This window comes from Bradyrhizobium sp. Pha-3, from assembly GCF_042258325.1.
GTDB lineage: Bacteria > Pseudomonadota > Alphaproteobacteria > Rhizobiales > Xanthobacteraceae > Bradyrhizobium > Bradyrhizobium elkanii.
Window position 1 is genome coordinate 5,488,170 of the sequence record NZ_CP170151.1, and the last position, 227,291, is coordinate 5,715,460.

Genomic DNA, 227,291 nt, shown 5'->3' on the forward strand with positions numbered 1-227,291 from the left:
CCGGATATCCGCCATCAAAGCGGGCCGGCTGCGAGTGCCGCGTATCTACTGCGAGACCGGCCAAACGTCAAGGTCGGCGGGGTCGCGCCCGGCGCCCGCCCGGTTCGGGCAGATCGGGTATTGGTCTCTCCAAATCAAGGGCTTAGCAGGCGCCTTGCGACCCCCTGGCTTCCTGGCGAGATCAGGATCGTTCGTCTCGCCTCGTCTAGGCCAAGGTCTAGGCCAAGCCGGGTCTCGGCGGCAGCAGCATCGATACAAGCAGTCCGCTCGGCTCCCGCAGCCTCAACGCGATGCTGCCGCCATGACGCTTGGCAATATCCTGCGCGATCGACAGCCCCAGCCCGAAGCCCCCCTCCTGCCGCGCGCTGTCGGCCTTGAAGAAGGGCTCGAACACCTTGTCGTGCAGCGCCGGCGGGATGCCCGGACCGTCGTCGGCCACCTCGATCTCGATGTGGCCGGCCTCCCTGAGGCGAAGCGTCACCGCGACCCTACTGCCGTGCTTGACCGCATTCTCCACGATATTGGTGACGGCGCGCGACAGCGCGCGGGGCCGACAGGAATAAGGCAGACGCACCGGCCCAGCATAGGATACCGCGTGGCCCATGTCGGCGAAGTCCGAACAGATGGTCTGCAGGAAGCTCGGCAGGTCGATGAACGACGCCGCCTCCGAGCGGGCATCCTCGCGCAGATACTCCAGGGTCTCATTGATCATACGCGTCATCTTGGCGATATCGCCCAGCATCGCCCGGCGCAGGGTGTCGTCGCCGACGCGCTCGGTACGCAGCCTGAGCCGCGTCAGCGGCGTCCGCAGGTCATGACTGATGGCGGCGAGCATGCGGGTGCGGTCGTCGAGCAGCGCTGCGATACGCGTGCGCATGTCGTTCAGCGCGTCGGCGACCTGGGCGATTTCGAGCGGACCGCGCCGCCGCAACACCTCGGGAGCCCGCGGCGAGCGGCCGAACGAGGTCGCGGCACGCGCGACGTCGGCCAGCGGTGCGATCACCCAACGCACCGCATAGACCGACAGCAGCAGCATGGAGATCAGCACGATGATCCCGCCTCCGGCCACCGGGCGGAGCAAAAAGGACCAGAAGCCGCCCTTGACCGCGACGTCGGCCATCAACGCGTGGCCGTCGTCGAGCTTCACGACCACCTGTGACGACGAGCCTGCCGGATGGCGCAGTTCTTCCAGCAACTCAATGCCAGACTCGGCCGCCAGCTGCCGAAACGCTCTTATGGAAAACGGCCGCGTCTCGCCGACGGTCCGAGGCACGAGTTCGCTCAACGCGACGCGCCTGACGTCGAGACCGCCGCGCCTGGCTGCCGCCAGCAGTTCATCGGCGTCGGCTGGCGTCTTCGTGGAACGCAGAAGCTGCGTGAGCTCCGCGACCCGCCCGGCCAGAAACTTCTGCGTGTCGTTGACTGAGGGAGAATCAAACAGAAAGATCACGGTCGCCGCTGCGAGCGTGATGCCGATCAATTCCGAGAGCGCGACGAGGCTCATGAGTTGCGCGGCGACGCTGCGCGGCATCAGCCGCTGCGCCCATCGCATCAGATCTGCTCGACCGCAGGCGTGAACACGTAGCCGCCGAGCCGCACCGTCTTGATCATCGAGCGGTCCCTCGGATCCGGCTCGATCTTCTGCCTGATGCGGCTGATATGCACATCGACGCTGCGCTCGACCGATGCGATCAGGCCGCCGAAGGCCTGCTCGATCAGCTGCTCGCGCGACAGCACCTGCCCCGGATTGCGGCAGAACGCCAGCAGCAGATCGAACTCGGCACCGGTCAGCGTGATCCGGACGCCGGCGGGGTCATGCAGCTCGCGGGTGGTGGGGTTGATGCGCCATCCGGCGAAGGTCAAGGGGCGCGGCCGGGAGCGCGACGAGGCGCCGCTCTCGACCCTGCGCAGCAGTGCCCGAATACGGGCGACCAGTTCGCGCGAATTGAACGGCTTGGTGACGTAGTCGTCGGCACCGAGCTCGAGGCCGAGGATTCGGTCGATGTCCTCACCGCGCGCGGTGACCATGATGATCGGAATCGAAGACGACATGCGCAGGCGCCGGCAGATGCTCAGCCCATCCTCGCCCGGCAGCATCACGTCGAGTACGACGAGATCAAAACTCTCGCGCTTGAGCAGCGCATCCATCTCCACGGCCGAGCCGACCAGCACCGGTCTGAAGCCGTTGTCCTCAAGCACCTCGGCCAGCATGCGCGCGATATCGGCATCGTCCTCGACGCAGAGGATGCGTGCGTTGGTGACGGGGAAAGCCACGAGGTCATATTCCAGGATTTGCATCACGGCATTTTAGAGGCCTCGGCCCCAAATGCGCAGCGCGCAAATATAGCGTTTTGTTAAGCCTGCACGGCCAAATGTGGCTCAAATAGGTCGCGCGGTTTCGCGAGCTACATCTGACTTAATATCTCTTAATCCCGACCCGGGCGGCCCTGCTCTATCGTGACGTTCGATCGTTCGTGGGGTGAGCGGTCGTTCGAGGGGTCCATGAGAGTCGAATTTCTGCCGGACGCTGCGGCTGATGCGCGGAGCACGGGCCGGGCGTGGCGCAACGGTCAGCCCAATCGCTCATCCCTGCTTGCCGGCGCTGCGGTTGCGATGGTGTTGTTGTCGGGCTGTGCCAGCGCACCGATGACGCGGGGCGGATCACTGGCATCCTACGACAATCTCACGCCGTCCGACGGCGTGCTTGCGAAATCGCTGGTTCGCGTCAACAAGGACGAGGTCCTCGCTGCGAAGACAGTGCGGATCGTACCGACGACCTTCGCGCAGGCGGCGTCGCCGACGCTGTCCCAGGAGCAAAGACACCTGGTGGCCAACGCGATCGATCGTTCGCTGTGCGTCGGCCTGAGCGAGCGGCTTCAGGTCGTCGGTCCCGATCAGCCTGCGGATCTGTCCGTGCACGCGCTTGTCACCCAGGCGGCCCCCACCGACGAGGCCGCAGCAGGCACTTCCAAGGTGGTCAGCTTCCTGCCGAGCGCGCTCGGCGCGGGCGTGCCGGTGCCGGTGCCGCGGTTGCCGGTCGGGCTCGGCAGCCTGACCGTCGAAGCCGAGGTGCGCGATCAGGCCAGCCGCCAGCAGGCGGCGATGATCTGGGCCCGCGGGGCGAATTCGTTCACCAACTCGCCGATGGTCTCGAGCGCCGGTGACGCCTACGATCTCGCCCCTTCCTTCAGCGACGATTTCAGCAAGCTCGTCGTCACCGGCGCGACGCCATTCGGAAAGGCGCCGGAGCTGCCATCGTTCGACAAGATTGGCGCAACGCTCGGCGGCAAGCCGAAATACGCGGCCTGCGAGGCGTTCGGCCGCAGTCCCGGCCTGGTCGGAATGGCCGCCGGCAAGCTCGGCTTGCCGCCGGAATGGTCGGACAAGGCGCCGGCGACAGCTGGCCAATAGACAGCCTAGCCGGCGAAGCTCTTCTGCACCGCCTGGTCGAGCGTGGCGCCGCCGACATAGCGCTGGCGCAGCTCGCGCTTGAGCAGCTTGCCGCTCGGATTCTTCGGCAAGGCATCCACGAAGATGACCTGCTTCGGCACCTTGAAATGGGCCATCGACGCCGCGCAATGCTTGATGACGGCGTCGGCATCGAGGCTCTCACCGACCTTGACCACGACGATCGCGGTCACCGCCTCGATCCAGCGCGGATCGGGCAGCCCGACCACCGCGACCTCCGACACCGCCGGCAGCCGGTAGATCATCTCCTCGACCTCGCGGCTCGCGACATTCTCGCCGCCGCTCTTGATCATGTCCTTCACGCGATCGACGACGCTGATGTAACCGTCGGCATCGACGGTCGCGAGGTCGCCGGAATGAAACCAGCCGCCGGCGAACGCCGCCGCGGTCTTGACCGGATCATTGTAGTAGCCGGACAACAGATGCGGCGAGCGGTGCACGATCTCGCCGACCTCCCCGACCTTGACGTCGGTCATGTCCGGCCTGACCACCCGCGTCTCGACATTGATCGCGGGCTTGCCGGCCGAGCCGGCCTTCGGCAGCTGGTCCTCCGGCGAAAGCACGGTCGCGAGCGGCGCGATCTCGGTCTGGCCGTAGAAATTCCAGAACTTCACCTCGGGCAGCCGGCGCTGCAACTCGAGCAGCACCTCGACCGGCATGATCGAGGCGCCGTAATAGCCCTTGCGCAGGGTCGACAGGTCGGTGCGGTCGAACGCGCCCGAGCGCAGCATCGCGATCCAGATCGTCGGTGGCGCGAAGAACGAATTGATCTTGTGGGCCGCGATCAGCGCCAGGACATTGTCGGGCACCGGCTTGCCGGTGATGAGGCTGGTGGCGCCGAGATAGATCGCGGGCCCCAGGAAGACGTCGAGCTGCGCGCAGTGATAGAGCGGCAGCGCGTGCAGCACCGTGTCGTCGGTCGCCATGCCGCCGTCGATGATGCAGCTGACATACTGCCACATGACGGCTTCATGGGTGAGGATTGCGCCCTTAGGCAGCGACTCCGTGCCGCTGGTGTAGATGATCTGCGCGGGATCGCGGCTGTCGACCGAGACCTCCGGCGCCGACGCGTCGCTGTGCAACAGGCTGTCGAATGTCGTGATGCCGTCGGGCGCGGTGGCCGGATCCTCGCCGGGCAGCCAGATCAAGGTCTCGACCGCCGAGCCCTTGGCGGCCGCAGCGTGCGCCGTCTCCACGAAATCGGGGCCGACCGCGAGCAGCTTGGCGCCGGAATTGGCGAGGATGAAATTGATCTCGTCCGGATTGAGCATGAAGTTGATCGGCACCAGGATGGCGCCGATCCGCGCCACCGCAAAGCGCAGCGCGGCGAAGCCGTGCGAGTTGCGCGACAGCACCGCGACGCGATCGCCCTTCGCAACGCCAAGCGCGAGCAAGCCGCGGCCGAGCCGGTTACAGATCGCGTCCATCTCCGCAAAGCTCCAGCTCACCTTGCCGCAGATCAGCGCGGTCTTGCCGGGGTAGCGCTTCGCCGACCGGCGCAACAGATCGCCGATGCTGTGCTCGCGGGCGCGCTGGATGGTTGCTGCGATGTCTCCGCTCATTAAGTCCCTCCCGAATGTGCTTGTTGTCGTTGTTTTCGTCTTGTCTTGGCCGCGCCGTCCCTATTGCCGCGCGGCGTAAGCGTGTTCCATGTAGGTGTGCTCGACCGAGCGATCGAGCGAGGCTATCTTCTCAAAGCCGCGCCGCCAGTCCTGCAAATGCCGCCGCGTCCACAGCACGCCGGCCTCCTTGTCGCGCCGCTTGATCGCGTCGAGCAGATGATGGTGCGCCTCGACCAGCCGCGCGCCGCCCTCCGGCACGCCGCCCACGATCATTTCGGTGGTCGGAAAGAACAGTTGCGCGGCGGGCTCGCGCGCCAGCTGCAGCACGCGGTTCTGCGAGGCCTTGGCCATTAGCACATGGAATTCCGCATCGAGCTCGGCAAGCGCAGCGGGATTGCCGACGACAGCCGCGCTGCGCTCGAGATTACCGGCAAGCTCGGCGATGTTCTCCTCGGTGGCGCGCTCTACCGCGCCCTCGACGCTTGCGACCTCCAGCGTCATCGAGGTCTCGAACAGTTCGCGGAACGTCACCTCGTGCAGGATCAGCGCACGGGACAGTCGCGTCGCGAGCTTGTTGTAGCGCGGCAGGCAGGCCTGTAACCGGCGGCTGGAATCGCGGCGAATCAGCCCGCCCTCCTCGAGCACGCGAATGCCTTCGCGTACCGTCGAGCGGTTGACGCCGAACTGCGCCACCAGCTGCTGCTCGGTGCCGATCGGCTCGCCCGGCTTGATCCGGCCGTTGATGATCTCGCGTTCGATCGCGTCGGCGACCTTCTGATAGGCCGGCGCGACATCGATACGCCGGAACAGCGGCGTGGTGGGCATCTTCAGCTCCCCCGGATCTCGATTGTCGTTTGTCGGACAAAGGATAGGCGAAGGCCCTTGAGGCGTCAAATGAGCAGTATCTGGCCTGATTGTCGCACCCAGGGAGCTGGAATTGACACCGGAACCGAGCAAATTTAGCTTTGTCGGACAAACTGATAAGAACACCTCGGGGAGGCACACCATCATGAAATCCATCGTCACGAGTCTGTCCGCCGCCGGCCTGATCGCGGCTGTGCTGGCAGGGCCGGCGCTCGCGCAGCAGGCGTCGCTCAAGATCGGCGTGCTCACGGATTTCCAGTCGGTCTATTCGGACATCGGCGGCGCCGGCAATGTCGAGGCCACCAAGATGGCGATCGAGGAGTTCGGCGGGTCGATGTTCGGCAAGCCGATCGAGCTCGTCACCGCCGACGCCCTCAACAAGGCCGACGTCGCCGCCACCATCACCCGCAAATGGTACGAGGCCGAGAATGTCGACATGATCATCGACATGCCGACCTCGGCGACCGCGCTCGCCGGCATGGAGATGTCGAAGCAGTTCGAGAAGATCATGATCGTGACGGATGCGGCGAGCTCCGACATCACCGGCAAGTCCTGCTCGCCCTACACGCTGCACTGGACCTACGACACCTACGCCAACGCCCACACCGTCGGCAGCGCGATCGTGAAGAACGGCGGCGATACCTGGTTCTTCATCACCGCCGACTATCTGTTCGGCCATTCGATCGAGCGCGACACCGGCGACGTGGTCCGCGCCGCCGGCGGCAAGGTGCTCGGCAGCGCGCGACATCCGCTCAACACGCCGGACTTCTCGTCCTTCCTGCTGCAGGCCCAGGCCTCGAAGGCCAAGATCATCGGCATGGCCAATGGCGGCGCCGACACCATCAACACCATCAAGCAGGCCTCCGAATTCGGCATCGTCGCGGGCGGGCAGAACCTCGCCGGCATCGTGATGTTCATCTCTGACATCCACAGCCTCGGGCTGAAGCTCGCGCAGGGCCTGATCATCACCGAGGCCTACTACTGGGATCTCAACGACCGCACCCGCGCCTTCGGCAAGCGCTTCTTCGAGCGCATGAAGCGGATGCCGACGATGAACCAGGCCGCGACCTACAGCGCCACCCTGCACTACCTCAACGCGGTAAAGGCCGCCGGCACCAAGGAGACCAAGCAGGTTTTGGCCAAGATGCGCGCGACCCCGGTCCGCGACGCCTTCACCGACGACGGCGTGGTCCGCGAGGACGGCCGCATGGTGCACTCGATGTTCCTGTTCGAGGTCAAGAAGCCCGAGGAATCGAAGGCGCCGTGGGATTACTACAAGGTGCTCGCCGAAGTCCCCGGCGACCAGGCGTTCCGGCCGCTCAAGGACGGCGGCTGCCCGCTCATCAAGTAGCCAAACATGATCATGGCCGGGGTCCGGGACCTCGGCCAACATCTTCAAATGATTGGGTAAAAGCTGGCAGGAGTGGCAGGGCTCGAACCTGCGACCCCCGGTTTTGGAGACCGGTGCTCTACCAATTGAGCTACACTCCTGCAGGGAACCAGCGTCGCCGCCGGTTCGCGCCGTTTCAAGCACAGGGCATGGCCGGTTTGCAAGGGCGAAGCGGTGAAGCTTCTGTTCATTGCAAAACTTCTGCGCCAGACTTCGGCGATCACCCCACGTCGGCACCTCGCCGCAAGAATCAAGAACCAGGGAGAGACCATGAACGCTCAAACCGCCACCAAGCACGCCGCCAGCTCGACCACCCCGTCCCTCCCCCTCGCCAAGCCCGAATCGATCGGGCTGTCGAGCGCGCGGCTGCAGGCGATGTCCGACACCTTCCGCCGCGAGGTCGACAAGGGAACCGTGCCCGGCGTGACGGTGCTGGTGGCGCGGCGCGGCCAGATCGGCTGGTTCGACGCGATCGGCCGGCAAAGCCCGACTGCCTCGGCGCCAATGACCCATGACACGATCTTCCGCATCTTCTCGATGACCAAGCCGATCGTCTCGGTCGGCATCATGCAGCTGCTGGAGGACGGCCACTTCCTGCTCAACGACCCCGTTGCGAAATTCATCCCCGAATTCGCCGAGACCAAGGTCGGCGTCGAGAACAACGGCAAGCTCGAGTTGGTCGCGGCGAAGCGGCAGATGACGATCCAGGACCTGCTCCGCCACACCTCCGGTCTGACCTACGACCACACCGGCAACGGCCCGGTGCAGCAGCTCTACCAGCAGTCGCGGCTGCGCAGCCGCAAGATTACCAATGCCGAGCACGCCACCATGCTCGCCGGCATGCCGCTGGTCTGCCAGCCCGGCGCCGAATGGAACTACAGCCGCTCCACCGACATCCTCGGCCGCATCATCGAGGTCGTCAGCGGCAAGACGCTCGGCGCGTACCTCACTGAGCGCATCCTCTCGCCGCTGCAGATGACCGAGACCGCCTTCCACACCGGGGAAGCCAATGCCGGCCGCCTCGCCGAGGCGTTTGCCAACGATCCCTGGACCAACGAGAAGGTGCAGCTGTTCAACATGCTGGAGAAGCCGGCGATGGAATCCGGCGGCGGCGGACTGGTCTCGACCACGATGGACTATGCCCGCTTCGCGCAGATGCTGCTGGGTGGCGGCTCGCTCGACGGCACCAGGATCATCGGCCGCAAGACGCTCGAATTCATGGCCTCCGATCACCTCGGCGCCGGCGTCACGATCCAGGGCACGCTGGTGTCGCCCGGCCACAGTTTCGGCCTCGGCTTCGCCGTGCGCATGCAGCAGGGCATCGCGCCGTTCTCCGGCTCGGTCGGCCAGTATTTCTGGAGCGGCATGGCCGGCACGTTCTTCTGGATCGATCCGAGCGAAGACCTGATCGCGGTCTTCATGATGCAGGGCCCGGGCCAGCGCGAATATACCCGCTCGCTGGTGCGCAATGGGGTGTACGCCGCGGTGGAGTGATTGGGACACTCCTCGCTCCGCATCCAAGGCTGTCATCGCCCGGCTTGTCCGGGCGATCCAGTACGCCGCGGCCTCTCGGCTCAAGCACTGCCGTCTCTGGAATACTGGATCACCCGCTTTCGCGGGTGATGACGAGTTAAGTGTGTGGCGCGCTTTGCGCGCCAGTAACGCGCGTCAGCTGATCGTCGCGCCGCCGTCGATCACGATGGTCTGGCCGGTCATGAAGTCGCCGGCGCGCGAGCCCATCATCACGGCGGCGCCCGCGATCTCGTCCGGCACGCCGATCCGCAGCAGCGGCGAGCGCGCGGTCGAGGCCTTCAGATTGTCCGGATTGTCCCACAGCGCCTTCGCGAAGTCGGTCTTGATCAGGCCCGGCGCGATGCAGTTCACACGGATATTGTGCTTGCCGTATTCGCAGGCGAGGTTGCGCGCGAGCTGCATGTCGGCAGCCTTGGAGATCGCGTAGGCGCCGAGGATGGTCGAGCCCTTCAGGCCGCCGATCGAGGACACGATGATGATCGAGCCGTCCTTGCGCTCGATCATCTGCGGCACCACCATCGAGATCAGCCAGTTGTTGGCGACGATGTTGTTGTCGAGGATCTTGCGGAACTGATCGTCGGAGATGCCGGCGAGCGGACCGTAATAAGGATTGGACGCCGCGTTGCAGACCAGCACGTCGATCTTGCCGAAGGCGCGGTTGCTCTCGTCGACGAGGTTCTGCAGGTTTTCCTTCGACGAGATGTTGGCCGCGATCGCAACCGCGGTGCTCTTGCCGTAGCTGTCGTTGATCTCCTTCGCCACCTGCTCGCAGACGTCGGCCTTGCGCGAGGAGATCACGACCTTGGCGCCGTGCTCGGCCATGCGCTCGGCGATCGCGCGTCCGATGCCGCGCGTCGAGCCGGTGATGACGGCGACTTTTCCCTTCATGTCGAACAAGGTCATGTTTCTCTCCCTGATGTTGCGGTGTTCGAATTCTGCGTTGAGCTTAAGCAGCGTCGTGGCGTTGCGATAGCAGCAATCACGCAAGCTTGCTCGCGGGCCTGACTTCAGGCCCGGACGGCTGATGCATCGCGGCGTGGCGCGGATCGGCAATCCACGGCTGCTGGTTCACCATCGGCAGCCGCCAGGTCGGCAGGCCGGCGCTTGCGATATGATCGAGCCGCGTCACCGAGACATTATCGATATCGAACGACAGCCCCCTGTCCGGCTGGCCGCCGAGCGCCAGCCCGACCGCGGCCTTGATCACGCCGCCATGGCCGACGGCGATGATATTCCTGCCCGCTTCCGCGGCGGTGATCCGCACAATGGTGCGGCAGACGCGGGTATAGAGATCCATGTAGCTCTCGCCGCCGGGCGCAGGCTCGTTGACGTCGGCGAACCAGGCCGTGCCCGGCGGACGGCTGGCGAGAAACGCGGCGCGGTTCATGCCCTGCCATTGGCCGAGATGCTGCTCGGCGAAGTCGCGTTCCTGCGTCATGTTTTCCGGCTTTGGAAACCCGGCAGCCCAGATCGCGTCGGCGGTCTTGTGCGTGCGTTTCAAATTGCTCGAATACCAGACCGCATCGCGCGGCAGCATCTTGGCGACCGCCTCGAACACTTCGGTGTCGCCGGTGTCGCAGTCGATATCCTCTTGTCCGTAGATGTTGCCGCCGTCGCTGCGCACCGGCGCGTGGCGAACCCACCACCACCGCGTCACCGTCACGTCAGGCTTGTCTGGATTGGACATCGGATGAGCCCTTCAATAGTGTCCCGTCTCGCTGTACGTCACGCCGCACATCGCCTCAAGTGCTTCGGACGTTTGAAATTTTGTTTGAATTCCGTCGCGCGGCAGACGCGTCGGGGATCATGTGAACAGGGAGAAAATCATGGGCCGCCTCGAAGGCAAATCCGTCATCATCACCGGCGCTGGCAGCGGCATCGGCCGCGCCGCCTCGCTGCTGTTCACCAGGGAAGGCGCCAAGCTGATCGCGGTCGATCGCACCGAGGGCGTGAACGAGACCGCCAAGCTGGTGTGCGACGCCGGCGGCACCGTTGAAGCCGTCACCGCCGATGCCGGCTCGGAGAGCGACGTGAAGGCCTTCATCGAGAAGGCGGTTTCGAAGTACGGCAAGCTCGATGCGATCTGGGCCAATGCCGGCGTCAGCGGCGGTCTCGTCCCGCTCGCCGACCAGACCGTCGAACATTGGCAGGAAGTGCTGCGCGTCAATCTGATCGGCCCGTTCCTCGCGATCAAGCATTCGATCCCGCATATGACGAAGCAAGGTTCCGGTTCGATCGTCTGCACCGCGTCCGTCGCGGGCCTGAAGTCGGGTGCCAGCGGACATCCCTATGGTGCCAGCAAGGCCGGCGTCATTAGCCTGGTGCAGACCACTGCCTACTCGCTCTCCGGCACCGGCGTGCGCATCAATGCGGTGTGTCCGGGCCTGATCGAAACCGGCATGACCAAGCCGGTGTTCGATCGCGCCAAGGAGCGCGGCACCCAGGACAAGATCGGCCAGCTCAATCCGCTCAAGCGCGCCGGCCAGCCGCACGAACTCGCCGCGATGGGATTGTTCCTGGCGAGCGATGAAGCGTCCTACGTCAACGGCCAGGCCATCCCGGTCGACGGCGGCCTCACCGCGTCGATGCCGTATACGGGCAAGCCGATCTAGCGAGGGCGCTCTCCGTTCGCTGGGCCTGCCAGTCCGTGTGACGCGACAACGGCGCCACATATACAACTGTCGTCCCTGCGAAAGCAGGGACCCATACGCCGCGGCGCGTGTTGAGTACGGGACTCGTCGTCGCAGCATCGTTCAACAATCAGCATTTGTGGTTATGGGTCCCTGCCTTCGCAGGGACGACACCGAATATGTGGATGGGAGAGCGCAGCGAAACCCACCATGCTTCCGCGCCGATCAAAGTCGATCGGGTTCGCTGCGCTCTACCCAACCTTGCGCTGACTCATGGCCAGTGCCGCGCAATAACCGCCGGCAACGGTCCGAATATTGCTTGGCCTCGGCAGGCCAACCAGCTGTTATACTTCGCTGGCAGGATCGCCCGCACGCTCGTCATTCCTCGCACAATCCCTCGCAAACGAACAGGCAATGCAAAATCAACGTCCCGACCGCATCCGCAAGCTATTGGCCGACCTCGTCGGCTTCGACACCGTCAGCGACCGCAGCAATCTGCCTCTGATCGACTACATCGAGCGTTACCTCGCCTCGCTTGGCCTCACGGGGCAACGCATCGTCGATGAGATCGGACAGAAGTCCTCGTTGTGGGTCACGGTCGGCCCCGAGGACAAGGCCGGGCTGGTGCTGTCGGGGCATACCGACGTCGTGCCGGTTGTGGGACAGGATTGGAGCCACAACCCGTTCGAGCTCGTCGAGCGCAATGGCCGGCTCTACGGCCGCGGCACCACCGACATGAAAGGCTTTGTCGCCGTCTGCCTCGCGATGGTTCCCGAGATGCTCGCGGCCGATCTGAAGACGCCGATCAATCTTGCCATCTCCTATGACGAGGAGATCGGTTGCGTCGGCGTGCGGCCGATGCTGCGCGAGGTCGCGCGCAGGCCGATCAAGCCGCTCGGCTGTTTCGTCGGCGAGCCGACCCAGATGCAGGTGATCATCGGGCACAAGGGCAAGCACGGCGTGCGCGCCACGTTCCGCGGGCTCGCCCGCCACTCCTCGATCGCGCCCGACGGCGTCAACGCCATCGAATATGCCGCCGACCTCATCACCGAAATCCGCCGCCGCGCCGCGTTGCTGGCCGCGGATGCCGAACAAGGCAGCCTCTACGATGTCCCGCACTCGACCCTGCTCACCAGCATCGTGCATGGCGGCGTCGCGCTGAATATCGTGCCCGACAGTTGCGTGGTGGAATTCGAATGCCGCGGCATCGGCATCACCGAGTCGAGAGAAGTGACCGATGCGATCATCGCCTGGGCGAAGGCCGAGATCGAGCCGGCGATGCGCAAGCGGCACCCCGACTGCGGCATCGACTTCGAGGAAATCCTCGACTACCCCGCGCTCGACACCGCCGCCGACGCTGCGATCGTCACGCTCGCCAAGCAATTTGCCGGCCGCAACGACCACGCCAAGGTCGCCTTCGGCACCGAGGCCAGCCTGTTCGTCAGCATGGCGGATGTGCCCTCCGTCGTGGTTGGCCCCGGCTCGATCGCACAGGCGCATACGCCGGATGAGTTCGTCGAGATGTCGCAGCTCGAGGCCTGCGGCGCATTCGTCGCGCGGCTGATCGCACATTGCGCGAAGTGATTTGCAAATGACTGCGTAGGATGGGTAGAGCGAAGCGAAACCCATCACCTCGTATCCGCGGCGCCATGATGGGTATCGCTGCGCTCCACCCATCCTACGGATCACGGATGCCTCACAAACCGTCCGGCGGCAATCCCGGTCCGGTCGCGGCGGGGCGGAGCTTGTCGCGCTTGCGCTCGCGATAGAAGGCATAGAGGCCGGAGGCGACGATAATCGCAGCGCCTGCGAGCATTGGACCGTCGGGCTTGTGGCCGAAGGCGAGATAGCCTGTCAGCATCGCCCATGGCAGCGCGGTGTAGCGGAACGGCGCCACCGCCGAGATATCGCCTGTGCGCAGCGACACGATGATGCACTGGTAACCGATCAGGATCAGCACCGCGGCGAATGTGAGCAGGCCGAGCGCATTGCCGGACGGCGGCCGCCAGCCGCCGAGCGGGACAAGGACGACAGCACCCGCCGTCGTCACGGTCACGGTGGTGAGCAGCGTGATGAACACGGTCGGCAAGTGCTTCGGGATGCGGCGGGTGGCGAGATCGCGTACCGCGCAGAAGCCGACCGACGCCAGCGCCAGCAGCGCAGCCTGGCTAAAGCCTTCCGCACCGGGCCGAACGATGACCAGCACGCCGATGAAGCCGGCGGCGATCGCCAGCCATCGCCGCCAGCCGACCGGCTCGCCGAACACCAGCGCCGCGCCGAGCGTGATGACCAGCGGCAGCGCCTGGAAGATCGCCGAGGCGTTGGCGAGCGGGATCTGCGAGATCGCCGAGAGATAGGTCAGCGTGCCGCCGATCTCGCCAAGGACGCGCAACCCGACCGGCCAGATCAGCAACGCGCCAAAACTGCGCAACGCGTCGCGGTACCAGGCGAGCGCCGCCACCAGCACCATCGCGACCAGGCCGCGGTTGAGCAGGATCTCCCCGATGTTGAGCTCCACCGACACCGCCTTGGTGATGGTGTCGTTGACCGTGAAGCTGGCCATGGCCGCAGCCATGAACAGGCTGCCGCGAAGGTTAGAGGAAAGGGTCAAAATGAAGATGTCCGATCAGGACCAGGGCGGGCGTTGACCGGACTGACTTGCCAAAGCGGCAGCGCGAACTCAAGTCACAGATGGCTACAATGCGGAAACATGCCGCACCTGCAGCGGCGGCGCGAACTCCGAAAGATCGCTCCGGCCTTGTGCTCCCTCGCCCCGCTCTTGCGGGGTCGAGACGAGCGCAGCTCGCTCTTAGAGGGTTGGGGTGAGGGGCCATCTCGGCAACCCCGGTGACAGATGAACTCGCGGAGAGTCCCCCTCACCCGGATCGCATTTCGCTTCGCTGCATGCGTTCCGACCTCTCCCCGCAGGCGGGGCGAGGTGAACGCAAAGCGGCGCGAACCCTATGGGATCGCGCCGCGTTCCTGGATCAGGTTGCGCCGGCCTTCTGCGCGTATTCCCATGACGCCTGCGACAGCGGCACGGTGCGCTTGGCCGACTCGAGGGCCTTGGCATTCGACGCGGTGCCGTCGCGGACCCGCCCCGCGATCCCCTGCGTGATTCCCGCTAGGCGGAACAGATTGTAGGAGAAATACCAGTTCAGATCCGGCACCGGGATGCCGGTCACTTCGCAGTAAATCTGCGCCGCCTCATCCTGGCTCGGAATGTTCAATGCCTTGAGGTCGGCATTGACGAGGCCCGGCATGGTCCACTGCATCAGCAGATAGGTGAAGTCGGCCATGGGATCGCCGAGCGTCGACAATTCCCAGTCGAGCACCGCCTGCACCCGCGGCTCGGTGGCGTGGAAGATCATGTTGTCAAGGCGATAGTCGCCATGCACGATCGAGACGCGCTTCTGCTCCGGAACGGTTTTCGGCAGCCACTCGGCGAGCTTCTCGAATTCGGGAATGTGCTGCGTTTCGGAGGCGCGGTACTGCTTGGTCCAGCGATCGACCTGTCGCGCAAAATAATTGCCGGGCTTGCCGAAATCGCCGAGGCCGATCGCCTCGGGATTGAACAGATGAAGCTTGGCCAGCGTCTCGATCTTGCTGGCGAAGATCTTCCGGCGCGCGTCGGGCTCCTGGGTCGGCAGCGTCGGATCCCAGAACACCCGCCCCTCTTCCATCGACATGATGTAGAAGGCCGAGCCGATCACCGCGTCGTCGGTGCACAGCGCGTAGGCTTTCGCGACCGGGAAATTCTGCTTGCCGAGCGCCGCGATCACGCGGAACTCGCGATCGACCGCATGCGCCGACGGCAACAATTTACCGAACGGCTTGCGCCGCATCACGTAGTTGCGGCCGGGGGTCTCAAGCTTGTAGGTCGGGTTGGACTGGCCACCCTTGAACTGCAGGACCGTAAGAGGGCCCTGATAACCCTCGACGTGTTCCCTCATCCAGGCGTCGAGATTGGCCTCGTTGATACGATGGCGCTCCTCGACTTCCCTTGTGCCGGAAAATTCTTCGTCTTTCCTGACGCCGTCCGCCACGATGACGCTCCCTCAACTCGATTTTTCAAGGAGCACGTCGGGGCGCTCCCTCAATCAGGCTGGCACGCCAGCCTGATCTCTCTTTTTCATTCTGAGCACGTTGTGCGCGCGAACGCCATGCGTTCCGCATCATGCTCAGTGCGACGTGTTTGCATACTTCCGAAGTTCAAGTCTGGCAATGGCGCGATTGTGCACCTCGTCCGGACCGTCGGCGAGACGGAGCGTGCGGATGTGGGCATAGGCGCGGGCGAGGCCTGCGTCGTCGGAGACGCCGCCGCCGCCATAGGCCTGGATCGCCTGGTCGATGATCTTCAGCGCCATGTTGGGAGCCGCGACCTTGATCATCGCGATCTCGGCCTGCGCGGTCTTGTTGCCGACCTTGTCCATCATGTCGGCGGCCTTGAGGCACAGCAGACGGTTCATCTCGATGTCGGTGCGGGCGTCGCCGATGCGCTGCTCCCAGACCGAATGCTCGATGATCTTCTTGCCGAACGCGGTGCGCGAGGCGAGCCGCTTCACCATCTTCTCCAGCGCCTCCTCGGCCTGGCCGATGGTGCGCATGCAGTGATGGATGCGGCCCGGACCGAGACGGCCCTGCGCGATCTCGAAGCCGCGGCCTTCGCCGAGCAGGATGTTTTCCTTCGGCACGCGCACGTTCTCGAGCAGCACCTGGGCGTGGCCGTGCGGCGCATCGTCGAAGCCGAACACCGGCAGCATCTTCTCGACCTTGATGCCGGGAGTGTCGAGCGGCACCAGGATCTGCGACTGCTGCTGATGCTTGGCGGCGTTGAAGTCGGTCTTGCCCATCAGGATCGCGATCTTGCAGCGGGGATCGCCGACGCCCGACGACCACCATTTGCGGCCGTTGATGACGTAGTGATCGCCGTCCTTCTCGATGCGGGTCTCGATGTTGGTGGCGTCGGAGGAAGCGACCGCCGGCTCGGTCATCAGGAAGGCGGAGCGGATCTCGCCGTCCATCAGCGGGCGCAGCCATTTGCGCTTCTGCTCCTTGGTGCCGTAGCGGATGAACACTTCCATGTTGCCGGTATCGGGGGCGGAGCAGTTGAACACTTCGGACGCCCAGGAGATGCGACCCATCTCTTCCGACAGCAGCGCGTATTCGAGATTGGTCAATCCCGCGCCATGGAATTCATCGTCCTCATGCGAGGACGGCGGCATGAACATGTTCCAGAGGCCTTCGGCCTTCGCCTTCTTCTTCAGATCCTCGAGGATCGGGATCACCTTCCAGCGCGGCCCTTCGGCGTCCTGCTTGTCGTAGATCGGCACGGCGGGGCGAACATGCGTTTTCATGAAAGCCTGAACGCGCTCGAGCCATTCCTTCTGCTTGGGCGACATCGTGAAATCCATGGGACGCTCCTCGTTTCCTAGACTTGGGCCGCTGACCTGGGCGGATGACCTGGGCCGTAGCCATTTGTCGACATTGTTGTCCCCGCCTCCGCGGCTCGCAAGGGCGTTCGCGGAAGGGCGGCGGCGGTGTGCCAGAAGACCGCCCGCAATGCGCGGATTGACATTTCCGGCTCTTCAAACGATAGTTTCATACAAATGTTTGAAATGCAACTCCCTGTCGTCTTCGTCATTCCCCGGCGTACCGCGGAATAACGGAAAGGCTCCCAGCCATGGCCAGCGACCAGACCCGATCCGCCATTCTCGCCGCCGCCGAACGGCTCTATGCCGACCGCGGCTTCGGCGACGTCACGCTGCGCGACATCGTCGCGGAGGCGAACGTCAACCTCGCGGCGGTGAACTATCATTTCGGCTCCAAGGACGAATTGATCGCGGAGCTGTTCGTCACCCGCAGCATCCAGACCAACCGCGAGCGCCTCAACGAACTGCGCGCGGCGGAGGAAAAAGGCGGCGGCCGCGCCGCGATCGAGGACATCATGCGCGCCCTCGTCGGCCCCACCCTGCGCGGCTGCCTCGGGCCGGATCGCGAGGGCTCGACCGCGGCGCGCTTCATGATCCGCGCCTCGATCGAATCCGTGCCGCCGATCCGCCGCATCAAGAATCGCGAGGTCGATCACCTGCGCAAGTTCGCCGCCGCGATGCGCCGCGCGATGCCGGCCAGCAGCGACACCGAGCTCTATTGGGGCCTGCACTTCGCGCTCGCGATGGCGCATCACACCATCCGCGAGAAGGAACGCCTGCTGCGGCTGTCGGAAGGCAAATGCGACCTCGACGACGCCCGCGCCATCATCGATCGCGTGGTCACGGTCTCGGTGATGGCGCTGACGATGGGCGACGTGCCGAGCAGGCCGGCCGCGCGGCCGGTCGCGATGCACGGTCGGCTGACGCGCCAGGATCTATGAAGCGAGGGCGCTGCTGCGGCGCCTTGCGCTTACACCATCGCGATACAGTCGATCTCGACGTCGAACGGGCCGGTCCATTCCGGGATGCAAACGAAGATCCGCGCCGGCGGCTGGTGCGGGAAGTACCTTGCGTAGACCGCATTGAAGGTTGTGAAGTGCTTTGCCGAGGTGCAGAACACGTTGCACTTCATCACATTGTCGAGCGTAGCGCCGGCCGCCTCGAGGCATTGCTTGAGCTGCTCCATGACCAGCTCGCTTTGCCGCTCCATCGACGCGCCGGCGGCGAACTCGCCGGTCGCGGGATCGAACGGCGGCAGGCCGGAGACGAACACCATGTTGCCGGCCCGGGTCACCGGCGATGCCGGCGCTTTCCAGCGCTCCAGCCAGCTCGAGATCGGCTCGACGCGGACCACTTCCCGTTTCATGACTGGCACCTTCGATGAGGGATCGATGGCGCCAACCTAGCAGGTGGATGTCAATGATGCTTCGATACCGGTCGAAGTGTTGTCGCACGGGGCTTCACTGTCTAACCGTCATCGTGAGGAGGCCGCGCAGCGGCCGTCTCGAAGGATCGACGGCCACCAGCCGGGCCGTTCATCCTTCGAGACGCGGCCAAGTGGCCGCTCCTCAGGATGACGGAACGGTGGCCCGCGGCCTCGAAGTCAGCGCCTACAATATCCCCTGCGCCTTCAGCCCCTCGACCTTGGCATCGTCGTAGCCGATGGTCGCCAGCACGTCCTTGGTGTCGGCCCCTAACAGCGGCGGGGCGCGGTATTCGGTGATCGGCGTGCCCGAGAAGGTCAGCGCGTTCCGGATCAGCGACAGGTTCGGCTCGAACGGATGATCGACCTTGACCCGCATGCCGCGCGACTGCACGTGCGGATCGCTGAACACCTGCTCGAAATTGTTGATCGGGCCCGACGGCACGCCGGCCTCCTCGAGCTTCTCCAGCCAGTAGGCCACCGGATGCTTCAGGAACAGCCCGGCGAAGATCGCCATGATCTCCTTGCCGTGCACGACGCGATCGTTGTTCTTGACGAAGCGCTTGTCGTTCGCGAGCTCGGGCTCGCCGAGCACGGCGCAGGTGCGCTGGAACTGGCCGTCATTGCCGACCACCAGCATCAGCTCGCCGTCGGTGCAGCGAAACACGCCGGCCGGCATGCCGCCATTGCCCCAGGTGCCGCGGCGCGGCGGGGTCTTGCCATTGACGAGGTATATCTGCAGCCAGTGCGACAGCGACGCGATCACGGTGTCGAACAGGCAGACGTCGATATGCTGCCCTTCCCCGTTGTTGGCGTCGCGATGGTAGAGCGCCGAGAGGATGCCGATCGAGGTGTTCATGCCGGTCATGTAGTCGACGATCGAGGGGCCGACCTTCATCGGGCCCTCGCCGGGCTCGCCGTCGATATGGCCGGTGACGCTCATCAGCCCGCCCATCGCCTGCAGGATCGCGTCATAGCCGGCGCGCGGCGCGTAAGGTCCGGTCTGGCCGAAACCCGTCACCGAGCAATAGATGATGCCGGGGTTGAGCTGCTTGATGGTCTCGTAGTCGAGGCCGTAGCGCTTGAGGTCGCCGACCTTGTAGTTCTCCATCATCACGTCGGCCGTCTTGGCGAGCTCGCGGATGATCGCCTGCCCTTCCGGCTTGGCGATGTTGACGGTGACCGACTTCTTGTTGCGGTTGGCGCAGAGATAGAACGAGTTGTTGTTGTTCTGCTTGCCTTCGGGGTCGGCGAGATAGGGCGGGCCGAAGGCGCGGGCGTCGTCGCCGCCGCCGGGCCGCTCGATCTTGATCACCTCGGCGCCGAGATCCGCCAGCATCTGGGCCGACAGCGGGCCCGCGAGCACCCGCGTCAGGTCGAGAATCTTGATGCCCGAGAGTGGCAGAGCCGACATGAACGTTCCTCCAAAATCTTGCGATATCTTGATTGTGTCGCGCTGGGCCGCTGCCCGCGCGCGCTCAAGCCTGCCGATACACCATTTTGGTGTGACGAGCACTGCATTGTCGGCATGAAGCCATCCCCGGGCGGCCTATGTGCGGCGCACCGGCGGTATTTGGCCGGAACCCGCCGGCCCCTGCCCCGATTGCCGCCACGCGAAATTGTGAAGATGGCCGACACCGATTTGCCGCAGCGTCAGCGGTATTTTGCCGCGACGAGGAGGAAAACATGCGGACGATCACGACGGTCGGGTTGCTGCTGACGCTGCTTGCGGCCGCGATGCCGCCGGTGGACGCGCGCGGCGGCCACGGCCATGGCGGCGGGCACGCGATGCATGGCATGCACGTGGGCGGCGCCACTGGCGCCGGCGGTTTTGCCGACGACAAGCGCCACGGCAACGATACCTTTACCAAGGCAGCTTCGGATGAGGAGGACCGCCTGCTCAACAGCAAGCTGAAGAGCATCTGCCGCGGCTGCTAGGACGCGGACATCGAGCGGATAGCTCAGGACGCGATCGCCTGCCGCGGCTGCGCGGTGGCGCCGATCAGCTTGCCGATCTCGGGCTTGCAACCGCCGCAATTGGTGCCGGCCTTCAGGCAGCGGCCGATCGCATCGACGCTGTCGGCGCCCTTTTTGATCTCGGCGGTGATCTGGTGCCGTCCGACGCTGAAGCAGGAGCAGACAATCGGGCCGACATCCTCGCCCGCGCCGAACGGCCGTCCGGCCAGCAGCGACATCCGCGCATTGGCCGACAATTGCTGTTCGGCGAACAGCCCGGTCAACCAGGCCCGCGATGGCAGCGTGTGATCGGGCGCGATGAACACGCAGCCCTCAAGCCGGCCGTCGCGCACCGCCGCGTAGCGGAAGCGGCCCGCCGCCGGATCGCGATAGGCGATCCATTCGATCTCGACACCTTCGAGGCCGAGCTGCGCCCGCGCCCAGTCGCGCCAGCTCTCCGGGCGAGTGTCGAGCGCAAGTTCGAGCCGCGTGCAATCGCCGGCCTTGCCGTAAACCCAATAGCCGCTTGCCGGACGTCTGATCGCGTCGCGGCTCAGGATGAAGGCGTGCCATTTCGGCGCGTAAGGATCGGCCTTGACCGGCGTGTGCTTGGACTCCGGCTGACCGGACAGCGGATCCGTCGCCGGATTGACCAGTGCGTTGACGCGGCCCTCGCCGGCGAACTCCGCGTTCCAGTGCATCGGCACGAACACGCAGCCGCGGCGCTGGTCGGCGCTGACCACGACGCGCGCGATCATCTCGCCCCAGCTGCTGGTCAGCCGCACCAGCCCTTCGTTTTGCAGTCCGGCCTGCCGCGCGTCCTCGGGGTGGAACTCGGCATAGGGCTCGAAGACATGCGCCATCAATCGTCCGGTTTTTCCGGTCCGGGTCATGGTGTGCCACTGATCGCGCACGCGGCCGGTGTTGAGCACCAGCGGAAAGTCGCGGCTGGTCGCGTTGCGCGCCGCGCGCGGCGCCACCGGCACGAAGCGCGCCTTGCGGTCCGGCGTGAAGAATTGCTGGCTCTCGAACATCCGCGGCGTGCCGGCCGGATGGTCCGCCGTCACCGGCCACTGCACCGGCACCAGCGCGTCGTAGGCGTCATCATCCAGCGTCGCCAGCGCCGAGATGTCGAAATCGCGCTTGCCGTCATTCTCGAAGCCCGACAGTTCGGCGTGCTCGCGGAACACTTCGGCCACCGACGCATAATCGAAGCCGGAATATCCCATCCGGGCGGCGACGTCGCAGATGATGCGCCAGTCGGCGCGCGCCTCGCCCGGAGCTGCGAGAAACGGCCGCTGCCGCGAGATCCGGCGCTCGGAATTGGTGACGGTGCCGTCCTTCTCGCCCCACGCCAGCGCCGGCAGCAGCACGTCGGCATGGCGCGTGGTGTCGGTGTCGCGCATGCAATCCGTCACCACGACGAGCTCGCAGGCCTCGAGCGCGGCGCGGGCGCGATCAGCATCGGGCAGGCTCACCACCGGATTGGTCGAGATGATCCACACCGCCTTGATGCGGCCGTCGGCGATCGCGTCGAACATGTCGACCGCCTTCAGCCCGGCCTTCTCTGCGATGACGGGCGCGCGCCAGAACCGCTGCACCAGCGCGCGGTGCGCGGGATTCTCGATCTCCATATGCGCGGCGAGCTGGTTGGCGAGCCCGCCGACCTCGCGGCCACCCATCGCGTTGGGCTGCCCGGTCAGCGAGAACGGCCCCATGCCGGGCCGGCCGATGCGCCCGGTCAACAGATGGCAATTGATGATGGCGTTGACCTTGTCGACGCCGCTCGACGACTGGTTGATGCCTTGCGAATACAGCGTGACGACGCGCTCGGTCCGCGTGAACCAGTCGAAGAACAGCCCGACCGCGCCTTCGGTCAGGCCGCAGGTCGCCGCGGTCTGCGCCACGGTCTGGCCGCCGACCTGCTTGAGCGCGTCAACGACACCCGTCGTGCAATTGCCGACAAAGCCGCGGTCGACCGCGTTACTGCCGGCAAGAAAGGCGAACAGCCCGTTGAACAGCACGGAGTCGCTGCCCGAGCGCAGCGGCAGATGCAGATCGGCGCCCTCGCAGGTCGCGGTGCGGCGCGGATCGATCACCACGATCTTGCAGGCCGGGTTCTTCTCCTTCGCCGCCAGCATGCGCTGGTGCAGGATCGGATGGCACCAGGCGGCGTTGGAGCCGACCAGCACGAGAAGGTCCGCCTGCTCGAGATCCTCATAGCAGCCCGGCACGGTGTCGCTGCCGAAGGCGCGCTTGTGCCCGGCGACGCTGGAGGCCATGCACAGCCGCGAATTGGTGTCGATATTGGCGGTGCCGACGAAGCCCTTGGCGAGCTTGTTGATGACGTAATAGTCCTCGGTCAGCAGCTGGCCGGAGACATAGAACGCGACCGCGTCCGGGCCGTGCTCACGAATAATGCGATTAAAGCCATCGGCGACGCGATCGAGCGCGTCGTCCCACCCTGCCGGCGCGCCGTCCACCATCGGCTCGAGCAGACGCCCGTCGAGATCGATGGTCTCGGCAAGCGCCGAGCCCTTGCTGCAGAGCCGGCCGAAATTGGCCGGGTGCTGCTTGTCTCCGGCGACGGTGACGGCACCCGCCGCGTCCTTCGACGCGATGACGCCACAGCCGACACCGCAATAGGGACACGTGGTCTTGACGGACATTGCCTGACCGCTCAGCTCACCGCAGCCGCCTGCCGCACCGACAGCCAGACAACGCCGTTCTCGACCTTGGCCGGATGGGTATGGGTGCAGCCTTCGTCGGGCGCGACCGCCTGCCCGCTCGCCAGCTCGATGACGAAGTTATGCAGCGGACAAGTCACGCGCTTGTTGTGCACAATGCCCTGCGACAGCGGCCCGCCCCTGTGCGGGCAGCGGTCGTCGAGCGCGAACACCTCGTCGCTCTCGGTCCGGAACACCGCGATGTTGCCGCCCGGCGTGCGCACCACGCGCGAGCCGAGCCGCGGAATGTCGATCAATGCGCCGATTTCGATCCACTGGGTCATGCGAGCTCCAATTCGGCGAGAGGCGCGAACTCGTTGCGGTCGACGCCGCGGCTGGCACGCTCAGCCCACGGATCGGTCTGCGCGAACTGCTGCGAATAGGCAAAGCGGGCGAACAGCGCCTTGCGGTTCGCAACGTCATCGACCACCCGCTTCCTGATCTGCTCGAGACCGACGCGGTCGCACCATTTGTACATGCGCTCGAGATACCAGCCCTCCTCGCGGTAGAGCTGGGTCAGCGCCACGATCACCTCGAGGCATTCGTCCTCGGTCTCGACCTTGGTCAGGAACTCGGTGCCCTTGATGTGCAGTCCGGCGGCGCCGGCGAAATGGATCTCGTAACCGGAATCGACGCAGACCACGCCGACGTCCTTGCAGGTCGCCTCCGCGCAGTTGCGCGGGCAGCCGGAGACGCCGAGCTTGACCTTGGCCGGCGTCCACGAGCCCCACATGAACTTCTCGAGCTTGACGCCGAGGCCGGTGGAATCCTGGGTGCCGAAGCGGCACCACTCCGAGCCGACGCAGGTCTTCACCGTGCGCAGGCCCTTGGCGTAGGCGTGGCCCGACACCATGCCGGCGTCGTTGAGGTCGGCCCACACCGCCGGCAGATCCTCCTTCTTGACGCCGAGCAGGTCGATGCGCTGGCCGCCGGTGACCTTCACCGTCGGGATGTTGAACTTCTCGGCGACGTCGGCGATCGCGCGCAGCTCGCTCGGCGTCGTGACGCCGCCCCACATCCGCGGCACCACCGAATAGGTGCCGTCCTTCTGGATGTTGGCGTGGACGCGCTCGTTGATGAAGCGCGACTGCTGGTCGTCGCGGTATTCGCCGGGCCAGGTCGCAAGCAGATAGTAATTCAGCGCCGGACGGCAGGAGTGGCAGCCGTTCAGCGTCTTCCACTCCATGAAGCGCATGACCGCGGGAATGGTCTTGAGCTGCTGCTCGACGATCACGCGGCGAACGTCGTCGTGGCTGTGATCGGTGCATTTGCACAGCGGCTTGACCTTCGGCGCCGCCGAATAGTCGCCGCCGAGCGTGAACGCCAGCACCTGCTCGACGAGGCCGGTGCAGGACCCGCAGGACGACGACGCCTTGGTATGGGCGCGGACATCGTCGAGCGTGAACAGCTTCTTCTCGCTGATCGCCTTGACGATGGCACCCTTGCAGACGCCGTTGCAGCCGCAGATCTCGGTCTCGTCGCTCATCGCGGCAACCGAGCTCTGGCCGCTGACGCCGCCATCGCCGAGATTGGCGGCGCCGAACACCAGGCGCTCGCGCATATGCGAGACGTCGGTGCCGTCACGCAGGTGCTGGAAGTACCAGGGGCCGTCGATGGTGTCGCCATAAAGCACGGCGCCGACGATCTTCTTGTCCTTCAGGATGATGCGCTTGTAGACGCCGCGGTTGGCGTCCTGCAGCACGATCTCCTCCTTGTCCGGCCCCGGCGCGAAGTCGCCGGCGGAGAACAGGTCGATGCCGGTGACCTTCAGCTTGGTCGAGGTGACCGAGCCGTCATAGGTGGCAAAACCCTTCATGGCGAGGTGGTTGGCGCAGACCTTGGCCTGGTCGAACAGCGGCGCGACGAGACCGTAGGTCTGGCGGCGGTGCTGCACGCACTCGCCGACCGCGTAGATGCGGCCGTCATAGGTCTGCATGGTGTCGGAGACGACGATGCCGCGCTCGCAATAGAGCCCGGCCTTCTTGGCGAGCTCGAAATTCGGGCGGATGCCGACCGCCATCACCACGAGATCGGCCGGCAGCTCGGTGCCGTCGCCGAAGCGTACGCCGGTGACGCGGTCCTCGCCCAGGATCGCCTGGGTCTGTGCCGGCATCTTGAACACCATGCCGCGCTCTTCCAGCGACTTGCGCAGCAGTCCGCCGGCCACCGGATCGAGCTGGCGCTCCATCAAGGTGTCGAGCAGATGCACGACCGTGACGTTCATGCCGCGCTTCATCAGCCCGTTGGCGGCCTCGAGGCCCAACAGGCCGCCGCCGATCACGACCGCATTGCGGTAGTCGGTCGAGGCCTTGATCATGCGATCGACGTCATAGATGTCGCGGAAGCCGATCACGCCCGGCAGGTCCTTGCCCGGCAGCGGCAGCATGATCGGATTTGAGCCCGTCGCGATCAAGAGGCGGTCATAGGGCACGCGCTCGCCGGCTTCGGTGACAACCTCGCAGGTGCGACGGTCGATCATGGTGACCGTCTCGCCCTTGCGCAGCGTGATGTTGTTGTCCTCGTACCAGTCGACGGTGTTGAGCATGATGTCGTCGACGGTCTTCTCGCCGGCGAGCACCGGCGACAGCAGGATGCGGTTGTAATTGCCGTAGGGCTCGGAGCCGAACACCGTGATGTCGTAGAGATCGGGCGCGCGCTCCAGCAGCGCCTCGACCGTCCGGATGCCGGCCATCCCGTTGCCGATCACCACGAGCTTCTGCTTGGTCACTTTGTCGAGCATGGTCTGCCTTTCAATTCCGACGGCGCTGCGCAGCGACGCGGCGTGCGTCGTTGATGGGCACCGATAAAGGTTTGGAGTTGTAGGAAGCCCAGCCGCGGGCGCAGACCGTCTTCGATGACGACCGATGTTCCGTTATTGATTGGCATTCAAAACGCGTGCCAACTCGTGGCGGGCGAATCCGGCTGCAAAATCAACAGGTTTCGGGCCGACCAAAATCCGCTGGGTCGCCAGCCGCGCCGACAGCCGGCCGAAATTTTAGCCACGCCGATGATCTCTTGTGCATCACAGCATCGCCGGCCGTGATGGCGATCGCGAAGTCGCATTTGATGCGCGATCGCGCGGGCTTGGCGCATCGCACAAAAAAGCACCAGCGTGCGCGTTTGCGCGGCGGCGCTTGCCGCAAGCTACGCCACGTGCGGCCGCGGAACGCTGTTCGCGATTGCGCGGCAACGTCTTGCGACTGCACGGCAAAGCGACGCGACCTGATCGATGGCACGGTAATTGCTGACCACAGCTGTTGACGGAGTGCGTCTCAACGACGAGCGCACTCAGCATTCACCCACATTCCATTTGTCTGCGCTTGAGACGGCCGCGCTCTGTGCGGCTGCCTCCGCCGCATCAACGCGAGATGCTTGCGATGAAGCTAGCCGAGTTCAAGAAGGCAGGTCACTGGCCGACACTGCTTGCCGCGTTCCTGTACTTCGACATCAGTTTCATGGCGTGGGTCGCGCTTGGACCGCTGATCGTCTACATCGCGCGCGACATGAATCTGGCGGTGAACGAAAAGTTCACCCTCGTTGCTATTCCCGTGCTCGCCGGCGCGCTGCTGCGCGTGCCGATGGGCATTCTCGCCGACATCATCGGCGCCAAGCGCACCGGCATCATCGCCCAGCTCGTCGTGATCGCCGCGACCGCGGCGGTGTGGCATTTCGGGCTGACCAGCAAGCTCGCGATCGAACTGTTCGGGCTGGCGCTCGGCGTCGGCGGCGCCTCGTTCGCGGTCGCCCTGCCCCAGGCGAGCCGCTGGTATCCGCCGCAATATCAGGGCGTGGTGATGGGGATTGCCGGCGCCGGCAATATGGGCGTCGTGCTCGACACCCTGCTTGCGCCGACCATTGCCGAGCATTGGGGCTGGCAGGCCGTGTTCGGCTGCCTCCTGATTCCGATGCTGATGGTGCTCGCCTATTACGCGTTCGCAGCCAAGGACGCGCCGGGCGAACGCAAGAGGGTCTCGCTCAAGGCCTACGGCGCACTACTGAAGGATTCCGACAGCCGCTGGTTCATGTTCTTCTACTTCATCACCTTCGGCGGCTTCGTCGGCCTCGCCAATGCGCTGCCGCTCTATTTCACCGTGCAGTATCATGTCTCCGGCGTCGCGGCGGGCATGCTGGTCGCGCTGATCGTCGCGTTCGGCTCGGGATTCCGTCCCGTCGGCGGCATGATCGCCGACCGCATCGGCGGCATTCGCTCGCTGTCGATCCTGTTCGGCGTCGTGGTCGCCGCCTATCTCGTCATCGCCTTCATGCCGGAGGGCCCGACCGCGCCGACGCAGGCCGGCTGGGCGTTGACCGAACTGCCGCGCATTGCCTGGATCTCGGTGCTGCTGTTCTCGATCGGCGTGCTGGCGCTCGGCATGGGCAACGGCGCGGTGTTCCAGCTGATCCCGCTGCGCTTCCGTCACGAGATCGGCCTGATGACCGGGCTGGTCGGCTGCGCCGGCGGCATCGGCGGCTTCTTCCTTGCCCAGACGCTCGGCTTCGCCAAGGGCATGACCGGCGGATTCGGGGCGGGCTTCCTGTTCTTCGGCGGGCTGGCGTTGCTTGGCTTCATCGGACTTGCCATGGTCAAGGTCCGCTGGCGCACCACCTGGGGCGCGGTGTCGGGAGCGCGCGTCTGAGGACTCCGCTCCGCAACGTGACGGGGCTCGGACGTGGCGAACGGTTCGCAACGGGACTTGGGGGTGCGCGTCGGCTTCGCCAGCGAGACCGGCAAGCGCGCCGCCAATGAGGACTATGTCGCGGCCTGCCTCGGCCAGCCGGGCGCGGTTCACCGCGACGTCGTCGCCGCGGTCGCCGACGGCGTCGGCGGCCACAAGGGCGGACGCGAGGCCGCGGAGGTCGCGGTCCGCAGCTTCATCGACGCCTATTATTCGCTGCCCGAGACGCTCGGCGTCCGCCGCCGCGCCGCGCGGGCGCTGGAAGCGGCCAACAGCTGGATCTACGGCCAGGGCCGCGTCGACGCCGCGCGCAGCGGCATGGCCTGCGCGTTCTCCTCGATCATTCTGTCACGGCGGCAATGTCATGTGATCCATATCGGCGACACCCGTGCCTATCGCTTGAGCGACGGCCGGCTGGAACGCCTGACGCTGGACCACATCGCCGGCCGCGGCGACCTCGCCCACATGCTGAACCGGGCCATCGGTTTCGAGGAATTCGCCCGCTTCGACTACACGTCCCTCGGGCTCCGGCAGCACGACCGTCTCCTGATCTGCAGCGACGGGGTTCACGGCGCGCTCGGCGATTTGCGCCTCCAGCAATTGCTGGAGGAACGCACGCCACCCGACGAGTCCGCGCGCACCATCGTCGATGCCGCCCTCGCGGCCGGCAGCAGCGACAACACGACGGCGCTGGTGCTCGACGTCGTCGACCTGCCGCCGGCGGATCGCGACGATCTTACCCACGCGATCGCGACGCTGCCGATTCTCGACCTGCCGGTGACCGGCGACACGATCGACGATTTCAGCCTCGGCGACGTCTTGTCCGACGGACGCTACAGCCGCCTGTTCAAGGCGACCGACAAGCGCGCCGGCCGCGAGGTGGTGCTGAAGTTTCCACATCCGCGGGTCGCGAGCGAAGGCTCCTACCGCCTCGCCTTCGTGCGCGAGGCCTGGGTCGCCGCGCGTGTGCGCAGCCTCTGGATCGGCGAGATCATCGAGGTGCCGGCGGAGCGGCAGACCAGGCTCTATTCGGCGATGCCGCTCTACGAGGGCGAAACGCTGGAGCAGCGACTCAACCGCGCGCCGCGGCTGTCGCTCACCGAGGGTATCGCGATTGCAACCAAGCTGGTGCGCGCGGTCACCGCGCTGCACCGCGCCGGCATCATCCATCGCGACATCAAGCCCGACAACGTGATCCTATTGAAGGACGGCGGGTTGCGCCTTGTCGATCTCGGCGTCGCGCGGGTGCCGCTGCTCGAGGATTTTCCCGCCGAGGACATTCCGGGCACCGCGAGCTACATGGCGCCGGAGCTGTTCGGCGGCAAGGCCGGCGACGAGGCCTCCGACCTGTTCGCGCTCGGCGTCACAGTCTACCGCATGTTCACCGCGAACTATCCGTTCGGCGAGATCGAGCCGTTCTCGCGGCCGCGCTTCGGCAAGCCGGCGCCGCTGTCGCGCTACCGGCCGGACCTGCCGGCCTGGCTCGACGCGGTGATCGGCAAGGCGCTCAGCGTCGACCCGGCGCAACGCTTCGGCGATGCCATCGAGTTCGCGCACGAACTGGAAAACGGTGCGACCTGGGCCGGCCCCGCCGTCACCACACGCAAATCGCTGCACGACCGCGATCCAGTGACCTTCTGGAAGGTGCTGTGCGCGATCCTGGCCCTGATCGTCGTCGTGCTGCTGGCGCGGCATTAAGCATTGATGAGATCAAGTTGAAGACCGCCTGTACTCCCTCTCCCCGTTCTTACGGGGTCGAGACAAGCGAAGCTTGCTCTTAGAGGGTTGGGGTGAGGGGCTGTCTCCGCGCATTCGGTGATAGCTGTGTTTGCGGAGGCTCCCCCTCACCCGGAACGCATCTAACGATGCGTCATAGCCAAAGCTCTGGCTTCGGCGTTCTTGAGAACGGCCGCCGAAGGCGGCCTATGCCTCTCCCCGCACGCGGGGGCGAGGTGAAGCGGAATTCGCAGCCTAAGACCCGGCACGGCGGATCGTGATCCGGGTCTCGTCGGTCATGTCCTTGAGCTCCTTGTTCGGCTCGCGATAGAGATGACGCTCGATCTCGACTGTACGGCCGTCGATGGTCTTGGTGCATTTCTCGTCGACAAATACGCCGCCGACCTCCTGCTTGTCGGCGCCCGGCTGTGCCTTCGAACAGGTCCAACCGTCCTCGCCATAGCGCGACCTCGCCTGCAGGCCGAGCAGGAAGGCCTTCTTGCGCAGATAGAGCCGCGCCTTCGGATCGGTCTCGATCATCAGCGCCGCGATCTTGGCGTCCTTGTCGATCATGACGGTGAGGATCGCGGGATGGCCGCCGACCATGGTGCCTTCCCGCCCGCTCTCGCGATCATACTCGAAGCGGATACCGCGCAGCTGGTCCGGTCCGGCCTGGCACGCCTGCCACTGCGCCCAATCAGCCAATCTGTGGGTCTTCTCCCCAACGCAGGTCAGGTTGATGTAGCCCGCGTCCGGCACGCTGCTGATCGCCATTCCGACGCTGATGTCGCGCAGGTCTCCCGCGGTCGCCATCGCCGGCACCGCTGCCGTGACGGTGACAGCGAAGACCAAGCCACGGATTGCCGATCCTTGCTTGCTCATGGCTTTTCCTTCTCGCTCTGGTCGGACGGCGCGGCGGCGTGGCCGGCCTCCTTGTAGATGTTGCAGACCCGCGAGCCATCGCCGAAGAACACGATGCATTCATCGTAGGTCGGCTCGCCCTTGCCCTTGACGCGGGCGAGTACGTAATCGGCGACGGCCTCGATCTCGTTCGGCCGCAGGAACACATTCGCCTCGGGCGGCATGCGGTCCGCGACGTCCTGCCGGGTCATCTCGTAGCATTTCGTGGTGTCGTAGGAGCCGCGCACGAAGAACGGCATGCCGGTGCCCGGCCGGCCGCACGTCACGGTCTCGATGATCTGCTCGCGGGTCAGCTCAGTCTTGCGCAGCGACAGCGCGTCGCCGCCATAGCCGCCGCCGCCATTGCCATGCCATTTGTGGCAGCCGACGCAATTGCCGCGCTTGAACACCGCCTTGCCCGCATCGGTCGGGTCGCTCGCCGACTGCGCCTGCGCGGTACCGATAAATCCCATCACCAGCGCGCAGCCGAGCCACGCGCCAATCAGCGATATTTTTTTCATTTGTCTTGTTTCTTGTCTTTTTTCTTGTCTTTCTCGGCCAAATCGACGCGGGAGGCCTCGGTGAGAGGCCTCCCGCGCTTGCGACGTCAAAGGGCGAACACGTAGAGCATCGAGCCCGGCTGCATCCGCTTCAGCTCGGGCGTCGCATCGATGAACCACTTGTCCCAGGCACCGCCGAGGCCGACCAGGATCGCCACGTACTGCTTGCCGTCCACCGAGAACGTCATCGGGGGCGCGTTGACGCCGCCGCCGGTGTTGAACTGCCAGAGCTGCTGCAGCGATTTCGCGTCATAGGCGATCACCTCGCCGGACGGCTGTCCGGAGAACACGAGGTCGGGCGTTGCCAGAATGCCGCCGAGGTTCGGGAATTCGGTCTCTGCCTTCCCTGCCACCTTGCCGGTGGTGACGTCGATCGCGGTGACGCTGCCGGTGATCTTGACCGGCTGGCTCGGTCCGCCGCCCGTGAAGAACTCGCGCTTCTTCAACTTGTCCGGCGTCGTCTCCTCGACCGTGATCCGGTTGCAGCTCTCGATCACCGGGATGTACCAGAGCTTCAGGTTCGGATTATACGCGGTCGGCGGCCAGTTCTTGCCGCCCATGTTGCCGGGGCAGATGTCCGTCACCTTGTTGGTGCGGCTTGGCGTCACCGCCGCGTTGTAGCGCTGCACGCCCTGCTTCGGATCATACTCCACCGGCTTGCCGGATTCGGGATCGAGACCCTTGGTCCAGGTCACCTTCTTGACGAACGGCAGACCCCAGATGAACTTGCCGCTGTTGCGGTCGATCGCATAGGCAAAGCCGTTGCGGTCGGCCTCGAGCGCGAGCTTCTGCGTCGTGTTGTTCGGACCGGGGACGTCGACCAGCACGTTCTCCGCCACGCTGTCATAGTCGTAGGGATCGTTCGGCGTGTGCTGGTAGTGCCACTTGATCTTGCCGGTGTCGGCATCGAGACCAAGCGAGGAGTCGGTGTAGAGGTTGTCGCCGGGCCGATATTCGTTGTCCCAGTCCGGTCCGGGATTGCCGACGCCCCAGACGATGGTATTGGTCGAGGGGTCGAAGCTGCCGGTGACCCAGGTCGATCCGCCGCCGCTCGCCTTGGCGTCCTTGTCGTCCTTCCAGGTCTCGTGACCCGCCTCGTCCTTGCCCGGGATGGTGTGGGTGCGCCACACTTCCTTCTGGCTCTTCAGGTCGGTCGCGGCGATCCAGCCGCGAATGCCGTATTCGGCGCCGGCCACGCCCGTGATCGCCATGTCCTTGACGATCAGCGGTGCGCCGGTGATCACCTCGCCCTTGTCGGGATCGGCGACCTGGCGCTGCCAGGCGACCTGCCCGGTCTCCTTGTTGGTCGCGATCAGGCGGCCGTCGAGCGTGTGCGAGACGACGAGGTTGCCCCACAATGCGACGCCGCGGTTGTCGACGCCGCAGCAGGCGACCGCGCCGGCCCAGTCATGGTCGGTCTTCGGGTCCATCTTCCAGAGCAGCACGCCTTTGCCGCCATGCGCATCGATCTTGTAGACCGAACCCCAGCCGTCGGTGACGTACATGAATCCGTTCTCGACGATCGGCGTTCCCTCCAGGCCGCCATGCGACCAGATTCCGCCGCCCTCGACGCCGCCGAGATGCATGGTCCAAGCGACCTTCAGGTTCTTGACGTTGTCCTTGTTGATATCGGCCAGCGACGAGAAGCGCGTCGCCGAATAGTTCTTGTGGTGGTGCAGCCAGTTGCCTGCTTCCTTGTCAGCATTGAGCAGACGGTCCTGATTGACATCGTCGGCGAGCGCGAAAGAGCCCGCGAAGGTCGCTGCGGATGCTACTGCCGCGGCGAGCATATGCGACTTCACCCAATTCAGCCTTGTCATGAGTTCATTTCCTCCGGATCTAGCATTCTTCATTGATCGAACCGCCCGTCATGCACGGGCGGTCACGCGAGAAGCCTTGAGTCCCGGCGCGTGGCTGTGCGCCACCCGCCGCCTTCTTGAGTCACTTATGTGAGGTCACTTCTGGACCTGTACCTCCGTCTCGATGGTGCCTGCTTTCTGAAAAACGATCGCGCATTTGAAGGTCTCGCCCGGCGTGAGCGCCTGACGCATCTGCAGCAGCATGACGTGATAACCGTCACGCTTCAGCTCGAGCATTGCCTTTGCCGGCACTGGTATATTGGATATCGAGCGCATCGCTGGTGCGCCCTCGCCGCGATCCACAGTATGACGCTCGGAAAAATTCGCAACCGGGCAGCGGACACGAAGCAGCGCATCGGCGCTGTCGGCCTCGTTCTTGATCGTCATCGTCAACGGAAGGTCCCCGCCCGCTTTGTCGACCGCCGGCACGCGCGCGTCCACAATTTGCAGGGACTCGTTCGCGGCGGCGTTATGCACCACTCCGAACGTGCTGATCAGGCAGAATAATGGCAACGCGATCCATGATCGGCACGCAACGGCGCAATGCAACCCCCGCTCGAACGACATCAAGTTCTCTCCCAACATGATTTTTGCAGCATTGTTTCACGCTTCGTCGTGCGCTGCCAGCAATAGATCGCGAACGCTCCATCAATGCGATTTCGGCACGCATGGCGGCCATGCTAACTTCTTGCGCATGAGTGCTCTCGATAAACTTCCGCCGATAGAGCGCGACGCAGCACATGCCGCACTGCGTCAGGTGATCGGCACCGCGGCGATCGACGCCGTCACGTCCGTCTCGGGCGGCGCAACGTCGGCGCAATTGTTCCGGATCGATGCAGGCGGCGAGAATTATTTGCTCCGAATCGAAGGAATGCCGAGCCCGCTGCGCAATCCGTTTCAGTATGTGTCGCTCAGGATCGCCGCCGAGGCGGGCATCGCGCCGCGACTCCATTATGTCGACGAGGCCTCGCGCGTCGCGGTGATGGATTTCGTGCAGCGGCAGCCGCTCGGCCGCTATCCCGGCGGCCTGGCGGCGCTGGCGAAGGCGCTCGGCGAATTGCTGGCGCGCCTGCAGGCGACGCCGACCTTTCCCGCTTTCGTGCGCTACCCCGACATCGTGGCCCGGCTCTGGGCCCATGTCGGCCGCACCGGCCTGTTCGCGCCCGGCGTGCTCGAGCGCTGCAACGAGCATCTCGCGCGCATCCGCGCGGCCTATGCCTGGGACGAGGCCAACTCGGTGTCGAGCCACAACGACTCGCTCCCCGCCAACATCCTGCTCGACGGCAACAGGCTCTGGATGATCGACTGGGAATCCGCCTATCGCACCGATCCGCTGGTCGACCTTGCGATTGTCGGCGACAGCCTGGCGCGCACGCCGGAGCTGGAAAACATCCTGCATCGTGCCTGGCTCGGCCGCCCGCTCGACGAGGCGCTGCGCGCACGGCTCGCACATGTCCGCGCGCTCACCCGGCTCTACTACGCCGGCGTGCTGCTCAGCGCATCGGCGACGGCGCCGCGCGCCACACCCGACACGAGCCTCGCGGCACCGACGCTTGCCGAGCTCGCAGAGGCTACACGCGCCGGCCGGCTCAAGGCCGGCACGCCGGCGGCCAAGCACGTGCTGGGCAAGATGTTCGTCGCCGCGTTCCTGACCGAGGTCGCGACGCCCGGCTTCGATCTTTCGGTCTGACGTTCACCCCGGCGGATTGAACGTCGACGGAAACAACTGCGGCGCAGCATCACTGCGGCACCGGATGCAGCCTTGCGAGCTGGTCGAGCGACAATTCGGCCTCGCGATCGCTCAGGGGAAAACGCACAATGACGTCCTGACGCGCCAGCTGACCCCACAGCGCGTCCGACGACCATTTCTGCGGCTCCGGTCCGCGCGGACCGTCGACCCAGATGAAATACCATTCCGCCATCGACGCGACCAAAGCTCCTCGCCGGAACATTGGTCCTTCGCCGGCCAATCCGCAACGCCCGATTTCGGGCGCGGCGCGGCAGGTGGGCTATTCGTACGGCGTGCCGTCCTTGTGCAGGAAGCGGCCGTCGGAGCTCGGGCTCATCATGTCGATGTCCGAGCAGGTGATGACGTCGGCGCGCGAGCGCGAGCCGACCTCGAGATAGGTCGCCGTCATCTGCGACCTGTTGATCAGATGATGCCCGTTGCCGGAGTTTTTCGGAAACGCCGCGCAATCGCCAGCCCGCAGCACCGTCTCGCCGCCGTCTTCCACCAGCACCACTTCGCCCGCGAGCACATAGACGAACTCGTCCTCATCCGAATGCCAGTGGCGCTGGCTCGACCAGTTGCCGGGCGGCAGCCGCATCAGGTTGACGCCGAAGTCGGCGAGCCCGCCGGCATCGCCGAGACGCTGCCGCACCCGCTCGGCGCACGGCGCGGCGAACTCCGCCGGATAACCGGCCCCCTTGCGTTCCGGCACGTTTGCAAGGTCGATCTTGGGCATGGCGTCTCTCCGGCGGTTGGCGGGCGAACAAGCGATCGGGCCGGCGGTAATCCGTTTCATGGAAGGCGGCAGCAAGAGGTTCCGAGATCAGCCGCCAAATCGCTTCACCAGTTTTGAACTTCTGGCCGTGCTGATCTGCTGACCGGTCAAATCGCTTCCCACGCTCAATCCCTTCGTCATCAAGTTGCTGCGCAGGGCGGCCTGCTTCTCATCGGCGTAATCTACGTCGACGTGGTCGAGACTCATCAAATGCCCAAGTTCATGGGCCCACGCGCGTCCGTTGGCAAAATCATTGCCATACCATTGGACAAAGCTTGCCGGCTCGGGATCGCTATGAAGGTATGAGCTGCCACCGGCCGAGAGATTGACAATCGGGTTGACGAGATAAATGTGGACGGCGTTGTCGGGAGCATGCCGGAGACTGAGAACATCCAGCACGCGCTGGTCATTGTTCCGCGCGCTCTTCGCCATATCGAGCGGTTTATCTTCCACGTAATCATTGATCACGAACGCGATCTTGGCCTTCGCCCAGATCTTATTGACCACATCCAGCGCCTTCTTGGCGGCCTCGCCACTCCATTTTTGAGGCTCGGCGACACCCTTCTCGGCAAATGGCGTAATGTAGATTTTCAGCGGAATAGACATGTGCGTCTCCAACGCTAGAGATTTCCACGACACCTGCGGTGGGCGTCCACGCGTCGACGTCCGGATCCCGAGGACGCAGATTTCGATTCTTTCGGGACTCGCACGTCTCAGCTCGAGCGGATCGGCGTTGCTTCCAGATAGACGCAGTTCGCACTCCTATGGAAGAGGCCCGCGGCGCGGCAAACAGTCGAAACGAGCCGGCTGAACCTTGTCGACGCCACCGAGACTGACGACGCGGCCGCCACACCCTGACGATCCGCGCGAGCATCGCTTGAGCATGCGGGTCAATTCCGAGATCACTATCGAGAGATGGAACTTCGCTTGGCGAAGCCACCCGGATGGCGGCACTGCCAGCTATTGCGGCGCCAAAGATAAAAAGAAGCCATTTCAATACCTTACAGGTCAGCTGACATTTGTTCGGCCGTCCGCCACCGGCCCTACACGCTTCGGTGTATCCTTGAACATTCTCGCTTCCCCAAGCGACAACATCAGGAATGGATTGGACTCAGGATTGTTACTGTACGGAGGTATGCCGGCGCTCGTAACGCTTGACGCAGTGGAGTTTGCGCGCGGCCACCTTCGATAAAGCTGCCGTTGTTTCGAGCCGATTTTGGACGTTCGCCATGCGCTACACGCTCCTCCGAGTTCTTGTTGTTCTTGCTGCTTCAGTTCTCCTGGCGTCTCAGCCAGCCTGGGCAACGAAGCGGGTGGCTTTGGTGGTCGGAAACTCGAACTATCAAAATGCGCCATTGCTTCCAAATCCTGCCAATGATGCCACCGCTATCGGCGCGACCTTGAAGGGCGCCGGGTTCGATTTGGTGGAGTCCCGGCTGAACCTGACCTCGAGCGACATGCGGCGGGCACTGAGGGATTTCGCCGATCAAGCTCGCGATGCAGACATCGCCATCGTCTACTATGCAGGTCACGGAATCGAGATCGACGGGACGAATTACCTGATCCCGACGGATGCCAGGCTTGAACGCGACACTGATATCTATGACGAGGCCTTCTCGCTCGATCGTGTCCTGCTGGCCATCGAGCCCGCGAAACAGCTCCGCGTCGTGATCGTCGACGCCTGTCGCAACAATCCATTCGCCGACACGATGAAACGAACCGTCGCTTCGCGCGCGATCAGCCGCGGGCTCGCCCGGGTAGAACCCGCCGTATCCAATACGCTGATCGCATTTGCGGCCAAAGCCGGACTGACCGCGCTTGACGGCAACAGCACGAACAGTCCCTACGCGACGGCGCTGGTGAAATATATCGCGAAGCCTGGACTGGACCTGCGCAGGGCTTTCGGCTTCGTCCGCGATGATGTCTTGCAAGCCACGGGTAATCGACAGGAGCCCTACGTTTACGGATCGCTGGGCGGTGAGGACGTTGCGCTCGTACCAAAGGCAGAGGAACCGGCGCCGCCGCCGGCTAACGCCTCGTCGGAGATTCGTCGCGACTACGAATTGGCCCTGCAACTGGGTAACAAGGCCGCCATGAGCGCGTTCCTCGCCCAGCATCCCGACGGCTATTACGCAAATCTGGCCAAGCTTCAGCTCAATCAGATCGACGCGGAGGACGCGCGCGTCACCGCGACCAGGAAAGCGCAGGAAGCGGAGCAGCAGAAGGCTCGGCTTGCGTCCGAAGGTGCCCAGCGAGCGGAGCAGGAAAAGGCGGCCGCAGATTTCAAGGCTGCGGAGGATGCCCGCATCGCGGCAGAAAGAACAAAGCAGGCAGCGCAGGACCAAGCTGCTGAGGCTGAACGGAAGCGGACCGCATCCCAAACCTCAACGGTCGCCATGCTTTCCGCGAACGGACCCGCGCCCGACAGCGCCAGGCCGAATAATATTGCAACCGCTACCCCATCGCAGAACAGCGAGGGCGCGAAGGTTGCCGCCCTGAACACGGCGCCGCCGCAGGAGGATCTTGCCAAATCGGTGCAGAGCGAGTTGAGCCGGGTTGGCTGTTTCACGGGCTCCATCGACGGTGAGTGGAACGCGGCCTCGCGTCGCTCCCTGACCCTGTTCAACCGGCACGCCGGAACCAAATTTGACGTCAAGCTTGCAAGCCTCGATGCGCTCGATGCGATCAAGCTGAAGCCGGCCCGGGTTTGCCCGCTGATCTGCGAACACGGCTACAAAGCCGACGGCGACCAGTGCCGCAAGATCACCTGCGCCGAAGGCTCGTTCCTGAACGAGGACAACGAATGCGAGAAGCGGCGCGGGAAAAAGCCGGTGGCGAAGCGCAACACGGATGAGCGGCCGTCGCGCGCCGATCGTCCGGTCCGCGAGAGGCCCGAGCCGCAAGCCGACGTTCCCCGACGACAGGCGACGGCCAGACCCTCGGGTGGCAGCGGCCAGATCGTGTGTGATGCTTATCTATGCCGCCCGGTCCGCCGCGGGTGTCATCTCGATTACCGTGGCGGCGGAGGTCCCGGCGGCGGTACCGGCAATGTCGAGGTCTGCAACTAGGACGGCATGCACGGCGGCGCGCTCGAGATCGTGTACGGGCCGCCGTCTCCTCCCCGCAATCGGCAATGCCGGGGGCAAGGGAGCCAAACCGCAGGGCCCTGCACGCAAGACGCCGGACAGCAGCCTCGGCCACAAGAATATTCACCACATGATCGCGCCGGACGGTCTCCTCAACCGCCCGGGTGGCCGTAGCAACGCGATCGCTGACCTACTTGATGGAGTATGATTTGATGTCGAACGACCAATTGTTCGGCAACAGTCTTCCGCCGCCGCTGTCCGGTATCCGCAGCTGACTGGTCCAATCCGACAGATAGCTCAACGTGTCGGCCGGCCCCTGAAGCTTGCGCTGAACGTCCGGCAAATCGAGCAATTGCACACGTCGCTCGCTCAGGATCGCAACGATCACAGCGGACCCGGCCGGCGGCGCGACGACATACTCAAATCCACGCTCCTGTGCCGCCGGCGTCGGAACAATGAATTGGACACCAGGCTTCACAAGATTCATGTCGGGTCCGACCGACTGCGCCAATAGCTCGGCAGTCGGGAAGATCTGGGACATCCGCCCTTCCGCATCCACATCCACCAACATCAGATAGCCGGGCTTCCTGGCGGTTACGCCGAATGACACCTTGCCGCCAATGTTGACAGTTGGACCCGGCAGGATCTCAAGCGACACGCCGGCAGCATTTGCCGGGCCGCGCGGGGCCTGTACGCGCCAGAGCAACGGAGCATTCGTCGCACCTGCCGACGGAGAGGCCGATGGCGGCGGCGCCGCGAACGCGACGCCGCTTCCCGCCAGCAACAGCACGATCGCGAACCCTGATTGCTTCCGGGAAACCAGTTTCGCTGGCGACATGACCCGCTGTCACAGCTTTGTCAGGGAACGCTGAAAAAGCCGATTGACGCGATCCGCGCGTCCGCCGGCAGGTAGCGCTCCAGACTCTTGATCACCTGCCCCGAGGCACGGCGCCGGTTGAGCTGCATCAGGACCGTCTCCAGATCAACCATCCGCTGCTGCGAGGTCACCGCTACGATCTGCTCGGCGCCGAACGGCTCGCCCACCCGGAGAGGCAGCCGCAGATTTGCTGATCGAGCCATCGCGGCATCGGAACCCACCGGATACAGCATTTGGATGGTTCCATCGCCGGACACGTTGAATAGCAGCACCGCCCGCGAACCGACGTCGGACAATTCGACCTCGACGGTCTGGCCGCTGCGCTGCTGTCGATCATCCGGCCAAATACGCATCAGCTGCGGCGACTGCGTCGCCATGCGCTTAAGCTCCCGAATTGCCGCAGTTCGGTTGACCACTGTCGTCAAACCGCCAACGTCAACGCCATAGGCCACCACATCGCCCCAGGCGATCACGTCATGAGACACGGGGTCCCAGATCAGGTCGGGATTATCAGTCGGTTGAACTGCCTGCACGCTGGCGTCCTGCGGCTTGAGGCTGGTGAAATAGTTCATCTTGCCGTCAAGCGCTGCCAAACGGATCGGCGTGGTGAGGCGGAACGGCGGCAGCGCGGCACTGGGCGCGGCCGGGGCGGTCGCAGCGGCACTGGTTGGAGCAGTTTGCGACTTGGCCGTAACGGCCGGCGACGCAGGAGATTGTTTCTCGGCGGACGCGACGTTAGCAACCTGGCCGGAGGCAGCTCTCGCGGCCGTCCCCTGGATCAGCACCACGCCGCGCGTCAATTCGAAGGCGACCTCGGTTTCCGGCATCTGGGCCGGCGACGAGACCGTCACGATGTTCTGGCGCTGGTCGGACAGTTGATAGACCACCTGCCGAACATTGCTGAAAAGCTCCTTCAGGGTCACCTTGCCATCATGATTGATGTCCGCGTTGCCCTCCACGGCCCGCGCAACGGCATAACTCAGAGCGCCGCGCAGGCCATCGATCCCGGGAATCCGTACTTCCGGAGCTTTGGTGTGCCGATCGACCGCAGCGATGAACGCGGTGTGGTCGAGATCGAGTTCGGACTTCGGGTCGTCGCTGCTCGACACCGGCTTCAATTCATCGACCAGCAGCGTGTAACGTGGCACCTGTCGAAAACTCATCTCAGCCGCACGCGGATCGATATCGCGCACCATTCCGCCGCCATGGCAGGTATCCGCGACGAAGATCACCCTTGCGCCGCGCAATTCGAACTGCCGGATGAAATGGTTGAATTCGCTTCCCAGAATGCGCTCGACCGATCCGGCCGGGGTGGTCGCGAATTCGGGCAGCAGGAACACGTTCTCCATTCCGTCCGGTTCCGAGCCCTTGATCCGCTCCGGCTCCTGCGTGCCGTGACCCGCGATCGACAGGAAGACGAGATCGTTGCTCTTGGTCCGCTCCACCAGTAAGCTGATCTCACGCAGCACGCTCTCCCTGTCGGCCTGTGCATTGGTCAGCTCGACCACATCGCTGACGCCCATGGTCCTCAAGCTGGACATGATGTCATTGGCGTCGGCGACCGCGCCCTTCAATTTGCGCACATGCTGGTAGTCGTCGATCCCGATGACGAGCGCCCGGAGCGCCGCACCGTCGGGATTGCTTATCGACAGCTCACCGGCCGCATGCGCGCGCTGGAGTGGCAGGCCGATCAACGCAGCGAGCAGGATGGCGGCACACAGCCAACCGGTCCTTCGATCAAAGCCCCTGAGCGTTCGCATCGCGATCCACCTCGATATCAAGCAGGTCCGCCCTGGAACCACACCGGCAAGGCAGAGCGGCAGGAATGCCGTCCGGACCTCCAGAAACCAGCGCGCAGGCGGCGATCCATGTTCATCTGTAGCCTTGGCAAGACCTCAGGTTCAGCGCCGTTTATTCGCCGTCTTGCGGCCTGTCGGCGCCTCGGTCTCCTGATAGGCGTTCGCGGAAACGGTCGTCTGATCATCTGCGAATGCGCGAAAGCGGACCGGAACGTAACCGCGCGCGAGCAGGCTTGCGAGCGGATAGACGTTGCGGCAGACCCGACCGTTGCAGCCACCCGTCGAGGATTCCATGACCTCAGCCTTGCGATCGGGCGTGAACCGCAGGAACAACATCACGTGGGAACCCGGCTTGTTCAGGGCGTCGCCAGGCTTGAGGTCCCAGGGGTTGGTCACGGGTGCGGCGATCGCGGGGATGGCGGCGGTCGTGTAATGGACGGAAAGCCCCCACGTGGCACTGACGAATGCCGAACAGTCGACACCGGCCACATCCGGCCGTGGCTCGTTGCGGGTGCAGACATTGCCCGCCAGCGTCCCGCTGTCGATCCGCTGCCGGAAGTTCGCGAGCGAACCGTGGCATCCCCAGCAATAGGGCACGCCGCGCACTTCCTGGTTTACCTTGCCCTGCAGATACCACGGCCGGCGAATACGGCTGAAACCGGAGCATTGGCTGTCGGGATCGCTACCGTAGTTCGCCGGTGTCAGCTTCCACTGGATGCCCTCAAAGGCGAAGGCGGTCTCGATCGCCTGCTGGCGATTGGACGGCCGCACGGCGGCGGTCGCATTGAACTTGATATCCGGCCGCGCCGCCGCCGGCGCGGCCGCCGTGCGCGACGGCCTGACGTCAATGACGGATACCTTCCCCAGGGGGCGGAAGCCGACACCGACCACCTCGACACCATCCGGCTTGGTGCGCAGAAAATAGACGTCGCCATCGCCCGAAACGGTGACGAACCGCCGGGTCACGGGCGTGTTCTCCAGCGGCAGCTCGTAGATACCCTCCAGGCGTCCGTTCGCGGCATAGCGTGCGACGAAGGTGGAGGCATTCTTGCCCGACGGAGGAATGTCCTCGGCCAGCACGTAGAAGCGGTCGCTGTTGTCGATCTCGAGAAACTCCACGGTGCCGAGCTGGTTGCGGACGCGCAGGCCGAGCTGACCGATGGTCTCGTTGGAGACCATGGTCTGGATTTCGACCCGAACGCCGGCATTGCCCTTGTCGGGAATGATATCGGCGATCACCGATCCCTTGCTGCGCGAGGCGATATATTGCCGGTCGGGCTGTCGCGTCGTCCTCGCGATGGCCGCGCGCGTATTCTGATCGAGCAAGTCGGTCGGGCTGCTCAGCGCCTGCGAGCCCATCTGGGCGAAGGCCGAAATGGCGACCTGGTCGTCGGTTCCGCGGGATGAGACTTCCTCCAGCTGGATCTCGTCGCCGCCCAGCCCGCGTGTGGACTGTCCTGGTGCCGCCTTCAGCATCCGCACGCCGCCGTCCCAAACCATGATGTCGTCGTTATGGACGACGAGGTCGGTGGGCTGCACATCGCCAGGCATCTTCAGGATGTCGGGAGCAGTGTTCGGTTGTTTGGGGTCGAACTGCAGAATGCGGCCGTTGATTTGATCGAGCACAAACAGGTTTCCCTGTCCGTCAGCACTGAGCGCTTGCGGGCCCGCGAGTTCGACGTCCTGGCTGGCCGCGACGATCCCGACCATGGATGCAGCCGAACCGCCGGCAAAGCTTCGCACGACCGCATCGTCGGCCCTGGCCCCAGTGGCAGCCATGACCGCGCCGACGATAGAGAGCCAGATCCAGCTAGATCGACGAAGCATATCCGCCTCAATGTAACCGAACCGAATGCGGCGTCAGTCCGACTAATCCAAGACTGCCTAATCCAAGACTGCGCGAGTGCAGCGTCAATTAGTGGCGAGCAACCCCGATCCCGTTCAACTCTTTCACTGGACGGTGATAGTCCGAACTCCTTCAGCTTGCAGTGCAAAATCATGGCCAGAAACAGATTTGAGCAAGTCAGCGAAATCCAGCCAGACGCGATTACTCTGGTTTTGAAGCGCGACAATACCGGCGCCTCCGGGTCAATCGTGTTGCCGGCCGCCGCAAGCGGGGGACGCCTGAACAGCGACCAGGTCAGCGCCCAGATGCCGGCCCAGGATGCCTTTCGCGGCGCAATCCGTCTCGCCAATGACATGAAGCTCGCGATCGTGGTTTGCGACCCCGATGGCGTCTGGAAGCCGGAATGGGGCGACCTTTACCAGGCGATCGATTGACCCACACGGACAGACGCTGCGGCGCCGCATGGAGACCGGGATGGCAAATGGAGCGTTAAGCGGGCTGTCGTTGAGGTCGCGAGCCTTGATGATCGTCCTGTTGGCCGCAACCGGCTGGCCTGCGCGGGCGAACGATTCCGCGGCCGAATTGTCCATCGGCGGGCTGCAATTCGTCCGCACCAAGGACGTGGCCATGGCGAGCGAGGAGCTTCATATCGGGCTGGACCGGGTCAGCGTTCGCTACCAATTCGTCAACCAGACGAGCAAGCCGGTTGCGCTCACTGTCGCCTTTCCGCTGCCCGACATCGATTTGTCCGAAGCCGAGAACATTGCCCTTCCATCGAGCGATCCGGTCAACTTCGTCGCGTTCGAGACCAGGATCGACGGCAACGCGGTGCCGCTGGCCATCGATCAGCGCGCCATGATCGGCAACAAGGATGTCACCGCCCTCCTCCGTCAATTCAAGCTGCCTTTGCTGCCGCTCGGTGATCGGGAGATCCGGGTCACCGACCTGCCGGCGACAACCCGAACCAAGCTGATCGACGACGGCCTTCTGATGCCTGCGGGCATGAGCGACAACGGTCGCCAGCAATATACGCCCGGCTGGATAACCAAGACGTCGGCCGTTCGCGAGCAGGTGTTTCCCGCGGCGCGTACCGTCACGGTCGAACATCAATATCGCCCGAGCGTCGGCTCCAGCCCTGACACGGTCCTGCGCTCAGGTCTACGTCGCAGCGCGGCACTGGGACCGGAAGTCGAGCGGTACAGGAGAGACTATTGCGTTACGGATGCGTTCCTTGCCGAATTGGACAAGCGCACAGGTGACAGCCAGGCCAATACCGCAAAGCTGCAGGAGCGGCGCATTTCCTACGTGCTCAAGACGGGTGCGAACTGGGCGGGTCCAATCCGGTCCTTCACGTTGACGATCGATCCGGGCGGCGACGACCGCCTGGTCAGTTTTTGTCCTGGCCGGCTCAAGCCGTCATCTGCCGACAATGCACGTCAATTCACGGCGAGCGACTTCAAGCCGGATGCCGACCTGAAGATCTTGATGATCGGCAAATTCTGAACAGCGGCTCAATTGGTGAGCATCACATAGCGTCCAGCCGCGGTGATGGTGACGTTGCCGCGTTGAGCTTCGCTCGTCGCCTGCAGGAAGAATGTGTCGGCAGCCATCGGTCGCGGCTGGCGCAATGAATCCAGAACCCGCGGGGCTGCGACGGCCAACAGGAGTTGCGGACCGGTCGTGCGCTCCATCGGCAGGGCAAAGGAAAACGAGTCGACGCCCGGCTTCAGGAGGTAGGACAGGCTGCGCACCTCGCCGCGATCCGAGACCATGAGCAGTTCCACCACCCGGTTGGCAAAATTCTCGACGGTCCCGTTGAGGGTCTCGCCGGCCTTCAGCTCCGTCGCCGACAGGTTGATGCGCGGCGCACGCGCTTGATCGCTTCCGACCTGACTGAGGAATTTGACGGCCGGACATTGGGCCTGATTCACCTGCCTGACGCCGACCGAAGCCTCAAATCCCTGCTCCTTTCGAAACGCTTTGTCGAAGGTATCGAACGGGGCGGTCGAAGCGCCGAAGCCTTCAATGACGGCTGCGCTTGAGCTCACCGCAACAGGCAGGATGAAGAAGCAGTCGCCGCCCGCATATTGGGCGACATATTTGCGGATTCGCTCGGCTCGACCCGGCCCGTCGGGGGACGGAGACGGCGTCAGCGTCGGCTGAGACGGCAGCTTCACCGGCTCCTGGCGTGTCGGCGGTGGCGGAGCAGGCTCGCTCGACGGCGCGGATGTCCCGGCGAGTTTCGGAGGTGGCGGCAAAGCCGCCAAGCCCGATGTCCTCCAGACAAATTTATAGAAGGTGTACCCACCGCCGCCCAGCAGAAGCAGCAGTCCCGCGACGCAGGCGCCGAGCCAGATGCGGCGGGAGTTCCGCGTGGTTGATGGCGCCCGCTCCTGCGGCGCAGACATACCAGCCTGCGACTTCGCCAATGGATCGAAGCCGTAGAGCGGTGCTGCGGACGGCTGCGCCGAACCCGCCGGCGTCCAACTGGCTACCTCCGCCATGGTCGGGCGCAAGGCCGGGTCCGGCTGCAGCATCCTCTCGAGAAGCGGCCTGATGCGCATGTCGACTGCGCCGAGATCGGGCACACGCCGACGCTTCTCGACCAGTTGAAACTGGCTCCCGCCCATATCGAGCTTCTGTCCGGTCAGGGCATGGAACAGCACCAGACCAAAGCTGTAGACGTCGGATTTTGCGGTGACATCGTTGCCGTACAAGCCGACCTGTTCCGGCGACGCGTAATTGTCCTTGCCGGCGAAGCCGGAGCCGATGATGGTCTTGTCACCCATCTGCGTTGACCGGGCGATCCCAAAGTCGATGATCTTCGCCCGCCTTACATCATCGAGCGGCACGATGATGTTGTCGGGAGAGACATCGCGATGGACAATGCCGTGCTCGTGAGCCGCCTGAAGGCCCGATGCGACCCGCCGCATCAATTTGATCAGCGCTTCGAAGGTCAGCGGCCCGTCGTCGAGCATGTTCGACAGCGAGCGTCCGTTCACAAACTCCATCGCCAGATACGGGCGCTGCAGTGCGGGTTCGACCGTGAACAGGAAGTAGCGAACGATTGCTTCGTGCGGAAGATTGTGAAGCGCGGCTGCCTCCCGCCGGAACAGCGCAAGCGCCGCCTCGTTGTCGACCATGTCGGGCAGCAGCATCTTGACCGCGACGGGCGATCCGGTCTGGATTTCGCGGCATCGGTAGACCTCCCCCATGCCGCCAGCCCCGATCATCGCCTCGATCTCGTAAATGCCGTTGAGCCGGGTGCCGGCCGGCACACCGCGGTAGGATGACCGAAACGGATCGTTCGCGGTCATGGTCGCAGCTCCTGATCGAGCGGCGTCCTCGTGGGCTCCGAGGATCGTGGCGCGAGCAATCGCACGATCACGATCGTGACGTTGTCGAGCCCGCCGCGATCAAGCGCGAGCGCGAGCATGTCGTCGCAGGCTGTCTGGGCAAGGCGAGTGGCCACGTGCTGCTCGATCTCGTCGTCCCGCACGTGCCGGGTCAAGCCGTCACTGCAAATCACGAAGATGTCTTCCGGTTCGGCCGGACCGGTCACCACCTCGAGCTCGGGGTCGGCGACGACACCAACGGCCCGGGTGATGGCATTGCTCGGCCAGTCCTGGACCTCTTCGCGCGATAGCGCGCCATCAGCGATCAGTTCCTCCAACTCGCTATGATCGTGCGACACCTGTGTGATGCCGTGGCGGTTGATCAGGTACACCCGACTGTCACCCGCCCAGATGCAGGCATAGTGGCCGTCGCGTACGAGCAGGACTGCCGTTGTGGTTCCGACAATGGCACCCTGCCTTTCATGGCTGAGGGCCAGGATCTGCTGGTTGGCGCTGAACAGGCGCGCCTCGCATTGCGCCAACAGGTCCGCCGCGGAGTCCGGCGCGCCGATGGAATCAAGCGACTCCACCACGATGCGGCTAGCAAGATCGCCTGCCTCGTGACCGCCCATACCGTCGGCGACGGCCCACAGGCCGACGTCGGTTCTTACCAGGTATGAATCCTCGTTCCGCGCCCGCACCCGTCCGGCGTGAGTGACGCTACCGACATCGAACAAGGAGGGGACGTGTACCATCGCGCGTCATCCCGTCCCGAATACTTCGCGGCCAACGTCGCCGGTCAGCAACGTGGAATAGTGAAACGGATCCGGCAATCCGCGGCAACAGAGTGCGATCGGCGAGAACCCTTCGCCTCCGGCGGTCCACCAGAAACTGGCCGCGGCATAGACTTGAGGGCTCGCGCCGCAGAGCGTGCCGAACGACTCGGCAAACCCATCGGCCGTCGAAACCATTCCCAGCGTCGCGTCGCTCAGCGACACGACCGGCGGTCCATCAGCCTCCCGCGTCCGCAGACGTGGGAGCGCGAGACGATCCAGTGCATCGGAGATCTGCTCGAACGTCGCAGCCCGGTCCAGGGTCGAGAGCAGGAACGTCTCCACTTGCCCATACCACCCGTCCTGCGGATCGATGTGCGGCGGCGGCAGCGCGGCGTCGCCATCCGGCACCGCATGCAGCGTCAACGGATAGTATCGCCCCACACCGTCTAGCGAGGGCATGATCGCTCCTGCGATGGTGGTGCCGCAGATTGCTCCGCCAAGCCAGAATCGCCAAATCGGCGCGGTCAGGAATGCTTCCTGCCAGGCGGCGCCGAGTTGATGGCGGCTCGCGGAAATAGCAGCTTGCACCCACGGCTCCCAGACTTCCAGGAAGCTGCGCGGCGTCGCGATCGCGATGAAATCACGCTTCGCGCCGATCTTGCCGAATAAGCCGCATCGCATGGTCATATTCCGGTCGGGCAACGAAACTCGCGGAGCACTGACAGGTTTAGCGGATTGCGCAACGATCCGGTCGAAATCTGATAATTGAGCTCACGTCCGGCAACAATGAAAGTTGCGCTGGCGGATTCCGCCTTGGCGACCAGCGAGCCGGCCTCCAGCATTCGGAACAATGACCAGGGACCGATGCGCTCGAGTACAGATGGCGAGCCGGTCTCGTTGCTGACCGAAATTGCCGTCCGCGGCGATGGGCCGGGCCAGAGCACCGTAGTCGGTGAATTGCTCTGCGGCGGCGGCGGAGGAGCGGGTTGCGGCGCGCCAAACATGGAGGGAGCTGCGGCTGGTCCCGGTGTGGTTGGGCTCGTGATCGTCGTGCCGCCGATCTCGGTCTTGACTGTGATGCCCGGTCCGGCCGCAGCCGGCGGCCGGATCGCAAAGGACACCGCCGGCACACCGCCGCCAGTCTGGAAAAAGGCGTCGCGGATATAGGCGGCATTCTGGAACTGCTTTAGCGTATCAGGAGAGAACGACCGGCCGACGGGGCTCTCCTTCCGCCAGACCCATTCGGATCGCGACGTATCCGCATAAGGCGCCAGGAACTGACTGAAGAACTTGTCCATCACACCGTTCGGGCTGAACAGCTTGGCGAAGTCAGCGAGCGGGACTTCCTGACCACTGCCCCGCACGAACGGGTAGCGGTTGGTCACCGTCTGCTGACAGACCGGCGTGACCTGATCGCGCAACGACTGCAGGATCTGACCGGCCGTGGAGGCAGCGATGCTGCCTTCGAACTCCGCGGCCGCCGCCCGCAGCATATCGGAAAATGGCGGCGGCATACGCGAGGCATTGTTGCGCAGCGCTGCAACCTGGGTCTGAAGCCCCGCCGTTGCTTGCGCCGTCAGTTGCGGATTCTCGACCATCAGCGTCAGATTCTGCGCGATATCGTTCAGGTTTGCGATCGTCGAGTCGATCGGGCGGCGGGTGCTCTCCCCTTCAAGGACTGCATGGTAGGGTTTGAACTGCGACTCGATCGCCGCGCCAGGCGTGCCGTCCTGCGCATTGTTGAACAGCGCTGGCGTGGTCACCGCAGGCGGCGCGGCCGGCGTGCCGCCGCTCGCCGGCTTGGGGCGTTCCTTGGTCAGCATCGTCTCGTCGCGCACCGACTCCAGGATTTGCCGCATCGGCGAGGTCGGCGCCGAAAGCGCCCTCAGCACCTCGTATTTCGGTTTGTCCGCGAGCAGTTTCTTCAGGCGCAGACTGCCGAGCGCAGTCCGCCACGTCGTCACAAATTCATTGGAGTAGATGCTGAGCAGATCGCCGGCCAGATTGTCATACTGCTGGTCGATTGCCGATTGCTGGCCGGCGTCGCCCAACACCCAGCGCTCCCGCTTCATCCGTTCCGACAATCCGGGCAGTCGAGCGATGAACTTCTGATTGAAGCCGTTGTAGGTGAAGAACTCCGGCACCCGCACATTGTCCAAGGGCTGCCCGGTCGTGGTTTCGAAGACAACTGCCACGTCCGGACCGCCTCGGCGGCTGGCGATCCAGTCGCCGGCGGTCGATCCACGAGCCTCCGACTTCAGGAACTCGTAGGCGCGTTGCGACACGCTGAGGCGCGCCAATGAGTTCTGGGCCTGCTTGATCAGCCGTCCGTCAAGCTCGACCAGCGGCGGCTGCTCGGTTTCGAGGTCGAACATGGCGACGAGATTTTCATCGAGCAGACGCCGTCCCTCCGCGTTGGTCGCGCCAGGATAGAGGTTGTCCGCCCAGTCGCGCTGCATCCAGGAACGGATGAGCTCGCGGTCCGGGGATTGCAGGCCGCCGAGCATCAGGTAGACCTTCAGCGCCTCATAGACGAAGGCAGGCTCGTTGATGCGCGCATTGAGCTGCTCTTCCAAACGGTACAGCAAGCGAGGCCTGAACATGCGCTCAAGCGCGGTGTGATAGGCCGCCTTCGCGGGCGACAACAGGCGCGCGTGCTGACTGAGCCCGTAGCGCGCCGAAAGTGGTACCGGCTCATTCCGTGAGGCATAGCCGGCCGGAGCGTTCCGCAGCCGATAGAGCAGCGGCAGCACCTTGTCGAGATCATGATCGGCGATCAGCGTTTGCTTGATGAGCGGCGCACCGGCGACTGCATACTCGTTGTCCGCCTGCAAGCTCTGCTCGATCAGCTCGGAGTTGCGCTTGTAGCTGGTCAGCCACGCGCCGATCAGCCCGATCGCCACCAAACCTATCACGGACAGCGCCGCGGTCTTGAGGATCAGGGCGCGGCGCACCGCAGCACGGTCGGTCGAGACCCAGCCGGCCTCGCCGATGATGACCTTCGAAATCAAATCGGCGAGGAAATAGCTCTTGCCGGTTCCGGAGTACGATCCGGCACCGACCTCCTCGGCGCCGAACGTACGCGCCAACGATCCGATCAATTGATCGATCGGCGTACCCTGCTGGGTGCCCGAGGTGAAATAGAACCCACGCAGATTGGCGTTCACGTGATACCGCGTCGGCTCAAAAATCTGGTTGAGGAAATCGTGGATTTGCGGCTTGAGCCGCGCCATCTGCGCCGGGAAGCCGAACAACTGCACCCGGTGCTGCGGCGTCGGCTCGTCCTGCAGGCGATCAAGCGTTTCTTCGCTCAGGCGTTCCAGCAGGCGATCGAACTCGACCGGGACCTGCCCCACCAGATTCTGGGTCTTGTCGGCGGTCTGGAAAGTGGCCCCCCAGACCTGGCGCCGGCCGGCCTCGCCGAGATAGGCGAAATATTCGGTGAAACCGGCAACGAGATCGGCCTTGGTGAACAGCGCGTAGACCGGGAAGCTCACTTTCAGCCTTTGATGCAGCTCGAGGAGCCGCATTCTGATGGCATCGGCATGAAGCGCGAGCTCCTGCTTCGGCAGCGTCAGCACGTCTTCCAGACTGATTGCGACGAGAACGCCGTTGATCGGCTGGCGCGACCGATTTTTTTTCAGGATGTCCAGGAAGGACAGCCAGCTTTCCTTGTCGGCCTTGCTGTTTGAATCCTGGGTTGTGTAGCGACCGGCGGTATCGATCAGCACCGCCTCCTCGGTAAACCACCAATCGCAGTAGCGAGTCCCGCCGACCCCGGCGATCGCCGCCGGCGTTGCCCCGCGCGCGAGCGGAAACTTGAGCCCCGAATTGACCAGCGCGGTGGTCTTTCCCGCACCTGGCGGGCCGATGATGACGTACCAGGGTAGATCGTAGAGATAACCGGACTTGTTGCCGCTCGCAGTCTTGAGTGTTGCGAGCGCATCCTTCATGCGCTCCTTGAGCATCGGCTCGTCGCTGACAGCCTGGTCCGCACCGCTGACGCCGTCGGCGATCTCTTTGGCATTCTTGCGTCGCCTGAAGAAATGAAGACCGGTGACGCCTGCTGCCGCGGCGCCGAGCAGCAGGATCGCGATCTGGCGAACGATGTGATTTTCCAGCGGATGCCAGTCGCCGAAAGCGACGAAGGGACCGGCAAGGTAGATCACGGCCCCAAGCGAGCTGAGCCCGACTCCATAGAGAACGATGCGTAGTATGTCCTTGGCGAGCATATTTACCGGTACCTGTCGCTTATCGCGTGAGCTTCTGGCGTCCGCCTATTCGCTACGTTCGATGAAGATTTCGACCCGACGGTTTTTGGCTCGTCCCTCGGGCGTCGAATTGCTGGCAATCGGTGAATCCGATCCCTTGCCGTCGACATCGATGCGCGAACCATCGGCCAGGCCGGACTTCAGCGCGGCGGCAACCGCCTTGGCGCGCTCGACCGACAATTCGAAATTCGAGGGGAAACGCACGGTGCGGATCGGCGAGCTGTCGGTATGGCCAACCACCCGGATTCTGCCGGGCTCCTTGTCGAGCGTCGCCGCGACGCGGGCCGCGATCGGCTTGAAACCATCCAGGATGGTTGCCTGGCCCGAGGCAAACAATGCGAGATCGCACACCCTGATCACGATGAAGCTCGCCGTCTGATCCGCCGTCATGGCGCACGCCGTCTTCTCCTGTGCAAGCGCGTTGCGAATGCGCTGCAGCTGGGTGATGCGGTCCGGCGGTGGCGGCGGAGGCGGTGGTGGCGGCGGCGCAACGACGCGGCGCTTGAGCTCGATTGGATCGCCGGGATGCAATGCCAGCGCGACTTGCGCGGCATTCTCTGCACGGCCAGCCAGCAACGTTCGCAGAACGAAATAGGATCCCGTCAGCAGCGCGGCGACCACGGCCGCCACCAGCCAAACCGGGATACGCAAGTGCTTCCGCCGACCGGCCAAGGCCTGTCCGCGCCAGTGCGGCGACAAATCATTGGTCGGCTTGGGCCGAACCCGGCGCAGCGTTTCATAGAGGTTGCGCTGAATCACCTGGAGGTTCGCAAGTCCGCCCGGCGACGTCCGGTGGATTCCCTGGAATCCGAGCGCAAGGCAGGCGTGCTGAAGCTCGAGCACCGGATAGTTGACCAGCGGATCGGTCTTCAAATGGTCGAGAATCTCGAAGAAGCGTACGCCGCCCACGCGCTCGCCGAAGAACCGGCTGAGCATCGAGTATTGGGCCCAGACGTGTCGATCGTCGGTCGGTATGTGTTGCACAATATCGTCGGCGGTCGCGCACAGGATATACTTCGCCGTATTGGCCTGGTGCTCGGAAATGCCCGCCGAGCGGATATCCTTCTCGAAGAACTTGATGGCGTCGGCGACCTGCTCCATCAGGCTCGCGAATGACGCCCGCATCAGCGCGACGCGCAGCCGGCCAAGCAACTGCAGCAAAGGGCCGCCGGCGCGCATCACCGGATTGGCGTTTGGCGCAACCAGATCGTCGACACGCAAGGGCGGACCCGGCGGCAGGACCGGTTGCGTCGCCTGAGCCTGCGCCGGTGTCGAAATCCATTCCTCTGACGGCTGGCTGGTCGGCGGGGCGGCGTAGCTTGCGCTCTGCGGGACGGGAGAGAATGAAGGCGGTGGCGAAGGGCCACCCGGCGTAGCCACGGGCGATGGCGAGTACGCCGGACGGCTGGCAGGTCCCTCGCCCGCCGGAGGTTGAGGAGCCGGGGCCGGCGGCATCTTCCCGCCGGGGTTCGGACGAATGATGGTCCGTTCACCCCGACCGAAAGGATTAACCGGCTTGTCCCTGTCGGTCATGGCCGCTCTTCCAGGATGGCCCAAAGGTACAACTCAAGCTCCGGCCAGTCGCCGGAAAAATGCATCCCGATCGAGGCTGCTGTGCTGAACTCGGGCCACAGCGGCGACTTGCGATCGAGATAGAAATAGACGTGGTCAGTGATGGCTCGGATGTGCGGTGGCGGCGTCGGCAGATGCACCAGGGTCAAACCCGGCAGGTTTGCGTGCACGATCTCGGTCATTTTTGTGTTGGGCCCGACCTTGAACAGGTGCGGGAATTCATTCTGAATCTCCACGAGGGGCCGCCGCGCGGCGACCTCCAGCACCAGCGTCGCATTCCGGAACAGCGCGCGATCGCGGATCGGCGATACAAATGCGTTCTGGGCGCGTTCGATGATCTCCAGACGGATTGCCCGCCTGCCCAGTCGCGCGCTCAGGAAATCCTGGATGTCGCGCACCAGGGGCGTGAAGACGTATTCGAGGTTGTCGTGATCATATGCCGGGTAGTCCCGTGCGCGTCGTTCGGTCGTCGCGAAGGTCGCAAGCTCGCCGGCAAACCTCAGCAGTTCCTCGTACAGCCGCTCGGGATGTACGCTGCCGGACCGCTTGAAATGAGTCAGCACCGGAATGGTCCGGTTCAGCACCTGCAGCACCAGATAATCGACGCTCTGCAAACCGCCGCCGGACGAAGGATCGACTGCGTAACGCGCAAGCTCGTCGAGCTTGGTCTCAACCCAGCCAATGATTCGATTGAGCCAGCCATCGACAACCGGATGTGCGGCGCAGACCAGCATCGGCGGCACAAACTTGTCGTCGAACAGGATATTCTTGTCGCGCACTTCGAGGATGCGAGCGATGCCGAGACCCATGTATCCCGGCTTGCTCGTCTTGCGCAGCTCGAACGAGAGCCGCGGATAGACAATGTCGATCTCTTCTTCGATGCGCAGCGCCGAGGTTGAATCGATAAACGTTTCGGCAGTCCGAACGTAGCGACTTGCGCTGTCGGTGCGATCCTCATCCACCTCCCGCGTATTGGGTGCCGCGACCGGCATCATCAGCCAGACGATCTGACCTGCGGCCGAATCCGGCACTTCGATGGCTTCCGGGATCGGACTGTCGGCAGGAATATCGAACGGCGTTCCGTCCGGCATGACGCCGGTCGCACTGCGCACGGCGAATTTGCTCTGTTGAGTAAGATCGTTGTCGATCTCGAGCTGGGCAAAGCCCCAGGGGTACGGTGTCGTGTAGCGAACACGCTTTTCCAGCAGATGCTCGAGATAGCGATCGTTCTGCTGCAGATGATGCGGCCGCAGGAACAGACCTTCCGACCAGAAAACTTTGCTGTACCAGGACATTCCTACATCCACTCGGCAATGATCGGCGACTGCATCGTCACCGACAGTTCACTTTGACCCCGGCTTGTCTGCGCGGTCGTAATATTCGGAGAAATGCAGCATGAAGGTATCGATCGGCGCGCTTTCGTCGCGACCGAGATGCGCGTTCCAGCGCGTCAAAAATTCGTCCCAGAGCTTGCTCTTGTTCGAGCCAAACAAGGACCGTGCGCCGCGCTGAAGCTCGAGCTCGCGCGCCATCAGCGTCGGATCGATACTGGCGATCAGTCCCCGGACGGCATGCTGCATTGCAGCATAGGTCTTCAATTGATGGGATTTGAGGTCCTTGAAGCCTTGGGCGAAGGCATGCGGCGCATCGAGGTAACTGCGCGTCGGCGGCCCGAACAGGATACGCATCGCGTCTTCCGCGGTCGGCGAGAATTTCAGCGGATTGTTCTCGATGGCCTGGATGGTGGTTTGGCTGGTGCTGCGCGTCAGCTGCTTGGCCTGGGTCCGCGCCTGCAGCAGGGCCATCAGGTTTTCCACGGTCATGCGCAGGATGACGCCAAGCTGTTCTGCGAGTTCGGCTTCGGTCTTGTCGGCAAAGAAACCGTCCGGCAGTCCGGCAGCACGTGCGACCAGGCGCGCAAACTCGGGATTGCCGATCGACGCAGCCGTGGCCGGTGCCGGCTCGGCCAGTTGCTGCCGCGGCGCTCCCACATGCCCTGCCGGTGAGGGAGCCGGCGGTGGCGGGACAGCCGCTTCGTCGTCGGCCCATACCGACGGTCGGCGCGGCGTCGGCATCGCGTGCAGCACATCGACCGGCGGTTTTGGCGTGGCGACCGGACCGGCTGCCCAGCTCATGTCGTCGTGCAGCGGCGGCTCGCGCTGAGGCATCTGCGGCGAATGCCGGACAGGATCCACACCCGCCGGCGGAACGCTCGCCGCCCAGTCCAGGAATTCCGGATTGACGGGCCGCGCGGCCTCGCGCGGTTTTCGCAACTGCTGCGGGTCGATTGGCGGCGGCACGTCGCGACCGGGAGCCCACAGTTCCTGGTAATCGGCGTGCTGTTGAGCGAGCGAAGCTTGCTGCTGCGCGCCATGGCTCGGAGTGCCCTCGGCAGGCTCATCCAGGTCCAGCGAAACGCCAATGACATAGTGGCCGATGACGAGCCGATCGCCGTTGCGCAGCCGATGCGCTCCCCGTATGCGCTGGTCGGCACCATTGAGAAAGGTGCCGTTGGTCGAGACGTCGTGCAACCAGTAGCCGCCGTCGCGATAATGGATCTCGCAATGCTTCCCCGAAATCATCCGTGCCGGATCGGGCAATGTCCAGTCGAGATGGCGGTCCCGGCCAATGTCGACCGAACGCCTTCCGGTGACGGTAAATGACACAGGGCCGCCGTCTGGAAGGTTCGGCTCGTTCTCGATGTTAAAGCGAAGCACCATCACATCGTCTCGTCAGCGTGGAGGGCGCGGTTCGCCGCGTGCCAATTGAATACCATCCTCCAGGCAGGCCGTCATTATCCGGTCCCTGGACTCGCCGGTAAGCCGGCAGAGGCCGATCAAAAGGGCTGCGCGAACCGCTCGCGCCGTCTGATCCGGCTTGGCTTCGACCGGTGCAAATTCCGCGGGAACCACGCTTCCGCCGGACCAACCCGCCGCCAGCGCCAGCCAGGTCGCCGGCTGCTCGGGATCGTTGGCATTGCCGACCGCCAAAGCCTTGTTGCGCGATTGCTCGTCCGGCTGCCGGACCCAGGTCTCGGCAAAATTGAGCGACCTGCCTTCATTGCCGTCGAAATGGTCGAACATCTGCCGCAACGAGCGACAGCCCCAGGCGACGGCCACGCGCCTGGGGAGCAGATACGCGCAGAAGGATACAGCCTGGTGCCAGTTGCCCGCATCGGCCGCCTCCTGCAGGAAATCCAACGACAACTTGTCCGGAGCGGCTTTGCCGACGTCGTAGCGCGCCAGCGGATAGGCTTCAAACAGATCGTGGACTGTGCTGAACCGAACCTGATTCATGGCTGTCAGCCGACAATGGTTGGCGTGCCGTGGGCAACCAACGGGCCGCCGGCCGCGAGCGCCATGGCGGCCTGCGCGGTCATGGTGATGGTTGGCGCGTTGATGACGATGCCGGCCGGAGACAGGATGATCTGGCTTGGACCAACCTGCAGGGTGATATTGACGTTGGCCGTGAGGGTGATGCTCAGGCCCGCATCGACGGACTGATCCATCGCCAGCTTGATGTGCTGACCGCCCAATTGGATATCGAGCTTGTCGTTGCCGTTCTTGAGCGTGGTCTTGCGGGTATCGCCGCCGAACGCGGCCTCGCCAATGGTCCTGGTCTCGGTGTCGCGGACCGTGACGTCGTAGTCCTTCTCGGCGTGCACGGTGATCTTCTCGGACCCCTTCTTGTCCTCGAAGTTCCATTCGTTGTAGCCGCCTCCTCCCTTGGTCGAGTCGGACTTCAATCCCGCAATCGTCTTCTTGGACGGCAGGTCGTAGGGCAGCTTGTATTCATCATTGTAGACGGTCCCTATCACCAGGGGCCGGTCGGGATCCCCTTCCAGGAATTCCACGACCACCTCCTGCCCGACGCGCGGGATGATCTGACCGCCCCAGCGCTTGCCGGACCAGACTTGCGCCACGCGCAACCGGCACGAGCGCTTCTTCTTCCGATCCCAGAAAAAGCGAACATAGATTTCGCCCAGCGACTCGACGTCGATTTCCTCGCTCGAACTGTCGTCCTTGGTCACCACCTTGGCTGTCTGAATGCCGTTGATCCTCGGCTTCGGCGTCGTCATGGGAGATCGAAACGGCCGATCGCTGGGCAGAAATTCGTAGCTGCCGAAGTAGACGTGCTGTCCGGCGTCGCCGGGGCCGCCAGTGCGATAGGATTCGATGGAAAACGAATGAGCGGCCCGTACCACGAGATATTCGACGTTCTGCGAGTCTTTCGAGTGCTTCTCGAGCTTGGTTAGTCCGCCGGGAAACAGATTAACGGCGTCGCCGTTGCCCCGGCGGCGCCGATCCATCGCCTGCTCGGCCTGAAGCTGGATCTTCGCGTATCGCTCGCCGTCGGACTTCTCCTTGAACTTGCCCGGGTAGTCGTAGAACTCCATCTCGGACCGTGTGTAGTGCTCGGAGCCCTTGGCGTCGCTGATCATCTGCGCGTTGGGCTTCTGGTAATTGTAATCGTTGAGCTCGATCTTCCCGGTGCGAAACCGGCGCTCGGAGGCCCATTCATAAATATGCTGCTCGCCGCGACGGTCGGAGCCGGTGAGCGGGATGTAGGGGATCTTCGCGAGACCGTTGATGGGGCTATGCGAGGACTTGGAGTCAGCCAGCACCAGCGTATGCTTGCCGCCTTCATGCTTGAAGAAGTAGTAAATCCCGTGCTGCTCCATCAACCGGCACACGAAATCCAGATCGGTCTCGCGATATTGAACGCAGTATTCGAGCTTCGGACATGAGCCCTCTTCGGTAAGCTTGGACTCATAGTCCGTGAAGCCGCGCTCGTTGAAGACTTCCTTGATGATATCGGGCGCCTTCTTGTCCTGAAAAATCCGGCAATCGGTGGTCCGCGACAGCAGCCACAACCAGGGTCTCAGCACGATCCGGTAACTGAAATAGTCGTTCTTCACCCCCAGCCATTGGGCTTCCGTGAGAATGCCGCTGAACTCGCGTTCCTTCTCGTGCAATTTGATGGTGAGGGTGCACTGCTTGCCGATGGCCCGGTCAAAGTCGAGATCGGCCTCCTCGCTGAGACACTCGATGCGATATTCGAACAGTTCGCTCAGACCTTCGGCGGCCTCGAACCGGGCAAAAACCAGAACGTCCTTGCCAAGGGGGGTCTTGAGCTCGCAGAGGCGGGTATCCTGGGTAAGCTGGCCCATGTGGGCGTTAAACTCCCTCGTTGACCGCACGAGCTGCGCAACCGGCGCATCGGGCGGTCAAGCACGAACAACCGAAATCCGAGCCGGCCATCGGTGGGATGGCCGACAAGTCCGCCCGGCGTCGCCCTCACCTGACGCGGCAAAGCACCCGCCCGAGGAAACCGCTGCGGCACTCATGTAGTCGGTTCCAAGCGCTTGCGGGTTCACGGGAAACCGCCATCATGCCGGGAATGAACCGAGGCCGGCGTTGATCTGACCTAACAGTCAATCGGATCATGATCCCCCGCGTGATCCGCCAGATGTCACGGACCTGGTGGAGGGACCAGGGCCCCGCAGACGGATCCTCTTTGCATGCTCGACGTCGTAACCCTGACCCAGCCCATCGACCCGGACAATCCCTGCGGGCCTGACCTCGATGCGGCCGGCGACGTCCAGTACCTGAATTTCTTCGCAGCTGCGGAATCGCTGCTGCCGATGTCGTATTTCGAGGTCGTCAACGCGAACGGAGAGCGCGGACGCTTCGATCCGAAGGCCATCGATATTGCCGGCCAGTTCGCCGCTGCGCAGCCCCTCTTGGCCCGCACCCGCGATCTGCGCCTGACCATGCTGCTCGCCAAGTTTTCCATCCTGAACCGCGATCTCGATGGCTTCCTCAGCTGCCTGAGGGCAACCACCCTGCTGCTCCGCGAACAATGGGAAACGGTGCACCCAAGGGGCGAAGACGGCGACTATGCTTTTCGGGCCGTCACCATCGAGGCGATCGACGTGTTTCCGACGGTGATCAACCCGCTCCAATTCCTCCCCCTGATCGAAAATCGAAGGCACGGCAGCCTCAACTACCGTGCCTATCAGATTGCCAAGGGCGAAATTCCCGCCGCCGATGCCGATGTCGACATGCCGGATCTCGGAACCATCGAGCGCATCATCGGCGAGACCGATCTCGACACCCTCAAGGCGGTGAGCGCCCGCTGTTCGGCGGTCGCTGCCGAGATCGCCGGCATCAAATCGGTTTGGCACGAAAAGTTGAACTCGGGGCAACCCATCAGTCTCGACAGGCTGGCGGGTGTCGCGAATGGCATGGCCAGCTGGCTCGCGACTCTGGTCGCCGCACGCGATCCGGCTGCAACTGTCCCATCCCCGGACGCAACTACTCAAGACGGCCCGCAGCTTCCGATTGAAATCGCCGGCGCAGTGACCTCACCCGGACAGGCATCCGCGGCGCTGGCGGCGGCTGCCGACTACTTCGCTCGGAAGGAACCGTCGAGCCCGGCGCTGTTGCTGGTGCGGCAGGCGCAGGACATGGTTGGCAAATCGTTTATCGAAGTGATGCGGATGCTGATGCCGGCCCACGTGGAGACCGCGGCCATCAATATCGGTCGCGACAAGGTCTTCGACCTGCCGATCGAACGCATGGCGGAATTCGCCACCTCGCTCCCATCCGCGGCCGAAAACGAGGCTCAAGATGCTGTTTTTACGGCAGAAAACAGAGCGCAGGCGTTGGACTTGCTGAGCAAGGTCGCGTCTTTCTTCCGGGCCGCGGAGCCGTCCAGCCCGATCCCGTTCCTGGTCGATCGCGCACGCGAACTCGCACAGCGAGACTTCCTCAGCCTGCTGAACGAAGTGCTGCCCGAGGGCGCTCTGAAGGCGATCGATAAATCGAATTGAACCCGCCTTCCGTTCGAGGGGACTAACTGAACGGAAGGAAGCTCCGCCGACGAAAGACCGAGGCACTTCCCTGCCTGCGTCGCGCAAGTCGGCTTCCGCAGAGATTTTTTTGTGAAGAGGGCAACCCAATGGCAACCGACAGCGGTCAAAAATTCATTCGCCGAAACCGCGCACCGCGCGTGCACATCACTTACGAAGATCCCTACGACGCCGAGCGGCTGATCGAACTGCCGTTCGTCATGGGCGTCCTATCCGATCTTTCCGGCAACAACCCCGGCGTCGAGAAGGCGAAGGTCGAGGAGCGCAAGTTCCTCGAGTTCGACATGGACAATTTCGACAACCGCATGGCGGCGATCCAGCCCGGCATGACGGCGCGCGTTGCCAATCGCCTCAGCGACGGGTCTGACGAAAAGATCTCCGTCAACCTGCGCTTCAACAAGATCTCCGACTTCACGCCGGTGGCGGTCGCCCGCCAAGTGCCGGCGACGGCCAAGTTGCTCGAAGCGCGCGAACAGCTCGCCAACCTGCTGCGCTACATGGATGGCAAGGTGGGCGCCGAGGACCAGCTGAAGAAGCTCCTCGCCGATCCTCAACTGATGGCCGCACTGCGCGAGCGCGCGACCAGCCAGTCCACCGACGCCGACACCAACAGCTAAGGGAAGGAATGGGGACCATGGCAAAAGAAGCAATCCACAAAGAGACCACCACCAAGGTCGGGACCGTCGAGGCCGACGAGTTTGCCGCCCTGCTGAAGCAAAGCTTCAAGCCGCGCACCGAACGTGCGGCGACCGAAGTCGAGAACGCGGTGTCCACGCTCGTTCAGGAGGCGCTCAAGGACACGAGCGTCATCAAGTCGGACGTGCTCGACACCATCGAGGAGATGATCGCGCGGATCGATCAGAAGCTGACCGCGCAGATGAACGAGATCCTGCACGCGCCCGAATTCCAGGCGATCGAGAGTGCCTGGCGCGGCCTCCACTACCTCGTCTTCAACTCCGAGACCGACGCCAACCTCAAGATCCGGGTGATGAACGTCTCCAAGAACGAGCTGTATCGGAACCTGCGGCTTTATCCCGATGCGCGCTGGGACCAGAGCCCGCTCTTCAAGCAGATCTACGAGTACGAATTCGGCCAGCTCGGCGGCGAGCCGTTCGGCTGCCTGATCGGTGACTATTATTTCAGCCACCTCCCCACCGACGTGCAGTTGCTCCGCGATCTCAGCAAGATCGCCGGCGCCGCGCACGCCCCCTTCTTCAGCGGCGCCGAGCCTACGCTGATGGGAATGGACTCGTGGACCGAACTGTCCAACCCTCGCGACATCGGCAAGGTGTTCGACACGCCGGAATACGCCGCATGGAAGGGACTGCGCGATCAGGACGACTCGCGCTATCTCGGCCTGTGCATGCCGCGCGCGCTGGGCCGCCTCCCCTACGGCGCCAAATCGGAGCCGGTCGAAGAGTTCGCCTTCGAAGAGGAGACGGATGGGCACACCGGTGACAAATACGGCTGGATCAACGCCGCCTATGCGATGGCAGTCAACATCAACCGCGCCTTCAAGGAGTTCGGCTGGTGCACGCGCATCCGCGGCGTCCAGTCCGGCGGCGAAGTCATCAACCTGCCGACGCATACGTTCCCGACCGACGACGGTGGCGTCGACCTGAAATGCCCCACCGAGATCGCCATCAGCGATCGTCGCGAGCACGAGCTTGCAAAGGCGGGACTCATCCCGCTGATCCATCGCAAGAACACCGACAAGGCCGCCTTCATCGGCGCCCAGTCGCTCTATAAGCCGAAGAAGTATTTCGGCGACAAGGGCGTGGATGCAACCGCGTCCGACAACCTGTCGTCACGTCTGCCCTACATGTTCGCAGTATCCCGCTTTGCGCATTATCTGAAGTGCATGGTTCGCGACAAGATCGGATCCATGAAGGAAAAGGATGAGCTGACGGTCTGGCTGCAGACCTGGATCAACGAATACGTTGATGCCAATCCGGCCTTGTCGTCAGAAGCTCAGAAAGCGCGCAAACCGCTGGCCGCTGCGAAGGTTGAGGTCATAGCAAACGAGGAGAACCCGGGATATTACAACGCGCGCTTCTTTCTCCGTCCACACTTTCAACTGGAAGCGATGGACGTCGGTCTCAGTCTTGTTTCGCGCCTGCCAGGCCCGAGCTCCTGACGCCACGCTATCGCAACCGTCTATCATCAGAGCATTTTGAAAGGGCTACGCTATGGCTGTCGACATCTTTTTGAAACTCGATCCGATCAAGGGCGAGTCGCTCGACGACAAGCACAAGGAAGAGATCGACATTTTAAGCTGGTCGTTTGGCGAGAGCCAAAGCGGCACGTTCCACAGCGGGTCGGGCGGCGGCGCCGGCAAGGTCGCCGTTCAAGACCTCCACTTCACGCACTTCGTGGACAAGGCGACACCCGAGCTTTTCAAGGTCTGCGCCAATGGAAAGCACATCGACAGCGCCATTCTCACGGTCCGCAAGGCCGGTGAACATCCGCTCGAATATCTCAAGATCGAGATGAAGCACGTTCTGGTCTCCAGCGTATCGACGGGCGGATCGCACGGCGAGGATCGCCTCACCGAAAACGTCAGCCTGAACTTCCAGAAGGTCAAAATGACCTACAAGACCCAGACGGAAAAAGGCGGCGCCGGCGCGTCTCCGGTGTTCGGATGGGACGTTGCGGCCAACAAGGAATGGGCCTGATCGCAGGCTTCCTGCCCGGCGCCGGTTGCCCATAGCGGCAATCGGCGCCAGCTGTACGGGGACCGTCAATGACCGTTACGCCTAGGAAAGACCGGCTCTCTCCGCCATTGATGCTGGCCTTTCGTGCGGCTCATGACGCGCGCGATGCGCGCAAACCGCTCGAACTGCGCGATCAGTTCGGTGAGCGAGTGATAGCGGGACGGCGTAGCGCGGGTCGGTTCCCGATCTCGGAGACGCTGCTGAGGCGCGAGGTTTCGCAGGACGTCGAAACACTCCTCAATACCATTGCCCTCGAATCGACGCTTGACCTGACGGGTCGCGGCTGCGTCCGCACCTCGATTCTGAACTATGGCTTCCCCGATATCGCAAACCGTTCGATCGACGAAGTCACCGACGAGGAACTCAGCGATGCCCTGCGCATGTCGCTCACGACCTACGAGCCGAGACTCGATCGCAAGTCCATCCGGGTGCGGCGCGACACCTCCGTGGGCGCCGAGCAGCTCAAGCTGCGCTTCGTCGTGCATTCCGACCTGAAATGCGAACCGCTCAACGTACCCGTGGAATTCGTCGCAGACGTCGACCTCGACAGCGGCGATATACAGATCAACCGACTGTAACATGAACCGCGAGTTCCTCGACTTTTACAATCGTGAACTGTCGCTGCTGTACGAGCATGCGGAGGGTTTTGCCGAGGAGTATCCGGGTATCGCCGAGCGCCTCGGCGGCCTGGTCCGCGACCGCTCAGATCCGATGATCTCAGGCCTGCTGGAAGGCGCTGCATTTCTCGCCGCTCGCGTTCAGCTCAAGCTCAAGCACGAGTTTCCGGAATTCACGGCGAACCTGCTTGAGCAGTTGGTTCCGAACTATCTCGCGCCAACTCCGTCCGCCATGCTGGTCAAGGTTCAACCAACCTACGCCGATCCGGCATTGCGCGACGGCAAGAAGATTGCGCGGGGCGCCTATTTCGACGCGAGCTATCGCGAAAGGGAACGAAGCCTCGCCTGCCGGTTCCGGCTTTGCCGCGATATCGTACTTTGGCCGTTTGACGTCGCCGGCGCCGAATATTTTGCGACCGCGGGCGCCTTGCAGGCGCTCGGGATTCCAGTCGGCGGAGAAGTCATCGCCGGGCTCAGGCTCTCCTTGACGCACCGTACCGCAGCGCGGCTCGACGAGGAGCCGGCGGACGCGGAGACTCGCACCAAACCGGACACCTGGTTCGCCGGCTGCCGCACCAGCGAACTGCCCATCTACCTGACCGGCGCCGAGTCGGATGCCATCGCACTTTACGAACAACTGACCTCGAACTGCGTCGGGCTCTATTTTCGCTATCTCGACGATTTCGGCGATCCGGTCGTCATCCGGGCTCCGAACGAGTGTGTTCAGCAAGTCGGCTTCAGCGAGGACGAATCCCTGTTTCCGAACGACAACCGGGTCTTTCGCGGCTCGGAATTGTTGCGGGAATATTTCGTGTTTCCGCGCAAGTTCCTTGGCGTCAATCTGACGCAACTTCGCGCTGTGATGCCGCGGTTACGCAGCAAGTCCATCGATATCGTCTTCGCGTTCGATGAGCACAACTCGCGGCTCGCCGCCTCGGTCCGGGCGGATACTTTCAGCCTCTATACCGCCCCGGCGATCAACCTGTTCGAAAAGACCAGCGATCGCATCCCGATCAAGTCGAATACCTACGAATACCACGTGGTGCCCGACCGAAGTCGCTATCTCGAATACGAGCCGCACCAGGTGCTGGAGGTTTATGCGCACTTTCCGGCGGAAAAGGACAAGCGCCGCGTGCGTCCGTTGTACTCCGCCGCCGTCGACCGGACAGCCGGATCGGTCGAGGGACTTTATTATACGGTTCGTCGGCTGCCGCGGCGCCGCACCGTCGAAGAGAAGACCTATGGCGCAGCCTCGGACTACACCGGGACGGACATGTTTCTTTCGCTGCTCGAGCCCGGCGACCCGAGCGGCGGCGGATCTGCCGCCGAACTGAGCGTTCGGGCGCTGTGCTCGAACCGGCATCTCACGGAACATCTGCCAGTCGGCCAGGGCGGAGCCGACTTTCGCCTGCTGGACGACACCTCGCTCGAGTTGATGTGCATCGCCGGCCCCACTCGGCCACGCGAGCCGGTGGTGGCGCAGTTGCGCAGTCGCACCGAAATCGCCAATAGCGGCGTCGTCAGTTGGCGCCTGATCAACATGCTGAGTTTGAACTATCTCGGCCTCGTGGAGCGTAGCGGCGGCAAGAACGCCGGGGCGTTGCGCGAGATGCTGTCCTTGTTCGCCGACCAGTTCGACGATGCGACGGAACGAAAGATTCGTGGCGTGCGCAGCGTCGAGAGCAGGCCCGTGGTGCGGCGGGTGCGTGAGCGTACCGGCAGTGGCGCCGCGCGCGGCCTGGAGATCACGGTCACGCTTGACGAGAAGGCATTCGAGGGCAGCGGCGTCTTCCTGCTCGGGGCTGTGCTGGAACGCTTCTTCGCCGACTATTCGGGCTTCAACACTTTCACCCAGACCGTCATCTCGACGCCAGAGCGCGGCGAGATCATGCGTTGGCCGGCCCGCATGGGCACCCGGAGGCCGCTGTGACGCTGATCGACCAGATGAAGGCCGAGCCCTGGCGGTTCGATTTCTTTCAGACGCTCCGCCAGCTCGAGCGATGCAATCCGGATCGGCCGCGGATCGGCGACAGTGCAGCGCGTCGCGAGGAGTTTATCGACCTCGGTCAAACCCCCTATCTGGAATTTCCCGCCTCCAATCTGAGCTCGGTCGACGATCGTGATGGCAGGCTCAGAATTCTGGTCAAATTCCTCGGCCTGCTCGGACCGCAGGGCGCGCTGCCGCTGGCCACCACCGATGAGAGCGTCGGCTGGCAGCTGATGCGGGATGACGCCTTCCCTCGCTTTCTCGACCTGCTGAACGGGCGCTTCCTGCAATTGTTCTTTCGAGCCTGGGCAGACGCACGGCCGATCGCCCAGCACGATCGCCCATCCGACGACCGCTTCATTGCCTATGTCGGATCCTTCGCCGGCCTCGGCTCCGATATTTTTGCCAATCGCGATACCGTGCCCGACATGGCGAAGCTGAGCTTCGCCGGACTGGTTTCACCCAGAGCGAAATCCGCATCCCGACTGGCGCGGCTCCTGCAAGGGCTGTTCGAAGTCAGGGCCGAGATCGACGAGTTCGTTGGCACCTGGCTCCCGTTCGACCCAAGCCATTGCAGCCGGCTCGGCGGGACGCACGCCAAGCTCGGCCACGACGCGCTTCTGGGCTCCCGCGTGTTCAGTGTGGAAGACAAGATCAGGGTTCGCGTGTTCGTGAAGGATTTTGCTCAATACGAGCAGTTCCTGCCCACCGAAGCGCCGAACCTGTCCGAGCCCCTGGCTGACGCCGTCTACTTCTATATCGGCGACGAACTCGAGTGGGAGGTGGAACTCGCCATTCCGGCGGGAGCGGTCGTCCCGATGAAGCTGGGGCAGAGCGGACGCCTTGGATGGACCAGCTGGGTTTCGCCGAACTGGGCCTCGACCGAAGAGTACCGGCGCGACGCGCGTTTTCACCTTGCCGAGCGTCTGAGAGCCCGGCGCAGCGCTGCGACAGGTACGCCGGCGGTTTGAACCTAAGCATCGCTCGGATTGTCCTAACATCATGGGAATTCGAGCCGATTTCCGCGACGACCCCGGCATCGTCCAGGGATTGAGCAGGAGGCGCCATCGTGACCGACATCAGCCTTGAGGCCGTGACCGGCAAACTGAACCGGGCCGGCTACGACGCCTTCATACAGGCCCTGCGCCACGCCAAGAGCGCCAGCAATCGTAACGTGGAGCTTGCGCACTGGCTGTTTCACATCCTGCAACAGGAGCGGACCGATCTCAGCCTGTCGGTGGATCACTACAAGCTCGACCGCGCACGGCTGTTGTCGGACCTCGCAGGCGTCATCAACGGCTTCCGCAAGAACGAAACCGACATGCCGGGCGTTGCCAATTCGGTCATCGATATTCTAGACCGTGGCTGGCACTATGCCACGCTGTTCTTCGGCGAGACCCAGATCCGCACCGGCCATCTCCTGGTCGCCGGATTGAAATCGAACGACATCCGTCGTGCGCTCAACAACATCTCGCAGGAATTCGCCAAGATAAATGTCGACGCATTGGCCGCGGAGCACCGCGCCATCTGGGGGGGCTCCGAGGAGGAGACCATGCGTCCGATGGACGGCTCCGGATTGGCCGGTGCCGGCACCGATGGTGCGGACCAGGCAAATCCGAAAGGGACAACACCGCTCGACCGATTTTCCCAGGATCTCACGGCAAAGGCCCGGTCGGGTCAGATGGACCCGATCCTCGGTCGGGACGACGAAATCCGCCAACTGATCGACGTGCTGATGCGCCGGCGGCAAAACAATCCGATCCTCACCGGCGAAGCCGGCGTCGGCAAGACTGCCGTGGTCGAGGGATTTGCCCAGCGTATTGCCGCCGGCGAGGTACCGCCACCACTGCGCAACGTCAGGCTCTGCGCCCTCGATATCGGCCTGATGCAGGCCGGCGCCTCGATGAAAGGCGAATTCGAGCAGCGCCTGCGCTCGGTGATCGACGAGGTACAGAACTCGCCTACCCCGATTATCCTGTTCATCGACGAGGCTCACACGCTGATCGGGGCCGGTGGCACGGCCGGCACTGGCGACGCAGCCAATCTCCTCAAGCCTCCCCTCGCCCGCGGCACGCTGCGTACCATCGCCGCCACCACCTGGGCAGAATATCGCCAGTACATCGAAAAGGATCCCGCACTCACACGGCGCTTTCAGCCGATCCAGGTCGATGAGCCGGATGTCGAGACCTGCTGCATCATGCTGCGCGGCCTCCTCGGCCCGATGGAGAAGCACCACGGCGTTCGCATTTCGGACGCCGCGATCGTGACCGCGGTCAACCTGTCGCATCGCTACATTCCGTCTCGACAGCTGCCGGACAAGGCGGTCAGCCTGCTGGACACGGCTTCGGCGCGGGTCGCCATCAGTCAAAGCGCGACGCCGGCCCTGATCGAGGACGCTCGCGTCGCCATCGCGGCACGCGAGGCCGAGCGATCGGCACTGGTCAGCGACGGCGATCTCGGGGACGAGAACAGCGAGCGCATCACCGCGATCGACGGCGACATTGCGGCGCTGAAGGACAAGCTGACCGGCCTGGAGGCCGACTGGGCCAAGGAACAGGAACTCGTCAAGGACATCCGCAGCATTCGCGAAATCATCTCCGAGAACGCAGACGAAGATCGAGCCACGAAACGCGTCGAGTTGCGCGGCAAGTTCGAGACACTGGAGGGCATCAATCCGGAAAAGCGGATGATCTATGCCCATGTCGACCAGCAGTCGGTCGCCTCTGTCGTGTCCGACTGGACCGGCATTCCGACCGGCAGGATGATGCGTGACGAAATCGAGACCGTCCTGAAGCTGCCCGAGATTCTCAATCGCCGCGTGGTCGGCCAGTCCCACGGGCTGACGATGATTGCCAAGAGAATCGAGACCAGCCGCGCCAAGTTGGACAACCCGTCCAAGCCGATCGGCGTTTTCATGCTGGCCGGACCGTCCGGCGTGGGCAAGACAGAAACCGCCCTCGCGCTTGCCGAAACCCTTTATGGCGGCGAGCAGAACATGATCACGATCAACATGTCGGAGTTCCAGGAGGCGCACACGGTCTCGACCTTGAAGGGCGCACCTCCGGGTTACGTCGGCTATGGTGAAGGCGGCCGGCTCACCGAAGCGGTCCGGCGCAAGCCCTACAGCGTTATCCTGCTCGACGAGGTGGAGAAGGCCCATCCCGACGTCCATGAGATCTTCTTTCAGGTGTTCGACAAGGGAGTCATGGAAGACGGCAACGGTCGGCGAATCGATTTCAAGAACACACTGATCATTCTGACCACAAACGTCGGCACCGATCTCATCATGAGCCTGGCGCGCGATCCCAAGTATCGCAACGAGCCGGAAGAACTGGCCAGGCTGCTACGGCCGGAGTTGCTGAAGGTGTTCCCCGCCGCATTGCTTGGGCGCATTGTCTCGATCCCCTACTTTCCGCTTTCGGACGAGATGCTTGCCGGCATCGTCAGATTGCAGCTCGACCGGATCGGACAGCGCCTCCGCGATAATCACAAGGCTGCCTTCGGCTACGACGATGCAGTCGTCGAGCACATCGTATCCCGTTGCAACGATCCGGACTCCGGCGGGCGGATGATCGATAACATCATCACCAACACGCTGCTGCCCGAACTGTCGCGCGAATTCTTGAGCAAGTCACTCGCCAAGGAGGAGGTCAAGCAGACGCGCGTCTCGATCGTGAACGACAAGTTTGCATATTCGTGGAACTGACTGCGATGAATATTCAGACCGAGCACCGCCAGCCGACCACCGGTACCACGGCATACGACGAGGTGTATTATCCCGGGCATGTCTACGGACTCACTCACCCGAACCATCTGGCGACGATCGCTGCGGTCTACGGCATGCAGCCGGCTCCGGTCGAGCGCTGCCGGGTCCTGGAGCTCGGCTGCGGCGTTGGCGGCAATCTGTTGCCGATGGCTTTTCAATATCCAGACAGCGAGTTCATCGGTATCGACCTGAGCGGCGTGACGATCGAACGCGGACAGCGAAACATCGCCGCATTGGGCTTGAGCAACATCAGGCTTCTGCATTGCGACATCATGGACGTCGACGCTGCCTTCGGACAGTTCGACTACATCATCGCCCATGGCGTGTATTCATGGGTACCACCGGTCGTGCGCGAGAAGATGATGTCTATCTTCAAGCGGAATTTGGCACCACAGGGGCTCTGCTACGTCAGCTATAACGCACACCCGTTCTCGCATCTTCGCGACATGGTCCGCGACATGATGCGCTACCACACCCGGCGCTTCACCGGGATGAAGGAGAAAGTCGGACAAGCTCGCGCCATCGTGAAATTTCTCAGCGAAGGATCGAAGTCTAACTCGGTGCACGGTACAGTCATGCGCGATCAGTGCACCCGCGTGCTCAACGCTCCGGACGAACTGCTTTTTCACGACGACCTCGATCAGGGCGCGACGGCCTTCCTTTTGCACGAAGTCGTCGAGGATGCCGGCCGACATGGCCTGCAATATCTGAGCGACGCCGATTTCTCACGACGCTATCTTGCCGGCTACACCGAAGAGGTCCGCGCCACGCTGCAGCGCTTTCCCGAAGGCGAGTTCATGGCGCGCGATCAATACCAGGACTTCATCGACGGCAACGGGTTTCGGCGCACGTTGCTCTGCCACGAGGGTATCTCCCTTGACCGCCAGGTCGATCTCGACTTCATCACCGCCTTCTATCTGCTGAGCACCACCAGCCCACGTCGCCCCGACGCCTGCCTGACTGACGATTCCGAGATGGAGTTTGAAAATCAGGACGGCAGCCGGATCACGGTGACCAATCCGCTCCTGAAGGCCGCACATCTTTGTCTCGGCCGGGCCTGGCCGCGCGCACTCTCATTCACCGAACTGCTCGATGGCGCCCGGACGCTGCTGGAAGGCCGGCAAACCGGCGATGACCAGCGGATATTGACGGAAGCGCTCTATATCCTGGCTTGCAGCGGCGAGGTCTCCTTTCTGAAATCACGGCCGTTTCTCGTAAAGGAAATCACGGACTGTCCGCAGGCCAGCCTGCTCGCCCGCAGACAAGCGCAGAGCGGCCCGCTGGTCACCAATCTGCTTCACCAGACCGTGCAGTTGGAGGACGACAGGACGCGCCATTTCCTGCAGTTGCTCGACGGCTCCCGGACGATCGAGCAAATCACGGCCGAAATGACTGAAACCTTCGGACCAACCGTCCAGGTCAAGCGAATGGATGATGCCGGGCAGGCCGCCGAGCCGTTGCTGCTGTCAACCCGACAAAGCGTTGACCGGTCGCTGGCGACGGTCGGCAAACTGGGTTTGCTGGTGGCCTGAGGCTTTCGACGGCGTCGGCCTCGGTAAGGACGAGGCGGCAGGGAGCCAGGCCAGCAGCCAGTTTGTGGGAGCGGACGCCCCGCGTTCGATCAGCCGTCGTGGGTGTATTGTTGGCCGAGCAGCCACCCGGTGAGAATGCCACCAGGTCCGCTGGCATAGACCGCACTAAGGCCGACACCGGCGCGCAGCATCCGCCATTCATGCTCGCCGACCCAGGGAATGCCGGGATCACCCTTTTGGTATTGCGCCAGCAGCGTTCGGGCGACCTCCGCGGCATTGGCGTAGATCGGGCCGTTCGCCCAACGGGGGCGCGGCAGGCCTGTCATGCGGCAGTAGAGCGCCGTGCAGACATAGGCGGACGCCTCCTCCGCATTGCCGTCAAGGCCGGTCCGCAGCAGATCGTAAGCCTCATGCAAGGCCTCGTGGACGATATAGGCTTCGTCCATTCGCCCCGTCGCCGACACGACCTCCAGCGTATTCGCCGCGACGACCGTACCGTCCGCTCGGGTTCGCGCGACGTCGTTATATTGTGCTGCAACATTTGCCGCGAGGTCGGTCGGAACTCTGACGCTGACCTGCCCCAACCGGATCGCGCGAGCGACGTGATGGAATGTTTGCGGTGCAATCGTCACATGGCTGCCACGGATCGGAAACCGGAAGCGAATACGCGCGACCGCCGGGCCGTTGAGTACGTCTAGCACCCTGCTCCGAAGTGACATCGGACCGTCCTTGCTGTTGACACTGCTCCACGAATGGTGGTCGGCGTTTCCGGTTGGGAGGTTCAGTTGAACCCGGCCCCGCCCGGACCAGACAAATCGGAGACTGGCTTTGACCCGGAGGGCGGACCCGTGACGACCACCAATCCGACCACGACCGACACTTACCGCAAGATCGCGGCGCGGCTAACCATGCTCCGGCCGCAGATCGATCTGTCGAAATATTTCGCGGGGCCGAATCCCAATGTCCGCCTCTATGACGAGAAGGCCTATATCCGACGCCAATTGGAGAAGTATGGCGTCGCGGCCGCGACGAGCACGCTCGACGGCGTCACGTTCCTGCCCAAGGACTGGGAAGACCTGATCAAGACGCTGCGCATTGCCAAGACGTCGGACGGATTCGACGCGTTCGCCGAAGGCAAAAGCCCGGAGAAGCCGTCGCATTGGGCCCTCGACCTGTCGATGGCAGCCACAATCGGCAAGGGCTTTCGGGAGATCTGGCGCCCGAAGCTATCCGACCGGCCGCTGTCTACGCGAGACCTTCCAGGCCGGCATGGCTTCGGGCTGGGACGCGGCCGAGGGCAATGGAGCGACGACTATAGCGCGCAGTTCGGCAAGGACCCGCAGCCGCAGGACATCACGTCGCTGCATTTCGCGGTAGCGCCCGACCGGGTCAATGTTCACATCGACGAGACGGGCTTCGTGTTCGAGGGCGCAGACGGCGCCCTCACGGTCGGACCGAATTTCGGGCACCACGCCGTCAATGAACTGTTCTGGAAGAGCAATCCTCACCTGCCGCGCTGGGCGATCGATCACATCGACCTGATCCTGCCGAACAGCGCCAATGATTTTTCGCGATTTGGCGTTTCGGTCGACCTGTATCAACGCAAGGACCTGCGCGTGACCGTCACCGGCTCCTGCGGCATTTTCGGGGGATTCGAGTGCTCGGGAACGTTAAGCGTCAGTGGGACGCACGATCTGCTTGGCTCCAAGCCGAAAGGCGCGCGCTGACGATCGCATTTCTGGGATCCCGGTAACGGCAACCTCATGCCCTTCGATGGATCTCACTGTGGTGAGGCCGATCGGGAGCGGCCGGCCGTTCTGGCCCATTTGCCTTGCAAGCGGGGCGAAGCGCATCGCCGACACCGTCGATGCATCTCCACGTCGTGGGTTCGCGCCAGCGCCAGAGCAAGGTGGAGCTTGTATGGCGAGATCCGGAGCCGCTTGAACCGCCGCTTCGACAAACGCGACTGAGGGATAGGCTCGCTGACGCAAAATGCGTCCTGTGCCAGTTAAGCCAATGGTGTTGCAATGGCGCCTTTAAAGCCCCCGGTCTGGCTCGATACCAACATCCTCATAGACATACAAAACGGGCAACGAGCTGCGGCGAGCGCCGCCGAGAAAGCGCTCAGCCGACGTTTTGAGAATGAAATTCTCAACCTGGCCAAGGACGGTCACGAGGTTCTGATCTCGCCACGGGTCAAGTTTGAATTTCTAAAGGGAGCGCGCGCTCAGTCAGGCGAAAAATTGCTCACCGACTTGCGGATCGTCGAAGACAAAATGATGACCCAGGTGCCCCGCGCGCAAGTTTGGAAGTGGGGCAATGAGGGTTTGAATCACGGACTTTCCGCATTCGATTCCGATGTGGTTGCCCAGGTAAGGGCGGGCGGAGTGGCTCGCGGCATCAAAAATCCGGTGTTTCTGACCAGGGACAGCGGAGGAACGCTCATTGCGATGCGCAGGAGAGGCGTTCAGGCGCTCGACTTTCGGGCACCGGAGATAAGACTGAAGGTCCCGCGGAACACACCGACTCCGCCAGAGGTCCCGCCGCCGCCGGCCGGCTCCGTTGCGGGCGAAGGATTGTGGAGCGCGGCCAAGGCCGGCTTCAAGGCCGGGTTAAAGGAGGCTCTTAAGGCCGAGAATATCGCTGCGATGATCCCCGATCTGGTCCTCATGGTGGCTGACAAGGTCGCGGCTCGGGAGGCACTCAAGAACATTCAAGTCAAGTTCATCAAGGAGGGGTTCGCAAAGGGCGTTGCAGCGGGCGTCATGGGTTGGTCCGAGGAGGAGGTTGCATCAAATTTGATGAACCGCATCACCGCGTTCAGAGTTCAAGGCCTGGAAGATCCTGCCGGCATCCTGACGCGCGCAACCATTCTGCAAGTTGCCGAAGCGTACGAAAACTATGCGGTGGTGATTGGATTTCAGTTCAGCTCTGCCAAAGACCTGAAATGGAAGCGCGAGATGGTCGCCAAGGGCTCCAAGATACTGCATCAGTATGGATATTATTTCGGAACCGACCCGCAGGCGCTGTTTGAGTACGAATTCATCGACAAGCTCGCCTGGACGCTTCAGCCGACCACCAACGCGATAGTTGAACCCGCAATACGCCACTGAAAACGACCATATTGCTGGTGATTGGTTATGCCGCAATTGAAAGACAAAGTCGGTCGGTTTGCCGCGACGGGTCGCAGCTGCCAGAACTGGAAGCAAGACCAGGAGCTGGTCATCTCGCTGCTCAACAAGATCGCCATTTCCGACGGAGGTGCCGAGACCCCGCTCAAACCGCAAATGGTCGTGACGGGTCACGCCAGCGACAGCCTCTACAACTCGATTCTGTATTTCCAGCAAAAGAACTTCCCGGGCACGCCGGACGGCTATATCCGGCCCGGCGGACCAACATTCACTCGGCTCGTTGACCTCGCGACCAAGGCAGCCGCCAAGCCTCCTCCTCCCAAGGGTCAATGGGATGGGATCACGACGCCATCCGTCGATGCCGCACTTCGCAAGGGTCTGCTCGACGATTCCAGGCTGGATTACGCGGAAGTGGTCGATATCATCAGGGCGACCGTCGCGGACGGCATGGTCACCGCATTCGAGCTGGACGACCTGACCACCATTGCAAATACCTCCAGAACGCTTTCTCCGACTTCGAAAAAGCTCATCACGCTCTTCGTCGGCGACGAAAAGAAGAAGTGGCTCGGGGTTGGACCGTACGACCTCAACTCGGATCAAAAGAAGCTCGCCGCGGAGATGGTCTGCGATTTCCTCAAGAACACGAGGACCACGTTCTTTCCGAAGCTCGATCCGCACCGCGTCGGGATAGGCATTCTCAGGCGAATTGCGAAGCCGAGCCTCATAGATCAGGATCAAGCGAGCATGTGCGGCCCTTCCGCGCTGATGTTCAGCTACGCATCCGACAAGCCGGGACAACATGCGCGGTTCGCCATCGACCTGTATCAGAAGGGGCAGGCGAACCTCGGCCGCCTGCTGATCAAACCGGGAAAGGACGTGAAGAACTACACACCGCCCTACTCGCTGGACCACGTCGATTGGCTGACTTGCGCCTCCATTCGCGATTCCGAAAATTGGTTCCTCGATTTTGACGACACCGGCAGAATAAGCGATGCCGCGGGGATCACCTTGCCGAGCGAAATGGAGCAATGGTTCCGCAAGGCCGGATACCAGGACGTGCGCGAGGAGACCAATCTGAAATTCAGCAAAGGCCTCGACAGCGTCAACGAAGCCAACGCCCTGCTTGCCGGTGGATATCGCGTATGCCTGTTCATAAGCGCCAACATGATCGAATACGACGACCAGTCGGACGAAGGCTCCGTGTTGACGCGGCACTGGGTCGTCTTGCGTGACAGGATACAGGTGTCGAACGGAAACGTGACGACAACGATCTTCACATGGGGCAAGGGAGACTACGCGATCCCGCATCCAGGCAAGGGTGGCGCTCAGAAGCCTCTCTCAATTGGGGACTTCCTTATGAATTATTACGGGTACGTTGCTGCCAAGGCGTGAGTGGAGAACGAGCGCTCTCACCACCGCGTTGAGGAATTACTTGGCACTCACGATCATCGATCGTCGGAGATCTCGTCTACTCCACACAAAAAGATGCCGTGCCCGAAGGACACGGCAAGTTTCAGGGAGGATGAACCGGCCGACTTCCGGTGCATGCCTGAGACCCCGGCCCCATCGTCGGTCAGGGCGCAATCTGAAAATCAGCGGCCGCTCGCCGCGGTGGTCACCATTTCAATGCGGCCGTGCGCACGGGATGATCCCAGAGCGCTGTGGACTCGTTGTCGAGCAGGCTCACGGTGAGCGAGCAGCCCGCCATGTCCAGCGATGTGACGTAGCTGCCGACCAGCGAACGGGCGATGCGCAGGCCCCGCTCCTCGAGCATCCGGCGCGCCGCGTTGTACATCAGATAGAGCTCGATCGTCGGCGTGCCGCCGAAGCCGTTGACGAGCAGCAGCGCCTCGGTGCCGGCGCGCGCGCCAAGATCATCGGCGATCGCGGTGATCATCTCGGCGGCGATCGCGTCGGCCTGCGCGAGCTTGACACGACGGCGGCCCGGCTCGCCGTGAATGCCGACCCCCATCTCCATCTCGTCTTCACCAAGTGCAAAGGTCGGCGTGCCCGCAGCCGGGACGGTGCAGCTGGTCAGCGCAACGCCCATCGAGCGCGTCTGTGCGTTGATGCGCTCGCCGAGCGCCACGCAGGAGGTGAGATCGGCGCCTCTCTCAGCGGCGGCGCCGACGATCTTCTCGACAATCAACGTACCGGCGACGCCGCGCCGTCCGATGCTGTAGGTCGACTTCTCGACCGCGACATCGTCATCGGTCACGATGGTGGCGGTGCGGCCTTCGGCGATCTCGGCCGCCATCTCGAAATTCATACGGTCGCCGGCATAATTCTTGACGATGAACAGGACGCCGGCATCGCCCGCGACCGCCTGTGCGGCCTCGACGATCTGATCCGGCGTCGGCGAAGTGAACACCTGGCCGGGACAGGCGGCATCCAGCATGCCGTAGCCGACGAAGCCCGCATGCAGCGGCTCGTGCCCGCTGCCGCCGCCCGACACCAGCGCGACCTTCTTGCCGTTCAGCTCGCTGCGGCGAACGAATTTACGCTCGGCGCCCAGCACGACCAGATCGGCGTGCGCGGCCGCGAAACCGTCGAGGCTTTCGCCGAGCACGTTGTCGACCGCATTGATGAACTTCTTCATGGTGTCCTCCCGCCTCGTCCGTTCGACGTTCCTCGCCTATTTTTCCCGCATGATGCCAATCAGCCGCCGTGTGAACTCCTGGAGCAGCGTGTCGAGCTCGGCGTTGCGCTTGGCGCTGCCGAGGTCCGGCAGATGCAGCGTCAGCGTCCGCTCGTGCGAGCCTTCGCTCAACCGGCCGACGCGGCGCGGATGCGCGCGGGCATAGGCGCGAAGGAAGGCGCTCTTCGCCTGCGGCGGGAAGTGGCAGACATCGAAGATCGTGTTGAGATGCTGCACTGGAATCGGCACCGGATAGGCCGGGTTGCTGATCTGGCTGACGAAGCTGCGGTTCTTTCCCATGGCATGGGCCAGCCGCAGCCGCATGCCGGACGGGCGGCTCTCAAGCACTTCCTTGAAGATGCGCTTGTAGACCGCAACCGCGCCAGCCTCGGGCGCGTCATCGGCCGCCGTGTCAGCCAACGCTGCCTCCGCTGCTCAGCCGGTCGATGGTGTGCTTGATCTGCGCCAGCGCCGAGGGGTTCACGGACAATTCGCGCAGTCCGCAATTCAGCAATGCGGGCAGGCAGCGCGGATCACCGGCCATGTCGCCGCACAGGCTGACATTGATGCCGGCGCGGCGGCCGTGCTCCGCGGTCCGCGCGATCAGTTCGAGCACTGCGGGATGCAGAGGGTCCATCAATGGGGCGAGAGCTCCGTTGGAACGATCGCAGGCCAGGACATATTGCGCGAGATCGTTCGAGCCGATCGAGAAGAAGGCGGCCTTGAAGCTGGATACCGCGAGGGCCGCCGCCGGGACTTCGACCATGATTCCCAGCTCGGGAAGCATTGCGGCAATGCCGTCCGCCTGCAAGCGCTGCACGATTTCGGCGAACAGCTTCCGTCCCGCCTCGAGCTCATCCGCCGAGGTGACCATCGGGAACATGACCTTGAGATTGCCGCGCACCGCCGCGCGTGCCAGCGCACGGAGCTGAACGGCAAAAATCTCGGGCCGGGCGAGGCACAGGCGCAGACCGCGCACCCCGAGAAACGGATTGGCCTCGCCATCCAGCGTGAACCCAGGCACCGGCTTGTCGCCGCCCGCATCGAACGTGCGGATGGTGACGGGCCGCTGGCCGGCCCAGCGCAACACCGCGTCATAGGCCTGGAATTGGGTCTCCTCGTCCGGCACGCTCCGGCCGGCGAGCAGGAATTCAGTCCGCATCAGGCCGATGCCGTCGGCATATTGCGCGTCGGCATGCTCGAGATCCTCGACGCGCTGGATGTTGATGAAGAGCTTGATCCGCTCGCCGCGCCAGGAGGCTGTCGGCCGCCGCAGGATCGCGCGCGCGGATGCCCTGCTCTTGAGATGGCTGTCGCGCCGCTTCTCGAAAGTGCGGACCTGCTCGGCATTGGGATCGAGCTCCAGCGTCGCGCCTTCGCCGTCGAGCAGCGCCGTGGTGCCGATGTCCGGAATGGAACCGAGCTGCACCACCATCGGGATGCCGCGCGCGCGCGCCAGCATCGCGACATGGCTGGTCGGGCTGCCGCGCAACAGCGCCAGGCCACCGCCGCCGGACCAGTCAATCTCGAGGAAACGCGATGGCGGCAGATCGTCGGCGCAGACCACGCCCCCGCTCGGGACCTTCAGCGGCTGCCCTTGGTCGCCACGCAGAATGTGGACCACGCGGTCGCGTAAATCCGCAAGATCGGAGGAACGCGCTTTCAGATAGTCGTCCGGTGCGGAATTGTAGTCGACGATGTGCGCGTCGAGCGTCGAACGCCATGCGATATCGGCTGGACGTCCCTCGCCGATCGACGCGAAGATCGCCTCGATCAAATCCTCATCCTCCAGCAGCGCAACCTGGAATTCGAGAATCTGCGCAGCTTCGCCGCCGGCGCTGGCGGCAAGATCCGCGATCTGGCCACTCGCGACGTCGATCGCATTGCGCAACGCCAGCGCCTCCTCGACCAGTGTGCCGGCCACACGCTCGCCGGCGGCGCCCGCGTCGACACGGACGAACGGGCCATGGGCAAAGCCGATCGAGGCGGTCCTGCCGCGGTAGGCCAGCCCTGCAGCGCCGCCCTGCATGCTATGGTGCTCCATCCGGGAAATCGCTTGCGATCAGATCGACCAACGCCGCGACCGCGGCCTCGGCGTCGCTGCCGGAGGCCTTGATCTCGATCGTGCTGCCGTGTGCCGCGCGCATTGCCATGATCTTGGCCACGCTCTTGGCATTGATCCATTCAGGCGCGCCCGCGACCCGCACCGAGATCTGAGCCTGGAATTTCTTGGCGAGCTTGGTCAGCTTGACCGCGGGGCGCGCGTGCATGCCAACCGCGTGCACCAACCGCACACTACCGGTGAAGATCTGTTCGTCCGCTTTATCAAGCATGCGCATCATCCATCATCGCTTCCCTGCCGCCTCAGTCGGCAGAGAGTTCCTCGGCCACGGCCCTGACCTGGGCCAGCGAGCTGCCGCCCGCAGCTTCGGTCGCCGCCATGACGGCGCCCTCGACGATCGGCGCGTTGCAGACGACAACGAGATCGCGCCGCGCCGGCTCCAGCATCTCGACCGCCATTTCGCTGTTCGTCTCGGCGCCGCCGAGGTCGACAAGCACAGCAACGCCTTTCGACGACCAGGCGTCGTTGATGGCGTCGATGATCACCGGCACGCTGGTGCCGAGACCACCATCGGGATTGCCGCCGCAGAAAGCGACCTTGACCTCGCTGCCAACCATCTGCCGCACCATGTCCGCGGTTCCCTTGGCGATGTCCCGGGAATGCGAGACGATCACGATCCCTACGGTATCGGTCATTGCCGCGCCTCCAGGCCAGTGCATACAGCGTGCAGCAAAACGCAGCTCGATCGCGCCCCGGGATCGACATGACCGACGCTGCGCGCGCCGAGGAACGACGCCCGGCCCTTGGTGGCTTGCATCGGCACCGTGCGCTCGACCGCTTCAGCCGCGGTGGTGCGCACCCGCGCGATCAGATCGGGTTGGCCGGCGCCCGCTTTCAGTGTCTCCAGCACTGGGACGAGCACATCGAGCATCGTCTTCTCGCCGGCCTGCGAGCGGCCGCGCGCGCTCACCGCGGCAACTCCGCTGCCGAACACGTCGGCGAGATCATCAGGCAGATGCTTGTCTTGCGACAGCGCCTCGCCCGCGGCGAGAAAGAAGCTGCCATAAAGCGGGCCGGAGGCGCCGCCAACCGTCATGACCAGGGTCTTGCCGATCGTCTTGAATGCCTCGTTGAGCGGCTGCGCCGAGATGGCATCGAGCTTGCCGAGCACGGCTTCGAAGCCGCGTTTCATGTTGGTCCCGTGGTCGCCGTCGCCGATCGCCTGGTCCAGACTCGTGAGCTCCGGCGCGCTGGCGATGACCTGCTCGGCGGCCGCCTTGAGCAGCGACTTGAATGTCTCGGGTTGCACAGACATCTATCTGAACCTCTCGCTCCTCTATTGAACCATCGCGCCGATACGTTGCCCCGCACGGTCGAAACACAGCGGCCGCACCAGCTTCAATTCAACCTCCTGGCCGGCCCGCAGCGGCTGATGCGGATCCGCCAGCGTCACCAGTGTTTCGCCCTTATAGTCGAGGTGAATGTGATTCTGCTCGCCGAGGTGCTCGACGCGATGCACCCGGCCGACCATCTGCCCGCCGTTGCGCGCGGCGATCTGGAGGTGCTCGGTGCGGATGCCGACCGTCTCGGTTTCCGGCGGTATCGCCACATCGGACAGCAGCCGTGCGGGCAGGAAATTGATCTGGGGCGTCCCGAGCCGCGACGCGACATAGCTGCTGGATGGATTTTCGTAGATCTCCCTCGGCGTGCCGAGCTGAAGCAGCCGGCCGTCCTTGATCACGCCGATCCTCGATGCCATCGTCATGGCTTCAACCTGATCGTGGGTCACATACAAGATGGTCGCGCCGAGCTCGAGCTGGATCCGCTTCAGCTCGAGGCGAAGCTCGGCGCGAAGCTTTGCATCCAGCGACGATAGCGGCTCGTCCATCAGATAGATCGAGGGATCGCGCACCAGCGCGCGGCCGATCGCGACCCGCTGCATCTCACCTCCCGACAGGCGGGTGGCGCGATTATTCAGCTTGCTGGCGATATGCAGGAGCTCCGCGGTCTGCTCGACACGCTTGCGGATCAGCGGCTCCGGCACGCGCCGCGCCGGAGAGCGCAGCGGGAACGCGAGGTTGTCATAGACCGACAAATGCGGATACAGCGAATATTGCTGGAACACGAATGCGATGTCCCGTGCACCCGGCGGCTCATGCGTCACGTCGCGCCCCCCGATCATGACCGAACCGGCGTCGGGGCTCTCGAGTCCGGTAATCAGTCGCAGCGTCGTGGTCTTGCCGGCACCGCTCGGCCCGAGCAGGACGAGGAATTCGCCGTCGCTCACCGTCAGCGAAAGGTCGCGTACCGCCTCCACTGCGCCGAAGCGCTTGCTGATATTGCGCAAGCTGACGTCAACCATGGCGCACGCCCTCCTCGCCGGCAGTCCTGATTGCAAGGCCGCTGCCAGCATCGAACAGTGAGAGCCGAACGGAGTTGAATTCGAGGCCGACCGTCTCTCCGATCCGCACCGAGGCGCTCGACGGCAGCCGCGCCGCGAGCCGCCCATACGCCGTGTCGATGGTGACGATCTGCGTCGTGCCGAGATATTCCGCGCCGAACACCTCGCCACGAACGGATCCGGCGTCGGTGAATCGAATATGCTCCGGGCGAACCCCGAGCGTCAGCGCAGCGCTGGCCCGGTCCTCGCGGATCTCGGGCACCGCGAGCCTGGCGTCGTGGAAATTGATCGCCCGGTCACCAGATCGCAGGCCGCTCTCGAAGCGCAGGAAGTTCATCGGCGGCGAGCCGATGAAGTCCGCGACGAACATGCTGGCGGGCCGGTCGTAAACCTCCTGCGGTGTACCGATCTGTTCCACGCGCCCCTTGTTCATGATCGCGATCCGGTCGGCCATCGACATCGCCTCGAGCTGATCGTGGGTGACATAGACCGTGGTCGCCTTGATGCGATCGTGCAAATCGCGCAGCTCGCCGCACATCAGATGACGAAACTCGGCGTCGAGCGCGCCCAGCGGCTCGTCCATCAGGAAGGCCTTCGGGCGCCGCACCATGGCGCGCCCGAGCGCGACGCGCTGGCGATCGCCGCCGGAGAGCTTTGATGTCTTGCTCGACAGCAAATGCTCGATCCGCAGCATCCGCGCGGTCTCCTGCACCCGCTCACGAATCTCGTGCCGCGCCATGCCCTGGCACTTCAGCGGGAAGCCGATGTTCTGCCCGACATTCATGTGCGGATAAAGCGCGAACAGCTGGAACACGAACGCGATATCGCGGGCGGCGGCGCGGTGGAACGTGACGTCCTCCCCGTCGAGCAGGATCTTGCCCTCGGTCGGCAGCTCGAGGCCGGCAATCATGCGCAAGGTGGTGGTCTTGCCGCAGCCGGAGGGGCCGAGCAACGCGAAGAAGGTGCCGTCGTCGATGGTGAAGCTCGATCCTTCCACCGCGGTGAACTGATCGAACGACTTGCGAAGATCTTCGATGCGGATCTGAGCCATGGCCCTATTCCGGAAAGTGGCTGACGACGACGAAGCCGACCGTGCCGGCGAGAATCGTCACGAATGAATAGCTGTACAGATCGATCGAGAAAGGCTGCACCAGCATGAAGATGCCGCCTCCGATCAGGATCATCGCAACGGCCTCCCAGCGCCCGCGGCTGAACAAGCGATGCAATGTCCCCTTGGTCCCCTTGGCAACAACAGAACCGCTCATTTGCGCACCGCTCCGAAGGTGATGCCGCGCAGCAGATGCTTGCGGAGCAACACAGTGAACATGACGATCGGGACGACGAACAGCGTGGTCGCGGCGGCAACCGCCGGCCAGTCCTGTCCGCCCTCACCGATGATGAAAGGGATGAAGGGCGGCATGGTCTGCGCCTCGCCGCTGGTCAGCAGAACCGCGAAGGCGTATTCGTTCCAGGAGAAGATCAGGCAGAAGATCGCGGTCGCCGCAATTCCGGTGACGGCCTGCGGCAGCACCACCTTGCGCAGCGCCTGCAGTCGCGTGTAGCCGTCGACGAGGGCCGCCTCCTCGTACTCGCGCGGGATCTCGTCGATAAACCCCTTGAGCAGCCAGACCGCGAGCGAGACGTTCACGGCGGTATAGAGCAGGATCATTCCGAGCCTGGTGTCGGTCAGATTGAGCTGCCGGTACATCAGATAGATCGGGATCGCGACCGCGACCGGCGGCATCATCCGCGTCGAGAGAATGAAGAACAGGAGATCGTCGGCCAGCGGAATGCGGAAGCGCGAGAAGGCGTAGGCCGCGAGCGTACCGAGGAAGACGGCGAGGAAGGTCGAACCGAACCCGATGATCAGCGAGTTGACGAAGCGCGGGACGACTTTGGACGGTCCGGCAATGACCATGTCATGCTTGCGGACGAGCTTGTCATACCAGGTTTCCGGCGGCGGCAACTTGGCGATGAAATCAGGTGTCTGGCGGGTGCGCACCGTGAACAGGTTGACATAACCTTCGAGCGTCGGCTCGAAGATCACCTTGGGCGGATAGGCGATGGCATCGCTTTGCGACTTGAAGGCAGTGGCAACGATCCAGACTAGCGGCAGGATCGTGATCAACGCATAGAGGATGACGAGAGCACCAGCGAATGCCTTGGTGCGCGGCGAGGCCTCGACGATCGAGTGCGCGCTGGATCTGGCCAGGACGGACTTGGCTACGGCAGCGGTCATCGTTGCTTCACCTTGTTGAGCGCTTTGACGTAGATGTTGGCGGCACCGAACACGGTCACGAACAGGATGATGGCGAGCGCGGAGGAATAGCCGGTGCGCCACTTCTCGAATGCCGCGCGCTTGAGCGTGATCGATACGAGCTCGGTGGTCGACCCCGGCCCTCCCGAGGTCAGCAGGTTGACCATGTCGAACATCTTGAAGTTCTCGATCGCGCGAAACAGTACCGCCAGCATCAGGAACGGCACCGTCATCGGCAGCGTGATCGACCAGAACTGTCGCCAGGCCGAGGCACGATCGACTTCAGCCGCCTCGTAGATATAATCCGGGATCGAGCGCAGCCCGGCGAGGCAGATCAGCATCACGTACGGCGCCCACATCCAGGTGTCGACGAGCACGATGGTCCATGGCGCGAGCGCGACCTGCCCTGTCATGCTGAAAGAGCTCGGCGGCACACCGGTGAACAAACTGATCAGATAGTTGAACGGGCCGATCTGCGGCTGCAGCAGCAGCGTCCAGAAATTGCCGACAACCGCCGGCGACAGCATCATCGGCAGCAGGATGATCGTGGTCCAGAAACTGTGGCCGCGGAATTGACGGTTGATCAGAAGCGCCAGCCCAAAGCCAACCACGACCTGCAAGGCGACCGAGCAGATCACGAATTGCGCCGTGGTCTGGAGCCGGAACCAGACGTCCTCGTCGTTCAGTATGTCGCTGAAATTGTCGAGCCCGACAAACCGCAGCGGCAGATAGGACATGCTGAGGTTGAGGCTGGTGAAGGACAGCCGGATCATCCAGACCAGCGGGAAGATGTTGATCGCGAGCAGCAGCGCAATCGTCGGCGCGACGAACAGCCACGCGATGGTCCGGTCGGACAGACCATGGCCGCGGCGCGCGGCGCGGGATTTGGCGGGCTCGCTCACGCCCGGGATCGTAGCATGCTCGGGTTGCAGGATCGTCGTCATCTTGTCCATCGGCTGGGCTGGTTCGGCTTCCCCGAGGCTGACCTCGGGGAAGCCAGTTCAGTTAGGACGTGGAGTTCGGGCTATTGTGAGGAGGCGACTTCCTTGCCCTGTTCCTTGAACACCTTGGTCCAGTCCTTGACCAGGAGATCGAGCGCCTGCTGCGCCGTGCCCTTGTCGGCGACGACGTAGTCATGCACCCGCTTCTGCATATCAAGCAGCAGCTGGGCGTAGGACGGCTCGGCCCAGAAGTCCTTGACGATGCCCATCGACTCCAGGAATTGCGGCGCGAACGCCGCGCTCTTCGGGAAGTCCGGCGCGTCGACCACCGCCTTGAGCGCCGAGTAGCCGCCGATCTGCCACCATTTCTGCTGCACGGCGGGCTGCGCGAACCACTTGATATAGGCGAGCGCGTCGTCCTTGCGGTCGGAGGTCGCAACCACCGAGATGCCCTGTCCGCCGAGTTGGGTGAAGTGCCCCTTCGGGCCGGCCGGATTGACGAAGAAGCCGATCTTGTCGCCGCCGACATTCGGATCCTTGTAGAGGCCGGGGAAGAAGGCGAACCAGTTCATCTGCATCGCCACCTGGCCCGACTTGAAGGCATCGAGGCCTTCCTGCATGTAGGCGTTGGTCATGCCCGGCGCGGTGCAGCACTTGTAAAGCTCCTTGTAGAACTCGAGCCCCTTGGCCGCCTCGGCGGAATTGACGATGCCCTGCATCTGGTACGGCTTCTTCGGATTGTCGTAGCTGAAGCCGTAATTGTAGAGCACGTTGGTCACGCCCATCGTGATGCCTTCGGAGCCGCGCTCGGTGAAGATGTAGGCGCCATAGACCTTCTTGCCGTCGATCTCGCGGCCCTGGAAGAACTCCGCGATCTGCTTCAACTCGTCATAGGTCTTCGGCGGTGCCAGATCACGACCGTACTTGGCCTTGAAAGCCGACTGAATGTCGGGCCGCGAGAACCAGTCCTTGCGGTAGGTCCAGCCCACGGCGTCGGCCATCGCCGGCAGCGCCCAGTAGTTCGCCGAGTTCTTCGGCCACTGCGAATAGCCGACAACGGTCGCCGGGACGAAGTCGTCCATCGAGATCTTCTCCTTGGCGAAGAAGTCGTTGAGCTTGACGTACCACTTGTTCTCGGCGGCGCCGCCGATCCACTGGCTGTCGCCGATGATCAGGTCGCAGAGCTTGCCGTGGGAGTTGAGCTCGTTGAGGAAGCGATCCGCGTAGCTCGTCCAGGGGACGAACTCGTACTTCATCTCGATGCCGGATTGCTTGGTGAAATCCTTGCCGAGTTCGACCAGCGCGTTGGCCGGATCCCATGCCGCCCAGCACAGCGTGAGCTGCTTACCCTGGGCGGCAGCTTCGCCTCCGCCAAATATCCCCAGCAGCGCCGCCCCGAGAACCGTGGTGGCCGCCGAGCTTCTCAGCCAATTGAATGTTCGCATATCCGTTTCCTCTCTCGTTGAAGCATCCAACCCGCTCGGCGCGCTCTGCCGGAGCGACGCCAAGACCCTGAAACCGAGTTTGAGGAGCGACGAGTGAAGGACGAGACGGACCGTTGCCGGAGACGGCTCCGGCATTGGCTTGGGCTCCTCCTGCACATCGGCGCTCGATGCGCGATGTTTAGTTTTTTGTATTACTAAACGTAGTACTAAAATTTTTGAGCCGTCAAGCCGGTTCTCGTGACCCTGGCGAAAATATTCGCGACGCTCGCACGGGCAAGCGCCGACGTTTGCAATGCAGCAAAATATCCGTGATTTGCAGTGGATGTGGCAGACCACGATTGCCGATCTGGTCCGGCCGACGCAATTCGGCCCGTCCCGACAACAGGAAAGCCGGAAGGTTAGCCACAGCCGGTATGTTTAGTGCGTCACTTTACTGAACGTTCAACAAAACGATTGTGGGCGCAAAGCAACCCCGCCGGCAATGTCTTACAGCAACACGTGTGGATCGAGATACTTGATCAGAGTTCCGCCGGCACCATCTGCTCCGACTTCGAAAGCGCCCGTTGAGTACTGTCCGGAAGCAGCTCAAGAGATTTCGCCATCACTCAACTCTCCGGTACACGCTGCCGGGTTCGAAACGGGATTACATGCTGAATTGACCTGACGTTCGGAAACAACGCTTGTTCGCTGGGCCTGAGGCGATCCAGTTCATTCGAATGGCGTCTTGCAAGGGCGACCGCGGGAGTTGTTTGACGACCAAGCGCAACGCCAACTTGAACGAGAATGGCGCACGACGCGATGATGAATTTGCAGATGCAGCGCTGACCGGGGGGATCAAGACATCGCTGAAAGTTTGCGCGCGGGGTGCGGTTCATATCCGCAGCAGACATCAAACGCTTCGCGGCAGAGTTCGACCCGCAACCGATGCATCCGGATGAAGCTACGGCCGCCCAGACACTTTCAAAGGGCCTTGCAGCATCAGGGAGAATCATTGGAGCGGGTGAAGGGAATCGAACCCTCGTATTCAGCTTGGAAGGCTGCTGCTCTACCATTGAGCTACACCCGCATCTCGCGTTCACCTAACACGGCCGGGCGGCGGCCTCAACTGCCCCGGCGTGCGTTCTGATTCTCCGTAAAAGAAACCATTTCGCCGCAATCCGGTCGGTTTCCCGGCGCGGACGGGCCGGAGGCGGCCTTAACAGCGGCGGATTCGGCACCTATATTGGAAGTCCCATCAACAAAGAAAGGAGGTGATCAAGTGTCTTGTCTCAAGCGCTGTCACCTCGCTGGGATCGCCCGCTAGGACCTGAGCAATCAGCCTGGCATCGGGGCGCTCTCAGCCCTGGACCAGCGAGACATCAAAATCGGGGGCGCGGCGCTCATCCGCCGCGCCTTTTTGCTGTTTTGGCCTGCGCGATTCGCCGCCGCCATGCCGGCCGCCGGGATACCTTGTCGCAGCACAGAAACCGTCCGATCCGCTACAGATGAAATGTCGGCTCGGATCGCCGCGAGACGTCCTTGGGCCTGTCGCATCAGAAAAAGGAGCACATCAGATGCTTTATGCCATCCTGGCCTATCACGTCGAAGCCGAGGTCGAGTCGTGGAACGCCGAGGAGGACGCTGCCGTGATGACGGGTCTGCGCGAGGTCCATCAACGGCTGAAGGGCAAGCTCGGCCCGGCTGCGCGGCTCGGCGATACCCGCAACGCCAGCACGCTGCGTGGGCCCGGCCACGGCATGGTGATCGACGGGCCGTTCTCCGAGACCAAGGAGCAATTGCTCGGCTTCTACGTGATCGATTGCGCCGATGAAGCGGAGGCGATCGCCGCGGCGCGCGACCTGCGCAGCGTCAACCCGTCGGCGGTCTACGAGATCCGCGCGCTGAAGCTCTACATCCCCGGCGCGCCGTTTCCGGAGACCGCGGGCCCGCGCGACGCGTAGCGCATGATCCCCGCGCAAACGCCTTTGGCGTTTGTCGCGCGGCAAAGCCGCTTCGCACTTTTCCGGATCATGCCTTAGCGGCTGGAGCGTTTCGGCAGCTTCGGAAGCTTGCTCGGGTCGAACTTCGGCAGCGGCAGATCCGGCGGCGGCTCGGGCGCCACCTCCTGGCTCGGAATCAGCGTCACCTCGAAGGCAAGATCGGGCACGACGTCCGCCCTGCCCGTGCAGGTCGCGATCGCGCCGGTCCAGATGCCCTCGAGCCGCACCACCAGATCGTCGGTGCCGAACACGGTCGTGCCATCCCTGGAGTGCCGCTGCGTGGTGAGCACGGCGGAGAAGCGCTCGCCGTCGACCTCATAGGTGCCGCTGTAGAGCATGACCGCGTCGCTGCCCCACAGCCTGTCCATCGGCGACGTGCACGATGCCGGTGCCGTCCGCAAGCGACGTTCGAAACCACGCCGCGTAGGTGCCGTTCTTGAGCATGGAGCCGGTTTCCATCTGCTCCCGTTTCACAGCGCACGATCTGGGCATCGTTGCGTTAACAGGCGATGAAGGAACTCGCGCCAGCGCTCATTGGCCGTCGATCTGCCGCCCCATGATGGCGATCGCCTTCTGGTAGACGCCTGCCGCGTTCCACGCCTCGATCGCGGCGAAGTTGGGTTCCCCGGGCTGATAGCCGGCGCCGGCGCGCCAGCCATGGGCGCGCAGGAAGTTCGCCGTCGAGCTCAGCGCGTTGGCCGCGACGTCGAGATTGCCGGTGCCGTAGGCGAGGACGTTCTTCGGCATGAACTGGGTCTGGCCGATCTCGCCATGCATCGAGCCGCGCGTGCTCCCGGACAAAGTGCCGCGGTCGACGAGCTTCAGCGCCGCATAGAGCTGGTCGGTGAAGAACTCCGGACGGCGGCAGTCATAGGCAAGCGTTGCGATCGAGGACAGCATGTTCTGGTTGCCGCGCTGGCTGCCAAAGCCGCTCTCCATGCCCCAGATCGCGATCAACGGTCCCGGCGGCACGCCATAGCGCTGCTGGATCGAGGCGAACAGCGCCGCCTGCGACTGCTTCAGCGATCGGCCGCGCGCCACGATGGTCGCCGATCCGCGCTTGGCCATGAATTGCTCGAGCGACAGGCCGAAGCTGCGCTGGCCGCGATCCGCGGCAATCGTCGCACTGGCATAATGGGTCTGCATCAGCGCGGCGATCGCGGTGGCGCCGATGCCCTTGGCGCTCGCCTCGCCCGAGAACTGCTGCTTCCAGGCTTCGAACCCGCCGGGCCCGTTGCCGCACTGCGCCGCGTTCGCCTCAGCCCCCAGCGTTGCAACCATCACGACGATGGCGAGCGCCGACGTCGCAACCTGCCAGCCCCTGATCATCCGAAACTCCTTCGCAAATGTGCCGCCGCCCCTCGCGGGCGCGGCGCTGACGATGGCCGGATTGACATGACCCGGCGATGAACGATCCACCTCAGATTCGGCCGCGGACCGTCACGATATGTCGCCGGCAGCGGATTGGCCATCCCGGCCGCCTCGGGCAGGCCGGGACATTTGGCCCCTGCGCCCGAAAGGCGTCATGCGCCGGGCATGACGACGAACACGGCGTGCGTGACGATGCAGATCGCGCGTGAGATCAGCGAAATCCGGTGGTGAAAGGCGTGCGATATAGTAGGTTCTCCGCGGGGACGGCGGCCCCGCTGTCCTCCAACTTGGGAGGCGATGGCTATGATGACGTCCCTGTCACTTCTAGCGGTCCTGCCCGTGATCCGCCTCCTGTCGATGTCGACGGGCCACGCCGCATCCACATGCTCCTCGAGCAATTTCGGCATCTCTGCCGTACCGTGCGGGAAGCGGTACCCGGTCAGCTACGAAGCCTGCCGGAAATACGTGATCGAGCATGGCGCATCGCCGGCCGAATCCTGGTGGTACTGCAGCAGTCAAGGCTACACCAAATAGCCGGCGAGGCCTTTCGCCGCCGCGGACAGCGCGTTGAGCTGCCGCGACGTCGAACGCGCATGCCTGCCGATCAGCGTGTTAAGGCACGTCGCCTCGCCTCACCGGACCGACGGTCTGCGGCCGGTTGAGGAAAAACTCGCGATTGCCGAGCGCGGCCTCGGCATACTGGTCGATCGCCACGATGATCGCCTGCACGTGGTGAAAGCACCAGCCTTCCCGCGTCGCCATGTGCCGGACCTCGGCCAGCGCCTTGATCCAGGGCGCGTGATCATCGCTGTCGTGGAAATACCGAAGCGGCTCTCTCATCTTTCCTCCGGCACATCACGTCTTGCAGTTCGGCGCGCAGCCGCCGCATTCCGAGCGCGACGTCATGCACGCGCTTCGCCGGCGGCCAGCTCTCGCTTCGCCGGGCGAATGAAGGCCGGCGTCGCGGCGCGACGGCGCGGTGCAACGCTCGCATGCACGATGATCGGATCGCGGTCGCCCAGGACCTCCCGCTCCTCGACCAGGCGGCTCATGACCAGCCGCATCTTCAAGAGGTCCCCGGCGACGAAGGCGCAATCCTCATCGCGGTTGATCTGCTGGCGCATGATGGCTTCGGCCTCGAGCATGCTGACGCGCAGCGCCCTGATCTGCCTGCGAATTTCGCTGATGCGGTTGTCCATGGCGTCCTCCAATTCCCGGTGGAGGGCAATTAGAACAAAACAAGAACATTGAGTCAAGCGGTGAAGTCGTCCGTCATGGGTATCGTTATCAAGACGTAACCGGGTGAGTTCCGGTCACCGGCCGTAACAGTTTCACGAATTCAACGTGAGGTACCGGACATCAGCGAGATCAAGGAAGCCACGGGCGACCGCACGCAGCGAGGATCGCAGCCGTCAGAGACAAACAGCCGACACACTGTGGAACAATGCGGCATCGAACTTGTCTACACAAATAGACAAGTTAAAATGGGTCGATTCTATTTCGATCATTGCGCAGCAAATGCCCAAGTACTCCAATGCCCAAGTCCTCCAAGCTGGTAGCCGCGAAGCGCGGCAAGGTTCTTCTGGTTAGACGCCGATCTGACGGGCTGTGGATGTTCCCCGGCGGGCGCAGGCGCGCGCGCGAGACCGGGAAGGATTGCATCAAGCGCGAAATCAAGGAGGAACTGCCGAAGCTCAAGCTCGGCAGGCTCAGCCTGTGGAAGGAAGTGACGGCCAGGAACAAGCGTTCCGGCCGCAGGATGAGCGACGCGATCTTCATCGCCAAGAACGCCAAGGGTCGACTGGCGATCGGCGACAAGAAGGAGATCGACCGCGCCGCCTGGCAGAAGCCGCGGGGCCTTCGCCTGACGCCGACCTCCCGCTACATCCGCGACCGGCTGTTTCCGAGAAAGCAGCGGCGCCGGAGATAGACGCACGATCGACCGAGCCTCGCATCGCGGTGCACGCAGGGCTTTCTTTCGGCTCGCGCGCAGGCCACCGGTTCCACCGCAGGAACACCGTACTGATCCGGATTTCTGGAAAGATAGGACGGTCGTAATACCAACCCTGCCGGCGTTACCGTTCTTTGCAGAGCATTTTTTCACGACTGAGTTTTTACAGACCTATTGTAACCGGCAGAAAAGGGCCGCCGATGCGACGGCCCTTTTCGATTCAGTGCCCGTATCAAGCGGGCGGCTTCAATCCCGGTGAATTTGCCCTCCCCAACTCAGTATCAGGCAGAATGAGGCCGCCAACCGGCGGCCTCCTTGTTGAGCGGCCCCAGCAACCTATGGGGGCCTGGGAGGGCAGGCGCTGGGGCCATCTACCGGCCCGGGGTAGCGCGGTCGGGCCAGGTGAGCATCCATCAAATGAACAGAGCAACGGCAACCATTGCGATTGGGCAAAGTCCCAATACGACGATGCCCGCTCGAACAATCACTTCGGACATGACACGCGCCCTTCAATGGGGCGGTCAAAATACGCCGCGGCGAAAGCCGCGCAAAGTGCAGTTTGTGCCAGTTTTTCCGCGTCCCTCAATCATGCGTCACCGCGGGAAAGGACGCGCCAGGGCGGAGTCGTTCCGACACCAAAACTGACGCGCGAACCTCCTGAACATCACCGAAGAGTTGGCCCACGGCCGGTATCGCGCGTTTCGCGCCTTGGAGCCTGGCGACTGCGCCGGCACACCGTGCTGATTTCTTGAGCTTCGTATAGCACCGACGCGTGCTAGGAATGACGCGATCCGCTTCGTATCGGACCACGACATGAGCTGAGAATTCGTCAGGATGACCTTCCCCTCCAACCGCCAGAGGCGGCTGTTCAGACTGGTCTCCGCGCGCTGGCAGCGCCGGGCCCTGTTCTTGCTGGGCGGCATTGCGGTCGGTGCGGCGGCCGTCGCGCTCGCGCAACTCGCGGATCTGGCGCAGATCGCGTTTGGCGCAGTGGTATCCCGTTTCCATTATGCCTCGCTGGTGCTGACTCCGGCCGGGTTCGCGCTGTCGGTGTTTCTGACCAAGCGCTTCTTTCAGAACGCGCAAGGCAGCGGGATCCCGCAGGCGATCGCTGCACGCCATCTGACCGACCAGACCGCGCGCGAAAGCCTGGTTTCGCTGCGCGTTGCGGCCGGCAAGATTCTGCTGACCCTGTTCGGCCTGTTGTGTGGCGCGTCGGTCGGGCGCGAGGGACCGACCGTGCAGATCGGCGCCTCGATCATGTTTGCGCTCGGCCGCTTCTCGCCGCGGCGCCAACCCGGCCTGATCCTTGCCGGCGCGGCCGCGGGTGTCGCGGCCGCCTTCAACACCCCGCTGGCCGGGATCGTGTTCGGCATCGAGGAAATGAGCCGCGCCTTCGAGACGAGAACCAGCAGCCTGATCATCGGCGCGGTAATCGCTGCCGGCCTGACCTCGCTCGCGCTGATGGGCAACTACACGTATTTCGGCACCAGCGCGACGGCCCTGCGCAACGGCACCGACTGGCTCGCGGTCCCGCTCTGCGGCGTTGCCGGAGGTCTTGCGGGCGGCCTGTTCAGTCGCATCCTGATCGCAATGGCACGCGGATTTGCCAATCCGGTCGGGCGCGCGATCAAGCGTTATCCGATCGGCTTTGCCGCAATCTGCGGATTTGCGGCTGCGATTTGCGGGATTGCGTCCGACGGCGCGATCTATGGCACGGGATATCAGCAGGTCAAATCCGCGTTCGAAGCCGGAGCACAATTGCCGGCGAGCTTCAGCGTCTGGAAATTCCTGGCGACCACGTTCGCCTCGATCAGCGGCATGCCGGGCGGCATCTTCGCGCCCTCGCTCGCGGTCGGTGCCGGGCTCGGCTCCAACATCGCGCCGCTGTTTCACGGCGCGCCGCTGCCGGCCATCATGCTGCTCGGCATGGTCTCCTATTTCGCCGGCGTGGTTCAGGCACCGATCACCGCCTTCGTGATCGTCACCGAGATGACCGACAATCACGCGATGGTCGTGCCCTTGATGGCCGCGGCCCTGATTGCGCACGCGAGCTCGCGCCTGATCTGCAAGGAAGGCGTCTATCACGCCCTCGCCAAGGGCTTCGTCGAGCAGGCTGCGCCGGCGCAGAAGATCACCTCGATCTGAATTCCCGGCACCAAGGAAAAACGGCTCCGGCGTCTCGCATTAAATAAACTTCGCCTGAAACAAACGGAATGTTTCAGTGACTCTTCATGCGTGAACGGAGTTCCGGGTTCCTCGGGAGCGGACTCATCGCGGCGGCGTTGGTCTACGGGCAGTCCCCGGGAAAAAGGGGGAAGCGCTATGGCCGAGAACGTCATGAACAACCCCGCCTATTGGCGGGATCGAGCCGCCAAGACACGCGCCAAGGCGCATTCGTTCAGATACCAATACTCACGCGCGAACCTTCTGAAGATCGCCGAAGAGTACGATCGTCTGGCAAACCATGCCGAGCAGCAATTGTTGCGCGCGCCGGCGATGAAGCTGTCCGGCCAATCTCCTTAGCGGCAGGAGCCTTTTGGACATTGGGCTGTCTCAGCCGGTGCGTGCGCCCCACGTCACGCTGCTTTCGGCCATCGAGCCTCAGCCGCGATACGCAAACAGCTCGATCGGCTCGCTGAAACCGCGCACCGAATGCTCGCCAACATGCTCGAGCGCGAAATCGTGCTCGACCAGATCGGCGAAGGCGCGCGACAGCAGCACGTTTCGTCCCAATTGCTTGGTCAGAGCCTCGAGCCGCGAGGCCATGTTCACCGCGGGGCCGATCACCGTGAAGTCGAGCCGGCTACGCGATCCGATATTGCCGTACATGACGTCGCCGACATGGACGCCGATGCCGTAATTCATCGGCGCCCGGCCCATCATGCTGTTCTTTTCGCTCAGCGCCGCCATCGCCTGCCGCGCCTCGGACACCGCGTGCAGCAGGTTGGCGCAGGCCCTGGGATCGCTGAGCGGGAAAATCGCAAGCAGGCCATCGCCGATGAATTTCAGGATCTCACCGCCGTGTCGCGCAATCGGCTCCGACATCGCGTCGAAATAGTCGTTGAGAAGATCGATCACGTCGTCGCGCGGCCAGGAGTCGGAGATCCGGGTGAAATCGCGTAAATCGCAGATCATGATCGCGGCGCGGACCGTGGTCCCGCTGCCCCGCCGCGTCGCACCCGCCAGGATCATCTCGCCGGCATGCGTGCCGACATAGGTTTCGAGCAAGGTCCGCGCTAGGCGATTCTTCATCCGGATTTCGCTGACCAGCGCCAGCACCGGCAGCACCTTGCGCAGCTCGGTAATATGGGCGTCATCGAAACCGCCGGACCGGTCGGTCGCGAACGTCACGACATGCCGCTTGCCGAGCGTATGCAGCAGCGGCCACGCCACATAGTCGGTCAGGCCTTGCGCGCGCATCTCATCAAAGAGCGCGTGCGTGCGGCCAGGCGCCCGTCCGAGCCGCTCGCGCACTTCGCCGGCGCCCTGGTGGATTTCGTAGACCGGGCTGCCGATATATTCCGAGCGCTCCCTGACCTCGTAGTCGACCCGCGTGATCTCGGCCTCGCGCTTGCCGTCGCCCCAGATGATCCGGGCGCCGAGCCATTGCGGATGCTGGATCAGGAGATTCATCGTCGCCCGCTTGAGGGGAATACCCGTCTGCTGCAACCGGACGCACAGCTCGGCGAAGATATTGTCGATGAAGCGCTCGTCGCGGGTCTCGTTGGTCAGCCAGGCCACCACGTCGCCGCCCGATTGCGGCGTGACGGACTCGATGTTGGGGGCGTTCATGGCTTGCTCCGGAGCGGCGGGTGGGATCGGCACGCGATATGTCGTGCTTCCGCCCGGCAACGTCAACGCCGCCAGCGGTAACGTGATCGGGCGCGCGGTGCGGCCAGGGCGTGCCACGCCGGCCTGCCCGCGCCCTTCCATGCCGCCGACGCGCCTCGCCGTCCCGCGGTCTTCACATCCGCTGACGCACGGAGGGCGGTCAGACCAGCCTGCGGCCGTCCAACACCACCGGCTCGACCCTGAACAGCGATGACTTCAAGGCGCAGGCCGGGCTCGACGGCCTCGCGCTCGAGAACAATTACGGCCGCCTGATCGTCGGCCTCACGTTGCAGTACGGGCTGACCACGGCTTATGTGAATTCGTTCTTCGGCAACGGCCGCATCCGCGCCGAGGGCACCGGCGTCGGCGCCACTGCCACCTGGTACGGCGACAACGGCGTCTACATCGACGGCCAGATGCAGACCATGTTCTTCCGCGGCGATCTCACCTCTGATCTCGTCGGCAGCATGACCCATGGCAATGAAGGCCTCGGCTATGCGTTCAGCGTCGAAGGCGGCAAGCGCTTCACCGTCGGCAACGGTTTTTCGCTGACGCCGCAGGCGCAGCTCGCCTATTCGAAGGTCAACTTCGACGGCTTCACCGACCGCTTCGGCGCGCTGGTCTCGCTCGGCAATGCCGACAGCCTGCTCGGCCGCGTCGGGTTGTCGCTCAATCACCGGAAGAGCTGGAGCGGTGGCGCCCGCTCCGACCTCTACGCGATCGGCAATCTGCACTACGAATTCCTCGACGGCACCAATGTCGACGTCGCGGGCACCGGCTTCGCCAGCGCCAACGACCGGCTCTGGGGCTCGATCGGCGGCGGCGGCAGCTACAGCTGGGCGGGCGGCCGCTACACATTGTTCGGCGAAGCGACCTATCGCGCCAGCCTGCAGGATGCCGGCGACAACCACAGCTACAAGGGCACCGCCGGCCTCCGCGTGGTATGGTGAGGACGGACGCACTGCCAAAATATCGAAAACAACCCCATGCAAAGTAGCCGGCGGACACGGCAACTTGACTCGTCGGGCAAATCAGCGGTACGCTTCCATTATTCAGAAATCGTATCGATTCAGCCTGCCCTCTTCCCGTCCTACCCGCCCAGCCGATCGACCTCGGCCTTGCCGGCCTTCATCACCAACGGGATTTGCTCGCCCTGGCCGAGCAGGCAACCCACGTCGCGCAGCGGGTTGCCCTCGACCACCAAGAGATCGGCGAAGGCCTCCGGCGCGATGCGGCCGAGCTTGCCTTCCATGCCGAGCACCTCGGCGCCGATGATGGTCGCGCTGGCGATCACCGCCTGCGGGCCGAGCAGCTCGGCGCGGATCCGGAATTCGTCGCTCTGCAAGCGCTGCGACGGCCCGAGCAGGTCGGTGCCGAACCCCATCTTGACGCCGGCCTCGCGGTAGATCGCGAGCGAGCGCAGCCCGGCATCGCGCACGTCGGCGATCTTGGCAACGCTCGCCGCAGGCAGGCCGTATTTCGCGCCCTCATTGGCCAGCGCCTCGTAGGTGACCAGCGTCGGCACCACATAGGCGCCCTGCTCGGCCATCAGGCGCGCGGTCGGAAGGTCGATCAGATTGCCGTGCTCGATGGTGCGCACGCCGCAGCGTATTGCCCGCTCGATCGCCTCCGCCGTGTAGGCGTGCGCCAGCACATAGGTGTGACGCGCCCTCGCCTCGGCGACAATGGCGCGGATCTCGTCCTCGGAATAGCCGTAGGCGCCGATCGGATCGGTCGGCGACGCGACGCCACCGGACGCCATGATCTTGATCTGGTCGGCGCCCATCTGCAGCTCCTCGCGCACCGCCTTGCGCACCGCATCGACGCCGTCGACGACGCGTGCGATCGCGCCGACCCGCACGCAGCAGGAGCAGGTCGGGTCGGCCAGATAGTCGGAGCGGGCCCGCCCGTCGCCGTGACCGCCGGTCTGGCTGAGCGCGCGGCCGGAGACGAACAGCCGCGGACCGTCGGTGAGACCGGTGTCGATCGCCTGCTTCAGCGCGTAGCCGGCGCCGCCGGCATCGCGGACGGTGGTGAAGCCGCGCTTCAGCATGCCACGCAGCAGCATGGTCGAGCGCAGCGTCACCAGCACGTTGGCCATCCGCGCCTGCTGCGACAGGTCGAGCTCGACGGCAACCGCATGCACATGCAGGTCGATCAGGCCGGGCATCAGGGTCTTGCCCTTGAGGTCGATGACGCGATCGGCGGAAGCCTCGATCGGCCTGTCCGACACCTCCTTGATCAGGCGATCCTCGACCAGCGCGTGGTGGCCTTCGAGCAGATCGGGCCGCAGCGGATCGAGCAGCGCGGCATTCTTGAAGAGGATAGTGGACATGATCGTCTCCTGGACTGCGTGATCACGCAGCCTTGCTTGCAATGTCTTCCAGCGACCGGCCGCGCGTCGGCACGCCCATCAGCACGACGGTCAGCGCGCCGATCACCAGCACCGACGTGGTAACGCCGAACACGCCGGCAAAGCCGAAATTCGGATAGAGGTAGCCGACCAGGATCGGCGCCACGATCGCGCCGATGCGGCCGATCGCGGATGCGAGCCCGGCCCCCGTGGTCCGGATCGATGTCGGAAACACTTCGGCCGTGTAGGCATAGACGCCGGCATAGGTGCCGTTCATGAAGAACGACAGCAGCAGGCCGGCCGTCATGATCTCCGCATCGCTCTTGGCAAAGGCCAGCCCGAGCGCGCTGACGCCGCCGAGCAGCATATAGGTCGCAATCGTCGCCTGCCGTCCGATCCGCTCATTGAAGAAGGCGGCGGTGAAATAGCCCGGCACCTGCGCGCAATACATCGCGAGCGAATAGCCGAAACTCTTGGTGATGCTCATGCCGTTCTGCACCAAAAGGCCGGGAATCCAGACGAAGAAGGAATAGTAGCTGAAGGTGATCGACAGCCACATGATCCAGGTCATGGTGGTGATGCGCGCCTGCCGGCCGGCGAGCAGCGCGGCAAAATTGCTCAACAGGGTTCCCGACGAGGCGACCGGCGCGGCCGGCTCGGCGACCGCAGGCGGCAGCGCGCGGCCCTCGCGCGCGAAGCCGGCCTCGATCCTGTCGAGCACCTCTTCGGCTTCCTTCGCCCTGCCCCGGCTCTCGAGCCAACGCGGCGATTCCGGCAGCGATCTCCGCCACCACAGCAGCATCACGACCGGGATGGCGGTGATGACGAGCACGATGCGCCAGCCGTTCTCGTAGGCAGGCACGATGAAATAGCCGAGCAAGGCGGCGGCGACGAAGCCGAACGAGAAGAAGTCCGCCAGCGCGCCGGTGAAGGCGCCGCGGTAACGCCGCGCCACGAACTCCGCGAGGTACGGCGCGATGATCGCGCTCTCCGCGCCGGTGCCCATGCCGGCGACGACGCGCGCGGCAAAGAATGCCGGCCAGCTATCCACCGCCGCGCTGACCAGCGAGGCCGCGCTGTAGAGCGCGAGCGCCGACATCATCACCGCGCGTCGGCCGATCAGGTCGCCCAGCATCCCCGCGAGCAGCGCGCCGAACAGATAGCCGACGAAGGTGCTGCTGCCGAGCACGCCGGTCTCGACATTGGTCAGCCCCCAGGCGGTGCGCAGCACCGGCAGGATGAACGCCAGCACCGCGGCATCCATCGCGTCGAACAGATAGCCGAGGCCCCCCATCAGCAGCAGGTGCACATGGAACCGCGCGAACGGCAGGCGCTCGATGCGCGCCGAGATCATCGACATGAAAGTCCCCCTCGCCCCGCGGTCGGCACGCGCCACGGGGTCAGCCGGGGAATGATAGACAAACCAATATTATCCGAATAATTTATAATTGTTATCTGGCACATCACCATCGTGAATATAGCTCGTGTCCTTCCGCACGCTCGACCTCAACCTGCTGAAAGTCTTCGAGGCGCTGATGACCGAGGGCAGCGTCACGCGCGCCGCCAGCGCGCTGACCATGACGCAGCCCGCGGTCAGCAACGCGCTCGCGCGGCTGCGCGACGCGCTCGGCGATCCCCTGTTCGTGCGCACCGCGAGCGGGATCCGCCCGACGCAGCGCGCCGTGGCGCTGTGGCAGCCGATCGGCGATGCCCTGGAACACGTCCGCCACGCGCTCGACGAGGACGCCTTCGATCCGCGACAGACCCAGGCCGAATTCATCCTGTCAATGTCGGATTACTCGTCTTCGCTGGTGATGCCGCGGCTGCTCAACCGCTTCAGTGAAGTGGCGCCGTCCGCGCGCATCCACACCGTGCCCAACACCATCCTGGAGATCGGCGACCGGCTCGAGGACAACCGGGTCGATTGCGTGCTGAGCGTCTATGTCAACGAGGCGCAGCAGCCGCCGGCCGTGATCCGCTCACGCTCGCTGTGGACCGTCGAATATGCCTGCATGATGCGGCGCGACCATCCGCTGGCCAGGCAGAAGCGGCTCAACACCCGGAGCTTCCTTGCCGCCAAGCATGTCGATGTCAGCCTCGCCGGCAAGACGCTGCCGACCTACGACCAGTTTCTCGCCTCGCGCGGGCTGTCGCGCAATCTGGTCGCGACCGTCAACCACTACAACGCCGCCTACGAGATCGTGCGCCAGTCCGACCTGATCGCCGTGCTGCCGCGCGATCTCAGCGCCCAGTCCCGCCACGCGCCGCATCTGCACGCCATGCCGGTGCCGCTGCCGGCGCCGCCGCGCATCGTCAGCCTGTTCTGGCACCAGCGCAACGACACCGTTCCCGCGCAACGCTGGCTGCGCGAGACGCTGGTGGAGCTGTTCGCAAGGATGGAGTGAGGGGGTGGGATCGGCGCATGCGGACTAACCCGGCTCCCGGACAGCCGTGATCCCCGTAGCGGCACGGGGATGCTGATTAACGCTCCCACAACTCGGGTTTCGTTTCCGATTGACGCCATCGGGGACCGAGGTGGTAGGCTGTCGCCATTTCACGTGGCCATTTGAATGCGCGAGTTATTGGAACAATACCAGCTTTTGCTGGCGCCCCTGATCTTCGTGCCGTTCGAGCAACTCTTTGCGGCGAGGCAGCAGAAGATCTTCAGGCGTGGTCTGTCGACCGATATGGCCTTCCTGTTTCTCAACGGCTGGCTGGTGTTCGTCGGCGTGACCGCGATCATCGCGGTGGCGACGCTCGTCAATCAAACGATCCTCCCCTCGCCAGTCAAGCAGGCGGTCAGCGATCTCCCGTATTGGGCTCAGGCGCCGATCGCGATCGTGATCGGGGACCTCGGCATCTACTGGACCCACCGCATCCTGCATGTCGTGCCTGCCATGTGGCGCATCCATGCCGTTCATCACGCCGTCGAAGATCTGGACTGGCTCGCCGCGATCCACCAGCACCCGCTTGACGTGACCTTCATGAAGGTTGGTTCGCTGTTTCCGCTGTTCGCGCTCGGCTTCTCCGCTGAGGCGATCGGGACCTATCTTGCGATCTACTACTGGCAGTCCTGGCTCGCGCACGCCAACGTGCGCCTGGGCTACGGCCCGCTGCGCCATGTCCTGGTGTCGCCGGAGTTTCATCACTGGCACCACAGCAGCGAGCGGGAAGCCAGGGACAAGAACTACGCCGGGCTGTTCTCGTTCTACGATGTACTGTTCGGCAGCCTCTATCTTCCGGAAGGGCAGAAGCCGACGGCATTCGGCGTCGATCATCCGATGCCCACGAGCTACCTGACGCTTTTGGCCTATCCGTTCGTCGCCTGGGCCTCGATGCTCAAGCGCGACGATCCGTCGGGCACCAGACGCCCGGTTGGCGCGGAGGCTGTGCCCGGCACGGCAACACCGCCGGCGCACCAGGACGGCTGATCCTGACGATCTTCGCAGACTGTTCGCGATCAGGACACTCAAGCGCGATGAGATCGGGTTGAATCCTCATCGCGCCTTAGCTCTTTGCTTGAGCATGATCTCCGCGCAAACGCGTCCCGCGTTTGTCGCAAGGGAAAACCGCTTCGCACTTTTCCGGATCATGCTTTAGCCTCCGACGGTCGCAGATTTTCGCAACTCCTCGCCTGGAACTGTCTCGCCGGCCTCTTGCCGGTATCTCGTCCAGATCAGCGCGATCACGGCTGCGCACATCATGGGGCCGAGAGGCGTGCGCACGAACGGGAAAGCGTATCCCAATACGAAGATGACGCTGACCGCGATCCGGAAGGCGCTTCGACCCGAACGCGACGCGAGGCGGCCCGCGGTGTCGTTCATGAGAAAGAGCAGCGCGACCACCAGGATCGGCATGTCGTAGATCGCGAAGTAAGGAGAAATCAGCGGCGTTGCCGCCAGGAGGCTTGCGGCCTTTACGGCGAAGCTGACATGGCCGCGCCATAGGATCAGCACCCCGATCGCAACCACCGATGCGATGGCGACGTGGAACGCCATCGCCAAACCGTAGCCAAGGCCGGCGTCTCTCAAGAGCCCATAGATACTCTGAAGTTTGTACCATGGCAGCGCGCCACTGAGGTGGAATTGCGTCGTGGCGAAGGTGGCGGCGGTGCGGAATCCATCGAAGGTATCCCAACCGAAGATCAGCCCGGCGAACAGCAGGAGGACCGGAATCACCAGGGCGGCGGTGATGACGACACGCCAACGCCCGGTAGCGATCAACACGAAGGGCAGCAGAACGCCATATTGAGGTTTGAAGATCAGCAGCGCGATCAGGATTCCGCTGAGAAGCGGACGCCTGTCCAATGTCAGCAGGATGCCGCCGAGCAGCGATGCGGCGAGCAGTGCGCTTTGGCCGGAAATGAAGTCGTAGAATACAGGCGGAGCAACGAGTGCCAGCAGCAGCGCGCCGAAGCGTGGCCGGATGGTATAAGCGACAAGCAGCCAGCAAGACAGCTTTGCCGCGCTCCAGACCCAGAACGCAACCGGAAACGGCAGCAGCGCCAGCGGCGCCAGAACCAGGAAAAACACCGGCGGATAAAAGAACGGAACCGGCACCTGATCGTAAGGATACGGAGCGTGATTGAGGGATTGCACCCGGAGAACAAGTTGCCGATGCAGCTGCTCCCAATCGTAGGCCGCCGCCGCATGGCCTTCGAGCGCCATCGCGCCCGCGCCCCAGAAACATGAAAAATCGATTCCGGCCTGGCCGCCACCACCGAAAAATGCCGGTATCGAAACCAGAATCGAGACGCCAAGCAAGATGACGCAGGCAACCATCAGCGCCGGGTCATCTCCTGCAGAAACGTCCCAGTGCAAAATTTTCTTCATGTCGTCTGAAACGGCTCAATCATGAAATGGCACAATCTACCATTGCACTCTCGGGCCGAGCAATGGAACGCCGGCGGCGGCTGGAGCTGTTTGCGCGGATAGGGTGAAGACGCAGGCGTCGAATGGGCGAGCAGGTGGTGGCCCACCTTCGCTCAATTCGCTGCGATGGAGTTTCCTGGGCTTGCCGGGCCGTGGGTCGCGAAGCGACTCATACCTCGCTGATGCAGCCCGCCGTCGCCCGTTGGGCGTGGCAGCCTTCTCGCTTCGCTACGATGGAGTTTTCCCGGCCTGCCGAGCCGTAGCTCGCGAAGCGAGCGAAGGCTGGTGGGGGAGGCAGGACTCGAACCTGCGAAGCCATGAGGCGGCTGATTTACAGTCAGCTCCCTTTGCCACTCGGGACACTCCCCCGTCCAACAGCATCAGACCGGCCGCGCGAGTGGCGGCGGACCGGGTCATCGAAATGACGCTGATAACCGGCCGACCCGAAGCGGGTGCGCGGTCGGGCGCGTTTATGGGGGAAGGCGGTCCCCAAAGTCAACCAAGCCAGCGGTCCATTTGGGATACTTTTGCAGGCTCGGGCGATCTCTGTTCCAAAGTCGTGAGTCTTGCGGCTAGATTCTTGTTTTGTCGCGTTTTCTTCACGCGAACCGGACCCCGCTTCGCTCGAAAACGCTGTGCAAAATTGCCAATATTCGGGAGCCGTGACACAAGCCTCACATGAGCGATCGCGACCGCAAACCCAATTTCCGAGGCAAGGGCGGTAAACCCTTCCAAAAAGGCCAGAAATTCGGCCGCCCGCCGGCCTGGCGGGACCGCGAATCCGGTTCCGACGGGCCGGTGATTCTGTATGGCTGGCACACGGTGTCAGCCGCGCTTGCCAACCCCGACCGCCATATCCGCAAGCTTTACCTCACCGAGAACGCGGCGAAGCGCCTCGCCGACGAAAACATCGCGACCCGCGTCGCCCCCGAGATCGTCCGGCCCAGCGAGATCGACCGGCGCCTCACCCCCGATGCGGTGCATCAGGGCCTCCTGGCGGAGGCCGATCCCCTGCCCTCGCCCGACATCGACACGCTGGCGCTGGAGGGCATCGTGCTGGTGCTCGACCAGATCACCGATCCGCACAATGTCGGCGCCATCCTGCGCTCGGCCGCGGCGTTCGCGGTGAAGGCGATCGTCACCACCTCCCGTCACAGCCCGGAGGCGACCGGCGTACTGGCGAAATCCGCCTCCGGCGCGCTTGAGCTCGTGCCTGTTGTCACCGTGCAGAACCTGGCGCGCGCGCTGAACGAGTTGAACGAGCGCGGCTTCCAGACCGTCGGCCTCGACAGCGAGGGCACCGAGGATCTCGGCAAGGCCGCGCTGCAAGCGCCGCTCGCGCTGGTGCTCGGCGCCGAAGGCAAGGGCTTGCGGCAATTGACGCGCGAGACCTGCCGCCTCGTCGCCCGCCTCGACATGCCCGGCGAGATCAAGAGCCTCAACGTGTCGAACGCCTGTGTGCTCGCGCTCTATATCGGCGCCAGCCGGCTCGGGCTGATGTGAACGACAAACGCCCGCTCGCGTGACGCGAACGGGCGCTGATGTCTTCGATCGATCGCCGGATCAGTAGTAGCGGCGCAGCACCGGATGGCCGTAGCGGCCGTAGCGATAGCCGTAGTGCGAACGATAGCCGTAGTGATGGCGGTAGCCGTAGTGACGGTAGCCATAGCGGCGATAGCCGTAATACGGGCGGCCGTAGCCTTCGCGGTAGTACGGACGCGGTGCCCAATTTCCCGGACCGGTGTAGGTCGGTCCCTGGTTGACGTAATAATACTGCTGCGCCGCGCTGGGATAAGCGGCATCCGGGTCGGGCAGACGTTCGACGGCGCCGTAGCCGTAACCATAACCGTAGCCACCGCAACCACCGCAGCCGTAATTCACGATGGGCGCGGAATAGCCGCAAGGGTTGAAACCGCACGCCATTGCGGGCGCGGTCAGCATGACGGCCACCGCCGCAATCAGTCCTTTGATCATTTGACGCATTACTCTCTCCTGTAGGTCTCTCTGTTCGTCGCGTAGCTCTTGATGGCTATTCAGGACCCCCGTTTCGCGGGGCTCTTGATTTCGGGCAGTCGATTTCAGAATCCTCGGGGTCGCGGTGGCCGCGGGAACGGGCGCGGCAGCGGCCGCGGCCCGTTGAACTCCGGCGCATAGATCACCGGCGGCGGATCGACCGGCACGTTGGACTGTGCCGGCAGCGGAGCCGATTCCGCACCCCACGATTGATGATAGCTCTCGGCCGGCTTGGGCAGGCGGCGGTTGGCCGGCGGCTCGATCTCGAGGCGGCCGTAACCCGGCATGCGGCCGAGGCTCGGATAATAGTGGCCGACATTCGGCTGGGGATCGATCGGGCGGCCGCCATAGACGGTCGGCACCATCGACTCGTTGCGGGCGAGCCCCATCGCGCTTTCGACCACGGCGTAGGACGCGTCGACGCCGTTAATGATGATCGGCACGCCGGGCCGCACCGGCACGACAATGTCGAAGCCGCCGCCGGCCAGCGCCGTCGAGGTCATCGCAGCCAATATCGCCAGCGCAAGACTTGCGCGCATGTTCACCCAGCGTCCCGAATTGTTTCACCCGCAACCTAATCCAACGGCTTGGCGGAAGGGTTAAGGACGCCGGCCAAACTGCCGGTAAGCCTAACGCGTAAGCATCGGCATCCGGTCAATGCGGCCGAGCGGAATCAGAAATCGTTAACGGGCGCCCCGGGAGCATGATCCGGAGTGCGAAGCGGTTTTCATGCTCAAACAAGGAGGCGCCTACCCGTCAGGTGAAGGCGTTCTCGACGATCGAGTGGACGCCGATCGCGATCGTGACCGCGCCGACCGCCATTTGCAGGCCGCGATTGGCCCAGGTCAGCCAGCGCGCCGAGGCTGCGAGCGGCACCGCGATCACGCTGGACAGCACGCCCATGCCGATCATCGAGCCGATGCCGAACAGCGCGACATAGCCGAGCCCGATCACTGGACTTGGGGCCTGCGACACCGTCAGCACCAACAGCGCCGCCGAGCCGGCCATGCCGTGCATCAGGCCGACCAGGAGCGTGCGCCAGCGGAAGCCGTGCGCATGGCTGTGCGCGGCGCGGACGTGCGGCACGGTGGACGCACGCGCCACGGTGGACGCAGGCGCCACGGTGGACGTAACCGCCACGGCTTCACCGGCATGGCTGTGGGCGTGGAAGTGCGTGGTGCCGTCGCCATGCGAATGGGTGTGGAAGTGCACGCGGTCGCGCCACAGCCGCCACCACACATGCGCGCCGAGGCCGACCAGCATGATGCCGACCGCGGTCTCGATCGGCTGTGCGACCGTTTCCGGGATCGCGCGCCCGAGCAGGATCGCGGCGCCGGCAAAGATGAACAAAGTGAGCGTGTGGCCAAGCCCCCAGGTCAGCCCGTGCTTGACGATGTCACCGACATGGGTCCGGCGGGCCGCGATGCTCGATACCGCCGCGATATGATCCGGCTCCAGCGCGTGCTGCATGCCGAGCAGAAAGCCAAGACTCAAGATTCCGAACATCAATCCCCCGCGTCGGCACCGACACCAGTTCGCCCACCGCTGTACACGCAATTCTCGTCCAAGGCAGCATGCTGCGGAACGCATCATGCGCACGGGCCTGCGGAACTTCACACTGGTTTGAACGCAGGGCAAGGCCGCGGCGGAACGAGCGCTGCACAGCGAAATTAGCCGTCCACCACGACGAGAGGAGGCCTTGCATGACACAATTCAGAATCCTCGGCGCAGCAGCCCTGCTCGCCTCGGCACTGGCGAGCCCGGCAATGGCGCAACAGACGATCGGCACCGCCGCGCGCTGCTCGAATGACTGGCCGGACGCCCGATGCCAGGCGGTGGCACCGGGCACCACCCGCACCGCCTATCACCAGCGCATCGATCGGCGGGACCGCGACTGGCAGAGCAGCTACAACCGCTATGACCCCGGCCCGTTCGCGCCTGTCGACGCCGCGGCCCGCGTGGCCGGTGGCGTCGTCGGCGGCGCGGTCGGCACGGCGGCTGCGGTCGCCACCGCCCCGTTTGGCGGCCCGGACTATGCCCGCGCCCCGATCGGCGGGGCCGAATATGCCCGGCAGAACGGCTTTGTCTGCACCCCCGGCACCTGGTTCCGCGGCAGCGACGGCCGCCAGCATCCCTGCCAGTAGCTCAGCTGACAGGCCGTCGGCGCAAAGGGCGGCCTGCGGGCCGCCTTTTTGCTGCCAAGCCGATGCGCGCCGAGTGATGGAATCCGGGCCGCACACGTTCCGGCCTTCGGGCTCTGGCCCTGGGGCCTCGGCGGTTCTGGCCTTGGTTCTGGCTCTGGCGCGCCAAGTCTGCTATGCGAGCGCGCAAATCATTCCCAATTCGCCGGCTTAGCTCAGCGGTAGAGCAGCAGTTTTGTAAACTGAAGGTCGGGGGTTCAATCCCCTCAGCCGGCACCAATTGGCTTGGATTTCCGCCATCCTGGCCGCTGCGACACAGCTTCAGTCTGCCGAGATCGACCGCCGGCCACGGCAGCCCCGCCAGCTCGCAGGCGAATACGGCAGTTCCGCGCATGGGGAAGCGTGCTTCGACGCCGCGGAGCTCTCCGGAGCATGCTTCTTCGATGCCGCCGCCGAAGCAGTCCGCTGCTGCAAATCCCTCGATGATCCCGTGAACGCCGACCGTCCTGCGGCCGATGCTGCCTTCAAACCGAAGTGCCTGGGCATCGCGTCCTCCATCCAGATAAGCGCGGCTTGCGCCGCGCGTCATTCCCGGCTGCGATTCGAACACGTCGTCGCGATTCAATCAAAGCGCTTCGCTTGATTGCCCACAATGTACAGAGCGAGCCGTATTATTCCGGTTGTCGGAAGTGCCGCATCGTCGATCGCGCTCACCGCTAGCCAATGCAACGACCTCCGCGCTTCGCAATGTTTTGCATGAAGCCCTAGCGAGAACGTTGAGTACCCACGCGACGACTACTTGTGATTTTGTTCCCGCTGGCTATTGTTCCCGCACTTTCATCTTTGGGAATTTCAAAATGAAGATTGTTTTCTGCGCCGCGATTGTCTTGTCCACGTTGGCCGTCGCTCCGGCGAGCGCCAGGGAGCGCAATGACAGCCCTCACTCCCAGGCCTGCATGGCCAAGAACGGCTTTACTCTCGATATGTGGCGCGCTCACTCCGCGGGCACCGACGCGCAGGTCCTGAGGTACATCCAGTGTCGGGATCGGGTGTCCGCAGCACAGGCCAAGGCGATCGGCATTCGCGACCATAACTTCAGCGCGGGCTATCGATGAGCCTTGAGGGTTACATGAAAATCGCAGTCGCCCTCGCTTTCTTTGCCATCGGCTGCATCCCGGCAAGCGCCGCAGTCTGGACCTGCTCCGCCCCGGGTCTGATCTCGGGGTCGTATGATGGCGGCGATAGCGCCTACATCCATCTCACCGGCTTCCCGAACGGCAACAACTATCCCGTCGCGAAGAAGGGCAGCCGGGCCACCGGCACGACGAAGAACGGCACCCGCTTCGTCTGCACCCAACGCTAAGGCACATCGGCGGGACGACAGAAACCGCCACACCGATGTGGTGGTGAAGCGGTGAGGCAGTTCGCCCTTTCCGAACCGGCGCTGCACCGCAGGGCCGGTCCGGAAAGCCGCCGCGACACCTCCCTGGCAGGAATCGTGGGATCCTTCCCGTAGGATCACCCATCCCTCGCCTTGCTTCTGTTCTTGCGGCCCTAAACGGGGTATGCAGAATGCGGGGTGGGACTCAGCCAATGACCTATTTGATCCTTGCCCGAGATGGCACCAGCCAAATCGTGCTGAAGCGCGACAGCGAAGACGCGGCCGAGAAGAAGGCACGCGAGCTGAAGGAGATGGGCTGGTTCGAGGTCGAGGTCCGCGAGGACAAGACGGGGCCCGCCGCGTCGGCTTCGCCGGCGGATCGCCCACCGACGCTGCAATGACGCCTTGATGAACCTTTGCCGGGTGGCCCTTACAGATATGTGAGGAGCCGCCACCATGTCCGACACAGCACATTACCGCTTCCAATCCGATCAGGCGCGACGGCTGGCTCGGCAGGTGACCGACGCCGCGGTGCGCGAGAAGCTGCTCGAAATGGCCGAGGAATATGACCGCTACGCCGACCTGATCGAGGCCCGCAGCATCGAGCAGGTACCCGCCGCGGTGGCGGCCCATTAGGCCGAATCCCGCCCCGTTCCTGCCGGCACACCGGTTCGTTCTCTCCTGATGCTCGTCCTTAAGGTGATGCCAAATCAGCTCGACAACGCCCTGAGGATTTGTTCGGAACGTTATGCCCGCTCACGCGATTTTCCTCGCATGAGGGTCCGCGAATCCGACCGCAATTTGCTGCTTCTGGGCACGTTAACGCTGCTCAGCGTGGCTGCGGCCGGCCTCGTCGCCCTGCTCGATCCGGCACCCGCGCCGGCGAACCCCGCGCCTGGCCGGCCGCGAATCAAGCGTCGGCGGCGAATCAGGGACTGGCCCAGCCTCCGGTCCGGATCGTCGGTACCCCGTTCGTGCCGAACACCAATCCCCGTCAGCGCTGACCCGTCCACCACGCGCGGCCTGTCACAATTATGTCACCGCGCCTACCAAACAGGCGTCTTCGTCAACCATCATGATGACGAGCGCTTGATTCCGCGCGGTTGCTTTGCTGGAATCCGCGCGCTCAAGGTGCGCCATGAAGTGGATGAAGGAACGCGATCTCCTGATCGCGCAGACAATGGCCTTCGTACAGTCGGTGAAGGGCAAGCTGCCCGACGCCGAGCCGCCGGCGCCTGCCCCGCAGACGGCGGTGCCGCCTGCCGCAAAGCCGACCGCCGCGCCACCCGCTGCTACGCCTGCACCCGCCGCCGCGTTGCCAACCGCCGCTGAACAGGCCTTGGCCGAGGCGATCGCCACGTTCAGCGTCAAGCCTGCGGCCGAGGTGCGGGCTGCGGTCGTGCCGCCTCCGCTTCCGGTGCCGACCGTGCTCGAGGGCCTGCCCCCCGCTCCGTCGCCCTTGGCGGTGACGGTCGTCGAAGTCCCGCCTCAACCGGCGCAGCCGCCGCAATTTGCCAGGCTCGAAATCAGCGGCGACTTCGGATCCGAGGTGCGGGAGCGGGTTGCCAATTTCCGCGCCCAGCAGCAGCGCTTCCTGAAGGAGCGCGAGGAATACTGCACCACGACCATGGCCAAGGTCCGCGCCGCGATCAACGAGCTGCCGCGCTCGGGCAAGTAAGCGCAGCCCCCCTTTTCGCCGGATCGGTGCGGGTCCGTTGGGCTTCAGCCGCGCTCGCCCGATTTCACAGGTTCGGTCAGAAAGCGTCCGCCGGACCGTGTCAGCGTCGGCTCTTCCACCGCGTCGAGGGCAGGCTGCTCCCCCTCCAGCATGGATCGCAAGCCGGCGATCGCCTTGGTCATGCGTTCGGTGTATTTGGCTGCGGCGCCGTCGACGAACTCTCGATCCTTTGGCTTAGGCTTGGCGACCCGCAGCTCCAGATGCGTCATTCCGTTTGGACCGTCCAGAACGGCGCGAGTCATCACGATCCGCGGCGCGCCCGGAATTGGAAGCGTGATGCCCACCGTAAAATAATCGGTCGGCCGCCAGTCGAGCATCTCCTCAACGACGGTATGGTCGCCGTGCATACAGTGGTTCTTGGTGCCGAGACCGCGCCGTCCCTTGCCGGAATCCTCGACGATGGCGTCGGCGTCCCACCATTTCTGCCATTGCCCGGGCACGGTGAAAAACTCCCACACCGTCTGCCGCGGCGCGGCGATGTCGAATTCCAGCATGGCGTAGGCATCGCCACGCGTCACCTGCATCCGGGTTCGCGCGTCTTCCTGCCGCCACGCCGCCTCGAGATCGCGCGCCCATAGCGTCACGTCGCCGATGACGTCGATGGTTTCGTGATGCGCGATGAGACCCTGCGCGACCGGATCGACGCCCATCGCGCGGATGGCCGCGTCGCTGTAGAGCGCATATGCGCGCCCGCCGATCTTCTCACCAACCGTGTTCTTGAGCAGCCGGTGGACCAGAATGACGTCGCGCCCGGCGAGCTCCTCTCTCCCGCCCATCTTCTGCTTGACCATCTCGCCATGATGAATAACGAACTTGAAATCGAGATCGCCCATCGCGACGCAGGCCTGACACTCGCAAGTCGAGGCCTGGCGCACGTTGCGCAGGCGCCGGCGGAATTTGAAATAGGCGCCCTCGATCGCGTCCTGCAGCAGCGAGCCGTCGATTGCTTCGGCGGTGGTGTAGACGAACGCGGCGTCGCCTTCGAACTTGGCGAGGCGGAATGGCGGGCGCAGCGCTTTCACCACCGTATCCATGAAATCGGCGATGATGTCCTGCGCATGGTCGAGCTCGACCGCCGCGAGGAAGTTGGTATAGCCGGAGATGTCGGCAATCGCGAAATAGGCCGCTTCAGCCTTCGGAAGCATGGGGACCTCCTGCGCAACTGGTTCACGCCCAATCGTGCGGATGCGCAGTCTGTCATACCGCGCCGCCTGAGGTCGAGGACCAAAGCAACCGTAGGCGTGCGCTAGCGGCCGCCGATCTTCTCCAGCACCGGCAGCAGGTGCTTGAGAAACTCGCCCGCATTTTCGCTCATCGGGAAATGGCCGAGGCCTTGCATGATGGTGGCCTCGGCTCCGGCAATGCTGTTCGCGACCGCCAGCGTCTCTTCCGGGGTGCAGGAATAATCGTACTCGCCCGACAGCAGGAACAGCGGGCAACGTCTCGTGTCGATCTCGGCGACGCGGGTGCGAATGTCGCCGTCGACCTTGTAGAAATAGAGGTCGCCCTTGAACACGCCGGGGCCGCCTTGCATGTAGTGCCACAGCGTCTCCCACCGCTCCTTGTCGGGTGCGTCGGGGCCGACGAGGCCCGAGACGATGGCGGCGGCGACCTCGCCGCCATGCACGTCCGGCCGGTGCAGGAAATTCAGGTCGTAATAGGGATCGACATGCGCGCCGGCCTGCAGGCCGATGATGGCGCGGAAACGTTCGGGATACTCGAGCGCGAGATGCAGCGCGATCCGGCCGCCGATCGAGCAGCCGATCACGATCGGCCTGTCGAGCTCCAGCGCGTCCATCACCGCCAGGATCATGGTCGTGTATTGCGCGGAGGTGAGCTGATACTCTTCGTCGTGCCAGCCCTGCGGCGGCGACGACTTGCCGTGCCAGGGCATGTCGAAGGCGATGACGCGGTGGTTGCGCGTGACGCGCGCATCGTTCATCAGGCCGCGATATTGCCGCCCGTCCGCGCCCGCGGTGTGCAGGCAGAGCAGCGGTGTGCCCTCGCCCGCCTCCTCGACATAGACGCGGTGGGCCCGGCCGAACAGCTCCAGATGCATGTAGCGGCCGACGATCGGTTCGAATTTTGCGCTCATGCGGCCACTCCCTCGCGGCGCAGCTTGCCGAGCGCCTCCTTGAAGTAGCGCAGGTTCGCCATGAAGATCTGCAGCTCGCCTTCGGCCTTCAGCACGCGGCGCTTGATCAGCGCCATCAGGTCGTTCGAGCCCGGCGGCGGCCGCTTTTCGCAGAACCGCTCCCACTCCGCCTGCGAGGTGCGCAGCGCGAACGACGACGAGGGCATCACGAACGGGCCCTTCGTCACCGCGACGATCCGGCCCTCATGGATCGCGATCAGCCAGGCGGCCGCGCCGATCTCAAGCAGGAATGTCGTGGTGAGGTAGCGGCCGCGCCGCACCAGGCCAGCGTCGCCGTTGACCCGTTCCTTCAGCGTATCGATCATATCAGCTCCCCCGATCGCGGCCCGTCCGCGCAGGGCGCAGCGGGCGCTTGTTCTGCCGGCAATGATGGGAGGAATGCAGGTGCCGTCAATCGCCAGCGGCGCCGCGCGGCCCCGGCGTTTTCGCGCGGCCGCCACATACGAATTTTTGGCGAGAGCCGGGAGATCCAGGGCCAGGAAAAAGCCGGGATATCTAGAGCCAGGACCAGACCAGCGCCACGTTCGCGGCGCAGGCCGCGAGCAGCGCAACCGCAAGGGCGAGCTGCACGCGTTCGTAAGGAGGCTGGTGGATCGCTCTCATGAACCGGAGCATCCGGCGATTCTAGCCGGAGAGTCCCGGGGATTCTTTTTTCGGGGGTTTACCACCCGTTAAGGACTCAGGGCCCCTCCGCGAAAGGGCCGAAATGACTCATATTTTCAGATGCTTGCCGCGGATGCTCGCTCACGGTTCCGTGACCGGAACGGCGACATTCCCTGAAACCCAAAACGGGTGCTGGCGTTGTCGGTTGTTTGGGGAACGACGAATGCCGTACGCGCTGTTTTATCAGGACGCCAAGCTGAGCAAGGCCTACCCGACCGAGGCGGATGTCTGGACGCTGGCCAGGAAATCAGGCCTGGTGGTGGATGCCGTCTCCGAGGAGGAGAAGTCCGCACCTCGCCCGGTGCTGGATAACGACTACGAGATCCGGCCGTGTCAGCTCGACCCGAACGAGGATCCGGCCAAGAACAAGGCCGATGCCGATCGCGAAGCGCGACTGGAGCCGCGGTTGAACTAACCAGACGTTGGGTTGGCCGGCGCGCAGCGGCGGACCGGGGATGCAACGGGTGCGGTCGCCCCGCCCCTAGGGGGTTGCCGTCGCCAGCGAGGCCTGTTCGGCGGCGAGCGAAACGCAAATCTTCCGCCGATGCAGACCCCGGATCGCGCCGGTCACCTTGAGCACCTTGCCAGCCGAGCAGGACGCGTCCTGCACGAATACGACCTCATAAGGCGCGAGCGCCAAGGGTTCGGATTTGAGGATAGTCTGGGCAAGGCACGGCACGGAGACCGCAGAGATGATCAGCCCTAACGCAAAACCACGCATGTTCGTTTGTCCACCAGCCCGGCGATCGCATAATAGCGCAGCACGATGAAAGTTCCGTGCAATGCAGGAATTATTTTTTGCATTGCACGATCAAGACTGAACATCGGGTGAATGTGGGGTCGTAGCCCGGATGGAGCGGAGCGAAATCCGGGGACTTCGTTCGTCGGATCGACTGTCCCGGATTACGCTGCGCTCCATCCGGGCTACGGGTTCACCGCATGCGTCGTCATTCCGGGGCGAGCGGCTGGCCAACAAAAAAGGCCGACCCGAAGGCCGGCCTTTCGATCTCGATTGACGACAATGCGATCAGTAGCGGGAGCCGACCGGGCCGCCCCAACCGAAGCGGTAGTTGACCCCGAGCTTGACGGTATGCTCGTCGTTCCGGAAGCTCGTGCCGACGAGGTCGGCCGGGCCGCTGGTGAAGTTGGTCTTGCCGAAATTGTAGTACTGGTATTCGGCCTTCGCCGACCAGTTCGGGGCGAACATGTATTCGAGGCCCGCGCCCACCGTATAGCCGTCCTTGTGGCCGCCATCGGTGGTGAAGGACGCCGGCACGCCGCCGACCGACGCGGTGATGTTGTTGTTGTCGCGCCAGGCATAACCGCCCTTGGCGTAGAGCAGCGCCGGACCCCAGGTGTAGCCGAGGCGGCCGGTCACCGAACCGATCTGGTCGGTGTTGCCGGTCACCAGTGTTCCGCCCGGGAGCAGCACGCCATTGTTCGAGGAGCTGGGCAGCCAGGAATACTGCGCCTCGGCGCCCATCACCCAGTTGGGGGCGAACTGATAGTCGAAGCCGCCCTGCACGCCACCCATGAAGCGCGCGTCGCTGCCCATCAGGTTGTTGCCGTCGGTGAACGCGCCGCCGACATGGCCGCCGATATAGAAACCGGTCCAGTTGTAGACGACTGCGGGGGCGGTATAGGGCGGCGGTGCCTTGGTATAGGTGCGGGCCGGCATATCAGCCGCAAACGCCGGGCTCGCGAGAGCGGCCAGCGCGACCGTGCCGAACAAAAACTTCTTCATTTCTGGTCCCCGTTACTAACGCTGCGCTGTTAAGCCAAACAACGTGACCTCAATTAGGTTGCTTTGGGGCAATGCCGGACCCGTGATGTTTCCGAGCTGTGACAGGGTCGCAACAACGCCCCTTTGTTCCTTGGCACAGCGAGATTTTTCACCGGTTAAGCAACCGCATCTCGGCTCTATGTAAGTCGCAGACGGCTAAGTTGAAGTTCAACGCTCCCCGAAAAGTGATCGGAGTTCGCTAACGTTTCGATCAGGCTTGCGACAAGCCGCCGCGCAGAAGCGCGATCAGATCACGCTTCTGCCTCTTGTTCGGGCATGATCTTTTCGGAAAAACCGCTTCACACTTTTCCGGATCATGCCCTAGCGCGACATCTTTTCCAGTTCCGGGAATGCCGCGTAGGACGCGCCGGCGCAGGGCTCGGCGGGGTTGTCGAGGATGCGGTCGAGCCGGCCGTCGACAAACAGGACACCGCGCTCCCGGGCCGGGCGGTAATTGCCGTCGGTATCCTTCGCGCTGTAGCGCAGGCACACGACATAGCGCAGCCGGCCGCCGACCGTGCGCTGCGCCGGCTCGGCGATAACAGCCTCGCGGACCCCGACCGGATTGTTCAGGTAGGTCCGCATGAAGGCGAGGATCTGGTCGCGGTAGCGGTCCGGGAACGGCTGGTTGGCGACGCCCCGATCATCGGTGAAGGTGGTCGGCCCGCCGCCGTCGTCGCTGGTGAGGCAGCCGGCGAGCGGGAGCGAGAGCAGCAGGATGGCTGCCAGTTGTGATGAAATCCGCAACGACGCTGTTCCCTGAGTCCCCGGAGGCGTCTCATAAACTGCCGGGCGGCCGAAGGGAATTCGCAAGTCGGTTATTCCTCGCCCGGGTTCACAACCGGAGCCGGACGCACTCCGGCCCGTCGCCATTGGGGAAGCAATGGACGGACGGGCCGGTTCTGCATCCGAAGTGCGCAGCGGGGCAATGTGGATCGAAACTACGCCCCTCGGATCAGATTCAACTGCGCTTGGGTCAGCCGCGTTTGGCCGGCGCGACGTGCTTGGTCGCGACCTTCGCACGGACGTGCGTGGTCGCATGCTTCGGCGACTTCACCTTCAGCATGCCCATGTGCTTGTGGTGGCGGTGATGGCGATAGTGCTTGTGGTGCATCTTGGCGTTGGCGTTGCGCACCTTCGACGGCAGCTGCTCGCTCTTGATGACGGGGGCAGCCTTGGTCGCTGGGGCGGTCGTGGTCGCCGGCGCGGGCGTTGCGGCCTTGCCGGTCTCGGCGGCGAGCGCGGGCGCTGCGATCACGGACATGGCGAGCAGCGCGGCGGAAATCGTCTTCAGCATGATGGTCCTCCTCGTCGGGATCGAGAGGTTTCCGGCCGGATGGTCGGCCTCACCGATCAATGCACGTGACCTTAGGGACCGCGCACTGAACCGGTTCTGAAGGACCCTGACGGACTTCATTCATGTGAATGACATCTCTGTCATGTTCTCCGCCACTGCCGGATCACGCAATCGTGGGATCGGCCGGGAATGTTCTGCACCCCTGGGTGTTCAAGTCATCAGGCTTCGGTGTAGGATTACCGAGCACGATCAGGAACGATCAGGAGCAACCAGGAATGAGCAGGAAGACGAAGTTTTTGGGCCTCGCAGTGCTCTCGATGACGCTCGCCTCCGGGCCGGTCATCTCGGCCTATGCCGCGGGCAGCGACAATCCCTCGCCGCCGGCTTCCGACAGCGGCAGCAGCAAGGGCAAGAAGGCAAAGAAGGACAAGAGCTCCGCGATCGACGATCAGAAGTTCCTGGCCGGCTATCGCGCCGCCTACACCACGATCTACGACAAGCACGACTACACCGCCGCGATCGAGCAGCTGAAGGCGCTCGGCCAGGATGATCGTGCCGACGTCGCCAACCTGATCGGCTACTCCTATCGCAAGCTCGGCGACTACAAGGTCTCGCAGATCTGGTACGAGCGCGCGCTGAAAGCCGACCCAGCCCATGTGCGCACCTGGCAGTATTACGGCCTCTGGCAGGTCGAACAGGGCAACCGCGATCAGGCGCAATACCACCTGAACCGCATCGCCCAGCTCGCCGGCACCAACAGCGACGAATATCGCTCGCTCGCCGCAGCGCTGGAGAAGCCCCCGGGCACCGGCCTGGTTTACTGAGTTAAGGCAATCGCTTTCGAGCCGGCGTGGTCGCGACGACTGCGCCGGCTTTTTGCTGTGCTATAGGATGGGTAGAGCCAACGGTCCGCGCAAAGCGCGGCCCGACGATAAACTCCGCGAAACCCATCGTCTGTCATCGTGGCACGAAGTCGATGGGTTTCGCTTCGCTCTACCCATCCTACGAATTTACAAATCGCGAGCGAGATCGGCCATTCTCGCAGCATACGCATCGAGCACATCGTCGGCGCTGTAGGCCTGGCGCGCCGCGAAATCATCGCGCAGGCCGAGCCGTGCGGATGTCCTGAGCCGCGCGGCGGTCGCTTCCGTCATGATCGGTTGCAGGCCGATCTCGCGCAGCCCCTCGGCGACGCCATCCATCTCGACGGCGCGGCGCTCGGCGTGCAGCACATCGGTGCGCACGCACATGTCGACGAATTTGCTGTAGCGCGTCGCGTCCATCGGTTCGCAAATGCCACGCAGCGCTTCGCTGCGCACCCCTGCGAGCGAGGCGGCGGTCAGCGCTTCCACGATCAGCGCCTCCATGCCCTTGGTCACCACGCTGCGCAGCATCTTCACCGCCGCCGCCGTGCCGGCCTCTAGGCCGGCGAGCTCGATCGTGAAGCCCAACGGCCCAAACAACTCGGCGAAACGCGCGGCGCCGTCGCCGGAGCAGTACAGCGGCACCGCCGCACCGTAGATGCTGACCGCGCCCATCAGGTTGGCATCGACGAAGCCACCACCGTTTGCCGTCACCGCATCGCCCACCAGCCGCTTGGCCCTCGGCGTGGAGGCGTTGACGTCGACCACCAGCATCCCGGGCCGAACCAGGCCGGCGATAGCCTGCCCGACCGGCACGGCCGTTGCGACCACGACCGCGGAGAACACGATGTCGGCGCGCGCCATCAACGCGGGCAGGCTGTCCACCAGCTCAACGCCGCGGGCGGACGCGATGCTCCGGAACGCTTCCGAATACGGCGGACGATTGGTCTTGCCCTCGCAAAACACCAGCGGCGCGGATTCGTGCCTGCCTGCGAGATGCACCGCGAAGCATTGCGCGGCCTCGCCGAAGCCGACAAAGCCGATACGCCGTTGGGTCATGGCAACCTCTCGCGTCATGCGTGAGCGCGCGCTTGCGATCGCTGTATCGCGCTCGGTGGCAAGAGATTCAAAGGCAAGAAGTGTGCCGGGCACATGCGCCATGGCCGACAAGGCGCTGCGTTTCACGACGTCGCGCCGATCCCGACGACACGCCTTCGGCGACCGAGAATGGCGAGCATCACCAGCGCACCGATCGAGCAGGTGAGCGCCAGCTCGAGCACGGCGTTGCTGCCGAACCGCGTCAGCAGACCGGCCAGGACCGGCGGCGCCACCGCCGAGATCAGGTTGAGCGGCAAGGCGATATGCGACGTCGCCTTGGCGAACGCGCTCTTGTCGTAGAACACCAGCGGAATCGTCGCGCGCGCGACCGCAAGCGCGCCGCTGCCGAGGCCATAGATCAGGATGAAAGCCGCAATCGCCAGATGGCTGCCGTGGCCGACGATCAGGATCAGCATCGCGACCGGCAGCAGCGTGCCGGCGACGAGGCCGGTGGTGATGCCGTCCCAGCGGCCGCCCCCCAAAAAGTCGATCGCGCGTGCCGACACCTGCACGATTCCGAGCGTGGAACCGAACGCGACCGCCTCAGGTGCCGACAGCCCCTGCGCCTTCAACAGTTCGACCAATACCGCACTGAACCCGAAGCTGACGAAGGCGTTGAGCGCGATTGCTGCGACCACCAGAAAGAACGTGCTGCGGGCCGGCGGCGGCGCGGCCGACCGGTCCGGTGGCAATGCTGGTTCGGCCGCGTTGGCCAGACGGCGCGGCAGCCCGAAGCTGTAGAGCGGCAGGCAAACAAGGACCATCGCCGCGGCATAGAGCAAGCAGGTGCTGCGCCAGCCGATGGCGCCGGTGAGGAACGCGGTTGTCGGCCAGAAGATGCTGCTGGAAAGTCCGGTGACCAGCATCAGCGCGCCGATCGCCCCCTTCGCGTTCCGCCCGGCCACCTCGTTCAGCATGATGTAGGCGGCCGTGCTGAGTGCCGCGCTTCCGGCAATACCGAGGACTGCCCAGGCGACGAAATAGAGCGCTGCCTGATGCGCGCAGGCCAGCACGATGAAACCGAGCGCGGCAATCACGCTGCCGATCATCATGACGCGCCGCGCGCCAACGCGCCGGAACGGTTCCGCCAGCAGCGGCCCGCACAGGCCCATCGTCGCGTACAGGGTCGACGTGCCGGCAAACACCATGGGGAGCGAGATGTGGAGATCAGCCGCAATCCGGTTACCGGCAATGGCCGGCAGGCCGAGGGTCCCCCAGCCGAACACTTGCGCCACGGCAAGGACGAGAAGCACTCCGGCGGTCTGCCGATCCATTCCCGGGAATTGGGCCCGGTTCTTCCCCGCCATGAACCTGTCCACCGCGTTTCAGCCAAACACTTTGGCTAACCGATGCGGCATGACGATATCATGACTGATGGCGCCCGAACCGGCCCGGACCCGGTGACGTTCCCAGGATTCGAGGGTGATTTACGGATAATGCTCGAGGCGACGATCGGGCTTTGGCGGGCGGCTCGCCCCCACCGTGTTGCCCGCAGCGCCGACATCCGGCTTTGCCGGACGCGCGGCCTTCTCCACCGGCGGCCCGCTGTCGCCGGTCTTCTTGGCGCTGTTCAGCGCCTGACCGGTGGTGGTCACATTGGCGGCCTGCCCGGCCCCCGCCGAGCCGGCCGAAGGGCCGGAGCTCTGCGCCAACACGGTTCCCGACAGCACCAATGCCGCCATCAGTATTGCCGCGTTGATTGTCATTGAGGGGGCCTTGTGTGCGCGAATGATGCACAGCAACGCGCCGCTGCCACGGACGTTCCCCCGGAGCCATCATTTAAGGTAAATGCGCGGCAAATTTCTGCCCTGGCGCGGCCTTTCGCAGGAAGCACCGGGCGCTTGCGGCTTCATCAGCCATGCGCCGCTGACGGGCTGCGTAGCGCCGCCTCGCGATATTCGGCCCATGCCTGCCGCAGGATTTGCACCGACGAGGTGAGGAATATCATCGCCATCACGGCGGCGACGGCAAGATCAGGCCAGGCCGAGACCGATCCCCACACGCCGAGAGCGGCCACCATCACGATGAGGTTTCCGATCGCGTCGTTGCGCGAGCAGAGCCAGACCGAGCGGACATTGGCGTCGCCGTCCTTGTACGGCAGCAGAAGCAGAACCGAGCCTAGATTGGCCGCGAGTGCCAACGTGCCGATGGCGCCCATCACCTCGGCCTTCGGCACGCCGAGCACGAACGTCTGGTAGACGGTCGAGCCCAACACCCACAGCGCCATCAAGCTCAGCGACGCGCCCTTCAACAGCGCAGCGGAGGCGCGCACACGCAGGCTGGCGCCGATCACCGCAAGGCTCAGTCCATAGGTGACCGTATCGGCAAGGAAGTCGAGCGCATCGGCCTTGAGCGCCTGCGATCCGGCAAGCTGACCCGCGATCATCTCGGTCAGGAACATCGCGCCATTGATGCCGATGACCGTCCAGAGCACGCGCTTGTAGCGCGGATCGAGACCGTCAAAGACGGGAACGCCGCCTGAGCAGCCGCACGAATCGACCGCGCGATCGCGGTCCCCTGCCTGCACGCCGGCCTTGATTGGCAGCACCAGGGGTGGTGGCGCACAGCATTCGGTCGTCTTCTGCTCGCAGCAGTCGTTCATCGCTCGTCCTTCCGGACGACAGGATAAGGCCAGCCACGCAACCCATTCAAGCCGATCCGTCTGGAACAGCTCTGGGGAGCATGCGTTGCGGTTTCAAGGGCTGCCGGCTGGGTTTGGCCGACAGCCCAACCTGTTGATGCGGGCCTCACTTCGCCTTCTGGATCGCGGTGACGGTGTAGCCGCCGTCGCCCTCCTTGGCCTCGAACCGGACCTTGTCGCCGACCTTGACTTGCTTCAGCAGCGCCGGCTCCCTGACCCGGTAGACCATCGTCATCGGCTCGTCCATGCCAAGGCTCTTGGCCGGGCCGTGCTTGAGCGTGATCTTCCCGGCACCCTCGTCGATCTTCTTGACCTCGCCATCGATATCAGCGCCCTGCGCGAAAACAGCGCCCCAAGGCGCACTCAATGTCAACGCCAGCGCAAACGAGGCCGGGCGCGCAATCCGGATGATCCTGTTCATGGTTGTTGTGCTTTCTTTCGTTGATGGTTTCATTTCACGATGACGCGGCCGGTCATCCCGTAGTCGCGGTGATCCGGAATCAGGCAGGAATATTCGAACGTTCCGGTCTTGGTGAATTTCCAGACGATCTCCGCACTCTTCTTCGGTGCAAGGCGAACGCCGTTCGGATCGTCATGCTCCATATGCGGATGCTTCTTCATCACTTCGGCATGCTTCAAATTCTCTTCGGTGGTCGCGAGCAGGAATTCATGATCCTCGGTGCCGGCGTTGCGGATCACGAAGCGAATCTGCTCGCCGCGCTTGACCTCGATGCGGAACGGCGTGAACTCCATCTCCTTCATCTCGACCTCGACCGTGCGCGAGGGCTTGCCCGGATCGCCGGGCTCGCCGGCCGAATAGGATTCGTGGCCGTGCTTCTCGTGGCCGCGCGACGGCGCTGCCGCGACCGACAGCGCGATCAGCGCGACGCCGATGCTGGTGAGTTGCTTCACTGGATTCTCCATTCTGTGTTTGATGCTTGTCGTTGGTGAGTGAGCTGGGTCCGCTACATCTTCATTCCCTTCATCGATGGCTTGGCTTTTCGCCCCGGCGCCGCCGGCGGTTGGCGCGCGGGCTCGGCGGCAGGCGCCTCGACCTCATAGGCAACCGTGCCCGGCGAATATTTGTACGGTCCGGGGTCGGCGTAATCGTCGCGGCCGAGCCCCTCGCGGATCTTCATCACCGTGAACATGCCGCCCATCTCGATCGGCCCGAACTGTCCGGTGCCGGTCATCATCGGCAGCGTGTTATCGGGCGCGGGCATCTCCATGTTGCCCATCGCCATGCCGGTCGATCCCATCACCATGGCGTCGGGCGCGAGCTTGCCGACCGCCTTCGCCAGATCATGGCGCGACACGCCGATGAAGTTGCGCATGTCGTGGCCCATCGCGTTCATGGTGTGGTGCGACTTGTGGCAGTGGAACGCCCAGTCGCCCGGATTGTCGGCGAGCATGTCGAACGCCCTGACCGCGCCGACCGGCACGTCGGTCGTGGTCTCCGGATATTGCGCTGACACCGGCACCCAGCCGCCGTCGGTGCAGGTCACCGCGAAATTGTGCCCGTGCACATGGATCGGATGGTTGGTCATGGTCAGGTTGCCGATCCGCACGCGGATCCTGTCGCCGAGCCGGATCGGCATCGGATCGATGCCGGGATAGACGCGGCTGTTCCAGGTCCACATGTTGAAATCGGTCATCTCGTTGACCTTCGGCAGATAGGTGCCGGGGTCGATGAGGTAGCTGCTCATGATGAAGACGAAGTCGCGGTCGACGGGACGGAACGCCGGATCGCGCGGGTGCACGATGAACATGCCCATCATGCCCATCGCCATCTGCACCATCTCGTCGGAATGCGGGTGGTACATGAAGGTCCCGCTGTTCTTCATCTCGAACTCGTAGACGAAGGTCTTGCCCGGCTTGATGTGCGGCTGGTTGAGCCCGCCGACGCCGTCCATGCCGCTGGGCACGATCATGCCGTGCCAGTGCACCGTGGTGTGCTCCGGCAGTCTGTTGGTGACGAAGATGCGGACCTTGTCGCCCTCGACCGCCTCGATGGTCGGCCCCGGCGCCTGGCCGTTATAGCCCCAGAGATTGGCCTTCATGCCGTCGGCGAATTCGCGCACCACGGGCTCGGCGACGAGATGGAATTCCTTCCAGTCGCCGTTCATCCGCCACGGCAGCGACCACCCGTTGAGCGTGACAACCGGCCGGTAGTCCGGCCCGCTGGTGGGGTGCAGCGGCGGCTGCATCACCACCTTGTCCATGGTCGGCGCTTCGGGAATGGCGGCGGCCTGGACGCGGCCGCTGACCGCGCTTGCCGTGACCAGCGCCGCGCTGCCCAGAAATCCTCGTCGTGAAAACATATGCTGCTCCCTTCAATGACCGCCGCCGGCCGCGGGCTGCGCGGCCGAGGCGATGGAAGACGGTGTCGATGCTGCGCCGGCCGAGCCGCCGCCGTTGATCGCGGTCTGCAGCTCGGATTGCGCCAGCAGGAAGTCGCGCTTGGCGTCGATCGCCGCGCGCAGCGAGGCGAGCCGCTGCCGCGCTTCGGTCAGCAGCGCGAACACATCGACCTGCATGCTCGAGAAGCGCAGCTGCATCTCCTCGGTGATGATCTGCCGCAGCGGCAGCACCTCGCGCTGGTAGTGGTTCGCGATGTCGTAGGCCGAGCGATAGACGCGGTAGGCGTCGCGCGCCTCGGAGCGGACGTTGATCGCCTTCTCGGTCAGGCGGTTCATCGCCTGGCGGTAGGTCTCCGCCGCCTGGCGCAGGCGCACCTCGCCGCCGTCGAAGATCGGAATCTGGAACTGGACGTCGAAGCCGCGCTCTCTGAACGGCGGGGCTTCGGGATCCTGCGTCCGCCTGTCGATGCCGGCGACGTCGAGCAGCGTGACGAAGCGCGTCGCCTCGGTGAGATCGAGCGCCCTTGGCGAGCGCGACGATTTCCATCCGTGCAATCTGCAGATCGACGCGGTGACCGACCACGGCGATCTCGATCGAGGGCTGCTGCAGCGGCCGCTTCGGCAGCGGCGGCAGCCGGTCCGGAATTCGGAAGCCGAGATCGCCGTCCCACAAGCCGAGCAGGCGCGCCAGCCGCTCGCGCGAACTCGCCGCATTCTGCCGCGCGCTGGCGAGGTCCGCGGTGATCTCGGCGTAGAACACCTGCTCGCGGGCCTGGTCGAGCTTGTTCATGCCGCCGGTCTCGCCGAGCTTTTTTGCGAGCTGCGCGGTCGACTCCGCGGTCGCCTTCGCATCCGTCAGCAGCGCGACCGTCTCGTTCGCCGCCACCGCTGCGACATAGGTGCGCCGCACCTCAGCGGCGAGCCGCAAGGTGGCGAGCGCGGCCTTGAGCTGCGCTTGGCGGAAGCGCTCGCGCGCGATCTCGGAGCGGGCCGGCAGGGTCGCCAGCGCGAGGATGTCGCCGACCACCTGCCGCTCGACCTCGCTGGCGCCGCTTCCGGTGATGCGGGAGACCGAGAAGGTCGGGTTCGGCGGCAGGCTGTCGGCGACGTAATCAGTCTCCGCCAGCGCCAGCTCGTTATAGGCGGCCTGCAAGCCCTTGTTGTTCAGCAGCGCGACCTGCACGGCGGCATCTACCGACAGGTTGCGCGCGAGCAGCCGCTTCACCGCGGCGTCGACGCTCGCGGCCGCGTCTCCGCTGCGAACGAAGGCGACGTCCTTGCCGATCGCCTGCTCGGTCACCTCGGAGACGACGCCCATGCCGCTGTCGGGCGAGAACGACGCGCATCCCGCGAGCGCGGATGTCAGCAGCAGGATCGGCGCGATGGCCGGATGTCGCATGGCGCCCTCCTACCGATCCGACTTCGAACTGGCCGGCGGCGTCACGCCGTCATTGCGCTCGCGCCAGGGCAGCGGCGTCGACGGACGCAAGCTGCTGTAGGGCGCGATCGTCGAGCGGTAGCCGACGCCGGCCGTCCCCGCCGCCGGGTTCGCCGGATCGCCTGCGACGGCGAGCGGCCGGCCGTCGGCCATGCAGCCGGCGAGCGGTGCGGCCGCGAGGATGGCGGAGGCGATCCGCAACACGAATGTGGATGGCGCGCGCCGGCCAAGCCGGTTGCCAAACCGTGTGGCCACGGCGGCGAGCCTCGCCCCGAAATGCGAATACATGGATCTGTCCCGATCATCAGATGAGCAATCGGCATGCGCCCGCGTGCGCGCGGCGCAGCCACGATGTCAGCGAAAGATCAGGCGATGGGGGGACGATAGAGGCGCGCCGGCGCCTCGCTCCGCAGGCTCTGACGAGCCTCGCTAAGGCGCGTGGCGATCGGGTGCAAGGGCGTTGCGACGAAGGGAAGATCGGCCGGCAGCGCCGATACGCACATCAACGCGCAGCACGGCCCCGGCGCGGTCTTGCCGTCGTGGCTGTGCTTGGCACCCGGTTCGGCGGCGCCGGCCGCGTGATGCATGTGCATGCCGCCATGATCGTGGGCGGCATGATCGTGCGCGATGCCTTCGGCGTGCGCCATCGGCATCGACGCCGCGTGAACATGCGCCGCGGCGGCCGGCTGGACTTCATCGGTGAGGCACGGAAACGGCGCCCCGAGTGCGAGCGCGAAGGACGGCGCGAGAACGCAAAACAGATAGGCCAGGATGATGGAACATCCCGCCCGCACCCGCCCTCGCCTGTTCAGTCGCACCAACACCCGCCTCGCATCTCCGATTACCCGCAAGCTGACTGCAAATCAGCCAGCCGCGAACCGCTACCAGCTATATACCCCCTCAGGGTATCATTCAATCCGGTTGGAATCCACGAACCGGCGTCATGTTTCCATCACATCTTTGCCGCTTGGCGCGCGGCACAGGAAGCAACTTCGCGTGCCGACACCTTCGCTTTGATCTCGACGCCCTTCACGACGGCGAAGATCGCGGGAATCACGATCAGCGTCAGCAGCGTCGACGAGATCATGCCGCCGATCATGGGCACCGCGATGCGCTGCATGATCTCCGAGCCGGTGCCGGTGCTCCACATGATCGGCAACAGCCCGGCCATGATGGCGACCACCGTCATCATCTTCGGCCGGACGCGCTCGACCGCGCCCGCGATGATCGCGCGATTGAGATCGTCACGGTCGATCGTACGCCCCTCGGCAGCGCGACGCGCCGTGATCTCGCCCAGCGCCTGGTTGAGATAGATCAGCATCACGACCCCGGTCTCGGCGGCGACGCCGGCGAGCGCGATGAAGCCGACCGCGACCGCGACCGACAGGTTGAAGCCGAGCGCCCACATCAGCCAGAGGCCGCCGACCAGCGCGAACGGCAGCGACAGCATCACGATCATCGTCTCCGTCACCGAGCGGAAATTGAGGTAGAGCAGCAGGAAAATGATCAAAAGCGTCACCGGCACCACGATCCTGAGCCGCGCGGCGGCGCGTTCGAGGTATTCGTACTGCCCGCTCCAGACCACGTAGGTTCCAGAGGGAAACTGCACGCCGGCCTGCACCGCGCGCTGCGCGTCCGCGACATAGCCGCCGAGATCGCGATCGCGGATGTCGACATAGATATAGGTCGCGAGTTGCCCGTTCTCGGTCCGGATCGTTGTCGGCCCGCGCGCCGGCGCGATGTCGGCGACCTCGCCGAGCGGCACCGCCCCGCCCGCCGGCATCGGCACCAGGATGTCGCTCGCAATCGCCGCCGGATTGTCGCGCAGGTCGCGCGGATAGCGCATGTTGACGGTGAAGCGCTGGCGCCCCTCGACCGTCGTGGTCACGCTCTGGCCGCCGAGCGCGGTCGCGATCGTGTCCTGCACGTCCTGCACCGCGATGCCGTAGCGCGACAACGCTTCGCGGTTCGGCGTGATCTCGAGATAGTAGCCGCCGAGGCTGCGTTCGGCATAGGCCGACGAGGTGCCGGGCACGCCCCGCACGACCTGCTCGACCTGGCGTGCGAGCTTGTCGATCACGGCGAGATCGGGACCGATCACCTTGACGCCGACCGGCGTCCGGATTCCGGTCGAGAGCATGTCGATCCGCGCCTTGATCGGCATGGTCCAGGCGTTGGAGACGCCGGGAAATTGCAACGCCTTGTCCATCTCGGCGATCAGACCGTCGAGCGTGAGGCCCTTGCGCCATTCTTCTTTCGGCTTGAGGTTGACGACGGTCTCGAACATCTCGGACGGCGCCGGGTCGGTTGCGGTCGCGGCGCGGCCGGCCTTGCCGTAGACCGAGGCGACTTCCGGGAAGCCTCGGATGATCCGGTCCTGCATCTGCATCAGCTCGGCCGCCTTGGTCACCGAAATCCCCGGCAGCGTGGTCGGCATATAGAGCAGCGTGCCCTCATTGAGGTCAGGCATGAACTCGGTGCCGAGTTGCCGGGCCGGCCAGATCGAGACGGCGATGGCACCGAGCGCCAGCAAGATCACCAGCGTCTTGGCCCGCAACACGCCGTTGATGACCGGACGGTAGATCCAGATCAGGAAGCGATTGATCGGATTTTTGTGCTCGGGGACGATTCTGCCGCGGACGAAGATCACCATCAGCGCCGGCACCAGCGTCACCGACAACAGCGCCGCCGCCGCCATCGCAAACGTCTTGGTGAAGGCGAGCGGCGAGAACAGCCGCCCCTCCTGCGACTCCAGCGTGAAGATCGGCATGAAGGACACGGTGATGATGAGCAGGCTGAAGAACAGCGCCGGCCCTACCTCCGCCGCGGCCTCGATCAGGATCGCGATCCGCGGCCGGCCGGGGTCGGCGCGCTCCAGGTGCTTGTGCGCATTCTCGATCATCACGATCGCCGCATCGATCATGGCGCCGATCGCGATCGCGATGCCGCCGAGACTCATGATGTTGGAGCCGATGCCCAGCAGCTTCATTGCACCGAACGCCATCAAGACGCCAACCGGCAGCATCAGGATCGCGACCAGCGCGCTGCGAATATGCAGCAGGAACACGAAGCACACCAGCGCTACTACGATGCTCTCCTCGAGCAGCGTGCGCTTGAGCGTGGCGATCGCCGCATAGATCAGGTTGGAGCGGTCATAGACCGGCACGATCTCGACCGATTTCGGCAGGCTGGTCGCGATCTCCTTGAATCGCTTCTTGACGTTTTCGATCACGTCGAGCGCGTTGACGCCGAAGCGTTGCAGCACGATGCCGCTCGCCACCTCGCCCTCGCCGTTCAGTTCAGTGATGCCGCGCCGCTCGTCGGGGCCGAGCTCGACGCGGGCGACGTCGCGCAGCAGCACCGGCGTGCCGCCATCGGTCTTCAGCACGATATTGCCGAGATCGTTGATGTCCTTCAGATAGCCCTTGCCGCGAATGACATATTCGAACTCGGACAGCTCGACGGTGCGGCCGCCGACATCGGCATTGCTGGCGCGGATCGCATCGCGCATCCGCTGCATGGTGATGTTGCGATCACGCATCCGCTGCGGATCGAGAATGACATTGTACTGCTTGACGAAGCCGCCGACGCTGGCGACCTCGGCCACGCCTTCCGCCCTGGCCAGCGCGAACTTCAGGTTCCAGTCCTGGATGGTGCGGGTGTCCGCAAGGTTCAGCTCTTTCGACATCACGGCATACTGGTAGACCCAGCCGACCCCGGTGGCGTCGGGTCCGATGGTCGGCGACACGCCGGCCGGCAACCGCGACGCCGCGCCGTTGAGGAATTCGAGCACCCGCGAGCGCGCCCAGTAGATGTCCGTGCCGTCCTCGAAGATGACATAGACGAACGACACGCCGAAGAATGAGAAGCCGCGCACGACCTTCGACTTCGGCACCGTCAGCATCGCCGTGGTCAGGGGATAGGTGACCTGGTCCTCGATCACCTGCGGCGCCTGGCCGGGATATTCGGTGTAGACGATGACCTGGGTGTCGGAGAGATCGGGGATCGCATCGAGCGGCAGATGCAGCAGCGCGTAAAGGCCCGCGGCTGCCGCGAAGCCGGTGCCGAACAGCACCAGCAGCAGGTTGCGCGCCGACCAGGCGATGACACGGGCAATCATTGGCGGTCCCCCGTCTTGTCGCCATCTGCCGCCTGCGCAGCACCGGCCTCGGCAAAGCCCTTGATCGCAGCTTTCAGGTTGCTCTCGGCGTCGATCAGAAACGTCGCGGAGGTCACGACCGCGTCGCCCTCGGCGAGGCCGTCGCGGATTTCGACATAGCCCTCGCCGCGCCGCCCGAGCTTGACCTCGCGCGGCTCGAACCGCCCGTCGCCGCGGTCGATCAGCACGCTCTGGCGGCTGCCAGTGTCAAGGATGGAATTATCAGCGACCGTAAGTACCGGCGCCGCGCCGCCGGTGTCGATCTCGGCGTCGACATACATGTCCGGCAGCAGTGCGAGGTCGGCGTTCTGCAATTCGATCCGCACCCGCGCGGTGCGCGTCTCCTTGTTGACCTGTGGATAGATCACGCTGATCTGGCCCGCGAAACTGCGGCCGGGATAGCTGCGTGCCCGCACCGTGACCTTTTGCCCGACCACGATATTGCCGAGATCGCGCTCGGCAACGTCGACCAATGCCCACACGACAGAGACGTCGGCAATCCGAAACAGCACGTCGCCGGGTTGGGCGCGCATGCCCTCGATGGCGGCGCGCTGCAGCACGATGCCGTCGCGCGGCGACAGCCACTGGATCGCGATCGGAACCGTCCGGCTCTTCTCCATCTCGGCGATGACCGGCTCGGGAACGTCGAGATTGGTCAGCCGCTGCTTGGAGCCGCGCCCGTAGGGCTCGATACCCGCAGTCGCCTTCGACGTGATGGTCGCGACATATTCGGCCGCAGCGGACGATATTGCCGGGCTGTAGATCTCCATCAACGGCTGGCCCTTCGTTACGCGGCTGCCGGTCGTGACGTCGGCGACTTTCTGCACATAGCTCTCGGCCCGCATCGCGATGACGGAGACGCGACGCTCGTCGAGCTGGATCGTGCCGGGCGCACGGACCAGCGTGCGGATGCGGCGCATCTGCGCGGCCTCGGACTTGACGCCGCTGCGCTGGATCCGGCCGGGCGACAGCGTGATCGAACCGTCGTCGCTGTCATCGCCGTCATAGACGGCGATGTAATCCATTCCCATGGAGTCCTTCTTCGGCACCGGCGAGGTGTCGGGAAGTCCCATCGGATTGCGATAATATTTCACCTTGCGCTCGCGCTTGGCGTCGGCCACCGGCATTGCCGTCGGCGCTTCCGCCTCGTCAAAGCTGATGTCGGCGCCGGCGGCGACGGGCCGGTAGTCGCGGCCGTCAGCCGTCTTCTTCGGCGTCAGTGAGTAGAACGGCTTGCCGTCCGGATCACGGTAATAGATCGGCGCGCCTGCTTCCGCCGCTTGCGCGGCAGAGGCAGCGAGATTTGCGCCCGCCCAAGACGGCAGGCCGCGGCCGATATGTGCGACGCCTGCCGCTGCAAGGAGCGCAGCGGCAGCGCCGGCCAGAGCCAGCCGGTTCATTTTCCAGCCGTGACTACGAGCTTGCTTTCGACCGTGCCCGTCTCGCCCTGCACCTTGGCGCCGAGCGACAATTGCCAGCGGCCGGCCATGCCGAAGGTCGCCTTGAACCGATAGGTGCCGGGTTCGGTCCCCGGCATCGGCGTGACCTTGGTGGCCATCTCCTGCATGCCGTCCGGGGCCATGTCGAGTCGCGTCGCGAAGATCACGGCGTCAGGCACGGCCTTGCCGGTCTTCTTGTTCATTAGCCGGACGGTGACAACCTTGTCCGGACCGGCCTGAACAGTCTGGTCCACGAGCTGGAATTCGTAGTCCTTGATGTCGGCGAGCGCGACATTGGCGGTGCCTGTCGGCGCCAGACCGATGAGCGCGGCCCCTACGGCACGTGACGTGTTGAACAACTTCATTATCTCGTTCCTCGATTGGATTTGATCTGCCGCTTGCGCGGCATGAAACGTCCACGCGTCCAAAGGCCGCGCAGCAGCAACCGGCGCTTTGCAGCGCCAGTCAGACCAAATGTCGAGGAGGATGGTCGGGAGGCGGACGGACCAAGCCGTCGGCAACCAGATCGTCATGCGGACGCAATTGCAGCTGCGTCACCGGCCTCATCGCGAGGCCGAGAGCCGACGGTCCCGCGTGCAGGACCTTCAACATGCAAATCGCAACCAGCGGACAATCCCGGCAGTCATTGCTCTTCTGCTTGTCGGGGCAGCACGGCATATCGGCCGCCATGTCCGACGTGTCCGCCATCTGGCTCATACCGGTCAACAAAGATCCGGCCGCCGCAGGCGCAGCCAGCGGCGCAATTGTCAGGCCAGCCGTCACGAGGACGGCGAGCAGCAATCTGAACAATTGGCGAACATTCATAGTGCGACAGTCTCACAAAGGACGGGTGCTGGAAAGGTCACCCTGTTCACAAGTGCACCAGCGAGAGGTTGGGTGGTTAACCGTTCACCCCGGCCTGACGCCCAGCCTATTGAGACTTCGGCCCGCCGTGGTAGCGCCACCGCGTTCCAGCCGTGCCCGGAACGGTCATTGGCTGCAAGCGCGCCGCTTCCTGATCATAACCGAATGCAGACATCGGGTTGCGTTGGGTGGCGACCGCCGGCGTTGTTTCCTTGGCCTCATTGGGCAAATACCGCTTGTCGGAGATCGTCGCGCCCGCTTGCGCAGCCGCCGATGCCACAACAACCGGCACCAGGAACGAGAAAGCAAGAATCATCTTGTTGATCGACATAACCCGGCTCCATCATTTTTCTGAAGTGCATTCATTTGCGATTCTGATCATGAGTTCGGAGCCGATATTCCCTCGGTTACAGGCTCACGCCGACGTGAAAGGTCCGATCTCCCCTTTCACCAACGCAGCAGCCGCGGTCCCAATACCGCACCCGCGAGTGTGCACAGCACGATCGTGCCGCCGTACCATAGCGCGACAAAGGGCAGCGAATCATCGGTGCAATGGAGTGCGTAGGCGACAGCGCTCACGCCACCTGCGACAAGGCCGCCGAATGCCCCCGCCCGCACCAGATTGGTCGGCGCCGCCTTTCTGACGGCCCAGATGATCACGGCAAACGGCACGATCGCGATGATCGGAATGGAAATGAGGCATTCGAGCCATTGGTCTCCCATGACCATCCTGTCCCAGTGGGAGCTGGGCGCCTGTCCAAGGCTGATCGCGGCGAGCAGCATGATCGCCGCGAATGGTATCGCAGCAAGTCCGAGGGAAATTGTTCGCTCGCCGCCTGGACGCGCCAGCCGTGTCAGATAGGCCGACGCCGCGCCGACGGTGCCGAGCGCGAACGCGAGCTTCAGAAATAGAAAGATCACGGCATGCGGCGTGGTCAGGTCGGCACGGACGCCAAGCCCGACAAGCACCACCCCAAGCGCGGCAACCAGCCCCAGCCCGAGCGCGATAGCGACACTGCGGCTGACCAGCCGGCGATCGACCGGCTCGACATTCGTACTGAGTGCGGTGATGAGTTCGTCCGTCTTCATGGTTCCGTTCTCCGAGCGATCAACGCGACCAGAGCTTTGAGTCCGCGATGAATGCTGACCTTCACACCGGATTCCGACATGCCGCACCGCTGCGCCGCTTCTGCGACGCTCAATCCATCGAGCTTTACGGCTGCGATGGCGCACTGCATGTTCGCCGGCAACTGCTTGAGCAATCGCCTGACGTCAAAGCTGCTCTCGGCGCCGACGTGATCGTCATGCGCCGTGATGTCGTCGGCTTCGTCGATCGGCACGTCGGCGCGCGAGGCCCGTGTTCGGCGCAGGAAATCGATCAGCTTGTAGCGCGCGACCGCGTGCACCCAGGGTGTCAATGGCTGTGCCGGATCGTAGGTGTGCCGCTGGAGGTGAATTGCCAACACGGCCTCCTGCACCAGGTCCTCCGCCTCCGCCGCGCCGCGGCCGGTCCTGGCAAGCTTGCTCTTGTAATAGGCGCGCAGATGCCGACTCAAGCGCTCCAGCAACGCCCGGTGGGCCGCCGCATCGCCGTCCTGGCTGGCAAGCATCAGTAGCTTGAGCTCGTTCTCCGTGGTCGACATGCAGCGCCTGTACCTACTGGTTCGCTTACGCGGTCAGTTTGGTTACACCCTGATCGGTCAGGCCAAAATATTTTCGATGTCGCCGTGGAGCCGCCCCTGCTGAGGGGCGGCAGAATTGAGCGAGGCTCGGACGCACCGCGCCGTGAGAACGCGGTGCCCGTGCGAGCCGCAGGCACCGCCCCAGCGGTGCGGGCGTTCAACCGGTCACGTCTGCTTCAACACCGCCGGATCGACCGGCATCTTGCGCAGCCGCTTGCCGGTCGCCGCGAAGATCGCGTTGCTGATCGCCGGCACGATGCCCGAGGTTCCGGTCTCGCCCATGCCGCCCGGCGGCTCGGTGCTCGGGACGATATGGACCTCGATCGCCGGCGCCTGATCGATGCGCAGCATCTGGTAGCTGTCGAAATTGCTCTGCTCGACGCGGCCGTCCTTGAGCGTGATTTCGCCGTAGAGCGCCGCCGTGACGCCGAAATTGATGCCGCTCTGCAGCTGCGCCTGCACCGTGTCGGGATTGACCACGGTGCCGCAATCCATCGCGCAGACGACGCGGTGGACGCGGACCGAACCGTCCCTGGCAACCTCGACCTCGGCGACCTGGGCGAGGTAGCTGCCGAACACGAATTGCAGCGATACGCCGCGTCCGTGCCCGGCCGGCAGCTTTCCGCCCCAGCCGGCCTTGGCCGCCGCGAGCTCGAGCGCCGCCTTGGCGCGCGGCGACTTGCCGAGCAGCGCGCGGCGATAATCGACCGGATCCTGCTTCACCGCCGCCGCCAGTTCGTCAATCACGCTTTCGGTGACGAACACGTTGTGCGAGGGCCCGACGCTGCGCCAGAACGCGGTCGGAATGCCCGGCGGTTCGACCCGGACATATTCGACGTGGAAGTTGGGAATGTCGTAGACGAGATCGATCGCGCCTTCCGTCGTGTCGGGGTCGAGACCGTTGCGGAACGCCGGCGGCGCCCATCGCGCCAGCACCGACGAGCCGGCGAAGCGGTTGTTCCAGGCGACCGGCTTGCCGGATGCATCGAGGCCGACCGCAATCCGGTCGCACCAGTACGGCCGGTACATGTCGTGCTGGATGTCCTCCTCGCGGGTCCACACCAGCTTGACCGGCGCGTCGACCTGCTTGGCGATCTGCACCGCGCGGATCACGCCATCGACCTCGAGCCTGCGGCCGAAGCCGCCGCCGAGCAAATGATTGTGCACCACCACCTTCTCCGGCGGCATGTTCAGCACCTTCGCGGCCACCGCCTGCGCGCGCGAGAGCGCCTGGCTGCCGACCCAGATCTCGCAGCCATCGGGGCGCACATGCACGGTGCAGTTCATCGGCTCCATCGTCGCATGGGCGAGGAACGGCAGCTGATAGGTCGCCTCGACTTTCGTCGCCGCGCCCGCCATCGCCTTGTCGGCGTCGCCGATATTTTGCGCGACCGTGCCCGGCTTGGTGGTGGCGGCTTCGAGCTCGCGCGCGATATCCGATGTGGCGAGCTTGGCGTGAGGACCCTCGTCCCACTCGATTGCGAGCGCGGCGAGACCTTTTTTCGCCGCCCCCATGTGGTCGGCCACCACCGCGACGGCGTCGTCGAGCGTCACGATCTGTCGCACGCCCTTGACGGCTTTTGCCGCCGCATCATCGACGCGCTTCACCCGCCCGCCGAACACCGGCGACTGCGCCAGCGTCGCGACCTTCACCCCGGGCGGCCGGGCGTCGATGCCGTAGACCGCCGTGCCGTTGATCTTGGAGGGCGTATCGAGCCGCTTGGCCGGCGTGCCGATCAGCTTGAACTCGGACGGGCTCTTCAGCGTGACATTCTCCGGCACCGGCATCTGCGCCGCGTCAGTCGCCAGTTCGCCGTAACCCAGCTTGCGTCCGGAGGCCGCGTGATGCACCTCGCCGTTGTCGGCGCGGCATGTCCCAGGCTCGACATTCCAGCGTTTCGCCGCGGCCGCGACCAGCATCGCTTTCGCGGTCGCGCCGGCTTTCCGCATCGGCTGCCAGGCGCCGCGCATCGCGTTCGAATTGCCGGTGGCCTGCACGCCGAGCAGCGGGTTGGCGTAGAGCTTGTCGCTCGGCGGCGCGTGTTCGAGCCGGACCTGCGTCAAGCCAATCTCGAGCTCCTCGGCGATCAGCATCGGGATCGAGGTATAGGTGCCCTGCCCCATCTCGACATAGGGCATGGTCAGCACGACCTTGCCGTCGCTACCGATCCGGATGAAGGCGTTCGGTACGAAGCCGTCGGAGGCGGCGGCCTCGCTCTCGCGGCTCGCGAACGGCAGACTCACGCTGAGCAGCAGGCCGCCGCCTGCAATCGCGCCGGCGCGGAGGAAGTTGCGCCGCGACAGATCGGCGGCGCGCTCGGACAGATTGTCGATCAGCGTCATGGCTCAACCTCCCGACTGCGCGGCTAGCTTGATGGCTTCGCGAATGCGGACATAGGTGCCGCAGCGGCAGATGTTGCCCGACATCGCGTCGTCGATATCGGCATCGGTCGGCTTCGGCTTGCTCGCGAGCAGCGCGGAAGCCGACATGATCTGCCCGGACTGACAGTAGCCGCATTGCGGCACCTCATGCGCGAGCCAGGCGTCCTGGATCTTCCTGCCCGCCGGCGTGTTGCCGACCGCCTCGATGGTCGTGATCCTGGAGTCGCCGATGCTGTCGATCGTCGTGATGCAGGAGCGCACCGCGCTGTCATCGAGATGCACCGTGCAGGCGCCGCACAGCGCCATGCCGCAGCCGAACTTGGTGCCGGTCATGCCGAGCACGTCGCGCAGCACCCAGAGTAGCGGCGTGTCGCCATCGGCATCGACCTGATGACTGGTCCCATTGATCGTGATCTGGAAAGGCATCCTGACACTCCTGTCCTGGTTCGAGGCCCCGCGCGGTCCGCGCCCCTCCGGGCGCGACCGGCCACATTCCAAAGCAATCGCACGGATCATCGCGCCGATTGCTCACTTATGGTAATAAATAAAATTCCAACGCCCTATAAGCGGCGCTTTGATCTGCAGTGAAATAACTATTGGTTTATAATCATGGATCGACTGACCAGCATGTCTGTGTTCGCCCGCGTCGCCGATCTCGGCTCCTTCACCGCGGCGGCCAAGGAGCTGCGGATGTCGCCGACCATGATCGGCAAGCATATCCGTTTTCTCGAGGACCGGCTCGGCTCGCAATTGATCAACCGCTCGACCCGGCGGCAGGGCCTCACCGAGCTCGGCCGCAGCTATCTCGATCACTGCAGGCAATTGCTGGAACAGGCCGAGGCCGGCGATGCGCTGGTCGAGGAGGCGCTCAGCGCACCGCGCGGCAAGCTCCGCGTCGCGACCTCGGTCGCTTTCGGGTCGTACAGCCTGGCGCCCGCGCTGGTCCGCTTCATGAAGAGATATCCGGACGTCTCGGTCGACCTCATCCTCAGCGACAGGATGGTCGACCTGCTCGAGGAAGGGCTGGACGCGGCGATCCGGGTCGGCACGCTGACCGATTCCACCATGATGTCGCGCTCGCTGTCGCCCTATACCGGCGTGGTTTGCGCCGCGCCGAGCTATCTCGCCGAACACGGCACGCCGACCCATCCGGCGGATCTCGCCCGCCACGAATGCCTGCGCTACCCCGGCTGGTCGGACGGGCAGCGATGGACCTTCTCGGGGCCGGAGGGCGAAGTGCATGTCGATGTCGCGAGCCGCCTCTTCATCAACAGCGCGTTCGGCATCCGCTATGCGGCGCTGGCCGGCGCGGGCGTCGTGCTGATGCGCGACGAGTTGCTGGCCAACGATATCGCCGCTGGGCGGCTAACAGTGCTGCTGCCGAACTACACGACGCGGGCCCGCGCGCGTCAGATCCTGTGGCCGAAGCACCGCAAGATGACGCCGAAGCTCCGCGCGCTGATCGACTTCATCGTGGAGACGTATGGGTGAGCCAGATCGATCCCTCGGTTCACGGTCGAAACGTGAATTGAGGTTAGTTCGTGCCTGCTATGATGAGAAGATTATTGAGTACGGGCGTGGAGCAAAACGCCACCACTATCGCGATATTGTAAGGGTTGTTGCTGCGCCACAGCAGCCACATCATGAAATAGGTCAAACCGAGCTTCGGGATAAGCCACCAGGGGCCGAGCCATGTCTGAGCGACATGCATGAACGGGTTCAACTCGCCGAGGCCGAGATTCAGGATCGTGTTGGTGGTGTAAAGATCGGCGATGCCAAGAAGCAGGACGGACAGCACGAGGAGCGTCTTGGCGAGGTAACGTGGCCCCAGAATAATCTCGTAAGCAAATGCGGCGCCCTCCGGGACGTTTCGCTTGAACCACGACTGCGCGGCGTCATTGGTCGCGAAAACCTTCAGATGCTCCGGCTCGCCAACGGGCTTGCTTGTGTCGGTATAGACCCAGACTTTCATTCGATTGCTCAAATAGCTCTTTTCAAATCATAAAAGTATCATCGGCCGAGATGGTCCGCTCCGGAGACAGCTCTGCCGTCGCCGTAAGGATTGATTCCGGAAAGTGGCGCTGGTTGGCCTTCGAGGTGCAGTTCAGGTCGATTCAATCGTTGCGTCGCTTCAGGTCCATGCGTCCAATGCGTTCATCAATCAGTCGATTTAGTCTCTCGTCCCGCAGTGAATTCTTCCTAAACAGCCCGCCATGCAGCCGATAGGCAACAAGAAGCAGGACAATAGCAGTGCCCCCGAGATAGTAGGACCAGTCCATCGTTGAACCGCGCCTGGCTGCTGCGATGGGCGAAGCTTAGGGCGAGCTTGTCCTACTTGTCCAACGCTATCCTGTGCGCCGCATCTGTCCACACCCGAATGGATTGGCCTGATTTATGCTTGGAAACAGCCACATACGGAGGAAGCGCGATGAGGCGGGACCTTTTGGTGATCTACGGCGGAATGCTGGCCACGGGCGCTATCGCCTGGATCTTGTTGGGCAACCCGGCGAGCGTGCCACGTATGCACGGGCTCCAGACGATGTCTGCCGATCAAGACCTGAGAGTCGTCTCCCAGCGAAGTCCATATATGCGGGACGAGCGCTAGGGCCGTCCCCGGCGGGTGCCCCGCGAAATTCAATCACTGAGCTGCCCGACGACGCAAGGCGGCTGTCGATTCGAATGCGCCCAGTCAGCGGGACTGAGCATAGGGTGCAGCATTCATCAGCAGCACCCCGAAAAGCAGGACCAGATAGAGCATCGAAAACACGAACAGGCGACGAGCGGGCCGCCTTTCCTTGTCGTGGCTCCGGCGTACCTGCCATGCGAGAAAAATCATGATCGCTCCCAGCGTCGCCGCAGCCGCGCCGTAGACGGCTCCCGCAAACCCCAGTGCACAAGGCAGCAGCGAGGTCGAAACCAGAAGCACGCTGGAGAGAAGAATCTGGCGCTTTGTTTCGGTCCTGCCGGCCACGACCGGCAACATCGGCACGCCGGCGCGGGCATACTCGCCAGCAAGATTGAGCGACAGTGCCCAGAAGTGGGGTGGCGTCCAAAGGAAGATGATCAGAAACAGGATGAGCGGCTCGAGCCCGACATATCCTGTGACCGCGACCCAGCCGATCACCGGAGGGAGCGCTCCGGCGGCACCGCCAATGACGATATTCTGCGGGGTTCGGCGTTTGAGCCACATCGTGTAGACGACGACGTAGAAGAAGATCGTGAAGGCCAGCAGCGCAGCAGCGGCCATGTTCAGCAAGGCGCCGAGGGCGAGGACCGCGCACGTGCCGAGCATCAATCCGAAGGCCAATGCTTCCGGGCGCGATACGCGGCCGCTGGGAATTGGACGGATGGCGGTACGCGCCATCAGCGCATCGATGTCGGCGTCGTACCACATATTGAGCGCAGCTGCGGCGCCGGCGCCCGCAGCGATGCAAAGAAGAGCAGCGAGCCCGGTGAAGGGCTCGATGCCGCCCGGTGCGACCATGAGACCGACCAATGCGGTAAAGACGACCAGCGACATCACGCGCGGTTTCGTCAGTGCGACGTAGTCTCCGATGTTGGCATAGCTCCGGCGACGAATTGAACGATTGATTTGCACGAGATTAATTCCTCGTCAGTTCGAAAAGCCATCGGTTGAAGGCCCTCTTCGCAGGGTGCCGGACGATGCGGCGAGGCCTCCGCCTTCAGGATGCCTTGCCTCGTCCAGCATGACCCATGCGGTCATGCCCGTCGCATTTCTAGCTTGCCGGCGCGAAGAACATGACCCGAAGCAGATGCGTATAGTCGGATTCGAACACCATGATCCCGACAAACACCAGCACCAGCACCGGCGGCAACAGGATGGCGTAGGCCAACGCCAACCGCTCCCAGGCCATGTGCATGAACACAGCGACGATCAGGCCGGCCTTCAGCACCATGAACAGCAGGATCAGCGACCACCGCAGGTGGCCATGGATACCAAAATAGTCGACGAGATACGAGCAGGTGCTGAGCACGAACAGCCATCCCCAGACCACGAGATAGAGCTTGATCGGGTGCTGCTGGCCCTCTGCATGCGCGGCGCCTGATGCCACCGTACCATGCACATAGGTGTGTAGCGCATGCTGTGCTGCCTGCCCTTCCACATGTACCGCTGCTTCTGTCATGCGCGACCTCACCAGAGATAAAAGAAGGCAAAGATGAACACCCAGACCAGATCGACGAAATGCCAGTACAGGCCCATGATTTCGACGATCTCGTAGTAGCCCTTGCGGCTCGTGAAAAAGCCACGCCGCTCGACGTCGAAGTCTCCCCGCCAAACCTTTCGCGCGATGGCGATCAGGAAGATCACACCAATGGTCACGTGGGTGCCGTGGAAGCCGGTGATCATGAAGAAGGAAGCGCCAAATTGCGGCGCGCCCCACGGGTTGCCCCAGGGCCGCACGCCCTCCATGATCAGCTTGGTCCATTCGAAAGCCTGCATTCCGACGAACGTCGCGCCAAATGCCGCGGTGACCAGCATCAAGGCTGCCGTTTTGACGCGATCCCGGCGGTAACCGAAGTTGACGGCCATCGCCATCGTCCCGCTGCTGCTGATCAGGACGAAGGTCATGATCGCGATCAGGATGAGCGGGATGTGCTGGCCGCCGATATTGAGCGCGAAGACTTCGCTGGGGTTGGGCCACGGCACAGTCGTCGACATTCGCGCCGTCATGTACGACAGCAGGAAGCAGCTGAAGATGAAGGTGTCGCTCAGAAGGAAGATCCACATCATGGCCTTCCCCCAGGACACGTTCTTGAATGCGCGCTGGTCCGAGGCCCAGTCGGCGGCGATGCCGCGCAATCCGGGTATCGTCCCGGGCAGTGCCTTGGGGGTTGCGAGTGTGGTTTCTGTCATCGCTTCCTGCCTCGCTAGGTGAGCAACTGGCGACAGATGTCGACGAAATTGTCGGTCCAGCCCGCCAGCAGACCGAGCAGGACCAGCCAGACCAGCAACAGGAAATGCCAGTAGATGGTACAAAGCTCGACGCTCAGGCGCATCTGCGTCATCGGCGCGCGGCGCCACAGTTTTACGGTCGCCCTGCCGAGCGCCACCAGGCCGCCGGTCACGTGCAACCCGTGGAGCGCGGTGATCAGATAGAAGAAGGAATTGGCCGGATTCGACGCCATGACATAGCCGGCGATGCTGAGCTGCTGCCACACCACGAGCTGCCCGATCAGGAACATCACGGCCGATGCACCGCCGACCAACAGGCCCGCGATCAGGCCCTCATGGTCGCCACGGCGCGCGGCCATCAGCGCCCATTGCAGCGCCACGCTGCTGATGACGAGGACGCCGGTGTTGAACCACACCAGCCTCGGCAGCGGCAGCTCGCGCCAGTCCACCATGGTGGTGCGCATCGAGTAGGCGCTGATCAGGAGCGCGAACAGCGAGCCGACCACCGCGAGAAAGACACCAAGGCCGATTTTCGCCGCCGGCACCGAAGAGCCGCGATCGCCGCGAAGATCGACGGCAATGCCCTGCTCCAGCCACGGCTTGGCGGCCAGCCGTTGCTGCGAGAGCCACCATCCCGCGATCGCTGCAATCGTAGCAATGAACAGGACGATGGCACTCACGGATGGGCCCCCTGGGCCAGCACCTTGGCCGGCGGTTCATTCTGCGGGATGAAGTCCCTGGCGGCACCGGGCACGCTGTAATCGTAGGCCCAGCGATAGACGACGGGGAGCTCCTTGCCCCAGTTGCCGTGCCCCGGCGGGGTCTCCGGCGTCTGCCATTCCAGCGAGGTGGCACCCCAGGGATTGCCGCCCGCCTCTTTTCCCTTGAACAGGCTCCAGACCAGATTGAACAGGAAGACGAGCTGGGCGAAGCCGACAATCAGCGCCGCGACGCTCATGAACGCGTTGAGGTCATGGGCGGATGCCGGGACGAAGGAGGTCTCGCCGATGTCGTGATAGCGGCGCGGCATCCCGAGCAGGCCGAGATAGTGCATCGGGAAGAACACCGCATAGGCCCCGACGAACGTCACCCAGAAGTGGAAGCGTCCGAGCGCATCATTGAGCATCCGCCCGGTGACCTTCGGATACCAATGATAGATCCCGCCGAACACGGCCATGATCGGCGCAATCCCCATCACCATGTGGAAGTGCGCGACGACGAACATCGTATCGGACAGCGGAACGTCGACGACAACGTTGCCGAGGAACAGCCCGGTCAGGCCGCCATTGACGAAGGTGACGATGAAGCCGAGCGCAAACAGCATCGGCACCGTGAGATGGATGTCGCCGCGCCAAAGGGTCAGCACCCAGTTGTAGACCTTGATCGCGGTCGGGACCGCGATGATGAGCGTCGTGGTGGCGAAGAAGAACCCGAAATACGGGTGCATGCCGCTGACATACATGTGGTGCGCCCACACGACGAAGCTCAGCGCCCCGATCGCCACGATCGCCCAGACCATCATGCGATAGCCGAAGATGTTCTTGCGCGCGTGCGTGCTGATCAGATCCGAGATGATGCCGAACGCCGGCAGCGCGACGATGTAGACTTCGGGGTGGCCGAAGAACCAGAACAAATGCTGGAACAGGATCGGGCTGCCGCCGCCATACTTGGTCAGCTGGCCCATCTCGACCAGTGTCGGCATGAAGAAGCTGGTTCCAAGGAGGCGGTCCAGCAGCAGCATCACCGAGGCCACGAACAGCGCCGGGAACGCCAGCAGCGCCATCACGGTGGCGGTGAAGATGCCCCACACCGTCAAGGGCATGCGCATCAAGGTCATGCCGCGTGTACGGGCCTGCAATACCGTGACCACGTAATTGAGCCCGCCCATCGTGAAGCCGATGATGAACAGGATCAGCGAGGCCAGCATGAGAACGATGCCCCAGTCCTGCCCGGGGGTACCGGAGAGAATCGCCTGGGGTGGATAAAGCGTCCAGCCGGCGCCGGTCGGCCCGCCCGGCACGAAGAACGTCGCGGCCAGCACCAGCACCGCGAGCAGATAGACCCAGTAGCTCAGCATGTTCACGTAGGGGAAGACCATGTCCCGCGCGCCAACCATCAGCGGGATGAGGTAGTTGCCGAAGCCGCCGAGGAACAACGCCGTGAGCAGGTAGATCACCATGATCATGCCGTGCATGGTGATGAACTGAAGGTACTGATTGGCATCGATAAAGGAGAATGTGCCGGGAAATCCCAGTTGCAGCCGCATCATCCACGACAGCACCAGCGCAACCATTCCGATCGACATCGCCGTGATCGAGTACTGGACGGCGATCACCTTGGCGTCTTGCGAAAAAACGTACCTCGTCCACCAGCTGTGCGGATGATAGAGCTCAACCTCAGTGACTTCGGCGGGCGGGATGCCTGCGACCTGATCAAACGGGATATCGACCATCGGAATACCCTCCTTGGTCTTCCGCTCAGCGACGAGTTCACTTCATATCCGGCCGAACATCCGGCCGATCCTCGTCGGCATGTTCATTCGCTGCCGGTCTTGTACGCGGCCTTCGCGACGTCGCGCTGGCCGGACAAGGCGGCGAACGTGTGCTGCTTGTCCAGCCACGCGTGATATTCCTTCTCTTCTTCCACGACGACCTTGCTGCGCATCTGTGCGTGCGCGGCACCGCAAAGCTCCGCGCAGAGGACGTCGAAGGTTCCGGTCCGGGTCGGCGTGAGCCAGTAGTAGGTCACCGACCCGGGGATCATATCCATCTTCGCCCGGAACTCGGGCACGTAGAAATCATGCAGGACGTCGATCGAGCGGAGCAGCACCTTCACCGGCTTCCCGATCGGCAGATGCAGATCCTCGTTTTGCACGACGATGTCGTCCTGCCCGTTCGGATCATTGGGATTCAACCCGAGTGGATTGTCGGAGCTGATCAGGCGCGCATCTGACGTGCCGAGCCGGCCGTCCTTTCCCGGAAGCCGATAATTCCACATCCACTGTTGTCCAACGACCTCGACGTCGGTCGCGTCGTCGGGAACGGTGACGAACTGGTGCCAGACGACGAGGCCGGGCGCCAGCATGGCGACGACGCCGACCGCGGTGCCGATGCTGAGCCACCATTCGAGCTTCTTGTTCTCGGGATTGTAGTGGGCGCGCCGTCCCTCGGTGTGGTGAAAGCGCAGGACGCAATACGCCATGAACACGATCACCGCGCAGAACACCGCTCCGGTGATCCAGAATGTCAGGTTGATCGTGTGGTCGATATAGCTCCAGTTCGAGGCAATCGGGGTCCACCACCAGGGGCTGTACAGGTGAAACAGCACCGAGGCGACGGCAACAAGGAGCAGTAAGATCGCTACAGCCATCCCTCATTCCTCCTTGCCATCGAAGGCTGCGGAGACGAACGAAAGGGCGGAGCTCACGTCAGAGGGATGGTCTCACATTCACCATCACCGTGGCTTTTGCCTCGCCCATTCTGCCGGTCGCGATGCTGGGACATGACAAAAACTCAACGTCACGGCCGCAACCTCATCGGAGCTGGGGGCGTCAATCATCAACATGGTACCCATCGAGCCAGACGTCAATAGAGGAGTAATGCCCGCCGCTGTCCGGCGCGTGTTGGCGGGAATGCATTGGATGCCGCGAACACTGATCGGCCCTCCCCTAACGCATGGTGCATCGCAAGACCTCGTTTGTGCACCTGCACAATTCTCCCGACCGCATTCGCCACCTTGCTTCTGCCGCGCATCGGACTAGTTTTACTGGACCGGTTGCGACAGATGTCGTCCGGCAAGCTCCTTCTGGTTGAATCTGATTTGCCGGACTCAGTCGCGATTTTCGCGCATGAGGCGGATGTGCGTGTGTTGATGGCGCTCCGTTCCCCTGCGGCCACAAGCAAGGAGACCGGAACCATGACCACGGTGTTCGCACGACCCAAGCTGCAATTGTTTGGCGTCTCTACCGCCTTCGTCGTTCGCAAGATCAGCCTTTCCGACCTGGGCGACGCGCTGCGCCTCGGCTGGGAAGACTTCAAGGCCATCCCGACCCACGCGATCGTCCTGTGCGTGATGTATCCCGTGCTCGGACTTGTCCTGTTCAGACTTGTGCTTGGCTATTCGGTGCTGCCGCTGCTGTTTCCGCTTGCCGCCGGCTTCGCCCTGATCGGTCCTTTCGCCGGATTAGGCCTCTACGAACTGAGCCGACGACGCGAACGCGGAGAGGAGCCAGGAGCCTGGGATGCAATGCAGGTGCTGCGCGCGCCGTCGTTCGGCGCCATGTTCGAGCTTGGCGTTCTCCTGCTCGTTCTGTTCGGGGTCTGGATCGCCACCGCGGACGCGATCTACATCATGACGTTCGGCTATGCGCCGGCTGCGAGCATCCCTGATTTCGCAAAGCGCGTGTTGACGACGCCCGAAGGCTGGTCGCTCATCATCGTCGGATGCGGCGTCGGCTTCCTTTTCGCCCTGGTTGCCCTGTGCGTCAGCGTCGTCTCATTTCCACTGATGCTCGACCGTCATGCGACTGCGATCGATGCGATCCGCACCTCGATACGGGCCGTGATGATGAATCCAATTGAGATGGCCGCGTGGGGATTGATCGTTGCGGTATTGCTGGCCGTGGGCTCACTGCCATTCTTCGTCGGTCTCTGCGTCGTTCTGCCGGTGCTTGGTCATGCGACCTGGCATCTTTACAGGAAGGTGGTCGAGCCTGACCGGAATCCTCCGCAAGAAGAGCCCCGTCCGCCGATCGGTCACCGCTACGCGGCGGACTTCCCGGCCTCCCTCTTCCCGTGGAGCCGTGAGCGCTAAGCGTTTTCGAGCGAAGTGGCTACCGGTTCGCGTGAAGAAAACGCGTCAAAACAAGAACCGGCGCGAGCTTGATCGCGCACGCGGCAAGCGGACGTAATTTATTGTCGCGCCGCGCCGCGGCCTGGCCGGCGACCAACCCCGACATGTCGCGAACCATTGCGCGATGTTGGAACGACGAGGTCCGCTCGCAACTTCCGCTGCGGAGTATGGGTCCCTGCTTTCGCAGGGACGACGAACGTGGATGTCGGCCGTGCCACACAATCGATGTCGTCCTGGCGAAAGCCAGGACCCATTACCCCAAATAGTTGTCGTTGCGCGACGCTGGGGCCACGATCCCCTTCACGATCAAATGCGGTGGTTATGGGTCCCGGCTTTCGCCAGGACGACGACAGTATTTGCAGCGACGGCGCAATCCACACCGCCACATTCCCCTCACCTCATCAGCGCCTCGACCTCCTTGCGGAAGGCCTGGCGCGAGCCGTCGCGGGAGTAGAACATGTGGCCGCCGGGATAGACCGCGAGCCTGGTGCGGCTCGGACCCGCGAAGGCCGGCAACTGGTCGAGGATGATCTTCGAGGCGAAGTACGGGGTGGCGAGATCGAACAGGCCGTGGCCGATCAGGAGTTTCAGATTGGGGTCGAGCGCCAGCGCCTGGCGAAGCTGCGTCACCGACTCCGCCGGACTGATGCCGTGACCGAACTCCCAGGCCTTGTTCACGCTTTCGCTGAGCAGATGATAGGAGCCGTCCGGCCGCCAGTTCAGCTTGCGCGTGGTGAGGTCGACGGCGGCGCTGGTCAAAGGCGCCATCAGGGGATCGCCGGACGGATCGTTGAAGCGGAAGTAGCTGGAATCCGGATAGGGATCGAAGCCCTCGATGGACGCGTCGTAGCGGCCGGTCACCTTGCCGTTCTTGCGATCGAACTCGCGGCGGAATTCGCCGATGTCGAAACGGCCGGCAAGCCTGCGGCTCACCGCCTGATCGATCCCGGTCAGGCTTGCGACCTTGTCGGCGAGCCGCGCGGTCGCCTCGGTGTCGGCCTGCCCCTTGACGAGGTCGAGCAGGAAATCGCCGCGCGCGTAACTCTCGACGTCGGCGAGATCCTCGCGCGTCACCGGGCCCTTCGTCTGTCGCGCGACCGCGGTCATGGTCGGCAGGCTTGCGACATATTGCAGGAGGCTGGAGCCGGTATATTCGCGGAAATCGAGCACCGGCGAGATCAGCACCAGGCCGCGGACGCCGACGCCCTGCTGCATCTGCAGATTGCGTACCACCTTGGGCCCGCGAATGCCGCCATAGCTTTCGCCGACGAGATATTTCGGCGAGGTCAGCCGGTCGTATTTCTCCAGCCAGCGGCGGATCACCAGCGCGACCGAATTGGCATCGCCGTCGACGGTGAAGAAGCGTTTGCGCGCCTCCTCCGACGTGGTGACGAAGCGGCTGTATCCGGTGCCGACGGGGTCGATGAAGACGAGATCGGTGAAATCGAGCCAGGTGTCGGCATTGGCCTGCAGCTCGGGCGCGGCCGAGGACACCGCGCCGTCGAACGGCAGCCGCCACGGCCCGACATTGCCGAATTGCAGCCAGGCCGACGCGGAGCCCGGACCACCATTGAACAGGAAGGTCACCGGCCGGTTCGCCTTCTCGGCGCCGTCGAGCTGGTAGGACGTATAGGCGATGTCGGCGAGCGGCTCGCCCTTGTCGTCGAACACCCGGATCGAACCCGCGGTCGCGCTGAAGTTAAGGGTGCGGTTCGGCAGCGCGACCGATTGCTTGGTCGTGGAGTCCGGCGGCAGGCGGTGCTGCTCGGCGGTCGAGCCGCTGGCCGCGGCGTTGGCGCCGGAGCCGGCCTCGCCGCCGCGTCCTGCCCGCCCCTTCTGGCCGCTCGGGTTCTGGCCAGCTGGGTTCTGGCCACTTGGAGCCTGCGCGGTCGGCGACGGCGATGGCTGCGGGGTCTCGTCGTCGGCCCGCGCCGCGGTCGCAAGACAGGCCACCAGCAACGCCGCGGCGAGCCGTGTCGCAAGACTGTTAGCCATATCGTTCACTCCCTGCGCCCCGATTTACGCAATCCAGCGGCAAACTGCGCTAGTTTGGCGGCGCCGGCGTGGCATGCGGTCCGTTCCCGGACCATCTCGACAAGGCCGCCCCGGATGTATAGACGAGCGCGGCGTGTTCCGTGCCAAACGAGTTCGTGAGCGAATGGCCAGCTCCAAGCGGTATGACAAGATCGCCTTCGTCGCCAGCGCCAGCGCGGAAGCGCAATCGGCGCTCGAGCAGCTGACGGAAATGTACGGCAACTATCCACCCGTCGATGCCGACGTCGTGGTCGCGCTCGGCGGCGACGGTTTGATGCTGCAGACGCTGCACGCCAACATGCGCAGCGGCAAGCCGATCTATGGCATGCATCGCGGCACCGTCGGCTTCCTGATGAACGAATATTCGACGCATGATCTGCGCACCCGGCTTGCCGCCGCGCGGGAGTCGCTGATCAATCCGCTGCTGATGCGCGCCACCGACATCCACGGCGCTGTGCATCTGCATCATGCCATCAACGAGGTCGCGCTGTTCCGGCAGACCTACCAGGTGGCCAAGCTGCGCATCCTGATCGACGAGCACGAGCGGATGCCCGAGCTGATGGCCGACGGCATCCTGGTGGCGACGCCGGCCGGATCGACCGCCTACAACCTCTCCGCCCAGGGACCGATCCTGCCGATCAACGCGGCGCTGTTGGCACTGACCCCGATCAGCGCGTTCCGGCCGCGGCGCTGGCGCGGCGCGCTGCTGCCGAATTCCGCCTTCGTGGTGATCGAGGTGATCGAGGGCGAGAAGCGCCCGGTCGCCGCGGTCGCCGACCATGACGAGGTCCGCGACGTCCGCCGGGTCGAGGTGCTGTCCGACAAGACGATCGCGATGCGGATGCTGTTCGATCCCGGCCACTCGCTGGAGGAGCGCATCCTGCGCGAGCAGTTCGGCTACTGACGGCGTCTGCCCTTGTTCCCTGCCCGGCAACCAATCATTAACCCCGGGCGGGATATGGTTAACGTCGGGTAATACCGCATTGGCCCGGTATGCCCTATCAGGGCCGGACCATGTATCGCATCGATTTCAACAAGCTGCGATTTTTGATTTGCGACGACAATCCGCACATGCGCCGCATCCTGCGGACGCTGCTGCATTCGTTCGGCGCGCGCGAGGTCTATGAGGCCGAGGACGGCGCCACCGCGCTCGAGATGTATACGCACTACGTGCCCGACATCGTCATCACCGACTGGTCGATGCCGATCTTCGACGGGCTCGAGCTTGCGCAGATGATCCGGCAGCCGGAATCCAAGGGCAACCCTTACGCGCCGATCATCATGCTGACCGGGCATTCCGAGAAGCGCCGCGTCACGGTGGCGCGCGATGCCGGCGTCACCGAATTTTTGGCCAAGCCGATCTCGGCCAAGGGCCTCTACCAGCGGATCATGAACGTGGTCGCCAACCCGCGTCCGTTCATCAAGACCAAGACCTATTTCGGCCCCGACCGCCGCCGCAACACCACCAACACCTATATCGGCCCCGAACGCCGCGGTAGCGGCGAGGTCGAGGTGCTGCAACAGCCGTCGCTGCTCGAAAAGGCGCGCTCGGCCATCTAGGACACCGCCATGGCGAAAGACAAACCCGGGACGATCGAGGTCAAGAGTTTCGGCACGCACCACGTGATCACGCAACCCAATCCGCTGCGCAAGATGCTGCTGCGCGTCCCCGAGAGCGATCTCGACGATCCGGTCGGCCGCGCCGAAAAGGCGCTCGCCGGGCTGTCGGGCGAGTTTAAGGAGTGGATGACGATCGAGGCCGACCGCCTCTCCGCCGCGCACGCCACCGTGCTGCGCGAGGGCTTCAACCAAAAGACGCGCGAGGAGCTGTTCCGCGCCGCGCATGACATCAAGGGCGACGCCGCGACATTCGGCTATCCGTCGGCGGCCGCAGCCGCGGAGAGCCTGTGCCGCATCATCGAGCACGCGCCGGATCTCGGCGCCGTGCCGCCGCAGCTGATCGCCCATCACATCAACGCGGTGCAGGCGATCGTGCGCAACCGCACCAAGCTCGACACCGCGGTCGTCGCCGGCGTGCTGAGCAAGCAGCTCCGCGGCATCGCCGATGAATTCCTGACCCACGCCAACCGCGACCGTCCCGAGCACCTCGAGGCGATCCTCGCGCCGAGCATCGTGCCCGGCGAATAGTGCCGCGGCCGGCTGCTCGCGTTGCGGTAGCCACTCAAGCATCCATCGATCGCCAGGAAACGCGGCCCTCAGGCCGCGATGAGATCGTCGTCGTAAGGCAGCACCGCGATGGCGTCTTCCGCGGCGAGCTCCTCGCAGAACATCCGTGCGTCCTCGCGGGCCGATTCCGTCGCAAAGCGGCGCAGCAGGATCAAGAGCGGTTCGGCCGCCGAATGATCGGTCTCGCAATGCGTCAGCACCCGCTCCACCATGCGGCGATGCAGCCGCGCCGCGCCGTCGCCGCTGTCGACATAGCCGACCTCGTGGCTGGCTTCGAGCGCGACGCGGAACGCGGCGTAGGTGGTCTCCGGCAGGCCGGCGCGGCGCAGCAGCGCCTGCAGGCCGTTGCTGCCGCGGTCGTTCAACAGCGCGGAGACGCGGCCATAGGGCAGTCCGGACAGTTCGGCGAGCGCCGCCCCGAACAGATCGAGATTGCCCGACAGCAGCGCCCGCAGGATCAGCCCGGCGGTCAATTGCCCGGTGGCGCGCAGATGCGTGATCAGGTTCTGCATGTCGTCGCCGAAGGCGCGCGCGGCGATGTTCACCGTGGAGCGTTCCCTGGCCTCGCCGGCGATGCGGTCGGCCCGATCGCTGCCGAGCCAATTTCGCGCGACGACGAACTGCGCCAGCGTGTCGGAGAGCTTTGCGACCAGCGCCAGCCGCGTCGCCGACGGCAGGTCTTCCAGCTGCAGCATCGATTCCCTGATGGCGGCGAGATGGCCGTGACGTTCGACGATGCGATCCCAGGAGAACGGCGCGAGGCCGGCGTAAGGATTTTCGATCAGCTCGAGCGCGGCCGCGGCCGAGCCGACCTCGGCAATCGCGGCGGCGACGGAGGCCGGCAGATTGATGCGGCGCGCGATCGCGCACTGCATCTCGTCGGAACCGGTGGCAACGATGTCGACGAGGTCGGCATCGATCAGAAGCGGTGAATGTTCCAGCACCGGCAGCGCGATCGCCGGCTGGTCGGCCGACAGCGCCTGCACGATCGCGGCAGGCGCGTCCGCACTGCGCGCGAACACCTCGGCCATCGCCTGCCGCACCAGCGGCGACGGGTCGTCGAGCAGCATCAGCAGCGCGCCTTCGGCTGCGATGCGGTCGTCCTCGGTGAGATCCGAGATGAGCCAGGCTCGGGCCAACGCCCGTGTCGCCTCTGCTCGCTCACCTGCTGGAGCGGTCCTAATCCAACTAATAAACTGCCGAACGATCATGGTCCTTCCGGCTTACGCAACGAAACGGCATCGGCATACGACGCCACTACAAGGAAAAATAAACCATGACGCTTAATAAAGGGTTCACCATAAACATTTGGGATTATTGACGTTTCGTTAAGACGGCAACGGCGTGCAGCTTCGCGCGCGCAGCAGGGCAGCGCTAGCCGTTGCTGTAGGTGCCGCTCGGATCGCTGAACAGGTCAAGCCGCCCGGGCGCGCGGACCTTCGGAGTCGCCGACGCGGTCAGCGAGGAGGAATTGCCCCACAGCTCCTGCACCGCCGGCGAGATCGGCTCCGAGCGGTCGCCCGCCTGGTAGAGCGAGCGGAAGGTCGGCGCCGGCTGCGCCGATGCGACGGCCGAGGTCGCAGCGACGGGCGTCGCCGACCGGGAGTCGGGGAAGGTCGAGAGATAGGACGCGGTGTCCATGGTCAGCGCTTGTGTGGGCGCCGCGCCTGCGATCGCGTAAGGGCTCATGGTGTCGCCGCCCGCCGCGGCGAAGGCGGTGCGCGTATCCTTGGAGTTCGCGGCCGCGGCGTAGCGCGTGGTCAACACCGAATAGACCTGGCTGACGCTGCGCGCGTTGCCCGACTTGTCGTAGAAGATCGACTGATTGGCGGCCGCCGCCTTCGGAAACATCGCGACCGCGTTGGCGCTCGGGCTATCCTCGGCGCTCGAGATCAGCTTGCCGGCGCCGCCGACGCCCATGAAGTGGGCCATGTAGAGCTCGGCATCGGTCGGACGGCGGCCGAGCTTGCCGGTGAGCTTGAAGCTGTTGGACTGCGTCAGCACCGCCGCCATCGAGGACGCCGCGTCCGGATCGTCGCGCAGCTTCATGACCGCGGCGCGCGCGGAGGGATCGCTGACCGAATAGCTGCCGTCGGAATTCCTGCTGATGGCGTCGGCATACTGGCCATAGCCGAGCTGGCTTCCGGCCTCCTTGACGGTGCCGAGCCAGGTCTGGTCGATGAATTGATAAAGTCCATGCGCCGACGAGGTCGTGGCGCCGGCCCGCGGATTGAAATTGGATTCCATCTTCGCGGTCGTGAGCAGATATTCGAAGCTCGTGCCGGTGGTCGCGGCCGCCTGTTTGATCGAGCTCGCGATCTTCAGGCGCGAGGGATCGACACCTGCCGAAGCCGTCGCATTGAAGAGGTCGACCGCCATCTGTCCGGATGCCTTGCCGGGTGCCGGCAATCGGCACCCATGTCCCGTCAACCTGCCATAATTATGGTTAATGGCGCGTTAATGGCTCAGGGCTGGGCCTCGTAGTAGTGCGCGACCTGGTCGATCTCCTCGGCCGTCATCTGGCGCGCGATGTTGCGCATCTGCTGACTGATGTCGTTGCGGCGGGCCCCGGATGCAAAGGCCTCGAGCTGCGCCTTGATGTAGACCGCCGACTGGCCACCGAGCCAGGGGCTTCCCGCCTTGTTGTCGACATCGCCGTGGCAGGAGCCGCAAGGCGCGATGTTGCGCATCGGGGCGCCCGTCACCACGATCGCCGGCGCAGGACGCCCGGCATCCAGATTGTTCGAAGGCACCCGCGGCAGATACGCGTAATAGGCTGCAACGTCCTTCATGTCCTGATCGCTCATCGCCGCCGCGAACGGGCTCATCACCACGCTGACCCGCGCGCCGGTCTTGAAGTCATTCAACTCCTTGTACGTCACCGCGGCAAATTGCCCGGCGAGGTTCGGTGAATGGGCGTCGCTGACGCCCTGCGGTCCGTGGCAGATCGCGCAGCGCTGCGCCAGCGTTGCGCCCCGCCCGATCGAGACCTGATTCACCTTGGTCAGCATCTCCGACGTCATGATGACGTTCGACGTCTTGAAATCCGGCTTGATGCCGGGCTCCTGCACGGCGGCACGCGGAACGCCGGCCGCGCTGCAGATCGCATCCCAGACGCCGGCAAGCTTCAAATTGGGTTGCGCCAGCGGCAACCAGATCAGGCCTGCGATGGCCGACAACACGGCGATGGCGACCGTGATGCCGACGCTGGCGCCGAACCACGGATTGCGAAGCGAGAACAGCGGCTGGTCGCTCATCGGCCTGCTCCGACATAGACCGCGGGCACGCTGGTCTCGTTCAGCGCCATCAGCTGCGCAATCGGGAAACCATAGTTCACCACGGTGAGGCCGACCATCAATGCGAGCCACAGGCCGAACGAGTTGAGCGCGACCGGAATCCGCGCCGGCATGTGCAGCGGCACCGCGAAGCGGTACGCACCCGCCTCGCCTCGCGCGCCGAACTGCCCGCGGATCAGCACCAGCAGGAACAGCAGGCCCGACAGCAACAGGATGAATCCGCCGATGGCCGACATCGTGACCGACAAGGCCTGCGGCGAGATCGCCGGGTTGGCATAGTCATAATAGGCCATGCGGCGCGGCATGCCGAGAATACCAACATAGTGCCACGGGAAGGTGGTCACGATCATGCCGATGAACCATAGCCAGAGCTGCGTGCGCATCAGGCCAAAACTGTCCAGCGCCCGGTCGGTCAGATGCGGCCACAGATCATAGGCGATGGCAAAATACATGATGACGATGGCGCCACCGAAGATCAGGTGGAAATGGCCGGTGATCCACTGCGTGTTGTGCACGGTGGCGTCGAGCTGATAGCTCATGTTGATCAGACCGCCGGCGCCTCCGAAGCCGAGCATGACCAGCGACAGCGCCGTCGCCAGCATGATCGGATTGGACCACGGCAACGCGCCGACCCAGCCGAAGGCGCCGCGCCCGCCGCGCAGGCGGCTGGCGATCTCAGCCGACGCGCAGATCGTGAACACCGTGAGAAGCGTCGGCAGCGCGACCAAGCCGGTGAACACGGAGTGCATGAACTTGAATCCGGCGCCGACTTGCGGATCGGCAAACAGATGATGCACACCGATCGGCATCGCCACCACGACGAACAGGATGAACGAAATCCGCGCCATCGCGTCGCTGAAGAGCCGACCGCCGATCGCGCGCGGGAAGATCGTGTAGTAGGCGATGTAGGTCGGGATCAGCCAGAAATAAACGATAGCGTGCAGCGTCCAGGAGAAGAAGACGCGGGCCAGCCCCGCATCGATCGTCGACTTCAGCCCAAGCGCCACGGGCAGGATCTGGAACAGGATCTCAAGCGCCGCGCCGACCGCGGTCCAGCCCCAGAGCAATGAGCCCGCGACATTGGCGTACATCGCAAGCGGCACCGGCTTGCCCGGGTTCTCGCGCTTCCAGATCGTGAAATTGATCACCATCAGCCCGACCCAGATCCATGAGCCGACCACGACCATGACAACGCCGATGTAGTAGAAGGGATTGCCGACCATCGGCGGATAGAAGGTATAGAGCACCGAGGCGAGCCCGAGCGACACCGGGATCATCGCGACAATGGCGCCGATGGCGACCAGGAAGAAGCCCACCCAGGCCCAGCGCCGTCCAACCAGCTCCTTCTCGAGTGAGGCTTCGGTGATCGCGTAGCCGAATCCCATCGCGATCAGCGTCGGGAAGACGTATCCCATCGCCGAGCCATGGGCAGTGACGGAGCGATAATAGAACTCGGGATTGAAATGCCAGGCGTTCAACGGGCTGCGCACGAACATCTGCCAGGCGCCGAGCACCAGCGCGACACCGAACACGATGAAGGCAAGCCAGAAATGCGCCGCGATCAGCCGCTTGTTAATCAACACAGGTCAGCCTCCGCTTCGCTGCCGCCATGTCACGGAACGCAGCCTTGTCGACCACCTTGACCTTGCCCCACATGCCCTGGTGGCCGATGCCGCAGAATTCCTGGCACGGCATCACGTGATCGCCCGGCGCCTTGAAGCGCACCGGCAGGTCCGTGACGTAACCCGGCACCAGCATCGTGTTGATGTTGGTGCCCTCGATGAGGAAACCGTGGACGACATCGGCGCTGGTGGCGCGGAAGGTGATCGCCGTCTCCGCGGGCACCACGATGCATTGCGGCGTGAAGGAATATTGCTGTCCAATCGCGCGCACGGTGACCGATCCGTCGGCCTGCATTTCGCTGCCGAGATTGCTCTCGACGAATTCGCCCGACAGATGCAGCGTCTTGGGATCGGCGGTTTCGACCCGGCCCTGCGGCATCGTCGCCTGATGGATGCCGATATAGGTCGCCATGCCGACCAGGACGCCGACAATGACGATCGACAGCGTCGCCCAGCGCCGCTCGATCCGTGCGGCAACGGCCTCGCCGAGGCTGTGGTCAGTCTCGCTCGCCATCAGGGAACGCTCCGCGGCAGGAAGACCAGCAGGTAGAATGCAAACCACAATCCGACCACGACGGCCGTCGCAATGCCCGCGACTGCGACCGCGCCACCCGGACCGGCGCGGACGATGGTCTCGACATCATCGTCTTCCGAGCCCGATGCCGGCGGTTGCGGCGAAGACGAGTTGATCATGATCGCGCTCCCCTTAACGCGCGACGAGACGAGATTGACTAGTCATCGCGGTTTAGCTCCTTTGTTTGAGCATGATCGTTTCGAAAAACCGCTTCGCACTTTCCGGATCATGCTTTAGTTCAGCGTTGCTGCCCGGAGTTCGTTGGCCTGCCGCGCCGACACCGGCTCGCCGCGATTGCCCCAGGCCGTTCGGATGTAGGTCACGACAGCCGCGACCTCGTCATCCGACAGCTTCTGCGCGAACGGCGGCATGCCGTGGGGCATCGGATTGCCTGATGTGCCGGGCGGATACCCGCCATTGAGCACCATCCGGATCGGGTTCACCGCGGAGACCATCTGGATCGACTGATTACCGGCAAGCGGCGGATAATCCGGCGGCATGCCCTGCCCGACCGCGCCATGACAGCTTGCGCAGTCGCGGTCATAGATCGACTTGCCAAAGGACAGCAGCAGACTGCTCTCGGCCGACGGCAGCGACGTCGACGCCTTTTCCGGAGGACCGCCCTGCGCAAGGCCCTTCAGGTAGACCGCCATCGCGCGCACATCATCATCATTGAGATATTGCAGGCTGTTGTAGACGACCTCGGCCATCGGCCCGTACACGGCGCCCTTGGCGGACACGCCCTTGCGCAGATAGTCGACGATCTCCTCGATCGTCCAGTCGCCGAGCCCCGTCTCCTTGTTGGAGGTCAGCGACGGCGCGTACCAATACTGCATCGGGATCAGGCCGCCCTCGAAGGCCTGCGACTGCTTGCTGCCGCCGAGCGCATTGATCGGGGTGTGACACATTCCACAATGACCCAGTCCCTCGACCAGATAGTTACCTCTGTTCCACTCTGCCGACTTCGTTGGATCAGGCTTGAACTCGCCTTCCCTGAAGAACAGCGTGCGCCAGCCGAGGATCAGCGAGCGGTTGTTGAACGGGAATGTCAGGTCATGCGGCTTGTTGAGCTGCCTCACCGGCGGCACCGTGCGCAAATAGGCGTAGATCGCGTCGCTGTCCTCGCGCGTCACCTTGGTATAGGAGGCGAACGGCATCGCCGGATAGACCAGGCCGCCATCGGGGAAGCGGCCATTGTGCATCATCTGGTAGAACTGATCCGACGTCCACGTTCCGATCCCGGTCTGCGGGTCGGGCGTGATGTTCGACGTGTAGAGCGTGCCGAATGGCGTCTTCATCGGGAGGCCGCCGGCGAAGGTCTTGCCCTCGCGCGCGGTGTGGCAGGCGATGCAATCGCCGGCGCGTGCGAGATACTCGCCCTTGGCGAGGACGGCCGGATCGGCCGCCTTCTGCTGCGCCGATGCCGCGATGGGCGACAGTGCCAGCATCAGTCCGACAAGCAGTCCTGCTAAGGTTCGCGACATCGGCACGATCCCTTCAGTGTGGTTCGCTGCCGCATTCGAGCGGCATCGGAAGGCTGCCTCGCGGCGCGAAGGATGGATCCGCCGGCGCCGGACGCGATGACAGGTAGGCGGCCACCGCCTTCACGTCGTCCTCCGTCAGCAGGCTCGCGACGATCTGCATGCAATCGGGAGCGAACGCGGTCCGTGTGCCGTAGCGCCAGCCGCCGAGCTGGCCGCTGATATAGGCGGCGCGCAGGCCAAGCAGGCCGGGAATGCCGGGCTCCATGCCGCCCAATGTCGGACCATGACAGGCCGAACAGGGTGGAATGCCATGCTGCGCATCGCCGTTCTTCACGATCTGCTCGCCGCGCGCCAGGATCTCCTTGCTGTCGACCGGCAGGACCGGCGGCGGAAATGCTGGCCTGAGCGAGGCGAAATATTCGGCGATCTTCTTCAGGTAATCGTCGGTCTGAAATTCCAGCAGGTAGTTCATCGGCGGATATTTCCGCCGTCCATCCCTGAACGCGATGAGCTGGTTGTAGAGATAGCCCGCCGGCTTGCCGGCCAGCCGCGGAAAATAGGCGTCGCTGGTGCCCTCGCCTTCGGCGCCGTGACACGGCGCACAGGCAAGGACGCGCGCGGCCATCGTGTCGGGTGCGCGCTCGGTTGTTTGCGATTGCGCTGCACCGATCGGCAACACAACCCAGGCAAGAAACCCAACAAGCGGTATCAGACGATGCGCCACAACTCACCCCCAGCGCGACGACGATGTGCAATTACTTGCACACGGCCGAACAGGAGGCAACGAAGTGCATCACTTCGACGCGTCGCATTTGATTTAGATCAACGCTCTATTTGCGATAGACCTGCGCCGGATCGAACATCCGATCGGCATCGACGAATGACAAACGAATGTCACCGCCCTCGTCCTTCACCGCGCGATAGAAGCAGGAACGCCGTCCGGTGTGGCAGGCAGCGCCGATCTGCTCGACCTTGATCCACACCGCGTCCTGATCGCAATCCATCCGGATCTCGACCACGCGCTGGGTCTGGCCTGAGCTCTCGCCCTTGCGCCACAGCGCATTGCGCGAGCGGCTGTAGTACCAGCCTTCGCCGGTCGCGATCGTCTTGCGCAGGGCCTCGTCGTTCATGTGCGCGACCATCAGCACATCGCCGGTCGCGGCATCGGTCGCGACGCAGGTCACAAGACCTGCCGCGTCGAATTTGGGCTGGAAGGCCAGCCCCTCCTCGCGGTCGTGATCGTGGGTCGCTGCGGACACGGAAAACCTCGCTCAGGAAATGCGAGGTTACCTGTTCGGTCCTCGCACCAGGGACAGGAAACGCTGCTGCTCCGCCGGATTGTCGCGGAACATGCCGGTGAAGCGGCTGGTGAAGGTCGATGCACCATGCTTGGCGACGCCGCGCACCGACATGCAGGTATGCTCCGCCTCGATCAGCACTGCAACGCCGCGCGGCTTCAGCACCTCGTCGATCGCAGCCGCGACCTGCGCGGTGAGATGCTCCTGGGTCTGCAGACGGCGGGCGAAGATGTCGGTCAGGCGCGCCAGCTTCGAAAGGCCGACGACGCGCTCAACCGGCGTATAGGCGATATGCGCCTTGCCGTAGAACGGCATCATGTGATGCTCGCACTGCGAGGTGAACTCGATGTCGCGGACGAGGACGAAATCGTCGTAGCCGGCGGTCTCGCCGAAGGTGCGGTTCAGCACCTCGGCGGGGCACTGGTGGTAGCCCTGATAAAGTTCGTCATAGGCCTCGACGACCCGGCGCGGCGTGTCGAGCAGACCCTCGCGGCCGGTGTTCTCGCCGATATAGGCGAGCAGCGTCTTGACGGCGTCCTCCGCCTCCGCCCGCGACGGGCGCGGCTGATCGGCACGAACGGCCGCCGTCATGAATTCTGAGGGGTCGAGCTCGCCGGGCTTGGCGTCGGCCGGCTTGCTGGGGCGAATCGACTTGATCAAGGCGTCCATGTCTTCTCCGTTCGACCGGCCCTCGGATTTGACCTTGGTCCGGATGTGTCACCGGGCAGACGGGGCGGATGGTTCGACCGCCGGGCGCCTGAGTCCCATTATTGTAGCACCGCCGCGGCGGAGGTGGGCCGCGGTGGCTGCATGGCCGGGCTATGTTTCCGGCGTTGCCGCCCATATATAGGACGGTGCAACCCAGCCGCCAAGAGCGCCCGGCACGGCCGGAACCAGGCATCTGTCCCCATGCTGAACGACATTTACAACAAGCGGATCATCGAGTTGGCCGGCAATATTCCGCGCCTCGGACGGCTGGCCGACCCGGACGCCAGCGCCACCGCCCACTCCAAACTGTGCGGCTCGACCGTCAAGGTCGACCTCAAGATGGACGGTCCCGTGGTGACGGACTTCGCCCATGACGTGAAGGCCTGTGCGCTCGGCCAGGCCTCCTCCTCGATCATGGCGAGCCAGGTGGTGGGCTCGACCGCGGACGAGCTGCGCGAATTGCGCGAGACGGTCCGCAAGATGCTGAAGGAAAACGGCCAGCCCCCGCAGGGCGGCAAATGGGCCGATATCGCGCTGCTCGAGCCGGTGCGCGACTACAAGGCCCGCCATGCCTCGACCCTGCTGACCTTCGATGCCGTGGTCGATGCGATCGGCCAGATCGAGGCCAAGGCGAAGCAGCCGGCGTAAGCCTTACTTCCGCCGGCCCAAGCCTTACTGCGCGGGCTGGACCGGCGCCGGGGGTGCGGTGCCGCCGGTCGGCACCACGGCCTCGGCGGTCTTGGTCGCCCTCGCCGCCTGTGGCGCCTCACCCTCCATCGTGTTGCTCACGAAGCGATCGTTGTTCTTCGGCTTCGCCTCGGCGACGGGAATTGCGTTGTCCTTGCTGTTGTCCTGCCGCGGCAGCACGTCGGCAACCGCATCCGTGGTGATGAGATTGGTCAGCCGCAATTCGGCCGCCGACAATTCGTGCAGGTCTTCCCACGGCGGCACGCTGAGCGAGAGCGCCAGCAGGTCACCCGCGCCGCCCATGTCGAAGGTGTATTTGGCAAGACGGCCGATATCGCGCTCGACGATCATCAGGTCCTGCGCCGTGTAGCTCGCGGCCTTGGCGTCGTCGGCGCGATCGCCCATCCAGATCTGATGCACGCGGACATGGGCGGCCGGCGGAACGTAGCGCGTCTTTCCCGACAGCAGCAGGAACACGCACATCGACTCGCAATAGGCATCCGGCAGAACGCTCGCGCGGCCGCCCTGCGCGACCTGATTGACGACGCTGGTGCCAACCGTGGTGAGCACGCCGAGACCGCGGAAGCGGCGGCCGAGCGCGATCGCGTCGTTGACCGAGCCGCCGCTGGAATCGAGCACGATGGTGGCGCCGTTGAGCTGACGGCCGCGCGCGAACTCGTCGAACTCCCTCGGACTATCGGCCGTGATGATGCCGACCGCGGCCACCCAGCCGCGGCAATTCGGCTGGCAGGCGATCCAGCTGAACTTCATCGGCAGCTTGCGCTCTTCGAGGGTCGAATTGGCCTGCGCGGAACCGCCCGCCATGGCGGCGGTGCCGGAAACCGCGAAGCAAAGAGCAACGGCGCCGGTAAGCGCCCAGCTGCGCAACGAGAGCGACTTGACGAGCCTCAATTTGGTTCCTTCCCCCAAGCCCTTGGTGATGCGAGCGGTGGCAATGGCCCCATGGCAATGCGCCACGATTCTGTCAGCGGCGCGTTATGGGAACGGTAGCGTTGCTGACCCGGACCGTCCATAGAGCCCTTGCTGCAGCGCCATCGGTGCTGTGCAATAATAACGAACTGTGGCGTAAATATCTGCAACAAAACAGTTCCTTGGCTTGGAACCCCCGCAAGACTACGTACATACTTGCGTATGTCGCCGACAAACCATTCAACGACACACCATCCACAATGCATGGACTGTGCCAGCACCATGCGCCGCTTGCCGCGCAACCTCGGCCGCGCCCTGATCTGGATCTACCGGCACACGCTGTCGCCGCTGGTCGGCTACAACTGCCGGCATCTGCCGACCTGCTCGGTCTATGGCGACGAGGCGATCGAACGCTTCGGCCTGTGGGGCGGCGGCTGGATGACGCTGGCAAGGCTGCTGCGATGCCAGCCTTGGGGCACATCCGGAATCGATAATGTCCCGCTGACGAAGCCGCCCGGGGCACGCTGGTACCTGCCCTGGCGCTATGGCCGCTGGCGCGGCGTCAACGACGGTTGACGCGGCGTCAACGAGAATTGATCGGTTGCTGCGGCAGGTCCAAGTGCGGCGCGCATTGCTGCCCGGCGGAACTGTGGCGATAGTTGGCGCATTGTTTCGTTGCCCCTTTGGGGAGGAAACAACAATGCGCTGGAAAATCAGCCACAACGGTCATGATCCCCGGCAGATCGACTTGCTGGCCGTGCTTGCCTTGCTCGTCGTGATCGTCGCTGCCTACGGCTACTTCACCCACAATCCGAACAAGCCGAGCACGACGGCGTTCATCGTGCCCAGCCAAAGCGTGAGGTGGTGACGCGCAGCGCAAGCGCCACGCGCTTGCCGCGAGCGACAACCGCTTCGCTCTTTTCCGGATCGTGCCTTAGCGCCACAGCCAGATGTCACCTGGCGGCGCCGCTGCCGGCGGCGGACGCGGCCTGCGCGGCTTCGGCTTCGATGCAAGCTGCGGCATCTGCTCGGACGGCGGCAGCGCTTCCGCCGTCGCGGTCCCGTCGCCGGACAGCCTCACCGACAACAGCACGTTCGATTCATTCGGCCGCCAGCGATAGCCTATGCCGAATTCGATCGGCCGCGCCTGGGCGAACAACTCGGCATAGGACTGCTGATAGAGACCGGGAAATTTGTCGACCGGACCGAGATAGCGGCCGAATGGAAGGAAGCGCCACTTCCGTGGACTGTAATGCGCAAGCGGGATTCCGGAATCGTCCTGGATGATCGTCGCACTGTTGGCGAGAATGAAGCTGCGCACCGCCGAGAAGTCGGCGAGATGCATGAGGTAGGATGCACTCTTGATCAGGCTGTCACCGGGCGCGAGCGTGGCGCAGAATTTCAGGAAGCCGCTCGCCTTCACGCCGGAATTTGAGAGATCGGTCGAGAAGTAATACAGCGTCTTCTCGATGCCATCTGCGCCGGCAAAGACGATGCGCGTGCCGCGCGCGTTGCCGCGTGCCGGCACAGTTACACCGACATGGAGCGCCCCGTTGACATCGAGCGTCACCGGCTTGACGTCGCGGATCGTCATGCCGGAGCGCGCCAGGAACACATAGAGGATCGGCAGCGTGCCACTGACCTCGCCGACATCGAGGTCCGTCTTCATCTGCCTGGTGTTGAAGAAGGAGAAATTCAACAGCGACCAGAGCGAACGCTCGATGTTGTCAAGCGCGAGCGCGACGGCGTCGGGCGGCAGCGCGCTCAGGTCGGACACGCCGCCGGTCGGCTCCAGTCCGCTCAACACATAGGTCGTCGCCCTCGAATAGAACGCATTGGCATAGAGGAAATCCGGGCCGGCGAACATGTAGAACATGGTCGGCCTGGGTACAGCGAGATTGGCGACGGACCAGTCACCAATCTTCGATAATTGCTGTTGCGCGAGCTGGGCGAACGCGGAATCGAAGAATTTTGCATGGCGCTGCCACGCCGGATCCGCCGTCAACGGCAGCAGCGGCGAATTGGCCGACGGCTGCAGGCCGGCAAGAAAACGCGCAGTGTCGTCCGCGGTAACGTCAGCAGCACGCACCGCCGGCGCGATCAACACAAAAGCCAGCGCCAGCACCACGACGGACAAGGATATTCTCATTCCAACTCCAGACGGTCATGGGACGATCAGGCCACTTGGGGAAGACCAGGTCGATCAACGGGCCTGCAGGCGGGATGACTCGCGCGCATGTCGATCCGGCAGGCGACGAGCAATTTAGTGCTGGATTATACCACAGGTTGCCCTAGAGTTTAACCTGCCCCATCACGAATCCATCTGTTTCTGCGTGCGGCCCGACCTTGTCGATTCACGGCTTTTCGATTCACGGCTCTGTCGATTCACAAGGCTTCACGTTCCTGACATCGTTTTCGAGCGCGACAAGTCATGTTCAGAAAGAATTTGATCGCGATTCTCCTGGTGGTGTCGTGCATGCCGGTTACCCCGCCGACGTTGCATGCCGAAGATGCTCCCCTCTCGGCACGCGCTCCCCAGGCGTGCTGGACCGCCGCGGACCTCGCTGCACGGGACGGCGAAGACAACATCGTCAAGGAGAGGCTCGAGCCTCCGCTCCCCCAACCCGCGTCGGTGGACGCGACGTCGGCCGGGCCGAGCACACCGGGCAGCGTTCGGAGCGTCCGCTTGCCACCCGGCAAGCGGCTGATCGCGCTGACCTTCGACTTGTGCGAAGGCGTCAATGAGGTCGCCGGCTATCAGGGCAAGATCGTGGACATCCTGCGTGGCCACGGGGTCAAGGCGACGTTCTTCATGAGCGGCAAATGGATGATGACCCACAGGCTTCGCGCCCAGCAACTGATCTCGGATGCCCGCTTCGAGGTCGGCAATCATACGTGGGAGCACCGCAACCTGCGCCTGCTGTCGGGTGCGGCCGCGGCGGACGAAATCAGGAAGGCCGATCAGGCCCACGACGAGCTCCGCCAGGAGCTCGAGGGCCGCAAATGCGCCGTGCCCGGCCGCGAGGGAATGACCGATGCGATCGCGCCGAAATCGATGGGCCTGTTCCGGTTTCCCTACGGGGCCTGCGATTCCAAATCGCTTGCGACGGTCAGCCAGCAGGGCCTTGTGCCGATCCAGTGGGATGTGTCGTCAGATGACCCCGACTGGAAAGAGCGCCCGGACGCCATGACGAAACGGGTGCTCGACAACGTGCACCCGGGATCGATCGTGCTGTTTCATGCGAACGGCCGCGGCTGGTACACCGACGATGCACTTCCGGACATCATTTCGAGCTTGCGCAAGCAGGGCTACGATTTCGTCACCGTGACGGAGCTTCTCAAGGCGGGCGAGCCCGTGATCAGTTCGTCCTGCTATGACCAGACCGTCGGAGACACCGATCAATACGACGAGCTCGCGCGCCAAATCGAGGCGCGCTGATCCTTGCACGCGGCCCGCAAGAACAACCAGACCGGAATGGACGACCGCCGCGCGCGGCGCCGGCGCGCCGCTACGGCGAAACGTCGTGCAGGACCGACCTCGCATATGAGGTGACGGCGTTGCCGTCCTCGAAGAATGTCCCGACATTGACGTCGCCGGCTTCCGAACCGGTTGCCATCAGAGTGCCGCGCATAGTCTTGGCGACGGCAAGGCCGAACAAGCTGTTGCGATACGTCAATTTGGCGATCTGGGCTCCCGAACGCGCATCGCTCACGATCACCGAATTGTCGTCCGACGTGCTGACGATCGACTTGCCCGACGGGGAGAACTTCGCAGCCGTGACGTAGGGCGAAGCATGATGGCTGACGTTTTTCGAATCTTTGCTCGCAAGGTCCCAAATCTTCACCTCTCCGGCTTGGGACGAGGCAACCAGGGCCGTCTCATCCGGCGCGAAATCAAGCGAGTTCACTTCCCCCTTGTGACCGCCATAGGAGCGGAACTGATTGCGATTGCGAAGATCGAATAGTTGAATCGGGCACTTTCCTGCACCGGCAGCGACCAGTCGCCCGCTTCCCGAGAGTGCAATGTGCACCTCCGATTCGTTCGACGTGCAATCGTCGTCGGGCGCTTCGGAGGGTATCTTTCCATTCAGCGGCAGCGTCACGACATCAGGATTTTCCGACGCCGAACAGCTCCATCGCGCGCCTCGCAACGGGCACAGCAGGACGCTCGCCGTCTTCGCGTTTCGCACCTCGACGGCCAGCAGCGTGCCGGACGCGCCGATCGCCAAAGCGCGTCCGACCAGGATCGGGTCGCCGGGCAATGCGACGGTCCGCACCACCCATCCACCATCGCCTTGCCTGCTCCACACGGTGAGTAGCGGCTCCACGGCGCTTACGACGATCTCGTTGGCGGTCCGGACCAGCACCTGATCGTATTTTGGCTTCCCCTCGGTCGGAAGCGGCTGCGGCATTTTCCCGGCAGCTTTCACGTAGACGTCGGCCTTGTCGGTAAAGACGACCTCCTCGCCGGAGGGATTGAGCGCCACCGAGAAGACCCGCCGCGGCCGCTTGTCTTCGGCTGGAGGCAAGCGATAGCTCAGTTCGCGGATACTCGCCCTGTCGATGAGCGGCGTCCAGACCCGCGCGGTGCGATCGAGCGACGACGTGACCAGCATCGTCGATGCGGGATTGAAGCGGACGGTTCGTAGCGGGTAAAAATCGACGGCGGTATCCTCCGCGCCGACCGGCCGCGGACTTTGCCGCGATGCCAACGCGTCGGCCGCAATCACGTTGAGCAGACGCCAGGTTCCGGTTTGATAGACCCGAACGGAGCCATAGAAATCTCCCGTCGCGAGCAGGCTGCCGTCGCGGCTGACATCAACGTCCCAGATGGCGTTGTTGTGCTCAAGCGCGAAAGGCAAAGGCCTTGCGGTTCGCGTCGATGCGTCGAACTCCCAGATCGTGACCTTGGCATCGTTGCCGGCGGAGACCAGCGTCGAACCGTTCGGGAGAAACTTGACCGATTTGACCCGGCGCTTGGTGGACTCCTCCGGGCAAATGGACCGGCTCGGGTCATCGACCGGCAGGAAGCAGATGCGTCCGTCTCCAAGGCCGACTGCGATCGTCTGTTTGGCGCGGTCGATATCGACCGCCCAGATATCCGCGGCCGACAGCTGCTTCTTCAGATCAACGTCTTGCTTCAAGGTCCATGACAACGGATCCTGCGCCTGCGAAGCGCCGGGTTGCGCAGCCGAGGATGAAGATCGCTCCCAAATCGCGATGTTTCCCGCGCGCGAGGACGTCACGAGCAGTGTGCCGTCGAAGGAAAACACCACCTTGAACACACTATCGATGCCGTGCGGGTTATGACCATCGATTTGCAGGGCCTTGAACCTGTTCTCCGTGCCGGTCAGGTCAAGCAGCACCACTGATCCCTGATTGAATCCGATCGCCGCGACGTCGCCCCGAGGCGACACGATGAGCGATCGGCCCTGCGCGCGGTTTCCTTCGGTGTCGGGCAAGCCGAAATCGACCTCGCGCAAGACGTCGCGCCCGGGAGTAACCGCCCATTGATGGAGTATTCCCGACTTGTCGATCGCAAGCACCGAATTTCCATCGGCAGCAAAGTCGGCCGCATGAACCTCATCCCCGGCACCGAAGCGATAGAGTTCGTAGACCTGCGGCAACTTGCTCCATACGGCACCGAAATTCGCCAGTCCAAGGTTGAACGCCTTCAGCGCCGATTTGACCTGGTAAATTCGCGTGTGCTCGAGCGGAAGACTCCAGATCTCCTGTTCGTCTTCGACCCTTTGTTTCTCCTGCGCCACCCTTTCCTTCTCGCGGGCATTCGCACTCACCATCTGGAACGACACCAACGACACGCCAGCAAGGAGCCCAAGCGCGACGACGATCGAGGTCACCACGAACAGCCATTGTTGTCGCTTCGAGGCGTCCAGCAGCGCCACGATCGCCTTGAAAATCGCCTCCGGCGTCGCCCTCCGTGTGCCGCTCTCGGGCGAGCCCGACCAATCGACGTTGCCGAGATAGCGGGCCGCCCATTCAGAACTGGGGCGGGTCTTGTCGAACCATGACTGGTACTGGCCGCGCGCGACCCACTTCAAGCCGATCCCTGCGAACAGCCTCTCGAAGGCCGATCGGCTGTCCGGGGTGCTGCTCCAGTCCCGCGCCAGACGTGCAAGCGAGGCGATGTTTTCGCCCGATCTCTTCTCGTCGGCCATCCATTCCGCCTGCAACGGCTGCCAGAGGCGCAGGATGCACTCATGCGTGACGTCGACGGTGTCCTCCTTGGCAAGAAGAGGATCATACCGGAGGTAGGCCTCGTCGCGGGTGACGAATGCGCGGACGATGGAGCGGGTGTCGTCGTCTGACGCGCCGATGATCTTCGCCAGCGTTCCGAGCTTCTGCGGCTGCCGGATATCGCGATTCCGGCTGTCGACGGTGGTGAGGGCGCAAAACGCCAGCCGCGCCGCCGGCTTCAGGTGCTCCGGCAAGGTATCGTAGCGCTGCGTCAGCCGGTCCGACAGCGTGTGACGCAGCGCGAGCCGGCCCTCGGCCGACATCAGATCGAGCTTCTCGGGAAGCTCGAAGACGCGGACAAAGTCGTCGAGCCCTATGCTGACGTCCTTGCGGTTCTCCGCGAGCGTCTTCGCGGCATACAGCCTGCGCAGGGCGTGCTGCATCAGCGGAAGCCTGTCGAGCTCGTCCTCCAGGCAATTCAGCAGCCACGTCGAAAGGTCCGGCAGAATCTGACCGCCCCACAGCGTGATGGGGCCTTCGATCGCCTGCTGGATCTGGTAGCGGTCGAGCACGGGGGTGAGAAACTGGCTGTCGTTGATCAGGTGCGCCAGTCCGGGATAGCGCGAACACTTCTCCAGCTCGTCCGTGCGGATGGTGATGACGATGTAGATCTTGCCCTTGGCCGCGGCGGTCTTCAGCAGGATCTCGACGAGGTTGACCGCCGCTTCGGAGTCCGACTGCGCATAGCGGAACAGCTCCTCGAATTGATCGACCAGGATCATGATCGGCCGCGTGCCGATCCCGGCAACCAGATCGAGCACCGTGTTCAGATCGCTGGTGCGACGCTGGGTGATGACGTGGTCCTTGAGGAACTCCCGTATCTGCGCCGACCGTTCGTCGGCCCTGCCCTCCGCATCCTTCTGCACTTCGCTGACGATCGCATCGGCGATGCCGCCAAACAGATTGTCCAGCGGATGGTCACCTGGATGCAGATCGCAGAAGATCCAGTCGGAGCCCTCGCCGGGCAGGAAGCCGGCCTCCAGATGGTTCATCAGCCCGGTCCGCGCCAACGACGATTTGCCGCAACCGGACGACCCGGTGACGCAAAGGAAATGGCTTTTCGAAAGCTTGACGATCATCTCGCTGATGTGATCGTCGCGACCGAAGAAGATGTCGCTCTCGTCCTTCCGGAACGGCCGCAATCCCGGATAGGGCTCGAGACTGCTGATGTCGCCCGGCTCCACGTTATTGCGCCTCGCGCTTTTCAACGACGACGCCGAGCTTCGCCAGGAAGTTCGAAATCTCGACCGTGTCGACTTCGTCGGTGACGGTGATCACATGGACGTTCGGACCGCGCGGGAACGGCAGCGCCGTGGGGGGCGCTCCGTTTCCTACCGCAAGTTCGAGCTGGCTGACGTTGAGTTCTCCGGTCGGGCGCCGGATGAGTCTGAAATGCGCCTGCGTCCGCTTCTGTCCCTCGACGCTCTTGCCGTAAGCGAAGATCAGGGCATTGTTGTCGACGACCGCGTCCGCCAGCATCTGTCCGGTCAGATCGTAGTCGAGATGATCGACATTGACGTGGTCTGCGAGGGCGTTCGCGATCTTCTGCGCGAGCTCGCTGTCGGGGCGCGCCGCGTCGATGACGACAAACGGCAGTGCTGCGTTCCTTCCCTGCGATTTTGCCGCCCGTCGCTCGTCGGAGCGCCGCAGCGCGGCAAGGTCGTCGAGCTTCTTCATCAGGTAGTCCTCGAACTCGACGAAGTTGCCGATCTGGCAATCCGTGATGCCCTTGAGAAAGGCGCCGTAGGAGGCCTCCAGATCGTCCACATCGAAGCCGGCCGCCCGCCAGATGAACGCGGGCTTGCCGGCCTGCCTCGCCAAGTCGTATTGGGCGCGGACCAGCCGCAGCTCGCATCCGGCTACGGGTTTTCCCGGACTGGCCCCGAGCAGCTGCACGTAAGCGTCACATTGGGCAAGCGCGCGCGAGAACGCGCCGGAGAACGTATCGTCTTTGCGAACGTCCAACTCCGGATCAAATGCACGGACGACGAATTTCTTCGCTTCCATCGTGGTCGCGAGCCGCTGTGCCTCCGGTTTGACGTCGGCTGCCGGACACGCGACGAAGATTGCCACGCGGTTCTGATCCGGCTGGTCGTTGGGCCGAACTTCCTGGCCATTGCCAGCCTGCGGCAGAGTCAGGACGCGCGCCTTGAGCCCTGCCACGACTTGCCCGAGCGCTTCGTCGTACTTGTCCCTGGTGGCGATATTGTCCGGGAACGGATAGCCGTATTTGACCGATTTCTGATTGTTGTCGGGGCCCCAGAACCTGACGAAGATGGTGTCCTTGACCGCCTTTCGATGGTTCCTGATGCGATCCTCCTCGTCGCTGAGCAGGATCGGCTCGATTTCCACCAGAAACAGCGGCTTGCCCAGATCGATCAGTCGAGCGAATTCGGCCTCGCACTCCTCGGAGCGGCTGAATTCCTCCGAGATGAACAGGATCGCGACGTCACAGGCGGTGATGGCCCTGTCGATTTCCACCCGGAAATTGTCCGACACATGGGTCATCTCGACATCGCGCAAGACCTCGAACCGCGAGCGGTCGGAGTGGCAACCGAGGTCGTATTTCAGCTCCTCCATGATCCGGCCGAGGCGGCTGACATTGAAGCCGGGGCGCGCCCTGGCATCGGCGTGAGAGTAGCTCACGAAGATCTTCAGCTTGCGCATCCCAGCCTCCCCTGGCCGGTACAATGCAGCAATTCCCCGTTCCTGGAAATGACCGCCCGCTTCATCGTATTGTGTTCACTGCTCTCGTGCATCAGCCGCACTGGTTTATTCGACGTGACGTAAGGACCCTCGGCCCGCTCCGAAAATCTTCAAAGCGGGCGGGCCACTCTGAACCCGTAGAAAATATTCTGCCTGTCGTCGCCATGACGGTACGCGGACCTGGCCTTGTCTGCAGAGGATGCCCACGAACCGCCACGCAAAACGTGCTGTTGGCAGCGTCGCTCGAGGCCATCGGTCTTCACGGCCGCACCGTCAGCGGGCGCGCCCTTATAACTGTCGGTGTAGCAATCTTCGACCCACTGCCAAACATTCCCCAGCATGTCATAGAGACCAAATGCGTTCGGCAGATACGAACCGGACGGCGCCGTAAAAACGTAGCCATCCGAGCATGGAATGGCCGTGTCCGCGCGATAAATTTCCTTCTTGAATTTTGCCGCCGCGGTTCGGTCGAGTACGTTGGCGTAGCGACACATGTCGGCCGGTTTGCCGGCCCAATAGCGCGGGGCTTTCGTACCGGCCCGGGCGGCATATTCCCACTCGGCCTCGGTAGGCAGGCGGTACGACTTGCCCGTCTTCGTGCTCAGCCATGCGGCATATTTTTTGGCGTCGCCATAAGACACGCACACGACCGGATCGCGATCGGTTTGGGTAAATCCGGGGGTACGCCAGTTGATGCCAGGGACCTCGATGTTGCCGACGTCTTCGCTGCTGAAACTGGTACATTCCGACGGACGGTAACCGGTCTCATTGACAAAGGCTGCGAACTCTTCGCGCGTGACCGCGTATTGTCCAATCGCAAATTGTCTCTTGAAATCCACCTTGTGCTGCGGCGCCTCGTCGTCGCCGCCGTCGTCAAGCCACTCGTTGTCCCGGCTCTTGCGATTGGCGGCATCGGCGCTCGGTGGCGCCTTGCTGTCCGACTCCTTGGTGCCCATCAGGAAACTGCCACGGGGCAGAACGACCATGGTGGGACAGACCCAACACTCCTTCAGAGTTTGAGCGGCCTTTGCGATTTCCGCCAAACCGTCCAAAGCGATGAAAAAGACAATCAATATGACACTAAAAACAACATGCACGATCGCACCCTCAGACCGAGCAGAAATCTATCGACGGCAGTTTTGCATAGCCGCCCGGCGCCCGTCAATCAAAGGTAGCAAAGCGCCGTCATGATGATCGAAACGTCGCGGCCGTCGCCCCAACCGCCGCGAGCGGCCGATGCGCGGCGACCTCCCCGCGTGGCTTCGCAAGCATGTGTGGCGTCGAGGATCGAACGGGTCGAAACGGGAGTCTCACTCGGCCGCGGCGGTGGCGGCCGTCCGTCGCGGCCGCGTGATGACCACGACCGCGAGCGCCGCCGCGACGAAGGCCGTGGCCACGTAGCCCGCGCTGTGCAGCCATTCGCGGGCGAACAGCAAGCCACCGATCGCGGAGCCGATGGCCTGGCCGATATACAGCACCGAGGTATTGAGCGAGACCGACGCCGAAGCGAGCGCCGGCGCCGCACCGACCAGGCGTACTTGCTGCATCGAATTGGTCGATGCAAAGCCGAGGCCCCACACCGCGACCGAGGCGGCCATCAAGGCGTAGGCGCCGGCGCTCAGCGCCCAGCCGGCTATGCCTGCGAGCAGCAGCACGGTGAACAGGACCGAGGTTTTCCAGGCGCCCCATGAGTCCACCACGCGTGTTGCGATCACGATGCCGACGAACCCGGAGATGCCGTAGAGCGCGAACACGATCCCGACGGCGTCCGCATTGGCGCCGGTGAGTTTGGCGAGCAACGGCCCCATGAAGGTGAACACCACGAACTGGCCGGACATCTGCAGCGTCGTGATCGACAACAGCAGAATGACCATCGGATTGCGGCCGAGATCGACCCAGGTTCTGAGGTCAACTGGCGCGCCGTGCAATCCGCCTGGTAACCGCCACCACAGCAGCAAGGAGCTCACAAGCCCTGTCAGCGCGATCGCGCCATAGGTCACGCGAAAGCCGTAGCGGCTTGCGATGAAGGTAATCAGCGGCAGCCCGATCGCGGCGGCAAGCGACCAGCCGAGGAAGATGTAGGCAATCGTGCTGCCGCGCTTCTCCACCGGCACGATCAGTGCCGCGGTGCCCGCCGCCTGCGGCGTGTAGAGCACGCCGACCGCGAGCATCACCAGCCGAATGATCAGGAGGCTGTCGTAGTTCGGCGCGAAGGCGGAGGCCGCATTGGTCAGCGTCAGCACCAGCAGCGTCGCCGTCAGCAGCGCCCGCCGCTCGATCCGGCTGGTCAGCCACGCCGTCACCGGCGAGCCCACGCACAGCACGATCGCGCCGAAGGTGATCAGGAGACCCGCGGTGTGGATCGTGACGCCGAGTCCGTCGGACAGTTCCGCCAGCATGCCGGCCGGCGCCAGCACCGAGCAGCCGGTGACGATATTGCCGAGCATCAATGCGGTGGGAGCGAAGCGTTTCACGCCGCGTTGTTAGCAGACTCCAAAATCAATGCAACTGCATCTAAATGCATGACACCTGATCGAACGCGCCTCTTGCGCTCATGGCGACGGCGATGCCGCCGGCACGGCGCTGACACTCGGCGACACGGCGGCCGGCAACGAGCTCGCAGGCTTCGGGCCGGCGGCCGCCGCCGGGCATGATGCCAGAAGCTGCGTCCACCCCTGCTCCAGCCCGGTGGTGTCGATATCGAATGTCGCCAAGCCGGACTTGCCGTCGGGCTTGGTATCAGACTTGCCGTCGGTTGCCGGCGCGCTTTCGCCGACCTGCAGATGCGAGGCCGCGAGCATCGCCTTGACGGTGTCCGAGGTCACCGCCTCGCTCCAAACCTCGTATTTGCCGAACCGCGCCGACCGGCCGAATGCGACGGTTCTGGACGCGCCGGCCATCATCGCCACCGTGCTCTTGCCGGCTGCCCCCTCCTCGAACTCGCGCACGAACATCAGCCGCCCGCGATCCTTGCTCTCGCAGAACAGCCGCCACTCCATCATGCGGAATGCGCTGCCGTCGGCTCTTTTCTGCTGCACGATCTTGCGAACATAGGGCCGTGTCTCCTTCTCGACCGCCCACAGGGTTTCCGGCAGCGGCCGCGTATCGATCCCAAATCGATAGAGCTCCGGCCGCGTCAGCACGTGCAGGTCCTCGAACTTCACCGACTTGATGAGGTCGCTGAGCTCGTGGCTGATGCCCATCGCGGCGAGGAATACATTGCGGTCGCGGTCGGCGTTCACCATCTCGCGCCGCCTGAAGTCGGCGACGACCTGCGCCGGCGGATGCCCGTGGACGACGAACATCAGCTTGGAATTATGCACCGCGAGCACCGAATCGGGCGCCACTTCGCGGCTGGCCGCGCCGAGGAACAGATAGGCGCAGGCCGACACGCACATCGCGTTGCGCGTGGTGAGCTCGGCCTCGACCTCCCCCTTCGCAGCCTTGATCTTCAGGCAGGCGGCGTCGACCTGCGTGCCTGAGGAACAGGCCGGCACGATGGTACGGCCGACCCGGGCGATTGCCTTGTGCGCGCGCAGGAACCGCGCGATCCCATAGGACTGCTCGACGTTGCCGCCCGGCGAATAGAGGTAGATCGGAAGCTGCCGGTCCTTGATCGGAAAGAGGAATGTGCGAATCCGCTGCGCGGCTTCCCGATCGATCTCGCCCTCGATCGCAATCCAGCGATCGCAGCCGGCGCCGCAGGCGTTCGCTGGCCCATGGGCGAGATAGATGGTCAGCTTTTTCGCAAATCCGGCCTTCTGGACCGGTGTTTCTTCCGCCCGCAACACGCCCGGGATCAGAAGCAACGCCACGAAAAACAGGAGACGGGAAAACATGAACCTTGCGGATCGCGCGATGGCGGAAAAATGGACGTCGGACGTTAGACGATGATCGGCGGCGTCGCAACGCGTCAGGTGCAGGCAAGCCTCCCTCGATTCGGTGCGGCCGGAGGCCCATTTTCTTGATATTGCCGGATTGCAGGCGTCAAATCCCCTGCTATACCGCTGCTTTCCGCTTACCTGCGCTCGTTCGCAGGAGTGAGCTACAGGAGACACCATGGCCGATACGCCGCCCAAATCCGAATCCGGATTCCAGTACAGCCTCTCTAACCTCAAACCCGCAGAACCCGTGAACAAGATCGTCCTCACCTTCCCTGACGGAGCGAGGCGCGATTTCCCGAAAGGGACCACCGGTCTCGACATCGCCAAAGGCATTTCGCCCTCGCTCGCCAAGCGCACCGTCGCGATGGCGCTCGACGGCACGCTTGCCGACCTCAATGATCCGATCGAGGCCGACGCCAAAATTGAGCTGATCGGCCGCGAAGACCCGCGCGCGCTGGAACTGATCCGGCACGATGCCGCGCATGTGCTGGCGGAGGCCGTGCAGTCGCTGTGGCCGGGCACCCAGGTCACGATCGGCCCGGTGATCGAGAACGGCTTCTACTACGACTTCTTCCGCAACGAGCCGTTCACCCCGGAAGATTTTGCCGCGATCGAGAAGCGGATGCGCGAGATCGTCGCGCGCGACAAGCCGTTCACCAAGGAAGTCTGGGATCGCGAGAAGACCAAGCAGGTGTTCCGCGACAAGGGCGAGGCCTTCAAGGTCGAGCTGGTCGACGCCATTCCCGGCAACGAGCCGATCAAGATCTACTTCCAGGGCAACTGGTTCGATCTCTGCCGCGGCCCGCACATGACCTCGACCGGCAAGATCGGCAACGCCTTCAAGCTGATGAAGGTGGCGGGCGCGTATTGGCGCGGCGATTCCAACAATCCGATGCTGACCCGCATCTACGGCACGGCATTCGCCAGGCAGGAAGACCTCGACGCCTATCTCAAGCAGATCGAGGAAGCCGAGAAGCGCGACCACCGCAAGCTCGGCCGCGAGCTCGACCTGTTCCACTTCCAGGAGGAAGGCCCGGGCGTGGTGTTCTGGCACCCCAAGGGCTGGACCATCTTCCAGCAGCTGATCGCCTATATGCGGCGCCGGCTGCTCGGCGACTACAACGAGGTCAACGCCCCGCAGATCCTCGACAAGGCGCTGTGGGAGACCTCGGGCCATTGGGACTGGTACCGCGAGAACATGTTCGCGGCGCAGTCCGCCGGCGACGAGGCCGAGGACAAGCGCTGGTTCGCGCTGAAGCCGATGAACTGCCCGGGCCATGTGCAGATCTTCAAGCACGGGCTGAAGAGCTACCGCGACCTGCCGCTGCGGCTCGCCGAGTTCGGCGTCGTGCATCGCTACGAGCCGTCGGGCGCGATGCACGGCCTGATGCGGGTGCGCGGCTTCACCCAGGACGACGCCCATGTGTTCTGTACCGAGCAGCAGCTCGCCGATGAATGCCTCAAGATCAACGACCTGATCCTGTCGACCTATGCCGATTTCGGTTTCGACGGCGAGCTCACCGTCAAGCTCTCGACACGGCCGGAGAAGCGGGTCGGCACCGACGAGATGTGGGATCACGCCGAGCGCGTGATGGCGACGGTGCTGTCGGAGATCAAGGCCAAGGGCAGCAACCGCATCCGGACCGAGATCAATCCGGGCGAAGGCGCGTTCTACGGACCGAAGTTCGAGTATGTGCTGCGCGACGCCATCGGCCGCGACTGGCAGTGCGGCACGACCCAGGTCGACTTCAACCTGCCGGAGCGGTTCGGCGCGTTTTATATCGATCACGACGGCTCGAAGAAGGCACCCGTCATGGTGCACCGCGCGATCTGCGGTTCGATGGAGCGCTTCATCGGCATCCTGATCGAGCACTATGCCGGCAATTTCCCGCTGTGGCTGGCGCCGACCCAGCTCGTGGTCACGACCATCACCTCCGAAGGCGACGAGTACGCCAAGGTGGTGGCGGCCGCGGCGCGCCGCGCCGGGCTCCGGGTCGAGATCGACCTGCGCAACGAGAAGATCAACTACAAGGTCCGCGAGCACTCGCTGGCCAAGATCCCGGCCCTGCTCGTCGTCGGCAAGAAGGAAGCCGAGACCCACTCGGTCTCGGTCCGCCGCCTCGGCAGCGAGCGCCAGACCGTGATGTCGACCGATGAGGCGATCGCCGCGCTGGTGGATGAGGCGACGCCGCCCGACGTGAAGCGGGCGCGATCCGTCGCCTGATCTTCACAATCGGTCTAAACTGGCTTTCATTGGCCTGGTCGTGCCCCCATCTTGGGGGCACGACTCTCCTTGAAGGACATTTCCGTGCCCGATGCCATTGAACTCCTGAAGACGCGCCGCTCGATGAAACCGCGCGAGATGACCGGCCCGGGCCCGTCCGCGGCCGAGCTCGAGACCATTTTGACAATCGGCGCGCGCGTGCCCGACCACGGCAAGCTCGCGCCCTGGCGCTTCATCGTGTTCGAGGGCGATGCCCGCGCGCGGGCCGGCGACGTGATCGCAAAGGTCTTCGCCCGCAAGAATCCCGGGGCGCCGGCCGCCGACATCGAGGTCGAGAAGAAGCGCCTGACCGACGCGCCGCTGGTGATCGGCGTGGTCTCCTTCACCAAGCCGCACCCGAAGGTGCCGCCGTGGGAGCAGGAATTGTCGGCGGGCGCCAGCGCGATGAACATCGTCACCGCGGCGACCGCGCTCGGCTACGGCGCCTGCTGGCTGACCGGCTGGTTCGCCTTCGACCGCGACGTGCTCGACGGCCTCGGCCTCAAGCCGGACGAGAAGCTCGCCGGGTTCATTCACATCGGCACCCCGACCAAGCCGAGCGAGGACCGCCCGCGCCCGGCGCTGTCGGATATCGTGACGCGGTTCTAGGGTTATAGCCTTGTAGCCCGCATGAGCGGAGCGATATGCGGGACACTCGTCCCGGGTGTCGCTTCGCTCACCCGGGCTACAAAAGCCCTCGCCATTGTCGGGCATGACGACTACGCCGCCTTCGACGCACGCTCCGCAAAACCGCTCAGCAGCGCCGCGATCTCGCCGGCCGGCCGCGCCGCGCTGAACAGAAATCCCTGCACCTCGTTGCAGCCTTCGGCGCGCAGCCAGTCGAGCTGGTCTGTCGTCTCGACCCCTTCCGCCGTCGTGGTGATCCTGAGGCTGCGGCCGAGCCCCGAGATCGCGCGCACGATCGCGAGGCAATCGGAGCGCCGCGCCAGATCCTTCACGAAGGAGCGGTCGATCTTGATCTTGTCGAACGGGAAGCTGCGCAGATAGCTCAGCGAGGAATAGCCGGTGCCGAAATCGTCCATCGAGATGCTGACGCCCAGTTCGCGCAGCTGATGCAGGATCGCGAGGTTGGCCTCGGTCTCCGCCAGAAACACCGATTCGGTGATCTCGAGCTCGAGCCGCCGCGCCGGCAGGCCGGAATGCGCCAGCGCCGAGATCACGGCCTGGACCAGATTGCGGCTGCGGAATTGCACCGGCGACAGATTGACGGCCACCTTGACGTCGGCGGGCCACTTGATCGCCTCGGAGCAGGCTTCGCGCAGCACCCATTCGCCGAGCGCGACGATCAGGCCGATGTCTTCGGCAACCGGGATGAACTCCGCGGGCGAGACCATGCCTTTTTGCGGGTGCCGCCAGCGCAGCAGCGACTCGAAACCAGAGATGCGGTCGGCCGCGATGTCGACCAGCGGCTGGTAGTACAGCTCGAACTCGCCGTTGCTGAACGCCGCGCGCAGATCGCGCTCCATGTCGCGGCGCTTCTGCGCCTGCTGATCCATCTCCGGTTCGAAGAAGTGATGCACGCCGCCGCCGTCCGACTTGGCGCGGTACAGCGCCATGTCGGCATTGCGCATCAGCTCTTCCGACGTCGTGCCGTCGCCCGGTGACAGCGCGATGCCGACGCTGGCGCCGACCACGACCTCGAGCCCGTCGATGTTGTAGGGCGCGCTCAGCGCATCGATCAGCCGTTCGGCGAAAGCGCTCGCCTCGTTCGGCGAAACGTCGGCCGCAAGCACGATCGCGAACTCGTCGCCGCCGAGGCGAGCCGCCACGTTGTCGTCGCGGACCACCTCGCGCAGCCGCTCCGCCACCAGCTTCAGCAGCCGGTCGCCCATCGGATGCCCGAAGGAGTCGTTGACGTTCTTGAACAGGTCGAGGTCGATGCACATCACCGCGACGCGCTTGTTGCCGCTCCGGCCGCGCTCCAGCGCCTCGCGCAGGCGCTCCTGGTAGAAATCGCGGTTCGGCAAATTGGTGAGCCCGTCATGGTGCGCCATATGCGCGATCCGCGCTTCGGCGGCGCGGCGCTCGGTGATATCGACCACCGCGACCAGATAGCCGTCGCGGCCCTCGAACGCCACCTTGCGCCCGAAGGTCAGCACATGGATCTCGCTGCCGTCGGCCCTGATGTGCCGCCAGTCGCGGCTCGATTGATAGACGTCGCCGATCTCGCGCAAGGCGGCGCTGTGCACGCTCCACTCGTCCACCGGCCAGATCTGGCGCAGCGTCATGCCGAGAAACTTTTCCCGGCTGTATCCATAGTGCTGAACAGCGGCGTCGTTGACGCTGAGGAATTCCATCGTGCCGGCGTCGAACACCCACATCGGCATCGGGTTGTTCTCGAACAGCAGGCGGAACGACAGCTCGCGCTGCTTCAGCGCGGTGACGTCGGAGACGGTCAGCGACAGCATGTCGCCGAACGCCGTGACGCCGAGCCGCAGGCAGCGATCGCCGCTGTCGATCTCGAACTGCCCGCCCGGGCCGCCGCCGACAAATCCACGCAGACGGTTCATCACCGCTGGCGCCGCAAGCGGATTGCCGCCGGCACTGAGCCGGCGCCATAGCAATTCGGTCGCAGGTTGCATCAGCAGCCTTGCGGCGCCCTGGTTGAGATGCACGATCTGGAAGTCGGCCGGCTGGCCGCGCGCATCGCGGATCGCTGCGAGCGACAGCACGCCCTCGTCGGCGGCCGAGAAAATCGTATCGAGCAGATTGTACTGCGCATTGCGCTCGTTAACGTAGACGCCGACCAGGATACCGCCCCAGCGCGACCGCGTCGGCAGCGCCAGCACGTCGAAGGTCCGCACCAACCCGTCGCGGACGCAATGCGCTGACGCCAGATAGGGCCGGCAGTTCTCGCGCGCGTTTGCGGCAGCTTCGGTCAACGCGGTGGCGCAGTCCGGCGGCAGCGCGCTCAGCGGAACGCCCCAGCGCTCGTCGTTCAGCCATGTCTGGACATAGCGGCCGGCGTGCGAGACGCTGAGCATGCCATCGACGCTCCGCAGCAGCACGATATGATCTGCGAGCCGGCCGAGACTGCCGAGCATCACGTCTTCATAGTGCGGCAGTTTTTCGCCGGGACGGACCGCGGCCTGCCACTTGCGTTGCAGAACCGGTACGTCGGCGAACATCTCGGAATTGAACTTGGCCGATGTCTTTGCTGATTTCTTGTTGGCCATGACCATGGCACGCCCCACGCAAACACTAGTCCCCACGGCATCCAAGTCATGCCGCGACTTAACGCCATGTAAAAATAGGCAGGCCCGGCATCGCCGCGAGCGATTATGACAGCTCAAATTCGCGCGATGGTTAGTTCACCTTAGGGACTATGACAGCTGCATGAAATGCAGGGCCGGTCGGACGTCACCGCGCCACGACCTCGACTTCGCCATCGACGCCGTTGACGACGTTGAAGGGACGCTCGAACACCTTGCCCTCGTTCTTGGCGATCGCGCGATACTCGCCTTCGGAGAGCACGACGCGCGGGAACGCGCCGATCGATTCCTTGATCACGTCGCCGCCCGGCGTGATCACCGACCAGGCGGTGTTGGCAAGCGCCTCGCCGCCCCGCTCGCTGACCAGCTTGAGCGTGATGACGGCGGCGCGATGGGTGACAGTGACGTCGGTCAGCTTGCCCGCCGCGACGCGAATGTCGGAGCGCACCACCGAGTTGGCGTCGCCATAGTTGGAGACGATATAGTAGGTGCCCTCGGGCAGCAGCGCGACGTCGCCGGCGGCTACGTTCGGCACCATTGGTCCACGGTCCGAACCGTCGAACTGGCTGCCCTTGTAGATCGCAAACGAGATCTGGTTGGCGGGGATCTTGCTGCTGCCGACCCGGCCCTCGATCCGCAGGCCCCCGGCCGGCAGCACGAAGGACTCGCGGTCGGTTTCCGACTTCAGGCTGACGGCGCGCACCGCGCTGACGAGGCCGAGCGCGACATGGACGACATAGTTGCCGGGCGGCAGCACCACGTTGGGCGTCGCGCCGCGCTCTTCGCGGACCAGCTTGTAGGTGCCGTTGTCGTCAGGCTTGTCGGCGAACACCCGCCACACCAGCCCGGCATTGATGACCGGCAGGTCTTTGCCGTACCGCGCCGTCAGCGACAGCACCGCCTGCCCCGCGGCCGGCGACCCGGCCGGCGGCGCCGCTACGACCGGCGGCACGGTCGCAATCGAGGGCTGGACGATGGTCGGCTGGTTCAGCGGGCCGGGCAGAACGGGCCCTGAACCGCCGCCCGATGGCGGCGCCAGGTTGAGCGCCGGACCGGACGGCACCTCCGGGACCGAGGCGGGCGGAATCGGCGGCGGCCGGTCGCTGAAGAACTGCGCAGATACGGAACCGGGGATGAGGGCCAGCAAAAATGCCGCAAGCGTCAACAGCGGTAGGAGCCGCATGCCCCGCCCGCATCCGCCGATGCCGTTGCCCCTCGAAGTCATCACCATGCTTTTCAACGAAAACGCGGCAAATTCAAGCCTTCGTCCAAGGGGATCAAGGCGGCGTCCAAGGCTTTGTCACAGTCCGGGCGGGCGGCGTCCGCCATTTGGAACCGCGCGATCAAGCCGATGTTAGCCCCATCGTCGCGGTCCAGTCACATTCCCTGCCTACCGCGGACCAGCCGGGCATGAATCATGCCTGTGAGAATAACCATGAAGGCGGACGACGCTGGCGCAGCCATGCTGCGCGGCCTAGTCTCGCACTGGCAGGAGATTTGTCGTGTTGGATAGCTGGATGGGCCGAGGCCACAAGAGCTCCGACGGCCCCGACAAGGTAGGACTGGGTGCGGTTCGCCGGCCGGTCATCGGGCTTGCGCTCGGCGGCGGCGCCGCGCGCGGTTTTGCCCATATCGGCATCATCAAGACCCTGCTGGCCCACGGCATCGTCCCCAATGTGGTGGTCGGCACCTCGATCGGCTCCGTGGTCGGCGGCGCCTATGCGGCCGGCCATATCGAGACCCTGGAGCAGTGGGCGCGCGGCCTGCAGCCGCGCAGCGTGCTCGGCTACCTCGACATCCGCCTCAACGGCTCCGGCCTGATCCGCGGCGCCAAGCTGGCCGCCGAGATCGAGGCCGCGCTGGGCCAGGTCATGATCGAGGACCTCACGGTCAAGTTCGCCAGCGTCGCCACCGAAGTGCGCACCGGGCACGAGATCTGGCTGACCCAGGGCCGCGTGGTCGACGCCATGCGCGCCTCCTACGCCCTGCCCGGCATCTTCGCGCCGGTCCTGATCGGCGACCGCTGGCTGGTCGACGGCGCACTGGTCAATCCGGTGCCGGTCTCGGCCGCGCGCGCGCTCGGCGCCGAGATTGTCATTGCGGCGAACCTCTCCAGCGACGTGTTCGCGCACTCGACCACGATCTACAATCACGGCCCGTCAGCCGCGCCCGAGGTGACAGTTGCGGTGACCGCCGACGCCGAGCTCGAGCCGGAGCCGCCGAAGCGCCGGTTTGGCCGCTTCTTCTCCGCCGAACGTACCGTGAAGCGGGAGTTTTTCGGCAGCGCCAGCCGGCCCGGCATCTCGAGCGTCATGGTCGACGCCTTCAACATCATGCAGGACCGCATCACCCGCGCACGCCTTGCCGGCGATCCGCCGGACATGCTGATCTCGCCGCGGGTCGGTCAGATCGGCTGGTTCGACTTCCACCGCGCCGACGACCTGATCGCGCACGGGATCCGGGCCGCCGAACGCTCCATCAGCGCGATCGAGGAAGCGATCGACATCCTGGTGCCGCCGTCGAGCGGCGCGGGCAGCACCGGGAAGTAGCACTCAGGCGGTCTTGATGTAGTCGCGGAGCGCCTCCTGCTCGCGCTCATATTCCTCCACGCGCCGCTTGACGATGTCGCCGATCGAGATCAGCCCGACCACCTTGCCGTCCTCGACGACAGGAAGATGGCGGAATTTTCCCGTGGTCATCATCTCCATGATGCCGCTGACCGTATCGGACTCGCGGCAGCTCACGACTTTCTTGGTCATGACAGCGCTGACCGGTTCGTCCAGCGCGCCTGCGCCGCGCTCAGAGAGCACGCGCACGATGTCGCGCTCCGACAGGATGCCCTCCATGCGGCTCTGCTCCATCACCAGCACCGCGCCGATCTTGCGCTCGCCGAGCAGCTTGACCGCGGCCGAGAGCTTCGCGCCGGGCGCGACGCTCATGACCTGATGGCCTTTTGCATCGAGAATGGAACGTACCGTCATTGTCGGCCTCCCTGAATCCGCTCGTGCCCCGCCTTGGGCGGGATCGAGCCTGTTCGCCAGAGTCTTCAATCAACAGTTCCGCGCCGATTTCGGTTCCGGGGGCGCGGTGAGTAGCAGGGCTCGATTTGTCGGCCCGCTTTGTTTCTGCTTCGCAAAGATGATGGAGGAATTCGATCCAGGCCGCAAGCGGCGATCAGACGCGCCCCGACTGATCCACCGACGACGCATCTGCAGCATCGTCCCGCGTGCGCGGCACCGGATCGAACAACGAGAACAGCAGCAGCCCGGCGAGGAAGCCGCCGATATGCGCCTGCCAGGCGACGCTCGCGCCCTCGCCGCCGAGCGAGAGCGAGGTGGCGCCGAACAGGATGTTGACGCCGAACCAGATCGCCAGGAAGGCAAGCACCCGTCCGTTGCGCAGCGCCCGCCACAGCGACAGCGCAGGCACCTTGGCCGCCGCCTCGGCATCGCCACGGCTGAACGACAGGAAGCTGCCCTTCACGAAGGCAAAGCGGATCGCCGCCGCCATCGTCCCCGACACCGAAGCCGACGCTCCGATCATCGGCGCAATCGCGTGCTGATGGGTCAACAGATGCGCGAGCGCGCCGGCGGCGGCCGTCACCGCCATGAAGACGAAGAAGCGCAGCGCGCCGAAGCGCCGCGCCAGCGCGCTGCCGAACGGCAGCAGCCACAGCACGTTGAAGCCGATATGGGTGAGGTTGGCGTGCAGCAGCGAATAGGTGACGAAGGTCCAGACCTTGGCGCCCTCGCCGCCCGGAAATGTGATGTCGAGCAGCGTCGAATCGTAGCGCTTCGGGATGAAGCCGAAGACGTCGATGGTCCAGTTCTCCAGCTCCGGCGGCAACAGCACCCGCAGATGGATCGCCGCGATCAGGAGGATGTAGGCGGTGAGCGCCGGCGGCAGGGTCAGGATCGGCTCGCGCGGCGCCTCCGGCGGCGGCGCGAGCGGGGATTCGGGATGGGAGTCCAAGGGGTCGGCGACCTCGATGCGGCGGTGGATCAGAGATAGGCGGCTTTCGCACCCCTGTGCAAGTGCACAATCCCAAAATCGGACACCGGATGTCGCGCAGCGCGGAATCGGGACTAAAGACGGGACAAAAGAAAAGGGAGGGCGCTGAGAACGCCCTCCCTGATCGGCTGGTCTTCTCGTGCCCCGGAGGGATCGGGAGAACGTCCCCACCCCTCCCCGCACGATGACCAAACTGTTTGACGCCACCTGTGTACCAACAACGCCGGCGCTTGGCGCAGCCGGCGCGAACGGGAACGCGCGGACCCTACCCACAGGTTCCGCGGAGGCCAAGGACATAGTTAAATTTACGTTAACAACACAAAGCTGCCGATAAGCCGCCCAAAGCGCGGCCACGGCATGGACGCTGCACAGCCTTCCCTGCACAACAGAGAAGGGAAGGCCCCTGAGCAAAACCGGGACAGATGTGTCCCGCTGAGACAGGCGCCGGGCAAGGTTTAGATGAAACACAGCTCGAGCTGCGCGTTCTTCGCGTATTGGAATGCGAAGCGCGGCAACGCACGTGCACCTGAGAGGAGTGAGTTCGAGCCGTCCGCGGTCCGCGACCTCCTGTCCGACATCTTCGTGCTGTCCTATGACGGCGAGACCCGCTTTCCGTTCCGCGTCGCCGGCACCCGCACCTCCGCCCTGCTCGGCTGCGACCTCAAGAACCGGAGCTTTTCCGCCCTGTTCACCGACGAAAGCCGCGGCGAGATCGAAGATATCATCACCTGCGTCGTCGAAGAGACCCTGCCGGCCATCGCCGGCATCACCGCCACGACCGAGGCCGGCGCCAAGGCGCATCTTGAATTGCTGCTGCTCCCCTTCACCGCCCGCGTCCATATGCCGGCGAGCCTCACCGGCCTGCTCGCCCCGTTCGAGGACGACGTCAGCCGGCTGCACGACCTGGTGCTTACCTCGTGGCGTTATCTGCATCCCCAGGAGCGGTTTGTGCCGCGGACCCTGCGCAAGCTCGCCATCGCGCGCGGCCTGATGGTCTACGAAGGCCTGCGCTAGCCGCCGGCGCCCGCCTTGGGACGGGATGGCAAGCGCCGGTCGCTTGCACCGCGCCCCGCGGAACTCTATTAGCTGTCTGGCCGCCACGGCGGGGTGGACCCGCCCATTGCAGCTGCGGCCGGGCTGGGCATGTTTCGAAACTCGATCAGGCAGAAGATCGTCGGCATTGCCGCGGGACTCATCATCCTCGCGGTGATCACCTCCCTGCTGTCGATGGTGATGGCGGGCCAGGTCGGCCACCTCCTCGACGAGCTCACCAACCGCTACATCCCCGCCTATGGCCACCTCGCCCGCGTCAACATCCGCGCGCTGGAGCGGTCACTCGCCATGCGCCGGATGATGATGGCGAAGATGCAGGCGCCGGGCGAAGATTCCGGCTACGAAAGCGCGCGCAAGGCCTTCGAGGAGATCGAGCCCCTGATCAAGCGCGAGGCCGACGCCGCGCACACGCTGATCGATGCGATCATCGCCGATCCCTCGACGCCATCCGACAACGCCGCGCTCGGACGTCTCGATGACCGCATCGACAATGCCGTCAACGACCTCCTGATGCGTCTGAACGCAGAGAACAAGACGCTGCTCGAGCAAATCGAGGCCAAGGACTTCGCGGCGGCGAAAGCGACCACACTTCGCGCCGACGCCCTGCGCGACGACTTCAACACCAGGATCGAGGGCATCCGTTCCGACATGCTGGCGCAGGTCGCTTCGGCCGCCGCGAAGGTGATGAGTGCCCAGCAGCGGGCGATCATCATCTCCGGCGTCGTGACCGCCATTGCCGCGATCCTCGGCTTCGTGTTCGCGATGCTGGTCGGCAGCGGCATCACACGTCCGGTGATGCGCCTGCTCGAAAGCACCCGCGAGGTCGAGGCGGGCCGCCTCGACGGCGCCATCACCATCACGACCCAGGACGAGATCGGCCAGCTGTCGGCCGCCTTCAACCGCATGATCGAGACGCTGCGCCACAACCAGCGCATCCGCGAGACGTTTGGCCGCTACATCAATCCGCGGATCGCCGAGGGCCTGCTCGAACAGCCGGCGATCGCCGCGACCGAAGGACAGCGCCGCGTCATGACGGTGATGTTCTGCGACATGAAGGGCTTTACCAGCCTGAGCGAGGGCGTGACGCCGAGCGGCCTCGTCAAGATCATGAACCTCTATCTGTCGACGATGTCGGCGCCGGTCCATGCGCATCGCGGCATCATCGACAAATATATCGGCGACGCCATCATGGCCTATTGGGGCGCGCCCTTCGTCGAGGAAGCCGAGCAGACCCATCTGGCCGCGCTTGCCGCCATCGACATGATCGGCCAGGTCAACCAGCTGCGCAAGGATCTGCCCGAACTGCTCGGCGTGCGTGTGATCCCGGCCGATTGCGACATCCGGATCGGGATCGCCACCGGCGAGGCCCTGGTCGGCAGCATCGGCTCCGAGTTCATGATGAGCTACACCGTGCTCGGCGACACCGTGAACCTCGCCTCGCGGCTGGAAGGCGCCAACAAGTTTTACGGCAGCCGCAGCCTGATCTCGGAAGCCACCGCGGCCGCTTGCGCGGCGACGATCGAGCTCCGCGAGATCGATCGTCTCGTCGTGATGGGGCAGACCCAGCCGGTCGCGGTGTTCGAAATCCTCGGCAAGAAGGACGAACTGACGCCGGCGCAGACCGAGTTGCGGCAGCGTTACGCGGACGGTCTCGCCGCCTATCGCGATCGCCGCTGGGATGACGCCGAGCAGGCCTTCGCCGCCGCGCTGGCTGGGGCGCCCGGCGACGGCCCGTCGATCGCCATGAAGGCGCGCGTCGCAGCCTTTCAGCAGAACCCGCCGGCGGCGGATTGGGACGGCGCCTGGCATCCGGAGCAGAAGTAGCGGCGTCACGCTCATCCAGGCTCCGCCGCTACAGCTGGGCCTCGATCGCAGCCTTGTCGATCACCGACCAGACCTGCACGATCTTCCCGTCGCGGAATTCGTAGAATACGTTCTCGGCGAAGGAAACGCGTCTGCCGTCGATAGCGAGACCCAGAAATCGTCCCTTCGGCGAACAATCGAACGCCAGCCGGCTCGCGACGCGGTTGGTATCCGATACCAGCAGTTCGATGTTGAAGCGAAGGTCCGGGATGTCGCGAAAGTCCCCTTCCAGCATCTCGCGATAACCGGATAATCCGAGCCGCCGGCCGTTGTGGCACACATCCTCGTCAACGAACCGACCGAGTTGCGGCCAGTCCTGGCGATTCAAGCAGGCAATGTAGTTCCGGTAGATCTCGGCGAGGTTTGTGTTCATCGTCGATCGTTCTCCTTGCCGCGGGTCCAGATGGCCATTGAGCATTTGAGTGCGATTCTAACACCCATGTTAGTTTCGACTCCGATGTCCGACGGCGCCAACAAAACACTCAGCCAGCGTGCACGTGAAAGCGCGACGTCCCGAAAAGACAGTGCGATTGCCGCTTCGGCAAACAATTTCTCAGAACGCGCGGAATGTCTCCCGCGATCGGGAGTTAGTGCTTCAGGCCGATGGCTGTCCTTATCAAATCGGGAGGTGTCCATGATCAAGTCACCGATGATGCTTGCGGCATTTCTGACAGCGCCGATCATTCTGTTCCCGCCGCAGACCGCCATCGCGGCTGGCGGAGGTGGCGGCGGCGGCGGTGGTGGCGACCCATACGGGTCGAGCTACGGCACTCCCGCGCCGTCCTATCCCCAGCAGAAGGACAGAAAGACCACGCACAAGGTCAAGAAGCCCGTCAAGCAGTCCGGCTTCGAAGACCCGGCATTCCGCGACGGCTATCGGGCGGCCTATGCGACAATCTACGAACGCAACGACTACGCCGCCGCGATCGATCAGTTGCACGCACTCGGCCGCGACGATCAGCCGAACGTCGCGAACCTGATCGGCTATTCCTATCGCAAGCTCGGCGACTACAAGCAATCGCAAGTCTGGTATGAACGTGCGCTCAAGGCCGATCCGAACCACGTCCTGACGTGGAACTACTACGGCCTGTGGCAGATCGAACAGGGAAACCGCGACCAGGCGCAGTATCATCTGCAGCGGATCGCCGAGATCTGCGGCACCGACTGCGAGGAGTATCGGACGCTGGCGGCGGCACTGGAAAAGCCGCCGGGTACGAACCTCGTCTACTGAGCGCGTTGCGTAGCCCGCGTGAGCGGAGCGACATGCGGGGAAGGACCGGCCCCGGATGTCGCTGTCGCTCGTCCGGGCTACGCGTTTGAGCCGCGTTGTTGGCGTGTCCGTTTTTGCGGGAATTTCGCCGTTTTGGTCGGCGTGACCGGCGAGTAGCTTGCGTGCCGGGCGACGCACGCGGATACGTTGAGATCGATCATCATGACCTGGCGGCTTCTCGCGTGGAGCGGCATCGCCGTTGCCGCGCTGGTACCAATCATTGGCGGCATCTGGCTCTTCACCCTGCCCGCCGCATCGGCGTTCCGCCTTCCGCCTCCGATCGCCAAGGCCGAGCAGGATGCAACGCTCGCGGCGCTGAAGCCGCCGAAGCGGGCGCGACCGTTGATCGCGATCCTCGGCATCAACGACATGACCGAGACCACCGACTATCTGATGCCCTACGGCATCCTCAAGCGCGCCGATGTTGCCGATGTCGTCACGCTGGCGACGGGACCCGGTCCGGTCACACTGTTCCCGGTGCTGAAGGTCGAGCCTGATGCGACCATCGCCGCATTCGATGCCGCACATCCCGACGGCGCCGACTACGTCATCGTGCCGGCGATGAGCCGCGACGACGATCCGGCGGTCATGCAATGGATCCGGCAGCAGGCGGAGAAAGGCGCCGTGATCGTCGCTGTCTGCGCCGGCGCCAAGGTGCTCGCCTCGACCGGCCTGCTTGACGGCAGGCGCGCCACCACGCACTGGTTTTACCTGAAGAACTGGCGCAACAAGCATCCCGAGATCCGCTATGTCGCCGACCGCCGCATCGTGGTCGACCACGGCGTCGCGACGACGACCGGGATTTCGGCGTCGATGCCGATGTCGCTGACCCTGATCGAGGCGATCGCCGGCCGCACCAGGGCCGAGGCCGTCGCGCGCGAGATCGGCCTGCCCGGCTGGGACGCGCGGCATGACAGCAACGCCTTCAAGTTCACCCGTCCTTTCGCGCTGACCGCGATCCAGAACACGCTGGCGTTCTGGAACCGGGAACAGCTCGGCCTCGCGCTTGCTCCCGGCGTCGACGAAGTTTCGCTCGCGCTGGTCGCCGACAGCTGGTCGCGCACCTACCGCTCGCACGCCGTGACCTTCGCCGCGACCGGCGACGTCGTGACGACCCGCAACGGCCTGCGCGTCTATCCGCAGGTCGTGGCGTCGGCCTGGTCCGCAGATGGTCTGCTGCCCGCGGTCGGCAGCGCGCCGCCTGCGCAGGCACTCGACCGGGCGCTTGCCGGGATCGAGACACGCTATGGCCGTGGTACGGCGGACTTCGTCGCCATGCAGCTGGAATATCCACGGGCTGACGCCGTGCAGTGAGGGATTGCGTCCCCAACAACGTATTCGATCCTCCATCCACCCCATTGTCATCTCCCTGTCATGAATTGTGCCGACACGTCAGCGCCGGACCGGTTCGGGGACACGCATGGACTATTTCAAACGCTTCAACTTCCTGTTCGCTGCGCCGGTGTTCGAGGCCGACGACCTCGAGGGCATCCGCTTCAACCAGATCATCGCCGAGATCGAGCGCTCCGGCTTCGAGGTGGTTCGCGCCCGCAAGCTGGAGGATGCCGAGATCGCGGTGCAGACCGATGCCGCGATCGGCTGCATGGTGGTCGATTGGGGCAAGAAGGGCCTTGAAGGCAAGACCGCGGCGCTGATCAACCTGATGCGCCGGCGCGGCCTCGACTTCCCGATCATCCTGCTGATCCGGCGCAAGCGGTTCGAGGACCTGCCGGTCGAGGTGCTCGATTTCATCGACGGCTACGTGTTCCTGTCCGAGGAAACCCCGCCCTTCATCGCCAAGAACCTGATCTCCAGGCTGAAGCAATATGCCGAGAACCTGAAGACGCCGTTCTTCGGCGCGCTGGTCGACTACGCCGAGGAAGGCAACCAGCTCTGGACCTGCCCCGGCCATAATGGCGGCGTGTTCTACAGCCGCAGCCCGATCGGGCGGGTGTTCGTCGAACATCTCGGCGAAGCGGTGTTCCGCGACGATCTCGACAATTCCGTGCTCGACCTCGGCGACCTCCTCACCCATGAGGGGCCGGCGCTGCGGGCGCAGAAGGAGGCGGCCCGGATCTTCGGCGCCGAGAAGACCTATTTCGTGCTCAACGGCACCTCGACCTCCAACAAGGTCGCGCTCGGCTCGCTGGTCACCGACGGCGACCTCGTGCTGTTCGACCGCAACAACCACAAGGCCGCGCATCACGGCGCACTGCTGATCGGCGGCGGCATCCCGGTCTATGTGCCGACGGTGCGCAACGCCTGGGGGCTGATCGGCCCGATGCGCTGGGACCTGCTCGACGAGGGCACGCTGCGCGACCACATCCGCAAGCACCCGCTGGTCAGGGACGAGAACGCCTGGAAGAAGGAGCGTCCGTTCCGCGTCGCCGTGGTCGAGCAGTGCACCTATGACGGCACCATCCACTCGGCCGAGATGATCCTGAAACGGATCGGCCATCTCTGCGACTACATCCTGTTCGACGAGGCCTGGGCCGGCTTCATGAAATTCCACCCGATCTACGCCGGCCGCTTCGCCATGGGACTGTCCGATCTCGGCCCCGAGGCCCCCGGCATCATTGCGACCCAATCGACCCACAAGCAGCTCGCGAGCTTCTCGCAGGCCTCGCAGATCCATATCCGCGACCGCCACATCAAGGGCCAGAAGCGCCGGGTCGAGCACCGCCGCTTCAACGAAAGCTTCATGCAGCACGCCTCGACCTCGCCGTTCTATCCGATCTTCGCCTCGCTCGATGTCGGCGCGCAGATGATGAAGGGCCGTTCCGGCGAAGTCTTGTGGGACGACACGATCCGGCTCGGCATCGAGCTGCGCAAGAAGATCCGCGCCGTGAAGCGCGAGTTCGAGGAGAAGGAGACGCGCCCCGAGCGGCGCTGGTTCTTCGAGCCGTTCGTGCCGGACCGTGTGAAGATCCCCGACGTCGCGCGCGAGAACGGCGTGCACAATGTCGCCTGGGAGACCATCTCGACCGATCAGCTCGCGACCAATCCGTCTTACTGGCAGCTCAGTCCCGGCGAAACCTGGCACGGCTTCCCCGAACTGACCGCGGGCTTCGCCATGACCGACCCGAACAAGCTCACATTGCTGACGCCGGGCTTCGATCATGCCACCGGCGCCTACGCCGATCACGGCATCCCGGCGCCGGTGGTGGCGCAATATCTCCGCGAGAACCAGATCGTCGCCGAGAAGAACGACCTCAACTCCCTGCTGTTCCTGCTGACGCCCGGCGTCGAGGCAAGCAAGGCCGGCACGCTGGTGTCGGGGCTCGTCGCCTTCAAGAAGCTGCACGACGACAACGCGCTGATCGAGGACGTCATCCCCGAATTCTTTCGCCGCCGCCCGCAGCGCTATAGCGGGGTGCGGCTGCGCGACCTCTGCGGCGACATGCACCGCTTCTTCCGCGACGGCGGCGTCAGCACGCTGCAGGCCAGGCAATTCCTGCCCGAGCACCTGCCCGAGATCGCGATGTCGCCGCGCCACGCCGCACAATATCTCATCCGCAACGATGTCGACTATCTGCCGATCGACCAGATCTTCGGCCGCGTCGCCGCGACGCCGTTCGTGGTCTACCCGCCCGGCATCGCCACCATCGTGCCCGGCGAGCGGCTGTCGGAACGCAGCAAGCCGATGATCGATTATCTGAAGATGTTCGAGGCGAGCTTCAATGCGTTCCCGGGCTTCGAGGTCGAAGTCCAAGGCATCTACAAGGAGATCGACGACTCCGGCCGCGTCCGCTTCTACACCTATGTCGTGTCCGAATAGGCGAACGGGCGCAACACAATGGAGAATGATCACAAGATCACCGTCCGTCCTTCCCGCGACAGCGACGTCGACGCCATGCTGTCGATCTACCGCCACCACATCCGCCGCGGCGTCGAGGAAAGCGTCGACGACAGCGGCACGCCGGAGCCCGACGATCTGCGCGACCGCCGCAAGAATCTGCGCAACACCCGCCTGCCCCACCTCGTCGCGATCTGTGACGGCGAGGTGGTCGGCTATGCCTATGTTGTACTGTTCCGCAAGCGTCCGGCCTACCGTTACACGGTGAAGCATTCGATCTACGTGCATCACTGCTTCACCGGCCAGCGCGTCGGCGGCCGGCTGCTGCAGGAGTTGATCGACACCTGCGCCGCCGCCGGCTTCCGCCAGATGATCGGCTACATCGACAGCGACAACGCCGCCTCGCTCGCGCTGCACGACCGCTTCGGCTTCGCCCGAGTCGGGCATTTGCCCGGTGTCGCCTATCGCTACGGCCGCTGGTCCGACACCGTGATGGTGCAGCGCTCGCTCGCCGCCGGCGCCACCGCCCCGCCGCCACCCGCGCCGCTGTCGCGACGGTGATGGGGGCGACACTTTCCATTCGTCGTCCCGGCGAAGGCCGGGACCCATAACCACAGAATGGGGTTGGTGAGGAAAGCTGTGGCCCCAGCGTTGCGCAACAATCACCGTCGGTGGTAATGGATCCCGGCCTGCGCCGGGACGATAGCGAATGTGTTGCGCAGCCGGTGAGTCATACACCCGCGTTCTCGCGGCCTCTGCAGCGCGAGTTCTGCCTTTCGTTTCGCCGCTCTCATGACAGAGGGCGAAGGGAAAGCCGGGTGCCGATCGCACCCATGGCTTCGCGAATCCTACAGGCTGCAAGGCGCAAGCGACCTGAACGCGCTACTCCAGCGTAAAGCCGACCCGCAGCGCCACCTGGTAGTGCCGGATCTTGCCGTCTTCGATATGGCCCCGCGTCTGCACCACCTCGAACCACTTCATTTCCCGGATCGTCTTTGACGCGCGGCTGACGGCGTTCTCGATCGCCGCCTCGATGCTCTTGTCCGATGATCCGACCAGTTCCAGGATTTTGTAGACGTGATCCTTGTCGTGCGTGGCGGGCATGTCGACCTCCTCTTTGGATGCGCGATCCGGACCGCTTGCGCTGCGGTCCGGACAGTCCATCGTCCGATGCGGGCCGGCCGTCGTCAAACCGACGAATGCTGCGCGGCAACACGCCGGACGAATTGAATCAACGTGTCGCGGCGCCTTTGGTGTCAGCATGCATTTCGTGCCAGCTGCGCACCCACCCTTGTCCGGGCCTTGACCTATGGTAGCATGGTTTCATCAAGTATTCGGGAGCGATACGATGTCCACTGCGTCCAGCTCACCCGCCACACCTCCTCACAGCCTCGGATCCGGGCTTTCCAACCTCCGCGCCAAGTGGGGCTGGATCGTCGCCCTCGGCGTGATCTACCTGATCGCCGGCGTGCTCGCCTTCGGCAGCGTCTTCTTCGCCACCGTCGTCAGCGTGCTGTTCGTCGGCGCCATGATGATCGTCGCCGGCGTCGCCGAGATCATCAACGCGTTCCAGTTCAAGACCTGGGGCAAATTCCTGTTCTGGCTGCTGCTCGGCGCGCTCTATGTCGTGGCGGGCTTCATCACCTTCGAGAACCCGCTGCTCGCCGCGGCGACGCTAACGCTGTTCCTCGGCGTTGCGCTCGTGGTCTCCGGCATCGTCCGCATCTTCCTCGCCTTCGGCATGAACTCGGAAGCGCCGTGGGGAATGGTTGCGGTCTCCGGCCTGATCACGCTGGTGCTCGGCGCCATGATCCTGGCGCGCTGGCCGGTGTCGAGCCTCTACGTGCTCGGCATCTTCCTCAGCGTCGATCTGATCTGCGCCGGCGTGAGCTGGATCAGCATGGGCATGGCGCTGAAGCGCAGGGCGTGAGGCGCGATCGTCGCTTCAGGCAGGATCGCATGGCGGGTTAGCCAACGGGTCCGCCCGCTGGGCGGCCCGATGGCAGGCTCCGCGTAACCCGCCGCATGTTTTGCGCGCGGAGAGACGGCGGGTTGCGCTGGCGCTAACCCGCCCTACCCTCAATCCGCCTGCAAGCGCTCAGGGCTGCGCGAGGTGCCAGGCGCCGTTGAGGAAGCCGTCGCCGGTGATGTCGCCGGCCTTCTGGTCCTTGGCGAAGGTATAGAGCGGCTTACCCTTGTAGGCCCACTGCTTGGAGCCGTCGTCGCGCGAGATGATGGTGTAGCCGCCTTCGGCCTTGTCGCCGGCGTCCGCCTTCAAGACCGGCCAGTTCGTCGCGCACGGGCCGTTGCAGGCCGACTTGCCTTCTGAATCCTTGTCGAAGGTGTAGAGCGTCATCCCCTTGGCGTCGGTGAGGACGGAACCCTTCGCGGTGGTTCCGGTCTTGGTCGGCGGCGCGGCAAAGGCGGTCGAGGCGAGCGCAAGCGACATGGCGGTGGCGAGCGCGAGCGAGATCGATGTCTTCATGGTGTCTCCTGTTCGAATGCAAATGGCTTGCATGCGTAAGGACGCCGGAGGGCGCGCGCTATTCCGCTGATCGCGCGCGAAGAATTTTCGGGACGGCGATCAATGCGAGGGGAATAAAGCCGCAGGCGCGTGCCGATACCATCGCGTAGCCCGCATGAGCGGAGCGACATGCGGGAGCCGCCCCGGATATCGCTTCGCTCATCCGGGCTACAACACCGAATGTGCTACCGTTTGATTTCCTCGACCGCGCGCACCAGCGGCCGATCGGAGAGCTGGATCGGGCCGGAGAACGGCGTGCTCATTTCGAGAATCAGATAGATCGCGGCCGAGATCAGCGCCGCGGCGGCGATGGTGGTCGAGATCACCACCGCGTTGCGCGGCGCGCGAAAGCCCAGGGTTGCGAACATCAGCGTCAGCCACCCGACCAGGATGCAGATCAGCGGCGACGGAAACGAGCCGTCGGACTGCTCGACAAAGGTCCAGCGCTGCTGCACCGCCTGCCGATAGACCGAGCGGGCGTCGTTCCACAGCGCGACCTTCTGCTCGTCGTCGAACCGCAGTTCGCGGAGGCTGGTGCCGACCTCGTCGAGCAGGCGCTCGGACACCTCGTTCGCTCGTGAGATCGGAACATCCTTGAGCACCTGCTCGACATAGGCGAGCAGCCGCTTGCGCGGCTCGTCGGCGCTCGGACCGAGCGGCCGCAGGCCGCGATCGAGCAGGATGAGGTCGGTGGCGAAGACATGCAAATTGCGGTCGACCGCCACATAGGTGTTGGCGGCACTGTTCATCATCAGTCCCAGCAGCAGCGACGGCATGGTGACGAACAGCGTCGCGACCAGGCGTACCGAGGTGTTGGTCTCGTCGCTGCGGTGATGATCGGCGAGCCGGGCATGGATCGCCATGGTCGCAAGCGCGGCGCCGCCGAGCAGGATGAAGATCAGGACGGCGACGATGAATGCAACCACGGCTTGCGAAAACCTGCGAGAGAATCAGGTCCGCAGGATAGCAAGGGACGCCCAATGGTGCATGTCCGGTTGACTAGCCGTCCCCACGCGCTATCCAGTCCGGACAGGTTTCGGGAACGTCCGGCGAGAGCGCGAGGGGCGCTCCAGAGGAGATACCACGTGCATATCGTCGACGACAGCGAGGTCAACCGCGTCCTGAGCTTTCCGGTTTTGATCGAGGCGATCGAAGCGGCGCACCGGAGGCCGAAGATCGCGGTGCACGACGGCTATCTCGGCGACGACAAGGGCCAGCAGCTGGTGACGCGCAGCGCGGTCGATGCCGGCCGCTTCATGATGACCAAGCTCTACACCAGCTTTCCGGGCAACCTTGCCCACGGCAAGCTGCCGGCGGTGCAGGCGGTCTGCGTCCTGTTCGACGGCAATGACGGGCGTCCCCTCGCGGTGATGGACGCCGCCGAAATCACCCATTGGAAGACCGCCGCGGATTCCGCGCTCGGCGCAAAACACCTGGCGCGGCCGGATGCCGAGACGCTGCTTGTGGTCGGCGCCGGCGAGATGGCGCGCTGGCTGGTGCGCGGCCACCGCACCGTGCGGCCGCAGCTGAAGCGGGTGCGGGTCTGGAACCGGACGGTCGAGCGCGCCCAGGAACTCGCCGCGCTGCTGGAAGGCGATGGCATCGCCGCTGAAGCCGTCACCGATCTCGACGCCGCGACACGCGAGGCCGACATCATCACCACCTGCACCCGCTCGCGCGAGCCGCTGGTCAAGGGCGCCAATTTAAGGCCCGGCACCCATCTCGATCTGGTCGGCGGTTTCACCCCGGAGACCCGCGAGTCCGACGACGAGGCGGCGCGCCGTTCGCGCATCTTCGTCGACCGCCGCGAATCCGCCTTCGACGGCGTCGGCGACATTTTGCAGCCGATCGCCAGCGGCGCGATCAAGGAGACCGATGTGCTCGGCGATCACTACGACCTCGCGAGCGGCAAGGTCGCCGGCCGGCTGTCGGATAGCGACATCACCTTCTTCAAGAACGCCGGCGGCGGGCATCTGGATCTGATGACCTGCGAGACGGTGCTTGCGCAGCTGGGGAAGGAGCTGCGGTAAGCGGAACTGTTCTGTTGCCCGCATGAGCCAACGGGTCGCACGAATGCGCACCCGATGACAGCCTCCGCGACATGCGGGACTATGCTCCCGGATATCGCGTCGCTCATCCGGGCTACATCATTGCTCTACGTCTCCCGCAGCCAGACTTCACCGATCGAATGATCGGAGCGCTTGCGCAGCACGACATCGGCCCGCGTCCGCGTCGGCAAGATGTTCTCCCTGAGATTGGCGCGATGATGCTCACGCCACAGCCGCTCCGCGACCTCGCGCGCATCGTCGGGCGGCAGGTCCCTGTAGTGGTGGAAATAGGAGGCGGGATTCCGGAACGCCGTCGGCTGCAATCTGAGGAAGCGTTCGACATACCAGGATTGGATGTCGGCCTCGTCGGCATCGAGATAGATCGAGAAGTCGAAGAAATCCGACACCACCACCGGCGCCGTGCCGCGCGCCAGCAGCACGTTGAGGCCCTCGAACACCAGGATATCCGGCTGCTGGATGACCTGGCGTTCCGACGGCACGATATCGCCGATCAAATGGGAGTAGACCGGCAGCTCGAGCTCGCGTTCGCCCGCCTTCGCCGCCGCCAGAAATCGCAACATGCGCGGCAGATCGTAGCTCTCGGGAAAACCCTTGCGCCGCATCAGCCCGCGCTCTTCGAGAACGCCGTTGGCGTGCAGGAAGCCGTCGGTCGTCAGCAGCTCGACCCGCGGATGATCGGCCCAGCGGGCCAGCAGCGCGCACAGCACGCGGGCAAAGGTGCTCTTGCCGACGCCGACGCTGCCGGCCAATGCGACGATGTAGGGCGAACGACGTGCCGGCCGGCCGAGAAACTCCGCCTTGACGTGCACGAGGTTGCGCGCCGCCGCGAAATGCAGGTTCAAGAGCCGCGTCAGCGGCAGGTAAACGTCCGACACCTCGGCAGAATTGATCGGCTCGTTCAATCCGCGCAACGTCGTGAGATCGGCGTCCGAGAGCGTCAGTGACGTGCTGGCGCGCAAGGCCGCCCAATCGCTGCGGCCGAAGATCATGTAGGCGGACAGCTCGTCGGGGTGGGTCATCCTCATCCGTTCACGGTGAGCCTGATGCGGCGAGTAGCCCGCATGAGCCAACGGGTCGCACGAACGTGCGCCCGATGACGGGCTCCGCGACATGCGGGAAGCTCTCTCCCCGGATATCGCTTCGCTCATCCGGGCTACACGGCAACCGCTGGAGAACCGTAGGGGCGGCTTGCGAACCGCAACCCGCCCCTCGCTCCCTACTCCGCGGCCTGCTGCGTCGGTGCGTCGAGCACCTCCGACACTTTCGGCGGCGACATCGGCAGGCTGTAGAAGCGTTTGCCGAGCGCGTTGTGAACGGCGTTGGCGACCGCGGCCATCACGGGCACCAGCGGCACCTCACCGACGCCCTTGACGCCCTGCGGATGCTTCGGGTTCGGCACCTCGACCAGCGCGCAATCGAGCATCGGCAGATCGGAGCAAACCGGCATCCGATAATCGAGGAAGCCTGGATTATCGACCTTGCCGTCCTTGTTGTAGATGTACTCCTCGTTCAGTGCCCAGCCGATGCCCTGCGCGACGCCGCCTTGCAGCTGGCCCTCGACATAGCTCGGATGCACGGCGCGGCCGACATCCTGCACCGCGGTGTAGCGGATCACGCGGACGATGCCGAGATCGACATCGACCTCGACGTCGCAGATATGGGTGCCGAAGCCGCCCTCCGCGCCCTGGGTGTTGAGCTGCACGCTGGCGCCGATCGGGCCACCCTGCGACGGCGCCTTCTCGGCGAGGTCGGCGAGCGTCAACGGTTCGAACTGGCCGGCATTCGGGCTCACCGGATGCGCGGCGCCGTTCTCCCACTTCACGGCTTCCGGGTCGATCTCCCAGATCTTCGCCGCGCGCTCGCGCAAGGTCGCGATCACCTTGTCGGCGGCCTGCGTCACCACCATCGAGGAGGCGAACAGCACGCGGCTGCCGCCGGTGAGGTTGGAGAAGCCGACCGTCTGGGTGTCGCCGATGATGACGGAGACGCGCTTGTAGTCGATGCCGAGCAGCTCGGCGCAGATATTGGCGATGCCGGCGCGCGAGCCGCCGATATCGGGATGTCCGGTCGTGACGACGACGTTGCCGTCCTCGGTGATGTTGACCTGCGCGGAGGATTCACCGCCGGCATTGAACCAGAAGCCGGAAGCGACGCCCCTGCCCTGCAGCTTGCCGAGCGGCGCGGCATAGTGCGGATGGTTCTTGGCGGCTTCCAGCGTCTCGATATAGCCGATGCGCGGGAACACCGGGCCATGGGCGGCCTTGGTGCCTTCTTTCGCCGCGTTCTTCAGCCGCAGCGCCAGCGGATCCATCTTGAGCGCCTCGGCGAGCTCATCGAGCACGCATTCCACCGCATAGGCGCCGATCGGCGCGCCCGGCGCGCGATAGGCCGCGACCTTGGAGCGGTTGGAGCAGACGTCGAACCCCTCCGACAGCACATGCGGAATGTCGTAGGGCGCGAAGCTGCACCCGACCGCGCCGCGGATCGGCGAGCCCGGGAAGGCGCCGGCCTGCAGATAGAAGCTGCCATGGGCGGCGACGATGGTGCCGTCCTTCTTCGCGCCGATCTTCACCGTGCTCTTCGAGCCCGAGGTCGGCCCGGTGGCGCGCATCACCTCCTCGCGCGTCATCACCATCTTGACCGGGCGGCCGGATTTTTTGGCGAGCAGGGTCGCGAGCGGCTCGAGATAGACGATGGTCTTGCCGCCAAAACCGCCGCCGATCTCGGCGGGGATGGCGCGGATATCGCTCTGCGGGATACCGGTCAGCATCGAGGTCATCGCGCGCACCATGAACTGGCCCTGGCTCGACGACCAGATCGTGGTCTTGCCGTCGGCCGCGACCGAGATCAGGCAGGCGTGCGGCTCGATATAGCCCTGGTGCACCGGGCGCGTGGTGAAGGAGCGCTCGATGACGACTTCGGCATCCTTGAAGCCCTGCGCAATGTCGCCCTTCTTGGATTCGATGCGGCCCATGATGTTCGAGGGCTTGCCGTCGAATCTGTTGAACTCGTGCAGGATCGGCGCATCAGGCCTCAGCGCGTCGTCGATCTCGATCGCCCAGGGCAGCACCTCGTAGTCGACCTCGATCAGCTTGCAGGCCTCAGCCGCGATCGCCTCCGTGGTCGCGGCGACGGCGGCGACGGGATGGCCGGGGAACAGCGCCTTGTCGCGCGCCATCACGTTGCGGCACATCCAGCGCATGTCCTGGATGCCGAGCATCACGGCGCCCTTCTCGATCGTGAAGTCGACGATGTCGCGCGAGGTGACCACCGCCTTGACGCCGGGCAGCGCCTCGGCCTTGGCGGTGTTGATCGACTTGATGCGGGCGTGTGGATGCGGGCTGCGCAGCACCTTGCCCCAGATCATGCCGGGCATGGTGGTGTCGGCGGCAAACGCCGCGCGGCCGGTCACCTTGTCGACGCCATCGGGCCGGATGGTGCGCTGGCCGATCCATTTGTTGTTGACGACGTTCATGGGCGCATCTCCCGCATTTCAGCCGCAGTCTCCATCACCGCGCGGACGATCTTGTCGTAACCGGTGCACCGGCAGAGATTGCCGGCGAGCCAGAAGCGGACTTCCTCTTCGGTCGGATTGGAATTCTTGGCGAGCAGCGCCTCGGAGGCGACCAGCATGCCCGAGGTGCAGATGCCGCACTGAAGCGCGGCGTGCTCGAGGAACTTCTGCTGCAATGGATGCAGCTTCTCGCCCCTGGCCATGCCCTCGATGGTCCTGATCTCGTGGCCCTCGGCTTCGGCCGCGAGCATCAGGCAGGAGCAGACCAGGCGGCCGTCGAGCGTGATCGAGCAGGCGCCGCAATCGCCGGACGCGCAGCCTTCCTTGGAGCCGGTGAGCCCCAATTGCCCGCGCAGCGCGTCGAGCATGGTCTCGTACGGCTCGCACAGGAATTCGACCGGCTCGCCGTTGACTGAGGTGGTGACGTGCAGTTTCGCCATGGTGCTAGTGTCCTCCCGCGCGCTGGGCGGCGATCGCGGCCGTGCGCTTGAGCAGCACGCCGGCGGTTTTGGTCCGGTAAGCGATAGTGCCGCGCTTGTCGTCGATCGGACGGCAGGCGGCGCGGCACGCGGCAGCGGCGGCTTCGAGCGCGGCATCGTCGAGCTTCGAGCCGATCAGCGCCTTCGCCGCCGGCGCGACCAGCAGCGCGGTCGGCGCCACCGCGCCGAGGCCGACACGGGCCGCGGTGCAGAGGCCGTCCTTCAAGGTCAGGCTGACGCCGATGCCGACCACCGCGATGTCCATCTCGGTGCGCGGGATCATCCGCAGATACGCATCGCCGGAGCCTTTCGGCCGCGGCGGCAATGTGAAGCTGACCAGGATCTCGCCCGGCTTGAGGTTGGTGCGGCCAGGTCCGGCCGGCACATCCTCAATCTTCATGTCGCGCCGGCCGTTCGGACCCTGCACGGTGACGACGGCACCCGCCGCGATCATCGCCGGCACGCTGTCGCCGGCCGGTGAGCCGTTGCAGAGATTGCCACCGGCGGAGGCGCGACCCTGCACCTGCTTGGAGCCGATCAGGTTCACGGCCTCGAGCACGCCGGGCCAAACCTTGCCGAAGCGCGCGTGCTCGGCGAGCTCCATGCCGGAGACGGCGGCACCCACGCGGAAACCGCCATCGGCGGTTTCGCTGATTTCGGTCATCTCGCCGATCTTCTTGATGTCGACGATCAGTCCCGGCCGCACCAGGCCGGAGCGCATTTGCACCAATAAGTCGGTGCCCCCTGCCATAATGCGGGCGGCACTCCCGGCGGCAGCAAATGCGCCAATCGCTTCGTCAAGCGTGCGCGGTGCTACGTATCGGATATCGGTCATGACGGTTCTTTCGGTCTCCCTCGACTGCTTGTTCCCTTAGGATTTGCGGGATGTGGCCTTATTGATTGCTGGCCGGCAGACCGTGAGCCTACACGGCGGATCGGGGTCCGAACAGCCTGCGAGGTGCGGCAGGAAGCGCAGGCTCCTATGCAGGATGCGGACTTGTGCAGTGCCGGCGGCGGCGCGCGGCCTGTGCTTTGGGCGCGCTTGCGACCCGCCGCGACGAGGCCGCCAACCAGATCGGTCAGGCCTGACCGCGCTTGCCGGAGCCGATCCCAAGCATCGAGAACATCCCGATGATGAGAAGCGCCGCCGGAATGCACCACCACAACACATAGCCGAACATGTATTCGAAGATCGTGCGCCGGTAAGGGGGAAGCGGATTGGGCAGCGTGCCCGCACGCTGCATCTGCTCGATCTTCTCCTGCGAGAGCTCGTGGTAAACGTTGAGCGGGCGGCCGTTGAGGTCTTTGCCGGAGCCCTTGACCATGAGGGCATAGTAACCCGTCATCTTGTAGGGCAGGATGAAGGAGTGCGTGAGGCTCACATAGCCAAGCGCGAGGGCTTCGCCCTTGGGACCCTTCTCGGTCAGGTCCTGCAGCTGCTGGTAGCTGTATCGCGTGCCGAACTCCGCGGCGCGCACGTCCTGGCCGGACACCGCCATGCCGACGAACACGAGAAGAACGAGCAGACCGCGGCGCATGGCGTCTTGCCTCTCAAAGGGACGCGGCGGTTCGACCGCCGCACACTCGTCAAACAAGCTACCGGAAAGATGTCCAACCCCGGCTAACCCAGGCAATACAAGTGTCAGCAGCCGGTTAAGTCCTCCTCAACCTCGTCAGGACGTGCCGAGCGGCGAAGCCCGGAACCAACGCCTGCTCGGCGACGTGCTCAAGCAGTGAGCGGACACGGCTGCGCAACCTCGCAACGGGACCAGCGCGATGGCGCGGCTCTTGCTTGCTTTCAACAACGGATTGGTGAAGCATGCCGCCGCAATGACAGATCGGGAGACGGCGAATGGTCGAAGTTTCGCGCAGAACGCTCCTCAAGCTTGCGGCCGGCGTGCCGCCGGCCATCGCGGCGCCGGCCATCCTGTCATCGCGCGCCTTTGCCGCGGGCAAGGGCAAGACCATCACCGCCGTGATGCATTCGGACCTGCGCATCATCGATCCCGGTTTCACCACCGCCTACATCACCCGCGACCATGGCTACATGGTCTACGACACGCTGCTCGGCATCGATTCGAGCTTCAAGGTCCGCCCGCAAATGGCGGACTGGACGATCTCGGACGACAAGCTCACCTACACCTTCACGCTTCGCGACGGCCTGAAATGGCATGACGGCGCGCCCGTCACCGCGGAGGATTGCATCGCCTCGCTGAAGCGCTGGACCGCCGTTGACGGCATGGCGCAGAAGCTGGCCGAATTCACCGCTTCCCTCGAGGCGAGCGGGCCGAAGACGATCGTGCTCAAGCTCAAGGAGCCGTACGGCCTCGTGCTGGAGTCGCTGGCAAAGCCCTCCTCCTACGTCGCCTTCATGATGCCGAAGCGGCTCGCCGAGACGCCGCCGGGCAAGCAGATCGGCGAGCAGATCGGTTGCGGGCCGTTCAAATTCGTGACCGCGGAATTCCAGCCGGGCGTGAAGGCCGTCTATGAGCGCAACGCCGACTACGTGCCGCGCAAGGACAAGCCGGATTGGCTGTCGGGCGGGAAAGTCGCGAAGGTCGATCGCGTCGAATGGGTCACGATGCCCGACGCGCAGACCGCGATCAACGCGCTGCAATCCGGCGAGATCGACTTCCTGGAACAGCCGTCGGTCGACCTGCTGCCGGTGCTCGAGGCGAACCCCGATCTCACCGTGGCCGTATTGAACAAGTTCGGCTTCCAGATCGAGGGCCGGATGAATTTCCTGCACCCGCCATTCGACAACGCCAGGATCCGCCGCGCGGCCTTCCTGGCGATGAACCAGAAGGACGTGCTCGACGCCACCGTCGGCAACGCGAAATATTACGAGATCTGCGGCTCCTATTTCGCCTGCGACACGCCGCTCGCCAGCGACGCCGGCGCGGAGACGCTGATCAAGGGCAACGGCATGGCCGAAGCCAAGAAGGCGCTGGCCGCCTCGGGCTATGACGGCACGCCCGTCGTGATCATGATCCCCGGCGACGTGCAGACGCTGAAAGGGCCGCCGACCGTCGCGGCGCAGCTGTTGCGCGCGGCCGGCTTCAATGTCGACGCGCAGGTGACGGACTGGCAGACCGTGGTGAGCCGCCGCGCCAGCCAGAAGCCGCCCAAGGAAGGCGGCTGGAACCTGTTCTTCACCTTCACCGGCGCGACCGAGGTGATGAATCCGATCGTCAACAACCAGATCGCCGCGAACGGCAAGCGCGCGTGGTTCGGCTGGCCCGAGGACGCCAAGCTCGAGCAGATGCGCGACGCCTATGCGCGCGCCACTTCGCCCGAGGAGCAGAAGAGGGTCGCGGTCGAGATTCAAAAGCAAGCCTACGAGCAGGTGATCTATATCCCGCTCGGCCAGTTCCGCTTGCCGAGCGCCTGGCGCAAATCGCTCACCGGCGTGCTGGAAGGCCCGGCGCCGCCGGTGTTCTGGAACGTCGACAAGACCGAATAGGACCTGCGGCGCCAGCGACGCGCGCCGCCGGTCAACGTTGGGCCAGCTGAGGCACGTCCGAAGGTTCATCGCTTCAGCCGCCGAGGCGCTTCACCGCTCCCGCTTGCGGGCGCTGCAAAATATCGAAAACAACCCCATGCAAAGGAGCCGACGGCCGCCGGCGTTCGACCGGGCAACTTGACACGTCGGGCAAATCAGAAATACATTTCCAATATTCCGAAATCAGCCCCCCCTCCGGCCGAACCATTGGCTGCGATTGCGCATTATTCGCAGCGCCCCAGCCTTGCCGATAACGAGGGCGTGGACTCACAAAGGTCCGCTTCTGACAGCGACGCAGTAATTGCCGTGCCGGATCGTCGTCGACTGCTTTTGACCCCGAACCGGACGATAGTGGTTTTGCAGTCCTGCCCTCAGCGAATGATCATCTGCAACGAATACGAGCTACGGACGCGATGGACTTCGAGCGGGCAGCAGCGCTCGCAACGGTATGGGTGGACATCGGGCACAGCAGAACGCTGACCGCGTTTTGAGCGCAACCACAAAGGGGCTGTGCCCGAATTTGCGCAGCTAGGGGACCTGTCGATGTCGGACACAGACGACGAAATGATGACGAGGTTGGAAGCGGTCACGGATGCCAATTCATTCCTAGCGTTTGTTCACGCTCTTGTTGCTGATCGGGAATCTGCGGTGCAGCGTGAAAAGGCGCAGCCGAGCACACCCTGGGGGCCCGATGCAGGGGGGTGGGAAAATACTCGGATCGAAACCTACTTGGAAGCTGCCGCCGCTTGGGCGGAAGACACTGATTTCGGAGCTAGCCAGGGGCTCAACGCAAGCAACCCTTGGCGCCTCTTCGCCCAGTTCCTAAGCGTCGGAAAGATCTACGAGTACGTGCTCGTCCGCAACTGGCCCATAGCTGACGGTCTGCATGACGGTCGCGAACGTCGGCTCTTCGAGGTGAACCGGAAGTCACCCGGTCCGGTCGCTATGGGCGGCTTTTGACCGAGAGCGGAAATCAAAGCTCGATCGCTGGTGAAAATCACCGAACGCAGCAGCACGCGCCGTGCCGGTTTGCACGCGGCCGCGCGTTGCGGTCGGGCAACACTTTCTGGAAAAGCGTGGCGCCAACTGCTTCCGCCCATTGCGCATTTTCATTTTGATCCGAATGATCAGTGCCGTCGCGTGCTGGGCGGTGCAACAGGGCTCGGATCGAGCCTTTGGAGGCTACGGGGTGATGAACCCGCGGCGAATTGCGACTCCGGAGTTGTGCGGGACGGTCATTCTCGCAGGTTGGCTCCTTGCCTGGCTTGCCGGCTCTGCCGGCATCGGGAACAGCGGCGCAGTGTCCATCGAGGACCTCGCACCATCTCTCGCCGCCAACGCCGAACTGGCTGATACGCGACAGGCCACGGCAGTCGACAACGTCACCAAAGTGAATGCTGAAGCAGCGATGGCTGCAGAACCCGTAACGGGGCCGGCCGACACGATGGCCACGCCGCAGGCAGGCGTCATGGTTAACGCTGTCGCCAACGCCGATGCGGCGATGGCGGTTGAATCGGTGACGGCGACGCCCCCTGATGCGACAGCGACCCCGAGCGAGCCGAAGTCAATCGTCGTGGCTGCGCTGCCCGATCCGTCGCAGACGCTGCCGGCCGAAACGTCGCCGGTGCAGGCGGCAACGGCGAACCCGCCTCCAGTGTCGAGCGACACCGAGGAGGCCGCGAAACCCCTGGATATTTTCGAGGAGTGCCTCGTCGTCGATGTCTGCATCGACCGGTACCTGTGGGCGCTCTACCAACGGACGCCGAAGCAAGACACGATTAGCGTACAAGAGCAGCGGAAAGTGACCGTCAAGAAGAAGCGCAAGACGGTGACTGTCACCAGGACGTTCACCAGGCGCGTCGATAACGATTTCACGTGGAAGGATCCGAAGGCGGCGGAGCGCATGGGCATGCCGATGATCGACTACGTGATTGGAGGGGTGGATCGGAGCTTCAAGCTCAAGCTGTTTCACGCGCTTTACGCGGCCGAGCAGGCCGGGTTGGCGCCCGGCATCACCAGCGCGTTCCGCGATGACTACCGTCAATCGATCGCGAGCGGCCTGAAGGCGGCATCCGACAAGTCATACCATGGAGGGAGCTTCCGTGGCGGCTATGGCCACGGGCTTGCCGTCGATGTCGTGAGCGTCAAAGGCGCGACGCGGGCGGAGCGTTGGGTCACCACCGAGGCCCTTTGGAAATGGATCGACGCGCGTGGACCGGATTTTGGAATCGGGCGACCGTATCTCGATCGAGATCCACCGCATGTCGCGCCGATAGACGGCAAGGAATACGCCGCTCACCGCGGCGGGACGAAAGCTCGGCACGCGGAAGCGGATCGCAAGAAGCGCGACCGGGGCGCTGTGCGGGTCGTGGCAAAACGATCAAAGACCGCAAAAGCGTCGAAGGGGAGAACGATCTGATCGGGTTCAGCTGCGCTTTCCAACACGACGCGGGCAACAATGCCTAGCAATCCCACCATCGTGCAAAAATACGGCGGCGTCTGTCTCGAAACACCGGCAAAAATCCGCGCGGCCGCGAGCAGTGTCGCCGATTTGCATGGCCGTGGTCATCGCGTCGTGGCGATCGTTTCAGCGATGGGCAAGACCACCGATGAACTCGTCAGGATGGCCTATCAGGTCAGCCCGCATCCCAATCGCCGCGAACTCGATATGCTATTGACCACCGGCGAGCGCATCAGCATGTCCTTGATGAGCATGGCGCTGTCCGATCTCGGCGTGCCGGCGATCAGCTTTACCGGCAGTCAGGCCGGTGTCATGACCGACGGGTCCCATTCCTCCGCACGCATTCTGGACGTGCGGCCCATTCGCGTGCGCGAAGAACTCGATCGTGGACGCATCGTGGTTTTGGCGGGCTTTCAGGGCGTGAACCCGCTGACCAAGGAAATCACGACGCTTGGCCGGGGTGGCAGCGATACCACCGCGGTCGCCATGGCTGCGGCGCTCAAGGCGGAGTGCTGCGAGATTATCAAGGAGGTCGACGGAGTTTGCTCGGCTGACCCGCGCATCGTCGCGGACGCAAAACCCTTGCGTCAGCTGGATTTCGCATCCCTATCCGAAATGTGCTTCTGGGGCGCCAAAGTCCTGCACTTTCGCAGCGTGGAGCTGGCCCACAGCCAAAACGTACCTTTGGTCCTGAGACAGTGGGGCGGCGCTCGACACAGCACGCAAGTGATGAAGGAGGTCGCAGACATGGAGAACGGAAAAGTCCTGGCCGTCAACTCGATGGCTCGCATTGAGCATGTGGAGATCGATTCGGCGGACCTCAATCAAGGCTTTGAGAAGTTCGCGCAGCATCTCCAGCAAAATGGCTTGCCTTGGCCGCAACTCCTCGCCTCGGCTTTCACCGCCGAAAAAACCCGCATCATGATGACTTGCGATTCTGAGACACTCGACGCGTTGCTGCGCACACTGGAACGGAGCAAAGACCTGCGCAAACAGCGCGAGACGCTGAGTTCGGTGAGCCTCACTTGCTTCGGCGGCATTTCCTCGGACCTGCCATACAAGGCGGTTCAGATTCTGCAACGTCACGGAATCATCGCCGACAAGTATGTTTTGTCATCGCATTCGGTAAGCTTCTTTGTTCCGGTGGAGAGCCGTGAGGCCGCGGTCATGGCTTTGCATTCGCTGATCTAGTTGAAATTTGGCAAGCGACGACGTCGCCCGTCGGCCCTTGGCCGACATTCATTCAGACCGGCTTCGCTATCGCCTGCTTGAGAACGAAGCGGACGCGGGTTTGTGAGTGCGTGCCCTATTTCGAATGTCACCAGCGTCCGCCGATCACGACGCCTTCGGATGCGATCTTGCGATCGCCCGTCAGACGCTCGCCGACCACATCGACATAGTCGAACGTCCCCCGCCTGACCGAGATCAGCGTGGCGTCGCCGACGCTACCCGGCTTGAGGCTGCCGAGCTCCGGCCGCCGCAGCGCCATCGCGGCATTGACGATGGACGCCGCGGTCACGTCCGGCAACGACATCCCCATGCAGAGGAATTTCGACATCGTCGTCACGTCGATGCAGAGCTGATGGATGTCGGAGAAGATGGTGTCGGGGTAGAAGCATCGCGCGCGCCGTCTTGCCGCGGCGATGGAGCGCAAGGAGCTCAATGTTCCCGGACGAAGAACTCACGCCGTACAGGAACATGGCTCGTGTATAGTCGGGAGTATTTCCACGCCGCTTCGGGCAAAACGCCCGATGACATTGCGAGACCGCCTGCACGCGCGAATGCTAGGGGTCTGTTACGAGGGAATGCATGCGCGGCGGCAGGCAGCCAAGCGCCGGCGCCTCCTCGACGGTCGTACCACGCCTGCCACAACCCGGTTGCGCGGATGACTCGCCATCATGACTGCCGACCGCGGAGCCGCGCGATGCGCAAGAGTTGGTACAGGCCGACAATCGGAGTTGCGATCATCAGCCTCGGTCTGCTAGCTGCGGCCGACCTGTTTGCCGAAGGCCGCAAATACGATCCCGGTGCCAGCGATACCGAGATCAGGATAGGACAGACGATGCCCTATAGCGGCCCGGTGTCGGTGTTCTCCGTCATCGGCAAGGTGCAGGCCGCCTACTTCCGGATGATCAACGAGCGGGGCGGCATCAACGGCCGCCGGGTCAACCTGATCTCCTACGACGATGCCGCGACGCCGGCGAAGACGGTCGAGCAGGTCCGCAAGCTCGTCGAAAGTGACGAAGTCCTGTTCATGTTCCAGTCGGTGGGCAACGCCCCCAACATCGCGATCCAGAAATATCTCAACGACCGCCACGTTCCCCAGCTCTTCGCGGGCGGGCGGTCGATGCGGTTCGAGGATCCCGTCAACTTTCCTTGGACCATGGGATTCGCGCCGAACCTGCGGACCGAGATCCGCGTCTATGCGCGCTTCATTCTCGACAATTACCCGAACGCCAGGATCGGCCTGCTCTACCAGAATGACGAGAGCGGAAAGGAATATCTCGCGGGGCTAAAGGACGCGCTTGGCGCGCGGGCGCCGGCCATGCTCGCGTCCGAAGCCCCCTATGACATGACGGACCCGACCATCGACTCGCAGGTGGTCCGGCTCAAGGCCGCGGCGGTCGACGTGCTGATCGACATGGCCGCGCCGAAATTCGCCGCGCAGGCCATCCGCAAGGCCGCTGAGCTCGGTTGGAAGCCGCTGCATTTGCTAGGTGTCGGCTCGTCCTCGATCGACGCGGTGCTGGTGCCGGCGGGAATCGAGCACGCCCGCGGGCTGATTTCGGCGAGTTCGTTCAAGGAAGCCAGCGACCCGACCTGGGCCGACGATGCCGGCATGAAACGATGGAGCGCCTTCATGGCCTCCTATTACCCGGAAGGCGACCGGAACAGCCTCTTCACGACCTACGGCTACAGCGCCGCCGAGCTGCTGGTGCGCGTGCTGCAACAATGCGGCGACGATCTCTCGCGCGACAACATCATGCGCCAGGCCACCGGCCTGAAGGATGTTAGATTGGATCTGCTGCTGCCCGGCCTCGCCATCAACACCAGCCGCGCGGACTATCGCGTGGTGAAGCAGTTCCGGATGATGCGCTTCACCGGTGAGCGATGGGAGCCCTTCGGGCCGGTCGTCGCCGACTAGAGCCCCGGCCCCGATTGAATCGGAACGGTTCAAACGCGTTCTCTTCACGCGAACCGGTACCCACTTCGGCGCTCAGGGTCGGATCATCGGATTGATCGACCGGCCTTCCCCACCCGCGATCCCCGAGGACATCCGAACACCCTATCAATGCCCGAGGCGCGCCTCCGTGCCGGCCAGCAGCCGCCGGATGTTGGCACGATGGCGCACGATCACGTAGATGCCGCCTGCGATCACCAGCAAGCGATAGGGCAACGGTTGCTCCAGGCCGCAGACGAGGACGATCGCGGTCAATGCCGCCAGCATCGAGCCGAGGGAGACAATCCGAGAGACAGCCACCACAGCGCCGAAGGCCGCCGCAGCGCCGAGGCCTACCGGCCAGGACATCGCCAGCAACACGCCGAGCCCGGTCGCAGCGGATTTGCCGCCGGTGAAATTCAGCCAGATCGAACGGCCGTGCCCCAACAACGCGGCAAGTCCGGCCAGGCCGACAGCCCACGACACGCACGTTTGCAGATCAAGCGCTGCCGGCGGCGTGACGGACGGCAAGGTGTACAACCAGGGATAAAACCAGCGGGCGAACAGGATGGCCGCCATGCCTTTCAGCACGTCGACGAGGAGCACCGCCAATGCGGGCCACTTCCCCAGGGTTCGCAACACGTTCGTTGCCCCGGTGGATTTGGAGCCATGCTGGCGGATATCGATGCCCCTCAGCAGCTTTCCCGCCAGATATCCCGTCGGCGTCGAACCGAGCAGATAGGCGATCGCCAACCCAGCCACGCTCGCGATCCAGAAGACCATCTCAGTCACCTCGATGCCCTTGGCGGCGCGTCCATCAATCCTAACGCGGATGCCACCAGCGTCCGCCGATCACGACGCCTTCGGATGCGATCTTGCGATCGCCCGTCAGATGCTCGCCGACCACATCGACATAATCGAACGCCCCTTCCCTGACCGAGATCAGCGTGGCATCGCCGACGCTGCCCGGCTTGAGGCTGCCGAGCTCCGGCCGCCGCAACGCCATCGCGGCATTGACGGTGGACGCCGCGATCACGTCCGGCAGCGGCATCCCCATGCAGAGGAATTTCGACATCGTCGTCACCTGGTCGAATGCCGGGCCGTCGATGCAGAGCTGATGGATGTCGGAGGAAATGGTGTCGGGGTAGAAGCCGTTGGCGAGCATCGCGCGCGCCGTCTTGAAGGCGAACGAGCCCTTGCCATGGCCGATATCGAACAGCACGCCGCGCTCGCGCGCCTCCAGCACGACCTTCTTCACCGTGCCCTGCGCGGTCGCGGGCGTGTTGGGGAACGGACGGAACGCATGGGTCAGCACGTCGCCCGGACGCAGGCGCGCAAGCACCTCCTCGTAGCTCGGCGGCGGATGGTCGATATGCGCCATCAGGGGCATGCCGACCTGCTCGGCAACCTCGAGCGCGATCTCGAGCGGCACCAGCCCCGAGGTGCCCGAGGCCGACGATCAGGTCGCGGTTCTCGTCGGCGACCCGCGCCGCGTCGATCGGATTCATCAGCCGCAGTTCCTCGCTCTCGCCGACCATCACGCGATCCGAGAAGCCGAAGATGCCGGCGTGCGAAACGTGCAGATAGGCGAGGATGCGGACCTGGCTCGGCTCGATCACATGCTTGCGGAAGCCGGCAAAGTTGCCCGGGCCGGCGCTGCCGGTGTCGACCGAGGTGGTGACGCCGGAGTTGCGGCAAAATTCCTCGGCGTCGATGCCGAGCGAGGTGCCGCCCCAATAGACATGCGTGTGCAGGTCGATGATCCCCGGTGAGACGATCAGCCCCGAGACGTCGCGGACCTCGGTGGCGGGATCGGCTTTCAACTCGCGGCCGAGCGCAGCAACCTTGCCTGAGGCAAAGCCGACATCGGTCACGGCATCGAGTTTTTGCGACGGGTCGATCACCCGTCCGCCGCGCAGGATCAGATCGAAAGGCATCGTGTTCTCCGGATTCGGTCCGGCACGATGGTCGACTTCGCCGGCGCCTGCAAGCCGCTCAACCGACACGGGCCTGTTGGGAAACCGGCGCGGTCGCTGTCGCGCGATCCGCGCCCTTGTCGGCAACCATGTCCGCTGCCTTGTCCGCTCCCTTGTCCGCTCCTTTGGCCGACGCGACGATGGCCGCAATGGCCGGATGATGCGCCGCCTCCGAGGCAGCAATGGTCTCGCGGGCCCAGCGGTACGAGGATTCGAAAATTTCCTGATGGCGGTCGAAATCGGTGACGTCGATGCCGTCGGGCGTCGGCGGACGCATCACCATGTCGAGCGGCGTGGTCGGCAGCGTATCGTAGCGCTGATGCGCAACGAGGCTTCGCCACAGCACGTTGACGGCGCTCGGTGCGGCCGGAAGCAATTTCTTGCGGAACGGCGTCAGCAGCGATGCAAACAGCTCAAACCGCCCCGGCAGCGCGGCATAGTCGACGTCGAACATCTCGGTTGCCGGGTCGCCGAAATGGACCACCAGATTCGGTCCACTCTTCATCTGGTGCATCTGCGCCAGCGGAACGTTGTCGACGAGGCATCCGTCGACCAGCATCGAGCCGTCCCTTGTGTAGAACGGCGGCAGCAGACCAGGGATGGCGCTCGACGCCCGCACCGCCTGCCAAAGCAGACCGGTGCGGATCAGTTCGAGGCTGTGCGTCGACAGATTGGTCGCGATCGCCGCGAACGGCCGCCAGCAGTCCTCGATCCGGCAATTGTGGCCGTACTGATCGGCGAGCGCGGCATCGAACGCCTTGTGGTCCAGCAAGGCATAGCGCGGCCAGGTCGGGCGGCGGAAGCTGCGGCTGGAGACGAAAATCTCATGCGTGCCGCGCTCGAGATGCTCGGCATCGTAGTTCTTGGCAAAGCCCGCCGCCATCGCCGAGCCGACGCTGGTGCCGACAAAGATGTCGAACGTCGCCCCGCGCTCGCGAAACGCCTTGTAGACGCCGACATGCGCGGTGCCGAGACTGCCGCCGCCGCCGGCGACAAATCCGACGGCGCGACCGCACAGGAAGCGAACCAGGCTGTCGATGTCGAGCTGGTCCTCGAGCGCGACATGATGGTGCATGAAGCAGGGCAGCCGCGCCAGCCACGCCGCGGTGCCGCTGACCTCGTGGCGCCTGATGTCATGAACCCGGACGAGGCGCCGCGTCGACGCCGGATGCACTCCGCAGGCGAAGCGTTCGATCTCCGTCAGATCGGGCGTCGGCGCATGGCCGCGGCAGGCGAACACGACAAGATCGGCCTGGCGGATGGTTTTCCGCGCCCACTCCGATGCGTCAGGACCACCGAAATAGGCCACCAGCGGCGCGTCGTACTCGATCCTGTTGAGCCAGTCGGCGACCTCGGATGCGTCGAGCGCGCGGCCGGGAAACATCGCCTGGACCCGCGCGAGGTCGACGATCTCGGCACCCGCAGCGGCAAGGCCTTCGCGCAACCTGTGCTCAAAGGCGGCAGGCACCGGTTCGCGTCCGCCCGAGATCAGCGCAACGGTGCGCGCCTTCGGTGACGCCCGGACCGGCAACAGGCGCGCGGTCTCGGTGGCAAACCGCCGCGCGAGCGCAGCCAGCAGCGCCTCGACGATCTCGGGCGTTTCCCGCGCCAGCGTCGTATAGGCGGCGCGCGTCAACACCAGCACGCTGGTGTCGCGGATCGCAATCACGTTGGCCGTGCGCGGGATATTGGCAAAGAAGCCGATCTCGCCGACCAGTTCGCCGGCGCGAAGCTCCGCGATCGGTTCGGGATGACTGGTCCGGTACACCGCGAGCGCGCCGTGCAGCACCAGAAACAGCGCGTCGGAGGCGCCGCCCTGCTCGACCAGCAGCTCGCCGCGCACGAGGTCGCGCCGGGTCATTGCGCCAAAGGCAATCAGCCGCTGCTCCGCGCTGAGGGTTCTGAACAGCGCGAAGTCCTCGGACACGTTTCCCCACGCAAACGTCGCGCTCGGCGGCACACGGTTCGAATGCATGATCCGATGTTAGCGCCGGGCCGTCGTCCCGGCGAGCGATATCAGGGCCCAATCGGCCGCACCCTGGCTACAAATCATTGGGAGCACTGCAGCAGGATTTGCAGCATCCGCGATCTGCTTCACCCGACCAGTTCCGGCCACGGCACGATGGTCGACTTCACCGTCTTCATCGCCATTGCGTCGGCGACCGCGCGGGCGACGCCGTCCTCGGTGAACGGATAGATCGTCTGCATGTCGAGCCAGGGATATTTGTTCCGCGTGCGGTAGAGCATGTCGACGCCGAGCGGCAGGTCGTTGCCGGTAAAGCCCCAGGAGCCGAGCACGTTGAGATCCTTGGTGCAGATGCGGTGCCACGAGGTGTCGATCGAGCCGGCATCGGTGAACTGCCCCATCTCGACATAGGTGCCGCCGTCGCGCAGCATCTCGATGCCCTCGGGGCCGGCGGTCGGATGGCCCGAGCAGTCCATGACGAGGTCGGCGCCGAAACCGCCGACGATGTCGCGCACCGCCTTGATGCGCTGCTCCGGCGTCTTGAGCTGCTCGATATCGACGGTCGCCTCGGCGCCGAACTTGCGCGCCAGCGCAAGGCGCGGCGTCTCCGGCGCGCCGACGCAGATCACGCGCCCTGCGCCCATTTCCTGCGCGGCGGCGACCGCGAGGATGCCGATCGGCCCCGAGCCCTGGATCACCACCCTGTCGCCCCAGCTGAAGCCGCCGGCGCGCGTGGCGCGGTTGAAGGCGCGGATGCAGGAGGTCAGAGGCTCGGAGAGCGCGCCGAGCCGCAGCGACATGTCGTCAGGCAATTTGTAGATCTTGGTGCCGGGCAGCATGTCGAGATCGACATAGACATATTCAGCCCAGCCGCCCCACATGTGCGGCGCCTTGTCGAAGCCGAGATAGCGGCCGTAATAGACCGGCGTCAGGCACTTGTTGGCGTTCTCGGGATAATGGATGCAGTAGTAGCAACGGCCGCAGGGCATCAAGGGCGGGATCATCACCTTCGATCCCACCTGCAGCGGCCTGTTCATGAAATCCTCGGTGAACTCCGCGCCGCATTCCACGATCACGCCGCCGAGCTCATGGCCGAGCGTGAACGGCCACGGCAACGGCTTCGGCCAATGTCCCTTCAGGATGTGCAGATCGGTTCCGCAAACGCCACAGGCGCCCACCTTGATCAAGGCCGCCTTTTTGCCGATTTCCGGCCATGGCACTGTCCGGATTACCGGCTTGGCTCCAGGTCCATCATGCGTGCAGACGCGGATCTGCTCCATCGGTTCGCTCTCCCTGTCCTTGTCGTTGGGCCGGGTTCGGCCGAGCCGACTTTAGGTCAGGACGATTGGGATGTCATGAAGGCCTGTCATGAAGGTCTTCATGACAGACCTTGGCGGAACGAGGCGCTTTTCGTCCTGGCGGAGTATTGTCCGCAAGGAGGCATCGATTGTGAAAGCAGCCGAGGGCGAATTGGCTGGTAGCATTGCGGGGAACGACACCATGAATCCTGGTATCGAAGGTATCGTCGGCATGTACGTCAAGTTGGGCGAACTGGACACGCTGCAACGGATGAAGGAGCATCGACAGGGTTTGCTCGACCAATGCGTCGATACCGCGAATTTCAGCTTCGATGTGACGAGATCGATCTACAGGAGCGACCTCGAGGTGATCGAGGCCGGCATCGAGAGTCTGTATGGCGAGATCACCGGTCATGTCGACGTGGTCAATGAGAAAAGGATTGCCGGCTGGGCCCTGTACAATCAGCACCCCGACAAGAGGGTTGCGATCGATATCTATTTCAACGGCAACCTCGTTGGCGAAGTCGTCGCCGATGAGTTCCGCAACGACCTTCTCAAACTCAACAAGGGCGATGGACACCATGCCTTCGTCTTCGTGCCGCCAAGCGGCTCCTATCAGCCGCCGCTGCAGATTGAGGTTCGCGCGGCGAAGCGAAAGGTGCTGAAAGCCGTGACTGTTGAACCACCAGCGGCGGCAGTCGAACCGGAAGCGGCTGTCGAACCGGAAATGGACGCCGAGGCCAAATAACCTCACCGCGTCGCTTTGATCCGCCGGGCGCCGCCGCCTGGCTGAAGCCGCCGCAGACGCCGATATGGGCTGCGACATGACGGACGTGGGCGGCCGATTGACAGCGACCATCGCTTCACCGCAACCTGCGATGCAACCTCAGGTGACGGAATGAAGCCGCAGCCCGGCTCGGAGCGAATCTTCGTGGACGCCAGCACCGATCCGCTGGACGGGCGCGTGCGATGGGCGCCGGCGAAGTCGCTGTGGCTTGGCAGCATGACCGCGGTCGCGATCGTCCTTGGGCCGCTGCTGTTCACGTGGAGCGCGTTCGCATTATTCATCGTCACCAGCGCGATCACGCTGTGCTTCGGGCATTCGGTCGGCATGCACCGCCGCCTGATCCATGCGAGCTTCGACTGCCCGCTTTGGCTCGAACGGCTCTGCGTCTATCTCGGCACGCTGGTCGGGATGGCCGGCCCCTACGGCATGGTGCGGCTGCACGATTTCCGCGACTGGGCGCAGCGCCAGACGGCATGCCACGACTACTCCTGCCACCGCGCCGGCTTCTGGCGCGATGCGTGGTGGCAACTGCACTGCACGCTGGTGCTGAAACACCCGCCCGAATTCCGGCTCGAGCGGCGGCTCGCCGATGACCGCTTCTATGCCTTCGTCGAGCGAACCTGGATGTGGCAGCAATTGCCCTGGGCGATCCTGTTCCTCCCGATCGGCTCGTGGAGCTGGCTGGTCTAGGGCACCTGCGTCCGCGTCGCCGTCTGCGTCACCGGTCACTGGCTGATCGGTCATTACTCGCATCGCAAGGGCGGGCAGACCTGGATCATCGAAGGCGTCGCGGCCCAGGGCTACAATGTCGGCATCGCGGGCCTGATCAGCATGGGCGAGAGCTGGCACAACAATCACCACGCCTATCCCGGCTCCGCGAGCCTCGGGCTGCTGCCGGGTCAGATCGACCTCGGCTGGTGGTTGATCAAGGCATTCGAAGCCGCAGGGCTCGCGCGCAACATCAAGACGCCGGACAATCTTGCGCCGCGCCCGGGCTCGCGTCGCGTCGACGAACCGGGCAACGCCGACGCGGTCGCGCCGCGACATCGCGGCAGCGCATTGTTCCAGTAATCCGCAGCCGCGCATCTTCCGTTGCGGATCGAACGCCACGCAGCTATATACGCCGCGTCGGAAAAGGCAGACTTGGTTTGGTAAGCCCAAGTCCTTTCGAAAACGAAAGCTCTGGTCTCCTGCCTCGTGCATGAGATCCCCACGACGAACACCGGACGCCATCCAGGCGCCCAATGTTCGTCCGTGTGGTTCTCAACCCGACGAACCGCTCCGGTCGAACACCGACAAAGGAGCAGTTCATGCGCACCAGCCGCCCCCTTCCCCATGATGTCGTGATTGCCGGTGCCGGCCCGGTCGGCCTGCTGCTTGCCTGCGAGCTGCGGCGCGCAAACCTCTCGGTCCTGGTGCTGGAGCAGGCCGCGGAGCCATGCTCGCCATTGAAGCGGCTGCCCTTCGGCATGCGCGGCCTTTCGGCGCCCAGCATCGAGGCGTTCTATCGTCGCGGGATGCTGGATGACATCGCGGCACGGCAGCACGCAAGAGATGGCTCGGGCAGCAGCGCATCGAATGGCGCGCATTGGACGCAACCGCGCCGCCCGGCCGGCCATTTTGCCGGCATCCAGTTCTTTCACGACGATATCGACACGTCGAACTGGCCGTTTCGCCTGCCGAGCCCGGCCGGCACCAGCATGGCGGTCGACATGGAGGCGCTCGAAACCGCCCTCGCCGCGCGCGCAACCGCGATGGGGGTCGAGATCAGGCGCGGCCTCGGCGTCGAGGCGCTGGATCAGTCGGACGACGACGTCACCGTTCGCGCCGGGGGCGCGACTTTCCACGGACGCTGGCTGGTCGGCTGTGACGGCGGCCGCAGCATGGTGCGCAAGGCCGGCGGCTTTGAATTCGTCGGCACCGATCCCGAGTTCACCGGCTATTCGGTCGAGGTCGAGATATCAGATCCGGACCAGCTCCGCACGGGCCGTCACTACACGCCGACGGGCATGTATACTTACGCGCGGCCCGGCACAATCGCGATGGTGGAGTTCGACGGCGGCGCCTTCCACCGAACCCGGCCGATCACGCGCGAGCATGTGCAGGCGGTGCTGCGCCGCGTCTCCGGCACGGACATCACGTTGACGGCGCTCCGGCTTGCCACCACATGGACGGATCGCGCGTGTCAGGCGACGGATTACCGCAAGGGGCGCGTGCTGCTCGCCGGCGATGCCGCGCACATTCATTCTCCGCTCGGCGGCCAGGGGCTCAATCTCGGGCTTGGCGACGCGATGAACCTCGGCTGGAAGCTCGCGGCCACGATCCGCGGCGACGCACCGGCGGATCTGCTCGACAGCTACTCGCGTGAGCGGCATCCGGTGGGCGCGCAGGTGCTGGACTGGTCGCGCGCCCAGGTTGCGCTGATGCGGCCAAGCCGAAGTTCGCGCGCGCTCGAAGCCATCATCCACGACCTGATCGCGACGTCAGACGGCGCGACCTACTTTGCCGAGCGCGTGTGGGGCGTTTCGCTGCGCTACGATCTTGGCGGCAACCATCCCCTGGTGGGCCGCAGCGCGCCCGACTTCGAGTTCGCCTGTGGCACGAAACTCGGCGAACTGCTCAGGAACGGGCGCGGCGTGCTGCTGGACTTCGATCCGCGCTCTCCGCTGCAAGCGCTTGCCGATCGCTGGCGTGGCCGGATCTGCTATGTCGCAAGCGATGCGCGGGATCGGCTGGGCTTGAGTGCCGTACTCGTGCGCCCCGACGGCTTCGTCGCATGGGCCGCTGACACCGCCCCTCACCTCGATGAAGCCGCTCAGGTCATGTCGCGGTGGTTCGGCGAACCTGATGCGCAGCCCTGACCCCTTGGGGGCCACGCGGGGCTCCACTCGCATTTCTCTTGCACCGTGTGCGGGTTCCCCGCCTCAACCGTAACGCCCCGTTAACCCTATCAGCCGTAGGGTCGTCGGGGCTCCGAATGGACGGTGGCCGGGTTTGTCGTGATGTCGTTTGCACAGAAGAAAACTACCGTCGTCCCCGTAGCCGAGGAGCGGCGGCGCTTCCAGCGCGTCAAGGTGCACCTGCTCGGCCGCTACATGCTGCCCGACCGGCGCGAGTTTCCCTGCCAGATTATCAACATGTCGCCGGGCGGCCTCGCCTTGCTGGCGCCGGGCATCGGCAATGTCGGCGACCGCGTGATCGCCTATCTCGACCATATCGGCCGGGTCGAAGGACGCATCACCCGCATCATCGACAACGGCTTTGCGATGACGATCGGCGCCACCGCGCGCAAGCGCGACAAGCTCGCCGCGCAGCTGACCTGGCTCGCCAACCGCGACATCCTCAATCTGCCCGAGGATCGCCGCCACGACCGTATCGTGCCGCGCAACCCGATCGCCCTGCTGACCCAGGAAGACGGGACGCGGATGACCTGCCGCATCATCGATCTTTCCTTGTCTGGTGCTGCGATTGCCGCCGAGAACCGCCCGCCGCTGAAATCGCTCGTGATGCTCGGGCGGGTGCAGTCCCGTGTGGTGCGAAATCTCGAGGAAGGCTTCGCGCTCGAGTTCGTTCACGAGCAATCGGCGGAAACCCTCGAAGAGAGCGTTACCGCGAGGTAAAGCGAAAAAGCGCTCAAGACCCCTGTTTTTGGCCCGCGAAGGCGGCCACCGGTGCACCGGTGGCCGCCTTCGGCGCGTTTGGCCCGGTGAAAATCGGCGGTTAACGGCCGCAACGTTTGACACAACAAACCTCGCTGGCGCAGCGCTCGCCGCGTTAATGCATAAAATTTGAATCAATTGCAGTTGTTTCAAATTTTACGCGAATTCGATTCAAGTACAGTTCGAATTCGCCGCAGCTTTTACCAGTATTCGCGTCAAATCTACTTTGCGTACTTAGCGGCGGCGCAAAAGCTTTGTGCGAAACGTGGTCCCAACAAGAAGAACGGGGGCCACGATGTTTGGGTTCAGGGGACAGGGGAAAGGTTTGGCGGTTGCCGCCATTCTGTTTGCGACGTGCGTGTCGGCCAAGGCCGGCGACGTGGTCTACGCCAGCCTGGGTGACGTTGCGCGTTCGCCGATCGGCTGGGTCGAATTCTGCGCCGACAATCCGGGCGAATGCCGCGGCGGCGCGACGCAACCACGCGACATCGTGTTGTCGCAGACCGCTTGGCGGGACCTCGTACGGGTCAACAAGTGGGTCAACGAATCCATCAAGCCGATGACCGACATGGATCATTGGGGCGTGATCGAGAAATGGTCGTTGCCATCAGACGGTTACGGCGACTGCGAGGACTACGTGCTCCTGAAGCGCAAGATGCTGATGGACGCCGGCTGGCCCCGCGAGGCGCTGCTGATCACGGTGGTCCGCGACAAGAAGGGCGAAGGCCACGCGGTGCTGACGGTGAAGACCGACAAGGGCGAGTTCGTGCTCGATAACCAGAACGAGAGCATCGTCGCCTGGACCGACACTGGCTACCGCTTCGTCAAGCGGCAGTCGCAGGGCGATCCCAATGTGTGGGTCTCACTCGGTGACAACCGCCCCGCAGTTGCAACGGCAAGCTCGCGCTGAGCAGACCTGAGGATTTTCGAGTTCGCGACCCGGTCACATCCCCACCCCTCCCCGTCCCAGACCGGTTCGCGCGCGGCCACCCTTCCCCCAAAGGGTGGCCGCACCTTTTTGAGCGGCGTCGATCGACGCCTAGAAGAACCGCTCGAGAAACGCCGCGGCCTCGTCCGAGATGCCGACGATCTTGTTGGTGGCCTGGCGATAGAATTTGAAATTCAGTTCGGTCTCGGGCCGGCCGTCGTCCCAATCCTTGAAGCGCTTGAGCTGGTCGCGCCCGAGCGGCCGCGCCGCGGATGCGGTGCGTCTGACCGTGATGCTGACGCGCGGCGTTTGCCTGATGATGCCGACCTTGCGCGGTGTCGCTTCGGCCGACGCAACGATCGCGCGGGCGATCAGGCCGTTGCCGCCCTCGTTCTCGCTCGCGAACACGAACACGACGTCGTCGGCCGCGATGTGCTTGCCGCCATACATGGTCTTCTGCGCGGTGAAGGTGAACACCTTCGCCCGTGGATTTCGGATCTCGGTCTTGATCGCAAACGCCATCGCATTCCTTCGCCGGCTCGCTCTGCCATCCGCGTCGACGGCTTGACATCCTAGCATCGGCGATATTGAATTGAATTCAATTCGGCGGATGAGCCGACGATGGACGCGACGAGCGTGGGGGCACGGGAACGGCTACTTTCGGCAGCGCAGGCCGAGCTGATCGAGGGCCATGGGCACCTCGAGATGCAGGCCGTCGCAAGACGGGCGCAGGTCTCGGTCGGGCTCGCCTACCACCACTTCGGATCGAAGGCCGGCCTGATCGCCGCTGTGGTCGAAGGCTTCTATGAACAACTTGATGCGGCGGCATTCGGCGGTGCCAAGCTGTCCGCCACGGACTGGGCGGACCGGGAGAAGGAGCGGATCGGCGCCTATGTCGCCTTCCACTATGACCACCCGTTTGCGCCCCTCGTGATCGGACCGCTCAGCCGAGCGCCCGAGGTGCTCGATGTCGAGACCGCCTTCACCGGCCGGCAGCTTTCGGCCGGTGCCCGCATGATCGAAGCGGCCCAGCGCGACGGGATCGTGTCCGGCGGCATCGACCCTCACCTCACCATCGCGCTGATGATCGGCGGCATCCGCCAGGCGCTGATCGGCGCGCTCATGAGCGAAAGACGGCCTGATCCGGCAAGGCTGACCGGCGACATCTGGGCCTTCATGGCCGCCGCGCTGGGCTTGCCTGCCAAACCCCTGTCCGCGCGGCCAAGAACCATGCGGCGCAGCCGCAGCTAAGCTTCACCTAAAACCCGAACATCGATGGTCATCTTGTTCAATCCGCACGATTTTCACGCTCCGCAATCGACCTACAGCAAGCCGGATCTGCTGCGCTCGAGCGAAGGCGGCTATTTCGGCCCCGGCAATGCGCAGCTGCCGGCACCGCCGATGCTGATGATGGACCGCATCACCCAGATCAGCCTGGACGGCGGCGCATTCGGCAAGGGCCATGTCGCCGGCGAACTCGAGATTGCGCCGGACCACTGGTTCTTCGCCTGTCACTTTGCCGCCGACCCCGTGATGCCCGGATGCCTTGGCCTCGACGCCATGTGGCAGATCATCGGCTTCTGGCTCGGCTGGTCGGGCTCGCCCGGCAAGGGCCGCGCGCTCGGGGTCGGCGAGGTCAAGTTCAGGGGGCACATCACGCCGGATGTCAGGCTTGTCCGCTATGAGGTCGACATACGCTAGGCCAGGCGCGGCCGGCTGGTGCTGGGCATCGCCGACGGCCGGGTGCTCGCCGACGGCGCTTGCGTCTATCTGGCAAAGAACATGAGGGTCGGCCTGATCGCGCCCAAAGGCTGAATTCGGGAGCTTGAATTCGCGTCGACCAGAGGCCGATCGGCGCGCCTCGAGCAGGCCGAGCAGCGCGGCCGAAGATTAACATGTGATACAAATTTCGCTGCTGCCGCAGGGGTCTACACACCCCCCGGTTTTGCCCGCGCCGAGGTTTGTGCTATTTCGAACCTTTCAATTGACGTCCGGTTGTTGGTCGCATGGTCGAACTTGCCCCCCGGAATTCACAAGCCAGCAGCCTGATTGGCGTGCAGCCGATCGCGATCGGCGCCGTGGTGCTGGTGCTCGTGTTGTTCGGGATCGGCTCGATCGCGCTGTGGCGCGCCTTCACCGGCAACGTGCCGGAGACCGACCGGATGGTCGCCGCGCGTCAGTTGCAGGCGCGGACCGCGCAGGTCTCCGAGGCCCTGGTGGAAAAGACCAAGGGGATGGAGGTGACCCAGCAGGAATCCATCGACCAGCTGCAGGAGGTGCAGGACCAGCTGCAGACCATGCGCAAGCAGTTCGCCTTGCAGGCGGCCGATGCGAAGAGGCTCTCCGACCAGGTCGCCGCGCTGACTGAACAGGTCGAGGGCTTGCGCCAGTCGCTGGCGAGCGCACAGGCCAACGAACCGGCCGCCGAGCCCGCGCCGCGCAAGCGCTCAAAGGCTACCCGTAGCGCCAACCGGAAGCGCCACAGGTCGCGCGGTTGACGCCTCCGAAAGGCCGACGCCCGGCGAGGTGGCCAGCCACAAAAATGCGCCAAATCCCGAGCAAGATCATCATCTAACGGGGAACGTTCGGGCTCGCGGACCGCCGGCAGCGGCCGATCATGAGTGCCCGTTACCGTGAATTAATCCGGACTTTGTGAACTGGTTCACATATCGGCCTTCGAATCCGAGTCATCTTCGAATGACCGGATGGCGTGAGCCGATTTCAATATCCGGGGCTGGCAAGGTCGTTGACGGTATACTACGTCGACGGCCTTGTTTTTTGGGCCCTTGAATCCCGCTCGGGACCGCTCACCAGGAAAGCTCCGGCTCGAGATCCCGAAGGCGGCCCTCGCCGCGCGAACATGCAGACCGGCTGAAGAAACACGGCGTGCTCGGCTAACGACTCCGGATGCGCAGCATCACCGCGGCCAAAGCCGCGGCGAACGGCATTGCCGCCTATTTGGCGCGATCGCGCAAGGCGCGACCACCTCGCAGTCGCAGCCGCGCAAGCTTCGGCTCAAGCTCGCGGAGCATGTAGATCAGTGCAACGGCAAGGCTCGCAACAACCACCATGAACAGCAATGTCAGGTCAGGAATGGTCAGCATCTCTGATGTCCTCTGGGCCCGGCTTCAATCGCAGCCGGGCCATTTGTTTTCGCGACGCGGTCACGCACGGACTGCTGCAAGGCGGTGCAGCTGCATACCAGTGCGCGACAGCCAACGCGGCGGCCGGGCGTCGAAACGCCGGCCGAGCCGATCATTGCAAGACCATCAGCATGGCGACCGAATGGAGCGGCCATGCGTGAGCGAATGGCTCAATTGCAAACCTGCACCGGCCGAACGCGCCAGCCATACGGCGTCATCACGCCGCGGCGCACGACGTAACAGCCGCCGTAACCGTAGCCGTAGCCGTCGTCATAGCCGTAGCCGGCGTAGTATGGATTGCCGTAGTAACCGTCATAGTAATCGTAGGCGCCGTAGCCCAGCCCGAAGCCGACCGCTGCCGCCGCGAGCGGATAGCCCCAGCCGCCCCAGCCTCGCCGATAGTAGCCGCCGTTCCAGCCGCCACCACGCCAGCCTCCGCCTTGCCAGCCGCGGCCGGCCCAACCGCCGCCGATCGCAGCCGACCGGAAGCCACCGCCACCGCCCATGGCCCGGAATGCAGCGCCGCCGCCGTGGAAGCCGCCAAAACCGCCGCCGCCGCGGAAGCCGCCACCACCATGAAAGCCGCCGCCACCGAAGCCACCGCGTGCCAACGCAGCATCGACGGTGAACAGACCGACCGAGGCCGTCGCCAGCAAGGCAATCATCGTTTTACGCAACATCACCCGTTACTCCTTCCTTCAAAGGCTTTCTCTTCAAGCCTCCTTCGCCGCGTCCTGCGCATGCTAACCCAATCTAGGACCGCGGCTTCCACCGCGCGCCTATGTCGCGCTCACATCTGCGCGACCCGCGTTCATCGAAGCGCGGCCGTCAGAGGTTAACAGCCGCGGCAGATGCCTCGCGTACGGCGGTCGACTTTTTCGTTCTCGTCGGCGATGGCCTTGTCGACGCTCTCGGTCGTCGTTGCCGAGCCGGTGGTAACGCCTCTGCCGGTGTTGGGGCCGCCGGAGGATTGCGCGGTCCCGGCGCTGTTGGTCCCTGCCGGCGATGACGTGGCTTGCGGCGATGTCGGGCTGGCTGAGGAGGGGCTGCCGGTCCCCGCGCCGCTCCCGGTACCTTGGGCGACGGTAACCGCAGGCGCCAGCACAATCGCGATTGTCGCGAGCGCGGTGGTGACAGATAATTTGCGCATGGCAATTCTCCCTTGCGGACGTCAACGGGTCCGCAAAACGCCGGTTCCCGCAGGCGTTGGAGCAATACAGTTTGGGAGCAATGCAATTTGCGCAAGCTGATCGAGTTTGACGACGACACTTTCGACAAGCTGAAGCAGCTCGGGCGCGACCGGATGGCGACCTTGCAGGAGCTCGCCGACGAAGCTTTCGCCGACCTGCTCAAGAAGCACGGCATTCCGATCGACCTGAAGGATGCGCTGCGCAAGAGCGCACGACTTCAGGAAGCAACAAGACTTCAACAGGCAACGAGACCGCAAGGCGCAGCGAAGCCTCGCCCCACGGCAGCGAACGCCGCGCGCAAGCGCGGCCGCAAGCGCTGAAGCTTCAGCCGATCTTCTTCAGTCCCGTTTTGTATTGCGGGCCCCTGATGGCGTAGGACTTGGCCGGCCGCGACAGCGCCTCGGCCTGCGCCGCGTCAAGTGTACGCACCACACGCGCGGGCGCACCGATGATCAGGGAATTTTCCGGAAACTCCTTGCCCTCGGTGATGACGGAGCCGGCACCGACCACGCTGCCGCGCCGGATCCGCGCGCCGTTCATCACGATCGATCCCATCCCTATCAGCACGCCGTCCTCCAGCGTGCAGCCGTGCACGATCGCATTGTGGCCGATGGTGACGTTGTTGCCGATGCTGAGGGGAAAGCCGGGATCGACGTGCAGGGTGGAATTGTCCTGAACGTTGGAGCCCTCGCCGATCTCGATCCACTCATTGTCGCCGCGCAGCACGGCGCCGAACCAGACGCTCGCGGCGGACTTGAGGCGGACCTTGCCGATCACAACGGCATTGTCGGCGATGAAGTAGCTGCCGTCGGCGGGAAGATCGGGCGCCTGCCCGTCGAGTTCGTAGATCGCCATTGAGGTCTCCCTGGAGCGTTTTCGAGCGAAGTGGACACCGGTTCGCGTGAAGAAAACGCGTCGAAACAAAAATCCAGAGCTTCGGTTTCTGATTCAATCAGAACCGAAGCTCTGATCGAAGGAGACCTTGGCACGACGGCCGACATGGTTTCAAGCAAGCGCGACCGTGATCGGCCGCGGATCATGATGGGATCAGGCCAGCACGCCCGCAGCGCGCAGCGTCATCACGAAGAAGGTGCCCGACATCAGGCTCCAGAAGCCGGAGATGACGGTTGCCATCATCACGAATTCGAAGCGACGGCGCTCGATGCGTGCCCCGCGCAGGGTGTTGCGCATGATGATGAACGGTGCGGCGAAGACGAGGAACGGGACCGCGGCGAAGGTCTTCGGCGCCACGCCCTCCTGCAGCAGGCCGAAACCGGCCGGGCGCTCCGCCATCGCCTGGTAACCGCTGGCCAGTGCGCCCGCGAGCGCGAAACCGATCAGGAGCGAGAACAGGGAATTCAAGGTATCGGGCGACATCGGAACTTCCGCTACGCAACAGGCCACTTGCCCTGCTTCGCAGAATTGACGTCCGGCCGCCACATCATCCTTAAGGAAAGGTTAACCGGACACCTCAGGCGCAGCGTTTGCGCATGGCCATTCGGTTCCCGGATTCCATTGGAATCGTACGGAAATTCCCCGCCACGTGGCATATTCGGCAGATGATTCGGCCCCTCCCGACCTGATCTATGCCCTGCTCATGACGCTTCTCTCGACCGCCCAGCATCTCGCCCGCGACACCCGCCGCAACCCGCGCGCGCACCTCGTTCCGATCACCGCCTCGGCTGTGATCGCGGCCGGCGCGGTCGCGCTCGTCGCCTATCTGCTGTGGCCGACCTACACGACCATTCCGCCGAGCGATCCGTCGCGGCTGCCGGTGAGCGTCGGCGGCACGCTGTTCAACGTGCCGACCATGGCCGTGCGCATGAAGATCCAGCGCCACTCCGGGCCGCAGGAGCGCGTCGATTTGAGCTTCCTCTATCCGTCGCTGGAGGCGCCTGCCGCGCCGAAGCACTACAGCGCCGATACGGTCGAGGACAAGGTGCAGCCGATCGACAGGATCTTCGTGTCGATCGCGGCGCACCACGATTCACTCGCGCCGGACATGCGCCTGCGCACGATCTATCCGCGCTATCTCGACGAGCGCGCAAACACCGACGACGGCCTGACGGCGCGCGCGTTCCGCGACGGCACGCCCTATGGCGGCGAGGAGCTGTTCACGGCGAGCGAGCCGCAGCTGACCGCGCGCTGCACGCGCGATACCTCGACGCCCGGCATGTGCCTGAGTGAGCGGCGCATCGACGGCGCCGACCTGATCTTCCGCTTTCCGCGCAGCTGGCTTGCGCAGTGGCGCGACATCGCCACCGCGATGAACCGTCTCTCCGCGCAGATGCACAGCGCGAGGGGATGACCACCTCCCCGTCACCGCGCGCCCCGGAGCATTCGATGGCGGCGCCGGTCGATCCGTATTGCCTTTGTCGGCTCGCTGGACTAAGAGTTGTATAGGGGAAATACGGTCTCCCCTTGAGGCTTCGGTCCAAGACTGTGCAACGCTCGACTTGTCGAGGGCATGTGCACATGGGCGAAAGCAAGCCTCCAGTTCCTTCCAGCCAATTTGCCTTGCGGTCTGCATTTGCGCGGGCTTCGGAAGACGTCGATCCCTACCTCCGCATGGTCAGACGAACTCGTCGCCGGCCAACCGCAACATTGGTTCGGGTCAACTCAGCTTGGCCGCGACGACCGCACCGATCAATCTCTGATCGCCGTCTGCTACCGGAACGGAACGAAAATCCGGGATGGAGTCCTCATCGCACGACGCGCAAGGAGGATCGCGGGATTCGACCAAGTTCCTCGTCCGGTCGAGCCTCCCGTTCAAGCGGCCGGGCTTTTCGAATGATCGACGCCGGGCAAGGTCGCATTTCACGACATCCGCGCAGTGGAATTTTCGATCCGACGGGAGCCTAGAAATGCCTCACGCCCAACAACGCATGGCCATCGCCGCGGTTACGCTGCTTCTCCTGGGAGTGATTGACATGCCGAGTCACGCAATTGGATTTGAGAATACCCAGATCGGCGTTGCGCCGGAGGGCTGGACCGCCACCGTCACAGGGTCTGGCGATGCAAGATGGACGGTCGAAACCGATGCGACGGCGCCGTCGAAGTCGAAGGTGCTCAAACAATCCGGCCGAGCGACCTACCCGCTGCTATTGAAGGACGACACCAACATCAAGGACGGCTTTGTCGAGGTCAAGTTCAAGGCTGTCGCGGGCTCGCAGGACCGCGCCGCCGGCATTGTTTGGCGAGCGAAGGACGCAAACAACTACTACGTGACCCGCGCCAATGCACTCGAGGACAATGTCGTTTTGTACAAGACAGTGAACGGCGTCCGAAGCCCGCTCGACATCGTCGGCCGAAAGGGGGGCTACGGAATTAACACCAAGGTGCCGTCCAACGACTGGCACACGCTGCGTGTCGACTTCAAAGCCTCGCACTTCATTGTAACTTTCAACGGCAAACAATTGTTCGAGGTGGAGGATTCCACATTTGGCGGTGCCGGCAAGGTGGGGCTTTGGACCAAGGCCGACAGTGTGACGCTATTTGATCAAATCACCTACGGAGAAGCCAAATAGGTAAGCTGGCGTTCAGTGGGTAACCGCCCAATCAGCAAGCTCGGGGATTCGCACCCTCCCCATCAGATGGGGCCATCCATCCAAGTGTGCATCACCTCATTTTTGGGGAGCGACCGGTGGATGGAACGAGTCTTGTTCTTTTTGTTATTGCCGCTTTTGCCGGCGGGTTCGTCAGCGGCTTTTCGGGATTTGCGATGGGGCTCGTCGTGTCGGGTGTGTGGCTGCACATCGTCACGCCGGTGCAAACCGCGGCGCTGATCGCGGGTTACGGCCTGCTGACGCAGGGCTACGGCATCCTGAAATTGCGTCAGGCGTTCAACTGGCACGCGATCTGGCCGTTGTCAGTTGGCACGACGATCGGCATCCCCGCCGGTGTGGTGCTGCTCACCTATCTCAGCGCGGTCCATCTGCAATTCGGTGTCGGCGCATTGCTGGCACTTTACGCGATCTACAGCCTGACACGGCCGGCGTTCAGGCCGGTGAAGATCGGGGTCGCACCGGACATCGCGATCGGTCTCGTCAACGGATTGGTCGGCGGACTTACCGGACTGGGTGGCGTTGTCTCGACCATCTCGTGCCAATGGCGCGGCTGGACGAAGGACACGCAGCGCGCGGTGTTCCAGCCGGTCCTGTTCGCCGCCTTTGTGGTGATCTCGATTTCGATGGGCGTTACCGGCGCCTTCACGACGGAAACCGTCAAACTGTACGGGCTGGGTCTGCCATTCCTTCTCGCCGGCCTCTGGAGTGGCTTCACGCTGTACGGAAAGATCGACGACGAGATGTTCCGCACCGTGGTGTTGATACTATTGCTGCTCGCCGGCCTGTCGCTGATCGTGCCCGCATTGGCTTGACGCGGTACCTCACTCACGTTCTTGAAGCTGGCGAGCGGTGCGGCCAGATCCGTCGATCCGCGCCGCGCACGCCAACGGGCTCCGGCGCTCATGCGACGGAGCCGGCCGGCAACGCTGCTGTTCCGCCTTACTCGGCCAGATCCTCTTCCAGGATCGCCATCTGGAACTGGAACGAGCGATCATCGTCCTCGTCGTCGACGAACAGCACGCCGATGAACTCCTCGCCGATATAGACCTCGGCCGAGTCGTCCTTCTTGGGCCGCGGCACCACGCGGATCTTGGGATTGCTGAACACGCGTTTGAGATACGCGTCGAGCTTCCTGACTTCCTGAACGTCCACGGCCGTCTCCAATCGGGTCGATGATTTTCGGGGGAGTTTTAGGACGAGACGGCAAAGATCGCCAGAGCCTTTTCAGGCTTTGGCGACGTGATGTTGCGCACACGACTCTTGTTTGGGCGCGTTTTCGCCGCGATCAGAAAGCGAGTGAAATCAAAGCCCGATCGCGCCGAGCATCTGGTCCATGGTGCGAGACGGCTCGGCACAGCCGGCCTCGCCGACGATTTTCGCCGGCACGCCCGCGACCGTGACGTTGTGCGGCACGGGCTTGACCACGACCGAGCCGGCCGCGATGCGCGCGCAATGACCGATCTCGATATTGCCGAGGATCTTGGCGCCAGCGCCGATCAGCACGCCGTGGCGGATCTTCGGATGGCGATCCTCGTTCTCCTTGCCGGTGCCGCCGAGCGTGACACCATGCAGGATCGAGACATCGTCCTCGATGACCGCGGTCTCGCCGCAGACGAAACCGGTGGCATGATCGAGGAAGATGCCGCGGCCGATCCTGGCAGCCGGGTTGATGTCGGTCTGGAACACCGCCGAGGAGCGGCTCTGCAGATAGAAGGCAAAATCCTTGCGGCCCTTCTGATACAGCCAGTGCGCGAGACGATGGGTCTGCAGCGCGTGAAAGCCCTTGAAGTAGAGCAAGGGATCGATGAAGCGCGAGGTCGCGGGATCGCGGTCATAGACGGCGACGAGGTCGGCGCGGAACGCGTTGCCGATATCGGGCTCGTCGCGCAGTGCCTCGCCATAGGTCTGGCGGATCAAATCGCCCGACAGCGCGGCGTGATCGAGCCGCTCGGCAATGCGATGGACCACCGAATCTTCCAGCCGCTCGTGATGCAGCACGGTCGCATAGATGAAGGATGCGAGCTCCGGCTCGCGTCGCAGGATGTCCTCCGCCTCGCCGCGGATTCGATCCCAGATCGGATCGAGCGCCGCCAGCTTGCTCCCCTGCGGATTGACCTGATGAACTGCCATAGCTGCTCTCGCAATTCGGTTGTTCTGATGTGCGTTATAGCACGATGGACCCAGCGCGTCCCGGGATGGCTCAGTACGGTAAACCCCAGCCGAACACCCCCGGGCCGGCGTCTAGGGGAATTGGTCGGGATTTTGCCGAAATCAAGCCGTGCTTCTGCAACTATTGGCGGATTTCGTCCCCAGTGTGGTTTTGGGCATGGTCGGCCCCAATAAAAGGGGAAACATCATCAATACCCAGAGTTTAGGTGCCCGCCTGACCGATGCACGGTCGGTCTGGATCGCTACCATTGCCATCCCCCTCCTCCTGCTCGCCCCTGCCTTCTGGAACGGCTATCCGCTGCTCCAATGGGATACCGGCGGCTATCTGGCGCGCTGGTATGAGGGCTACCTGGTGCCGAGCCGGTCCACGGTATTCGGTATCTACCTCCGTGTCG

212 protein-coding genes, 4 tRNA genes and 6 pseudogenes (1 of these 222 only partly in view) are annotated in these 227,291 nt (G+C 64.2%); 85 read left to right on the top strand and 137 right to left on the bottom strand.

Translation table 11 applies throughout. From position 1 onward, the window contains the following. Positions 1–217: 217 nt before the first annotated feature. Both ACE10X_RS25990 and ACE10X_RS25995 read right to left on the bottom strand, forming a co-directional pair. Positions 218–1,552, bottom strand: a complete 1,335-nt coding sequence (locus ACE10X_RS25990) for an ATP-binding protein (protein WP_038383117.1) — start codon at positions 1,550–1,552, stop codon at positions 218–220. Continuing rightward, a complete protein-coding gene (locus ACE10X_RS25995; protein ID WP_375763040.1) occupies positions 1,552–2,298 on the bottom strand; it encodes a response regulator in 747 nt (248 codons plus the stop codon). Before ACE10X_RS25995 ends, ACE10X_RS25990 begins: the two co-directional genes overlap by 1 nt. A 204-nt stretch (positions 2,299–2,502) precedes the next feature. Here ACE10X_RS25995 and ACE10X_RS26000 point away from each other — a divergent pair, with 204 nt between their 5' ends. Continuing rightward, positions 2,503–3,411, top strand: coding sequence for a DUF3313 domain-containing protein (locus tag ACE10X_RS26000; protein ID WP_038383118.1), 909 nt, complete (start codon positions 2,503–2,505; stop codon positions 3,409–3,411). 5 nt (positions 3,412–3,416) lie between these two features. On the opposite strand, the gene ACE10X_RS26005 is transcribed toward ACE10X_RS26000, so the two are convergent. Together ACE10X_RS26005 and ACE10X_RS26010 are read right to left on the bottom strand one after the other, a co-directional pair. Then, positions 3,417–5,030 (bottom strand): acyl-CoA synthetase, encoded by a 1,614-nt coding sequence (locus ACE10X_RS26005; RefSeq protein ID WP_038383119.1) that lies wholly within the window; start codon positions 5,028–5,030, stop codon positions 3,417–3,419. Between the two features lie 60 nt (positions 5,031–5,090). Further along, positions 5,091–5,855, bottom strand: a complete 765-nt coding sequence (locus ACE10X_RS26010; protein ID WP_018272155.1) for a FadR/GntR family transcriptional regulator — start codon at positions 5,853–5,855, stop codon at positions 5,091–5,093. A gap of 184 nt (positions 5,856–6,039) precedes the next feature. Between ACE10X_RS26010 and ACE10X_RS26015 the strand changes: the two genes are divergently transcribed. Continuing rightward, positions 6,040–7,245 (top strand): ABC transporter substrate-binding protein, encoded by a 1,206-nt coding sequence (locus ACE10X_RS26015; RefSeq protein ID WP_375763041.1) that lies wholly within the window; start codon positions 6,040–6,042, stop codon positions 7,243–7,245. A 64-nt stretch (positions 7,246–7,309) separates the two neighbouring features. On the opposite strand, the gene ACE10X_RS26020 is transcribed toward ACE10X_RS26015, so the two are convergent. After that, positions 7,310–7,385: transfer RNA gene (locus ACE10X_RS26020), tRNA-Trp, on the bottom strand. Positions 7,386–7,554: 169 nt separating this feature from the next. Here ACE10X_RS26020 and ACE10X_RS26025 point away from each other — a divergent pair. Further along, entirely contained in the window at positions 7,555–8,778 is a 1,224-nt protein-coding gene (locus ACE10X_RS26025) for a serine hydrolase (RefSeq protein ID WP_038383133.1), read from the top strand. A gap of 174 nt (positions 8,779–8,952) precedes the next feature. Here the strand turns inward: ACE10X_RS26025 and ACE10X_RS26030 are convergent, their stop codons facing one another. Together ACE10X_RS26030 and ACE10X_RS26035 are read right to left on the bottom strand one after the other, a co-directional pair. Then, positions 8,953–9,720 carry an SDR family NAD(P)-dependent oxidoreductase gene (locus ACE10X_RS26030; RefSeq protein ID WP_038383134.1) on the bottom strand — a complete coding sequence of 256 codons (768 nt, stop codon included), beginning with the start codon at positions 9,718–9,720 and terminating at the stop codon, positions 8,953–8,955. 76 nt (positions 9,721–9,796) lie between these two features. Continuing rightward, complete coding sequence (locus ACE10X_RS26035) at positions 9,797–10,504, bottom strand: histidine phosphatase family protein (RefSeq protein WP_038383121.1); 708 nt, start codon at positions 10,502–10,504, stop codon at positions 9,797–9,799. Between the two features lie 139 nt (positions 10,505–10,643). On the opposite strand from ACE10X_RS26035, the gene ACE10X_RS26040 reads away from it, so the two are divergent. Further along, complete coding sequence (locus tag ACE10X_RS26040) at positions 10,644–11,429, top strand: SDR family NAD(P)-dependent oxidoreductase (RefSeq protein WP_038383122.1); 786 nt, start codon at positions 10,644–10,646, stop codon at positions 11,427–11,429. 432 nt (positions 11,430–11,861) lie between these two features. Beyond that, positions 11,862–13,031 carry an acetylornithine deacetylase gene (gene argE, locus ACE10X_RS26045; RefSeq protein ID WP_038383123.1) on the top strand — a complete coding sequence of 390 codons (1,170 nt, stop codon included), beginning with the start codon at positions 11,862–11,864 and terminating at the stop codon, positions 13,029–13,031. A gap of 112 nt (positions 13,032–13,143) precedes the next feature. Here the strand turns inward: argE and ACE10X_RS26050 are convergent, their stop codons facing one another. The 3 genes from ACE10X_RS26050 to ACE10X_RS26060 form a co-directional block, all read right to left on the bottom strand. Then, on the bottom strand, positions 13,144–14,058 hold the full coding sequence (locus ACE10X_RS26050) for a DMT family transporter (protein WP_038383124.1): 915 nt from the start codon (positions 14,056–14,058) through the stop codon (positions 13,144–13,146). Positions 14,059–14,434: 376 nt separating this feature from the next. Continuing rightward, on the bottom strand, positions 14,435–15,493 hold the full coding sequence (locus ACE10X_RS26055; protein WP_038383125.1) for a phosphotransferase family protein: 1,059 nt from the start codon (positions 15,491–15,493) through the stop codon (positions 14,435–14,437). Positions 15,494–15,628: 135 nt separating this feature from the next. Continuing rightward, positions 15,629–16,861, bottom strand: a complete 1,233-nt coding sequence (locus tag ACE10X_RS26060) for an acyl-CoA dehydrogenase family protein (protein WP_038383126.1) — start codon at positions 16,859–16,861, stop codon at positions 15,629–15,631. A gap of 269 nt (positions 16,862–17,130) precedes the next feature. On the opposite strand from ACE10X_RS26060, the gene ACE10X_RS26065 reads away from it, so the two are divergent. Further along, positions 17,131–17,820 carry a TetR/AcrR family transcriptional regulator gene (locus ACE10X_RS26065; protein ID WP_038383127.1) on the top strand — a complete coding sequence of 230 codons (690 nt, stop codon included), beginning with the start codon at positions 17,131–17,133 and terminating at the stop codon, positions 17,818–17,820. A 29-nt stretch (positions 17,821–17,849) separates the two neighbouring features. Here ACE10X_RS26065 and ACE10X_RS26070 read toward each other — a convergent pair whose 3' ends face one another. Together ACE10X_RS26070 and ACE10X_RS26075 are read right to left on the bottom strand one after the other, a co-directional pair. Further along, a complete protein-coding gene (locus tag ACE10X_RS26070; RefSeq protein WP_028339340.1) occupies positions 17,850–18,245 on the bottom strand; it encodes a RidA family protein in 396 nt (131 codons plus the stop codon). 244 nt (positions 18,246–18,489) lie between these two features. Beyond that, the gene (locus ACE10X_RS26075; RefSeq protein ID WP_038383128.1) at positions 18,490–19,716 is read right to left on the bottom strand and encodes a CaiB/BaiF CoA-transferase family protein; all 1,227 of its coding nucleotides are present in this window, start codon (positions 19,714–19,716) and stop codon (positions 18,490–18,492) included. Positions 19,717–19,988: 272 nt separating this feature from the next. On the opposite strand from ACE10X_RS26075, the gene ACE10X_RS26080 reads away from it, so the two are divergent. Next, positions 19,989–20,240 carry a hypothetical protein gene (locus ACE10X_RS26080; protein ID WP_038383129.1) on the top strand — a complete coding sequence of 84 codons (252 nt, stop codon included), beginning with the start codon at positions 19,989–19,991 and terminating at the stop codon, positions 20,238–20,240. 23 nt (positions 20,241–20,263) lie between these two features. Here ACE10X_RS26080 and ACE10X_RS26085 read toward each other — a convergent pair whose 3' ends face one another. The 3 genes from ACE10X_RS26085 to nirB are packed head-to-tail and all read right to left on the bottom strand — an operon-like array spanning position 20,264 to position 25,724. Continuing rightward, positions 20,264–22,927 (bottom strand): nitrate reductase, encoded by a 2,664-nt coding sequence (locus ACE10X_RS26085; RefSeq protein ID WP_051002834.1) that lies wholly within the window; start codon positions 22,925–22,927, stop codon positions 20,264–20,266. Between the two features lie 11 nt (positions 22,928–22,938). Continuing rightward, positions 22,939–23,268, bottom strand: a complete 330-nt coding sequence (gene nirD / locus ACE10X_RS26090) for a nitrite reductase small subunit NirD (RefSeq protein WP_038383131.1) — start codon at positions 23,266–23,268, stop codon at positions 22,939–22,941. Then, positions 23,265–25,724: a nitrite reductase large subunit NirB gene (gene nirB / locus ACE10X_RS26095; protein WP_069275658.1), complete on the bottom strand. Its 2,460-nt coding sequence runs from the start codon at positions 25,722–25,724 to the stop codon at positions 23,265–23,267. Before nirB ends, nirD begins: the two co-directional genes overlap by 4 nt. A 114-nt stretch (positions 25,725–25,838) precedes the next feature. Here nirB and ACE10X_RS26100 point away from each other — a divergent pair, with 114 nt between their 5' ends. The 3 genes from ACE10X_RS26100 to ACE10X_RS26110 all read left to right on the top strand — a co-directional run bounded on the left by ACE10X_RS26100 (position 25,839) and on the right by ACE10X_RS26110 (position 29,358). Then, complete coding sequence (locus tag ACE10X_RS26100) at positions 25,839–26,027, top strand: hypothetical protein (protein WP_157787884.1); 189 nt, start codon at positions 25,839–25,841, stop codon at positions 26,025–26,027. 334 nt (positions 26,028–26,361) lie between these two features. After that, positions 26,362–27,621 (top strand): MFS transporter, encoded by a 1,260-nt coding sequence (locus ACE10X_RS26105; RefSeq protein WP_038383138.1) that lies wholly within the window; start codon positions 26,362–26,364, stop codon positions 27,619–27,621. 63 nt (positions 27,622–27,684) lie between these two features. Then, positions 27,685–29,358, top strand: a complete 1,674-nt coding sequence (locus tag ACE10X_RS26110; protein WP_193375399.1) for a bifunctional protein-serine/threonine kinase/phosphatase — start codon at positions 27,685–27,687, stop codon at positions 29,356–29,358. A gap of 273 nt (positions 29,359–29,631) precedes the next feature. Here the strand turns inward: ACE10X_RS26110 and ACE10X_RS26115 are convergent, their stop codons facing one another. From ACE10X_RS26115 to ACE10X_RS26130, 4 genes are all read right to left on the bottom strand, one after another. Then, positions 29,632–30,258, bottom strand: coding sequence for a hypothetical protein (locus tag ACE10X_RS26115; protein ID WP_063709654.1), 627 nt, complete (start codon positions 30,256–30,258; stop codon positions 29,632–29,634). Beyond that, entirely contained in the window at positions 30,255–30,749 is a 495-nt protein-coding gene (locus ACE10X_RS26120; RefSeq protein ID WP_375764607.1) for a c-type cytochrome, read from the bottom strand. Before ACE10X_RS26120 ends, ACE10X_RS26115 begins: the two co-directional genes overlap by 4 nt. Before the next feature lie 134 nt (positions 30,750–30,883). Beyond that, a complete protein-coding gene (locus tag ACE10X_RS26125; RefSeq protein ID WP_244435710.1) occupies positions 30,884–32,656 on the bottom strand; it encodes a PQQ-dependent dehydrogenase, methanol/ethanol family in 1,773 nt (590 codons plus the stop codon). Between the two features lie 135 nt (positions 32,657–32,791). Next, complete coding sequence (locus ACE10X_RS26130) at positions 32,792–33,262, bottom strand: copper chaperone PCu(A)C (protein ID WP_080583245.1); 471 nt, start codon at positions 33,260–33,262, stop codon at positions 32,792–32,794. Positions 33,263–33,389: 127 nt separating this feature from the next. Here ACE10X_RS26130 and ACE10X_RS26135 point away from each other — a divergent pair, with 127 nt between their 5' ends. Continuing rightward, entirely contained in the window at positions 33,390–34,385 is a 996-nt protein-coding gene (locus tag ACE10X_RS26135) for a phosphotransferase (RefSeq protein WP_304557802.1), read from the top strand. 49 nt (positions 34,386–34,434) lie between these two features. Here the strand turns inward: ACE10X_RS26135 and ACE10X_RS26140 are convergent, their stop codons facing one another. The 3 genes from ACE10X_RS26140 to ACE10X_RS26150 form a co-directional block, all read right to left on the bottom strand. After that, positions 34,435–34,647 carry a hypothetical protein gene (locus ACE10X_RS26140; RefSeq protein ID WP_244435711.1) on the bottom strand — a complete coding sequence of 71 codons (213 nt, stop codon included), beginning with the start codon at positions 34,645–34,647 and terminating at the stop codon, positions 34,435–34,437. A gap of 57 nt (positions 34,648–34,704) precedes the next feature. Next, positions 34,705–35,160 carry a cupin domain-containing protein gene (locus ACE10X_RS26145; RefSeq protein WP_038383141.1) on the bottom strand — a complete coding sequence of 152 codons (456 nt, stop codon included), beginning with the start codon at positions 35,158–35,160 and terminating at the stop codon, positions 34,705–34,707. An 87-nt stretch (positions 35,161–35,247) separates the two neighbouring features. Then, positions 35,248–35,805, bottom strand: a complete 558-nt coding sequence (locus ACE10X_RS26150) for a hypothetical protein (RefSeq protein ID WP_038383142.1) — start codon at positions 35,803–35,805, stop codon at positions 35,248–35,250. A 623-nt stretch (positions 35,806–36,428) separates the two neighbouring features. Between ACE10X_RS26150 and ACE10X_RS26155 the strand changes: the two genes are divergently transcribed. Beyond that, positions 36,429–38,267, top strand: coding sequence for a caspase family protein (locus ACE10X_RS26155; RefSeq protein ID WP_051002836.1), 1,839 nt, complete (start codon positions 36,429–36,431; stop codon positions 38,265–38,267). A 208-nt stretch (positions 38,268–38,475) separates the two neighbouring features. On the opposite strand, the gene ACE10X_RS26160 is transcribed toward ACE10X_RS26155, so the two are convergent. The 3 genes from ACE10X_RS26160 to ACE10X_RS26170 all read right to left on the bottom strand — a co-directional run bounded on the left by ACE10X_RS26160 (position 38,476) and on the right by ACE10X_RS26170 (position 42,788). Next, positions 38,476–39,123: a DUF4384 domain-containing protein gene (locus ACE10X_RS26160; protein WP_038383144.1), complete on the bottom strand. Its 648-nt coding sequence runs from the start codon at positions 39,121–39,123 to the stop codon at positions 38,476–38,478. Between the two features lie 20 nt (positions 39,124–39,143). Then, positions 39,144–40,922, bottom strand: a complete 1,779-nt coding sequence (locus tag ACE10X_RS26165; protein ID WP_375763042.1) for a caspase family protein — start codon at positions 40,920–40,922, stop codon at positions 39,144–39,146. A gap of 141 nt (positions 40,923–41,063) precedes the next feature. Next, complete coding sequence (locus ACE10X_RS26170; RefSeq protein WP_038383146.1) at positions 41,064–42,788, bottom strand: hypothetical protein; 1,725 nt, start codon at positions 42,786–42,788, stop codon at positions 41,064–41,066. A 156-nt stretch (positions 42,789–42,944) separates the two neighbouring features. Here ACE10X_RS26170 and ACE10X_RS26175 point away from each other — a divergent pair, with 156 nt between their 5' ends. Then, positions 42,945–43,241: a hypothetical protein gene (locus ACE10X_RS26175; RefSeq protein WP_244435712.1), complete on the top strand. Its 297-nt coding sequence runs from the start codon at positions 42,945–42,947 to the stop codon at positions 43,239–43,241. Between the two features lie 88 nt (positions 43,242–43,329). After that, positions 43,330–44,310 (top strand): DUF4424 domain-containing protein, encoded by a 981-nt coding sequence (locus ACE10X_RS26180; RefSeq protein ID WP_038383150.1) that lies wholly within the window; start codon positions 43,330–43,332, stop codon positions 44,308–44,310. Positions 44,311–44,318: 8 nt separating this feature from the next. On the opposite strand, the gene ACE10X_RS26185 is transcribed toward ACE10X_RS26180, so the two are convergent. The 6 genes from ACE10X_RS26185 to tssK form a co-directional block, all read right to left on the bottom strand. Next, on the bottom strand, positions 44,319–46,124 hold the full coding sequence (locus tag ACE10X_RS26185) for a serine/threonine-protein kinase (protein ID WP_304557800.1): 1,806 nt from the start codon (positions 46,122–46,124) through the stop codon (positions 44,319–44,321). Further along, positions 46,121–46,897, bottom strand: coding sequence for a PP2C family serine/threonine-protein phosphatase (locus tag ACE10X_RS26190; RefSeq protein WP_038383152.1), 777 nt, complete (start codon positions 46,895–46,897; stop codon positions 46,121–46,123). Before ACE10X_RS26190 ends, ACE10X_RS26185 begins: the two co-directional genes overlap by 4 nt. 6 nt (positions 46,898–46,903) lie before the next feature. Further along, a complete protein-coding gene (tagF, locus tag ACE10X_RS26195; protein WP_038383153.1) occupies positions 46,904–47,605 on the bottom strand; it encodes a type VI secretion system-associated protein TagF in 702 nt (233 codons plus the stop codon). Continuing rightward, positions 47,602–51,150 carry a type VI secretion system membrane subunit TssM gene (gene tssM, locus ACE10X_RS26200; RefSeq protein WP_304557799.1) on the bottom strand — a complete coding sequence of 1,183 codons (3,549 nt, stop codon included), beginning with the start codon at positions 51,148–51,150 and terminating at the stop codon, positions 47,602–47,604. The genes tagF and tssM overlap by 4 nt, the downstream gene beginning before the upstream one ends. 45 nt (positions 51,151–51,195) lie before the next feature. Next, positions 51,196–52,410 (bottom strand): type VI secretion system protein TssL, long form, encoded by a 1,215-nt coding sequence (gene tssL, locus ACE10X_RS26205; RefSeq protein ID WP_276325840.1) that lies wholly within the window; start codon positions 52,408–52,410, stop codon positions 51,196–51,198. 308 nt (positions 52,411–52,718) lie between these two features. Beyond that, complete coding sequence (gene tssK, locus ACE10X_RS26210; protein WP_244435713.1) at positions 52,719–53,999, bottom strand: type VI secretion system baseplate subunit TssK; 1,281 nt, start codon at positions 53,997–53,999, stop codon at positions 52,719–52,721. On the opposite strand from tssK, the gene ACE10X_RS26215 reads away from it, so the two are divergent. Next, the gene (locus ACE10X_RS26215; RefSeq protein WP_244435714.1) at positions 53,889–54,113 is read left to right on the top strand and encodes a hypothetical protein; all 225 of its coding nucleotides are present in this window, start codon (positions 53,889–53,891) and stop codon (positions 54,111–54,113) included. The two genes, tssK and ACE10X_RS26215, sit on opposite strands and share 111 nt — an antisense overlap. Here the strand turns inward: ACE10X_RS26215 and tagH are convergent. Genes tagH through ACE10X_RS26230 form a run of 3 tightly spaced genes read right to left on the bottom strand, consistent with a single transcriptional unit; the run spans position 54,105 to position 57,931 of the window. Continuing rightward, complete coding sequence (gene tagH / locus ACE10X_RS26220; protein WP_038383156.1) at positions 54,105–55,481, bottom strand: type VI secretion system-associated FHA domain protein TagH; 1,377 nt, start codon at positions 55,479–55,481, stop codon at positions 54,105–54,107. The two genes, ACE10X_RS26215 and tagH, sit on opposite strands and share 9 nt — an antisense overlap. Positions 55,482–55,493: 12 nt before the next feature. Continuing rightward, the gene (locus ACE10X_RS26225; RefSeq protein WP_038383157.1) at positions 55,494–56,057 is read right to left on the bottom strand and encodes a DUF6931 family protein; all 564 of its coding nucleotides are present in this window, start codon (positions 56,055–56,057) and stop codon (positions 55,494–55,496) included. A 5-nt stretch (positions 56,058–56,062) separates the two neighbouring features. Further along, positions 56,063–57,931, bottom strand: coding sequence for a type VI secretion system Vgr family protein (locus ACE10X_RS26230; RefSeq protein ID WP_038383158.1), 1,869 nt, complete (start codon positions 57,929–57,931; stop codon positions 56,063–56,065). A gap of 351 nt (positions 57,932–58,282) precedes the next feature. Between ACE10X_RS26230 and ACE10X_RS26235 the strand changes: the two genes are divergently transcribed. From ACE10X_RS26235 to ACE10X_RS26275, 9 genes are all read left to right on the top strand, one after another. Then, positions 58,283–59,596, top strand: a complete 1,314-nt coding sequence (locus ACE10X_RS26235) for an ImpA family type VI secretion system protein (protein WP_038383159.1) — start codon at positions 58,283–58,285, stop codon at positions 59,594–59,596. A 128-nt stretch (positions 59,597–59,724) separates the two neighbouring features. After that, a complete protein-coding gene (tssB, locus tag ACE10X_RS26240) occupies positions 59,725–60,252 on the top strand; it encodes a type VI secretion system contractile sheath small subunit (protein WP_038383160.1) in 528 nt (175 codons plus the stop codon). A gap of 17 nt (positions 60,253–60,269) precedes the next feature. Then, entirely contained in the window at positions 60,270–61,772 is a 1,503-nt protein-coding gene (gene tssC, locus ACE10X_RS26245; RefSeq protein WP_018272201.1) for a type VI secretion system contractile sheath large subunit, read from the top strand. Between the two features lie 52 nt (positions 61,773–61,824). Continuing rightward, the gene (locus ACE10X_RS26250) at positions 61,825–62,310 is read left to right on the top strand and encodes a type VI secretion system tube protein Hcp (RefSeq protein WP_028339372.1); all 486 of its coding nucleotides are present in this window, start codon (positions 61,825–61,827) and stop codon (positions 62,308–62,310) included. 68 nt (positions 62,311–62,378) lie between these two features. Continuing rightward, positions 62,379–62,927 carry a type VI secretion system baseplate subunit TssE gene (gene tssE, locus ACE10X_RS26255; RefSeq protein ID WP_028339373.1) on the top strand — a complete coding sequence of 183 codons (549 nt, stop codon included), beginning with the start codon at positions 62,379–62,381 and terminating at the stop codon, positions 62,925–62,927. Position 62,928: 1 nt separating this feature from the next. Then, positions 62,929–64,896, top strand: coding sequence for a type VI secretion system baseplate subunit TssF (gene tssF / locus ACE10X_RS26260; RefSeq protein WP_038383161.1), 1,968 nt, complete (start codon positions 62,929–62,931; stop codon positions 64,894–64,896). Then, a complete protein-coding gene (tssG, locus tag ACE10X_RS26265) occupies positions 64,860–65,924 on the top strand; it encodes a type VI secretion system baseplate subunit TssG (protein ID WP_375763043.1) in 1,065 nt (354 codons plus the stop codon). Before tssF ends, tssG begins: the two co-directional genes overlap by 37 nt. A 98-nt stretch (positions 65,925–66,022) precedes the next feature. Then, positions 66,023–68,659: a type VI secretion system ATPase TssH gene (gene tssH / locus ACE10X_RS26270; RefSeq protein WP_038383163.1), complete on the top strand. Its 2,637-nt coding sequence runs from the start codon at positions 66,023–66,025 to the stop codon at positions 68,657–68,659. Between the two features lie 5 nt (positions 68,660–68,664). Continuing rightward, complete coding sequence (locus tag ACE10X_RS26275; RefSeq protein WP_038383173.1) at positions 68,665–70,251, top strand: class I SAM-dependent methyltransferase; 1,587 nt, start codon at positions 68,665–68,667, stop codon at positions 70,249–70,251. An 89-nt stretch (positions 70,252–70,340) separates the two neighbouring features. Here the strand turns inward: ACE10X_RS26275 and ACE10X_RS26280 are convergent, their stop codons facing one another. Next, positions 70,341–70,970 carry a hypothetical protein gene (locus tag ACE10X_RS26280; RefSeq protein ID WP_038383164.1) on the bottom strand — a complete coding sequence of 210 codons (630 nt, stop codon included), beginning with the start codon at positions 70,968–70,970 and terminating at the stop codon, positions 70,341–70,343. 129 nt (positions 70,971–71,099) lie between these two features. Between ACE10X_RS26280 and ACE10X_RS26285 the strand changes: the two genes are divergently transcribed. The 3 genes from ACE10X_RS26285 (at position 71,100) to ACE10X_RS26295 (ending at position 74,774) form a co-directional block, all read left to right on the top strand. After that, the gene (locus ACE10X_RS26285; protein WP_028339379.1) at positions 71,100–71,978 is read left to right on the top strand and encodes a hypothetical protein; all 879 of its coding nucleotides are present in this window, start codon (positions 71,100–71,102) and stop codon (positions 71,976–71,978) included. Between the two features lie 300 nt (positions 71,979–72,278). Then, on the top strand, positions 72,279–73,364 hold the full coding sequence (locus ACE10X_RS26290; protein ID WP_038383166.1) for a hypothetical protein: 1,086 nt from the start codon (positions 72,279–72,281) through the stop codon (positions 73,362–73,364). 27 nt (positions 73,365–73,391) lie between these two features. Then, positions 73,392–74,774 (top strand): hypothetical protein, encoded by a 1,383-nt coding sequence (locus ACE10X_RS26295; protein WP_375763044.1) that lies wholly within the window; start codon positions 73,392–73,394, stop codon positions 74,772–74,774. 223 nt (positions 74,775–74,997) lie between these two features. Here the strand turns inward: ACE10X_RS26295 and dhaK are convergent, their stop codons facing one another. The 12 genes from dhaK to ACE10X_RS26355 all read right to left on the bottom strand — a co-directional run bounded on the left by dhaK (position 74,998) and on the right by ACE10X_RS26355 (position 85,126). Then, complete coding sequence (dhaK, locus tag ACE10X_RS26300) at positions 74,998–75,981, bottom strand: dihydroxyacetone kinase subunit DhaK (RefSeq protein WP_038383168.1); 984 nt, start codon at positions 75,979–75,981, stop codon at positions 74,998–75,000. Between the two features lie 36 nt (positions 75,982–76,017). After that, complete coding sequence (locus tag ACE10X_RS26305; RefSeq protein ID WP_028339384.1) at positions 76,018–76,440, bottom strand: hypothetical protein; 423 nt, start codon at positions 76,438–76,440, stop codon at positions 76,018–76,020. After that, the gene (ptsP, locus tag ACE10X_RS26310; RefSeq protein ID WP_038383169.1) at positions 76,433–78,049 is read right to left on the bottom strand and encodes a phosphoenolpyruvate--protein phosphotransferase; all 1,617 of its coding nucleotides are present in this window, start codon (positions 78,047–78,049) and stop codon (positions 76,433–76,435) included. The genes ACE10X_RS26305 and ptsP overlap by 8 nt, the downstream gene beginning before the upstream one ends. A gap of 1 nt (position 78,050) precedes the next feature. Further along, the gene (locus ACE10X_RS26315; RefSeq protein ID WP_229190522.1) at positions 78,051–78,353 is read right to left on the bottom strand and encodes an HPr family phosphocarrier protein; all 303 of its coding nucleotides are present in this window, start codon (positions 78,351–78,353) and stop codon (positions 78,051–78,053) included. A 31-nt stretch (positions 78,354–78,384) separates the two neighbouring features. Continuing rightward, complete coding sequence (gene dhaM / locus ACE10X_RS26320) at positions 78,385–78,777, bottom strand: dihydroxyacetone kinase phosphoryl donor subunit DhaM (RefSeq protein WP_038383170.1); 393 nt, start codon at positions 78,775–78,777, stop codon at positions 78,385–78,387. Next, complete coding sequence (gene dhaL, locus ACE10X_RS26325; RefSeq protein ID WP_038383171.1) at positions 78,774–79,397, bottom strand: dihydroxyacetone kinase subunit DhaL; 624 nt, start codon at positions 79,395–79,397, stop codon at positions 78,774–78,776. The genes dhaM and dhaL overlap by 4 nt, the downstream gene beginning before the upstream one ends. A 21-nt stretch (positions 79,398–79,418) precedes the next feature. After that, positions 79,419–80,444: an ABC transporter ATP-binding protein gene (locus ACE10X_RS26330; protein WP_375763045.1), complete on the bottom strand. Its 1,026-nt coding sequence runs from the start codon at positions 80,442–80,444 to the stop codon at positions 79,419–79,421. Further along, positions 80,437–81,534: an ABC transporter ATP-binding protein gene (locus ACE10X_RS26335; protein ID WP_304557798.1), complete on the bottom strand. Its 1,098-nt coding sequence runs from the start codon at positions 81,532–81,534 to the stop codon at positions 80,437–80,439. Before ACE10X_RS26335 ends, ACE10X_RS26330 begins: the two co-directional genes overlap by 8 nt. A 4-nt stretch (positions 81,535–81,538) precedes the next feature. Then, complete coding sequence (locus ACE10X_RS26340) at positions 81,539–81,748, bottom strand: hypothetical protein (RefSeq protein WP_028339389.1); 210 nt, start codon at positions 81,746–81,748, stop codon at positions 81,539–81,541. After that, complete coding sequence (locus ACE10X_RS26345) at positions 81,745–82,722, bottom strand: carbohydrate ABC transporter permease (protein WP_016843403.1); 978 nt, start codon at positions 82,720–82,722, stop codon at positions 81,745–81,747. The genes ACE10X_RS26340 and ACE10X_RS26345 overlap by 4 nt, the downstream gene beginning before the upstream one ends. Continuing rightward, positions 82,719–83,693: a carbohydrate ABC transporter permease gene (locus tag ACE10X_RS26350; RefSeq protein WP_085970531.1), complete on the bottom strand. Its 975-nt coding sequence runs from the start codon at positions 83,691–83,693 to the stop codon at positions 82,719–82,721. Before ACE10X_RS26350 ends, ACE10X_RS26345 begins: the two co-directional genes overlap by 4 nt. Before the next feature lie 71 nt (positions 83,694–83,764). Next, entirely contained in the window at positions 83,765–85,126 is a 1,362-nt protein-coding gene (locus tag ACE10X_RS26355) for an ABC transporter substrate-binding protein (RefSeq protein WP_038383177.1), read from the bottom strand. Positions 85,127–85,990: 864 nt separating this feature from the next. On the opposite strand from ACE10X_RS26355, the pseudogene ACE10X_RS26360 reads away from it, so the two are divergent. Further along, positions 85,991–86,110 (top strand): annotated as a pseudogene (locus ACE10X_RS26360) (dehydratase); the annotation flags it as partial. Between the two features lie 8 nt (positions 86,111–86,118). Here ACE10X_RS26360 and ACE10X_RS26365 read toward each other — a convergent pair. Further along, positions 86,119–86,192 (bottom strand) — tRNA-Gly (locus tag ACE10X_RS26365). 487 nt (positions 86,193–86,679) lie between these two features. Here ACE10X_RS26365 and ACE10X_RS26370 point away from each other — a divergent pair. Beyond that, complete coding sequence (locus ACE10X_RS26370; protein WP_038383178.1) at positions 86,680–87,066, top strand: YciI family protein; 387 nt, start codon at positions 86,680–86,682, stop codon at positions 87,064–87,066. Between the two features lie 74 nt (positions 87,067–87,140). Here the strand turns inward: ACE10X_RS26370 and ACE10X_RS26375 are convergent, their stop codons facing one another. From ACE10X_RS26375 to ACE10X_RS26390, 4 genes are all read right to left on the bottom strand, one after another. After that, positions 87,141–87,473 (bottom strand): hypothetical protein, encoded by a 333-nt coding sequence (locus ACE10X_RS26375; RefSeq protein WP_375763046.1) that lies wholly within the window; start codon positions 87,471–87,473, stop codon positions 87,141–87,143. A 163-nt stretch (positions 87,474–87,636) separates the two neighbouring features. Further along, positions 87,637–88,434, bottom strand: a complete 798-nt coding sequence (locus ACE10X_RS26380; RefSeq protein ID WP_038383190.1) for a lytic transglycosylase domain-containing protein — start codon at positions 88,432–88,434, stop codon at positions 87,637–87,639. Positions 88,435–89,088: 654 nt separating this feature from the next. After that, positions 89,089–89,316 carry a hypothetical protein gene (locus ACE10X_RS26385; protein ID WP_016843397.1) on the bottom strand — a complete coding sequence of 76 codons (228 nt, stop codon included), beginning with the start codon at positions 89,314–89,316 and terminating at the stop codon, positions 89,089–89,091. Positions 89,317–89,378: 62 nt separating this feature from the next. Further along, the gene (locus ACE10X_RS26390; protein WP_028339395.1) at positions 89,379–89,675 is read right to left on the bottom strand and encodes a hypothetical protein; all 297 of its coding nucleotides are present in this window, start codon (positions 89,673–89,675) and stop codon (positions 89,379–89,381) included. 335 nt (positions 89,676–90,010) lie between these two features. Here ACE10X_RS26390 and ACE10X_RS26395 point away from each other — a divergent pair, with 335 nt between their 5' ends. The 3 genes from ACE10X_RS26395 (at position 90,011) to ACE10X_RS26405 (ending at position 92,953) form a co-directional block, all read left to right on the top strand. Beyond that, on the top strand, positions 90,011–90,406 hold the full coding sequence (locus ACE10X_RS26395) for an NUDIX hydrolase (RefSeq protein ID WP_028339396.1): 396 nt from the start codon (positions 90,011–90,013) through the stop codon (positions 90,404–90,406). A gap of 855 nt (positions 90,407–91,261) precedes the next feature. After that, positions 91,262–92,575: a chloride channel protein gene (locus ACE10X_RS26400; protein ID WP_038383180.1), complete on the top strand. Its 1,314-nt coding sequence runs from the start codon at positions 91,262–91,264 to the stop codon at positions 92,573–92,575. 177 nt (positions 92,576–92,752) lie between these two features. After that, a complete protein-coding gene (locus tag ACE10X_RS26405; RefSeq protein WP_375763047.1) occupies positions 92,753–92,953 on the top strand; it encodes a hypothetical protein in 201 nt (66 codons plus the stop codon). A gap of 78 nt (positions 92,954–93,031) precedes the next feature. On the opposite strand, the gene ACE10X_RS26410 is transcribed toward ACE10X_RS26405, so the two are convergent. Beyond that, positions 93,032–94,222, bottom strand: coding sequence for an adenylate/guanylate cyclase domain-containing protein (locus ACE10X_RS26410; protein ID WP_375763048.1), 1,191 nt, complete (start codon positions 94,220–94,222; stop codon positions 93,032–93,034). 239 nt (positions 94,223–94,461) lie between these two features. Here ACE10X_RS26410 and ACE10X_RS26415 point away from each other — a divergent pair, with 239 nt between their 5' ends. Then, a complete protein-coding gene (locus tag ACE10X_RS26415) occupies positions 94,462–95,211 on the top strand; it encodes an autotransporter outer membrane beta-barrel domain-containing protein (RefSeq protein WP_244435716.1) in 750 nt (249 codons plus the stop codon). Between the two features lie 140 nt (positions 95,212–95,351). Here ACE10X_RS26415 and ACE10X_RS26420 read toward each other — a convergent pair whose 3' ends face one another. After that, the gene (locus tag ACE10X_RS26420) at positions 95,352–96,596 is read right to left on the bottom strand and encodes an amidohydrolase family protein (RefSeq protein ID WP_038383184.1); all 1,245 of its coding nucleotides are present in this window, start codon (positions 96,594–96,596) and stop codon (positions 95,352–95,354) included. 22 nt (positions 96,597–96,618) lie between these two features. Then, positions 96,619–97,974 carry an MFS transporter gene (locus tag ACE10X_RS26425; protein ID WP_375763049.1) on the bottom strand — a complete coding sequence of 452 codons (1,356 nt, stop codon included), beginning with the start codon at positions 97,972–97,974 and terminating at the stop codon, positions 96,619–96,621. A 175-nt stretch (positions 97,975–98,149) separates the two neighbouring features. Between ACE10X_RS26425 and ACE10X_RS26430 the strand changes: the two genes are divergently transcribed. Beyond that, positions 98,150–99,019 (top strand): LysR family transcriptional regulator, encoded by an 870-nt coding sequence (locus ACE10X_RS26430; protein ID WP_375764608.1) that lies wholly within the window; start codon positions 98,150–98,152, stop codon positions 99,017–99,019. A 165-nt stretch (positions 99,020–99,184) separates the two neighbouring features. Further along, positions 99,185–100,045, top strand: coding sequence for a sterol desaturase family protein (locus ACE10X_RS26435; RefSeq protein WP_244435715.1), 861 nt, complete (start codon positions 99,185–99,187; stop codon positions 100,043–100,045). Between the two features lie 165 nt (positions 100,046–100,210). On the opposite strand, the gene ACE10X_RS26440 is transcribed toward ACE10X_RS26435, so the two are convergent. Both ACE10X_RS26440 and ACE10X_RS26445 read right to left on the bottom strand, forming a co-directional pair. Then, entirely contained in the window at positions 100,211–101,446 is a 1,236-nt protein-coding gene (locus ACE10X_RS26440; RefSeq protein WP_038383186.1) for a glycosyltransferase family 87 protein, read from the bottom strand. A 322-nt stretch (positions 101,447–101,768) separates the two neighbouring features. Continuing rightward, positions 101,769–101,854, bottom strand: a tRNA-Tyr gene (locus tag ACE10X_RS26445). Between the two features lie 309 nt (positions 101,855–102,163). Between ACE10X_RS26445 and rlmB the strand changes: the two genes are divergently transcribed. Next, complete coding sequence (rlmB, locus tag ACE10X_RS26450) at positions 102,164–102,988, top strand: 23S rRNA (guanosine(2251)-2'-O)-methyltransferase RlmB (protein WP_038383187.1); 825 nt, start codon at positions 102,164–102,166, stop codon at positions 102,986–102,988. A 60-nt stretch (positions 102,989–103,048) separates the two neighbouring features. On the opposite strand, the gene ACE10X_RS26455 is transcribed toward rlmB, so the two are convergent. The 3 genes from ACE10X_RS26455 to ACE10X_RS26465 form a co-directional block, all read right to left on the bottom strand. Continuing rightward, a complete protein-coding gene (locus tag ACE10X_RS26455) occupies positions 103,049–103,468 on the bottom strand; it encodes a hypothetical protein (protein ID WP_304557795.1) in 420 nt (139 codons plus the stop codon). Between the two features lie 95 nt (positions 103,469–103,563). Next, entirely contained in the window at positions 103,564–104,037 is a 474-nt protein-coding gene (locus ACE10X_RS26460; RefSeq protein ID WP_018272262.1) for a hypothetical protein, read from the bottom strand. Positions 104,038–104,254: 217 nt separating this feature from the next. Beyond that, the gene (locus tag ACE10X_RS26465) at positions 104,255–105,004 is read right to left on the bottom strand and encodes an urease accessory protein (RefSeq protein ID WP_038383192.1); all 750 of its coding nucleotides are present in this window, start codon (positions 105,002–105,004) and stop codon (positions 104,255–104,257) included. A 197-nt stretch (positions 105,005–105,201) separates the two neighbouring features. On the opposite strand from ACE10X_RS26465, the gene ACE10X_RS26470 reads away from it, so the two are divergent. From ACE10X_RS26470 to ACE10X_RS26505, 8 genes are all read left to right on the top strand, one after another. Beyond that, positions 105,202–105,642: a hypothetical protein gene (locus ACE10X_RS26470; RefSeq protein WP_038383193.1), complete on the top strand. Its 441-nt coding sequence runs from the start codon at positions 105,202–105,204 to the stop codon at positions 105,640–105,642. Between the two features lie 201 nt (positions 105,643–105,843). After that, positions 105,844–105,918 (top strand) — tRNA-Thr (locus ACE10X_RS26475). Between the two features lies 1 nt (position 105,919). Continuing rightward, entirely contained in the window at positions 105,920–106,282 is a 363-nt protein-coding gene (locus ACE10X_RS26480) for a hypothetical protein (protein WP_063709655.1), read from the top strand. Positions 106,283–106,496: 214 nt separating this feature from the next. Beyond that, positions 106,497–106,754 carry a hypothetical protein gene (locus tag ACE10X_RS26485; RefSeq protein WP_038383195.1) on the top strand — a complete coding sequence of 86 codons (258 nt, stop codon included), beginning with the start codon at positions 106,497–106,499 and terminating at the stop codon, positions 106,752–106,754. 14 nt (positions 106,755–106,768) lie between these two features. Next, positions 106,769–107,002, top strand: a complete 234-nt coding sequence (locus tag ACE10X_RS26490) for a hypothetical protein (RefSeq protein ID WP_157787885.1) — start codon at positions 106,769–106,771, stop codon at positions 107,000–107,002. Positions 107,003–107,232: 230 nt separating this feature from the next. Next, complete coding sequence (locus ACE10X_RS26495; RefSeq protein WP_038383197.1) at positions 107,233–107,421, top strand: hypothetical protein; 189 nt, start codon at positions 107,233–107,235, stop codon at positions 107,419–107,421. Between the two features lie 55 nt (positions 107,422–107,476). Further along, on the top strand, positions 107,477–107,656 hold the full coding sequence (locus tag ACE10X_RS26500; protein ID WP_375763050.1) for a hypothetical protein: 180 nt from the start codon (positions 107,477–107,479) through the stop codon (positions 107,654–107,656). A 502-nt stretch (positions 107,657–108,158) separates the two neighbouring features. After that, complete coding sequence (locus ACE10X_RS26505; RefSeq protein WP_038383200.1) at positions 108,159–108,698, top strand: hypothetical protein; 540 nt, start codon at positions 108,159–108,161, stop codon at positions 108,696–108,698. A gap of 44 nt (positions 108,699–108,742) precedes the next feature. On the opposite strand, the gene ACE10X_RS26510 is transcribed toward ACE10X_RS26505, so the two are convergent. The 3 genes from ACE10X_RS26510 to ACE10X_RS26520 form a co-directional block, all read right to left on the bottom strand. Then, positions 108,743–109,903, bottom strand: a complete 1,161-nt coding sequence (locus ACE10X_RS26510; protein ID WP_038383201.1) for a DUF2652 domain-containing protein — start codon at positions 109,901–109,903, stop codon at positions 108,743–108,745. A 101-nt stretch (positions 109,904–110,004) separates the two neighbouring features. Continuing rightward, entirely contained in the window at positions 110,005–110,853 is an 849-nt protein-coding gene (locus ACE10X_RS26515; RefSeq protein WP_304557793.1) for an alpha/beta fold hydrolase, read from the bottom strand. Continuing rightward, complete coding sequence (locus tag ACE10X_RS26520) at positions 110,850–111,218, bottom strand: hypothetical protein (protein WP_050384776.1); 369 nt, start codon at positions 111,216–111,218, stop codon at positions 110,850–110,852. The genes ACE10X_RS26515 and ACE10X_RS26520 overlap by 4 nt, the downstream gene beginning before the upstream one ends. 521 nt (positions 111,219–111,739) lie before the next feature. Here ACE10X_RS26520 and ACE10X_RS26525 point away from each other — a divergent pair. Then, complete coding sequence (locus ACE10X_RS26525) at positions 111,740–111,991, top strand: hypothetical protein (protein WP_028342643.1); 252 nt, start codon at positions 111,740–111,742, stop codon at positions 111,989–111,991. A gap of 66 nt (positions 111,992–112,057) precedes the next feature. On the opposite strand, the gene ACE10X_RS26530 is transcribed toward ACE10X_RS26525, so the two are convergent. From ACE10X_RS26530 to ACE10X_RS26545, 4 genes are all read right to left on the bottom strand, one after another. Continuing rightward, positions 112,058–112,297 (bottom strand): hypothetical protein, encoded by a 240-nt coding sequence (locus ACE10X_RS26530; RefSeq protein WP_038383205.1) that lies wholly within the window; start codon positions 112,295–112,297, stop codon positions 112,058–112,060. Between the two features lie 306 nt (positions 112,298–112,603). Then, positions 112,604–113,320 carry an outer membrane protein gene (locus ACE10X_RS26535; RefSeq protein WP_028342645.1) on the bottom strand — a complete coding sequence of 239 codons (717 nt, stop codon included), beginning with the start codon at positions 113,318–113,320 and terminating at the stop codon, positions 112,604–112,606. Between the two features lie 360 nt (positions 113,321–113,680). After that, on the bottom strand, positions 113,681–114,106 hold the full coding sequence (locus ACE10X_RS26540) for a hypothetical protein (RefSeq protein ID WP_038383206.1): 426 nt from the start codon (positions 114,104–114,106) through the stop codon (positions 113,681–113,683). A 229-nt stretch (positions 114,107–114,335) separates the two neighbouring features. Then, the gene (locus ACE10X_RS26545) at positions 114,336–114,656 is read right to left on the bottom strand and encodes a His-rich protein BRANT (protein ID WP_038383214.1); all 321 of its coding nucleotides are present in this window, start codon (positions 114,654–114,656) and stop codon (positions 114,336–114,338) included. Positions 114,657–114,931: 275 nt separating this feature from the next. Here ACE10X_RS26545 and ACE10X_RS26550 point away from each other — a divergent pair, with 275 nt between their 5' ends. After that, positions 114,932–115,480 carry a lipopolysaccharide assembly protein LapB gene (locus tag ACE10X_RS26550; protein ID WP_028335359.1) on the top strand — a complete coding sequence of 183 codons (549 nt, stop codon included), beginning with the start codon at positions 114,932–114,934 and terminating at the stop codon, positions 115,478–115,480. Between the two features lie 186 nt (positions 115,481–115,666). On the opposite strand, the gene ACE10X_RS26555 is transcribed toward ACE10X_RS26550, so the two are convergent. The 19 genes and pseudogenes from ACE10X_RS26555 to ACE10X_RS26645 form a co-directional block, all read right to left on the bottom strand. Further along, complete coding sequence (locus tag ACE10X_RS26555) at positions 115,667–116,578, bottom strand: NAD(P)-dependent oxidoreductase (RefSeq protein ID WP_038383215.1); 912 nt, start codon at positions 116,576–116,578, stop codon at positions 115,667–115,669. Between the two features lie 122 nt (positions 116,579–116,700). Beyond that, complete coding sequence (locus tag ACE10X_RS26560) at positions 116,701–117,924, bottom strand: MFS transporter (RefSeq protein WP_038383207.1); 1,224 nt, start codon at positions 117,922–117,924, stop codon at positions 116,701–116,703. 120 nt (positions 117,925–118,044) lie between these two features. Next, a complete protein-coding gene (locus ACE10X_RS26565) occupies positions 118,045–118,323 on the bottom strand; it encodes a hypothetical protein (RefSeq protein ID WP_038383208.1) in 279 nt (92 codons plus the stop codon). 146 nt (positions 118,324–118,469) lie between these two features. Further along, the gene (locus tag ACE10X_RS26570; protein ID WP_038383209.1) at positions 118,470–119,219 is read right to left on the bottom strand and encodes a cation transporter; all 750 of its coding nucleotides are present in this window, start codon (positions 119,217–119,219) and stop codon (positions 118,470–118,472) included. A gap of 145 nt (positions 119,220–119,364) precedes the next feature. Beyond that, entirely contained in the window at positions 119,365–119,679 is a 315-nt protein-coding gene (locus tag ACE10X_RS26575) for a copper-binding protein (RefSeq protein ID WP_375763051.1), read from the bottom strand. A 29-nt stretch (positions 119,680–119,708) separates the two neighbouring features. Continuing rightward, the gene (locus tag ACE10X_RS26580; protein WP_038383211.1) at positions 119,709–120,182 is read right to left on the bottom strand and encodes a cupredoxin domain-containing protein; all 474 of its coding nucleotides are present in this window, start codon (positions 120,180–120,182) and stop codon (positions 119,709–119,711) included. Between the two features lie 41 nt (positions 120,183–120,223). Beyond that, positions 120,224–121,579: a multicopper oxidase family protein gene (locus tag ACE10X_RS26585; protein ID WP_038383212.1), complete on the bottom strand. Its 1,356-nt coding sequence runs from the start codon at positions 121,577–121,579 to the stop codon at positions 120,224–120,226. A 12-nt stretch (positions 121,580–121,591) separates the two neighbouring features. Beyond that, positions 121,592–123,017, bottom strand: a pseudogene (locus ACE10X_RS26590) (TolC family protein). 9 nt (positions 123,018–123,026) lie between these two features. Next, positions 123,027–123,344 (bottom strand): hypothetical protein, encoded by a 318-nt coding sequence (locus ACE10X_RS26595; protein ID WP_304557791.1) that lies wholly within the window; start codon positions 123,342–123,344, stop codon positions 123,027–123,029. A gap of 77 nt (positions 123,345–123,421) precedes the next feature. Further along, positions 123,422–123,868 (bottom strand): hypothetical protein, encoded by a 447-nt coding sequence (locus ACE10X_RS26600; protein WP_244435718.1) that lies wholly within the window; start codon positions 123,866–123,868, stop codon positions 123,422–123,424. 140 nt (positions 123,869–124,008) lie between these two features. Then, positions 124,009–127,176: an efflux RND transporter permease subunit gene (locus tag ACE10X_RS26605; RefSeq protein WP_038383218.1), complete on the bottom strand. Its 3,168-nt coding sequence runs from the start codon at positions 127,174–127,176 to the stop codon at positions 124,009–124,011. Further along, positions 127,173–128,615 (bottom strand): efflux RND transporter periplasmic adaptor subunit, encoded by a 1,443-nt coding sequence (locus tag ACE10X_RS26610; protein WP_051002841.1) that lies wholly within the window; start codon positions 128,613–128,615, stop codon positions 127,173–127,175. Before ACE10X_RS26610 ends, ACE10X_RS26605 begins: the two co-directional genes overlap by 4 nt. Then, complete coding sequence (locus ACE10X_RS26615) at positions 128,612–129,019, bottom strand: FixH family protein (protein WP_038383219.1); 408 nt, start codon at positions 129,017–129,019, stop codon at positions 128,612–128,614. Before ACE10X_RS26615 ends, ACE10X_RS26610 begins: the two co-directional genes overlap by 4 nt. Before the next feature lie 100 nt (positions 129,020–129,119). Continuing rightward, positions 129,120–129,479 (bottom strand): hypothetical protein, encoded by a 360-nt coding sequence (locus tag ACE10X_RS26620; protein ID WP_038383220.1) that lies wholly within the window; start codon positions 129,477–129,479, stop codon positions 129,120–129,122. A gap of 106 nt (positions 129,480–129,585) precedes the next feature. Then, positions 129,586–129,849 (bottom strand): hypothetical protein, encoded by a 264-nt coding sequence (locus ACE10X_RS26625; protein ID WP_038383221.1) that lies wholly within the window; start codon positions 129,847–129,849, stop codon positions 129,586–129,588. Between the two features lie 116 nt (positions 129,850–129,965). Further along, the gene (locus tag ACE10X_RS26630) at positions 129,966–130,607 is read right to left on the bottom strand and encodes an NrsF family protein (RefSeq protein ID WP_038383222.1); all 642 of its coding nucleotides are present in this window, start codon (positions 130,605–130,607) and stop codon (positions 129,966–129,968) included. Next, positions 130,604–131,161 carry a sigma-70 family RNA polymerase sigma factor gene (locus ACE10X_RS26635; RefSeq protein ID WP_038383223.1) on the bottom strand — a complete coding sequence of 186 codons (558 nt, stop codon included), beginning with the start codon at positions 131,159–131,161 and terminating at the stop codon, positions 130,604–130,606. Before ACE10X_RS26635 ends, ACE10X_RS26630 begins: the two co-directional genes overlap by 4 nt. A 204-nt stretch (positions 131,162–131,365) precedes the next feature. Continuing rightward, complete coding sequence (locus ACE10X_RS26640) at positions 131,366–133,543, bottom strand: xanthine dehydrogenase family protein molybdopterin-binding subunit (protein ID WP_038383224.1); 2,178 nt, start codon at positions 133,541–133,543, stop codon at positions 131,366–131,368. A gap of 3 nt (positions 133,544–133,546) precedes the next feature. Then, the gene (locus tag ACE10X_RS26645; RefSeq protein WP_038383225.1) at positions 133,547–134,008 is read right to left on the bottom strand and encodes a (2Fe-2S)-binding protein; all 462 of its coding nucleotides are present in this window, start codon (positions 134,006–134,008) and stop codon (positions 133,547–133,549) included. Positions 134,009–134,191: 183 nt separating this feature from the next. On the opposite strand from ACE10X_RS26645, the gene ACE10X_RS26650 reads away from it, so the two are divergent. Further along, positions 134,192–135,073 carry a LysR substrate-binding domain-containing protein gene (locus ACE10X_RS26650; protein ID WP_375763052.1) on the top strand — a complete coding sequence of 294 codons (882 nt, stop codon included), beginning with the start codon at positions 134,192–134,194 and terminating at the stop codon, positions 135,071–135,073. 43 nt (positions 135,074–135,116) lie between these two features. Here the strand turns inward: ACE10X_RS26650 and ACE10X_RS26655 are convergent, their stop codons facing one another. The 7 genes from ACE10X_RS26655 to coxB form a co-directional block, all read right to left on the bottom strand. Continuing rightward, positions 135,117–135,554, bottom strand: coding sequence for a DUF5658 family protein (locus ACE10X_RS26655; RefSeq protein WP_028342667.1), 438 nt, complete (start codon positions 135,552–135,554; stop codon positions 135,117–135,119). Between the two features lie 717 nt (positions 135,555–136,271). Next, positions 136,272–137,180 carry a heme o synthase gene (locus tag ACE10X_RS26660; RefSeq protein WP_375763053.1) on the bottom strand — a complete coding sequence of 303 codons (909 nt, stop codon included), beginning with the start codon at positions 137,178–137,180 and terminating at the stop codon, positions 136,272–136,274. A 139-nt stretch (positions 137,181–137,319) separates the two neighbouring features. Beyond that, the gene (locus ACE10X_RS26665) at positions 137,320–137,727 is read right to left on the bottom strand and encodes a cytochrome C oxidase subunit IV family protein (RefSeq protein ID WP_038383227.1); all 408 of its coding nucleotides are present in this window, start codon (positions 137,725–137,727) and stop codon (positions 137,320–137,322) included. An 8-nt stretch (positions 137,728–137,735) separates the two neighbouring features. Further along, the gene (locus ACE10X_RS26670) at positions 137,736–138,458 is read right to left on the bottom strand and encodes a heme-copper oxidase subunit III family protein (RefSeq protein ID WP_028342670.1); all 723 of its coding nucleotides are present in this window, start codon (positions 138,456–138,458) and stop codon (positions 137,736–137,738) included. A 14-nt stretch (positions 138,459–138,472) separates the two neighbouring features. Further along, complete coding sequence (locus ACE10X_RS26675) at positions 138,473–139,177, bottom strand: cytochrome c oxidase subunit 3 (protein WP_375763054.1); 705 nt, start codon at positions 139,175–139,177, stop codon at positions 138,473–138,475. Beyond that, on the bottom strand, positions 139,174–140,949 hold the full coding sequence (gene ctaD / locus ACE10X_RS26680) for a cytochrome c oxidase subunit I (RefSeq protein WP_375763055.1): 1,776 nt from the start codon (positions 140,947–140,949) through the stop codon (positions 139,174–139,176). Before ctaD ends, ACE10X_RS26675 begins: the two co-directional genes overlap by 4 nt. Positions 140,950–141,032: 83 nt before the next feature. Then, complete coding sequence (gene coxB, locus ACE10X_RS26685) at positions 141,033–141,866, bottom strand: cytochrome c oxidase subunit II (RefSeq protein WP_038383231.1); 834 nt, start codon at positions 141,864–141,866, stop codon at positions 141,033–141,035. Between the two features lie 546 nt (positions 141,867–142,412). Between coxB and ACE10X_RS26690 the strand changes: the two genes are divergently transcribed. Next, positions 142,413–143,309: a DUF2189 domain-containing protein gene (locus ACE10X_RS26690; RefSeq protein ID WP_028342674.1), complete on the top strand. Its 897-nt coding sequence runs from the start codon at positions 142,413–142,415 to the stop codon at positions 143,307–143,309. Between the two features lie 432 nt (positions 143,310–143,741). On the opposite strand, the gene ACE10X_RS26695 is transcribed toward ACE10X_RS26690, so the two are convergent. Then, complete coding sequence (locus ACE10X_RS26695) at positions 143,742–145,343, bottom strand: S10 family peptidase (RefSeq protein WP_375763056.1); 1,602 nt, start codon at positions 145,341–145,343, stop codon at positions 143,742–143,744. Positions 145,344–145,506: 163 nt separating this feature from the next. On the opposite strand from ACE10X_RS26695, the gene ACE10X_RS26700 reads away from it, so the two are divergent. The 3 genes from ACE10X_RS26700 to ACE10X_RS26710 all read left to right on the top strand — a co-directional run bounded on the left by ACE10X_RS26700 (position 145,507) and on the right by ACE10X_RS26710 (position 147,530). Continuing rightward, positions 145,507–146,286 (top strand): NAD kinase, encoded by a 780-nt coding sequence (locus ACE10X_RS26700; RefSeq protein WP_375763057.1) that lies wholly within the window; start codon positions 145,507–145,509, stop codon positions 146,284–146,286. Positions 146,287–146,396: 110 nt separating this feature from the next. After that, positions 146,397–146,942, top strand: a complete 546-nt coding sequence (locus tag ACE10X_RS26705; protein ID WP_028336173.1) for a response regulator — start codon at positions 146,397–146,399, stop codon at positions 146,940–146,942. Between the two features lie 9 nt (positions 146,943–146,951). Then, positions 146,952–147,530 carry an Hpt domain-containing protein gene (locus tag ACE10X_RS26710; RefSeq protein WP_038383237.1) on the top strand — a complete coding sequence of 193 codons (579 nt, stop codon included), beginning with the start codon at positions 146,952–146,954 and terminating at the stop codon, positions 147,528–147,530. Between the two features lie 68 nt (positions 147,531–147,598). Here the strand turns inward: ACE10X_RS26710 and ACE10X_RS26715 are convergent, their stop codons facing one another. The 10 genes from ACE10X_RS26715 to folE all read right to left on the bottom strand — a co-directional run bounded on the left by ACE10X_RS26715 (position 147,599) and on the right by folE (position 156,512). Continuing rightward, entirely contained in the window at positions 147,599–148,780 is a 1,182-nt protein-coding gene (locus ACE10X_RS26715; protein ID WP_375763058.1) for a DUF2336 domain-containing protein, read from the bottom strand. Positions 148,781–148,943: 163 nt separating this feature from the next. Further along, positions 148,944–149,948, bottom strand: a complete 1,005-nt coding sequence (locus ACE10X_RS26720) for a transglycosylase SLT domain-containing protein (RefSeq protein WP_375763059.1) — start codon at positions 149,946–149,948, stop codon at positions 148,944–148,946. A gap of 86 nt (positions 149,949–150,034) precedes the next feature. After that, the gene (locus ACE10X_RS26725) at positions 150,035–150,826 is read right to left on the bottom strand and encodes a c-type cytochrome (protein WP_038383241.1); all 792 of its coding nucleotides are present in this window, start codon (positions 150,824–150,826) and stop codon (positions 150,035–150,037) included. Next, complete coding sequence (locus tag ACE10X_RS26730; protein ID WP_038383242.1) at positions 150,823–152,448, bottom strand: b(o/a)3-type cytochrome-c oxidase subunit 1; 1,626 nt, start codon at positions 152,446–152,448, stop codon at positions 150,823–150,825. The genes ACE10X_RS26725 and ACE10X_RS26730 overlap by 4 nt, the downstream gene beginning before the upstream one ends. Continuing rightward, positions 152,438–153,001 (bottom strand): cytochrome c oxidase subunit II, encoded by a 564-nt coding sequence (locus ACE10X_RS26735; RefSeq protein ID WP_038383243.1) that lies wholly within the window; start codon positions 152,999–153,001, stop codon positions 152,438–152,440. Before ACE10X_RS26735 ends, ACE10X_RS26730 begins: the two co-directional genes overlap by 11 nt. After that, the gene (locus ACE10X_RS26740; RefSeq protein ID WP_016843914.1) at positions 153,001–153,180 is read right to left on the bottom strand and encodes a hypothetical protein; all 180 of its coding nucleotides are present in this window, start codon (positions 153,178–153,180) and stop codon (positions 153,001–153,003) included. Before ACE10X_RS26740 ends, ACE10X_RS26735 begins: the two co-directional genes overlap by 1 nt. A gap of 114 nt (positions 153,181–153,294) precedes the next feature. Beyond that, positions 153,295–154,545 carry a cytochrome c gene (locus tag ACE10X_RS26745; protein ID WP_038383244.1) on the bottom strand — a complete coding sequence of 417 codons (1,251 nt, stop codon included), beginning with the start codon at positions 154,543–154,545 and terminating at the stop codon, positions 153,295–153,297. A 13-nt stretch (positions 154,546–154,558) separates the two neighbouring features. Beyond that, positions 154,559–155,170 (bottom strand): c-type cytochrome, encoded by a 612-nt coding sequence (locus ACE10X_RS26750; RefSeq protein WP_080583254.1) that lies wholly within the window; start codon positions 155,168–155,170, stop codon positions 154,559–154,561. A gap of 205 nt (positions 155,171–155,375) precedes the next feature. After that, positions 155,376–155,804, bottom strand: a complete 429-nt coding sequence (hisI, locus tag ACE10X_RS26755) for a phosphoribosyl-AMP cyclohydrolase (protein ID WP_038383245.1) — start codon at positions 155,802–155,804, stop codon at positions 155,376–155,378. 27 nt (positions 155,805–155,831) lie between these two features. Beyond that, positions 155,832–156,512, bottom strand: a complete 681-nt coding sequence (gene folE / locus ACE10X_RS26760) for a GTP cyclohydrolase I FolE (protein ID WP_028336162.1) — start codon at positions 156,510–156,512, stop codon at positions 155,832–155,834. 240 nt (positions 156,513–156,752) lie between these two features. On the opposite strand from folE, the gene ACE10X_RS26765 reads away from it, so the two are divergent. Next, on the top strand, positions 156,753–157,199 hold the full coding sequence (locus ACE10X_RS26765; RefSeq protein WP_028342685.1) for an iron-sulfur cluster assembly scaffold protein: 447 nt from the start codon (positions 156,753–156,755) through the stop codon (positions 157,197–157,199). Between the two features lie 24 nt (positions 157,200–157,223). Here ACE10X_RS26765 and ACE10X_RS26770 read toward each other — a convergent pair whose 3' ends face one another. Next, entirely contained in the window at positions 157,224–158,150 is a 927-nt protein-coding gene (locus ACE10X_RS26770; protein WP_038383246.1) for a hypothetical protein, read from the bottom strand. A gap of 282 nt (positions 158,151–158,432) precedes the next feature. On the opposite strand from ACE10X_RS26770, the gene yidD reads away from it, so the two are divergent. Together yidD and ACE10X_RS26780 are read left to right on the top strand one after the other, a co-directional pair. Then, the gene (yidD, locus tag ACE10X_RS26775; RefSeq protein WP_038383247.1) at positions 158,433–158,744 is read left to right on the top strand and encodes a membrane protein insertion efficiency factor YidD; all 312 of its coding nucleotides are present in this window, start codon (positions 158,433–158,435) and stop codon (positions 158,742–158,744) included. A 124-nt stretch (positions 158,745–158,868) separates the two neighbouring features. Continuing rightward, positions 158,869–159,036 (top strand): hypothetical protein, encoded by a 168-nt coding sequence (locus tag ACE10X_RS26780; RefSeq protein WP_016843922.1) that lies wholly within the window; start codon positions 158,869–158,871, stop codon positions 159,034–159,036. 66 nt (positions 159,037–159,102) lie between these two features. Here ACE10X_RS26780 and ACE10X_RS26785 read toward each other — a convergent pair whose 3' ends face one another. Next, positions 159,103–160,317 (bottom strand): hypothetical protein, encoded by a 1,215-nt coding sequence (locus ACE10X_RS26785; RefSeq protein ID WP_375763060.1) that lies wholly within the window; start codon positions 160,315–160,317, stop codon positions 159,103–159,105. Positions 160,318–160,599: 282 nt separating this feature from the next. Here ACE10X_RS26785 and ACE10X_RS26790 point away from each other — a divergent pair, with 282 nt between their 5' ends. Beyond that, positions 160,600–161,607, top strand: a complete 1,008-nt coding sequence (locus tag ACE10X_RS26790; protein WP_051002842.1) for a polysaccharide deacetylase family protein — start codon at positions 160,600–160,602, stop codon at positions 161,605–161,607. A 70-nt stretch (positions 161,608–161,677) separates the two neighbouring features. Here the strand turns inward: ACE10X_RS26790 and ACE10X_RS26795 are convergent, their stop codons facing one another. The 5 genes from ACE10X_RS26795 to ACE10X_RS26815 form a co-directional block, all read right to left on the bottom strand. Beyond that, entirely contained in the window at positions 161,678–165,610 is a 3,933-nt protein-coding gene (locus tag ACE10X_RS26795) for an AAA family ATPase (RefSeq protein WP_038383249.1), read from the bottom strand. 1 nt (position 165,611) lies between these two features. Continuing rightward, positions 165,612–167,093, bottom strand: a complete 1,482-nt coding sequence (locus ACE10X_RS26800; protein ID WP_375763061.1) for a toll/interleukin-1 receptor domain-containing protein — start codon at positions 167,091–167,093, stop codon at positions 165,612–165,614. A gap of 149 nt (positions 167,094–167,242) precedes the next feature. Then, entirely contained in the window at positions 167,243–168,229 is a 987-nt protein-coding gene (locus tag ACE10X_RS26805) for a formylglycine-generating enzyme family protein (protein ID WP_157787886.1), read from the bottom strand. Positions 168,230–168,442: 213 nt separating this feature from the next. Further along, positions 168,443–169,579, bottom strand: a complete 1,137-nt coding sequence (locus ACE10X_RS26810) for an MFS transporter (protein WP_051002846.1) — start codon at positions 169,577–169,579, stop codon at positions 168,443–168,445. A 105-nt stretch (positions 169,580–169,684) separates the two neighbouring features. Further along, positions 169,685–170,971 carry a hypothetical protein gene (locus ACE10X_RS26815; RefSeq protein WP_038383252.1) on the bottom strand — a complete coding sequence of 429 codons (1,287 nt, stop codon included), beginning with the start codon at positions 170,969–170,971 and terminating at the stop codon, positions 169,685–169,687. Positions 170,972–171,191: 220 nt separating this feature from the next. Between ACE10X_RS26815 and thrS the strand changes: the two genes are divergently transcribed. Beyond that, complete coding sequence (gene thrS / locus ACE10X_RS26820; protein WP_375763062.1) at positions 171,192–173,240, top strand: threonine--tRNA ligase; 2,049 nt, start codon at positions 171,192–171,194, stop codon at positions 173,238–173,240. Positions 173,241–173,324: 84 nt separating this feature from the next. Next, on the top strand, positions 173,325–173,888 hold the full coding sequence (locus tag ACE10X_RS26825) for a nitroreductase (RefSeq protein ID WP_375763063.1): 564 nt from the start codon (positions 173,325–173,327) through the stop codon (positions 173,886–173,888). Between the two features lie 110 nt (positions 173,889–173,998). Here the strand turns inward: ACE10X_RS26825 and ACE10X_RS26830 are convergent, their stop codons facing one another. Together ACE10X_RS26830 and ACE10X_RS26835 are read right to left on the bottom strand one after the other, a co-directional pair. Continuing rightward, the gene (locus tag ACE10X_RS26830; protein ID WP_375764609.1) at positions 173,999–176,482 is read right to left on the bottom strand and encodes a putative bifunctional diguanylate cyclase/phosphodiesterase; all 2,484 of its coding nucleotides are present in this window, start codon (positions 176,480–176,482) and stop codon (positions 173,999–174,001) included. A 178-nt stretch (positions 176,483–176,660) separates the two neighbouring features. Beyond that, a complete protein-coding gene (locus tag ACE10X_RS26835; RefSeq protein WP_038383280.1) occupies positions 176,661–177,737 on the bottom strand; it encodes a hypothetical protein in 1,077 nt (358 codons plus the stop codon). A gap of 292 nt (positions 177,738–178,029) precedes the next feature. Between ACE10X_RS26835 and ACE10X_RS26840 the strand changes: the two genes are divergently transcribed. After that, the gene (locus ACE10X_RS26840) at positions 178,030–179,061 is read left to right on the top strand and encodes a patatin-like phospholipase family protein (protein ID WP_375764610.1); all 1,032 of its coding nucleotides are present in this window, start codon (positions 178,030–178,032) and stop codon (positions 179,059–179,061) included. Positions 179,062–179,064: 3 nt separating this feature from the next. Here ACE10X_RS26840 and ACE10X_RS26845 read toward each other — a convergent pair whose 3' ends face one another. Both ACE10X_RS26845 and ACE10X_RS26850 read right to left on the bottom strand, forming a co-directional pair. Next, on the bottom strand, positions 179,065–179,493 hold the full coding sequence (locus ACE10X_RS26845) for a CBS domain-containing protein (protein ID WP_028336151.1): 429 nt from the start codon (positions 179,491–179,493) through the stop codon (positions 179,065–179,067). Between the two features lie 193 nt (positions 179,494–179,686). After that, positions 179,687–180,484 carry a rhomboid family intramembrane serine protease gene (locus ACE10X_RS26850; RefSeq protein WP_038383256.1) on the bottom strand — a complete coding sequence of 266 codons (798 nt, stop codon included), beginning with the start codon at positions 180,482–180,484 and terminating at the stop codon, positions 179,687–179,689. Positions 180,485–180,982: 498 nt separating this feature from the next. On the opposite strand from ACE10X_RS26850, the gene ACE10X_RS26855 reads away from it, so the two are divergent. Both ACE10X_RS26855 and ACE10X_RS26860 read left to right on the top strand, forming a co-directional pair. Further along, positions 180,983–181,537 carry a PAS domain-containing protein gene (locus ACE10X_RS26855; RefSeq protein ID WP_038383257.1) on the top strand — a complete coding sequence of 185 codons (555 nt, stop codon included), beginning with the start codon at positions 180,983–180,985 and terminating at the stop codon, positions 181,535–181,537. A 129-nt stretch (positions 181,538–181,666) separates the two neighbouring features. Continuing rightward, entirely contained in the window at positions 181,667–183,400 is a 1,734-nt protein-coding gene (locus ACE10X_RS26860; RefSeq protein ID WP_038383258.1) for an adenylate/guanylate cyclase domain-containing protein, read from the top strand. A gap of 28 nt (positions 183,401–183,428) precedes the next feature. Here ACE10X_RS26860 and ACE10X_RS26865 read toward each other — a convergent pair whose 3' ends face one another. Further along, positions 183,429–183,812, bottom strand: a complete 384-nt coding sequence (locus ACE10X_RS26865) for an ester cyclase (protein WP_038383259.1) — start codon at positions 183,810–183,812, stop codon at positions 183,429–183,431. 261 nt (positions 183,813–184,073) lie between these two features. Here ACE10X_RS26865 and ACE10X_RS26870 point away from each other — a divergent pair, with 261 nt between their 5' ends. The 4 genes from ACE10X_RS26870 to ACE10X_RS26885 all read left to right on the top strand — a co-directional run bounded on the left by ACE10X_RS26870 (position 184,074) and on the right by ACE10X_RS26885 (position 189,066). Beyond that, on the top strand, positions 184,074–184,670 hold the full coding sequence (locus ACE10X_RS26870; protein WP_038383260.1) for a lipopolysaccharide assembly protein LapB: 597 nt from the start codon (positions 184,074–184,076) through the stop codon (positions 184,668–184,670). Between the two features lie 201 nt (positions 184,671–184,871). Then, a complete protein-coding gene (locus ACE10X_RS26875) occupies positions 184,872–186,023 on the top strand; it encodes a DJ-1/PfpI family protein (RefSeq protein ID WP_375763064.1) in 1,152 nt (383 codons plus the stop codon). Between the two features lie 106 nt (positions 186,024–186,129). Further along, positions 186,130–188,487: an Orn/Lys/Arg decarboxylase N-terminal domain-containing protein gene (locus ACE10X_RS26880; RefSeq protein ID WP_375763065.1), complete on the top strand. Its 2,358-nt coding sequence runs from the start codon at positions 186,130–186,132 to the stop codon at positions 188,485–188,487. A gap of 18 nt (positions 188,488–188,505) precedes the next feature. Continuing rightward, positions 188,506–189,066: a GNAT family N-acetyltransferase gene (locus ACE10X_RS26885; RefSeq protein WP_375763066.1), complete on the top strand. Its 561-nt coding sequence runs from the start codon at positions 188,506–188,508 to the stop codon at positions 189,064–189,066. Between the two features lie 321 nt (positions 189,067–189,387). On the opposite strand, the gene ACE10X_RS26890 is transcribed toward ACE10X_RS26885, so the two are convergent. Then, positions 189,388–189,609, bottom strand: coding sequence for a dodecin (locus ACE10X_RS26890; RefSeq protein ID WP_026192947.1), 222 nt, complete (start codon positions 189,607–189,609; stop codon positions 189,388–189,390). Between the two features lie 244 nt (positions 189,610–189,853). Here ACE10X_RS26890 and ACE10X_RS26895 point away from each other — a divergent pair, with 244 nt between their 5' ends. Next, the gene (locus ACE10X_RS26895) at positions 189,854–190,435 is read left to right on the top strand and encodes an HdeD family acid-resistance protein (RefSeq protein ID WP_038383264.1); all 582 of its coding nucleotides are present in this window, start codon (positions 189,854–189,856) and stop codon (positions 190,433–190,435) included. A gap of 168 nt (positions 190,436–190,603) precedes the next feature. On the opposite strand, the gene ACE10X_RS26900 is transcribed toward ACE10X_RS26895, so the two are convergent. Together ACE10X_RS26900 and ACE10X_RS26905 are read right to left on the bottom strand one after the other, a co-directional pair. After that, entirely contained in the window at positions 190,604–190,990 is a 387-nt protein-coding gene (locus ACE10X_RS26900) for a hypothetical protein (protein WP_038383265.1), read from the bottom strand. Between the two features lie 224 nt (positions 190,991–191,214). After that, complete coding sequence (locus ACE10X_RS26905) at positions 191,215–191,955, bottom strand: hypothetical protein (protein ID WP_375763067.1); 741 nt, start codon at positions 191,953–191,955, stop codon at positions 191,215–191,217. A gap of 159 nt (positions 191,956–192,114) precedes the next feature. On the opposite strand from ACE10X_RS26905, the gene ACE10X_RS26910 reads away from it, so the two are divergent. Beyond that, a complete protein-coding gene (locus ACE10X_RS26910) occupies positions 192,115–193,059 on the top strand; it encodes an ornithine cyclodeaminase family protein (RefSeq protein WP_038383267.1) in 945 nt (314 codons plus the stop codon). A gap of 125 nt (positions 193,060–193,184) precedes the next feature. Here ACE10X_RS26910 and coaA read toward each other — a convergent pair whose 3' ends face one another. The 5 genes from coaA to ACE10X_RS26935 all read right to left on the bottom strand — a co-directional run bounded on the left by coaA (position 193,185) and on the right by ACE10X_RS26935 (position 198,629). Then, on the bottom strand, positions 193,185–194,117 hold the full coding sequence (gene coaA, locus ACE10X_RS26915) for a type I pantothenate kinase (protein WP_080583253.1): 933 nt from the start codon (positions 194,115–194,117) through the stop codon (positions 193,185–193,187). Positions 194,118–194,314: 197 nt separating this feature from the next. Continuing rightward, the gene (locus ACE10X_RS26920) at positions 194,315–196,573 is read right to left on the bottom strand and encodes a xanthine dehydrogenase family protein molybdopterin-binding subunit (RefSeq protein WP_304557787.1); all 2,259 of its coding nucleotides are present in this window, start codon (positions 196,571–196,573) and stop codon (positions 194,315–194,317) included. Beyond that, positions 196,570–197,052, bottom strand: a complete 483-nt coding sequence (locus ACE10X_RS26925) for a (2Fe-2S)-binding protein (protein ID WP_018272305.1) — start codon at positions 197,050–197,052, stop codon at positions 196,570–196,572. The genes ACE10X_RS26920 and ACE10X_RS26925 overlap by 4 nt, the downstream gene beginning before the upstream one ends. A 4-nt stretch (positions 197,053–197,056) precedes the next feature. Then, a complete protein-coding gene (locus tag ACE10X_RS26930; RefSeq protein ID WP_038383281.1) occupies positions 197,057–197,917 on the bottom strand; it encodes a xanthine dehydrogenase family protein subunit M in 861 nt (286 codons plus the stop codon). Between the two features lie 253 nt (positions 197,918–198,170). Further along, entirely contained in the window at positions 198,171–198,629 is a 459-nt protein-coding gene (locus ACE10X_RS26935) for a hypothetical protein (protein ID WP_038383270.1), read from the bottom strand. Between the two features lie 314 nt (positions 198,630–198,943). On the opposite strand from ACE10X_RS26935, the gene ACE10X_RS26940 reads away from it, so the two are divergent. The 4 genes from ACE10X_RS26940 to ACE10X_RS26955 all read left to right on the top strand — a co-directional run bounded on the left by ACE10X_RS26940 (position 198,944) and on the right by ACE10X_RS26955 (position 204,245). Next, positions 198,944–200,554: an ABC transporter substrate-binding protein gene (locus ACE10X_RS26940; protein WP_038383271.1), complete on the top strand. Its 1,611-nt coding sequence runs from the start codon at positions 198,944–198,946 to the stop codon at positions 200,552–200,554. Between the two features lie 582 nt (positions 200,555–201,136). Further along, positions 201,137–201,553 carry a hypothetical protein gene (locus tag ACE10X_RS26945; RefSeq protein WP_193375402.1) on the top strand — a complete coding sequence of 139 codons (417 nt, stop codon included), beginning with the start codon at positions 201,137–201,139 and terminating at the stop codon, positions 201,551–201,553. A 61-nt stretch (positions 201,554–201,614) separates the two neighbouring features. Beyond that, positions 201,615–203,012 carry a peptidase M15 gene (locus tag ACE10X_RS26950; protein ID WP_193375403.1) on the top strand — a complete coding sequence of 466 codons (1,398 nt, stop codon included), beginning with the start codon at positions 201,615–201,617 and terminating at the stop codon, positions 203,010–203,012. Between the two features lie 39 nt (positions 203,013–203,051). Then, entirely contained in the window at positions 203,052–204,245 is a 1,194-nt protein-coding gene (locus tag ACE10X_RS26955; RefSeq protein WP_038383272.1) for an aspartate kinase, read from the top strand. Positions 204,246–204,372: 127 nt separating this feature from the next. Here ACE10X_RS26955 and ACE10X_RS26960 read toward each other — a convergent pair. Further along, positions 204,373–204,678, bottom strand: a pseudogene (locus ACE10X_RS26960) (amidohydrolase/deacetylase family metallohydrolase); the annotation flags it as partial. 300 nt (positions 204,679–204,978) lie between these two features. Here ACE10X_RS26960 and ACE10X_RS26965 point away from each other — a divergent pair. Further along, positions 204,979–206,199, top strand: a complete 1,221-nt coding sequence (locus ACE10X_RS26965) for an ABC transporter substrate-binding protein (protein WP_038383274.1) — start codon at positions 204,979–204,981, stop codon at positions 206,197–206,199. A gap of 144 nt (positions 206,200–206,343) precedes the next feature. Here ACE10X_RS26965 and plsY read toward each other — a convergent pair whose 3' ends face one another. The 4 genes and pseudogenes from plsY to ACE10X_RS26985 form a co-directional block, all read right to left on the bottom strand. After that, complete coding sequence (plsY, locus tag ACE10X_RS26970) at positions 206,344–206,997, bottom strand: glycerol-3-phosphate 1-O-acyltransferase PlsY (protein WP_038383275.1); 654 nt, start codon at positions 206,995–206,997, stop codon at positions 206,344–206,346. 40 nt (positions 206,998–207,037) lie between these two features. Further along, a pseudogene (locus ACE10X_RS26975) lies at positions 207,038–208,151 on the bottom strand (amidohydrolase/deacetylase family metallohydrolase). 58 nt (positions 208,152–208,209) lie between these two features. Next, complete coding sequence (locus tag ACE10X_RS26980) at positions 208,210–210,165, bottom strand: patatin-like phospholipase family protein (protein WP_304557785.1); 1,956 nt, start codon at positions 210,163–210,165, stop codon at positions 208,210–208,212. Positions 210,166–210,284: 119 nt separating this feature from the next. Further along, positions 210,285–211,436, bottom strand: a complete 1,152-nt coding sequence (locus ACE10X_RS26985) for a zinc-binding dehydrogenase (RefSeq protein ID WP_375763068.1) — start codon at positions 211,434–211,436, stop codon at positions 210,285–210,287. Positions 211,437–211,524: 88 nt separating this feature from the next. On the opposite strand from ACE10X_RS26985, the gene ACE10X_RS26990 reads away from it, so the two are divergent. The 6 genes from ACE10X_RS26990 (at position 211,525) to ACE10X_RS27015 (ending at position 216,810) form a co-directional block, all read left to right on the top strand. Beyond that, on the top strand, positions 211,525–212,202 hold the full coding sequence (locus ACE10X_RS26990; RefSeq protein ID WP_375763069.1) for a hypothetical protein: 678 nt from the start codon (positions 211,525–211,527) through the stop codon (positions 212,200–212,202). A 150-nt stretch (positions 212,203–212,352) separates the two neighbouring features. Next, a complete protein-coding gene (locus ACE10X_RS26995; RefSeq protein ID WP_244435720.1) occupies positions 212,353–212,931 on the top strand; it encodes a hypothetical protein in 579 nt (192 codons plus the stop codon). Between the two features lie 141 nt (positions 212,932–213,072). Further along, positions 213,073–213,312: a hypothetical protein gene (locus ACE10X_RS27000; RefSeq protein ID WP_244435721.1), complete on the top strand. Its 240-nt coding sequence runs from the start codon at positions 213,073–213,075 to the stop codon at positions 213,310–213,312. Between the two features lie 239 nt (positions 213,313–213,551). Then, positions 213,552–215,102, top strand: coding sequence for an FAD-dependent monooxygenase (locus ACE10X_RS27005; protein ID WP_038383288.1), 1,551 nt, complete (start codon positions 213,552–213,554; stop codon positions 215,100–215,102). Positions 215,103–215,243: 141 nt separating this feature from the next. Further along, the gene (locus ACE10X_RS27010; RefSeq protein ID WP_028342942.1) at positions 215,244–215,861 is read left to right on the top strand and encodes a PilZ domain-containing protein; all 618 of its coding nucleotides are present in this window, start codon (positions 215,244–215,246) and stop codon (positions 215,859–215,861) included. Positions 215,862–216,195: 334 nt separating this feature from the next. Continuing rightward, positions 216,196–216,810, top strand: a complete 615-nt coding sequence (locus ACE10X_RS27015) for a transglutaminase-like cysteine peptidase (RefSeq protein ID WP_026192955.1) — start codon at positions 216,196–216,198, stop codon at positions 216,808–216,810. Positions 216,811–216,939: 129 nt separating this feature from the next. Here ACE10X_RS27015 and ACE10X_RS27020 read toward each other — a convergent pair whose 3' ends face one another. Next, on the bottom strand, positions 216,940–217,350 hold the full coding sequence (locus tag ACE10X_RS27020; protein WP_038383286.1) for a hypothetical protein: 411 nt from the start codon (positions 217,348–217,350) through the stop codon (positions 216,940–216,942). Positions 217,351–217,449: 99 nt separating this feature from the next. Here ACE10X_RS27020 and ACE10X_RS27025 point away from each other — a divergent pair, with 99 nt between their 5' ends. The 3 genes and pseudogenes from ACE10X_RS27025 (at position 217,450) to ACE10X_RS27035 (ending at position 219,326) form a co-directional block, all read left to right on the top strand. Next, positions 217,450–218,079: a TetR/AcrR family transcriptional regulator gene (locus ACE10X_RS27025; RefSeq protein ID WP_038383287.1), complete on the top strand. Its 630-nt coding sequence runs from the start codon at positions 217,450–217,452 to the stop codon at positions 218,077–218,079. Between the two features lie 33 nt (positions 218,080–218,112). Continuing rightward, positions 218,113–218,643 (top strand): annotated as a pseudogene (fabA, locus tag ACE10X_RS27030) (bifunctional 3-hydroxydecanoyl-ACP dehydratase/trans-2-decenoyl-ACP isomerase). A 191-nt stretch (positions 218,644–218,834) separates the two neighbouring features. Beyond that, complete coding sequence (locus ACE10X_RS27035) at positions 218,835–219,326, top strand: hypothetical protein (RefSeq protein ID WP_028342937.1); 492 nt, start codon at positions 218,835–218,837, stop codon at positions 219,324–219,326. A gap of 456 nt (positions 219,327–219,782) precedes the next feature. Here ACE10X_RS27035 and ACE10X_RS27040 read toward each other — a convergent pair whose 3' ends face one another. From ACE10X_RS27040 to ACE10X_RS27050, 3 genes are all read right to left on the bottom strand, one after another. Then, on the bottom strand, positions 219,783–219,932 hold the full coding sequence (locus ACE10X_RS27040; protein ID WP_162832409.1) for a hypothetical protein: 150 nt from the start codon (positions 219,930–219,932) through the stop codon (positions 219,783–219,785). A gap of 209 nt (positions 219,933–220,141) precedes the next feature. After that, positions 220,142–220,651 carry a hypothetical protein gene (locus ACE10X_RS27045; RefSeq protein WP_304557782.1) on the bottom strand — a complete coding sequence of 170 codons (510 nt, stop codon included), beginning with the start codon at positions 220,649–220,651 and terminating at the stop codon, positions 220,142–220,144. Between the two features lie 155 nt (positions 220,652–220,806). Beyond that, the gene (locus tag ACE10X_RS27050) at positions 220,807–221,121 is read right to left on the bottom strand and encodes a hypothetical protein (protein ID WP_038383289.1); all 315 of its coding nucleotides are present in this window, start codon (positions 221,119–221,121) and stop codon (positions 220,807–220,809) included. 87 nt (positions 221,122–221,208) lie between these two features. Between ACE10X_RS27050 and ACE10X_RS27055 the strand changes: the two genes are divergently transcribed. Further along, complete coding sequence (locus ACE10X_RS27055; RefSeq protein WP_038383290.1) at positions 221,209–221,481, top strand: hypothetical protein; 273 nt, start codon at positions 221,209–221,211, stop codon at positions 221,479–221,481. Between the two features lie 4 nt (positions 221,482–221,485). On the opposite strand, the gene ACE10X_RS27060 is transcribed toward ACE10X_RS27055, so the two are convergent. After that, positions 221,486–222,016, bottom strand: coding sequence for a gamma carbonic anhydrase family protein (locus tag ACE10X_RS27060; RefSeq protein ID WP_028342934.1), 531 nt, complete (start codon positions 222,014–222,016; stop codon positions 221,486–221,488). Between the two features lie 192 nt (positions 222,017–222,208). Then, positions 222,209–222,538, bottom strand: coding sequence for a DUF6949 family protein (locus tag ACE10X_RS27065; RefSeq protein ID WP_038383291.1), 330 nt, complete (start codon positions 222,536–222,538; stop codon positions 222,209–222,211). Positions 222,539–222,758: 220 nt separating this feature from the next. Here ACE10X_RS27065 and ACE10X_RS27070 point away from each other — a divergent pair, with 220 nt between their 5' ends. The 3 genes from ACE10X_RS27070 to ACE10X_RS27080 all read left to right on the top strand — a co-directional run bounded on the left by ACE10X_RS27070 (position 222,759) and on the right by ACE10X_RS27080 (position 225,539). Further along, positions 222,759–223,469 carry a hypothetical protein gene (locus ACE10X_RS27070; protein ID WP_038383298.1) on the top strand — a complete coding sequence of 237 codons (711 nt, stop codon included), beginning with the start codon at positions 222,759–222,761 and terminating at the stop codon, positions 223,467–223,469. Between the two features lie 556 nt (positions 223,470–224,025). Then, a complete protein-coding gene (locus tag ACE10X_RS27075) occupies positions 224,026–224,688 on the top strand; it encodes a family 16 glycoside hydrolase (RefSeq protein ID WP_038383292.1) in 663 nt (220 codons plus the stop codon). Between the two features lie 116 nt (positions 224,689–224,804). After that, positions 224,805–225,539, top strand: a complete 735-nt coding sequence (locus ACE10X_RS27080) for a sulfite exporter TauE/SafE family protein (RefSeq protein WP_038383293.1) — start codon at positions 224,805–224,807, stop codon at positions 225,537–225,539. 127 nt (positions 225,540–225,666) lie between these two features. On the opposite strand, the gene ACE10X_RS27085 is transcribed toward ACE10X_RS27080, so the two are convergent. Beyond that, on the bottom strand, positions 225,667–225,879 hold the full coding sequence (locus ACE10X_RS27085; RefSeq protein WP_021077729.1) for a DUF3126 family protein: 213 nt from the start codon (positions 225,877–225,879) through the stop codon (positions 225,667–225,669). 150 nt (positions 225,880–226,029) lie between these two features. Next, positions 226,030–226,857 carry a serine O-acetyltransferase gene (cysE, locus tag ACE10X_RS27090; protein ID WP_028342930.1) on the bottom strand — a complete coding sequence of 276 codons (828 nt, stop codon included), beginning with the start codon at positions 226,855–226,857 and terminating at the stop codon, positions 226,030–226,032. Between the two features lie 196 nt (positions 226,858–227,053). On the opposite strand from cysE, the pseudogene ACE10X_RS27095 reads away from it, so the two are divergent. Further along, positions 227,054–227,291 (top strand): annotated as a pseudogene (locus ACE10X_RS27095) (hypothetical protein); its annotated part runs 1,115 nt beyond the window's last position; the annotation flags it as partial.

Excerpts from the sequence above, each read along its gene's own strand:
- ACE10X_RS25990 (WP_038383117.1), bottom strand. The coding sequence starts at position 1,552 with ATGCGATGGGCGCAGCGGCTGATGCCGCGCAGCGTCGCCGCGCAACTC.
- ACE10X_RS25995 (WP_375763040.1), bottom strand. The coding sequence starts at position 2,298 with ATGCAAATCCTGGAATATGACCTCGTGGCTTTCCCCGTCACCAACGCA.
- ACE10X_RS26000 (WP_038383118.1), top strand. The coding sequence starts at position 2,503 with ATGAGAGTCGAATTTCTGCCGGACGCTGCGGCTGATGCGCGGAGCACG.
- ACE10X_RS26005 (WP_038383119.1), bottom strand. The coding sequence starts at position 5,030 with ATGAGCGGAGACATCGCAGCAACCATCCAGCGCGCCCGCGAGCACAGC.
- ACE10X_RS26010 (WP_018272155.1), bottom strand. The coding sequence starts at position 5,855 with ATGCCCACCACGCCGCTGTTCCGGCGTATCGATGTCGCGCCGGCCTAT.
- ACE10X_RS26015 (WP_375763041.1), top strand. The coding sequence starts at position 6,040 with ATGAAATCCATCGTCACGAGTCTGTCCGCCGCCGGCCTGATCGCGGCT.
- ACE10X_RS26025 (WP_038383133.1), top strand. The coding sequence starts at position 7,555 with ATGAACGCTCAAACCGCCACCAAGCACGCCGCCAGCTCGACCACCCCG.
- ACE10X_RS26030 (WP_038383134.1), bottom strand. The coding sequence starts at position 9,720 with ATGACCTTGTTCGACATGAAGGGAAAAGTCGCCGTCATCACCGGCTCG.
- ACE10X_RS26035 (WP_038383121.1), bottom strand. The coding sequence starts at position 10,504 with ATGTCCAATCCAGACAAGCCTGACGTGACGGTGACGCGGTGGTGGTGG.
- ACE10X_RS26040 (WP_038383122.1), top strand. The coding sequence starts at position 10,644 with ATGGGCCGCCTCGAAGGCAAATCCGTCATCATCACCGGCGCTGGCAGC.
- argE (WP_038383123.1), top strand. The coding sequence starts at position 11,862 with ATGCAAAATCAACGTCCCGACCGCATCCGCAAGCTATTGGCCGACCTC.
- ACE10X_RS26060 (WP_038383126.1), bottom strand. The coding sequence starts at position 16,861 with ATGGATTTCACGATGTCGCCCAAGCAGAAGGAATGGCTCGAGCGCGTT.
- ACE10X_RS26065 (WP_038383127.1), top strand. The coding sequence starts at position 17,131 with ATGGCCAGCGACCAGACCCGATCCGCCATTCTCGCCGCCGCCGAACGG.
- ACE10X_RS26070 (WP_028339340.1), bottom strand. The coding sequence starts at position 18,245 with ATGAAACGGGAAGTGGTCCGCGTCGAGCCGATCTCGAGCTGGCTGGAG.
- ACE10X_RS26075 (WP_038383128.1), bottom strand. The coding sequence starts at position 19,716 with ATGTCGGCTCTGCCACTCTCGGGCATCAAGATTCTCGACCTGACGCGG.
- ACE10X_RS26080 (WP_038383129.1), top strand. The coding sequence starts at position 19,989 with ATGCGGACGATCACGACGGTCGGGTTGCTGCTGACGCTGCTTGCGGCC.
- ACE10X_RS26085 (WP_051002834.1), bottom strand. The coding sequence starts at position 22,927 with ATGTCCGTCAAGACCACGTGTCCCTATTGCGGTGTCGGCTGTGGCGTC.
- nirD (WP_038383131.1), bottom strand. The coding sequence starts at position 23,268 with ATGACCCAGTGGATCGAAATCGGCGCATTGATCGACATTCCGCGGCTC.
- nirB (WP_069275658.1), bottom strand. The coding sequence starts at position 25,724 with ATGCTCGACAAAGTGACCAAGCAGAAGCTCGTGGTGATCGGCAACGGG.
- ACE10X_RS26100 (WP_157787884.1), top strand. The coding sequence starts at position 25,839 with ATGACGACCGATGTTCCGTTATTGATTGGCATTCAAAACGCGTGCCAA.
- ACE10X_RS26105 (WP_038383138.1), top strand. The coding sequence starts at position 26,362 with ATGAAGCTAGCCGAGTTCAAGAAGGCAGGTCACTGGCCGACACTGCTT.
- ACE10X_RS26115 (WP_063709654.1), bottom strand. The coding sequence starts at position 30,258 with ATGAGCAAGCAAGGATCGGCAATCCGTGGCTTGGTCTTCGCTGTCACC.
- ACE10X_RS26120 (WP_375764607.1), bottom strand. The coding sequence starts at position 30,749 with ATGGGATTTATCGGTACCGCGCAGGCGCAGTCGGCGAGCGACCCGACC.
- ACE10X_RS26125 (WP_244435710.1), bottom strand. The coding sequence starts at position 32,656 with ATGACAAGGCTGAATTGGGTGAAGTCGCATATGCTCGCCGCGGCAGTA.
- ACE10X_RS26130 (WP_080583245.1), bottom strand. The coding sequence starts at position 33,262 with ATGTCGTTCGAGCGGGGGTTGCATTGCGCCGTTGCGTGCCGATCATGG.
- ACE10X_RS26135 (WP_304557802.1), top strand. The coding sequence starts at position 33,390 with ATGAGTGCTCTCGATAAACTTCCGCCGATAGAGCGCGACGCAGCACAT.
- ACE10X_RS26140 (WP_244435711.1), bottom strand. The coding sequence starts at position 34,647 with ATGTTCCGGCGAGGAGCTTTGGTCGCGTCGATGGCGGAATGGTATTTC.
- ACE10X_RS26145 (WP_038383141.1), bottom strand. The coding sequence starts at position 35,160 with ATGCCCAAGATCGACCTTGCAAACGTGCCGGAACGCAAGGGGGCCGGT.
- ACE10X_RS26150 (WP_038383142.1), bottom strand. The coding sequence starts at position 35,805 with ATGTCTATTCCGCTGAAAATCTACATTACGCCATTTGCCGAGAAGGGT.
- ACE10X_RS26155 (WP_051002836.1), top strand. The coding sequence starts at position 36,429 with ATGCGCTACACGCTCCTCCGAGTTCTTGTTGTTCTTGCTGCTTCAGTT.
- ACE10X_RS26160 (WP_038383144.1), bottom strand. The coding sequence starts at position 39,123 with ATGTCGCCAGCGAAACTGGTTTCCCGGAAGCAATCAGGGTTCGCGATC.
- ACE10X_RS26165 (WP_375763042.1), bottom strand. The coding sequence starts at position 40,922 with ATGCGAACGCTCAGGGGCTTTGATCGAAGGACCGGTTGGCTGTGTGCC.
- ACE10X_RS26170 (WP_038383146.1), bottom strand. The coding sequence starts at position 42,788 with ATGCTTCGTCGATCTAGCTGGATCTGGCTCTCTATCGTCGGCGCGGTC.
- ACE10X_RS26180 (WP_038383150.1), top strand. The coding sequence starts at position 43,330 with ATGATCGTCCTGTTGGCCGCAACCGGCTGGCCTGCGCGGGCGAACGAT.
- ACE10X_RS26185 (WP_304557800.1), bottom strand. The coding sequence starts at position 46,124 with ATGACCGCGAACGATCCGTTTCGGTCATCCTACCGCGGTGTGCCGGCC.
- ACE10X_RS26190 (WP_038383152.1), bottom strand. The coding sequence starts at position 46,897 with ATGGTACACGTCCCCTCCTTGTTCGATGTCGGTAGCGTCACTCACGCC.
- tagF (WP_038383153.1), bottom strand. The coding sequence starts at position 47,605 with ATGACCATGCGATGCGGCTTATTCGGCAAGATCGGCGCGAAGCGTGAT.
- tssM (WP_304557799.1), bottom strand. The coding sequence starts at position 51,150 with ATGCTCGCCAAGGACATACTACGCATCGTTCTCTATGGAGTCGGGCTC.
- tagH (WP_038383156.1), bottom strand. The coding sequence starts at position 55,481 with ATGGTGCTTCGCTTTAACATCGAGAACGAGCCGAACCTTCCAGACGGC.
- ACE10X_RS26225 (WP_038383157.1), bottom strand. The coding sequence starts at position 56,057 with ATGAATCAGGTTCGGTTCAGCACAGTCCACGATCTGTTTGAAGCCTAT.
- ACE10X_RS26230 (WP_038383158.1), bottom strand. The coding sequence starts at position 57,931 with ATGGGCCAGCTTACCCAGGATACCCGCCTCTGCGAGCTCAAGACCCCC.
- ACE10X_RS26235 (WP_038383159.1), top strand. The coding sequence starts at position 58,283 with ATGCTCGACGTCGTAACCCTGACCCAGCCCATCGACCCGGACAATCCC.
- tssB (WP_038383160.1), top strand. The coding sequence starts at position 59,725 with ATGGCAACCGACAGCGGTCAAAAATTCATTCGCCGAAACCGCGCACCG.
- tssC (WP_018272201.1), top strand. The coding sequence starts at position 60,270 with ATGGCAAAAGAAGCAATCCACAAAGAGACCACCACCAAGGTCGGGACC.
- ACE10X_RS26250 (WP_028339372.1), top strand. The coding sequence starts at position 61,825 with ATGGCTGTCGACATCTTTTTGAAACTCGATCCGATCAAGGGCGAGTCG.
- tssE (WP_028339373.1), top strand. The coding sequence starts at position 62,379 with ATGACCGTTACGCCTAGGAAAGACCGGCTCTCTCCGCCATTGATGCTG.
- tssF (WP_038383161.1), top strand. The coding sequence starts at position 62,929 with ATGAACCGCGAGTTCCTCGACTTTTACAATCGTGAACTGTCGCTGCTG.
- ACE10X_RS26275 (WP_038383173.1), top strand. The coding sequence starts at position 68,665 with ATGAATATTCAGACCGAGCACCGCCAGCCGACCACCGGTACCACGGCA.
- ACE10X_RS26280 (WP_038383164.1), bottom strand. The coding sequence starts at position 70,970 with ATGTCACTTCGGAGCAGGGTGCTAGACGTACTCAACGGCCCGGCGGTC.
- ACE10X_RS26290 (WP_038383166.1), top strand. The coding sequence starts at position 72,279 with ATGGCGCCTTTAAAGCCCCCGGTCTGGCTCGATACCAACATCCTCATA.
- ACE10X_RS26295 (WP_375763044.1), top strand. The coding sequence starts at position 73,392 with ATGCCGCAATTGAAAGACAAAGTCGGTCGGTTTGCCGCGACGGGTCGC.
- dhaK (WP_038383168.1), bottom strand. The coding sequence starts at position 75,981 with ATGAAGAAGTTCATCAATGCGGTCGACAACGTGCTCGGCGAAAGCCTC.
- ptsP (WP_038383169.1), bottom strand. The coding sequence starts at position 78,049 with ATGCAGGGCGGCGCTGCAGGGCTGGCCTACCGCGGCAGGACCGCCTCG.
- ACE10X_RS26315 (WP_229190522.1), bottom strand. The coding sequence starts at position 78,353 with ATGCTTGATAAAGCGGACGAACAGATCTTCACCGGTAGTGTGCGGTTG.
- dhaM (WP_038383170.1), bottom strand. The coding sequence starts at position 78,777 with ATGACCGATACCGTAGGGATCGTGATCGTCTCGCATTCCCGGGACATC.
- dhaL (WP_038383171.1), bottom strand. The coding sequence starts at position 79,397 with ATGTCTGTGCAACCCGAGACATTCAAGTCGCTGCTCAAGGCGGCCGCC.
- ACE10X_RS26330 (WP_375763045.1), bottom strand. The coding sequence starts at position 80,444 with ATGGTTGACGTCAGCTTGCGCAATATCAGCAAGCGCTTCGGCGCAGTG.
- ACE10X_RS26335 (WP_304557798.1), bottom strand. The coding sequence starts at position 81,534 with ATGGCTCAGATCCGCATCGAAGATCTTCGCAAGTCGTTCGATCAGTTC.
- ACE10X_RS26340 (WP_028339389.1), bottom strand. The coding sequence starts at position 81,748 with ATGAGCGGTTCTGTTGTTGCCAAGGGGACCAAGGGGACATTGCATCGC.
- ACE10X_RS26345 (WP_016843403.1), bottom strand. The coding sequence starts at position 82,722 with ATGACCGCTGCCGTAGCCAAGTCCGTCCTGGCCAGATCCAGCGCGCAC.
- ACE10X_RS26350 (WP_085970531.1), bottom strand. The coding sequence starts at position 83,693 with ATGGACAAGATGACGACGATCCTGCAACCCGAGCATGCTACGATCCCG.
- ACE10X_RS26355 (WP_038383177.1), bottom strand. The coding sequence starts at position 85,126 with ATGCGAACATTCAATTGGCTGAGAAGCTCGGCGGCCACCACGGTTCTC.
- ACE10X_RS26370 (WP_038383178.1), top strand. The coding sequence starts at position 86,680 with ATGCTTTATGCCATCCTGGCCTATCACGTCGAAGCCGAGGTCGAGTCG.
- ACE10X_RS26375 (WP_375763046.1), bottom strand. The coding sequence starts at position 87,473 with ATGGACAGGCTGTGGGGCAGCGACGCGGTCATGCTCTACAGCGGCACC.
- ACE10X_RS26380 (WP_038383190.1), bottom strand. The coding sequence starts at position 88,434 with ATGATCAGGGGCTGGCAGGTTGCGACGTCGGCGCTCGCCATCGTCGTG.
- ACE10X_RS26385 (WP_016843397.1), bottom strand. The coding sequence starts at position 89,316 with ATGAGAGAGCCGCTTCGGTATTTCCACGACAGCGATGATCACGCGCCC.
- ACE10X_RS26390 (WP_028339395.1), bottom strand. The coding sequence starts at position 89,675 with ATGGACAACCGCATCAGCGAAATTCGCAGGCAGATCAGGGCGCTGCGC.
- ACE10X_RS26395 (WP_028339396.1), top strand. The coding sequence starts at position 90,011 with ATGCCCAAGTCCTCCAAGCTGGTAGCCGCGAAGCGCGGCAAGGTTCTT.
- ACE10X_RS26400 (WP_038383180.1), top strand. The coding sequence starts at position 91,262 with ATGACCTTCCCCTCCAACCGCCAGAGGCGGCTGTTCAGACTGGTCTCC.
- ACE10X_RS26405 (WP_375763047.1), top strand. The coding sequence starts at position 92,753 with ATGGCCGAGAACGTCATGAACAACCCCGCCTATTGGCGGGATCGAGCC.
- ACE10X_RS26410 (WP_375763048.1), bottom strand. The coding sequence starts at position 94,222 with ATGAACGCCCCCAACATCGAGTCCGTCACGCCGCAATCGGGCGGCGAC.
- ACE10X_RS26420 (WP_038383184.1), bottom strand. The coding sequence starts at position 96,596 with ATGTCCACTATCCTCTTCAAGAATGCCGCGCTGCTCGATCCGCTGCGG.
- ACE10X_RS26425 (WP_375763049.1), bottom strand. The coding sequence starts at position 97,974 with ATGTCGATGATCTCGGCGCGCATCGAGCGCCTGCCGTTCGCGCGGTTC.
- ACE10X_RS26430 (WP_375764608.1), top strand. The coding sequence starts at position 98,150 with ATGACCGAGGGCAGCGTCACGCGCGCCGCCAGCGCGCTGACCATGACG.
- ACE10X_RS26435 (WP_244435715.1), top strand. The coding sequence starts at position 99,185 with ATGCGCGAGTTATTGGAACAATACCAGCTTTTGCTGGCGCCCCTGATC.
- ACE10X_RS26440 (WP_038383186.1), bottom strand. The coding sequence starts at position 101,446 with ATGAAGAAAATTTTGCACTGGGACGTTTCTGCAGGAGATGACCCGGCG.
- rlmB (WP_038383187.1), top strand. The coding sequence starts at position 102,164 with ATGAGCGATCGCGACCGCAAACCCAATTTCCGAGGCAAGGGCGGTAAA.
- ACE10X_RS26455 (WP_304557795.1), bottom strand. The coding sequence starts at position 103,468 with ATGCGTCAAATGATCAAAGGACTGATTGCGGCGGTGGCCGTCATGCTG.
- ACE10X_RS26460 (WP_018272262.1), bottom strand. The coding sequence starts at position 104,037 with ATGCGCGCAAGTCTTGCGCTGGCGATATTGGCTGCGATGACCTCGACG.
- ACE10X_RS26465 (WP_038383192.1), bottom strand. The coding sequence starts at position 105,004 with ATGTTCGGAATCTTGAGTCTTGGCTTTCTGCTCGGCATGCAGCACGCG.
- ACE10X_RS26470 (WP_038383193.1), top strand. The coding sequence starts at position 105,202 with ATGACACAATTCAGAATCCTCGGCGCAGCAGCCCTGCTCGCCTCGGCA.
- ACE10X_RS26485 (WP_038383195.1), top strand. The coding sequence starts at position 106,497 with ATGAAGATTGTTTTCTGCGCCGCGATTGTCTTGTCCACGTTGGCCGTC.
- ACE10X_RS26490 (WP_157787885.1), top strand. The coding sequence starts at position 106,769 with ATGAAAATCGCAGTCGCCCTCGCTTTCTTTGCCATCGGCTGCATCCCG.
- ACE10X_RS26495 (WP_038383197.1), top strand. The coding sequence starts at position 107,233 with ATGACCTATTTGATCCTTGCCCGAGATGGCACCAGCCAAATCGTGCTG.
- ACE10X_RS26500 (WP_375763050.1), top strand. The coding sequence starts at position 107,477 with ATGTCCGACACAGCACATTACCGCTTCCAATCCGATCAGGCGCGACGG.
- ACE10X_RS26505 (WP_038383200.1), top strand. The coding sequence starts at position 108,159 with ATGAAGTGGATGAAGGAACGCGATCTCCTGATCGCGCAGACAATGGCC.
- ACE10X_RS26510 (WP_038383201.1), bottom strand. The coding sequence starts at position 109,903 with ATGCTTCCGAAGGCTGAAGCGGCCTATTTCGCGATTGCCGACATCTCC.
- ACE10X_RS26515 (WP_304557793.1), bottom strand. The coding sequence starts at position 110,853 with ATGAGCGCAAAATTCGAACCGATCGTCGGCCGCTACATGCATCTGGAG.
- ACE10X_RS26520 (WP_050384776.1), bottom strand. The coding sequence starts at position 111,218 with ATGATCGATACGCTGAAGGAACGGGTCAACGGCGACGCTGGCCTGGTG.
- ACE10X_RS26525 (WP_028342643.1), top strand. The coding sequence starts at position 111,740 with ATGCCGTACGCGCTGTTTTATCAGGACGCCAAGCTGAGCAAGGCCTAC.
- ACE10X_RS26530 (WP_038383205.1), bottom strand. The coding sequence starts at position 112,297 with ATGCGTGGTTTTGCGTTAGGGCTGATCATCTCTGCGGTCTCCGTGCCG.
- ACE10X_RS26535 (WP_028342645.1), bottom strand. The coding sequence starts at position 113,320 with ATGAAGAAGTTTTTGTTCGGCACGGTCGCGCTGGCCGCTCTCGCGAGC.
- ACE10X_RS26545 (WP_038383214.1), bottom strand. The coding sequence starts at position 114,656 with ATGCTGAAGACGATTTCCGCCGCGCTGCTCGCCATGTCCGTGATCGCA.
- ACE10X_RS26550 (WP_028335359.1), top strand. The coding sequence starts at position 114,932 with ATGAGCAGGAAGACGAAGTTTTTGGGCCTCGCAGTGCTCTCGATGACG.
- ACE10X_RS26555 (WP_038383215.1), bottom strand. The coding sequence starts at position 116,578 with ATGACCCAACGGCGTATCGGCTTTGTCGGCTTCGGCGAGGCCGCGCAA.
- ACE10X_RS26560 (WP_038383207.1), bottom strand. The coding sequence starts at position 117,924 with ATGGCGGGGAAGAACCGGGCCCAATTCCCGGGAATGGATCGGCAGACC.
- ACE10X_RS26565 (WP_038383208.1), bottom strand. The coding sequence starts at position 118,323 with ATGACAATCAACGCGGCAATACTGATGGCGGCATTGGTGCTGTCGGGA.
- ACE10X_RS26570 (WP_038383209.1), bottom strand. The coding sequence starts at position 119,219 with ATGAACGACTGCTGCGAGCAGAAGACGACCGAATGCTGTGCGCCACCA.
- ACE10X_RS26575 (WP_375763051.1), bottom strand. The coding sequence starts at position 119,679 with ATGAACAGGATCATCCGGATTGCGCGCCCGGCCTCGTTTGCGCTGGCG.
- ACE10X_RS26580 (WP_038383211.1), bottom strand. The coding sequence starts at position 120,182 with ATGGAGAATCCAGTGAAGCAACTCACCAGCATCGGCGTCGCGCTGATC.
- ACE10X_RS26585 (WP_038383212.1), bottom strand. The coding sequence starts at position 121,579 with ATGTTTTCACGACGAGGATTTCTGGGCAGCGCGGCGCTGGTCACGGCA.
- ACE10X_RS26595 (WP_304557791.1), bottom strand. The coding sequence starts at position 123,344 with ATGTATTCGCATTTCGGGGCGAGGCTCGCCGCCGTGGCCACACGGTTT.
- ACE10X_RS26605 (WP_038383218.1), bottom strand. The coding sequence starts at position 127,176 with ATGATTGCCCGTGTCATCGCCTGGTCGGCGCGCAACCTGCTGCTGGTG.
- ACE10X_RS26610 (WP_051002841.1), bottom strand. The coding sequence starts at position 128,615 with ATGAACCGGCTGGCTCTGGCCGGCGCTGCCGCTGCGCTCCTTGCAGCG.
- ACE10X_RS26615 (WP_038383219.1), bottom strand. The coding sequence starts at position 129,019 with ATGAAGTTGTTCAACACGTCACGTGCCGTAGGGGCCGCGCTCATCGGT.
- ACE10X_RS26620 (WP_038383220.1), bottom strand. The coding sequence starts at position 129,479 with ATGAATGTTCGCCAATTGTTCAGATTGCTGCTCGCCGTCCTCGTGACG.
- ACE10X_RS26625 (WP_038383221.1), bottom strand. The coding sequence starts at position 129,849 with ATGTCGATCAACAAGATGATTCTTGCTTTCTCGTTCCTGGTGCCGGTT.
- ACE10X_RS26630 (WP_038383222.1), bottom strand. The coding sequence starts at position 130,607 with ATGAAGACGGACGAACTCATCACCGCACTCAGTACGAATGTCGAGCCG.
- ACE10X_RS26635 (WP_038383223.1), bottom strand. The coding sequence starts at position 131,161 with ATGTCGACCACGGAGAACGAGCTCAAGCTACTGATGCTTGCCAGCCAG.
- ACE10X_RS26640 (WP_038383224.1), bottom strand. The coding sequence starts at position 133,543 with ATGACGCTGATCGACAATCTGTCCGAGCGCGCCGCCGATCTGTCGCGG.
- ACE10X_RS26645 (WP_038383225.1), bottom strand. The coding sequence starts at position 134,008 with ATGCCTTTCCAGATCACGATCAATGGGACCAGTCATCAGGTCGATGCC.
- ACE10X_RS26650 (WP_375763052.1), top strand. The coding sequence starts at position 134,192 with ATGGATCGACTGACCAGCATGTCTGTGTTCGCCCGCGTCGCCGATCTC.
- ACE10X_RS26655 (WP_028342667.1), bottom strand. The coding sequence starts at position 135,554 with ATGAAAGTCTGGGTCTATACCGACACAAGCAAGCCCGTTGGCGAGCCG.
- ACE10X_RS26665 (WP_038383227.1), bottom strand. The coding sequence starts at position 137,727 with ATGACAGAAGCAGCGGTACATGTGGAAGGGCAGGCAGCACAGCATGCG.
- ACE10X_RS26670 (WP_028342670.1), bottom strand. The coding sequence starts at position 138,458 with ATGACAGAAACCACACTCGCAACCCCCAAGGCACTGCCCGGGACGATA.
- ctaD (WP_375763055.1), bottom strand. The coding sequence starts at position 140,949 with ATGGTCGATATCCCGTTTGATCAGGTCGCAGGCATCCCGCCCGCCGAA.
- coxB (WP_038383231.1), bottom strand. The coding sequence starts at position 141,866 with ATGGCTGTAGCGATCTTACTGCTCCTTGTTGCCGTCGCCTCGGTGCTG.
- ACE10X_RS26690 (WP_028342674.1), top strand. The coding sequence starts at position 142,413 with ATGACCACGGTGTTCGCACGACCCAAGCTGCAATTGTTTGGCGTCTCT.
- ACE10X_RS26695 (WP_375763056.1), bottom strand. The coding sequence starts at position 145,343 with ATGGCTAACAGTCTTGCGACACGGCTCGCCGCGGCGTTGCTGGTGGCC.
- ACE10X_RS26700 (WP_375763057.1), top strand. The coding sequence starts at position 145,507 with ATGGCCAGCTCCAAGCGGTATGACAAGATCGCCTTCGTCGCCAGCGCC.
- ACE10X_RS26705 (WP_028336173.1), top strand. The coding sequence starts at position 146,397 with ATGTATCGCATCGATTTCAACAAGCTGCGATTTTTGATTTGCGACGAC.
- ACE10X_RS26710 (WP_038383237.1), top strand. The coding sequence starts at position 146,952 with ATGGCGAAAGACAAACCCGGGACGATCGAGGTCAAGAGTTTCGGCACG.
- ACE10X_RS26715 (WP_375763058.1), bottom strand. The coding sequence starts at position 148,780 with ATGATCGTTCGGCAGTTTATTAGTTGGATTAGGACCGCTCCAGCAGGT.
- ACE10X_RS26720 (WP_375763059.1), bottom strand. The coding sequence starts at position 149,948 with ATGGCGGTCGACCTCTTCAATGCGACGGCTTCGGCAGGTGTCGATCCC.
- ACE10X_RS26725 (WP_038383241.1), bottom strand. The coding sequence starts at position 150,826 with ATGAGCGACCAGCCGCTGTTCTCGCTTCGCAATCCGTGGTTCGGCGCC.
- ACE10X_RS26735 (WP_038383243.1), bottom strand. The coding sequence starts at position 153,001 with ATGGCGAGCGAGACTGACCACAGCCTCGGCGAGGCCGTTGCCGCACGG.
- ACE10X_RS26740 (WP_016843914.1), bottom strand. The coding sequence starts at position 153,180 with ATGATCAACTCGTCTTCGCCGCAACCGCCGGCATCGGGCTCGGAAGAC.
- ACE10X_RS26745 (WP_038383244.1), bottom strand. The coding sequence starts at position 154,545 with ATGTCGCGAACCTTAGCAGGACTGCTTGTCGGACTGATGCTGGCACTG.
- ACE10X_RS26750 (WP_080583254.1), bottom strand. The coding sequence starts at position 155,170 with ATGGCCGCGCGCGTCCTTGCCTGTGCGCCGTGTCACGGCGCCGAAGGC.
- folE (WP_028336162.1), bottom strand. The coding sequence starts at position 156,512 with ATGGACGCCTTGATCAAGTCGATTCGCCCCAGCAAGCCGGCCGACGCC.
- ACE10X_RS26765 (WP_028342685.1), top strand. The coding sequence starts at position 156,753 with ATGCTGAACGACATTTACAACAAGCGGATCATCGAGTTGGCCGGCAAT.
- yidD (WP_038383247.1), top strand. The coding sequence starts at position 158,433 with ATGGACTGTGCCAGCACCATGCGCCGCTTGCCGCGCAACCTCGGCCGC.
- ACE10X_RS26780 (WP_016843922.1), top strand. The coding sequence starts at position 158,869 with ATGCGCTGGAAAATCAGCCACAACGGTCATGATCCCCGGCAGATCGAC.
- ACE10X_RS26785 (WP_375763060.1), bottom strand. The coding sequence starts at position 160,317 with ATGAGAATATCCTTGTCCGTCGTGGTGCTGGCGCTGGCTTTTGTGTTG.
- ACE10X_RS26790 (WP_051002842.1), top strand. The coding sequence starts at position 160,600 with ATGTTCAGAAAGAATTTGATCGCGATTCTCCTGGTGGTGTCGTGCATG.
- ACE10X_RS26800 (WP_375763061.1), bottom strand. The coding sequence starts at position 167,093 with ATGCGCAAGCTGAAGATCTTCGTGAGCTACTCTCACGCCGATGCCAGG.
- ACE10X_RS26810 (WP_051002846.1), bottom strand. The coding sequence starts at position 169,579 with ATGCTCGGCAATATCGTCACCGGCTGCTCGGTGCTGGCGCCGGCCGGC.
- ACE10X_RS26815 (WP_038383252.1), bottom strand. The coding sequence starts at position 170,971 with ATGTTTTCCCGTCTCCTGTTTTTCGTGGCGTTGCTTCTGATCCCGGGC.
- thrS (WP_375763062.1), top strand. The coding sequence starts at position 171,192 with ATGGCCGATACGCCGCCCAAATCCGAATCCGGATTCCAGTACAGCCTC.
- ACE10X_RS26830 (WP_375764609.1), bottom strand. The coding sequence starts at position 176,482 with ATGGTCATGGCCAACAAGAAATCAGCAAAGACATCGGCCAAGTTCAAT.
- ACE10X_RS26835 (WP_038383280.1), bottom strand. The coding sequence starts at position 177,737 with ATGACTTCGAGGGGCAACGGCATCGGCGGATGCGGGCGGGGCATGCGG.
- ACE10X_RS26840 (WP_375764610.1), top strand. The coding sequence starts at position 178,030 with ATGGGCCGAGGCCACAAGAGCTCCGACGGCCCCGACAAGGTAGGACTG.
- ACE10X_RS26845 (WP_028336151.1), bottom strand. The coding sequence starts at position 179,493 with ATGACGGTACGTTCCATTCTCGATGCAAAAGGCCATCAGGTCATGAGC.
- ACE10X_RS26855 (WP_038383257.1), top strand. The coding sequence starts at position 180,983 with ATGAAACACAGCTCGAGCTGCGCGTTCTTCGCGTATTGGAATGCGAAG.
- ACE10X_RS26860 (WP_038383258.1), top strand. The coding sequence starts at position 181,667 with ATGTTTCGAAACTCGATCAGGCAGAAGATCGTCGGCATTGCCGCGGGA.
- ACE10X_RS26865 (WP_038383259.1), bottom strand. The coding sequence starts at position 183,812 with ATGAACACAAACCTCGCCGAGATCTACCGGAACTACATTGCCTGCTTG.
- ACE10X_RS26870 (WP_038383260.1), top strand. The coding sequence starts at position 184,074 with ATGATCAAGTCACCGATGATGCTTGCGGCATTTCTGACAGCGCCGATC.
- ACE10X_RS26875 (WP_375763064.1), top strand. The coding sequence starts at position 184,872 with ATGACCTGGCGGCTTCTCGCGTGGAGCGGCATCGCCGTTGCCGCGCTG.
- ACE10X_RS26880 (WP_375763065.1), top strand. The coding sequence starts at position 186,130 with ATGGACTATTTCAAACGCTTCAACTTCCTGTTCGCTGCGCCGGTGTTC.
- ACE10X_RS26885 (WP_375763066.1), top strand. The coding sequence starts at position 188,506 with ATGGAGAATGATCACAAGATCACCGTCCGTCCTTCCCGCGACAGCGAC.
- ACE10X_RS26890 (WP_026192947.1), bottom strand. The coding sequence starts at position 189,609 with ATGCCCGCCACGCACGACAAGGATCACGTCTACAAAATCCTGGAACTG.
- ACE10X_RS26895 (WP_038383264.1), top strand. The coding sequence starts at position 189,854 with ATGTCCACTGCGTCCAGCTCACCCGCCACACCTCCTCACAGCCTCGGA.
- ACE10X_RS26900 (WP_038383265.1), bottom strand. The coding sequence starts at position 190,990 with ATGAAGACATCGATCTCGCTCGCGCTCGCCACCGCCATGTCGCTTGCG.
- coaA (WP_080583253.1), bottom strand. The coding sequence starts at position 194,117 with ATGACCCACCCCGACGAGCTGTCCGCCTACATGATCTTCGGCCGCAGC.
- ACE10X_RS26920 (WP_304557787.1), bottom strand. The coding sequence starts at position 196,573 with ATGAACGTCGTCAACAACAAATGGATCGGCCAGCGCACCATCCGGCCC.
- ACE10X_RS26925 (WP_018272305.1), bottom strand. The coding sequence starts at position 197,052 with ATGGCGAAACTGCACGTCACCACCTCAGTCAACGGCGAGCCGGTCGAA.
- ACE10X_RS26935 (WP_038383270.1), bottom strand. The coding sequence starts at position 198,629 with ATGCGCCGCGGTCTGCTCGTTCTTCTCGTGTTCGTCGGCATGGCGGTG.
- ACE10X_RS26940 (WP_038383271.1), top strand. The coding sequence starts at position 198,944 with ATGGTCGAAGTTTCGCGCAGAACGCTCCTCAAGCTTGCGGCCGGCGTG.
- ACE10X_RS26945 (WP_193375402.1), top strand. The coding sequence starts at position 201,137 with ATGTCGGACACAGACGACGAAATGATGACGAGGTTGGAAGCGGTCACG.
- ACE10X_RS26955 (WP_038383272.1), top strand. The coding sequence starts at position 203,052 with ATGCCTAGCAATCCCACCATCGTGCAAAAATACGGCGGCGTCTGTCTC.
- ACE10X_RS26965 (WP_038383274.1), top strand. The coding sequence starts at position 204,979 with ATGCGCAAGAGTTGGTACAGGCCGACAATCGGAGTTGCGATCATCAGC.
- plsY (WP_038383275.1), bottom strand. The coding sequence starts at position 206,997 with ATGGTCTTCTGGATCGCGAGCGTGGCTGGGTTGGCGATCGCCTATCTG.
- ACE10X_RS26980 (WP_304557785.1), bottom strand. The coding sequence starts at position 210,165 with ATGCATTCGAACCGTGTGCCGCCGAGCGCGACGTTTGCGTGGGGAAAC.
- ACE10X_RS26985 (WP_375763068.1), bottom strand. The coding sequence starts at position 211,436 with ATGGAGCAGATCCGCGTCTGCACGCATGATGGACCTGGAGCCAAGCCG.
- ACE10X_RS26990 (WP_375763069.1), top strand. The coding sequence starts at position 211,525 with ATGAAGGTCTTCATGACAGACCTTGGCGGAACGAGGCGCTTTTCGTCC.
- ACE10X_RS26995 (WP_244435720.1), top strand. The coding sequence starts at position 212,353 with ATGAAGCCGCAGCCCGGCTCGGAGCGAATCTTCGTGGACGCCAGCACC.
- ACE10X_RS27000 (WP_244435721.1), top strand. The coding sequence starts at position 213,073 with ATGGGCGAGAGCTGGCACAACAATCACCACGCCTATCCCGGCTCCGCG.
- ACE10X_RS27005 (WP_038383288.1), top strand. The coding sequence starts at position 213,552 with ATGCGCACCAGCCGCCCCCTTCCCCATGATGTCGTGATTGCCGGTGCC.
- ACE10X_RS27010 (WP_028342942.1), top strand. The coding sequence starts at position 215,244 with ATGTCGTTTGCACAGAAGAAAACTACCGTCGTCCCCGTAGCCGAGGAG.
- ACE10X_RS27015 (WP_026192955.1), top strand. The coding sequence starts at position 216,196 with ATGTTTGGGTTCAGGGGACAGGGGAAAGGTTTGGCGGTTGCCGCCATT.
- ACE10X_RS27020 (WP_038383286.1), bottom strand. The coding sequence starts at position 217,350 with ATGGCGTTTGCGATCAAGACCGAGATCCGAAATCCACGGGCGAAGGTG.
- ACE10X_RS27025 (WP_038383287.1), top strand. The coding sequence starts at position 217,450 with ATGGACGCGACGAGCGTGGGGGCACGGGAACGGCTACTTTCGGCAGCG.
- ACE10X_RS27035 (WP_028342937.1), top strand. The coding sequence starts at position 218,835 with ATGGTCGAACTTGCCCCCCGGAATTCACAAGCCAGCAGCCTGATTGGC.
- ACE10X_RS27040 (WP_162832409.1), bottom strand. The coding sequence starts at position 219,932 with ATGCTGACCATTCCTGACCTGACATTGCTGTTCATGGTGGTTGTTGCG.
- ACE10X_RS27045 (WP_304557782.1), bottom strand. The coding sequence starts at position 220,651 with ATGTTGCGTAAAACGATGATTGCCTTGCTGGCGACGGCCTCGGTCGGT.
- ACE10X_RS27050 (WP_038383289.1), bottom strand. The coding sequence starts at position 221,121 with ATGCGCAAATTATCTGTCACCACCGCGCTCGCGACAATCGCGATTGTG.
- ACE10X_RS27060 (WP_028342934.1), bottom strand. The coding sequence starts at position 222,016 with ATGGCGATCTACGAACTCGACGGGCAGGCGCCCGATCTTCCCGCCGAC.
- ACE10X_RS27065 (WP_038383291.1), bottom strand. The coding sequence starts at position 222,538 with ATGTCGCCCGATACCTTGAATTCCCTGTTCTCGCTCCTGATCGGTTTC.
- ACE10X_RS27070 (WP_038383298.1), top strand. The coding sequence starts at position 222,759 with ATGACGCTTCTCTCGACCGCCCAGCATCTCGCCCGCGACACCCGCCGC.
- ACE10X_RS27075 (WP_038383292.1), top strand. The coding sequence starts at position 224,026 with ATGCCTCACGCCCAACAACGCATGGCCATCGCCGCGGTTACGCTGCTT.
- cysE (WP_028342930.1), bottom strand. The coding sequence starts at position 226,857 with ATGGCAGTTCATCAGGTCAATCCGCAGGGGAGCAAGCTGGCGGCGCTC.